We start from the raw sequence: 225,501 nt of genomic DNA on the forward strand, positions 1-225,501 counted from the left end.
CGAGCGTCTGGTGCCGCGGCACGGCCGTGCGCCGCCCCCGCCATTGCAACGAAAAGCGGCTGTCGAGCAGGGAGGCCGTGCCGGCGATGCCGTATGCATTGACACGGCCCGCCGCGAGCTCGATCGCCAGCGCAATGCCGTCGAGGCGCCGGCAGATGCTCGCGACCAGCGGCGCTTCTTCAGCGCTGAGCTGGAACGGACCCGAGCTCTGCGCGATGCGCTCGACGAACAGCTGAGCTGCGGGGTAGGCGAGGACCTCGGCGACATCGAGGCCCTCGCGCTCCGGCGGACAATCCAGCGGAAACAGCCGAAAGATCCGCTCGCCCTCGCTGCGGAACGACTCGCGGCTGGTCGCGAGAACGCGAAGCTGCGGCGCTTCGCGAACGATGCGCTCGACGAGCGGAGCCAGCGCGTCCAGCACATGCTCGCAGCTGTCGAAGATCAGCAGGGCCGGTCCGCTCCTCAGAAATGTCAGAATGGCCGGCGTCGGATCCTCCGCGCTGACGGTCAGTCCGAGGACCGAGGCGATGGTGGTCGTGACGTGACCGGCATCCCGCAGCGGACCGAAGTCGACGAAGAAGACGCGCCCGCCGAAATCCGCGGAGCGGCGATGCCCGACCGTGACGGCGACGGCCGTTTTGCCGATGCCGCCCGGGCCGACCACCGTCATGAAGCGATGCAGCGTCAATCCGGTCGAAATCTTCTCGATGACCTCCTCTCGTCCGATCATCTTTGCGAGCTGAGCAGGCAGGGAGCGAGGCGTGACGATTTCGACTGAGGTTGAGGGGACCGGCGGAGCCGCTTGAGCGAACGGCGCGACAAAGCAATAGCCGCGGCCGGGCACATTGAGGACATAACGAGCCGATTTGCCGGTATCGCCGAGCGCCTTGCGCAGCGCTGCGACGTGGAAGCGTAGACTGCCCTCGTCGACATTCACGTCGGCCCAGATACGCTTGACCAGCTCCCTCTTGTCGATGACCTCACCGGGGCGCTCGGCAAGCAAGATAAGAATATCGAGCGCGCGGCCGCCGATATGAAGCGGCGCCCCCTCCTTCTCCAGGAGCCGGGACTTTGGAAACAGCCGAAATGGCCCGAATGAAATCTGCGAGTCGTGATTACTTTGAGCTGGCACGTGCCATTGCCCCCTCGACGGGAGTCAAAAGATATGTCGTTGTGGTCTAGCAGAACGACGCGTCCAGTAAACTGGCCGAAAGCCGCATGGCAGACAGACCGGCGCAGATGGATTGGGCTTGCTTCGGCCTGCCAAAATAGTGCCTGTGAAAGAAGGGTTTGGGTCGGCATGCCAGGACGGTGGCCTCCACTCGCGCGCCCGCATGGGACCATTGCGGCTCCTCGCCCTTCCGTCCGTAAATTCGCCGCAAGGCTGCTCACGCATCGACGTGCGATATCTGGCGCTGCTTCGCCGTGACGATCCACGCCGACAGTGTGACGAGACCCATCAATGCGGCCAGCAGCCAAAACGCCATCGGCAATCCGCCAAGATGTGCGACGAAGCCTACGCCGGCAGGGCCGATCAGGACCCCTGCGTAGCCCGCGGTCGTGATCGCCGCGACCGCAAGCCCGGTGGGCATCACCGTTTGCCGTGCCGCCCGCCGAAACAGCACCGGCACGAGATTTGACGCGCCGAGCCCGATCAGCAGGAATCCGCCGATGGCGATCGCTGCAATGGGCGCTGTGAGCAGGACTACGAAACCCGCGATCGCTATCAGGCTGCCCCAGAGCAATGTCGCGCGATCCCCGATACGCGCAACGATCGCGTCGCCGCCGAGCCGGCCTATCGTCATCGCGATCGAGAATACGATGTAGCCGGCTCCGCCTTGCGCCTCGGTGACGAGACCGGCGCCGATCACGAGCAGCGCGCCCCAATCGAGCATTGCGCCTTCGACCAGGAAGGTGATGGCGCCGAGCAGTGCAAGCAGCAGCACCGATCCGTGCGGTAGCACGAACAGTGGACCCTCCTGCACCTGCACCGAGCGAAGCAGGCGCGGCCAGGTCACGAGCATCGCGATCAGCATCAGCATGGAGCAAATCAGCGTGCAGGCGAGGGCACCGAGCTGCAACGAGAGCAGCGCCGTCATCAGCGCGGATCCGGCGAAGCCGCCGATGCTGAACAGGGCGTGGAAGCCGGACATCAGCGGGCGTGCCGCGGCGCGCTCCACTTCCACGGCGTGAATGTTCATGGCGACGTCGATCGAGCCGAGCGCGGCGCCGAACGCAAGGAGCGCCAGCGCCAGCGATAGGGGCGAGCTTGCGATCGCGAGCAGCGGCAGGACCAGCGTGAGACCGAGCCCGCCTGCGATGATGATCGGCCTGCTGCCATAGCGCGCGCTGAGAACGCCGGTCAGCAGCATCGCGACGACCGAGCCGATCCCGAGGCTGAGCAGGAGCAGCCCGAGGACTCCGTCGTCGACGGCGAGCCGCGCTTTCGCGAACGGCACCAGCGGCGCCCAGCACGCGATGCCGAAGCCCGCAACGAGGAAGGCAAGCCGGGTCGCAAGGCGGGTCGCAGGCCGGTCGGCAGAAGACATGAGTACTCCGGGGAAGCAGGGGAGGGGCGGGTGCGGCCGATGAACCCTCGGATTGCCGCGACTTTATGTCGGCAGCGCGCTCATATTGTCGCAGATCGCCTCAGGCGCGGGCAGCTCGTCGCGATTGCAGCAAGCTCCCGTAGCGCGGGTGAGCGTAGCGAGACCCGGGACGGCACCAGCAAAGATCCCGGATGTTGCTTCCGCCTCTCGCTCTTCGAGCTACGGCGGTCAAGTCGCTGACCCGCGCTACGGGACCGGGGTGTGTCGCCCGGCTGTCAACCCACCGGCGCGAAAATAATTCCACATTACCGAAATTCGGATTTGTCGTATGTATCGCGCATCCCGGCTCATTCTCGAGGGGCGATCATGAGGTCGTCATTGTCGCGAGCCGGGCTTGCGGTGGACGCAGCAGCGTCGGGCGCGAACAGCCAGGGGCAGGGCGGATTGCTCTCCGTGAGCCCTAAGGCATCGTGCGGGCGAACGGCGCTGTCAGGTTCGTCTCGTCATTTCGATGGCAACGTGCACAACGCCATCGGACCCTGTGGCGAACAAGCGAACCGCGCGTACAGCAAAACCGTGTGGTCCTGGCCGTCGTTGCTACGATCAAGCCGGGGCCCATATCGTCGCGCCGTGCCGCCCTGGGTCCCGGCTCTGCGCCGCAACACTTCGCGCGTTGCAGCCTGTCCGGGACACGGATGCGCTTGTGCCGCGTGCGATCGACCGCCACGGGTCGGCAGCCGCATCCAGCGCTAACCTCCGAGGATGCGGAGGCAAGCGTCGACGAACACCTCTGCGCCGGTGACGATATCGGCATCCGCCGTGTTCTCGGTCCAGTGATGGCTGATGCCGCCGATCGAGGGCACGAACAGCATGCCTGCGGGCATGACGGTCGCCAGCATCTGCGCATCGTGCCCGGCGCCGCTGGGCATGCGGATCGAGCGGCCGCCGGCGAAGGCTTTGCTCGCGGCTTCGATCGCATCCTGAAAGCCCGCGCTCATCCTCGCGGGTGCGCCGGTGCGCAGCTTCGTGACGGTGACGGTGCAGGGGCCTTTGGCGCTGACCTCCTCCGCCATGGCCCGCAACAATTGCTCCAGCCGCGCGATCACGGCCGGATCGTCGTCGCGGATCTGGAACAGCATCTCTGCGCCACCGGGGATGATGCTCGGCGCGCCCGGATCGAGTGTGATGCGCCCGGTGGTCCAGACCGTGCGCGGGCCGCAGGCAACCGGAAAGCGCTCGTCGATGGCGACGCAGAACTTCGCCAGCGCAAGGCCGGCATCCTTCCGTACCGCCATGCGCGTGGTGCCGGCGTGGTTCTGCTCGCCGGTAAAATTGATCTGGTACTGCCAGATGCCGACGATGGAGGTCACGACGCCGATCGCGAGGCGGCTGCTTTCGAGCGTGTCGCCCTGCTCGATATGCGCTTCCAGATATCCGACGTGGCGCCCCGGCTCGGCGGTGAGGCGCGGGCGCCCGGCGAGGCCCATTTCGGCGAGTGCATCGCGCATGGTGCGGCCGCTGGTGCGGTCGCGTGCGGCATCGATGTCGGCCTCGGTCACCTGCCCGACATAGGAGCGCGAGCCAAGGAAATGACCGAAATGTCCCTCCTCGTCGCACCAGGCCGCGACTTCGAGCGCGCCTTTCACGGAAGGATCGGCATTGAGAACCCGCGCGGCTTCGAGCGCGTAGACGACGCCGAGCGGGCCATCGAGCCAGCCAGCGTAGTTCTGGCTTTCCAGATGCGATCCCGCCAGCAGCTTCGGCCCGGGCTTCGCGCTGGTGCCGAACACGTTGCCGATGCCATCGATTGTGGCGGAGAGACCCGCCTCGGGCAGCTTGCGCATCAGCCAGTCGAGCGACTGTTTGTGCGGCTCGGAGAAGGTCGGCTTGTGCACGCCGGTCTTATGGGCGCCGATGGCGCGCAGCGCATTGAGATCGGCAAGGACGCGATTGCCGTCGGCGCGGAGCTGAGTGTCAGGCATGTTCGGCAACCTTCAGCGCCTCGGTGCGGATCTCCTCGACCAGCCGTTCCTTCAGCTGGACGAATTCCGGCGTGGTCTTGATCTTGTAGGAGCGCGGATGCGGCAGGTCCACATTGATTTCGGCCTTGATGCGGCCAGGGCGTGCGCTCATGACGATGACGCGGCTGCCGAGGAAGATGGCTTCCTCGATATCGTGGGTCACGAACAGCACGGTCTTCTGGTCGCGCTCCCAAATGCCGAGCAGCATTTCCTGCATCAAGGCGCGGGTCTGGTTGTCGAGCGCGCCGAACGGCTCGTCCAGCAGCAGGATCTTCGGATCATTGGCGAGCGCACGCGCAATCGCCGTGCGCTGCTGCATGCCGCCGGAGAGCTGCTTCGGCCAGTGGTTCTCGAAGCCCGACAATCCGACCTGGCGGATGAAGGCATCGGCGATCTTGTTTCGCGCCGCCTCGGCCACGCCGCGCTCGCGCAGGCCAAAGGCGATGTTCTCGCGCACCGTCAACCAGGGGAACAGCGTGTAGGATTGGAACACCATGCCGCGATCGGCGCCGGGCCCGGTCACCTCGCGCCCGTCGAGCGTGACGCGGCCGCTGGTCGGGCGATCGAGGCCCGCAACGATGCGCAGCAGCGTGGACTTGCCGCAGCCGGAGGGACCGAGGATGGTGACGAAGTCGTTGTTGCCGATGGTGAGGTCGGTCGGCTCCAGCGCCCTGGTCGGCGCGTTGCCGTGGCGCGCGGGGAATGTGCGCGAAACCTGTTCGATCCTGAGCGTCGTCATGCGAGCTTCCACGGAAACAGCCAGGCGTTGAACGCCTTGAACAGGAAATCCGAGATCAGTCCGATCAATCCGATCACGATGATGCCGAAGATGATCTGGCCGGTGTTGAGCAACGCCTGGCTGTCGGTGATCATATGACCGATGCCCGAGGACGAGCCGATCAGTTCGGCGACGATGACGTAGGTCCAGGCCCAGCCCAGCACCAGCCGCAGGATCTCTGCGATCTCCGGCGCCGAGGAGGGCAGCAGCACGCGGCGGATGATGCCGCGGTCGCTGGCGCCCAGCGTGTAGGCGGCCTCGACCAGATCGCGTCGTGTGGCACCAACGGTCACCGCGACCATCAGGATGACCTGGAATACCGAGCCGATGAAGATGACGAGCAGCTTTTGCAACTCCCCGATGCCGGCCCACAGGATCAGGAGCGGAATGAAGGCGGACGCGGGCAAATAGCGCGCAAAAGAGACGAATGGCTCGAGGAATGCTTCCACCGGCTTGTAGGCGCCCATCAGCACGCCGAGTGGCACCGCGATGATCGCCGCGAGCACAAAGCCGCCGACGACGCGCCAGATCGTCATGCCGATATCGAGCACGAAGCCCTGCTTCGTCAGCAGCTCAAAACCTTCCTGCACCATGGTCAGCGGGTTGGCGAGAAAGGTCTTCGACACATGGCCGCCGAACGTCGCCCAGGACCAGAGGGCAACGAACAGCACGAAGAACGCAAGGCCATAGGCCGCGCGCTGCCTCGATGTCACGGGATCCAGAGGACGCATCAAACCGTATCCGAATGGTGTGCCGGCTCCGCCTCTCGGCGGAACCGGCAGTTTGCGGAAATCTTACTTGATGAAGCTGGCGTCGTAGAGGTCTTCGACCTTCGGCGCGGACTTGATGATGCCGATCTCGAGCAGGAGCTCGGCGGCCTCCTTGTTGAAGGTCAGGAAGTCGCCGGCGAAGAATTTCTGGTTGGCGGCCTTATCCTGCCAGCGCAGGTACTTTGCCGAGTTGCCGAACTGCTCCCCGGTCTGCTTCACGTCGGCGCCCATGATCTCGTAAGCCTTGGCCTGGTCCTTGCCGATCATGTCGAGCGCCTCGAAATAGCTGTCGGCGAGGGCCTTGGCGGCCTTGGGATTTTCCGTCAGGAATTTCGGCGTGCAGCCGAACGTGTCCATCACGATCGGGTAGTCCAGGGTGGTCGCGATGATCTTGCCCTTATCCGGTGCGGCGCGCACGGTCGACAGATACGGCTCATAGGTCATGGCGGCATCGTTCTGGCCGGAGACGAAGGCCTGCGCGGCCGCAGCCGGCTCGAGGTTCACCACGGTCACGTCCTTCGTGGTGAGACCGTTCTTCTTCAGCATCCAGGCCAGCGCGAAATAGGGAGAGGTGCCGGGCGCGGAGGCGGCGACCGTCTTGCCCTTCAGGTCCTTGATCGCGGCGACGTCGTTGCGCACGGCCATGCCGTCGGCGCCATAGCTCTTGTCGAGCTGGAAGATCTGCTTGGTGGCAACGCCATTGGCGTTCCAGGAAATCCAGGTCTCGACCGTGGTCGCCGCGCACTGGATGTCGCCGGAAGCAATCGCGAGGTGGCGGTCCTTCTGCGGAATCTTCTTGATTGTGACGTCGAGACCGTTCTTCTTGAAGATGCCCGCCTCCTTCGCCAGCGTCAGCGGCGCGAAGCCGGTCCATCCGGAGATGCCGACGCCGACCTTGACGTCGTCGGCGGGCGCCGGAGTGGCGGCCGCAAGAGCAATGATTGTCGCAAATATTGTCGAACTACGCATGATTGTCGTCCTCTTGCCGATCGATGGATTTACGTCCTGATGATCATTGTGGTCCCGCATGGACCGTTGCCCGAAGCGTTGCACGATTTGTGCCGACATATCCTCTCAGCCTCCTTTGAATCGCGCGACAAGGCGGTGAGAGTCACCGGGATAAAGCAGGCGCACGGCGGTGATGGTCCTTGCGCTGCGCCAGGTGTAGCGGTCGATCACGAGGCAGGGCGCGCCGACGGCGATGTCGAGCGTCTTCGCTGTGCGCTCGTCCGCAACGATGGCGCTGATCGTGTGCTCGGCCTCTGTCCATGGGACATGGTGAAGCAGCCACGAGCCGGGCGGCTCGCGCGAGAAATCCGCCGTGGCGGCATTCGGCACGGACGACAGGTCGATCAGCCTGTCCTCCACGGCGAACGGTACGTTGTCGGCGCTGTGCCGGCAGGTGATGGCAACCACCTTGCCGGCTTTCTTGACGCCGAGACGGTCACGGTCGGCGGTGGTCGCAGTGCGCAGCTTGCGATGGATCAGCTCATAGCCGTAAGTGCGGCCGAGCGCGGTGATCTCGGCGCGGATGTCGGCGATCTTGAGCACCGCCGACTGATGTTGCGGCCGGCGCACGAACGAGCCGGCGCGCCGCCGCCGTTCGATCAGGTCGGCCTGCGCGAGCTCCGACAGCGCCTTGTTCACGGTCATGCGCGAGCAGCCGTAGCGCGCGACCAGTTCGTGCTCGAACGGAATGCGATGCCCGGGCGGCCACTCGCCGGTCAGGATGCGCTTCTCGATGTCGGCGCGGATGCGTTTGTAGAGCGTCGGCTGGTCCGCAGCATCGGTGGCGAGGCTCATGCGACGAGCCTCCGTACCACCGTGTTGAAGCGCTCGCGGGCAACCCGGCGCAGCTTATGACCACCACCTTCGACCACCTTATGGCCGCCGGCCCAGACGCAATCGATTGCGCCGTTGTCTGCGGCAAAGATCCAGCCGTCGATAGCGGCGTCGCCGCTGCGTCCGGCCAGCGACGGATGGGCGCTGTCCAGCGTGACGATGTCGGCACGCGCGCCGGGCGCGAGGCCGACTATCGGCTGTGCAAGCGCTCGTGCGCCACCCGCGAGCGCGTTGTCGAACAGCGTGCGTCCCGTCGAGCGGCCTGCGCCGCCGGAGAGGACATTGCGTTGGCGATGCTTCAGGCGCTGGCCGTATTCGAGCTGTCGCAGTTCATCCGCGATTCCGACGAGCACGTTGGAATCGGTGCCTACGCCGAATGTGCCGCCGGCATCGAGGAATTCACGCGCTGGAAAGATACCATCCCCGAGGCTCGCCTCGGTGATGGGGCAGAGACCCGCGACAGCGCCGGTCCCTGCGAATGCAGCGATCTCCGCGTCTGTCATGTGCGTCGCGTGAATGAGGCACCAGCGCCGATCGACGGGCGCGTGCTCCAGCAGCCATTGCACCGGGCGTCTTCCCGACCAGGCCAGGCAGTCCTCGACTTCCTTCACCTGCTCGGCGGCGTGAATGTGCACCGGCCCGCCGTCAGCAAGCGGCATGATCGCGCGAAGTTCGTCCGGCGTCACTGCGCGCAAACTGTGCGGGGCGATGCCGATGTTGGCGTCCGGCAGATTTGCTATGGTCTTGCGCGAGGCCGTCATCAATTCAGCGAACTGATCGACCGAGCAGATGAAGCGGCGCTGCCCGGCATGCGGCGCCGCGCCCCCAAAAGAGCTATGCGCATAGAAACTCGGCAGCAGCGTGAGCGCAATGCCGGAGGCCTCGGCAGCTTGCGCGATCCGCGCGGCCATCTCGGCGAGATCAGTATAGGGCGAGCCATCCGGGTCGTGGTGCAGATAATGGAATTCGCCGACGCGGGTAAAACCTTGCTCGAGCATCTCCACATAGAGCAGCGTCGCGACCGCCGCGACGTCGTCGGGGGTCATTGCCAGCGCAAAGCGATACATCGTCTCGCGCCAGGTCCAGAACGTGTCGGTGGAATCGCCGCGCAATTCGGCAAGCCCCGCCATGCCGCGCTGGAACGCGTGGCTGTGCAGGCTCGCCAGTCCAGGAAGCGCGATCGCGTGGCGCTCGTCGCCGGCGGCCGGCGCCACGCCCGGCGTCACCGCCGCGATCGCCCCGGCGGCGACGACCACCTGCACGTCATTGGCCCAGCCCGAAGGCAGGAGCGCGGAAGCGAAATGCAGTCGGGTCATGATTACACGCCGGCTGGACAGAACCGGCTTACGATTATATGTCTAGACATATAAGTCAAGCATCCGACGGCGAATGGATATCCTCATGGCAGAGCGCTTCGACCGGATCTGGCACAATGCCCGCCTCGCGACGATGCGGGCCGACCGTCCCGATCTCGGGGAGATCGAGCATGGTGTGATCGCCGCGCGCGGCGGCCGTATCGTCTACGCGGGTGCTCAGGCGGATTTTCCTGTTGATGCGGATGCGATCGAGCGGATCGATTGCGAAGGGCGCTGGATCACGCCCGGGCTCGTCGACTGCCACACCCATCTGGTCTACGGCGGCAACCGTGCGCATGAATTCGAGCTGCGTCTGAAGGGCGCAAGCTACGAAGAGATCGCGCGCGCCGGCGGCGGCATCGTCTCGACGGTGGCGGCGACGCGCAAGGCGAGCGAAGCCGGGCTCGTCGCAAGTGCGCTGCCGCGGCTCGATGCGCTGATCGGCGAGGGCGCGACCACCGTCGAGATCAAGTCCGGCTATGGCCTCAATGTTGAAACCGAGATGCGGCAACTCTCCGCCGCGCGAATTCTCGGTCGCCAGCGGCCCGTTGCGATCCGAACATCCTTTCTCGGCGCGCATGCGCTGCCGGTGGAGGCCGATGGCGACAAGGATCGCTACATCGATCTCGTCTGCAAGGAGATGCTGCCCGCGGTCGCCAAGGCCGGCCTTGCCGATGCCGTCGATGCCTTCATGGAAGGGATCGCGTTCTCGGCCGAGCAGACCGCACTTGTGTTCGAGTCCGCGAGAGGGCTTGGGCTGCCCGTGAAGCTGCATGCCGACCAGCTGTCGAACCTCGGCGGCGCCGCGCTTGCCGCAAAATACGCCGCACTGTCGGCCGATCATTTGGAGCACACCGACGAAGCCGGCGCTGCCGCAATGGCGAAGTCCGGCACGGTGGCGGTGCTGCTGCCCGGTGCGTTCTACTTCATCCGCGAGACGCAGAAGCCGCCGGTCGAGGCGTTCCGCAAGTATGGTGTTCCCATGGCGCTGGCGACCGACTGCAATCCCGGCAGCTCGCCGCTGACCTCGCTGCTGCTCGCCATGAACATGGGCGCGACACTGTTCCGGATGAATGTGGCCGAGTGCCTCGCCGGCGTCACCCGCGAAGGTGCGCGGGCGCTCGGTGTGCTCGACGAGGCCGGCACGTTAGAGGCCGGCAAGTGGTGCGACCTTGCGATCTGGGACATCGAGCGCCCGGCCGAGCTGGTCTACCGCATCGGCTTCAATCCGCTGCACCGCCGGGTTTGGAGGGGGCAATGATGGAGCAGGACACCTCGATCGTCGTCAAGCCGGGGGCGGTGAGTCTCGATGATCTCGCGCGCGTGCTCGACGGTGCGCCCGTCGTGCTCGATCCCTCATTCTGGCCGCGCATCGAAGCAGCGGCGGAGATCGTCGCAAGAGCGGCGCGCGCGGATGTCCCCGTCTACGGCATCAACACCGGCTTCGGGAAGCTCGCATCGAAGCGCATCCCGCCGGACCAGACCGTGCTGCTCCAGCGCAATCTCATCGTCTCGCATTGCTGCGGCGTCGGCCCGGCGACGCCCGAGCCGATCATCCGCTTGATGATGGCGCTGAAGATCATCTCGCTCGGGCGTGGCGCCTCCGGCGTGCGCCGCGAGGTGATCGAGCAGCTGCAGGACATGCTGGCGCGGAATGTCTATCCGCTGGTGCCACAGCAGGGCTCTGTAGGCGCCTCCGGCGACCTTGCTCCGCTTGCACATATGACGGCCGTGATGATCGGGGAAGGACAGGCGATCGTTGACGGAAAAACGGTGTCGGGCGCCGAGGCCCTCAAGGCCGCCGGTCTCGCGCCGCTGACCCTCGGGCCCAAGGAAGGTCTTGCTCTGATCAACGGCACGCAATTCTCGACCGCCTATGCCATATCAGGCGTGCTGCGTGCATTTCGCCTCGCCCGTGCCGCGCTCGTGACCGGCGCATTGTCGGTGGATGCGGCGATGGCCTCGACGGCGCCGTTCCGTCCCGAAATCCAGGCGCTGCGTGGCCATGCCGGGCAGATCGCGGCGGCTGAAACACTCATGGCCTTGCTCGACGGCAGCGACATCCGCCTCTCTCACCTCGAAGGCGACGAGCGCGTGCAGGATCCTTATTGCCTGCGCTGCCAGCCACAGGTCGCGGGCGCAGCGCTCGACCTGATCACGCAGGCCGCGCATACGTTGATCGTCGAGGCCAATGCCGTCACGGACAATCCGCTGGTGCTGGCCGAGACCGGCGAGATCGTCTCCGGTGGCAATTTCCATGCTGAGCCGGTCGCCTTCGCCGCCGACACCATCGCGTTGGCGCTGTCGGAGATCGGCGCGATCAGCGAGAGACGCATCGCGACGCTGGTGGATCCCGCGCTGAATTTCGGCCTGCCGCCGTTCCTCACCCCCGATCCCGGCATCAACTCCGGCTTCATGATCGCCGAGGTGACGGCGGCCGCGCTCTATGCCGAGAACAAGCAGCGCGCGCTCGCCTGCTCGATCGATTCGACGCCGACCAGTGCCAACCAGGAGGATCATGTGTCGATGGCCGCACATGCGGCGCGGCGCCTGTCCGATATGGCCGACAATCTCGCCGCAATTCTCGGCATCGAGCTTCTGGTCGCCGCGCAAGGCATCACGCTGCGCGCGCCGCATGCGACCAGCGCGCCGCTGGCCGCCGTCATTTCCGAGCTGCGCGAGCAGGTGCCCGCGCTTGGCGCCGACCGCTACATGGCGGGCGATCTCGCCAAGGCCGCCGCGCTGATCGAAGCCGATGCGCTGCCGACCATCGCGCTCACGGCGCTTCCAACCGATCCGTTTCCAAGACTTGATGAAACGAGACTTGACTGAAGAGGTCTTCCGCATGAACCGCCGACTGGACAACGACCGCACCATCCGCGCGCCCCGCGGCAGCGACATCAGCGCCAAGAGCTGGTTGACGGAAGCGCCGCTGCGCATGCTCATGAACAACCTCGACCCTGAAGTGGCCGAGCGCCCGAGCGAGCTCGTCGTCTACGGCGGCATCGGCCGCGCCGCGCGTGACTGGGAGAGCTTTGACCGGATCGTTGCGGCCTTGCGCAAGCTCGAAGGCGACCAGACGCTGCTGGTGCAGTCCGGTAAGCCGGTCGGCGTCTTCCGCACCCATGCCGATGCTCCGCGCGTCCTGATCGCAAACTCGAACATCGTGCCGCACTGGGCGACGCTCGATCATTTCAACGAGCTCGATCGTCAGGGCCTGATGATGTACGGCCAGATGACGGCGGGCTCCTGGATCTATATCGGCAGCCAGGGCATCGTGCAGGGCACGTATGAAACCTTCGTCGAGGTCGGCCGTCGCCACTACGGCGGCAGCCTTGCCGGAAAATGGATTCTCACCGCTGGCCTCGGCGGCATGGGCGGGGCGCAGCCGCTGGCGGCGACCATGGCCGGTGCGTCGATGCTCGCGGTCGAATGCCAGCCGAGCCGCATCGAGATGCGCCTGCGTACCGGCTATCTCGATCGCCAAGCTGCAACGCTCGACGAAGCGCTCGCGGTCATGACGGAGGCCGCGAAGACGAAGAAGGCGGTCTCGGTAGGCCTGCTCGGCAATGCCGCAGAGATTTTCCCGGAGCTGGTGCGTCGCGGCGTCAAGCCCGACATCGTCACCGACCAGACCAGCGCGCATGATCCGATCAACGGCTACTTGCCGAAGGGCTGGACGCTCGCGGAATGGGGGGCCAGGCGCGCCGCGGATCCGAAGGCGGTCGAGCGCGCCTCGAAGACGTCGATGGTCGAGCACGTCCAGGCCATGCTGGATTTCCATGCACAGGGCATTCCGACCCTCGACTACGGCAACAACATTCGCCAGATGGCGCAGGATATGGGCCTGAAGAACGCGTTCGATTTCCCCGGCTTCGTTCCCGCTTATATTCGTCCCTTGTTCTGCCGGGGCATCGGGCCGTTCCGCTGGGCCGCGCTGTCGGGCGATCCCGAGGACATTTTCAAGACTGACGCCAAGGTGAAAGAGCTGATGCCTGATGACGAGCATCTGCACAATTGGCTCGACATGGCGAAGGCGCGCATCAAATTCCAGGGCCTGCCGGCGCGGATCTGCTGGGTTGGCCTTGGCGATCGTCATCGCCTCGGCCTTGCTTTCAACGAGATGGTGGCGCGTGGTGAATTGAAGGCGCCGATCGTGATCGGCCGCGATCATCTCGACAGCGGCTCGGTGGCGAGCCCCAACCGCGAGACCGAGGCGATGAAGGATGGATCGGATGCGGTGTCCGATTGGCCGCTGCTCAATGCGCTGCTCAATTGCGCCAGCGGCGCGACGTGGGTGTCTCTGCATCATGGCGGTGGCGTCGGCATCGGCTATTCGCAGCACGCCGGCATGGTCATCGTCGCCGACGGCACGCCGGAGGCGGCGAAGCGCATCGAGCGCGTGCTGTGGAACGATCCTGCGAGCGGCGTCATGCGCCACGCCGATGCTGGCTATGCGATCGCGATCGACTGCGCCCGCGACAAGGGGCTGGATCTGCCGAGCCTGTCGAAGTAGCGCCGTCAGTCGCTTTGCAGCAGCCTTGGCATCGTCGTCTTGGCACCGTCCATGAAAGTCTGGACGGCGTCGCGGACGATGGCGCCGAGATCGGGCGGAATCGGCGTCGCGTAGATGAACTTGCGGATCTGCCGGCTTCTTGCGCTATGAAGGCTGTGAGCTACTGCGCGGTCTGACTTTACGCAATGACCTTGGCCTTAGTGCCTTCGAGGCGCAGCTGTTCCTTCACCAGATAGTCTCCAATCGCATCGCCCGGCATGGGCTTGGCGAAATAGTAACCCTGGATGAAGTCGCATCCCAGGCCGGCGCAGGCTGTCGAGCTGGGCGCGGGTCTCGACGCCCTCGACGACACAGGCGATCTCATGTCGTCGCAGAGGCCCGTGAGCGATTTGATGATCTTGTGGCTGACGGGATTCTCGTTGATGTCGGAAACGAAGCTGCGGTCGATCTTGATCTTGTCCAGCGGCAGGCGGTGGACGTGGCTCAGCGACGAATAGCCGGTGCCGAAATCGTCCAGCGAAATGCCGCAACCCATCGCCTTCAGCGTCGCGATCGACTGCTGCGCGCGCACGAAGTCGAAGGTGACGGCGGTCTCGGTAATCTCGAAGTCGATCCGGTGTGGCGCTAGCCCACTCTTCTCGATGATGGAGATCAGCGGCAAAATACCCTCCGCCGCGCAAACGTCGTGCGCAGAAAGGTTGAACGAGAGGCGGATGTGATCGGGCCATGTCTTGGCGATGGCGAGTGCGCGCACCAGCAGCGCCCGGGTCAGCGGCCGGATCAGCCCGATGCGTTCGGCGGCCGGAATGAAATCGGCCGGCGAAACCAGGCCAAGGCGGGCGCTGCGCCAGCGCGCCAGGACCTCGAAGCCGGCGGTGTGCTCGCTCATGGCGTCGACGATCGGCTGGAAGACCAGGTCCATCTCGGTGCTGAAATCGGCGGTGCGCAGCAAGTTCTCGATGACCCCGCGACTGCGGATCTCGGCCTCGAGCTCGCTCGAGAAGATCACGGTGCGGCCGCGCAGATGGCGCTTGGCATGATAGAGCGAGTAGTCGGCGCACTCGTAGAGCGCTTCTGGCGTCGTCGCGGAGTCCGGAAACGATGCGAATCCGATCGAGCACGACGGCCCGGTATGGCCGGTGTCGAGCTGGTAGGGAAGCTTGACCTGGTCGCCAATGCGCTGGCCGAGCCGGAGCAGATCCGCATCGTCGGGGTCGCCGCACACCACGAGGCCGAACTCGTCGCCGCCGAGGCGGGCGAATTCGACCCGCTGCGGGCCGAAGCCTTCGCAGACCTCGCGGATACGCCGGCCCGCCTCGATCAGGACGCGATCGCCGACCGAGTGGCCGTAATTGTCGTTGATCGGCTTGAAGCCGTCGAGATCGATGATGCCGACCGCGACGCGAACGTTTCTGCGCTCGGCATCGTTGAAGGCGCTCGAGAGCTCGGCGAAGAAGCGGCGGCGGTTCGGCAGTTCAGTGAGGGAATCCAGATTGGCGAGGCGGAAGTTCTCGTCCGAGAGCGCCTGCGTCGCCCCCTGTTGCGCGAGCAGCGACTTGCGGCTGGCGACGAGATCGGCGAAATCGCGATAGTAGATGAACAGCACCGTCACCATCGCGCCGGAAACCAGGAGATTGTTGACCGCGATCGCCTTCAGCGTCGGCTCGCCTGTGGCGAAGAAGAACAGCACATAGGGCACGTCGACGATCAGCGTCACGATCAACGCGGCCGAGCGCAAATGCATCAACGAGAAGCTGCAGCCGATCACGGTGACCGCCATGTAGAAGGCGACTTGGCTCTTGGCAAAGGGATCGCCGTAGGCATAGAGCGCGAAGGACCAGGCGGTGAAGCCAGCGCCGATCGGCAGGGTCAGCCAGTTGGTGGCGCGCAGATTGCGCAGGATGTCGGCATCGCTGCGCACGAGGTGACGCTGGCGTAGCCACCAGAAGGTCCGCAAGCCTGCGAGCACTGTCAGCACGCTCGGCACGATCATCGTCAACCAGTCCGGCGCCACGTTCAGATAGGTGTAGGCGACTGCGATCGTGTTGCTGATGAGGATGAAATAGAGCAGCGGGATCAGCTTGGAGAACGCGTCGAACTGCGCGCGTGCCAGATCCGGATTGTCGGCGGGAACGCGAAACAACCGCATCGCGGCGGCAAGGTGAGACTTCAAATCGGCAATAGGCATTGAAATACGAACCCCGGAGTCCCTGAAAACGCGGGCGATCTTGCACGGTCCGGGTAAAGGGCGCGTTAGACCGGGGCGTGCGCGGAAGGCCAGCACCGGTTGCACGCTACCTCAGGAGGTTCCGGTCGCGTGCATTGGTGAGGTCTCGTTAAGGATGTCCGGCCGGCAAGGGGCCTGTGTCTCAGACACAAGTAGTCGCCCGTTTTCACCGCAGCTACGGCCTGCCAACCATCGTGGCAGCCGGTGGGCTCGGTCCCCCTCACCGTCGGCGAGAGGTGAGGAGCACCATCGATGCGGAGGCCAGATGAGGGCTATTTCGCAGGCTGGAGCGCTGCGGTCTGCTTGGCGAGCTGCTTGTCGAAGTCTTCCGACAGGCCGGTGACGTAGGTTGCAAGCTCTCCCGGTCTGACGAACGGGTTCGGCGCGCCCTCCTTCATCTGCGCGCGCTTGGCCTGCATGCCATAGACCTCCGGATGCGGCCCGAGCAGCACGTCGATCTTCATCGCCTTGGCCTTGGCGAAGCTCGCGCGGTAATCGTCGACGATGCCGGGATAGGTCGGCCGGCCGACCAGCCGGTTCAGCGCAACCGTGCCGCTGCAGAAGAACAGCACCTCGCGGTCTTCCTTGCCGTCCTTGGCGGTCATCTGCCAGCTCGTGCAACCCGGCGAGTGGCCGGGCGTCGCATGCGCCGTCAGCGTGGTGTCGCCGAGCGTGATCTTGTCGCCTTCCTTCACGACACGATCGACCTTCACCGGCGGGAAGGCGAGAGCCTCGTTCTTCTCGTCGCCGGGATAGTAGCCGCCTTCGAGCAGCGGCTTGTCGCGCTCGCCGGCCACGAGCTGCGCGCCGGTCTCCTTCTTGATCTCGGCGAAGCCACCGGTGTGGTCGAGATGCGCATGCGTGTTGAGGATTACCTTGATGTCGGCGACCTTGAAGCCGAGCTTTGCGATATTGTCCTTGATCATGCCGGTCGACTGCGGCATCGCCGTGTCCATCAGGATCAAGCCCTGCGATGTCCTGATGACGTAGACGGCAATGCCTTCGGTCCCGACATAGTAGATGTTGCCGATGAGCTGGAACGGCTCGAACGGCGCGGTCCATTTCTGCATCACCGCTCCGAGGAAATCCTTGATGGTCTGCGCTTGCGCGCCCGTTGCGAACAGAGCCAGTGCGCAAAGCGCGGCCGCGAGTCTTCTCATGATTTGCCTCCCACAGTTTTTTGATCGGGCGGTTGCCGGGGCTCGACCGGCGCCGAGGTTACGTTGCGGCCGGCTTCCGGGGCAACTGTTTCATGTCGGAGACTCCGGGTCGGAATGGCGGCATTTCGGCCGAAAGGCGTGCACAACGCCTAGCGTCCGATCGTCACCCCGGCGGTCGAGCGCATCGCGCCTCTCAGGCTCGTCGCGTTCATGTCGTCGAGGACCTGTCGCGTCAGCACGGTGGTCTGGCCGGGCGTGTTCAGGATCGTCTCTCCGCGTGAGGAAGAGAGTCGATCGGCCTTGTAGGGCGCCGCCGGATCGGTGGCGGGAGCAGCCGTGGCTGCAGGACGTGGCCGTTTGCCCGCGGCGAGTGCCGGCTGTGAGATCGCAAAGGCGATCACGACTAGAAGCAACGGCCTTGCGCGCATATGCGACCTCCCATATCGGGACATCAGCCTAGCACATCGTGAATGTGGTCGCAGAAGAAAGGATCAGGCGGGAACGGCCCGGCGCTCCCGCGCCGGTTCGCGGATCCGCTCGACGGTCCGCGGCTCGGCGAGCCGCGTGAAACTGCGATGGCTCGCCTGTGCGGGCGCCTCGACGATGACGCCCTCACAGACGATCTGTCCGCCGAGCATCTTGAATTCCAGCTTGTCGTAGCGCGGCATTGTCTCGCCGGGCGCCGGCGGCAGCAGCCCGACGCTCCCCTGGATGTTCAGCGCGGCCTCGCCGGTGCCGTGAAGCCGCGGATTCCACATCCTGATTCCGCTCTCCGCCCAGCGCTGCCGGATCAACGCGGTGCGATCGGCGGGCTCCGCGGCTCTCGCGCGAACTTTCGGTGCGCTGCGGATCTCTGGAGAAGGACACGCGAGAGCCGGAGTCGGTTCGATGTCGGTGACGTCGCTGGATGGTTCGTCCGCTGCCGTCGCAATGGCTGTGGCGAGCGGAAGATCGTTTCCGGGGGCCGGCGCGATCTCGACGGGGGGCGCTGGGCCGCCGCTGTCGGCAGGGGTTTCAGAGACATTAGCCGGAACGCTATCGGCCTCGCCGAGGAGGACCGGGATTGCTTCGACGGCGACCATTTCGATCCCGGCGGAAACCTCGGGCGAGGGAGCAGCCTCGACGATGGCATCCGAAGCATCAGTCAAAGCGGTCGCGACGTCTGATGATGAAACCACAACCTCTTCTGCGACGACGGAATCGACTTCAGCGGGCGATGCTTCGCCAATGCTGGCGAGGTCAGAACCCGCAACTGGCTCGTTCTCCGCATCGGCCGATGAAACCAACACCGCCTCGGCGACGGGTGCCGTCGCGGGTGCCTCGATTTCCGTTACGCTTTCCGGCGATGAGTCCTCGCTGATGCAGATATCGTCGGACGGATTCTCCGCGATGCCAGACACAGCCGCGTTGTTCTCCGCGACCGGAGCCTGGGTGGCGAGGTCAGCGTCGCCATGTACCAGGTCGGTGCCGATCTCGGCGATTGCCGCTTGAGCAGTGGCCGCGACGTCTTCGACGACGGCGGGCGAAGCATCTGTGGCGATCGGCGTGGCCTCAATGTTGCCGCTGTGCGGCGAGGGCCGAAGTCGGGTAAACGCCCAGTTCACCGCAGGGATGCGGCGCAGCAACGATATCAGTCTCGAAAGCACTGGGAGTTGTCCAAGAGGTACTCGGCGTGAGGCTATCGCTGATTCGCGAGCAATGTGAAAACCTGCCCCGGCCGTCACATCCGTGTCAATGTAGGGAGGACCAATTGCAGAACATCCACGCGTCCACTGTGCGTGGCGAATTTCATCCCGCTTAGCGAATTGGAGTTCGCGCTTCCTCCACATGCGCGCGCATCAATTGTCGTTGCGACCTAAGGTGGGCTTCCCGCCGTCATCGCCAGCGGCTATTCAGGACCGTCATTGTCGGGTCAAGGACGGCGCATGAGGAAGCTTGTCACGATCGGAGCGGTTCTGCTCTGGTCCACCATCGCATTCGCACAGGACCGCACCATCACCGTGGCCTCGACCACCTCGACGGAACAGTCTGGGCTGTTTGGCCATTTGCTGCCGCTGTTTGCGAAGGCTGAGGGCATCAGCGTGAAGGTCGTCGCCGTGGGCACCGGTCAGGCACTGGACATCGGGCGGCGCGGGGACGCAGACGTCGTTTTCGTCCACGACCGGGCGGCCGAAGACAAATTCATGTCCGAAGGGCAGGGCGTGAAGCGCTTCGACGTGATGTACAACGACTTCGTCATCGTCGGCCCGAAGAGCGACCCCGCGAAGATCGCCGGCAGCAAGGACGTCACGGATGCGCTGCGCAAGATCGCCGCGGCCAAGGCGCCGTTCATCTCGCGCGGCGACAAGTCCGGCACGCACGCGGCCGAGCTGCGATTATGGAAAGAGGCGGGTGTCGACCTCAGTACCGGCAAAGACAATTGGTACCGGGAGATTGGTCAGGGCATGGGCCCGGCGCTGAACATGGCCTCATCGTCGAACGCCTATCTCCTGTCGGACCGCGGCACCTGGCTGTCGTTCAAGAACCGTGGCGAACTCGCCATCCTGACCGAGGGTGACAAGCGGCTCTTCAACCAGTACGGCGTCATGCTGGTGAATCCTGAAAAGCATCCGAACGTGAAGGCGAAGGACGGGCAGGCCTTCATCGATTGGCTGATCTCGTCGAAGGGGCAGGAAGCGATAGCCGGGTACAAGGTCGGCGGCGAGCAGCTATTTTTCCCCAACGCGTCCCACTAACACGAAGGCGACGGTCGACACCGCGACGCTCAGGGCGAGCAGGATCAGTCCGAGCCCGAGCGCCAGCGGCAGATCGCCTTTGCTGGTTTCCAGCGCGATCGCTGTCGTCATCGTGCGGGTGAAGCCGCGGATGTTGCCTCCGACGATGATGATGGCACCGACTTCCGCAATGGCGCGCCCGAACGCCGCGAGAAAGGCCGTCAGCAACGAGGTCCGGCCGAGCGCGAACAGGAGGGCCATGCTGCGCAGCGCTGACAGCCCGTCGATCCGCGCCAGGTCGCCGTATTCCGCCCACAGCAGGCTTGCCGGCCGGTGCACCAGCGCCACCACGATCGGCGTGGCCAGCAGCGTCTGCGCAATCACCATGGCGGCCGGCGTGAACAACAAGCCCGCAGCTCCGAGCAGGCCGGACCGCGACAGCAGCAGATAGAGAGCAAGCCCGACCACGACGGGCGGAAGGCCGAGCAGCGCATTGGTCAGAATGACGATGACCTGACGCCCCCGGAAACGAGTGATCGCAAGCAGGGCCCCGAACGGCGCGCCGATCAGGAGCGCGATGATGCTGGCGCTCAGGCTGACCCGTACGGACAATGCGACGATGCCCAGCAGCTCGGCGTCGGCTTCGCCGATTAGCGTGAAGGCGGCCCCGACGGATCGCGCGAAATCGTTCATTCGGCCTGACGCTGTTGCGCCGGCTCGATGCCGGTGACCACGTCTGTCGCGCACTCCTTCATCCTTGGCAGCCCCCCTGACAGCTTCGGCCGGCGTCGATGGCGAGCCGGGTCCCCCCATGCACATCCTCGGATGGCAACTGCACCGGTTCTGGCCGCTGCGGCCGCCACAATCAAGGGGTCACAATTTGGGGTGCTCAGGTGAGCTTTGGTCCATATGGATCGGGCGCCCGACGCCGGGCCTTCATCCAGCTGTGCAGGGGCCGCAGGGCACAAGATCCGGCCATTTTGGGCAGGGAGGAGCCCAAATCCTGGCGCGGTGCGGCCGTGGACCGCTTTATTCCGCCCGTGGATGCACTTAGGAAGGGACAGGATCAGGTCGCACCCGCCCGGTGACGGTGCTAGACCCTGATGCAGGAACAATGGGGCCGGCTGCTACTGGCTCGCCCGCAAAGATGAAGGATGTGACGCAATGATCCAAACCGTTGGCATCATCGGGGCAGGGACCATGGGAAACGGCATCGCGCAGGTTTGCGCCGCGGCCGGGCTCTCAGTCGTGATGGTCGACATTTCCGATGCGGCCGTGAACCGTGGGCTTTCGACCGTCGGCGGCAGCCTCGACCGCCTGGTCAAGAAAGAGAAGATGTCGGCGGCCGATCGCGAGGCGACGCTGAAGCGCATCACGGGCACGACCGATCGGGCGAAGCTGTCGGATTGTGACCTCGTCATCGAGGCTGCCACCGAGAACGAGGAGCTCAAGGTCAAGATCCTGAAGGATCTCTGTGCCACGCTGTCGCCGCGTACGCTGATCGCGACCAACACCTCGTCGATTTCGATCACCAAGCTTGCAGCGGCAACCGATCGTCCCGACCGCTTCATCGGCATGCACTTCTTCAACCCGGTGCCGGTGATGGCGTTGCTGGAACTGATCCGCGGCTTGCAGACCTCCGACGACACCCACGCCCAGGCGCTGGATTTCGCCAAGCGCGTCGGCAAGGTGGCGATCACGGCGAAGAACAGCCCGGGCTTTGCCGTCAACCGCATCCTCTGCCCGATGATCAACGAAGCGATCTTCGCGCTCCAGGAGGGGATCGCGACGGCGGAAGAGATCGATGCCGGCATGAAGCTCGGCTGCAACCATCCGATCGGGCCGCTGGCGCTTGCCGATCTCGTCGGGCTCGACACCATGCTCTCGGTGATGGAGGTCTTTTACAAGGGCTTCAACGATCCTAAATATCGGCCAGCGCCGCTGCTGAAAGAGATGGTCGATGCCGGCCATCTCGGCCGCAAGACCGGGCAGGGCTTCTACATCTATAGCGCCTGATGAAGGCATTGGCGGCGGGCACTCTGCGTCCGCCGCCACATCCCGCAATTTGCGCTGCGACAAAGACGCCGCGTGCAATCGGCCCGACAACGAATGGACGGCTCGCGGGAACAACAGACGGACAAGAGAGGACATGTCGGATCGATTGAAGGCCGAACGCGAGGCGGCGGCTGCGCGGCGGAACCTGCTGACTCAGGACGCGATCGAGCGCACCGGGATCACCGAGGAGATGATCGGGGAACTGGTCACGCGCTTCTACGGGCGCGTGCGCGAGGACGCGCTGCTTGGTCCGGTTTTTGCGATCGTCCAGAACTGGGACGAGCATCTCGCCAAGCTCCGGGATTTCTGGTCGTCGGTCGTGCTGATGAGCGGTCGCTATCACGGCTCGCCGATGCGGACGCACCTGCCGCTGAGCCTGGCTGGCGGCCATTTCGACCGCTGGCTCGACCTGTTCGAACAGACCGCGCGCGAAGTCTGTCCGCCGGCGGCGGCTGCGCTGTTCATCGACAAGGCGCGTCGTATCGCCGACAGTTTTGAAATGGCATCGGCAACTGTTGCGGGCCGCATCGCTTCGCCGCGTCACGTGCTCAGGTCGTGACAGAATGCCTGCTGAAAAACGCGCGGCTCGCGTCGCCGGTGATTGGCGCGTTGCACCAATTCCTACATCGTCGGGCTGATCTGCAAAATCATCATGCCGTTCGCGCATTCCGATATGGAATTCGCGAAAACGCGCTCGCTTTGCGGTCGTTCTCGTTCAATCCACGCGAGCAAAGCCACATTGATGCATTGCGGCGCCAATTCTTCGCCTTCTTTTCGGCAGAGTTCCAGCGCCTGCTAGCGCGTATGGTTTGTGCATCGTTCGATCCCAATTCCTCGTTCTCCGAGGGTCCTGCGGAACCCGACGTTGACGCAGGCACGAGGCAGACGCGACGAATCCTGCTGCTGGGTGCGCTTGCGACCACCGCATGTCTCGGCTGTTCCGCCCACGCGCGTGCAGATGATCCGCCCGGCTCCGACGAGCGGCCGCAGAAAGGCGATCTGCTCGTCTTTTCCGAAGGCGACAAGGAAGGGAAACTCATCACTGCGGCCGATCTGACGGCGGGCGGACCGCCGGTTCATGCCTGGCCGAAGGATCCCAACACAGCGGTGGTGCGCAGTGCCTCACGGCTCAACGAGATCCTGATCATCAAACTCGATCCCGCCGAGCTCGACGAGAAGACCCGCGCGCGGGCCGTCGACGGCATCATCGCCTATTCCGCGATCTGCTCGCATGCGGGCTGCCCGGTCACCGCTTGGGTGAAGAGCGATGTCGGTGACAAGGAGGTGCTCAAGTGCATGTGCCACAACTCCGAATACGATCCCCGCGCGGGCGCGCAGGTCGTGTTCGGGCCGGCGCCGCGACGGCTTGCAGCGCTGCCGTTGGCGCTCGCTGACGGTTCGCTGAGCGTCGCCGGCAACTTCATCGGAAAGGTAGGTGCCGCGCAGCCAGGATGATGGATGGTACGGGCCATTGCCCGCGTCACGAGAGGCCGCCTCCGCCGATGGGCGGACGACGGGACGAACGACAAGAATTCACAAGAATTCAAACGGATGAAAAAGGGGAACGTCCATGACCAGGAAGCAATGGTACCTGTCCGGCTTCGTCGCCTTCACCTGCCTCGCCTCGACGGCCGCCGTGTCGGGTCCGATCGAGAATTATTCTCCGGTCACCGCGCAGCGGCTGGAAAATCCGGAGCCAAGCAATTGGATGCTCTACCGGCGCACCTATGACGGGCACGGCTATAGCCCGCTCGACCAGATCAACACCTCCAACGTGAAAAACCTCACACCGGTCTGGACCTTTGCCACAGGCGTCATCGAAGGCCACGAGGCGCCGCCGATCGTCAACAACGGCGTGATGTTCGTGGCGACCCCGATGGGGCAGGTGATCGCGTTGAACGCCAAGACCGGCGACGAATATTGGCGCTACAAGCGGCAGCTCCCCGATGATCTGTTCCAGCTGCATCCGACCAGCCGCGGCGTCGGCCTCTGGGAGGACAAGCTCTACCTTGCCACGACGGATGATCACGTCGTCGCACTGGATGCCAAGACCGGCAAGGTGGTGTGGGACACCAAGGTGCAGGACTACAAGAAGGGCCAGTACATGACCCTGATGCCGCTCATCGTCGACGGCAAGGTCATCGTCGGCGGCTCCGGCGGCGAGTTCGGCGTGCGCGGCTATGTCGCCGCCTACGATGCCAAGGATGGCAAGGAGCTGTGGCGCACCTTCACCATTCCGGGCGAAGGCGAGCCCGGCCATGACACCTGGCAGGGCGACGACTGGAAGAACGGCGGCGGCTCGGCCTGGATGACCGGCAATTACGACAAGGAGACCAAGACGATCTATTGGGGCGTCGGCAACGCCGCGCCCTGGCCCGGCGACTCGCATCCCGGCGACAATCTCTACACATCATCGGTGCTCGCGCTCGATCCCAACACCGGCAAGATCAAGACCCATCACCAGTATCACCAGAACGATTCCTGGGACTGGGACGAGGTCGAAGCGCCAATGCTGATCGACCTGCAGCGCGATGGCCGCAACATCAAGAGTCTGGTCCATCCGGGACGCGACGCGATTTTCTGGGTGCTCGAGCGGACACCGACCAAGATCAACTACGTCGCCGGCTGGCCGTTCGTCTCCACCGACGTCTGGAAGGGCATCGAACCCGAGACGGGCAAGCCGATCGTCGATCCCGCGCACAAGCCGGTCCTCGGTAAACGCGTGGAGTTCTGCCCCTCGCTTTGGGGCGGCAAGGATTGGCCGTCAGCGGCTTACAGCCAGAAAACCGGTCTCGTCTACGTACCCGCCAACGAGAATTTCTGCGGCGGCTTCACCGGTGAGAAGGTCGCGCTGAAGCCTGGCGAGCTCTGGCTCGGCACCAAGCCGGAGGACATCGGCCTCAAGGCGAAGCCTGGCGCGGATCATTTCGGTGAGCTTCAGGCCTGGGATCCCGCCACCGGCAAGAAGGTGTGGCAGCACAACTTCCCGAAATCGCAGCTGTTTGGCTCGGTAACGGCGACTGCGGGCGATCTCGTCTTCGCCGGCGGAACCAACGACCGCAACTTCCGCGCCTTCAACGCCAAGACCGGCGAGCTGCTGTGGGAGCAGAAGACGAACTCCGGCATCATGGGCATGCCGGTGTCCTACGAGATCGATGGCACGCAGTACATCGCGATCCAGTCGGGATGGGGTGTGGATGCACAGCGCATCCAGGATGCGCTCGTGACCAACAATATCGGCATCGAAGCCAATGTGCCGCAGGGCGGCGTCATCTGGGTCTTCGCACTGAAGAAATAGCTCCGCAGAAATAGCTCCGCGGGCGGATCGAAAGAAGCGGAGCAGCCGGGGGGTGGCGAATGCGGCGGACGGCAACGTCCGCCGCATTTTTGCTGTGGCGCGCTGTCTTCCTTCTCCCCTCATGTCCGCCGAAGCCCTGGCGAAGGCGGATGTGGGAGAAGGTGGCGCGAAGCGCCGGATGAGGGGTTTTCTCCGCGAGTAACGAGTGCGACCCGTTGTTGCGGAGGCAAACCCCTCACCCAAGCGAGATCGTGGCACCCAGCCTCGCGGCCCTCTCCCACAGGGAGGCCCACAGGGGGAGAGGGTACATCAATTGGCACCGGCGAGGATGTGGACCGTGGCCATAACGGCGCTGAAGGGCGCTGCCTGCAAAGCCTACTTCCCCTCGCGCTCCACCTTGCCCTTCTCTTTCTGGTTCATTTCGCGAACCTTCGGGTCCGGATTGTGCTGCCCCGTGGTCTGGGTGGTCGAAGCGGGCGGGGCATTGGCGTTGGGAAGCGAGTTCTGATCGGGCGCTGTCGGCCGCGTGGCGGTCGTCGGCGGCGTCGTGTTGGTCTGGGCAAACGCACCAGTGGTGGTCAAAAGAAAGGCGCTCGACAGCGAGACTGCGAGCGCCTTGGAGATGTTGGTCATCGATCTGCTCCTGTCAGATCGATGCAAACGGCGCGAGGCCGCTTGTGTTCCGAAGCGCGATAGACATCTATCGCGCTCCCTTGGTTGGGCATGATCTATCCGGAAAACCGGTGTCCACTTTTCCGGATCATGCCCTATGCCTCCAATTGCTTGCCGATCGGAAGCGACCGGATGCGTTTTCCCGTCGCGGCGAAGATCGCATTGATCAGGGCCGGTGCGAACGGGGGAACACCGGGCTCGCCGACGCCGCTCGGCGGCGTGTCGGGTCCGGGCGGCACGATGTAGACGTTGGTCACCAGTGGGGACTCGTCCATTCGGATGACCTGGAAGTCGTCAAAATTCTTCTGCTGTACCTTGCCGTCCTTGAACGTGATCTCGCCGTACTTAGCGAGACTGAGCCCCATGATCGCCGCGCCCTCGATCTGCGAGGCGATGCGCTCGGGGTTGACATAGGTGCCGCAGTCGATCGCGGTGTCGACCCGAGGCACCGTCAGCTTGCCCTTGTCGTCGACGGCAACCTCGATGATGGTTGCGATGTAGCTGACGAAGCTGCGGTGCACGGCGATGCCGAGGCCGTGGCCCTTCGGCACCTGACGGCCCCATTCGCCCTTTTCGGCGACCAGTTCGACCACCTTGCGCAGGCGCGCGGTGTCGATCGGGTAGCTGTCCTGGGGTTCGCCGTAGTTCCACAGGTCCTTCACGTTGGGCTTGACGATGCGCGGCGAGCCGATCAGCTCGAGCAGCATGTCCTTCTGGTCGCGGCCGGTGGCTTGCGCGATCTCGGCGACCATCGACTGCACGGCGAAGGCACGCGGGATGTTCGAGACCGAGCGGAACCAGCCGATGCGGGTATGTGCGGCTGCTTCCGGATTCTCGCAGGAGATGTTGGCGATCTCGAAGGGCATATCGACGAGACCCATGCCGATCTCGAACGGTGCCTGATGCACCGTGCCGGCGGCAAAGGTCGAGGCGATGCTGGGAGCCACGCTGCGGTGGCGCCAGGCGATCACCTTGCCGTTCTTGTCGAGACCGGCTTCGATCCGCTCGACCGAGACGGTGTGCAGGAAGCCGTTGTGGATGTCGTCCTCCCGCGTCCACTGCACCTTCACCGGTGCACCGAGCTCCTTCGACAAGAGCGCGGCTTCGAGCGCAAAGTCGCATTTGGACTTGCGGCCGAACCCACCGCCGAGCAGCGTCACATTGACGGTGACGTTGTCCTCGGGAATGCCGAGCGTCTTGGCGACGTCCTCGCGCGTGCCGCCCGGGCTCTGCACCGGCGCCCAGATCTCCGCCTTGTCGCCCTTGACGTCGGCAACCGCCACCGGCGGCTCCATGGCGACATGGGCGAGATGCGGGATGTAGTACTCGCCGACGATCACTTTGTCGGCGCTCTTGAGGGCAGCCTCCGCATCGCCCTCCTGGCGCAGCACGAGGCCGGGCTTGCGCGAGGCCTCTTCGAGCTCCTTGCGGTAGGCGACCGAGTCGTATTTGCCGTTCGGACCGTCGTCCCAGACCAGCTTCAGCGCGTCGCGTCCCTTGATCGCCGCGCCGGTGTTGCGCGCGATCACGGCAACGCCGCCGAGCGGCTGGAACTTCGACGGCCATGGCCAGCCGCGCACCTGCATCACCTTCTCGACGCCGGGGACTTTCAGCGCCGCGTCCGGATCGAACGAGACCAGCTTGCCGCCCGTCACCGGCGGGCGCGCGATCACGGCATACTTCATGCCAGGCAAGCGAACGTCCGCGCCATAACGCGCCTTGCCGGTGGTGATGTCGTGAAGATCGACGATGCCGACCTGTCCCTTGCCGAGATAACGGAAGTCCTTGGGATCCTTCAGCTTGAGGCTTTCAATGCTCGGCACCGATTCCTTGGCGGCATCGGCGGCGAGCTCGCCGAAGCCGAGCTTGCGTCCGCTGGCGCTGTGAACGACCTCGTGATTGACGGCTTTGACCTCGGTCGCCGGCACGCCCCAGCGCTTTGCAGCGGCCTGCTCCAGCATGGTGCGGGCGGAGGCGCCGATCTGGCGCATCGGGATCAAATAGTGCCGCGTGCTGCGTGAGCCATCGGTGTCCTGGTTGCCGAACCTGACCTCGTCGCCATGGGCCTGCTGCACCTTGACCCTGGACCAGTCGGCTTCCATCTCCTCGGCGACGATCAGCGGCAGGCTGGTGCGCACGCCGGTGCCCATTTCCGAACGGTGCGCGATGATGGTGACGATGCCGTCCTGGCCGACCGAAACGAACACGCGCGGATCGACCACGACGCCGTGAGGCATCTTGCCGGCACCGGTTTCATAGGCGAGCGCTTGGCGCGACATCACGGGGGCGGCGAGCACGAAGCCGCCGGTGACGCCGAGCCCCTTCAGGATGCTGCGGCGCGAGACCTTCTGGATCCCGATATTCTTTTCGAAGCCGCGAAGCTTGCGGGGATTGTCGATGAAATTCATGTCACACTCCCGTCGATGCGAGATGGACGGCGTTCTCGATGCGCTGGTAGCAGCCGCAGCGGCAGATGTTGCCGGACATCGCCTCGCGGATCTGGTCATGCGAGGGTTTTGGGTTGTCCATCAAGAGGGCTGCGGCCTGCATGATCTGGCCGGTCTGGCAGAAGCCGCATTGGGGCACGTTGACCTGGCGCCAAGCCTTCTGCACCGGATGATCGCCGTTGGGGTGCAATCCCTCGATCGTGGTGACCTCGCGTCCGGCAACGTCGTTGACCGACGTGACGCAGGCGCGAACCGCTTCCTTGTCGACGATGACGGTGCAGGCACCGCACAGGGCCTGGCCGCAGCCGTATTTGGTGCCGGTCAGCCCGGCCTCGTCACGCAGGAACCAGAGTAGCGGGAGATCCGGGTCGCCGTCCCAGCTCTGTTCCTGGCCGTTGATCTTTACCTTGATCATGATCGTCCCTCGCTCTTCATAAGCATGCTAAATTCAAAGTCCTCGTCGCCGGTCGGCGACGGTTCTTGCATCGTCTCGCCACATCCTGCCGTGATCCCGCGCGGGCAAATCCCGAAACGTGGCAGGAACACCAATGGCGATGTCTGGATATGCTCGATACCTCCCGTTTTGTTCTTAATTGATTGTAGTTCGCGCGGCATCGTGACGGCGCGATCGTAGCAGAGACCGCTCCGGCCCGGCGTTCACAGCCGAGTGTTCTCACCGGGAAAAGATTGCATCGATGGTTTGTCAAAAGCTGGGCGCGGCTTCATGCCGCGTGCTTACGAAACCGGCGCGAAAAAGGCTTCGTCCGCCAGGAAGACTGCGGACGAAGCAGGATGCCTCAGTCGAGGGAGGGAGAACGCAAGCACCGCGAACTTCAAGCCGGAAGCAGACGGCCCTGCGCAGTCATTCAGAGACCAGGACTGAGGAGCTGATGGCCCTCACATATGCGTGGTGCAGAAACGGCGGCATCGCCGCGGTGGTCCCGGACCGGGGACCCGTGCGGCTCGCGGGTGGCAATAGGCGCCAGCGAGCCGCAAAAGGTCTGGCCAAGGGCTCGGCGGCCCAGCCAGCTCAGGCAGGCTGCCTAGGCGGCTTTGGCTTTCGCGACATGCGTCGCGATCGCGTCCATCAGCGCCGGCGACAGGCAGTCATAAGGCTCGAGGCCGATCTCCTTGAGCCGCGAGCGGATGCCGGCCATCTGCTCGGGCTTCACGCCCGATTCGATCACCGAGGAGACGAAGGCGGCGAATTGCGGCGCCTGCGAGCCCTGCTCCTGGAACAATTCGGGATGGATGAAATCGAGGCCATAGAACGGATGGTTCTTGTTCTCGATCCGGCCGTACATGTGCGTGCCGCAGGCGTTGCAGGCGTAGCGCTGGATCACCGCGGAGGGATCGACGATCTGGAGCTTATCGCCGTTCTCGAGCACGGTGACGTTCTGGCGCGGGACCACGGCGACGACGGAGAAGATCGCGCCCTGCGGTTTCCAGCATTTGGTGCAGCCACAGGCGTGATTGTGCGCGACGTCGCCTTTGATGCCGACCTTGACCGGATGGTCGTTGCATTTGCAGACCAGCGTGCCGCCGGCAAAGCTGCCGGTGCCTTGTTTGATGCCGTTGTCAATCGAGGGATGGAGTGCAACAGTCATGGGTCGATCCTCCTTGGTGTGATGGCTTTCGAGCTAGTACACGACGACTGAACGAATGGATTTGCCCTCATGCATGAGGTCAAAACCCTTGTTGATCTCTTCGAGCTTGAGCACGTGGGTGATCATCGGATCGATCTGGATCTTTCCGTTCATGTACCAGTCGACGATCTTCGGCACGTCGGTGCGCCCGCGCGCGCCGCCGAAGGCCGTGCCGCGCCAGTTGCGCCCGGTGACGAGCTGGAACGGGCGGGTGGCGATCTCCTTGCCGGCTTCGGCGACGCCGATGATGATCGAAGTGCCCCAGCCGCGATGGCAGGCTTCCAGCGCCTGGCGCATCACGGTGGTGTTGCCGGTGCAGTCGAAGGTGTAGTCGGCACCGCCATCGGTTAGGCCGACGAGGTGCTGAACGATGTCGCCGGTGATCTTCTTCGGGTTGACGAAGTCGGTCATGCCGAACCTGCGGCCCCATTCCTCCTTGGAGTCGTTGATGTCGACACCGATGATCTTGTCGGCGCCGGCCATCTTCGCGCCCTGGATGACGTTAAGGCCGATGCCACCGAGGCCGAACACGACCACGTTGGAGCCCGGCGTGACCTTGGCAGTGTTGACCACGGCACCGACCCCGGTGGTGACACCACAGCCGATGTAGCAGCTCTTGTCGAACGGTGCGTCCTCGCGGATCTTGGCAACCGCGATCTCGGGCAGCACGGTGAAGTTCGAGAAGGTCGAGCAGCCCATGTAGTGGTAGATCGGCTTGCCCTTGTAGGAGAAGCGGCTGGTGCCGTCAGGCATCACGCCCTTGCCCTGCGTCGCGCGGATCGCGGTGCAGAGATTGGTCTTCTGGCTGAGGCAGCTTTTGCACTGCCGGCATTCGGGCGTGTAAAGCGGGATGACGTGATCGCCCGGCTTAACCGAGGTCACGCCCGGGCCGATCTCGCGGATGATGCCCGCTCCCTCATGTCCCAGGATCGACGGAAAGATTCCCTCGCTGTCGAAGCCGTCGAGCGTGTAGGCGTCGGTATGGCAGATGCCCGTCGCCTTGATCTCGACCAGGACTTCGCCGGCCTTCGGGCCTTCCAGATCGACCTCGACGATCTCGAGCGGCTTCTTGGCTTCGAAAGCAACGGCGGCACGTGTCTTCATCTTAGAACTCCTCAGATTCTCGCAGGGCGCCAAGAGGTAGTCTCGGCAGTCCTCGTAGCGTTCATTTCTTGCCCATGCAGGCGTCTTCCGCCTTGGTGTAGGCCTCCGTTTTCTCCTCCTTCTTGGAGGGACGCTGCCGGCCCCATGCTTCGGTGGAGCGGGCGCGCAGATAGACGTAGAGATCGTCCATGTAGCATGCGACGTTCGGATTATCGCCGAAGGCCGGCATCACGTTCTCGGAGGCCGTCGAGATGTTCTTGCGGCCGGAGGCGACGACGCCGAGGAAGTCGCCATAGCTCATCGTCTTCAGCGAATCCTTCAGCGCCGGGGCATAGGTCGAGCCCATGCCGTCGGGGCCATGACAAACATGGCAGTCCGAGTGATAGCGGCGGTATCCGGAATAGGTGAACCAGTCCACGGTGCCGTCGGCCGAAATCTTGTAGGTGGGATTTCCCTCCTTATCGAGCCACTTCCCGTCATCTTCCTTCTTCACCGCGGTCGGGTCGCCCGGACCCTCCGCGACCGCTACGCCTCCGGACGCAACGAAGATCATCATCACAGCAACGACAGAGCAGATTTTACGCAAGAGAGTTTTCCTCGAAGGCGTTCGGTGGAGACGGCCCGGCGCGTGGAGGTGATTCCACGCGCCGGAGCGATGCTGAGCGAGGCCTAGTTCGGCAACGAGAACACGGTCAGCGTGCCGCCGAGCGCCGTGTAGTTGCTGAGGGCCGCGTAGCCGCCGACGGCGCCGAGACCTGCGGTCGGATCGGTCAGACCTGCCGCCAGACCGATGCCGGCCCAGCCGCCCACGCCGGAGAGCACGGCAACGTACTGCTTGCCATTGTTCTCATAGGTGGTGACGTTGCCGATGATGCCGGAGGGAGTCTTGAACTTGTAGAGCTCCTTGCCGGACTTGGCATCGACCGCCTTCAGGTAGCCTTCGAGCGTGCCGTAGAACACCACGCCGCCGGCCGTTGCGAGCGCACCCGACCAGACCGAGAACTGCTCCTTGTTCGACCAGACGATCTTGCCGGTCTTGCCGTCCCAGGCGATGAAGTTGCCCATGTGGCTTTCACCCTGCGGCGGATACATCGAGAGCGTCGCGCCCACATAGGGTTGGCCCGCGGTGTAGCTCACCTTGAACGGTTCGTAGTCCATGCAGACGTGGTTGGTCGGAACGTAGAACAGCTGCGTATCCGGCGAGTAGGCTGCCGGCTGCTCGTCCTTGGTGCCGAGCGCGGCCGGGCAGATGCCCTTCACGTTGACGTCCTCGCCCGCCTTGTCCGTCGAAGCTGCGTCGAGCACCTTCGGGCGGCCATAGGTCGGAGAGCTCTTGTTCATGTCGACGCCGGAGGTCCAATTCACCTTCGGATCGTATTTCTCGGCGACCAGCAGTTCACCGTTCTCGCGGTCCATGGTGTAGGCGAGGCCGTTGCGGTCGAAATGAGTCAGCAGCTTGCGCGGCTGGCCGTTGATCTGCTGATCCGTGAGGATCATCTCGTTGACACCGTCATAGTCCCACTCGTCGTGCGGCGTCATCTGGTAGACCCACTTGGCCGTGCCGGTGTCCGCGTCGCGCGCGAAGATGGTCATCGACCATTTGTTGTCACCTGGACGCTGCTTCGGATTCCAGGTCGAGGGGTTGCCCGATCCGTAGTACACCGTGTTCAGAGCGGGATCGAAGGACATCCAGCCCCAGGTGCAGCCGCCGCCGATCTTCCACTGATCGCCCTGCCAGGTCTTCAAGCTGGAGTCGGCTCCGACCGGCTTGCCGAGCGACATCGTCTTGGCCGGATCGAACTTGATCTGGTCATCCGGACCTTCGGAATAGGCGCGCCAGACCTGCTTGCCGCTCTTGAGGTCGTATGCGGTGACGTGGCACTGCACGCCGAACTCACCGCCGGAGATGCCGACCAGGACCTTGTCCTTCACGACCAGCGGAGCCGATGTGCCGGTCTCGCCCTTCGCCGGATTGCCGTTGGTCACCGACCAGGCCACCTGGCCGGTCTTGGCGTCGAGCGCGACGAGGTTGGTGTCGGCCTGATGCAGGATGATCTTGCCGTCGCCGTAGGAGAGGCCGCGGTTGACCGTGTCGCAGCACATGACCGGAATGACGTTCGGATCCTGCTTCGGTTCGTACTTCCAGATGATCTTGTTCTCGTTGGAAAGGTCAATAGCGTAGACCTTGTTCGGGAACGGCGTGTGGACGTACATGACGTTGCCGATGATCAGCGGGCCGCCTTCATGGCCGCGCAGCACGCCCGTCGAGAACGTCCACGCGACCTGGAGCTTGCCGACGTTCTGAGCGTTGATCTGGTTCAGCTTGGAATAGCGGGTGTTGGCATAGTCACCTGCCGGCATCACCCAGTCCTTCGGGTTCTGCGACATCTTTATCAGCTCGTCATTGGCTGAAGCGCTGCCGACGGCGAGAGCCGCCGCAGAGCCGAGATAGGTCGCCAGTAGCACCTTGCGCATAGTTATTCCTCCGTTGGTCTCGTTTATTGTTTCCGAAGCATTGCTGAATCGCCGGGCTTCTCGTCCGGCGTCTGCTCGTGCAGGGCGGTCACGATTGGGACCAGAAACGATGCTGTGCTGTTTCCTCCTCCTGATGAGAGCCACGGGTCCACGTGCGGGAGCGGCCCGTTCTTGTTGTTCCTGCCGCAATCACTAACGACTTCGTCATAGGGAAACTTGCCCAAGAGGGAAGCCGTTTTGCTCGACAGCGCACGGAGGCGAAGATTTTGATTTTGCAGTAGCGAATTCAGCGGCTTCGGTGCGCCCTTGAGACCCCGTCTGCGCGCAGGTTCCCCTTGACGGCGCTGCAACTAAGGCGGAGGATTAAGTTTCAGGAGTGGCAGTGGAACGATGATGCTCGTTGCAAGAGACCGCTCAAATTCGAGGTAAACGTCACGCAATCATGGCTGAGGGCTCCGGCAGCGCTGGTTGCGATTCGCGCCGAATCTCCGGATCAAATCAGTGGCTGGATTAATGTCCGACACCATTCACACGCTCTCGACGATGGGAATGACGCCGAAGCGGCAGATCCAGAGCTGGATCGACGGGCTGACGAGCCTGTGCGGTTATTTCGACGTCGATCCACTGGAGGCGTCCTCGCTCGAAGGTCGCATCGATTACACCACGGTCTCGCGTCTGAAGCTCTGCCAGATCGAGGTCAGCCAGCATCGCATCGCGCACACGCTTGCGCGCGCCAAGGGCAACGAGCACCCGTACATAAAAATCCACTTCCAGACCTACGGCGTGTCCTATTTCGAGCAGGAAGGCCGCCACATCGAAATCAATCCCGGCGACATCATCGCCTACGACGTCTCCTGCCCACATTCGATCATCAGCCCCGCCTTTACCCGTCACGACGTGGTGATCGTGCCGAAAGCGCTGCTGCGCGACCGCGGATTCCCGTCGCAGCGGATGCCTGCCTATAAGCTGACGGCGAAGACGGGCACCGGACGGATCGCCCACGATTTCGTCCATGCCACCTTTGACGAGGCCGCGAAGCTCTCGGCGAACAGCGCTGTCGGCGTCGCCGATTCGCTGATCGATCTGTTGCTGCTGCCGCTGCGCGAAGCCGACACGATGTTCGATCGTGTCGGACCCGAAGCGACGTATGTGCGCGCGCAGTTCTTCATCCGCGAGCACTTGCGCGATCCTGACCTGTGCATCGACCAGATCTCGGCCGAGCTCGGCTGCTCCAAGCGCTATCTGCACATGCTGTTCTCGGAGCGCGGCACCACGGTGAGCGACTACATCTGGCAGGCGCGGTTGCAGAACTGCCGCCAGGAGCTCGAGGCCCATGCCGGCAAGACCATCACCGACGTTGCCTTCTCCTGGGGCTTCTCCAGCTCATCGCATTTCAGCCGGGTGTTCCGAAAATATTTCGGCGTGGTGCCGTCCTCGATCCACAAGGCGCAGCAGGGCGCGGCCAGCTCGGGCGAGCATTAGGCGCACGCCTGAGAATTCCCGGCGCGCTTACGTCGTCGCAACATAGGGAATGCCGGCCAGGAGAGCGACGAGCAGCATCGCGTTCACCAGCATTCCGCTCCAATGCAGCCGGCGCAACCGACGTGGGGCGTCGGCATCGCCGGCCTCCGTCGCACTGAGCTGGTCATCGACCCTTTGCATGAACCAGCGACGTCCCCAGATCGCCAGGGCTGCGATAGTCCCGACGCCGAGCCCGGCAAGCAGGCGACCGTTGAGGAGGAGAGCCATCGTTCCGATGGCAGCGGCGACGCGCATCACCAGGAAATGAGCGTTGAACATTCCGCGCAGCAGCTGGGCAACGGGCTGGATGTCGAGCCTCACCAGCAGGAAGGCGGGCGATGCCAGCGTGAAATAGCCCATCGGAAAAAGCAGGATGATCAGAACGGCGACGGCGACTGCATCCGGTGTCATGCGATCGGCCCTTCTTGTCCGCAGAGGCGCGCAATCATAGGGGAAAATCCGCGACCGACGCTAGGCTTTGGTTGGACTGCAGGCCGGTGCGCGTCATTGGCTACATGCGCTGCGGCGAATGATTTCCGGGGTCGCCCTGCGGGCGCCCCGGAATGACAGGCAATCACCGCTGAATGATCCTGGTCCACACATCGCCGAGGATCGCGGGCTCGCGCGGTGGCAGATAGGTGAGGCCGGCCTGCTTGCCGAATTCGGCGATCTTGCCCTCGGCTGCAAGCTCCGTCAGCGCCTTGTTGACGGCCTCGATCAGTGCGCCTTCGCTGGCGAGCCCGACATAGCCGCGATTGGCTCCGATCGGGTAGTAGTACCCGGACGCCGTGACCGCCGTGTCGGGGTGCGCGGCGCGATGGGCATCGAAGCGGGCAAGATCGATCAGCGTCGCATCATGGTCGCCGCGCTGGAGCGCGCCGAGGAGATCGTCGCGACCGGGGACGAGATGGGTGATGTTGTCGATCAGGCGTCCCTTGTCGAAGGTCATCAGGATGGCGTCGCCAAGCGATCCGCTTTCGATGACGAGACGAAGGCCGGCGAGATCGCCGATGTCGCCGATCTTGCGGCCGCGGGCCTTCGGTCCGAGCACCACCGTCATCGGCGAATAGATGTAAGGCTGGCTCGGCGCGAGCACGCCCAGCGGGACGCGGCGCCGCCGATCGTCGCCTGTGGCGCCGGCGAAATCCGGCAAGCGCGCTGTCTTCATCCCGGGCACGACGAGCGAATCCTGCGTCAGCGCGTAGCCGCCGACGAGCGAGCAGCGCCCATCCGAGAGCAGCGCGTTGGCTTCGAGCTGCGGGCTCGAATCCTCGTCCAGTTTGCTCTCGAACCACTGGATCGCCAGCGGTCGTCCGAGCCGTTCCGCAACCGCCTTGCCCAGCAGCAGGTCGAAGCCGGCATCCGGCTTGCCGCGGTGATGCACCGAGAGCGGCGGCCGGTCCTCGTCGAGACAGATCTTCAGAGCATCGTCGGCCGCAGGAGCGACCGACGCCATCATGGAAAGAACGGCCGCAACGCTCCAGGCAAGGCGCCTGCCCCTCATGGCTTTCTCCGGCTGGAGATGAAGGCCCAGAGATCCCCGATCTGGTCGTCGCTGAGGATGTCGCCCCAGGGCGGCATCTTGTTGTTCTTGCCGTTCTTGACCGTGGTGACGAAGCGCGTCTTGTCGTCCGGGAAGACGCGCAGGTCCGGCGTGATGGTGCCGGAGTTCATCAGGTTGGGACCGTGGCAGTGTGAGCATTTCTCGGCATAGGTCGACTTGCCGTGGTCGATCTGCGCCTGCAGTGGATTGCCGGTTGAGTCATCCGCGGCGCGAACGGTCGCCGCAAGCGCGACCGTCAGCATCGCGGCGGTGGCGAGGCTCGCCACCGTCCTGTGTGATACTTCCCTCAGCATCGTGCCGTGGCTACTGCTTGACCGCAAAGACCCACAGCGAGCCGCCGGGCGGCACTTTGGCAAGCCGCTCGTCGCCGGAGAACAACGAGTAGACGCCGCCATAGCCGCTCGTCACCGCAACATATTGCACGCCGTCCTGCTGCCAGGTCACCGGCTGTCCCTCGATGCCGGACCCGGTCTGGAACTGCCAGAGCTTCTTGCCGGTGTCGGCATCGAAGGCCTCGAACTCGCCGGTCAGCTGACCTGAGAACACCACGCCTCCGGCCGTCGACAGCACGCCCGAGAAGCGCGGAATATCGCTCGGCGCTTCCCACTTCGACTTGCCGGTCAGGGGGTCGATGGCCTTGAGGTGACCGCGCGGTCCGTCTCCGAACTCCCAGGGATCGGTCAGATCCATGCCGAGATACCATTCACCCTGCTTGAAGGTGACGGGCTCCGCCTTGTATTTGCCGCCGAAGTTGAGCGTGTTGGCATAGGCGAGGCCGGTCTGCGGGTTGAACGACATCGGCTCCCAGTTCTTGCCCCCGAGGATGGACGGATAGACCGTGACCTTCTTGCCCTCGCGCGCGTCCTTGGAAACGTCGGTCTCGATCGGACGTCCGGTCTTCATGTCGATCCCGGTCGCCCAATTGACCTTCACGTAAGGATTGGCCGCGAGCAGCTTGCCGTTGGTGCGATCGAGCACGTAGAAGAAGCCGTTGCGGTTGGCGTCCATCAGCACCTTGGTCGGCTTGCCCTCGACGTTCATGTCGGCGAGCACCATCTCGGCCACCGAGTCATAGTCGAACGGATTGTTCGGCGAGAACTGATAGTGCCACTTGATCTTGCCGGTCTTGGGATCCATCGCCAGCACGGAGCAGGTGTAGAGATTGTCACCGGGGCGCACCGACGAATTGAACGGGCCGGGATTGCCGATGCCCCAATACACCGTGTTCAGCTCCGGGTCATAAGAACCCGTGATCCAGGTCGAGCCGCCGCCGAGCTTCCAGGTATCGCCCTTCCAGGTGTCGCCGCCGGGTTCGTCCGGCGAGGGGATCGAGTAGGTGCGCCAGAGGTGCTTGCCCGTCGCCGGATCCCAGCCGTCGATGAAGCCTCTTGTGCCGAATTCGGCGCCGGAGATTCCGGTGATGACGACGCCGTCGGCAACCAGCGGGGCGACCGTCATCGAATAGCCTTCCTTGATGTCGGCCGCCTTCTGCCGCCACAGCTCCTTGCCATTCTTGGCGTCGAGCGCGATCACGTGGGCGTCGAGCGTGGTGCGGAACACCTTGCCGTCGTAGAGCGCCGCGCCGCGATTGATGATGCCGCAGCAGACGATGCGCGGGGTCTCGGCGGGATACTCGACCTTGGTCTTCCAGATCTGCTTGCCGGTTTTGGCGTCGACCGCCATGGTCGCGTTGTGCGAGGTCACGTAGATCACGCCCTGGTACACCAGCGGCTGCGATTCCTCGCTGCGATCGTCGTTAAAGGAGTAGTTCCAGACCGGGACGAGGTTCTTGACGGTGTCCTTGTTGATCTGGTTCAGCGTCGAGAAGCGCTGGAGATTGTAGCCCATTCCGTAATTGAGAACGTTCGACGTGTCGGTCGCCCCCTTGACCAGCTGCTCGCTGGTTTGTGCATTTGCACAGGTTGACGCAAGCATGACGAGGCCTGCGGCCATCGCAAAGCGTTTCATCCGTTCCTCCCAATTTGCGCGCCTTTTGACGCTGCGGCAGCAACACTCCGTCGGAAAGCAAAACGCGTCAATACGAAAGTCGCAAGTGTCGTGCCGATATCGCTGGAGGCTGGTCCGGTCACCTCAGGGAAACCTTACGCGAGCAACTCCCACTTGTGCGGAAACGCTGAGATAATTCCGCGGTACGAAGCAGTCTCGGGTGCCCGATCGCCGGACGCTCGGCCGGGCTCCCGGGCGGTGACGCGCGCAAGTTGGCGTTTCGGGACTTGAACCGGGGTCCGCTTGTGGATTTATGTCGCTTCTGTCCCCATCGATCCGGGACTCTTCGTCAGGGAGGTTTTGATGATTTCGCGTCGTTCAATTGCCCTTGCGCTTACGATTGCATTGTCAGCCGGTCCGGCGTGGTCGGCCTCGGGCAATGCGGTCAAGTTGCTCGACACCGACAATGACGGCACGCTCGATCTTGCCGAGGTGAAGAAGGCGGCCGCCGCATTGTTCGCAAAGCTCGATCGCGATCATGACGGCACGCTCGATGCGCGCGAATTGCGTGGACGGTTGACGGCGAAAGAACTCGCTGCCGCCGATCCCGACCGCGACGGGACCCTTACGCTCGACGAATATCTTTCCGTGGTCGAGCAGCGCTTCAACGCAGCGAATCCCGACAAGGACGGAACGCTGGATGCGAAGGAGCTGAACTCGCGCGCCGGCCGCGCGCTGTTGCGATTGCTGCGGTGAGCGCTGCAATCGGAACGGACATGACGAGCGCAACATTCGCGATCGTTCCGGTCTGACGCTCGGGAACATCGGGCTTCTCTGTACCACCGGCAGCGCCAGCACCGACAAGGATGCTGGTTCTGGTCCGGTCACCGTGGGCTCCGCGCAGTCGCACTCGCCCAGTTCAGCGACTGATACCAATCAGCACCCGCCGACCAGCACGATGAATCGTGCAAGCGGTGAAACGGCGACTTCGTCCGAGGATGCGCAGCGGCAAATGCAGAGTGAGCCGACGGCGGCTCAGCGTGCCGAAGGCGCCAAGCCGAACGCGGAAATGGCCGACAAGGGCTGCTGACCGCGCCATTGTCGATTCGGCGTGCGGTGCGTTGCACAAGGTGATGTCTCGCGGGTCGCTTTTGACCAAGAGGGAACTGGCTTTGTCCGAGAGAGAAATGCAGCCACGAAGAATCGACACAGACGCGCTCGACAGTCGAATCGAGGCTTGAACTGCACCTGACGCAGCCCTAGGTTTTGCGCCGCGCGATGTCGCGCTCAATACCTCGGGAGACCCGAATGGCTTGGAAAGCTCCGAAGATCGTGGAAGTGCCGGTCGGCATGGAAATCAACATGTACGCCTGCGCTTCGCGCAAATAAGACCGACGATCTGCCGCGGCTTCGATGGCGAACGCCGTCGCAGCCGTGGCAGTGTCTTGGCGTCAAAGCAGTTCATCTGGCTTCGTAACGTCGTGCCGCGATGGCGGTCGATGAGCGCGCTCGAAAGCCTCAACCGCCAGTGCGGCATCCTGCCCAGCGTTGCTGCCGCTTTCCTGACGATGTGGTCGAGACCGTAACTCGGATCGGCGTTCATCCAGCACGAACCTTGAAACGTGCGTAGCGAAGCGCAAGGGTAGGCAGGACCAGCAGACTAAGTGCCATCGAGGTCATGAGGCCGCCAAGGATGACGATCGCCATCGGGCCTTCGATTTCACGACCTGGTTCCCCTGCGCCTATGGCGAGCGGCAGCAATCCCAAGCCGGTGACGAGAGACGTCATCAGGATCGGGACAAGACGATCCGCCGCCCCCTCGATCGCGGTTTCAGGTCCCCATACACGACCATCGATCAGGACGAGATGTTCGTAGTGGGAAATCATGAGGATCGAGTTCCGCAAGGTGATTCCGAACAGCGTGACGAAGCCGACCATCGACCCGAGCGAAAGCAGGCCGCCCGTCAACGCGAGCGCGAGCACGCCACCGACCAATGCAAACGGTAGATTGATCATCACCAGCAACAGATTTCGCCAATGGCCGGTGACCATCGAGAGCAGAACGACGATGCCCGTCCCTGCCAGTAAAGAATTGACGATGAGATCGCGCCGCGACCGGGCTTGAGCCTCGGCCGCTCCGGCAAATTCAATGCGGGCGCCGGGCGGGAGTTTGACTTCGCGGGCAAGCTTGCGTTTGGCGGCGGCCACGAAGGATTCGAGATCGCGTCCACTGACGTTCGCCGTTACTGTCTGTACGCGCTGCGCATTCTGGTGCTGGATCTGATAGCGGCCCGACGTTTCATAGACGTCGGCGATCTGCTTGAGCAGAATGTAGGCGCCGCTCGGTGTGCGCACCGGCAGGTCGCCGATCTGGGTGAGCCGCGCGCGGGCGGGTGCATCGAGGATGACGATGATATTGAAGACGGCATTGCCTTCATATCCCTGGCCGACGATGTCGCCCTGATAGGCGGTACGCACCAGCTCGAGCACTTCGACCGCATCGAGTCCCCAGCGTTGCAGATCGGTCGGCCGAAGCGTCACATTGACCTGCGGCATGCCCGGAGGCGTGCGTCGCTGCACGTCGGCGGCACCCCCGACTTCGTCGAGCTCTCGTGCGACGTCGCGTGCAGCGCGATCAAGTGAGTCGAGATCAGGCCCGTAGATGTTGATGACCACCGCTGCGGAGAATCCGGAGACGGTTTCCTCCACGCGCTCGGTCAGGTAGGTCTTGCTCGAGAAGGAAACCCCGGGAAAGTCGGCGAAGGCCGCCCTGATGCGCGCTTCTGCTTCGGATTGTGCCTGACCGGAGAGCCCGGGCTCCAGATCGACCTCGAACTCGCTGGAATGCGGACCAACCGTGTCGATGCCGGCCTCGGCCCGGCCAACGTGCTGCGCCACCGTGCGAATGCCCTGGATGTGCCGGAGCGTATCGGTCATCAATTTGCCGATGCGAAGAGATTCGTCGAGCGAGGTGCCTGGGATCGCGGAGACGTGCAGGATCAGATGACCTTCCCGCAGATCCGGCAGGAAGGTTCCGCCGAAGAAGGGCAGCATCGCCGCTCCCGCGATCGTGACGGCCGCGGTTGCCGTCATCACCAGCTTCGGGAAGCGGCCGATACGGCGCAGCAAGGCCTGGTAATAGCGGCGGGACCAGCGCACTGCCGGGGGTTCATGCAGGCGCCGTTCGCCGCTTCTCCCGACGAGGAGCAGCATGGAGAGCGCCGGTGTCACCGTCAGAGCGACCGCGAGCGATGCGATCACCGCGAAGACGTAGGCGATGCCGAGGGGGCCGAACAGACGGCCGGCAATGCCGGAAAGCGCCAGGATCGGAAAGAACACCAGCAGGACCGCAAACGTCGCATAGGCAACTGCGGTGCGCACCTCGAGGAAAGCGTCCAGCACCACGCGGGCTTCGGCTTTCGGCGCCGTCGTTCGGCGATTTTCGCGTAACCGGCGTACGACGTTCTCGACCCCGATCACGGCGTCATCGACGACTTCGCCGATCGCGATTGCGAGGCCGCCCAGCGTCATCGTGTTGAGAGTTTCGCCCATCCATTGCAGTGCGAGCACTGCTGCTATCAACGACAGGGGGATTGCCGTGCAACTGATGATCGAGGTGCGCCAGTCGAACAGAAATAGAAAGAGAACGACGACCACGAGTGCTCCGCCGATCAACAGCGCGTTGAGGACGCTCTCGGTCGCCGCATCGATGAAATCGGCCGGACGAAATATGTCCGCATGGAGCCTGACGCCGTCGGCTTCGAGGCCAGGCCGCAGCTCCTGCAGTGCAGCTTCCGCGCGTGCGGTGACCTCCCGTGTATTCGCGCCATATTGCTGGCTGACCATGAGCATGATGCCAGGCACGCCGTCGATGAGAGCGGCGCCGATCGGCGGCTCGGGAGCGGTCACGACGGTGGCGACGTCGCCGAGAACCACGCTGGCGCCGCCTTCGTGCAGAAGCACGGTGCGGGCCAGCTGGTCGGGCGTCAACGACTGTCCCTGGGTTTGCAGCGTGATGCGCTGATTGGCGGTATCGATGAAGCCGGCGCCGCGAACGCCGGTGGCCTTGCGCGCGGCAGCCAGCACGTCATTCAGACCGACCCGGAAGCGGATCAGATCGTCCGGGCGGACCTGCACTTGGAGAGACCTGACGTCTTTGCCGTAAGTCGAGACTTGGGCCACGCCTTGCACCGCCAGAAGCCGTCTTGCCACGGTCCAGTCGGCAATGGTGCGCAAATCCATCAGCGAACGCTGGTCGGACGTGAGGCCAATCACCAGCACGGTGCCGGCCAGCGGGGTCAATGGTGTCATCGACGGCGGCTGAACGCCCTGCGGCAGCCGCGCGGCCGCGACGGTTAGACGTTCGGTCACCAATTGGCGCGCCCGATAGATATCGCTGCGCGGCTGGAAGACGACGGTCACGACCGAGAGGCCCTGGATCGATGACGAGCGCAGGCTCTCGACGCCGGCCAGGCCGTTGATCGACGTTTCGATCGGTTGCGTGACCAGGATCTCGACATGCTCCGGGCTGAGGCCGGGGGCTTCGGTCTGGATCGTCACCTGCGGCGGTGCGAATTCAGGGAAGACGCCGTATTTGGCTTCACCAAGGGCGAACAGGCCATAGCCCAGGAGGGCAAACGAAAGCGCGAGCACGATGCCGCGGAAGCGGATGGCGAATGCGACGACGGCGGCTTGCGGCCCTGACCTGCCGGAGCCGGTGTCATCAGTCGTCATCGCCACCCCGAAGCTCGCTCTTGGCCTCCTCGGACAACAGGACCTGCGCGCCCCGCATGACGATTTCGGACCCGGATGGGATGTCCCGGACGACGTAGTCGTCATCGGAGACCGGCTGATCCATGCTGATCGGATGCCGTCGGAAGCTGTCGGGACCTACACGCAGGTAGACCCATGATCGACCCTGCCACCGCACGATCGCGGTGTCCTCGATGAACACGCCCTCGTAGGTGTTGCCCGAAGGCACATAGACCGTGGTGTTCATGCCGGGCAGCAAGCCGCTATCGCCCGGCACGGAGAAGAAGAAGCTCAATCCCTGAATACGCGGGTCGGTGCGCGTTGCCGGAGAGATGTAGTGGAGATCGATATTTGCATTACGCGTCGGCGCCTGCGCCAGTGCCGTGGCTGGAGTGCCGTCGACGGTCACGCCGGGCGGCAGCGTCACCTGAACCAGAAACTGGTCGCGTTCGATCAGCCTGACAACGGCAGGCGAGCGCTCGACGATTCCGCGGCCGATGACCGGGCCCCATTCCTGCCGGGCCGTTGCGACGAGAGTCCTGAGCTGCGATTCCGCCGCGGTCAGCGCCGCCTTGTCGATCCGCAACGTTCCCTCTGCGGTCTCGGCTTCCTTCTTCGGGAGGGCGGCGGAGTCGACGAGATTCTTGATCCGGTCGTATGCGCTCTTGGCGACTTCGAGCTTCGCCTGCGCCGTCTGGAGTTGGGCTTGCGCATTGGCGTAGCTGTTTGTGAGCTCCGTGATGCGGGAGATATCGAGCACGGCGCCATAGGCGCGGAATTTCTCGGGATGTGGAGCTGCCTCCAGCGCCGCGGTTTCGAGCCCGACCTGTGCCTGCTGGCTCGGCGTCAGCTTGACCACCGGCTGGTCGCTTTCTGCGGTGCGGGAAGGCTCAGTGCGGCCCGAATTCGATTTGTCCGGCTGCATCTCCGCCGCCGCAGCTCGCCGGGCGTAACCCGTGACAGCCCAGGTGCTGGCGATGAGCATCAGCACGCAGACTGCGGGCGCGACGCCGCGCCGGGAGGTTTCCGTAAGAGCCATCAGCCTGTTAGCAGTTTCAGGAACGAGCTTATTGACGAAATTGGCGGGCGGCAAGGCGCCGGTTGCACGTCCGTCACTTCGGTGACGGTCGAAGCGTGTGGGCGCGAGTGACCATTCCCGCATGGCTCACGCCCGTTTGAAACTTCCGGCTGCCTCAGCCGTAGGTTCTATGGTAATTTCTTCATGATCCCTGAGGATCCCGGCATGAACCCGATTGACCTGGTGGTGACTGTGTGTGCGGTGCTCTCGCCTGCGACTTGCGAGGAGCAGCATCTGGTGTTCAACTATTTCGGGTCGCCCCGCCAATGCGTGATGGCCGCGCCGCCTTATATCGCGCAATGGGTCGGCGAGCATCCGAAATGGCAGGCGGTGCGGTGGCGCTGCGAATATCCGCACACGCATGACAAGGCATGAGCGGCGGCGCTACTTGGTGCAATCCTTCAGATCCTTATCGGCGATTGAGAACACCGCGTCGGCCCTGATCTCGATGCCGCGGACGATGCACTGCCGGCCGTTCGGATAGCTTACTTTGGCATCGTAATGGCCCGGCTCGACGCCGATGATGCGCAGCCGCTCGTCGTGGTCGACCTCCTTGTCCTTGTCGTTCAAGCATTGGTTCGGACCCCAATCGGTCCTGCCGGCGGGAGCGAGTTGGAAGCCGGAGATCGTCTCAGTCGTCAGATTCCAGAGCCGGATTCCTTTGCCCTTGGCCTGCGCGGCGGCTTCGCCGGCAAGCGTCAACAACGCGATCAAAGCCAGAATCCAACGCATCAGCCAGTCCTCCCAATGGCGGGCCGTCATTCCCTGATCAGGCGCTCGCGGTTCCTTGCCTTGTCGAAATTCTTGGCGCGGTCAAGGCCGTTCGGAGCGATCAGCTTCGCCGAGACGAGATCGGCGCCGTCGAAATCGGCATCGATGACGATAGCGCCGGTCAGATCGGCGCCGCCGAGTTCGGCGTTTTTCAGTGATGCCCCGCTCAGGTCGGCACCCCTGAGGGTCGCGAATTCGAGGTCGACGCGCGACAAGTCGGCGTTGCGCGCGTTCAGCCGTTCCAGATTGGCGGATCTCAGCACCGCGCGCATCAGCCCCATCGACTGGTTGCGCATATCGGCGCCAAGCTTCGCGTCCGCGATCGAGGCGCCAATCATGCTTGCGCCGGTGAGATCGGCAGCGATGCGCGCTCCCGACAGGTTCGCCCCGTCGAGACGTGCGCGGGCCATTTGCGACGCGAACAGATGGGCGGACTTCAGGCTTGCGCCGGTAAGATCTGCATCCAGCAGCCACGCCTGATCGAGGATTGCACCGTCAAGCTTGGCGTCCCGGAGTATCGTCCTGTTGAGCCGCGCGGCGCGGAGAACCGCGTTGGACAGGTCCAGGCCCGAGAGATCGAGGCCCGACAGGCGTTTGCCGGTGAAATCGGCAGGCCGCGCAGCGCTGGCTTCGGCCAGCACGGCCTCGACCTCGGGCCTCGTCATTTCGGCCGAGACCATCGCGGGCGAGGTGAGGTCGACGCCACGCATCATGTCCTGCGCGCTCGCGGTCATCGCCACGAGTGCAAGACCAAGCGCGAAGGCGACCGTCCGCGCCGCCGCCAGCCCAGTCTAGCACGTTCGCCAGGCGACCGGCTACGAGACATCTCGCTCAGTGCGGTCGCCTTGAATTCGTTGGGCGAGGCTGGTCTTGATCGCCGCAATCTCGGCCTCGCCGCGTGTGTCGCGCGGGATACCGATAGGCACCTCGGCCACGATTCGCGCTGGCCGGGGCGACAGGAAGAACAGCCGATCGCCCAGCCGCACCGCATCGGCCAGGCTGTGTGTCACCAAAAGCGTCATCACCGGACGGCTCGCGACGAGCGTTGCAATCTCATCGCGCAGGCGTCCGGCGAGAGCGTCATCGAGCGACGCCAGCGGTTCGTCGAGCACCAGGATATCCGGCTCGACGGCAAAGGCGCGGGCGAGCGCCACGCGTCGGGCCAAACCCAGCGAGAGCTCACCGGGATAGTGGTCGCGGTGCGCTTCCAGCTCGAGGATTTTGAACAGCTCGGCGAGCCTGGCATCAGCGATGTCGGGGGCAGCCAGCCGCACATTCTGCTCGACCGAGCGCCACGGCAGCAGTCGCGGCTCCTGGAACACCATGCCGATCCGCGCCTCCGGCGGCCGCGCGATGCGGCCTGCAAAGTCGTGGTCCAATCCCAGGATGATGCGCAGCATGGTGCTCTTGCCGCAGCCGGACGGGCCGATCAGCACGCCGACCTCGCCGGACCGAAGCGCGAACTTGACCGGCGCCAGCACCTCGTGCGTTCCGCCCGCGGCACTCCTGAAGGTCTTGCCTGATATCTCGACCTCAAGCCGCACGGGGCCGCCACCTGTTTGCGCGGGCTTCGAACGGCTGCACCAGCAAGGTTTCGATGACGAGCACGACGGCGGCGAAGGTCAGGGAATAGGCCAGCAGCCGCGGCGTGTCGAACAGCTGGAAGGCGACGCCGATCTCGAAGCCGACACCGTTCGGCCGTCCGAGCAACTCGGCGACCAGCACGATCTTCCACACCAGCGACAGCCCGGAGCGCGCGGAGGCTGCGATATAGGGCGCGAGCTGCGGCAGCACGACGTGGCGGAAGGCGCGCCAGCGCGGCATCGCGAACACGCTCGCCATCTCGTCGAGCGAGCGGTCGAGCGCGCGGGTGCCCTCGCGCAAGGTGACGATGGCGGTCGGCAGCTTGTTGATGGCGATCGCTGCGATTGCGGCAGCCTCGGAGAGGCCCGCCCAGATATAGGCCAGCACGATCACGACCAATGCAGGCAGATTGAGCAGCAGGATCAGCCAGGGATCGCCGAGCCGATCGGCGAGCTTGACCCGGCCCATCAGGTAGCCCATCGCGCTGCCGAGCGACATCGCCAGCACGAAGGCGAGCGCGACGCGTGCCAGCGTGGCGCCGAGATGCAGGAACAGCGCGCCGGATGAGGCCTCCGCGATCATGACCTGGAGCACGGCCGGCGGGGAGGGCAGCTTTGCGCCCCCGACGAACAACGCGGCGATCCACCAGATTGCGAGGAAAAGGGCGAACGAGAGAAGACGCAGCACCTCAATCTCCGGGGCCTGCGTGATAGAAGGTGCCGGGGTCGAGCTCGGCTGCGGGGCCGACGAGGTCGCGGCCGCCGATCTCGGCCAGCACGCGGTAGAGCACGCGTGCATCGTTCTCCTCGTCGTCGATGCTCCGGCGCGGAATACCGTCGCGATAGCGATCGCGGTAGGTCTTGAGCACGGCCGGGTCGGTAGCGCCGGTGAGCGGCCCGACATTGTCCCAGGCTGCATCCGAAGTCGCCAGCAGCTCCTTGGCCTTGCGGGCCATCGCGATGAAGCGCGCCACGGCGTCGCGATGGCTCGCGGCCCAGTTCTCGTCGAAGACATAGCCGACCGCGGCGACGGTGCCCTTGGCGCCCAGCGTCGGCAAAATGTCCTCGATCCCGGTGAGGCGTCTAAAACCCTTGGCTTCGAGCTGGGCGCAGAAATTCCAGAAGTTGAGGCTCGCATCCATCTCGCCATCGAGCGCCTTGGCAGCGATCAGGGGCGGCGCGCCGTAGACAATGGTTGCTTCCGATTTCAGGTCGATGCCGTCCTGCTTCATCCGCGCCTGGAGCAGCAGCCAGCTCTTGTCGATCGCCCCGCCGGCGACCGCGAGCTTGCGGCCCTTCAGATCCGCGAGCGTCTTGATCGGCGAAGAAGCCGGCACCATAACCGCGCCGAGCGCGCTGGAATAGGGATAGAAGGTGAGCTTGGCTCCGAGCGCACGCTCGCGCGACACCCACAGCCAGTCGGACAGGATGATGTCGGCGCTGCCGGCGCGCATCGCGATCTTGCCGGCCTCGGTGCTCGCGAGCTCGGTGACCTGCAGCGACAGGCCGGCCTCCTTGTCGAGGCCGGCGCTGCGGATCGCGGCCAGCTCCCAGGAGAATGTTCCGGTCTTCTGCACCGCCAAGCGGATGGTATCCGCAGCGCGGACCGGCACGGCTAGCGTCAGCGCCAGCGGCACCGCGAACGCCAATATTCGTCCCCAAACTCTCATCACCTTGTGAGCCGCTTCCTCTGACCGAGTGCTTTTCAGGACAATAGGCATAGCATAGCTTTGGTCGCAACCAGCGGGAGGACGCGCATGAAACTGGCCGGGCAGCTAGGACGGATTGTCGCCGCATTGGCGGTACTGGCCGCTTCCGTATGCGTGGCGCGGGCCGAGGAGGCCAATGACTATCCGACCGCGGCGCGCGCGGAATATGTCTATGGCTGCATGAAAGCCAATGGCGAGAGCCGACAGTCCATCGAGCAATGTTCCTGCTCGATCGACGTGGTTGCCTCGATCGTGCCCTACGAGCGCTATGTTACCGCAGAGACCGCGCTCAGCATGTCGCAAGTACGCGGCAATCTCGGCGTCCAGTTCCGCACCTCGGAGCAGGCGAACGCGGCGGTGAATGATTTGCGCCGCGCGCAGGCGGAAGCCGAGGTGAGATGCTTTTGATTATCGCGCGTAGGCGGTGCCATCCCTTCTCCCTTGCGGCCCCTTGCGGGAGAAGGTGGCGCGAAGCGCCGGATGAGGGGGTCTCACCGTGCGCTCAGCTGTGGAGACATACCCCTCACCCGTCTCGCCGCTAAAGCATGATCCGGAAAAGTGCGACGCGGTTTTCCGGAAAGATCATGCGTAATCAACAAGCTAAAGCGCGATGACGATTCATTCAAATCTCATTGCGCTTTAGCGCGAGGGGAGAGGGAAGGGCAGCGCAAGCCGCGCGCTAAGTCCCGGGCTTCTCCACGTCCCATTCATTCCGAAACACGTGCCCATCGGTGTCCTTTGCCTCGGCGCGGAAATGCTTGGCGCCGTTGGAGACATAGGTGAAGCGCAGGTTGGGATCTTCCGAGATCGAGATGCCGCCTTCCATCGACAGCACCGGGCTGTCGTCCTGCGTCAGCTTGATCTGGTTGATGAAGAAGGCCGGGATATAGAGCTGCGTGACCTGGTCCATCTGCAGCCCGGAATTGTTGGGATGGCCGATCATGATCTGCGCCTCGCGCACGCGGCTCGCCGGCGCCTCCTCGCGTGCGAACTGCCGGTAGCGCATCTGGCCGAGCCGATTCCTGGCTTCCTCGACATTCTTTGCCGCTGGCGCCGAGCAGCCGCCGGAGGCTTTCACATAGACTTTCGAGACATAGAGCTGGCCGTCGCTGAGCTCGGCCACCGCATGCACGTCGGTGTAATTGTTGACGCGCACGCGTGTCGAGATCTCCATGACATTGGCGTCCGGACCGAGCTCGAACTTCGCCGCCATAGGCGCGGGATTGCGATCGATCACCAGTGTGATCGAACGGATACGCCTGTTGTCGCCAGGCGACAGCTTGCTGCGCAAGGTGACCGGCACGATCGCGGCATCCTCGGCGCGATAGGGCATCTCGATGCCGATGACGCCGCTGCCGTCGTTCATCGGACGGTTGCTGAAGATGTCCTGCACCAGGCCCGGCCAGGGATCGTAGGCCTCTTCGGCCTGCGCGGGCGTCGCGAAAGCGAGGCCGAGCAGGAGACCGGTGAGCGTCAGGCGGCGTGTGCATCCCGTCATGGTCATGGTCCTGCGGACGATACATCGTTCGCTGCAGCCTAGCGCGCCAGCTACTCCCATTCAATTTCCGAGAATGCTGCAGTTGCGTTGCGGGCGTTGTAGTCGTCGAACAGCTGCCAATGCGGCCGTTCCGACGCGGCCGCCTTGTCCGCGGCGGCGCGGATCGGCTCGCCGTTCTTGTTCAGCGTGCGGACGTCGGACAGCAGCGTTGACAGGTAACGCCGCTCATCGGTCAGTGCGGCAGGCCAGCCGCTCACCGGGCCATGACCGGGAACGACCCGCAGCGCCGGGATCGCCTCGAGCCGCTTCAATGTGTCGAGCCAGCCGCGGATGCTCCCGTCCATGACCGGAATGTGGCGGAGAAAGACCAGGTCGCCCGCAAACAGGGTCTTGGTCGTCTCGTCGTACACGGTCAGGTCGGTGTCGCTGTGTCCGGCCGGCCAGGCGCGCAACGTCAGGCGCCGCGCTCCCAAATCCAGGATCGTCGTGTCCGAAACCAGCAGGCTCGGGGCGATGATCTTGACGGCATCGATCAGCTCGCTGCCCATGATGCGGCGGAAATTATTGAGATAGAACGGCCCGCGCGTCGCCAGTGCCTGCGGCAGCCTGCTGTGGCCGACGAAGCTGGTTCCGTCCGCAACAAAGGCGGCATTGCCGAAGACATGGTCGGGATGACCGTGAGTGTTGATGACATAGCGGATCGGCTTGGATGTATGGGCCCGCACGGCGGCCAGCAGCGTCTCGCCTTCGCGACGGCTGCCGCCGGTGTCGATCACGGCTACGGCCTCATCGCCCACGATGAAGCCGACATTGGCAATGTCGCCCTCGTTCTCGCGGTTCATCAGGGCGATGGTCCCGGAGTGTACGAAGATTCCAGGCGCGACTTCGCTCACAGGCAATTCGGCCGCCCCGGCGCGTGCTAGCGTCGAGAGTCCCAGGGACAAGGCTGCGATCACGAGAGCGATGCGAGACACTTTTCCGCCTCAGTTCAAAGGGTTTGTCTCATTGCGCTGCAACAAAGCGAGGCCGGCACAAACATGGCACACATGGCGCGTCATGCGTTGCATGGATAACATTCAACCAAAACGAGGAGGAAGCGCGATGACGCAGGCCGGACGACATCGTCGCTGGATGTTTTCACTGTGGGTCCTGGTTGCATCCTGTGCGTTCGGCGGTGTCGCCAGCGCGCAGACCAACGAAACCGGCGACCTCTCGTTCGAGCTGGTCGATCCCAAGGTGCTGCGCGTCTGCGCCGATCCGCGCAACCTGCCGTTCTCCAACGAGAAGGGCGAGGGGTTCGAGAACAAGCTCGCCGAATTCCTGGCGGACAAGCTGCAGAAGAAGCTCGACTACGTCTTCTTTCCGCAGGCCACCGGTTTCGTGCGGATGACGCTGGGCGCCCATCGCTGCGACGTCATCATGGGCTTCCCGCAAGGTGACGATCTCGTGCAGGGCACCAATCCCTATTACCGCACGACCTATGCGCTGGTCGCGAAGGTCGGCAGCGGGCTCGAGGACGTCGACACGCTGGAGGACGCGCGCCTGAAGGGCAGGCACATCGGCATCGTCGCCGGCACGCCGCCGGCGACCAACATGGCATTGGCCGGCCTGATGGGCGACGCCAAGCCCTATCCGTTGATGATCGACACGCGCTTCGACAATTCGGCGCAGGCGATGATCGATGACCTCGTCGCCGGAAAGATCGATGCCGGCGTATTGTGGGGACCGATGGCCGGCTACTATGCGAAGAAGGCCGGTTCTTCGCTTCACGTCACGCCGCTGGTGAAAGAAACCACCGGCCCGAAGCTGGTCTATCGCATCGGCATGGGCGTGCGCCCTGCCGACCAGAACTGGAAGCGGCAATTGAACAAGCTGATCCAGGAGAACCAGGGCGAGATCAACAAGATCCTGCTCGATTTCGGCGTGCCGCTGCTGGATGAGAGTGATCGGCCGCTCGGCGCGGAGACGGCCAAGAAGACGCCGTGAGATGGCCTGTTGCCGCTGCGCTGGCTGCCGCCATCCTGGCGGCGCCGGCAATTGGGCAGCAGCAGGAGCCGTTCGAGCCCGAGGGCTATCGCACCGACAATTATCGCGCGCCGGTGCCGGCGACGCTCGCTGGCGCGCGCGTGCTCACGACGGAGGAGGCGGAGACGATCTGGCGCGCGAACAGCGGCGCCTTCGTCGACGTGATGCCGCGCCCGCCGAAACCGAAGAATCTTCCTGCCGGCACGGTGTGGCGCGACGCGCCGCGCAGGAACATTCCGGGCAGCATCTGGCTGCCCGACACAGGCTACGGCACGCTGCCATCCGCCATGGACGACTATCTCCAGCGTGGCCTCGCGCGCGCCTCCCGCGGCGACAAGGCCGCGCTGCTCGTAATCTATTGTCTGGCCGACTGCTGGATGTCCTGGAACGCCGCCAAGCGTGCATTGGCGTCCGGCTATTCCAATGTCGCCTGGTATCCTGATGGCACCGACGGCTGGGAGCGGGCAAAACTTCCGACCGAGGAAGCGCACCCGGAGTCCCGCCCGGACCAGTAACGATTGGGCGTAGGTGCTCTGCCTGTCCCTGCAAGCGGGAGAGGCAGAGACAGTGCTACGGCTTCTGCTTCTGCAGCTTGGTCAGCGTGCCTGTGCCGTTGGTCTCGGTCGCCGAATACGTCACGCTGTCGCCGGCATGGACGGCGTCCAGCATCGCGGCATCCTTCGCTTTGTACTCCTGGAGCGCGCCGGCGCTGCCTGCGCTGGCGCCGACCGTGCCTTTCTGTGTCTGCTGGATCGAGATCGTGCCGTTGAGCCGATCGATCCGCGTGATCATCCCGGTCATATCGTCAGCAAGGGCGCTGGTTGCGAGCATGCTGAGGGCTGCAGCGCCCGCGAAGACGAATATTTTTGTTCCCATCGAGACCTCCCGACGTCTGGAGTTCATTTCGACAAGCTATCCTGGATCGATTTGGTTCCGGCAGATAGCGCCGCAAAAGAGCTAACGATCCCGTGGCGATCGCGGGAACCCGCCGCGGGCCATCGGCGCGACCGACGCTATTCCATTTCCTGCTGGATCACGCGTCCGAGCGCGAACAGCCGCTGGTCGATCGCGGTTGGAACTTCGCAGACGAAGCGCACCACTTTGTGGCGGTCCTCGAAAATTCGGGTCTTCCAGATCAGCTCGTTGCTGAGCGCCTCGACCTTGGCGTCGTCGCGTGGCGTGGCGCCCTGGAGCGCTTGGAGCTCGAGCGTCTCCTCGCGGATCTTGTCGGCGGCATCGCGTTGCTTGCGGCTGACGCGTTCGAGCCCGCTCATGACCTGCGAGCGCTGGGCGTTGAGCGTGTCGAACAGGCCGGCGAACAGGAGCTTTGCGTTCATCGCCTTGTCGCTGCCGGAAGCCGCCAGAAATTCCTTCACCGATTTCTCGGCTGCCTCCAGCGGCGTCTTGCGTGCCGACAGTTTTGCCACCAGCGAGCTGATCTTGGCGTCGTCTTTCCACTTGGTCTCGGCGTCGCCGAGCGGCGGTCCGGCCCAGACCGCCGCGAGCGAGATCTCCGGCACTTTTGCCTGTGTGCACGGCCAGTCGGGGTAGCGCGGGTCGGCCGCGCGCGCCGCCGCGCTCGCAACAGCGAACGCCAGAACAGCCGCCGCCAGAACCCGAACCTTCATCCTTCGCCTCCCGCAGGCCCGCGTCGCGCCAGCCCGCGCGAGGGATCATAGGCCAAAATCGCGCCGATCATGAAGACGATTGTGCAGATTGCGACTACCGCCAGCGAGATCCAGTTGATCTGGCCATAAAGTGCGAAGCGGATCAGCTCGACCGCATGGGTGAACGGATTGGCCTCGCAGACATAGTAGAGATAGGGGCTGCCCTCCTGCACCCGCCAGAGCGGGTAGAGCGCGGAGGAAGCGAAGAACATCGGGAAGATCACGAAGTTCATCACGCCGGCGAAGTTTTCCAGCTGCTTGATGCCGGAGGAGATCAGCATGCCGAGCGAGCCCAGCATCAACCCCGACAGGATCAGCGCCGGCAGCACGGTGAGATAGCCCGATGGCGGCGGGGTGATGTCCCAGAACCAGGCGATGAAGAGGAACGCGTAGACCTGGAGCAGCGACACGGCGGTCCCCGCAAGCAGCTTGCAGAACAACAGGAACCCGCGCGGCAGCGGGCTCACCAGCAGCGTGCGCATATTGCCCATCTCGCGGTCATAGACCATCGACAGCGAGGACTGCATGCCGTTGAAGAGCTGGATCATCGCCATCAGCCCGGGCGCGATGTAGACCTCGTAGAGGATGTAGCTCTCGTAGGGCGGGATGATGGAGATGCCTAGCACCTGGCGGAAGCCGGCGGCGAAGATGAACAGCCACACCAGTGGTCGCACCAGCGCCGAGACGAAGCGCTCGCGCTGATGCAGGAAGCGCAATCCCTCGCGCCAGACGATGCCGATGAGGCAGGTCAGGTACTCGGCGCCAGAGAAGCCGCGCGGCGTCTCGCGCGTGGTGATGCTGCTCATGCGCCACCTCCCGGCATCGTTTGCGTGCCGGTCAGACGCATGAAGGCGGTGTTGACGTCCTGAGCGCCGGCCTCTGCGATGACGCGGCTCATCGGCCCCTGTGCCAGCACCTTGCCCTGGTGCAGCACCACGAGATCGTCACCGGGCAGGATCTCGTCGAACAGATGCGTGGCCCAGAGCACGCCGATGCCTTGCTCGGTCACGAGCTGGCGGACATGGCTGATGATGTCGGCGCGCGCCTTGACGTCGAGGCCGACGGTCGGCTCGTCGAGCAACAGCAGCCGCGGCCGGTGCAATAGCGCGCGGGCGATCTCCAGCCGCCGCATCTGCCCGCCCGAGAGGTCGCGCACCTTGCTGCCTGCGCGCTCGGAAAGGCCGATGCGGCCAAGCAGCTCGGCACTGCGCGCGGCGGCCTCGCGGCGGCTGATGCCGTGCAGCGCGGCGTGATAGAGCAGGTTCTGCGTCAGCGACAGATCGAGATCGAGCGTGCGCGGCTGGAACACGACCCCGAGCAGCCGCAGCGCCTCGCCGGGGCTCTTGCTGATGTCATGGCCGAAGATGGAAACACGGCCGGACTGGATGCCGAACAGGCGCGTGATCAGCGAGAACAGCGTGCTCTTGCCGGCACCGTTGAGCCCGAGCAGCGCGGTGAAGCTTGCGGGCTGCACATTGAAAGACACCTCCATCAACGCGCGCCGCGGGCCGTAAGAATGGCTGATGCCGTCGATCGACAGTGCAGGCACGGTGGCCGGATGCGATCCTGGCGCCTCGCGTGGCTCAGTGATGGGGACAGGGCTGGTCATGGCGCGATCGTGATCCCCCAGGGCAGTTCGCCCACCTGAATGGTCTTGATCACCTTTTGCGCGGCGACGTCGATCACGGACACGTCGTTCGATACGCCGTTGGTGGTGAGCAGATATTTCTCATCGGGCGTGAACGCCATGTGCCAGACCCGCTGCCCGACCAGGAGATATTTCGTCACCTTGCGCGTCGCGACGTCGACCACGGCGATGCGGTTGGCAGGGCCGAGCGCGATGAAAGCGGTCTTGTCGTCCTTGGTCATGCCGATGCCGACCGGCTGGATCGCTTCTTTCCGCAGGCCCGGAATCTCGAACGTGACCTTGCCGATCACCTCGTGCTTCCTGGGGTCGATGATAGAGACGGTGCCGCCGATCTCCGAGGACACCCAGAGCTCCGAGCTGTCGTGCTTGAACTCAGCAAAGCGCGGCCGCGCATCGACCAGCACGTTGGCGACGATCTGGCGCGAGCTGGTATCGATGAAATGCGCCATGTTGGTGGTTTCGGACGTGTTGATCAGCGTCTTGCCGTCCGGGCTGATGGTCATGCCCTCGGGTTCGACGCCGACCTGGATGTCGCCGAGGCGCGCGCGCTTCTCGAGGTCGATCACGGTGACCGTGTTGTCGTTCTCGTTGGCGACATAGAGGATCTTGCCGGCGGCATCTTGCGCGAACAATTCGGGGTCGGGCCCGGAGGGCAGACTGTCGACCACGCTTTGCGTCTTGGCGTCGATCAGCTGGATGGTGTCGTCGTCGCCGACCGCCACCATCACGAACTTGCCGTCACGCGTGAACTCGATGCCGCGCGGACGCTGGCCGACCTTGATGGTCTTGGTCACGGTCCAGCTGTCGGTATCGATCACCGACACTGTGTTGCTCTTCTCGTTCGACACATAGGCGATGAACGCATGTGCAGGTGCCACGGCCAGTGCCAGTGCAGCGAACAGTGATAGGCGCAATATCTGCGTATGCAAGGGACCGTGCTCTTCGATTCGTTGAAACTGCTCGCGGGCTTGTTTCACCGCAGGCGGGGGAGGGGGCGCAGCGTCGTCGCGGTGCCAGCTCGAACTCATCTCAAATCGCTCACTTCAACTTGCATTTGCTCTCCGGACGATCGTAGCCGAGCGTGTCGAGCTCGGAGACCTGATGCAAGAATCCTTCCTGCGGCGACACCGACACGACCATGCGGCCGTCCACCAGCAGGATGGGCTGGCGCAGCTGCAGATTCCAGTCGCGCAGCGTCAGCCGCGTGCCCTTGAAGGCCGCGACGGAGAAATCCGGGCCCTTGATGAAGTCGGCCACCTTCTTCACGTCGCCGGAATTGGTGCGCGAGGTGGCTTCGCCGATCATGCGCACCGCGGTCCAGGCCTGCATGTCGAGCGCGGTCATGCGCCGCGAGTTCAGCTTGATGAAGCGGTTCTGCATCTGGATCGCGCCCCACTGGTCCTGAGATGCGTCCCAGCTGCGCGGCACCAGGCCGGCCGAGCCCGCGACCGGGCGCGGATCCCAGGTGCGATAGGGCAGGTACGCACCGAATACCTCGCTCTCGTCGGCGACGACCAGCACGTCATAGGCCGGCGCCTGCTGCGTGAACACCGGCATCTGGCGCTGGATCAGCGTGACGCCCGAGTCGGTGCGGCGAGCGCCGCCCTTATCTTCGAACGTGCGCTCCTGCACGATCTTGGCGCCGAACCGCGTCGCGGTGCGCCTCAGCGCATCGGCGAATAGCTTGTCCTCGTCATGGGAGCCGACCACCAGCAGCCAGCGCGACCACTTCTTCCACACCAGGTATTGGCCGAGCGCATCCGCCAGCATTGCGCGGGTCGGGGCGGTATGGATGACGTTGGCGCGGCAATCGGTCTCGCGCAGCCGTTCGTCGATCGCGCCGACGTTGAACAGCAGCGTGCCGCGCTCGCGCAGGGCATCCGAGACCTTCAGCAGCGCATCGGCCGGCAGGTCGGCGATGATGAAGCCGTTTTTCTCGGCAAGCGCGGTCGCTGCCTGTACCGCGTCCTCACCTTCCTTGATGCGGCGTTCCTCCAGCGTAAACCGCTGGTCTGTGAATTTTCCGGTGGTGTTGTTGTCCTCGATGGCGAGGCGCGCGCCGGCGACGCCGTCATTCTCCGCGGGCTGCTCGACCAGCGACAGCGTCGATCGGGCAGCGGCGACCCCGAGATAGCCGACGCCGATCGTGACGGGCTCGGCCGCGAGCGCGCTCGTCGCGGCAAGACCAAAGCCGATCAGGCCGGCCAACCATCGGATCATGTTTCCTCCAGACGATCTCCCCGGCTTGACCGCCGGTGAAGAATTGTCTCTGCTTCAAGCATGACCAATTTGTCAGGGCATGCAACCCCGCATTTCGTCTCCGCGCGCGCGAGGCCGGGAATCAAGATCATGCGAGCATTGATATGTCTCGCCGCTCTGTTGTGGATGGGCTCGGCCGCGCTCGCCGATCCGCCGAAACTCGCGGTGTTCGATTTCGAGCTGATCGACACCAGCCTGCCCGGCGAGTTCTACGGCTCCAAGCCCGAGCAGGGGCGGCTCGAGCGCATCAGCGAGCAGCTGCGCAAGGAATTGGCAGATTCGGGCCGGTTCCAGGTACTCGACATCGCCCCGGTACGGGATGCCGCCCGTCACGCGAACTTGCAGGCCTGCGGCGGCTGCGACCTCAAGCTCGCCGGGCAGCTCGGCGCCGATTTGGAAATCACCGGCCTCGTGCAAAAAGTCTCGAACCTGATCATCAATCTCAACGTCTATTTGCGCGACGTGAAGACCGGCAACATGATCACGGCCGCCAGCGCCGACATGCGCGGCAACACCGATGAATCCTGGTCACGCACGATGAGCTATCTCATCCGCAACCGCTTGCTGGCGCCGAACTACGGCAAGCCGTGAGGTCTTCGCCTCTCCCCGCAAGCGGGGCGAGGAAGAAGAGAATCACGCCGTCAATCTTGCCGCGTGCCAGTGCAGGTGATCGCTCATGAAGGTCGAGATGAAATAATAGCTGTGGTCGTAGCCGGCCTGCCGCCGCAGCGTCAGCGGGATGCCCGCCTTTGCGCAGGCGGCTTCGAGCAGCTCCGGCTTGAGCTGTTCCTTCAGGAAATTGTCGGCCTCGCCGACGTCGACCAGGAAGCCGGAGAATTTCGCGCCGTCCTCGACCAGCGCCACGGTGTCGTGATTGCGCCAGGCGTCCTTGTTCGGCCCGAGATAGCCGGTCAGCGCCTTGATGCCCCACGGCACGAGCGAGGGCGCCACGATCGGCGCGAACGCGCTGGCCGCGCGGTAGCGATGCGGGTTGCGCAGTGCCACGGTCAGCGCGCCGTGGCCGCCCATCGAGTGCCCCATCACCGATTGCCGCTTGGCATCGACCGGAAAATTCTCCGCCACCAGCTTGGGCAATTCGTCCGTCACGTAGCTCCACATGCGATAGTTACGCGCGAAAGGCTCCTGGGTGGCGTCGACATAGAAGCCGGCGCCGAGACCAAAATCATAGGCGTTGTTGGCATCGCCCGGCACGTCGGGCCCGCGCGGTGAGGTGTCGGGCGCGACGAAGATCAGGCCGAGCTCGGCGCAGGCTTTGCGGAATTCGCCCTTCTCGGTGACGTTGGCATGCGTGCAGGTGAGCCCGGAGAGGTACCAGACCACGGGCAACTTGGCGCCATCGGCATGCGGCGGGACATAGACCGAGAACACCATGTCGGTTCCGGTCGCCTGGCTCGCATGGCGATACACGCCCTGTACGCCGCCATAGGATTTATTGGTCGAGACAGTCTGGATCGTCATGCCTGAAAACTCCGTGGCATCTCACCACATCAAGATTGCAACTCTTGTGTGACCGAATTCGTGGCGGCTCGTGTCGTCAGGCGACGCCGCTGTCGATCGCCAGCCGCACCAGCTCGACCGAAGTCTTCACCCCGAGCTTCTGGCGCATGATGGACGAGGTATTGGCCACCGTCTTGTAGGACGACTGCACCAGCCAGGCGATCTCCGACAGGCTCTTTCCGGCACTCAGCAACCGCAAGATTTCCATCTCGCGCGCGTTCAGCTTCGACAGCGGGCTTTGCGCCAGCGCGGGTCCGGCAAAGGCGATGCTGCGCGCGATCGCGGTCGGAAGGTAAGTCCCGCCGCCCCCGACGGCGCGGATCGCCTCGACGAGATCGTCGGGATCGCCGGTCTTGGAGACATACCCCTTTGCGCCGCACTCGATCGCGCGCGCGGCGAAGGCGGGGTCGTCGTTCATGCTGAACATGATGATGCGGGCCTCAGGCGCGCGCTCGAGGATGCGGCGCGCGAGCTCGAAGCCGGAGACGGTCGGCAGGTTGATGTCGATGATGCAGAGGTCGGGGCGTTCGACGATGAAGACGCTCTCGCCGTCTTCGGCGTCGGCCGCCTCCAAGATCTCGATCTCGCCTTCGTCGGCCAACACGGCACGGCAGCCGGAGGCGACGATGGGATGATCGTCGACGATCAGAATGCGCATAGGGCGTTCCTCGCGACAGCCCGTTCCCCTGATAGGATGGCCTGTTCTGCGCCGCATGAGATTACCAGGTGAGACGCGCGTGTCTCATGTGGCCTCATGCAACCAGGCCGGGATTGCTGTACGCTTCCGATTAGATATCGGGCGCTTCGTCTCTGTCAACGTCATCGGACAGGCGCGGGCATTCTTCGCGAGGCACAGGCGATACCAATGTGGCAAAATCTATCCTTGCGCGGACGCATCAACCTCTTGCTGGCGCTGCTGCTGGCGCTGGGGCTCGCCGTCAATATCGGCCGCCAGGTCGCGGAAGCAGGTCCCCGCGTGCAGGCCGAGGACCAGAGCGTGATCCGCCTTGCGCGCGAGTTCATCGAGATGATCGTGGCGGACCTGAACGAGGCGCCCGACCCCGATGCGAAGCTGAACCAGATCGCGCGCGATCTCAGCCGCCTGCGCCATGTCAGCATCGCGCTTCACGATTCCGGCGGGAACCCGCTGACTCCGCCGCGGCCCGATGCCGACACGCGCGGTCCGCCGGCCTGGTTCGTCAGCCTGGTTCATCCCGAGCAGGCCGCGGTCAGCGTGCCCGTCTCGATCCATGGCAAGCCCGGCTCGCTCGTGATCACCGCGCATCCCGATGACGAGATCGCGGAGATCTGGGACGGCATCGTGACCCAGCTCGAGGTTGGCTCGGTGATCGCGCTCGCGCTGTTTTTCCTGATGATGACAGTGGTCGGCCGGGCGCTGGCACCGCTGCAGTCGCTGGCGGAGGCAATGGGGAAGCTCGAAGGCGGACATTACGAGGCCCGTGTCGCGCCGGGCGGCGCGCCGGAACTCGGCGCGATCTGCACCAAGCTCAACCACCTTGCCGCGACGCTTCATGAGGCGGTCGAGGACAAGCGGCGCCTTGCCGAGCGTGCGGTGTCGCTTCAGGACATCGAGCGCAAGGAGATCGCACGCGAGCTCCATGACGAGTTCGGGCCTTACTTGTTCTCGCTGCGCGCACATGCGAGCGCGCTGGCGAAGCAGGCGGACGGACGCGCGCCGAGTGCGGATGCCGTGCGAAAACATGGCAGCGCCATGCTGGAGCAGATCAATGCACTCCAGCAGTTCAATCGCCGCGTGCTGGAGCGCCTTCGGCCCGTGGGCCTTGCCGAGCTCGGCCTGCGCCAGGCGCTGGAATCGCTGTCGCGGCTGTGGCGGGAGTCGCACCCCGACGTCGCGATCGAGACCGTGATCTCGCCGGCGCTGGGCGCAACCGGTGAGACCGCCGATCTCACCATCTATCGCATCGTGCAGGAGGCGCTCACCAATGTATTCCGCCACGCCGGCGCGACCTCGGTCAATGTCGTCATCGAGCCGGTGGCACAGGCATCGGACGATGGCCGCGGCTGCGCCCGGGTGCGGGTCAGCGACAATGGCCGCGGCATGGAGCCGGGCCAGAAGCTCGGCTTCGGCCTCGTCGGGATGCGCGAGCGGATCCTGGCGCTAGGCGGCACGCTCAACGTCGTCTCCGGTGACGGGGGCCTGACCGTCGAGGCGCTGATTCCGACGGCATCCCCCTGACCGCGCCCGAAGCGATCGGGAAAAATTCCCGATTTGGTCGGGAAAACGGGTGCGGATATTGCCCGACCTTTTATGGCTGGCGCGCGAACGGCCCCCGATTACACTCCTCTCGACCAAACGGGGAAAATCAAATCGGCCGATGGTGACGGGTTGGGAAGGCAGGATGGGCGAGCGTCTTCGGTTCAAGCGTCGTTTGTTGGTCGCTTCGGTTTCGGCCGGGCTGGTTCTCGCCGGTCCCGCCGAGGCCGCGCAGGATGAAGAGACCAATGTCCAGAACCTGCCGCCGGTCGAGGTCACTGCGCCGCCTCCTTCGCCAGCGAGGCGTACCGCGGCGCCGCGACCGGTCGCGCGCGTCGGGGCGCCGTCGTCCGCCAGCCCGAGGACACGTATCTACGTCTATCCGACCTCGCCGGGTACGGGCAGGGGTCTCGATGTCGACAAGGTCGCATCGGCGATCAACGCGGTCGATGCCAATCAGATCAAGCGTACCGGTTCGCTGAACGTCACAGATGCCCTGCGCGACAACATCGCCGGCGTCAACATCAGCGAAGTTACTGGCAATCCGTTCCAGCCGAATGTCGAATTCCGCGGTTTCGTCGCATCGCCCGTGACGGGCACGCCGCAGGGCCTTGCCGTGTACCAGAACGGCGTCCGCATCAACGAAGCCTTCTCGGACGCCGTCAATTGGGACCTGATCCCCACCGCCGCGATCAGGTCGGTGACGCTGGTGACCAACAACCCGGCCTTCGGCCTCAACGCGCTCGGCGGCGCCCTCAACCTGCAAATGAAGGACGGCTTCACCTATCAGGGCGCGGAGCTCGACGTGATGGGCGGCTCGTTCGGCCGCATCCAGGGCTCGGCGCAATGGGGCAAGCAGGTCGACAAGAACTACGGCGTCTATGCCGCGCTCGAAGGACTGCGCGACGACGGCTTCCGCAATTTTTCCCAATCGACGGTGCGGCGCTTCTACGGCGATGTCGCCTACAAGGCCGGCGACAGCGAATTCCACGCCAATATGGGCGTGGCCAAGAACGATTTCGGTGCCAGCGCTACCGTACCGGCCGAGCTTCTCGACAAATATTGGGGCGCGACCTACACGACGCCGCAGACCACGAGCAACCGCGTCGGTTATTTCAATTTCACCGGAAAGGTCGATGCGACGCCGACCTGGACGCTGGAAGGCACTGCGCATCTGCGCAGATACGAGCAGAAGCTGGTCGACGGCAATCCGACCGACGTGCAGGAATGCGGTGCGGATCCAACGCTGCTCTGCTTCGGCAATGATACCACGCCCGCGAACGGCACGAACGGCGTGCAGCTCGCCAATCCCTTTGCGCCGGGAACGATCCTCGGCGAGATCGACCGCAGCTCGATACGGTCGACCAGCTTCGGCGTGTCGGGGCAGGCCACCAACACCGATCAACTGTTGGGGCACGACAACCGCTTCGTGATGGGCGCGAGCTATGATGCCAGCGTCACGCGCTACGACGCGACCGCCGAAATCGGCTCGATCGGAGAAAATTACGTCGTCAGCGGCAGCGGCGTGTTCCTAGGAGCGACCGGCACGCCAGAGGTTGCCGGCCCTGTCTCGCTGCGGACCATCAACCAGTATAACGGCCTCTATGCGATGGATACGTTCAACGTCACGGATGCTTTCGCCATCACCGGCGGCGGCCGCTTCAACGTAGCGCGCATCACGCTCGAGGATCAGCTCGGCACCGATCTCAACGGTGATCACACCTTCACCCGCTTCAATCCGGTCATCGGCGGCACCTACAAGATCACGCCGGAGCTGACGGCCTATGCCGGCTATTCCGAGGCCAATCGCGTGCCGACGCCGCTGGAACTCGGGTGCTCCGATCCGGTCCGTCCTTGCCTCATCGCAGCGTTTCTCGTCTCCGATCCACCACTGAAACAGGTCGTATCCAAGACCGTGGAGGCGGGCCTGCGCGGCACCAAGGAGCTGAACATCGGCACCCTCGGCTGGAAGGTCGGCGGCTTCCGCGCCACCAATTACGACGACATCGCTGCCGTTCCTGTTCCGGACCGGACTGGATTTGGCTTTTTCGCCAATGTGGGCCGGACGCGGCGGCAGGGGCTCGAAGCCGAGGTCAGCATCAAGTCGCCGACGCTCCAGTTCCAGGCGAGCTACGCCTTCCTCGACGCACGTTTTCTCGACGCGCTGACCATCGGCTCCAACAGCCCGTTTGCTGACGCCAACGGTCACATCCACGTCTCGCCCGGCAATCAGCTCCCGGCCATCCCCCGCCACCGCGTCAAGATCGGCATCGACTACGCCGTGACCGACGTCTGGAAGGTCGGCGGCAACGCGCTGTTCGTCTCCAGCCAATATCTCGTCGGCGACGAGTCCAACCAGTTCGCGAAGCTGCCGTCCTATACGGTGTTCAATCTCCACACCTCCTATCAGGTGACGAAGAACATCCAGCTCTACGGCCGCGTCGACAACGTCTTCGACAAGCGCTACGCGACCTACGGACGGTTCTTCGATCGCGAGGCCTTGCCCAACTTCACCAACGGCGGCAATGACTTCGCCGATCCGCGCTCGCTGAGCCCGGCAAGGCCGCGCGCGTTCTATGCGGGGATGCGGCTGACGTTCTAGACCGGCTCGAAAGCGTCAACACTTCGCACGGAAGCTGAGCATGAGATCATGCTCAAACAGCGAGTTGAAGCGGACGATGAATCATCTGGATCTCGTCGCGCTCTAGATCAGTCCGAGGCCGCCATCCACTGCGAGAACCTGTCCCATTACCCATCGAGAGGCGGGGCTCGCGAAGTGCACGATCCAATCCGCGATCTCGTCGGGATCGCCGCGTCGGGCGAGCGGGATTTTTCCGCGCTCCTCCTGCTTGACGGCTTCAGCCTGCTCGGTGGACAGCCCCATCATCCCGGTCAACGAGGGATGATGAGCCATCGTCCCGGCCCCGCGAGCGAAGCGCGCGCGGCCCTCTTAACCCATCAGAAACCATAGCAAATGATCTGAAAAGTTTAACGAAACTGCTCGGTCCTCTCCGCGTCGATGTGTCGGAGGGCCGTCTGATGACAGAACGCCAGTTGAGAGAGCAGGAATTCCTGATCGCGCGTTACCGGCATTTGGAACGCGAAGTGACCGACCCGCTTGCCGCGCATCTGCTTCACAGCATCATCGAGGAGCTCGAGGCCGAGCTGCGCAAGGAAAGAGCGGATTGGCACGGGGCGGGTCATTAACCGTTTCTTGGCGCTAAGATGCCAATTATCGGCGTCGCAATACCAGGGGAGACTGCTCCCATGCTGAAGGACGGCACCTACGCGGCGTGGTACAAGACGCCGCTCGACCAGGGTACCGGGATCGTCCATGTCGCAGACGGCCAGATTTGGGGCCGCGACAGCCTGATGACCTATCACGGCGTCTGCAAGGTCGATGGCGACCGCTTCACGGCGACCGTATCGACGAAGCGTCATACCGATGGGCGGGCAACGGTCTTCGGCGTTGAAGATGAGCTCACGCTCGACATCGAAGGGTACTGCCCCGGCAAGATCGCGAGCTACACCGCGACGGCACAACAGGTGCCGGGAATGATCCTCCATGGCACGCTCATTCTGACGGAACAGCAGCCGCCGGCACGTGAGCGAACCGAGCCGGTGCCAGCGTTCAATCCCCGCAAGCTGCCGAAATTGCCGAAGCGCTCGCGCTGAGCGCGAGGCCGGTACTCCCCTGGGGGCCGCTCGCATATGTCGCGCCCTCGGGTCCCGCAATTCTGCATGCGGCATCCCCAAAGGCCGCTTCTCAAATGGTCCGCGACCCGCCATTGTGCCGCCGCAACGATCGTTTCGGAGGCAGCATCAATGTCGGACAAGGTCTCGCGTCGCCAGCTTGCGAAAATCGCGGGGTTGTCCGCAGCTGCGATGGCTGGTGCGCTCGAGGCTGCCGAAGCCAAGCCGGCAGCCCCGCCGCGCAATGGAGGCGGCTTTCCGGCGGGCTTTGTCTGGGGCACCGCGACCTCGTCCTATCAGGTGGAGGGCGCGGTCAACGAGGACGGGCGAGGGGCGTCGATCTGGGACAAGTTCGTGCGCATTCCCGGCAAGATCGAGGACGGCACCACCGGCGACCGCGCCAATGAGCACTATCACCGCTACAAGGAGGACATCGCGCTCGTCAAGGAACTCGGCTGCAGGGCCTATCGCTTCTCGGTGGCCTGGCCGCGGGTGTTTCCGGACGGCGACGGCAAGCCCAACCCGAAGGGGCTCGACTTCTACAATCGTCTCGTCGACGAACTCCTGAAGAACGGCATCGAGCCGTGGCTGACGCTCTATCATTGGGACCTGCCGCAATCGCTTGAGGATCGCTTCGGCGGTTGGCGTTCGACGGAGACCTGCAAGATCTTCGGTGACTATGCGGCCTATGTCGCCGAGCATCTGACCGACCGCGTCAAAAACGTGTTCACGTTGAACGAGAGCGGCCGCTTCGTCTATTTCGGCTACGGCATCGGCATCGACGCGCCGGGCCTGACGCTGCCGCAGGCCGAGGTCAACCAGATCAGGCACAACAGCGCGCTGGCGCATGGGCTCGCGGTGCAGGCGGTGCGCGCCCATGGCGGCCGCGGCACCAGGGTGGGGCCGGCCGAGAACATCGACGCCTGCGCGCCCGCGATCGACACCCCGGAAAACGTTCGCGCCGCGGAGATCGCGCTGCGCGAGATGAATGCCGGCTATCTCAACGTCATCATGACCGGCGGCTATACCGACGCCTTCCTGAAATATGCCGGGCCCAACGCGCCGAAATTCACCGATGCGGAGCTCAAGATCATTTCCTCGCCGATCGATTTCCTCGGCCTCAACATCTACGCGCCGCAGAACTATGTGGTGGCCTCCGACCAGGGCGCGGGCTTCATGCCGCTGCCGATCCCGAAATCGTTCCCGCACATGAATTCGGACTGGCTGCGTGTCGGGCCCGAGACGATCTACTGGGTGCCGAAGCTGGCGGCAAAGATCTGGAAGACGGATGCGATCTATATCAGCGAGAACGGAGCATCCGGCGACGACATGGTGAGACCCGACGGCAGGATCTACGACACCGACCGCATCATGTATTTGCGCAACTATCTCGCCCAGCTCCAGCGTGCCACAAGTGAGGGCGTGCCGGTGCGCGGCTATTTTCTCTGGAGCCTGATGGACAATTTCGAGTGGGTGTATGGCCTCAACAAGCGTTTTGGGCTGTACCACGTCAATTTCGACACCCAGGTCCGCACGCCAAAGCTCAGCGCCAGCTTCTACCGCAACGTGATCGCGAACAACGCGGCGGGGGTATGATTGCCGTCGCCCCTCCCGCTTGCGGGGAGAGGCGAAGGAGGCGCTGCGCATTGACTCGCCTGTCCCCCTGATTCAAAACCGCCCGCAACGCTCATAACAAGAGGAGGACGCCCATGCCTGACGCACTGATCATCGATGCCTGCCGGACCCCGCGGGGCATCGGCAAGGCCGGCAAGGGAGCCCTCTCGGGCATTCATCCGCAGCAGCTCGGGGCAACCGTGCTGCGCGCGCTCGCCGATCGCACCGGCATCGACACCGCCGATGTCGACGACATCGTCTGGGGCTGCAGCGCGCAGGTCGCAACGCAAAGCGGCGATCTCGGCCGCATGTCGGCGCTCGATGCCGGCCACGACGTGCGCGCCAGCGCGGTGACGCTCGACCGCTTCTGCGGCAGCGGCATCACCAGCGTCAACATGGCCGCAAGCTCGATCATGGCGGGCGCCGAAGACCTCGTCATCGCCGGCGGTTGCGAGATGATGTCGATGGAGGGACGCCGCGGCGGCGGTCCGATGATGATGGACGGCGGCAATCTGCGCCTGCGGGCCAAGCATCCGCAGTCGCATCAGGGCGTCTGCGCCGACGCGATCGCGACGCTGGAAGGCATCACCCGGCAGGACGTCGACGCGCTCGGGCTGGAGAGCCAGAAGCGCGCGGCGCATGCGATCGCGAACGGCCACTTCAAGAAGAGCCTCGTGCCGGTCCACCGCGAGGACGGCAGCCTCGCGCTCGATCACGAGGAGTATCCGCGGCCGCAAACCACGATGGAAGGCCTCAGCAGCCTGAAGCCGGCGTTTCCGGCCATCGCCGACTACGCGCTCGACGACAAGGGCACGACTTATCGCGGCCTGATCCTGCAGAAATACCCCGACCTGAAGATCGACTTCGTGCATCACGCCGGCAACTCGTCCGGCGTCGTCGACGGCGCCGCCGCGATCCTGCTGGCCTCGCCCGCTTACGCCAGGGCGCATGGCCTGAAGCCGCGCGCTCGCGTGGTCGCGATGGCCAACATGGGGGATTCGCCGACCTTGATGCTGAACGCGCCGGTCCCGGCGACGCGCAAGGTGCTGGCGAAGGCGGGTCTCACCATCGATGACATCGACCTGTTCGAGATCAACGAGGCCTTTGCGGTGGTGGCGGAAAAATATATCCGAGATCTCAAGCTCGACCGCGCCAAGGTCAACGTCAATGGCGGCTCGATCGCGCTTGGCCATCCCATCGGCGCCACCGGCTCGATCCTGATCGGCACCGTGCTCGACGAGCTCGAACGGCGCGACCTGAAGCGTGGTCTCGTCACCATGTGCGCCGCCGGCGGCATGGCGCCGGCCATCATCATCGAGCGCGTCTAGCTCGTCCTCACCTCTTCCCGCTTGCGGGGAGAGGTTGCAGCTGCGGTGCGATCCAACCCTTGTTTTCCAGGGTGAAACGGCCCCCTCCCTGTCCAAAGGAGCCGGTCGTCGCTTGTCGAAAGCAGCGAATCAGCTTTAGCAAGATGGCGTGCGGGCCTTTGAAACAAGGCAAAAACCGCTGCCCGAGGCTTCTTTCGCTCCGAAAGTCGCTAAAAAGCAGGGTTTTTTGCCACAGGGGGCCAGAAAAGCCCGTAAAATCGCGACAAAACTGTGCAGAAGGCTATAGGCCTTCAACGGTTGGTCTAATATGCAACCGGCAACGAATCAGAGGAGACACGATGCCAACCCAAATGTCCAAATCGCAGTTGATCGAGAAGATTGCGACCGCCACCGAGCTTTCCAAGCGTGACGTCAAGAACGTCATGGAGACGCTGACCGACGTCGGCCACAAGGAGCTCAAGAAGAACGGCCTGTTCCTGGTGCCGGGCTTCGCCAAGTTCGTGGTCATCAAGAAGCCCGCGACCAAGGCGCGCAAGGGCACCAACCCGTTCACGGGTGAAGAGATGATGTTCAAGGCCAAGCCGGCCCGGAAGATCGTCCGCGCCCGCCCGGTCAAGGCCGCCAAGGACGCCGTGTCCTGACAACGCAAAGGCTCCCTCGAAGGAGGGAGCCTTTTGTTTGGGGCAGCCGCGAGGGCCTGAGACGGAGGGCTCAACCCTTGCGGCGCTTCACGCGGACCGGGACCGGCTGAAGCCGCGGCTCAGGCGCCGCGAGCGTGTCGCGAACCCGGTCGATCGCGCGATCGAGCAACTGGCGCAGCCGCTGCGTCCTCCGCGATCTCTTCGCTTTCTCCAGCAGTTTCTTCATCGCCTTCACTCCGCCGCTTCGATCTTGGCTTCAGCCGGCTCGAGCGCCGAGGCGATCGCCTCGTCGACGCGCTCCAGCCAGATGAATTCGAGCTCGTCCCGCGCGCTCTTCGGGATGTCGTCATAGTCCCGCTTGTTGCGCGCCGGCAGCATCACCCGCTTCAAGCCGGCAGCCGCCGCAGCCACCACCTTCTCCTTGATGCCGCCGACGGGCAGCACCAGGCCGCGCAGCGAGATCTCGCCGGTCATGGCGGTGTCGCTGCGCACCGTGCGATTGGTGAGCAGGGAGGTCAGCGCCGTGAACATCGCGACGCCCGCGCTCGGCCCGTCCTTCGGGGTCGCGCCCGCGGGGACGTGAACGTGGATGTCGCTCTTCTCGAACGCTTGCGGATCGATGCCGAGCTGCGTGGCTTTGCTCTTCACCAGCGTCATCGCAGCCTGCACGCTCTCGCGCATGACGTCGCCGAGCTGACCGGTCAGGATCAGACCGCCCTTGCCGGGCACGCGCGTTGCCTCGATGAACAGGATGTCGCCGCCGACCGGCGTCCAGGCAAGGCCGGTGGCGACCCCGGGAACGCTGGTGCGCAGTGCGATCTCGCCTTCGAAGCGCGGCTGCCCGAGGACGGTGGCGATGTCCTTCGGCGTCACCACGACCTTCGTGGCAGTGCCTTCGGCGACCTGCACCGCGGCATGGCGGAACACCTTGCCGATCTCGCGCTCGAGGTTACGCACGCCGGCCTCGCGGGTGTAGCCCTTGACGATCAGCTTCAGCGCCTCCGGCTCGATCTCGGCCTGCTCGGCGGTCAGGCCATTGGCCTCGAGCTGCCGCCGCACCAGATAGCGCCGCGCGATCTCCAGCTTCTCGTCCTCGGTGTAGCCGGCGAGGCTGATCAGCTCCATGCGGTCCAAGAGCGGACCCGGGATCTGGTCCAGCATGTTCGCGGTCGCGATGAACACCACGCGCGACAGGTCGAAGGGCACGCCGAGGTAATTGTCCCGGAACGTCCCGTTCTGCTCGGGGTCGAGCACCTCCAGCATGGCGGCAGAGGGATCGCCCTGCACGCCACGGCCCATCTTGTCGATCTCGTCCAGCATCATGACGCAGTTCCGGGCACCCGCCTTCTTGATGCCCTGGATGATGTTGCCGGGCAGCGCGCCGATATAGGTGCGCCGATGGCCGCGGATCTCGGCCTCATCATGCACGCCGCCGAGGCTGACGCGCACGAACGGGCGCCCCATCGCGCGCGCGATGGACTGGCCGAGCGAGGTCTTGCCGACGCCGGGCGGGCCGACGAAGCACAGGATCGGGGCCTTGCCCTGCGGGGCGAGCTTGCGCACCGCCAGATATTCGATGATCCGGCTCTTGATCTTCTCCAGGCCAAAATGGTCGGCATCCAGGATGGCGCGCGCCTCCTTGATGTCGATCGGCTTCTCCTCGGGCAGCGCCCAGGGCAATTCGATCAGCCAGTCCAGATAGGTGCGGACCATGCCGGCTTCGCCGGCGGCTTCCGGCATGCGCTCGTAGCGGCGCAGCTCCTTCTTGGCATGCGCCTCCGCCTCCGGCGGCATCTTGGCCTTGGCGATCGCAGCCGTCAGCTCGGTGACCTCCGCCGCCTTGCCGTCGCCTTCGCCGAGCTGGCGCTGGATGGTCGCCATCTGCTCGCGCAGGATCGCCTCGCGCTGCCGCTCGTCGAAGCTGGCGCGGGTCTGCTGGCCGATCTCCTTGCTGATGCGCAGCACTTCCAGCCGCTCGGCCAGGTGCTTCGAGACCTTCTCGACGCGCAGAGCGAGGTCGATGGTCTCCAGCACCTCCTGCTTGTCCTGCGGCTTGATGTCCATGAACGAGGTTGCGAGATCCGCCAGCGCGCCGGGCGCGCTGGTGCCTTGGAACATCGCCGCCAGCTCGGGCGGCGCCTGCGGCAACAGCTCGATCGCCTCGATGGCCTGGCGCTGCAGGTTCAGCGCGCGCGCCTCGATCTCGGGCGAGGTCGTGGTCGGCTCGGGGATCTGCTGGAAACGCGCGGCCGGGAACGGCGTCCCCGGCAGGAAGTCGAGGATGCGCGCGCGCTGCACGCCCTGGCAGACGATGTGGTGGGTACCGTCGGGCGCGGTGATGTACCGCACGATGTTGGCGATGGTCGCGACCCGATAGAGGTCGTCCGCCCCGGGGTCATTGGTCTCGGGGCTGCGTTGCAGGACAATGCCGATCGGCCGCTGTTCGCGCAGCGCCTGCTGCGCGGCGGCGATGGACTTCGCCCGGCCGATCGTGATCGGCGCGATGGCGCCGGGGAACAGCACCATCTCGCGCACGGGGACGATGATCAGCGCGTCGTCGGGGATCTTCACGTCGTTATTGGTCTGTTCGTTGTTCATCTGTTCGGTGGCCATGATCGACCTCAGGATTTGGCGAGGCGCAGTGCGACGCAGCCGTCCATCACGAAGCGGCTGATGGCGTAGCGGCCAAGGGGCAGCGCGATGCGCCGCTCGAAGCGGCCCTGCGGCAGCTCGAGCCGGTGGATGCGGGCGTTGCGAAGCTCCGGCGGGAGGGTGCGCTGACCGGAGATGATGAGAACGCCGTCATGGATGACGGTCTCGACATTGTCCGGATTGACGCCGGGAAGCGCGACCAGGATCAGGAGCTCACGCTCGGTCTCGAGCACGTCGATCGGCGGCTCCCAGCAGGCTTCCTGGCGGCCGAACTGCTGACGCAGCCGATCGGCGCGGGTCAGCGAGTCCAGGGCTTCGGAGAGCATCCAGTCGAGAGGATTTTTGGGTTGCATGATGCGGGCTCGGGGTGGGAAAGCCTGCATATGGGGCTGGTTCCCGGGAAATCCAGTGCGGTGGCGCCGGTGTGCCATGCGCCGCCGTGCGATCAAAACAAGCGAACGCCGCGGCATGGGCCGCGACGTTCCGTCATTGCCAGGGGCGCGGGTCAGGCCGCAGCGCGGTACTCTTCTTCCGCTTCAAGATTGATCACGGAGGTGGCGAGCTCCGTCAGGGTGCGATCGGTCGCCTCTTCCTCGTCCAGCGTCTCCTGGAGCAGCCTTGCTGCCTCCTGCATGCCGAGCTCCTCGGCCCAGGTGCGCAGCGTGCCGTAGCGGGAGATCTCGTAATGCTCGACCGCCTGGGCGGCCGCGAGCAGTCCCGCATCGAGCGCCGGCGCTCCCTTGAACTCCTTCATGATCTCGGCGCCCTCGTCGGCAATGCCGTTGATGGCCTCGCAGGGCTTGCCGCGTGCAGGCTTGTCCAGCATCTTGAAGATCTGATCCAGCCGCTTGACCTGCCCCTGGGTCTCGCGCAGATGCTTGTCGAAGGCGGCCACCAGCTCTTTCGACTGCGCTGCCTTCGCCATTTTGGGCAAGGTCTTGATGATCTTGTTCTCGGCGAAATAGATGTCCTTCAGCGTCGCCAGAAACAGATCGCTGAGCATCTTCGGCGGCCGGCGCGGCCGGCGCGCCGCGGTCTTCTTGCTTGTGCGTTTCTTCGCTCGTTTAGCCATACGTCCTCCTCGTGAGGCGATGCGGGAAGGCCTCGCCTTCCTCAATCCTCGGGCGATAAAACCCGTTGGAGAACGAAAGTTCCAAACTGCAACCGGCGATCGCGGCTCGCTCAGGTCGGGCGCTTGTAGGGGTCTTCCTGGCGCTGACGCTCGTCCGTCGCGCGGTCGAGGCGCGCCCGCTCGCTGCGGCGCAGGTGGCCGGCCTTCATCACCCCGTAAACGAGAACCCCGCCGAGCACGAACGCGCCGATGAACCAGAGCCAGAGCAGGTTGGCCGAGAGGTGGCCGAGGAGCATTCCGATTCCACTGTCGCTCATTGTCGCCTCCAGTGATTTCCAAAGCGGCTTTGCTGGGCTAAGTCTGCCCGGCAGCCATCGTTCCAGCTCCCGGGGGGCCTCGCCGACGCATGCTCGACTTCGCCCTGTCAGCCTTCGTGACGCTGCTCCTGGTGGTCGATCCGGTCGGTCTTGCACCGGCCTTCCTCGCCGCGACCGGGAGCATGCCCGACCCGGTCAAGCGAACGATCGCGCTGCGCGCGCCGCTGATCGCCACCTCGATCCTGGTGGTGATCGCGCTGGTCGGCAACTGGCTGCTGCGCCAGCTCGGGATCGGCATTCCAGCTTTCCAGATCGCCGGCGGGCTGCTGCTGTTCGGCGTCTCCTATCAGATGATCTTCGGCGATCGTCCGCATCGCGAGGCCCGCGAAGCCGACAAGGCGACCGCGGAGCATGCCTCGGACGTCGCGGTATTTCCCTTGGCCATTCCGATGATGGCCGGCCCCGGCGCGATCGCGACCACGCTGCTGCTGTCGGGCGATGCCGGCTACGGGGCGAAGCTCGCGATCATCATCGCGGTGGTGCTCGCGGTTTGCCTGCTTTGCATGCTGTGCTTCGTCTCTGCGGGCCTGATCGCGCGCACGCTCGGGCGCACTGGAAATGCCGTGCTCTCGCGCGTGCTCGGCATGCTGCTCGCCGCCTATTCGGTGCAGTTCGTCATCAACGGGATCGCGGCGGTCCGGGCAAGCCTGTCGTAAGGCTGCGGCAATCTGCTAATCTGTTGATTTTGCGGTCTGTTTCGGGAAGCGGGGAATCCGTCGACGAGGCGGGGCGCGATCCGGTCGCTTTCGCTTGCACTGCCGCACGGCTTTGACGTACTTCCATCTAACGTCCATCGCCAAGAAACCGAGAAGAAACCGAGATGTCGATGACTGCGGACGAACTCGACAAGAGGCAAGCCATCATCGACGCCTGCCGCCGCATGAATGCGCTCGGCATCAACCAGGGCACGTCAGGGAATATCAGCGTCCGGCATGTGGATGGACTCCTGGTCACGCCCACCAGCGTGCCCTACGAGACCATGACCCCGGACCAGATCGTCTTCATGGCGATGGACGGCGCACACGCGCCCGATCAGAAGCCGTCGAGCGAATGGCGCTTCCATCGCGACATCCTGAAGTCGCGGCCTGACGTCAATGCCGTCGTGCACGCCCATCCGACCTATTGCACTATCCTGGCGATCATGGGCATGGAGATTCCGCCGGTGCACTACATGATCGCGGCTGCCGGCGGCGACAGCATCCGCTGCGCGCCCTATGCGACGTTCGGAACGGTCGAGCTGTCCGATCATGCGGTGCGGGCGCTGGAGGGCCGGCTTGCCTGCCTGCTCGACCATCACGGCATGATCGCGATCGGCAAGACGCTGGACAAGGCGATGTGGCTCGCCGTCGAGGTCGAGACGCTGGCACGGCAGTATCACGGCTGCCTTCAGATCGGACAACCGCCGCTGCTTCCGAGCGACGAGATCGAACGGGTCCGCCAGCGCATGGCCGGTTACGGCCTGTCGGAAGGGTAGGGCGGGCAGAAGGTGTTCGTGCGGATCAGACATCTCGTCGATCGCAAGGGGACGAACCGCACCATGGTTCGGATACGCGCCCTGTTGCGCAGCAACGAGTTCTACCTGATCCCGTTCGCGCTGGTGATCGGCACGCTCGCGGGCGCCATCGTGACGCTGATGGCCGAAATCGCCCAGATCGCGCACGTCGTGATCTACGGCATTCCCATCGACGTCCGCCTGTCCTCGAACGCGTATGTCAGTCCTTGGGCAGCGCTGATCGCGCCCGCGCTCGGAGGCCTGGCGCTCGGCATCATGGAATGGTCGCGGCGGCGCATGAAGATCTCGAACGCGGTCGACCCGATCGAGGCCAACGCGCTGCGCGGCGGCAATCTCTCGATGCGGGACAGCGTGGTGGTGTCGAGCCAGACCCTGATCTCCAACGGCTGCGGCGCCTCGGTTGGCCTGGAGGCCGGCTATACCCAGATCGGCTCGGGTATCGCCTCGCTGCTCGGCAAGTTCTTCAACCTGCGCCGCAACGATCTGCGCCTGATGGTCGGTTGCGGCGCCGCTGCGGCGATCGCGGCGGCGTTCGGTGCGCCGATCACGGGCGCCTTCTACGCCTGCGAGCTCATCGTCGGCGTCTATTCGGTCGGCAGCGCCGCGCCGATCCTGGCGGCCTCGCTCGCGGGTGCCCTGACCGCGCAATGGCTAGGCGGCGCGCCTTACTCGCTGGAGATACCCAAGGTCAGCGCCGTCGGCGTCGAGCAGTACCTGGCTCTGATCGGGCTTGCCCTCGTCACCAGCGGCGTCGGTATCGCCGTGATGCGCTCCTCGCCGACGTTCGAGCGCCTGTTCGCCTGGATGCCAGTATGGCTGCGTCCGGTGATCGGCGGCCTCATCGTCGGCGGCTTTGGGATCGTCACGCCGCAGGTGCTGGCAGCCGGCCACGGCGCCATGGTGCTCGATCTGTTTCACGACATGGCGATCGGTCTGATCGCGCTGATCATCGGCTTGAAGGTGACGGCTTGCCTGATCTCGCTCGCCTCGGGCTTCCGCGGCGGCCTGTTCTTCGCCTCGCTGTTCGTCGGCAGCCTGATCGGAAAGTTCTTTGCCGCGGTGCTGCTGCTCATCAGCCCGAACTTCGCGATCGATCCGCTCGTCGCGATGCTGACGGGCATGGCGACGCTCGGGGTCGCCATCGTCGGCGGCCCGCTTACGATGTCGTTCCTCGTGCTCGAGATGACCCGAAATGTCGACGTCACCGCCGTGGTGCTGGCCGGCTGCATCGTCACCTCCATCTGCGTGCGCTTCATGTTCGGCCATTCGTTCTCGACCTGGCGCCTGCATCTGCGCGGCGAGACCATCCGCAGCGCCAACGACGTCGGCTGGCTGCGCAATCTCACGGTCGAGCGCTTGATGCGCTCCGATGTCGGCAAGGTGCCGTCGACCACGACGATCGCAGCGACGCGAGCCGAATTCGCGCTGGGCTCGCGGCCCGGGATCGTCATCGTCAACAATGCTGACGAATATGTCGGCCTCGTCATGCTGCCCGACCTGTTCTCCAGCGATCTCGACGCCATCGCCGACGATATCCAGGTGATCGAGCTCGCCCGCCTGGTCGACATCGTGCTGATCCCGGAAATGAACGTGAAGTCGGCGATGGCCGTGTTCGACGAGGCCGAGGCCGAGATGCTGGCGGTGGTCGATTCCACCGACAGCCGCAAGGTGGTCGGCTTCCTCACCGAGACCTTCGCCCGCCGCCGCTATGTCGAGGAGATCGACAAGGCGACGAGGGGCGTGCTCGGGGCGCTGTCGTAAGCGCTCCCCCTATCGGCCGGGTGGGGCTGCAACGAGCCAGGCCACGATCCGGCGGACCAGTGGCAGGACCAATAGCAGCGTCGGAAAGGCGACCAGCCATGACAGCGCCCAGGCGCCCGGCCAGGCCGCGAGGAACGCCGGCGTTGCGCCGAGGCTTCGCAGCGTCGAGATGATCGACACCACCGCCGTCATGAGGATGGATAGCACGAATGGCATTACGATCGGCGCATAGCGCGCCGGCAGTTTGCGAACCGCAATCATCTGGTCTCTCTTGGAAAAGGACGCGTCAGTCACGTTGAACCCTGCAAATGGCATCGATCCCGACGGCGTCGGTTGATGCGTTGGTTCACGTGAAACGCTTACGGCAGCCGAAAACGGCGCGGCTGTTCATTATCCGCTCAGGTTGGATGGTGCAAGCTGGATCTGATCATTCGGTTTACAATGGTTCAAGGCGTGGCAGATCGCCGCGTTCATGAAACCATTTCAGTGATCTGCGCGTTGCGGACTGTTTGCTTACGGATGTGTTTGGGCGAAAGCAGAGGAAGATCGAGATGAGTGATGCACCGATGATTTCCGCGGCGCGCCGCAGCACGGTCCTGGCCGCGTTCGCGAGTCTGGCGCTGCTCGCCGCTTCGGTGGCGCCTTCAGCAGCAGCATCCCCAGATGCGGCCCCGGCCGTGTCCGCCAAGGCTGCTGCGGCAGGTCAGGCCTCCGCCGGCGCCACCGATTTCAGCGCCCGACGTCGCCACTATTATCGACGCGGACCGAGTGCGGCAGGCCTTGCCTTCATGGGCGCCGCCGCGGGTATCATCGGCGGAGTGATCGCTGAGCAGCGGCGCCGCGACTACTACGAGAACCGCTATTATTATGGTTATGGTCCGCGTCCCTACTACGGTAGTCCCTACTACGATCCCGGCTACCATTACGGGCCATATTGAACGGTCGTTTTCAATGCTGGCCAGCTTGGATCGCGCGAAAAGGGCGGTGCCTTGTGCCGCCCTTTTTTGATGCGCGGGCCTGTTTCGCTTCTCTGTCAACCCACGGGCGCGAAAATATTCCACTTTACCGAAATTCGGATTTGTCGTATGTGTCGCGCATCCCGGCTCATTCTCGAGGGGCGATCATGAGGTCGTCATTGTCGCGAGCCGGGCTTGCGGTGGACGCAGCAGCGTCGGGCGCGAACAGCCAGGGGCAGGGCGGATTGCTCTCCGTGAGCCCCAAGGCATCGTGCGGACGAACGGCGCTGTCAGGTTGGTCTCGCCTGTAAGTTTCGCAGCTCCGTCGACAGGGCTGGGGAAAACTGCGGCGAAATGGCAAGCCGTGCGTACGGCAAAACCGTGTGGTCCTGGCCGTCGTTGCTACGGTCAAGCGCTTGCGAATGCGGCAGTCGCGTCAACCGGCGCGGCTGCCGGTGAATTCCGCGAGCGCGAGGGAGGCCAGAAGGAATTCGGCTCCCAGGAGAGCGCGGCATAAGCCGTCCGACCATCGCGCAGGGAAGGCCGAGTGATTGGCACCACCTGTATGCTGCTGTGCGGTCTCCTTTGCGCGATCCTTTCGCGCAGCAGACCGCGGGTGCGAGGTCAGCACCCGGTCTTCCCCATAGGCGTTAAGGTAGCGCGAGCATCGATTGATACGGACGTATTCGAGGAGGCTCGCGCAGGTGCCGCCCAAGCGCTCGCTTTCTGCGGCGAAAGCAACGGATGGTTGGTTGTGGAATGATCGCTTGTAGCAAGGATGCAACGAGTTGTTGCAAAACACGCCAAGCGCCAGGTGCCGTCAGGCGGCCTGCGTTCAGCGGGGAGAGTCCTCGAAGTCGCGGGCAAGCGGCTCGAGCAGCAGGATGATCAAGAGGTGTGCCAGCAAGTAGGGCTTGGCGGAGCGCGGATCGGTTCCAGGTGGCGTCTTGAGACCAATCAGACTCTTCAGTCGCTTGAAGCCAAGTTCGATGCGCCATCGCAGTCGATAGAGCGCGAGTACATCCTTGGTGGAGAACTCGTCCCGCGCGAGCGACGTGACCAGAATGACCCAATCCGCGGCTTCCAGAGTTTCTTTGGAGATGACGCGGTTTTCGTCTTGTGCGTCGCGCCGGGCTTTACGGCGCGAAGCCGCGACTGCACCGGCGGGCTTCTTGACTGCGACCAGACGCATAGCCAGAGGCGCACCGTCCTTGCGTTTGATCCAAATCCTCCGATCGATCAGTCCGTGCGCCTTCGCCGCACGCAATTGGGCCATCAGATCGAACGGAAGGCCTTTGGCATCAAGCCAACGTGCGTTCTTCCAGCCCGCTCGGATCAAAACGTCTGCCCCGGCGTCGCGCACAGCGGCGATGCGGTCAGGTTGTAGATAAGCGCGGTCAGCAATGCGGATCTCGTTCTTGACCACCGGTATCCGGTCAAACGTTTCGCCTTCTTGCTGATCTGTCAGCTCGAAGTGACCAAAGCGCTCATATGGCAGATCGAATGCACTATGAACGCGCCAAAGCTCACTGTTCCTGCGCGCAGCCGGTCCTGCCTGAGGCACTGTCGTCGCATCGATAATGCGGATCAGGCGGCCTCGGCTCGCTTTCGGGGCTGCCGCAGCGAGCAAGCCCTCCACCAGCACTGCAAACCAATCGCCACATTGACGCAGGCGATAGAACAACGCCACGCTGCTGAGTTCGGCAAGGCCAACAGAAGCGGCCCACGCGGCTGTCGATCTCAACCCTCTTTCACCCAGACAATAGGCCAGCATCAGCCGAAGTAACGACACCGCATCTGGAATTTGGCGCCGCCGCACGAAAGCCTTCGTCTGGCGCGCACTTATTTCAAGCTGCGCAGCCCCGCCGAGCTGCGTAACCACTCTCGTCCAGTCCTCGTTCAGAAGCGATTCGTCTGCCATCCCGCCTTGGAATCACGTGTGATTCCAACACTCAAGAACAAACTTAACGCCTATGCGGTCTTCCCTGCGCCCTTGTGTCCCCGAAATCTGCCAGAATGTGGCAACGGGCGGTTGGATCAGAACCGCCCGTTGCCGGAACTGAGCCCGTTGCGCCCAAAGGCGACAGAGCCTGCTAAAGAGCAAGGGACAGCTCCGGTGTCTTCCTGAACCCGAACAGTTGCAAGGGCTGCGAGCCCGTACCAGGCAAGGAAGGGAGTGGATGATGACACAAGACGATCTGGTTGTCGTCGGCATCGATGTCGCTAAAGACAAGATTGATGCGTGCATTCGGACTGTAACGGAGCGGAAGACTTGCCCAACAACAACCGCGGCGGGGCGACGGAGCTTGATTGCATGGCTTCGCAAGCATCAGGTCGGCAAGGCAGTGATGGAGGCAAGCGGCGGCTACGAGCGGGTATGGGCCAAGGCGTTGCGCCAAGCAGGGCTGGAAGTACGGATCGTCGATCCCAAACGGGTTCGCCACTTTGCGGAATCGGCGGGACGCCTTGCGAAAAATGACAAGATCGACGCGGAGATGATCTCCTGGTTCGCCGAGACATTCGGCGAGGCTCCCAGCCAAGTCGACAATCCCGCTCACGAGGAGATGAAGGCACTGGTGAAGGGACGCCAAGGCCTGCTTGACGTCAGGGCTCGCCTGGAAATGCAGAAGGAGCATGAGGCGCCGGCCCTTGTTCAGAAGGCTCGCGCGCGTCTTCTTAAGAAGCTGGCTGACGAAATCGCCGCGCTCGAGACCGCGATCGCGGCGACGATCAAGACAACGCCGGACTTTGCCAAACGCGCCGAGATCATCCAGAGCGTACCAGGCTTTGCTGAGGGGACCGCAATGGCGCTGCTTGGAGGACTACCGGAGCTGGGGCAGGTGAGCGACGAAGTTGCCGCCGCGTTGATGGGCGTTGCTCCTTATGACGATGATAGCGGCAAACGTCGAGGTGAACGCTGCATCAAGGGTGGCCGCCGCTGGGTGCGAAATGCCCTCTACATGCCCTGTGTCGGTGCCGCAACGCTGAACAATCCGGTGTTCAAGGCCTTCTACGAACGGCTGATTGCCAAGGGCAAGCCGCCAAAGGTCGCGATCGTCGCCTGCATGCGCAAGCTGATCATCATCCTCAACACCATGATCGCGCGCGGCGAGACGTGGGATCCGAAGAAATACAGGGTGGCCTGACGAGCGCGCCTATCTCGCGCTCGGACCTCGGCCGAGCGCATGCAAAGCCAACAGACCGGTGAGCGGACGGGGTCAAGGCCGTCAGCCGCCGCAGGCGGGGGCGCGCCAGCGCCAGCCTTGAGGCCGGCCGATCGCCGGGCTACTTCGCCACAGTTGCTCTTGGCTTTCAGAGGGTGAAGCGACGAAGCAAAGCTCGGGCGAGTTGCGCCGCGAGGACGCGAAGGCATGTCTGCAGCCACGCACACGCTGTCACCTCACACTCCGTCATTGCGAGCGCAGCGAAGATTCCATGGGGAGTGGATAGCGACCAGGTCTGAGGCCAGACTGAGGGTTGCTGAATCCATTCAACCTGGAGACGACGATGTTGCTCGATCATCCTTCCGACGGACTGGCCGCTATCCGCACGCAGTTTGGCGCAATTTTTGTGTCATTGGAACTGAGCCGTTCGACATGGCTGGTCACTTCGCTGTCGCCCTGCAAGGGCGAGAAGATGTCCAAACGCAGCATGAAGGCCGGCGAGCTTTCGGAACTGTTGAAGCTGTTTGCGGAGCTGAAGCGCAAGGCGCAGGCGCGAACGGGTGAGAGCTATCCGCTCATCACGATCCAGGAGGCGGGGCTGGACGGGTTCTGGCTTCACCGCGCCCTGCAGCAGGAAGGCATCGAGAGCCACGTAGTCGATCCGGCCTCGATTGCGACGCCGCGCCGGCGCCGGCGGGCCAAGACGGACCGGCTGGATGGCGAGACGCTGTTGCGGACGCTGCTGGCCTACAAGCGCGGCGAGGTACGGGTCTGCGCCATGGTCGTTGCGCCCTCTCCGGCAGAGGAGGACCGCCGTAGGCTGTGCCGCGAGCGAGAGACCTTGATCGCGGAGCGGATCGAGCATGTGAACCGGATCAAGGGTCTTCTGTTCGCGCAAGGGATCTTCGACTACGCGCCGCTGCGGCGAGACCGGCGGAAGCGGCTGGAGGCCTTGCGGACGGGCGACGGGCGCGCCTTGCTGGCGCATCTGAAGGCGCAGATCAGCCGCGAACTCGACCGGCTCGAACTGCTGCTCGACCAGATCACGGCGGTGGAGCGCGAGCAGGATGCGTTGCTGGCCGCGAGCAAGGCGGCGGGGGAGAAGACCGTATCGAACCCGGTGGCAATGCTGCTCGAACTGAAGAGCCTGGGCCCGAACTTCACGGCCGTTCTCTGGTCGGAGGCCTTTTACCGGCAGTTCGCCAACCGCCGCCAGATTGCATCCTATGCCGGCCTTGCAGCCACGCCATGGCGCAGTGGCGGCATCGAGCGCGAGCAAGGCGTGTCGAAGGCTGGCAATCCGCGCCTGAGAACCACGATGATCCAGCTCGCCTGGCTCTGGGTACGCCACCAGCCTCAATCGGCTTTGACCCAGTGGTTCAAGGTGCACAGCCAACGCGGCCGCAAGCGCGCGATCGTGGCGCTCGCGCGCAAGCTGCTCGTGGCCCTCTGGAAGTACGTGACCGCGGGCGTGGTGATCGAGGGAGCCGAGATAAAGGCCGCCGCCTGACACCACGCTCCTCAGCCTCAAAGCCAATCCGCCGAGATTGATCAGCCTCGGCCGATCCGGGTGGACGAACCGATGGATTGCATGGCTTCAAACGCCGTAACGAAGAATGGTCTCGTCCTCTCGAGCCTGCCCGCCGCAAGCGGAATGTTGGTGCAGCCGCCGCCGCGCGGCGACCGAATGTGAGTTTGATCTGGCAAGCAAACCAGATTGCAAAAACCGGCTCGACCCTTGGATCGCCTGACGAAAAGGAGTTATCCGCCCGCTGCCCCGACTGCCAAAGCCTGATGGCGTGCTCGCTCGAGTCAAGGCCAAGTCGCTTCGCGACGGCCCTACGGGCCGACCTTGACTCGATCTGCGCGCGCCATCCTACGTGCTCCACGGTCGGGACGAAGAGCTGGCCTGCAATCGAACAAAGAGCTGAACAAACCGCCTTGACACACCAAATCCCCATGTGAGCAATCCAGAATCTTTCCGCGGCGCGATTCAGGATTGCTTCGTCGCAAGGGCTCCTCGCAATGACGAGGAGGAGAGAGCGTGTACCACACGCCTCTCGCGTGCCCCGGACGCAGCGCAGCGCTCCTTCAGCGGTGCGCTGCAGAGCCGGGGCCCATGTCGCCGCGCCCGTGCCGTGTTGCCCTCGGTCCCGGCTCTGCGCCGCAACGCTTCACGGGTTGCGGCTGGTCCGGGACACACGAGCAAAAGCCGACATGCAACGCATCGGCAAATCACCGTCCCGCCGGCGCCGACATCGCGCCGTTGGCATAGCGCGACCAATCGGGCGCCGTTGGCTGCGACGGCCAGAGCGCGGCATTGGAGTCGCGGACCGACTGCGTGATGGGAGCGCGTTGCGCCTTGCGGGCGTGGTGGCGGTCGCTTGCGGCGGCGGTCTGGATGGTGGCGGCGGCAATCAGCATGGCGCCGAGAAAGGTGAAAGTCTTTTGCATCGTTGTCTCTCCCGTGACGACGCTCCGGCTGTGAGAGATGTCGTCGTCGTCCAGGCTGACATGGCGATGGGCCTTCTCGATATCAGCGGCGGCGCCATCACGATGGAGCGAGCAAAATTTTTGGTCCCGGCTAAATATTCGGCAGCCTGCCCTTGGCCCCCGATGGACTTGCCCGCCGCAATCCGGTTCAATGGGGCAACTGAGTTCCCAGGCGACAACGATGTCGAGATATCTGCTGGTCCTGCTGCTGATCGCTTCGCCCGCAGCCGCGCAAGTCAAGATGACACCGAAGACCGCTGCGGCGCATCCCGATCCCTGCGCGCCGATCGGGCGGACCGCGGACGGCAAGCTGGTCTATTCCATGAAATGCGAGAACCTGCCGGCGCCGCCCGCACCCCCGCCGCAGGCGGAACTGAAGGAGGCGCCGCCTGCGGCAGCCGCCGAGCCGGAGCCGGAGGTGCGGCGTAGCGGCATTTTCGGCTGGTCCTACGATCGCAGGTGATTGCGACTCCGCCCCTTGCGCGAAGCCCGATGGAGTGCTTTTTGCTGAAGGTTCCCCGCGGGGCCTCTAGCCCCCGATCCAGAGAGATGAGATGAGCAAACTCGTTATCCGCGCCGGCGATTTCACCTTCGATGCCCGTTTCGAGGAGCAGCTGGCACCCAAGACAGTGGCCGCCTTCCGCAAGGCGCTGCCGTTCGAAAGCCACATCATCCATGTGCGCTGGAGCGGCGAGGGCGTGTGGATGCCGCTCGGCGACCTCGATTTCGGCGTCGGCTACGAGAACCACACCAGCTATCCCGCGCCAGGCCAGATCATCCTCTATCCGGGCGGCATCAGCGAGACCGAGATCCTGCTGGCCTATGGCGGCGTGCATTTCGCGAGCAAGATGGGCCAGCTCGCCGGCAACCATTTCATCACGCTGACCTCGGGCCTGGAGAATCTGGCGACACTCGGCAAGAGCGTGCTGTGGAAAGGCGCGCTGCCGATCCGCTTCGAGGAAGTCTGAGTGAGTGAGCCTCGCTACCCGCGCGATCTCCGCGGCTACGGCCGCAATCCGCCGCACCCGCAATGGCCAGGTGAGGCGCGGATCGCGGTGCAGTTCGTCGTCAATTTCGAGGAGGGCGGCGAGAACAACATCCTGCACGGCGACCGCGCCTCGGAAGCGTTCCTGTCCGACGTGCTCGGTGCGCAGCCCTGGCCGGGTCAGCGCCATGCCAATATCGAATCCATGTTCGAGTATGGCTCGCGCGCCGGCTTCTGGCGGTTGTGGCGGATGTTCAACGAGCGGAAGTGGCCGACCACGGTGTTCGGCGTCGCCACTGCGCTCAAGCGCAATCCCGAGATCGTCGCGGCGATGAAGGAGTCGGGCTGGGACATCGCGAGCCACAGCCGGAAATGGATCGAGCACAAGGACATGACCGAGGCGCAGGAGCGCGCCGAGATCGCGGAGTCCATTCGCGTCCACACCGAGGTGACAGGATCGCGGCCGCTCGGTTGGTACACCGGGCGCTCCTCGATCAACACCAACCGCCTGCTGATGGAGGAAGGCGGCTTCCTCTATCTGTGCGACTCCTATGCCGACGATCTGCCCTATTGGGTCAGGGGCGCGAACGGCAAGCAGCTCATGATTCCCTATACGTTGGATGCCAACGACATGCGCTTCATCAATCCGCAAGGGTTTGCCGAAGGCGAGCAGTTCTTCACCTATCTGAAGGACGCCTTCGACGTGCTCTACGCGGAAGGGCAGACCGCGCCGAAGATGATGTCGGTCGGCCTGCACTGCCGCCTCGCCGGCCGGCCCGGCCGCGCGGCCGGGCTGATGCGCTTCCTCGATCATATCGGCAAGCACGAGCGCGTCTGGGTGCCGACGCGGTTGCAGATCGCGCAGCACTGGCACGACAAGCACGCCCATCTTGCCGCCGACGCATTCGAGATCGGGTGAGAGGATGATGTCGCAGATCCCGCTCGCCGATCTCAACGCTGCAAGCCGGGCCGAATTCGTCGCGGCGCTCGCCAATGTCGTCGAATATTCGCCATGGATCGCCGAGCAGCTTGCGGCAAAGCGGCCGTTCGCCGGAATCAACCAGTTGCACGCCGCGCTGATTGCGGCGATCCAGGGTGCAGAGCCTGACGTTCAGCTGGCGCTGATCCGGGCGCATCCCGATCTCGCCAACAAGACCCAGCGCGCCGCCGGCCTCACGGCGGAATCGACCGACGAGCAGAACAGCGCCGGACTCGACCGGCTGTCGGAAGCCGAATACGCCGCGTTCGAACGTGCCAACAACGCCTATCGCGAAAAATTCGGCATCCCCTATATCGTCTGCGTGCGCCGTCACACCAAGGATTCCGTGCTGCGCGACTTCGAGACGCGGCAGCCCAACATCATCAAGACCGAGATAAGGCGTGCGATCGAGGAGATCGGCCGCATCTCGGCGCTGCGGCTGGATCAGCTCGTCATTGCCGACGATCGGCTGAAGGTGCACGGCCGGCTCTCGACTCATGTGCTGGACAATCACATTGGCAAGCCCGCGCCGGGAATCCCGGTTGAGCTCGTGGAGCTCGCGAGCCTCGGCGAGAGCCGCATCATCGCGCGGACCGTCACGAACGCGGACGGCCGCACCGACCAGCCACTGATCGGCGGTCGTCCGCTGCCGATTGGCCGCTACGAGCTCAGATTCCGCGTCGCCAGTTATTACGCCGAGCGCAGCGTGCCGCTGTCGGACCCGCCGTTCCTCGACGAGATCCCGCTGCGCTTTGCGATCAGCGAGCCGGAAAGCCATTACCACGTGCCGCTGCTGGTCACGCCCTGGAGTTATTCGACCTATCGCGGCAGTTAGCCACCAAACTTGTCGAGCAGCGCCGGAAACAGCCGATCCGGCTTGAAGGGCGGCGCGGTGAAGCGGATGCCGGTGGCATCGGCAATGGCGTTGCCGAGCGCAGCGGCAACCGGATTGTACGGACTCTCGCTCATCGACTTTGCGCCCAGCGGTCCGATCGTGTCGGACGTTTCGGCGAAGAACACCTCCGTGCGCGGAACGTCGGCGAAGGAGGGCAGGTGATAATCTCGGAATTTCGGGTTGATGACGCGCCCCGTGGCGTCGATCACCATCTCCTCGTAGAGCGCAGCGCCGAGCGCCTGCGCCACGCCGCCTTCGATCTGGCCGCGGCACTGCATGGGATTGGCGACGACGCCCGCGTCCGCGGCGTGCACGCTCCTGAGAATCCTGAGCTCACCGGTGCCCTTGTTCACCGCGACGCGAAAGCCCTGCACGTTGAAACCGACCGAACGCGGCGTGCCGTTCGAGCTGCCGGTGCCTGCGAAGGGTTGGCCGCATTCGCGGGCGAGCTTGGCCAGTTCCGTAAAGGACATGCGGCGTACGCCGCTGACGACGGCATCGGCATCGAGCACGCAGGTGTCCACGTCGCACAGCCACGCGCCGGCGGCGGCCGCCCTCAGCTCGGTCGCAAGCTGCGCGGCTGCGGCATGCGTCGCCTTGCCCGCGACGAAGGTGCCGGCGCTGCCATAGGCGCCAGTGTCGTGGCCGCCGTGCGCCGTGTCGGACTGGCGCAGGCGAATGCGGTCGACAGTGGTCGCAAGCGTCGTCGCCGCGATCTGCCGATGCACGGTGCTGGTGCCGCTGCCGAACTCGGCGGTGCCGACGGTGAGATCGAAGCCGCCGTCATCGCGCAGCGCGATCGTCGCATCGGCGAAATGGCCGGCCGGTGGCACCGTATCGATCATGGTCAGCGCAATGCCGTCACCAACCAGCCATTCCGGCGACAGCTCCGGCTGCGGGCCACTGGCCTGCATCGCGCGCTCGACGAGGTCGAGGCACTGGTCGAGTCCATAGGAGCCATAGAGCACGTCGTGATATTCGGACGGCGGCGGCGACAGCATGGGATCGCCGGGCTTGATGATATTGCGCCGGCGCATCTCGTAGGGGCTGATGCCGAGCTGCTTCGCCAGCTCGTCGATCGCGGCCTCGACCGCGATGAGGGCCTGCGGCAGGCCATAGCCGCGAAACGCACCCGCCGGCACCGTGTTGGTGTAGACGGCATAGCCGTCGACCCGCTTGTTCGGGCAATTGTAAACGGCGATGGACTCGGACAGCGCGTGGAACATCACGGGGCCGGCATGATTGCCGTAGGCGCCGGTGTTGGAGAGCACGTCGAGCTGGAGCGCGGTGAGCTTGCCGCCGGCATCGGCGCCGGCCTTGATGTGGATCCGCATCGGATGCCGCGTCGAGGTCGCGATGAACTGCTCCTCGCGGGTGAGTTCCAGCTTCACAGGAAGACCTGTCTTGAGCGCAGCAAGCGCCAGGATGTCCTCGACGAACATCTCCTGCTTGCCGCCGAAGCCGCCGCCGACGCGTTCGCAGAACACGCGGACCTTGTCCCTGGGAAGCTGGAAGATGTCCGACAGCGCGCGCCGGGTCAGGAACGGCACCTGCGTCGAGGTGCGGACATTGAGCACGCCCGCATCGTCGAGCCAAGCGAGCCCGCCGTGAGTCTCCAGTGCGGCGTGCTGCACGCGGTGACTGTGGAAGGTCGCCTCATAGGTGACGGCGGAAGTGGCGAGTGCTGCGGCTACATCGCCGAACTCGCCATGCGTCTCCGCCGCGAGGTTACGCTGGGGATCGGCGATCCGGTTCGCGGTGGTGCGGTCAGGATGAAGAACTGGCGCATCCGGTTTCATCGCCTGCTCGGGATCGATCAGCGCGGGCAGGATCTCGTACTCCACCTTGATCCGCCGGCACGCCTCCTCGGCGGCGGCTTCGGTCTCGGCGACGACGGCGGCGAGCTTCTGGCCGATGAAGCGGACGACGTCATCGAGAACGCGGGTGTCCTCGGGATCCATCCAGTCCCTCTCGTGCCGCGCAGTCGAGATCAGGACAGGCGGTGCATCCTCATGCGTCAGCACGGCGTGCACGCCGGGAACGCGAAGCGCGTCCGATTTGTCGATCGCGGCGATCCTGGCGTGAGCATGAGGCGAGCGCAGCAGCTTGATGTGCAACAGGCCTTCGATTGCGGTATCGAAGGTGTAGCGTGCCTTGCCGCGCACGATATCGGGACCCGCGGGCGCCGGCAGGCTGCGGCCGAAGGCGGCGCCGGTCTCGACGATAGCCTCGACATTGGTGTTGCCGAGGATCGCGTCCTCGATCGAACGATAACCGGTGCAGCGGCAGATATTGCCCTTCAACGCGCTGCCGAGATCGGTGCGCTGCGCCTGGTTCAGCGAGGCGCAGGTCAGGATCATGCCGGCGGTGCAGAAGCCGCATTGAAAACCCTGCGCGTCGAGGAAGGCTTGCTGCATCGGATGGTCGCCGCCGAGCCCCTCGACCGTGGTTACGGTGCGTCCCTCGGCGCGGAACGCCGGGATCAGGCAGCTGTGTACCGGCTCGCCGTCGAGCAGCACGGTGCAGGCGCCGCAATCACCGGCATCGCAGCCCTTCTTCACGCCGAAATGGCCGAGCTCGCGCAGGAACGTGCGCAGGCATTGCCCGGCGCGTGGCTCCTGAGAGAACGCCTTGCCGTTGACCTCGAAGCTCATGGCCGCGTCGCTCCCAGGAGTTCGCTGCGAATTTCCTCGGCTAACCGCAGCGTCATATGCTTGCGCCAGAGCGGCTTGCCATGGATGTCCGTATGGTACAGGTCATCCGTGATCTGCTGCATGAGCGCGGTGCGAAGTGCGCTCGCATCCGGGGCTTTGCGAAAGAGAAGCTGGATCGGCCGCACCGTCGACGCGGTGACTGTGAGCGTCAGCGTGTCATCGGCTTCGAGACTTCCGATCAGCAGTGCTGCCGAACGGCCGACGGGCGCCAGCGAAATTTGGCGAAAGGCGGTGCGGCGCTTCAGTGCGACAATCGGGACATCGATCTGCCGGAGCAGGTCGCCCGGCGTGAGACGGTTGCGCTGGTTGCCTGTGACGAAATCGACCACGGAAAGCCTCTGCTCTCCGCCGCTGGCCTTCCAGATGGTGCAGACTCCGTCGAGCGCTGATGTGAGCGAGATCATCGGTCCGGCCGGCAGCGACATGCAAAGATTGCCGCCGACCGTTGCCGTCTTCCAAATCTTGAACGAAGCAAGAAACGCCCGACAGCACTGGTTGATCAGCGGTGCCGCGAGCCAATCGGACGGGCAGGCGAGTCCATCGAGCTCCGCGACGGTGCAAGTGGCGGCGATGCTGAGGTGGCTCTCGGTGAGTGTCAGCGCCGGCCATTTCAGATCGGTGAGATCGATCAGTCGTGTCAAATGCGTTTGCGGCTCCGAGAAGAGCCAAGTGCCGCCTGCGAGCCAAGCATCACCTGCCGTCCAAACGGGCAGCTGCGAGCGCGTTTGCGGATGGGCGACCGCTGTGATGGTATTCAAGTCCATGGCTGCGCCAACCCTCCCGCCGGGTGAATGGTCAAGAGAAAGTGTTGCAAGACGGGAGCCAAGTGGCAACAACAAGTGGCAACAACAAGTCGGAGCAGGGACGCGGTCGTCCTCCGCCTTGCAGGCCTGCCGTCAGCGGGTGTGAGGAGAAGCAGGATCATGAGTGACACAAGGCCGACATGGATCAGGGATCCCCTGGCCATCCTCGCCGACCGTGCCGAGCGCGGCATCGTGGTGAAGGACGGCCGGATCGTCGAGCTGGTGCCGGCCGGCGGTGTGCCCGCAACCGCTGACGTCGCGGTGTTCGACGCGGGCGAACACGTGGTGCTGCCGGGCCTGATCAACACCCATCATCATTTCTATCAGACGCTGACGCGGGCGCTGCCGGCCGCGATGGGCCGCGAGCTGTTCCCCTGGCTCCAGGCGCTCTATCCGGTGTGGGCGAGGCTGACGCCGGAAGCGCTCGAGCTCGGCGTCACCGTGGCGATGTCCGAGCTGCTGCTCTCCGGCTGCACCACCACGACCGATCACCACTATGTATTCCCGGCCGGACTCGAAGACGTCGTCGATATCGAGGTGGCGGTGGCGAAGCGCCTCGGGTTAAGGGTGTTGCTCACGCGCGGCTCGATGAACCTGTCGCAGCGCGATGGCGGCCTCCCGCCCGACAGCGTCGTGCAGGACGAGGAAACCATCCTTGCCGACAGTGCCCGCGTGGTCGCCAAGCACCACCAGCGCGGCGCGGACGCGATGGTGCAGATCGCGCTCGCGCCGTGCTCACCTTTCTCGGTGACGACGTCGCTGATGCGCGCCACCGCCGATCTCGCCGACAAGCTCGACGTGCGCCTGCATACCCATCTCGCCGAAACCGAGGACGAGAACAGGTTCTGCGAGCAGATGTATGGCTGCCGCCCGCTCGACTATCTCGAGCAATGCGGCTGGCTCAACGCGCGCACCTGGCTCGCCCACGGAATCTTCTTCAATCCGGACGAGATGAGACGGCTCGGCAAGGCCGGCACGACCGTCAGCCATTGCGCGTGCAGCAACCAGCTGCTGGCGTCCGGTTGTTGCCCGGTATGCGATATGGAAGAGGCCGGCGTTGGGATCGGCATTGGTGTCGACGGCTCGGCCTCCAACGACGGTTCCAACCTGATGCAGGAGGTGCGGGCCGCGTTCCTGCTGCAACGGGCGCGCTATGGCGTGACGAGGGTCAGCCACAGCGATGCGCTGCGCTGGGCGACCAAGGGCTCGGCAGCCTGCGTCGGCCGTCCGGAGCTCGGCGAGATCGCGATCGGCAAGGCGGCGGACCTCGCGCTGTTCAAGCTCGATGAACTGCGCTTCTCCGGCCACGGCGATCCCCTGGCCGCCCTGGTGCTGTGCGGGGCGCATCGCTCCGATCGGGTGATGGTGGCTGGAAAATGGGCGGTGATCGATGGCGCGATCCCGGGTCTCGATTTCGCAGACCTCATCCGCCGCCATAGTTCCGCGGCGCGGGCCATGCAGGGGGGATAATCGGGGGCCAGATAGAAAGAGGGGGCAGCCACAAGTGCCGGGTGCTTCTGGCCACCCCCTCCGAACCTCCTCCGGGAGGAGCAGGTGATTTAGGCGATGCAAGAAGCGTGCTACTTGCCCGGCAGCTTGTCGTCGATCCCTTTCACGTAGAAGTTCATGCCGAGGATCTGGCCGTCATCGAGGTGATCGCCGCCCTTGCACTCGACCGGCTTGCCGTCCTGCCCAACGATCGGGCATTTGAACGGATGCAGCTTGCCCGCGGTGATCGCGGCCTGGGCATCCTCGGCCATCTTTTTCACATCGTCAGGCATGTTGGTATAAGGCGCCATCGCGAACATGTGGCTGTCGAGGCCGCCCCAGGTGTCCTCGGACTTCCAGGTGCCGGCGAGCTCGGCCTTGACGCGCTCGATGTAGTAGGGGGCCCAGGTATCGAGGACCGAGGTGAGCTGGGTCTTGGGCCCGAACTTGATCATCTCGGAGTCCTGGCCGAAGGCGAGTTTGCCGCGTTCGCTCGCGATCTGCATCGCCGCTGGCGAGTCCGTGTGCTGCATGATGACGTCGGCGCCCTGGTCGATCAGCGCCTTGGCGGCGTCGGCCTCCTTGCCCGGGTCGAACCAGGTATTGGCCCAGATGATCTTGACCTTGATGTTCGGGTTGATGGTCTGCGCCGCAAGCATCGTGGCGTTGATGCCGGAGACGACCTCGGGAATCGGGAACGAGCCGATATAGCCGAGCACGCCCGATTTCGACATCTTGGCCGCGATCAGGCCCTGGATGTAGCGGCCCTGATACCATTTGGCCGAATAGGTCGACATGTTCGGATTGCGCTTGTAGCCGGTGGCGTGCTCGAAATGCACGTTCGGATATTTCTTGGCGACCTTCAGCGTCGGATCCATGTAGCCGAACGACGTGGTGAAGATCAGCTTGTTGCCGGCGCGGACGAGCTGTTCGATCGAGCGCTCGGCGTCGGGACCTTCGGGCACGTTCTCGAGGTAAGTGGTCTCGATCTTGTCGCCCAATTCCTTCACCAGCGCCTGACGCGCGAGGTCGTGCTGATAAGTCCAGCCGAGATCTCCGATCGGGCCCAAATAGATGAAACCGACCTTCAGCTTGTCGGCGGCGGAGGCTGCACCGACACTGCCGGTAAGCAAGAGCCCGATAGCCAATGCAAGAAGTGATTTCCTCATCATCAATCTCCAACATCAGGGGAAAGCCACGATCCGCAACGCGCGCGCCCCATCGCGCACGCCGCGGAAACGAAATTCAGCGATCGGGAACGAACACCGTGCCGAGCGCGGCCGGCGCGGTCGAGCCGCCGGTGCGCGCACGGGAGAGCAAGACCAGGACGATGACGGTCGCGAGGTAAGGCAGCGCCGACATGAATTGCGAGGGAATGCCGACGCCCCAGCCCTGCGCATGCAATTGCAGGATCGTCACAGCACCGAAGAGATAGGCGCCGACCACGAGCCGGCCCGGCCGCCAGGACGAGAACACGACAAGCGCCAGCGCGATCCAGCCGCGGCCCGCGGTCATGCCGGGGATAAAGAACGGCGTATAGGCGAGCGGCAGATAGGCCCCGGCAAGACCCGCGCAGGCGCCGCCGAACATCACCGCGAAGGTACGGATGCGCAGCACGGGATAGCCGAGTGCATGCGCGGAGACGTGATTGTCCCCGCAGGCGCGTAGGATCAATCCCGCCCGCGTGCGGTACAGGAACCACCAGACGCCGACGATCAGTGCGACCGAGAAATAGACGAAGCCGTCCTCGCCGAACAGCACACGGCCGATCAGCGGAATGTCGGTCAGGCCGGGAATATGGAGGTGCACGGCCGGCGTGATGCGCTCGCCGACGAAGCCGGCGCCGATCAGGCCTGAGAGGCCGATGCCGAGGATGGTCAGTGCGAGACCGGTCGCGACCTGGTTGACGGCGAGCCCGAGCGCCATCAGCGCGAAGACGAGCGACATCAGCGTGCCCGCAACGATGCCGAGTAGCGCGCCGACGAGAATCGATCCGGTGAGCCACGCGCCGGCAAAGCCGCAGGCGGCGCCGACGATCATCATGCCCTCGACGCCGAGATTGAGCACGCCGGAACGCTCGGTCACGAGCTCGCCGGTCGCCGCAATCAGCAGCGGCGTCGACGCGGCGAGCACCGCGAGGATGATGGCCTCAACCAGCTCCACGGGTCACCTGTCGGCTTGGGAAGACCAGCTTGAAGCGGTACAGGATCAGAGAGTCGCAGGCGAGCACGTAGAACAGCAGAATGCCCTGAAAGACCTTGGTGACGTCCAACGGAATCTTCATCGCGATCTGAGCCTGCTCGCCGCCGATAAAGGTCAATGCGAGGAAAAGGCCTGCAATTAATATTCCAAGCGGGTTCAGCCGGCCGAGGAAGGCGACGATGATCGCGGTAAAGCCGTAGCCCGGCGAAATGCCGGGCTGGAGGTGCCCGACCGGGCCTGCGACCTCGATGATTCCGGCGAGGCCCGCCAGCGCGCCGGAGACCGCGAAGGTCAGGATGATCAGCTGGTTGGCATTGAAGCCGCCGAACCGTGCGGCACGCGGCGCGGCGCCGACCACGCGGATCTCAAAGCCCTTGATGGTGCGCCCGAGCAGGATCGCCGCTGCGGCGACGACGAGCAGGGCGATGATCGAGCCGAGATGGAGCCGCCCGCCCTCGATCAGCAGCGGCACTGTCGCCACTGGATCGAACTCGGCCGTGGTCGGGAAGTTGAAGCCGTGCGGATCGCGCCAGGGACCGCGCACGAGATAGTCGAGGAAGAGGTCGGCGACATAGACCAGCATCAGGCTGGTCAGGATTTCGCTGGCGCCGAACTTGACCTTGCAGATCGCCGGGATCAGCGCATAGAGCGCGCCCGCTGCAGCCGCGAGCACGAGCATCGCCGGCAACACCCAAGCGCCGGCGTCGGTGCCTTGCGTCTTCACCGCGATCCAGCTTCCGGCCACTGCACCGATCAGGAATTGCCCTTCGGCGCCGATGTTCCAGGCATTGGCGAGATAGCAGAGCGACAGCCCGATCGCGATCATCACCAGCGGCGTTGCCTTCACCGCGATCTCCTGGAGCGAATAGCCGTCGGTCAGGGGCGCGATGAAGTAGGCGTGGAGCGCAAGCAGCGGATTCTTGCCGAGGATCGCGAACAGGATGGTCATGGTGACGATCGTCAGGCCGATCGCAATCAGGGGCGAGACCAGCGCGATCGTGTTCGACCGCTCGGCGCGCTTCTCAAGCACCAATTGCATGCGCGGCCTCCTTCGGTTCCAGGCTGCTGCCACCCATGAGCAGACCGAGCTTTTCGCGGGTCGCTTCGCTTGTCGCGAGCGGGGCCGAGAGCCGGCCATGGAACATCACGGCGATGCTGTCGGCGATCGCGGCAAGCTCGTCGAGATCCTGACTGGTCACCAGCACGGCGGCGCCGGCGCTTGCGAGATCGAGCAGCGCCTGGCGGATCACCGCGGCAGCGCCGGCGTCGACGCCCCAGGTCGGCTGGCTCACAACCAGCACCGCCGGATTGCGCAGGATCTCGCGCCCCACGATGAACTTCTGCAGGTTGCCGCCGGAGAGGCTTGCCGCTTCCGGATCGCGCTTGGCTTTGCGGACGTCGAAGGTTTCCGTCGCGCGGTCAACTGTCTTCAGCGTGGCCGCGGTGTCGATGAACCCGTGGTGGACCATGCCGCTGGCAGCGTGTCCGGTCAGCAACGCGTTCTCCGACAGTCTCATCCGCGGTGCGGTGCCGTGCCCGAGCCGCTCCTCGGGAACGAAAGCCGCGCCCAGCTTGCGCCGCTGGGTGATCGAGAGATGACCGGCGGCAATGCCTTCGATCACCACCGTTCCGGGATCCTTCGCGAGGCGCTCGCCGGAGAGCGCGGCGAACAATTCCTCCTGGCCGTTGCCTGCGACGCCCGCGATGCCGAGGATCTCGCCGCCCTTGAGCTCGAACGAAATATGCTCGAGCCGCACGCCATGCGCTTCGCTGGGGGCAAGCGAGAGGTCGTTGACGACGAGCCGCGGCACAGTGGTCTTGCGGCCGGATACGGCCTTCACTTCCTTGATCTCCCCGCCGACCATCATCCGCGCGAGCGAGGCAGCGGTCTCGAGTCTGGGATTGCAGGTCTCGACTTTCCTGCCGCCGCGCAAGATCGTCGCGGTGTCGCAGAGCCGCTTGACCTCCTCGAGTTTGTGGCTGATGTAGAGGATAGCGCGGCCTTCGGCCTTGAGCCGCTCCAGCACGATGAAAAGCTGGTCGGCCTCCTGCGGGGTCAGCACCGCGGTGGGCTCGTCCAGGATCAGGAATTTGGGATCCTGCATCAAAGCGCGGACGATCTCGATGCGCTGGCGCTCACCGACTGAGAGTTGCCAGACCTCTCGTTTGGGATCGAGCGGTAGACCGTAAGTCTTCGATACCTGCTCCAGCCGGGCCGACATGTCCTTGAAGGATTCCTTGCCGTCGAGGCCGAGCGCGACGTTCTCGGCGACCGTGAGATTGTCGAACAGCGAGAAATGCTGGAACACCATGCCGATGCCGCGGCTGCGTGCTTCGGACGGACCGGACAACACGATCCGGTGGCCCTGCCAGCGAATCTCGCCGGCGCTGGGCTGGATCAGCCCGTAGATCGACTTGACCAGCGTCGACTTGCCGGCGCCGTTCTCGCCGAGCAGGGCGTGGATTTCCCTCGGCCAGATGTCGATGTCGATGGAATCGTTGGCGAGGAAATCACCATAACGCTTGGTGAGTCCGATCGTCCTCAGGGGCGGGGAATCGCCGGAATGCTGGCCGTTGGGCGTCGAATCTAACATTCGCTGATGCGCTTGCATGGGTGAAGTGCCTCGATAGTGGGCCAGTTTGAACCGCGACGTAAGATGTGAAAAAGCATCATCCCTTGCTCAACGCTTCGGCAGGCGATCGGCCCAGCGGTCGTCTTCGATTCTGGGCGACCAGCAAACGGTACTTGGACTCCGGGAGCGACAGCGCCTGCGAGCGGCGCCTGTTGCAAATTTGTGACGGTCCAAGCCAAATCGGAACCCGCTGTGCAGACCTGACGCCATGTTGAGCAATGACGCGTCGGTCCGTTCACCGCTCGAAGCGCAGCGGTTGCGACGGCTGCTCGGACCTGGCATCGCATTGGGCGCGATCCAGAAAATCCGAATAAAAACAATCAGGGAATGTTCGGCAACAGTGGTCCTTCTCCGCTGCTCCCTGCGTGCGTGGCCACTGCAATCTCGACCATGGTTCGTCGCGTCCTGCCGAAACAAGCGGCACGCCATGTGAAAAGTTGAGGCTTCTCACCCTGGGAGATCGGCGCAAGTGTCGCACCCACAGGGGGCGTGCATTTTTGCCTGTCAAACGAGGGGGTATTCAGGATGTCGTTTCGTTACACGGCAGTGGCAGCAGCGGCGCTGTCGCTCGCTACGCTGGCCACCGGCGGCCTAGCTCAGGGGGCGGATCTGCCGGTCAAGGCGGCCAAGAAGGCTTCGGACCTTCCGTTCTTCCTGGTGATCGATAATCGCGTCACATTCTCATACATCTTCAATGCGTCGCAGCCCGGCGCGTGGTCATTCCGGCCAGACGGGTCGATCGACAGCAAGACCACCAAGCAGGTCTATTCCTTCACTCACTTCGACCTCTGGGCCTACGGCACGAACTTCTTCACCATCTCCATGTTCAAGTCGGATCACAATGATCCGGCCGGGCCATGCACCAACGCCGGCACGATCTTCGGTGCGCCGGCGTCCTGCGCCGGTGCGACCGAAATCTATGGCCTGTTCCGCTCGACCTTCGGCTGGAACGAGCTCTTCGACACCAAAGCCTTCACCGCGGGGCCGCTGCACAACATCTCCTTCGAGGTCGGCATGGATGCCAATACCGAGAACCGGTATTTCGGCGCTGCCAAGCGCGACGTCGTCGGCGGTCTGCAGTTTGCATTCGATCTGCCTTACAAGGGCTACATCAACGTCGCGCCGCTGGTCTATTGGGAGTTCGCCAACCACAATTCCTTCAGCCAGTGTGGCCTGTTCGGTCCAGGCGTTCCCGGCGTCACGTGTCTTGCCGACGGCAACACGTCGTTCAAGCCAACCTGGGCTGTCGAGGTCAACTACTACATGGACCTCGGCTTCCTGCCGCCGAACATGCAGTATTTCTCGATCAGTGGCCGCGCCGGCTGGTACGGCAAGAAGGGCACCGACACCCAGCCGCTTCCCTACAGCCCGGCGAATGGCGTCTACAACACGGCGGTTGAGTTGAACTCCGAGCCCATCCGTCTGACCTTCGATGCTTCGAAGGCGGCTTGGGGTGACAAGTACTCCCATTTCGTGGACGTCTGGGTGGCCTACCGCTACTGGCAGAACAAGTTCGGTCTCGATCACAACCTCGCGGTCGGCTGTACCACGGCCGTTGGTGGTCGGACGGTGAGCACGGGCTCCTGCACCGAGTCCTCGCTCTACTCGGGTATCACCGTGAAGTTCTGACCGCCTGACGCTCTGCAGGTGAAAGACGATGGCGCCGCGCCAAACCTCCGCGGCGTCACCTCCTTTTGAATGAGCTGCTACTTCGTCCAAACGCCGTCGTGCAGCGCTTCGGCCTCCTTTTCGAGCAGCGGGCCGACGACCTCCGTCGGCCGCTGCCCGCTGGCAAAGACCTCGCGACACGGCAGGTCGAGGGTCGGGTTCTCCGGATGGTTGCCGGTGATGCCGCGCAGGCGATCCTCGCTGAGGCCATAAACGACGCGGCCGATGCCGGCCCAGTAGATCGCGCCCGCACACATCGCGCAGGGTTCGGCTGACGAATAAAGCGTGGCTTTCGCCAGCACCTCGCGACTGAGGGTACGACAGGCCTGGGTGGCCGCGAGCCGTTCGGCATGCGCGGTGCCGTCATGATCCGGCATGTAGCCGTTCTCGCTCTCGATGAGCACCTTGCCCTCGGCCGCGACGACGATGCAGCCGAAGGGATGGTTGCCATGGGTGAGCGAGCGGCGGGCGACCGCGAAGGACAGGCGTAGGAAGTGTTCGTCACGTTCGGACATGCCGTCCATCGCTGCTCCACGATCAGTACCGGCCGCGCGCCGGCCGACCAGGATGAAGGTCGGCTTCGCTGATCCGTGCTTCATACATAATTTGCCGTGGAACATCACCAGCAGCCGGTCGGACGGTTGTTGGCGAGCGCAGTTTCCGGATAACCGCTTGAAAAATATTGATTATGCGGGCCATCAAGATCCTGATATGGAAAAGTGCCGGATACCGATACAGGCGCTGGCCCGCCCTCGTGCACGACCGGGACGAGGCAGTCTGGCGCATACTCGCATTCATGCTAATCACGCGCGTGTTGAGGCCGGCGCGGGTGCGTGATTTGGCCGGCACCGAACTCGTACCGTTTGGCGCCGAGACAGCAACTCCCGCGGCCCAGAGAAGAGGAAATTTGTCGAGATGGGGGCCGTTAACGCCGTTCAAGATGCATCGCTCGGCGAAACCATCGTGCGCCGAATCAACGATCTGGCGGCGATCTCGGAAACAGGTGACAATCTCACCCGCATCTATCTCACCAAAGAGCTGCGCGAGGCGGCGGACCTCATCCTTGGCTGGATGCGCGAAGCCGGCATGAGCGCCCGTCTCGACGCCATCGGCAATGTCTGTGGCCGCTACGAAGGCGACCGGCCGGGCGCGCCGTGCCTGATGCTCGGCTCGCATTACGACACCGTGCGAGATGCCGGCAAATGGGATGGACCGCTGGGTGTGATCACCGCGATCTCCTGCGTCGCCGATCTCAACCGTCGCGGCAAGCGCCTGCCGTTTGCGATCGAGGTGATCGGCTTTGCCGACGAGGAGGGGGTGCGGTTCGCGTCGACCTTGCTCGGCAGCCGTGCGGTGGCCGGCACTTTTGACGAGAGCGTCCTGAATACGCGCGACAGCGACGGCGTGTCGATGCGCGACGCGCTCGTGCAGTTCGGCCTCGATCCCGACCATATCGGCGCGGCCGCGCGGGCGCGCCGCGAACTGCTTGCCTATCTCGAATTGCACATCGAGCAGGGGCCGGTGCTGGAAGCGCAGAACCTGCCCGTGGGCGTCGTCACCGCGATTGCCGGTGCCACGCGCCTTGCCGCCCGGCTGACCGGGATGGCCGGTCATGCCGGCACCGTGCCGATGGGGCTGCGCCGTGATGCGCTCGCCGGCGCGGCCGAATGCATCGGTGCGATCGAGCAGTTTTGCCGAACCGACGAGGGCGGCCTGGTCGGCACCGTCGGTTACGTCCAGGCGAGGCCCGGTGCGACCAACGTCATTCCGGGCGAAGTATCCTTTACCATCGATATGCGCGCGCCGACCGACATGCACCGCAAGCGCGCGGTGGCCGACGTCGTCCGCCAGATCGAGGCGATCGCCAAGCGCCGGCAGCTGGCCCTTCAGCTGGACGTCACCCATGAGAACCGCACCGCGCCTTGCGCGCCGTGGCTCAAGGAGCAGATCGCGCAGGCGATCGAAGCCGAAGGCTTTTCCGTATTCGAGCTGCCGAGCGGGGCTGGGCACGACGGCATGGCGATGATCGAAATTGCCGATGTCGGCATGATCTTCGTCCGCTGCCGCGGCGGCATCAGCCATCACCCGGACGAGCATGTCGAACTCGCCGATGCCGACGCCGGCGCCCGGGTGTTGCTCAGAGTGATTGAGAATTTTCAGACGCGGGACAGCCGCGCCGGAGCGAGCTGAACAGCCGGACCGCCGTTCGTCATCGGGGCGAGACACGAATCGATCATGCTTGGCATGGTGACCGGCCATCGCCGGCATCGCGAGACACCAAGTGCACATGAACAGCGACATTCCTCCGCCGTCACACCGCGCAAACCGGTTTTACCAGGGCATGGCTGCGACTTTTGTCGCCAACGCGCTTCAGGCAGTCAATTTCCTCGGTGATCGGTTCCTGAGAAAGTCGCATCATTCATCGTCGGCCATCGAGGACCTCTATCGGTATTCGATGGACAGCGCGTTCTCGGTGAGCGAGGCCTTCCTCGTCACGGGCGCGCCGCACGCCTCCGCCTATTATCCCCGCGACTTCGCCTGGTTCTATCCTGACGTGCTCGATCCCAACACGATCATGTCCTCGCAGGACGCGGTGCGGCGGGTACGTCTGCTCGAGAAGAGCGTGCGCCTGCTGCTGGAGGCGGTTCGCGCCAACGTCGTCACCACGACCCTCGTGCCGGCGGGCCGCGGCCGGTATCTCGGCGTGAACTATTTCTCGCGGCCCTCGGATACGCTGCTCGGCATTCTCGCCGGCCTCCAGCAGATGATCTCTGCCGAGGAGAGGACGTCGTCCTATCTGGCGATGTCGCAATGCGCACATGCAGGCCGCCTGTTGCTGGCCGAATATGGCGATGACCTGAAGCGGGCGATCCTCGAGCTCGCAGGCGAGCTCGAACCGTTCAATGATGACGGCACCGGATATTTGCTTTGCGATGTCCACGCACCTCGCTCCGCTGCAACAGACACCCGCGCCGAACGCAGGCGCTTCGTGACCAATGCTTCGGTCTACACGACCTTCGTGTGGGGCGTGCAGCTCGGGATCGTCAACGAGAACGAGCTGAAGCGGCTGCTCGGGCGCGACCTCGCGCAGTACAAGAACGACCTGCTCCGCCTATTCGGCAAGGATGGCCATATCAGGCATTCCCTGGATGGTCCCGCGAGCTCACCGGTATCGTCGGTTGCGCTGGATTTCGTCAGCGTGCATCGCGGCTTCTGGGATATGAACGATGCCACCGAGCGCGCGCTGTTCGCGGCGACGGCGGATCTCATCATCGCCGAACCGCGCTTTCGCATCCCCAGCACGTTCCACTTCCTGGTGTCGGCGGATAATCCGCGCAACAAGATCATCCACAAGATCGCGGCACCGGCCTATCAGGGGCGTTCGTCCTGGCCTACGTTCAATGTCGAGTTTGCAGATCGTATGCTGGACTTCGATGAGGCCTCGGGGGGCGATACCTACCGGGCCTGCGCGCAAGGTATATTGAAGGACATTCGCACCGCCACCGAAGTCCACGGCGGCTATCAGGAGCTGATCTCGGAACACGGTCTGAAGTATCGAACCTGGGCCTACAAGGGCGCGGTGGCCCACTCCTGGTTTCCGCGCTTTCTGTCTGTCTGGAGGAGGGCGTATGGAACGCCGCTCCTCCAGTGGAATGACTGATCGATCTTACCCCGCCGTGACGTCCACAAGCTCGCCGCCTTCGAGCACCTTGGCCGCCTTGGCGCGGTCGAGGTCGCCTTCCCAGGCCGCGACCACGACCGTGGCCACGCAATTGCCGACGAGATTGCCGAGCGCACGGGCCATGCCGATGAACCAGTCGACCGACAGCACCAGCACAAGGCCGATCGCGGGGATGCTCGGCACCGCGTTCAATGTGGCGGCCAGGATCACGATGGCCGAGCCCGGCACGCCATGCGCACCCTTCGAGGTGATGAGCGAAACGCCGAGCACCAGCAGGAGATCACCGAAGGACAACGGCGTGTTGGTGGCCTGCGCGATGAAGACGACCGCAAGTGTGAGATAGATCGAGAAGGCGTCGAGGTTGAAGGAATAGCCGGTCGGAATGACCAGACCGACGACGGAGTCCTTCACGCCCATGCGCTCCAGCTTCTTCATGATCTGGGGCAGCACCGCATCCGACGATGCGGTGGCGAGCACGATGGTCAGCTCCTCGCGCAGGTAAGCGAGGAATTTGAGGATGTTGATGCCTGCGAGCGCCATCACCCCACCCAGCACGCCGAGCACGAAGATGCCGACCGAGACATAGAACAGCAGTACCAGAGACACGAGCTGCTTCAGCGAGCCGACGCCGTATTTGCCGACGGTGTAGGCGACCGCGCCGAGCACGCCGAGCGGGGCGACGCGCACGATCAGACCCATGACGCGGAACAGCACGGTGGAGGCCGCGTCGATGACGGAGGTGATGAGCGCGCCCTTCTCGCCGCCGACCAGCGCTAGGCCGACGCCGAACAGCACCGCGAAGAACAGCACCTGGAGCACGTCGTTACGCGAAAGTGCATCGAAGGAGGTGGTCGGGATCACGTTCATCAGGAAGGCGCCGATGCCGCCGCCGGACAGCTTGTGGGCATTGTCGGCATAGGTGTTGAGCGCCTTGGCATCGAGGGTCGAGGGATCGATGTTCATGCCGTGGCCGGGGCCGAAGATGTAGGCGAGCAGCAGGCCGACGACGAGTGCCACCGTCGTCATGACCTCGAAATAGACCAGCGCCTTGACGCCGACCCGACCGACCTTCTTGAGATCACCCGCGCCGGCAATGCCGTGCACGACGACGCAGAACACGATCGGCGCCACGATCATCGAGATCAGCTTCAGGAAGGCGTCGCTGAGGATCTTGAGCCCGACGGCGAAGTCCGGAACCGCCATCCCCAGGATCACGCCAAGCGCCAGAGCGGCGAGGACCTGGACGAAGAGCGAGGTATAGAGCGGCTTCGGCTCGGCGGCGGGTGCCGCAGTGATGGTCGACATGGTGGACTACCCCGGTCTGACGCGTCTTGAGCGTCAAAGAAGGAGCAACAACCGTGCCAGATTGTCGCGAAGATCCCGGAAGTATCGCAGGCGTGATATCGGGGACGCCGCGCGGCACCTCTTCACCGGTGCACCGCGGGGCGGGGACTCATCGTGTGGCCGCCGAGGAGCCGCAGGGCCCGCGGTCAGTCGTCGTGCGCCCGTGTCATGCCACGAGATCCAGCAGCCGGCATGATCCGCGCACGAGCACCCTGCGTCCCGCGGGGGTCATCGCCGGCACGCCGTCATCGATGACGACGAGGCCGAGCTTGATGAGACTTTCGATCATGTAAGCCTTCGAGAGGCGACCGCTCGACGTCGAATTGCGAAGTGTGCGCAGAGCTTCCCATTGGTCCGGCGAAAGATCGAAGTCAACGTCGTTGCTCATTTTGCCTCAAGCGATAGTCCAGTCGCGCGCCCCTGTTAGCGGCACCGTATGAAAACCATGCGACGACAATGAGTCGAGAATTCGGTGCGTCGTTTAGAATGTCTCTTCACAAATTGCCGCACTTCGTTGCGCCACAAGCGTTAAGATCGTTGGCGCACGAACATCGTTCCGATTCTCGATCACTAATTGATGATCTGTATTTGATGTTGCGGTGCGAACTATCGCAGTGCACAGGAAGGGTCGGTGTCCCATTCCGCGTCGCAATATGCACAGAAATGATGGTTCTGGCTCGCACGGGCTCAGGAGTGGGAGCAGCGCGCACTCGACGAAATCGCCCGTCACTTTCGGGAGTGCAATCTCGCGCAGGCCGAGCCGAACGCCGCCTGACGCTGGCGGCCATTGTTGCTCACTGATAAGTCGCCACGATATCGGACACGGCGCGCTCAAGCTGTTGCGCCGTGGCGCATTGGCGCACGACGCTGCAGAAGGTCGCGTAGCGCGGCATCTCGGAATCGCCCAAGCCCCAGGCGAGCCGACCCTCGGGATTGAGCCAGACCAGTCGCTTCGAGCGGTCGGCGATCCGGCGCAAAATGTCGGCGCGCGGGTCGAGATTGTTGCTGCGGGCATCGCCGAGCACGATCACCGTGGTCTGCGGCGTCAGCGAACTCATGAACCCCTTCTCGAAATCGACCAGCGAAGAGCCATAGTCCGACGAGCCGAAACCGACCCTGGACATGATCTCGGACATCGCCTCCTCCGGCGACTTCGATTCCAGGATCTCGCTGACCTCGATCAGGTGCGAGGAGAAGGCGAAGGAGCGGACATCGTCGACCACCTCGTGCAGAGAGTGGATCAGCAGCAGAAAGAAATCGGATACTTGCGCAACGGAGCCCGAGACGTCGCACAGGGCTACGATCTTCGGCCGGTCGCGATGCTTACGCTTCCATGCCGTGAGGAACGGCACGCCGCCCCAGGCCGCGTTGCGGCGGAGCGTGCGCCGAACGTCGAGATGGCCGCGGCGCTGGCGCTTGCGCGGCTTGGAATAGCGCTCGCGCAGCCGGCGCGCGATCTGGCGGATGAGAGCGCGCATCTCGGCGACTTGGCGCCGCTCGATACGGGCAAGCGGAGCATTGCGCAGGATCTCGTTGCGGAGGTTTTCGGCCTCCTCGCGGGCATAGAGTGCAAGCCCCTGAGAGACCGTATCGCGCACGGCTTCGCGTAAGGCGTCGAGCGCGGCGCGTAGACGTTCGGCCTGTGCCGGGTTGGTTGCGGTCAGCTCCTCCAGATCGTCGCGCAGGCGCTGGAGGCCCATGGCGTCGAGGATGCGGCTGGAAAAGATGCCGCGCTGGGTGGAGTAGCGGATGTCGGAAAGGGAGGCCGCCCCGGAGGCGCTGGCGATGGCGGCCGCGATCGTATCGCGGTCCTGCGATAGCAGCATCTGCGCGAGCGGGCCCAAACCTTCGGGAGCGCCGGAGGAAGGCGTCCGATCCGCGTCCTGCGGAGTGTCGTTATTGTCGGCTTCGGGCTGGTCTTGCCGCGGCTCCGGCTGACTGAAGAAGAGATCAAAGCAGTCGCCGAGCGCGAGCTTCTCGTCCCGCGACTTGGCAAGTGTCAGGAGCAGCGCGTCGCGCAGGACGGCGCGGTCGGAGATGCCGACCTGCGCGACAGCGCGCATCGCATCGATGCTTTCGGCAGGCGAGACGTGAACGCCGACGCCGCGCGCCGCCCGAAAGAAACGATGGAGATTCTCGCGCATCGGCGTCAACCGAAGACGTTGGACCGCGCCGCCTTGGCAATGAAGGTCGTCACCTGCGGCGCTGCGGCCTCGATGTCGGCTTCGTATTTCAGAAGCACGTTGAGCGTGTCCTTGACGATCTCGGTGTCGAGCTCGGCGGCCTGGAGCAACACAAGTACGCGCGCCCAGTCGATGGTCTCGCTGACCGAGGGCAGCTTCTTCAGATCGAGCGAGCGGATCTCGTGGATGAAGCCGACCATCTGCCGGCGCAGCGTCTGCGAAATGCCGGGCACGCGGCTTTCGACGATGCGCTCCTCCAGCCGCTGCTCGGGGAAGCCGATATGCAGATGCAGGCAGCGCCGCTTCAGGGCGTCGCCGAGGTCGCGCTCGCTATTGGAGGTGAGGATCACGGTCGGCGGCGTGATGGCCGAGACGGTTCCGAGTTCGGGGATCGTGACTTGGAAGTCGGACAAGATCTCCAGCAGCAGCGATTCGAATTCCGCATCCGACTTGTCGATCTCGTCAATCAAGAGCACGCAGCCACCCGGCTGCTCCAGCGCCTGGAGCAGGGGGCGGGGCTCGACGAACTCCTTGGAGAAGAACACGTCGCCGAAATCATGGAGCTGGTCGAGCGCGGCGTGCAGCGTCTGCGCGCCGCCGAGCACTTCGCCGAGCTTGTCCTTGAGGATCTGCGTGTAGAGAAGCTGCTTGGCGTATTTCCACTCATAGAGCGCCTTGGCCTCGTCGAGGCCCTCGTAGCATTGCAGGCGGATCATCTTCATGCCGCGCCAGGCGGCGATGGCCTTGGCAAGCTCGGTCTTGCCGACGCCCGCGGGGCCCTCGACCAGGATCGGCTTCTCGATTTGCTGCGACAAATAGACGGCGGTCGCGATTTGCCGGCTCGCGATATAACCTTGCGCGGCGAGGCCGCTCTCCACTGCCTCGATCGAGGTCGAGGCCTTCTGATCTGCCACGAATGGGCGCTCCCAAAGGTCTTGGTTGAGGCTTGTTCTGCCTGCGTTCCCGGCAAAGAACAAGCCTCGTTTGGGAGACCTCAGACCCGCGCGAAAGGCGCTTTTTCCGCTTCGCGCAAATAGTCGAGCGGGGCGCCGGTCGCGATCAGTGCCGCAGCGGCTCCGGCTTGCGGATCGTCTGTCTAAGCTCGGCTCCGCAATCGGCGCATTCATAGACGAAGTCGATCTTGGCAAGACTCCAATGCGGCTCGACCTCGCGCACATACATCGGCAGGAACCCCATGCAGGTGGGGCAAATCACAGGCGCGATCTCGATATCCAGATGATGCTGAACATAAGCTGGCATCTCGGCTCTCCCTCGCAGGCGACCATCAACCCCGCGCAAAAAATACTTCCGGTTGCTCTGGAGCCCTCATCAACTCTTTCGAACAGAGACGGAACGACGACCATTTGTCGTTCGCTGTGACATTCTTGTTACGGCTCTGTACTGTAACGGGCGGACCAAATGCCTATTTGACAGGCCGATCCGGTGTTCGGACTTTCACCTCAACGATAAGGGAGCACGCCCATGACGCATGCCATTCGCTTTCACAAAACCGGCGGTCCGGAAGTCCTGGTCTGGGAGGAGGTCAGCGTCGGCAAGCCTGGACCCGGCGAAGCGCGCATCCGCCACACCGCTGTCGGCCTCAATTTCGTCGACATCTATAACCGTTCCGGCCTTTATCCGGCGCAACTGCCGAGCGGGCTCGGCAGCGAGGCGGCCGGCGTCGTCGAGGAGGTCGGGCCCGGCGTCACTGATCTGAAGCCGGGCGATCGCGTCGCTTATGGCGCCTCGCCGCTCGGGGCCTATTCGGAGGCCCGGCTGATTCCCGCCGATCGTCTGCTGAAGCTGCCCGACGGCGTCGATGACAAGACCGCGGCGGCGATGATGCTCAAGGGGCTCACCACGCAATATCTGATCCGACAGACTTATCGGGTGAAGGCGGGCGATACCATCCTGCTTCATGCCGCGGCTGGCGGTGTAGGCCTGATCTTGAGCCAGTGGGCCAAGCATCTCGGCGCGACCGTGATCGGCACGGTCAGCAACGACGAGAAGGCGAAGCTCGCCAAGGCGCATGGCTGCGACCATGTGATCATCTATACCCGGGAAGATTTCGTGAAGCGGGTCGACGAGATCACCGGTGGCAAGAAAGTGCCGGTGGTTTACGACTCCGTCGGTAAGGACACGTTCCTGAAGTCGCTGGACTGCCTCGCGCCGCTCGGTGTCGCCGCACTGTTCGGCCAGTCCTCCGGCGCGGTGGAGCCGCTCAATCTCGGCCTGCTCGCCCAGAAGGGCTCGCTCTATGTTACGCGTCCGACGTTGTTCACCTACGCCGCCAAGCGCGAAAATCTGGTTGCGATGGCGAACGAACTGTTCGACGTCGTCAAGTCCGGCGCGGTCAAGATCGAGGTGCACCAGACCTATCCGCTGAAGGAGGCCGCCAAGGCCCATGCCGATCTTGCGGCGCGCAAGACCACGGGATCGACCGTTCTCCTGGTCTGATGCTCGGTCGGGCCGTGACGCGAGCTGCCCAGCTTGCGTCACGTCCGATCGTGCTTGTGCAGATCGCGGGTGTGATCAAGGCGGATTGCCTGGAGGTCGACATCTTCGGGCGGGATTTGGGGCAAGGCAGCCTCACTCAGGATGGCCTCGGTCACATCCTCGACCGCATTCTCGACGATTTCGTGGATGAACGAGATGTTCTGGTATTCGCCCGAGGCGATCCGGGAGACGACCTCGCGCCTTGTGATTTCGGGATCGACCACCGCCTCGCGGCCCCGCTGCCCATAATCGATCATCACGACGAAATATTGCATGAAAACGATCCTGCCGCGCCCCGTGGTCGGGAACGCGGCATAGTTTATTTCTGAAAATCGGAACGTTGTCAATCGCGATTTCGGTATTCAAGAAATCGCAGGCCGTGCGCTCCCTTACTTGCCCTTCTTGCGGGGGCGCGCCGATTTCGCGCGCAGCCGCTCAAGCTGCCCCTTGGGCATGGACAGGCAGATCTCCCCGACCCAGTCGAGCTTGACGCCGACGATCGGCTTGGCGTTGAAGCTCGTGAGATTGACGACAGAGGGTGATTTTCCCCGCTCGATGGTCTTCAGATAGCGCTCGCCGGTCTTGAGCCGGACCACCGCCTCTTCGCCGTAGAAGCTCGACAGCGGATGGCGCTGGTCCTTGTAGACCACGATCACGTCGCCGCTTTCGTACTTGGGCAGCATCGAATCGCCCACGATCTCGAATGCGATCGTCTCTTCCATGATGGGGAAGGGCAGCGTGACGTCGCCGAGACCTTCCGGCGGAACCTGTTCATAGTCCGGCTCGATCACCGCGCCGGCTCCGACGCGGCCCATGATCGGCGCGAGATTGAGCTCGAGATATTCCATGATCGGAATGATCTCCGAGGCCTTCACCAGGCGCTCGCCGCCGAGGATCTCCGACACCGCGCCGGGGCGCACGCCCATAGCCGCCGCGAGGCCGCCCTTGCTCTTGCCCGTCTTCTCCAGGCCCCGCTCGATCATTGCTACGTCCAACATGGTGATTCCCTCGATTGCGCACCGTCTCGCCTCTTATAATCCGAAATTCGGAATTGATGCAATTATGAAAATCAGAATTATTGCTTGACACCCTATTCGGAATAACGGAATGTGTGCTTCGCCTCCCGGTCGTTCGTTGTGGGAGGCGCATCACAGGACAGCAGCATGGAACCGGGCCATTGGCCGTCGGAGCATTCCGACGCGCTTCGCGACTATTTTCTCAAAGGCATGTCTTATGCAGAGATCGGAAGACAGATTAACGCAAGGTTTGGAACGGCTTACACGCGCAGCGCGGTGGTCGGCCGCGCCAAGCGGCTCGGGCTCGTCGTGCCGCAATGGATGACGAGCCCGTCGATCGTGCCGGATGAACCCAGCTTGCTTTCGCCGCGCCGGGCGGCGTTGCCGAACCTGAATCTGCCGCCGAAGTCGGCGATGAAGCCTGCGGCGCGGGTCAAGTTGCGTTGCGTCGGCGTCCAGCCGCGCCTGATCCAACTGGTCGAGCTCGAGCCGACCGACTGCCGCTATCCCTATGGCGGCGACAAGGACGGAGAGGAAATCACCTTCTGCGGCCACCCCCGCCAGCCGAGCTCCAGCTATTGCACACCGCATGCCCGCCTGACCCGCCGTTCCGAGGCTGGGTCTGCCCGTGTCGCAGGCCCCGTCGTGCTGAAGTTGGTTTCGGCCGCCTGAAGGTGCAGCCGTCCGTTCAATCGTCAGACTTGCAAGGAGAATCCGAGTGGCTCGTGCCCGACGCAACAAATCTTACAAACTGGCGCAGATCTACGACCGGCGGTCCCGGGAGGTGCCGTTCAACGCCGAGGTGGCGGAGGTCGAGGTGGACAATCCGCTCGCGCTCGATTCAGGTGAGAAGATCCTGGCCATCCGCTCGATCCGTAGCGATCCGCTCGGCCGGCTGCACGCGCACCACCAGATCGACGAGGCGCAATACCGCGGCGGCCGCGCCTTCCAGAACGATTGGGAGCGGGCGGAGCGCGGCCCCCAAGCGGTGGATACGACGCGCGAATATGTCGATGGTGCCGGCACGCGCGAGCCGGTCACCGAGAGCCAGCGACAGGCGGTGCTGCGGCTGAACCGGGCCGAGCGCGAGCTCGGCACCGATGGCGCCGCGCTGGTGCACGACGTGCTGGTGCTTGGTCTGACCATGGATCAGATCGGGCAACGTCGCGCCGTCCGCACGCAGCGCTGGAACGATTATTTTGCGCGGCGTTTTCGCGAATGCCTGGATCGGCTGGCGTTGGTCTACGGCTTCGCGACGGAGACGGGAACGCCGCGAGCGGACCGGCGTAGATGATTGCGCGACGCCGGCGGCCTTGGCCGCCGGCGTCGCAGCCCGTTGCTTAGGGATGAGGGACAATCTGGTAGGGTGTGGTGTAAGGCTCGACGCGGAGCGAGGCGTTGGCCAGAAGCCCGATCTTTGCAGTCGGCGCTTGCTGTAATTCGCCGTTCGGCCCACGATGCACGTTGTATTGCCAGACGGTGAGATCGCCCTTCTGTGCCAGCGCGTGTGCAACGGCGCTCGCATCATTGCCGCCGAGCGCCTGAAGCTCCTCCGCTGACAATCCGACGACGATTTCGTCCTTGATGGTGACGATCTTGAACAGGTTCATCTTGGTCTCCTGGGCCCATGCGCCTTGTATCGAAAGGGTGAGAAGCGCGACCGCGGCGCCCTTGATGAGATCGCAGCGAGAAAGCATGCCGTCGTCCTCTTGGTGCTGACGCGCGCCCAAATCAAAGAGTCTACAGCCATGGCGCCCGTATCTGCGTGGCCGTGCCGCAACGGCTTGGTCGCTCGCTCGCGGACAACGGTTCACGGCGGAATCCAGACGGATGGATCCTGCCGCGAGCAGCAGCGTCAGGACCGAGACCGGAGACCGGCTGCAAAATCGACTTTCATGCTGGCGATGCAACCGCGGCGATTGGACTCAACGATAACGGGTACGCGCCGGATTGCCCGCGATCAGGGGTTGTGTGCGTGATTGTTGCCGCTTCTTGACGCAGGTGGGTGACGGCGGTCGGTATTCCTGATATCCGGAATCACCGTGGCGTGATGCAGACGAAGCATCGCAATACCCACGATTGAGCTTGCCGGATAGGTTGTTGCTTGGCATAGTTACAACCAGATGGTTGGGCCGCCGTTTAGATGTCGTTCAGCGTGCCAATCCGGCGGGCGCCCCGGCCTAGAGTTCGTCGGGATAGGTTCTGTTGCGGCGTTCGGTTCTCGAGTGGATCACGAAGGCCGATGCTTGTCATAGGTGCGAGATGAAAAACCTCGATTTCGCGGCTGAGCTGCATCTCAAGCTCGGTGTGCCTACAAGCAGCACTGTCGAAAGTCTGCGTCTGCTCCGCGCATTCCTGAAGCTCGCGCCTCGGCAGCGTTTCGAAGTGATCAAGCTGGTCGAAGATCTCGCCACCGAAGAAGCTCTTCCCGAGCACCCCTTGTGCTGAATCCGGCCGCGTGCCGGGTCCATTCGTCTCCCCTCTTTTCTTGCCAGAACCTGGCTCGCCGGCGTCGTTCCCCCGAGGCTGGCCGCTGGAAGGCGGTCCGGCAAGTGTGGTATTCAGTTGGGAAAAGGGAGGAGTGCGACCATGATTGAACCAAAGCTCGAGGTTCCGGCCGAACTGCGCGATTTGGCCGAAAAGACGATCGACCAGGCGGAAAAGGCATTCGGCATGTTTTTTGAAGCCGCCACCAAATCGATGTCGACCGTTCCCGGCGCGGGGACTGAGGTGTCGAAGCAGGCGCTGGCTTTCACAGAGCAGAACATGAAGTCGGCCTTCGAGCATGCCCGCAAGCTGGTGCATGCCACCGATCTCCAGGAAGCGATGCAAATCCAGTCCGATTTCCTGCGCAGTCAGTTCACCAGCGCCGGAGATCACATGCGCCAGATGACCGGCAGTCTCATGCAATCAGGCAAGGGCAAGTCGTCCTGATTCTCGGCGTGTGTACAACGTGCCCGCAAATTGATCTTGTGTGGCATGGAGATCCGCGCTTCGATACTTGCGCAGGTCCATGACGGGCCACCGGATGATTTCATTCGCCGTCCGTCATCCTTTCTGCTGATCCCTGCCGGTCCTCCGGCAGGGATTTGCATTTGTGGCAGGTCGTGATCGTTCGGGATGAATCGTCAGGGTATTGTTTGAGCATGATTTTTCGCAAAACCGCTGCACCCGCGGGCCGGCCGAGACATTTCGTATCAAGGCTTTTCGCATCGAGACTTTCGGTTTAGTGCGACACGTGTCTCTCCGACGCGGCACCGCACTTCTAGCTTGCCGGCTCGCTAGCCGCCTTGATCTGCCGCAAAGCGCTCCCGGCTAATAGTCGCCCGGATTCATGATCATCGGGCTTCCCGTATCGGCGGGGGCCAGCGCGCTGCTGGCACTGTCGCGCAGGAAATGGTCGAGCGTCGCCTGAATCTTCTCCTTGACCGCATCAGGACCGCGGTCGCTCATCTCGGTATGTTGTGCGCCGGTGTGGACGATGTCGATGCCGCGCGCCTTGGCCTGTTCCGGCGTCGGCAGGACGCCGGGGTCGGTCAAGAAATGAGGATCCTTCGAGCGGAACGAGAGAATCTTCAGATGATCGCTGAGCACGAAAGGCACCCGCAGATTGTCGAGCGTGATCACCTTCGACACCAACTCGGGGTGCTGATGGGCGACATACATGGAGACATCGCCGCCATTGGAATGGCCGACCAGCGTGATGTGCTCGTATTCGACGTTCTCCTGCCGTCTCTTCAGTTCGCCCAGCACGAAGAGGATGTTTGCTTCGCAACGGATGTAGACTTCGCGCCGGCCGACATAGGGCTGACCGACATGGGTCATCAATGGCGGATCGCTCGGCAAGTCCTGCTGGATGCTGGCAACCAGATAGCCTCGCGCGGCGAGCACGTTGGCAAGGAAGGAATATTCGGTAGCCTTGACAGTGTTCCCGTTGCTGATGATGGCGAGCGGAAGCTTCCAGAGGCCCAGATTGGCCTTGGTCTCGTAGTCGCGCCGCACGGCGATCTCGACCGCGATCGGACGCTGGCGCGAGGCGTCGAACAGGGTCAAGGTCTCATGGCGGATCGCGAACCGGCTCACGACAAGATATTCCCCGACGCCGAGGACGCAGAGAAACGCCAGGATTGCAAACACCCTCTTCATCGCTTCGTTCTCAATCAATTTTGACTGAACGTGGTCATTGGGAACTCCCGGATCGAGCGATCGTGAGCGGGTTACGGGATTAAATTTAGGCAAGTCTGTGAGCGGCGCCCCGAAAGCGCCGCCCGGGTGCCATCGCACCAGACAAGGGTTAAAGGCAGCCGGCCTTGCTGCGATCGGGGCAGAGCCGGAACGCGCTCGAGAGCGTGAAAAGGAAGCGCGGGCTACGGCGCTCGTTGTCCGGCGCCCGGTAGCTCAAGGGGACCGCCACGCCGAGATCGGCCTGGAGATCGTATGGCAGGAAGAACCGCACGCCGGCCCCGGCCGATGTCAGCGACACCCCATCGCTCAGGCGATAACCGTCATTCCAGACTGCGCCTGCGTCGCCGAAGACGTAGAGCTGATAGCCCGCCCAATAGCGGAAATTGAGCTTCTGATCGAAGCGCAGTTCGGCCGAGCCGGCAAGGCCGTTGTCACCGCTGATCTCGGCTGCGCCATAGCCTCGGCCGAAGGCCGCGCCGCCAAGATAAAATTGCTGCGAGGTGAATAATGGCCGTGATGCCGTCTGGCTCGCAGCCGAGAGCTTGAGCGACCAGGCGTCGTTGAGCGTCTGGTAGCGCGTGAACCAGAAGTTCAGCACCGAGAAGTTCGACGAGGCGCCGTCGCGCGATAACAGATCATCGTCGAAATGCGATGCGCCAAAGATGTCGAGGCCCTGGCGGTAGGTCAGCGTCGCGAGATTGGTGCCGCCGAAGCGATCCTGGAGCCGGTAGTCGGCGGTCAGGCTGACGGTCCTGATGTGGTCGTTGTACCAGGGGCCGTAGATGTCATGCTCGGACACGTTGCTGAAGGTCCCGGCGACGGTAAGCGTCAGCCCGGAGGATTGCGACATGAAGGGCACGGCGCTTGCTCGCACCTCGAAAGCTTCGGTGGTGGTGATGTCGCTGTCGAGGCGGCGTGCGTCACCCGGCCGGACCGCGCTGTACAGGACGGAAGCACCGAGGCGGACACCGTCGACGCCGACGGGCGCGTCATAGGACAGGCGTACGAAGCCGAGCTCGCGGGGATCGTTGGCAATGGTCGACAGGTTGACCGTCAGCGCGTCGCCGGGCGCGAGATAGGAGTTGAACGCGCCGGTGGCGTAGGTTTGCCAGGGACCGACCGACGACGATCCGAGATTGTCCAGGCCGAATGAGGAGAAGACGTGCCAGGTCTTCAGATAGATGGTCAGGCGGAAGCGGCCGGTCGTACCACCGATCTCTTCCAGCGCGGTGTCGGTGATCCGGACGCCCGGCTTGCCGCTGATCAGGAAGAGCTGGCGTTCGAGTGTTGCCAGCCGCGACGGTTGTTCGGCCAGAACCGGGCCGAGCATCGGCCTTACGCCGAACTGCTCGGCGCCGTCGCCTTTCAGCTCGGCCTGCACGATTGCGCCTTCGATGACCTGGATGCGGACGTGGCCGTCGGCAATGTCCTGCGGCGGCACGATGGCCCGGCTCAAGTGGAATCCGGCTTCGCGGTAGAGGTCGCTGATCGTGCCGGCGATCGCGGCGAGGTCCGCCTGCGAAACCTTCTTGGCGAGATAAGGCTGATAGACCGCTGCGATGCGATCGGGGGAGATACGGAGCGATCCTGCGCGATATTTCGGTCCGCAAACGTGAAGTTGAGCGTATTCGATACTTGGCCGAACACGACGCGCTGACCGGGCTTGCCAACCGGAGCATGCTGCAAGCTGGCCTCACCGATCTGATCCGTGCGGCAGAGCGGCGGTCTTCCGGCATCGCCCTGCTCGTGCTCGGGCTCGACGGCTTCCAAGAGATCAACAACATGCTCGGACACTCGGCCGGCGACCTCGTGCTGCGCGCGGTTGCCGAGCGTCTCCAGAGCGAAGTCGATGGTAAGGCGATCGTGGCCCGGCTCGGCGGGGACGAATTTGCCATAGCGATCGATTGCGCGAAAGTCGGCGAGCCGATCGCAGCGTTTGCCGAGCGGATCGCGCACGCGTTTGAAGCGCCACTCGCAACGGGCGCGCGACAGCACCGCGTCAGGATCAGCGTTGGCGTTGCCGTCTATCCGGAAGGTGGGCAAAAGGCCGATGATCTCCTGAGCAATGGCCATCTGGCGCTGAGCCGCGCGAAGAGGACCCGGCGCGGCAGCCATGTGATCTTCGAAAGCGTGATCAGGCAGGAGCTCGAAAACCGGCTGACGCTGGAACGGGAGCTGGCACTTGCCGCCGACCGCGGCGAGTTCGAACTATTCTACCAGCCGCAGGTTCGTCTGATCGACGGCAGTCTGGTCGGAGCCGAAGCGCTCATTCGCTGGCGACATCCGGTGCGCGGCTACGTCTCGCCCGGAGAGTTCATGCCGGTGGTCAACACGTCGGCCCTGTCGGAGCGGATCGCGAACTGGGTGATGGAAACCGCCTGCCGCCAGGCGCGAGCCTGGGAATTGTCCGGCAACAACGTGCGCGTCGCGCTCAACCTCGCGCCCTCGCAGCTTCAATCCGGCGATCTCGCGCATTCGGTCGCGGCCCTGCTCGACGCGACGGGGCTGACGCCATCGCTTCTCGAAATCGAAGTCACCGAAAACATCCTGCTCCATGACGAACGCCGTGTGCTCGCCATGTTCAAGCGGATTCAGGAGCTCGGCGTCCGAATCCTGTTCGATGATTTCGGTACCGGTTATGCGAGCCTGAGTTATCTCAAGAAGTTTCCGCTCGACGGGCTCAAGATCGACCGATCGTTCGTATTTGGGCTTCTCGCGAATTCCGACGATGCTGCCATCGTCAGCTCGACGATCGGCCTCAGCAAGCAGCTCGGTCTGACGGTCGTGGCCGAAGGCATCGAGAACAAAGCAACTGCCGACCTCCTGGTCAGCATGGGATGCGGGGAAGGGCAGGGATATTTCTTTGGCCGTCCGATGCCTGCCGCGGCATTCGAAAAGCAGTTCCTAGCCGCGGAGCTCGAGGCTGTCAGCGCGGCCTGAGCAGGGTGGTTTGCTGCTACCGCCGGCGCGCTATTGCGACGCCAAAGAGGAATGCGACGAACAGGCTGGTCAGCGGTGCTTCGCGCGTGATCGCCGCGACTGTCGCGAGAGTTCCGCCAGGCTTTCGCGCTTCCTCTATCGTAGAGGTCAGGCGGTCGACAGCTGCGCGCAGGCCTCCCGCGACCTCGCCGATCGTGCGGGAGACGTCCGTCGCTGCATCGATGGCACGCTCGGCCACACCGGGTTGGGAAGTGGGTTGCGGTATCTCCGTGCTCACGGGCGCGACCTCCAGGCCTGACATGCGGGCCGACACCTTTGGCTATCCGCGCGAGCGCTCGTTTTGAACAGCGGGTCTGATGACCTTTGGCTATCCGCGACAGGCGCCGTGATTGACGGCGGGTGCCGGCCTTGGATGGGCAATTCAGCGCGCGGGATTTTGTTCCGGATGATTTGTTCGGGCGGACCTTCCCCGGGAAACGACGGGTGCGAATCTCTGTTAGGCTAGGTCAACCTTGCTGATGTCAGGAGACAGCCGTGACCGATCGAACCATGGCGGATCGAGCCCGGCGCATCGCCTTGCTCGGCGCTCCCATCGACATGGGGGCCTCGCAGCGCGGCACCTTGATGGGTCCTGCCGCACTGCGCACCGCCGGCCTTGCGACACTGCTCGAAAGCCTGGATTTCGAGGTCCGCGATCATGGTGATCTTTCCGTCGCCGGAGTCCCGGACCTCACCGACAGCCCGCCCGAAAAAGCCAATCACTACCGCGAGATCCAGCGCTGGACGCGCGTGCTGAGCCGCAAAGGTTATGAGATCGCGACAACCGGCGCGCTGCCGATCTTCCTCGGCGGCGATCACACGCTGTCGATGGGATCGGTCAATGCGATGGCGCGTCATTGGCAGGAACGTGGACGCGAGCTCTTCGTGCTCTGGCTCGATGCCCACGCCGATTACAACACGCCGGAGACGACGATCACGGCAAACATGCACGGCATGTCAGCCGCGTTCTTGTGTGGCGAGCCCGGCCTCGACGGCCTGCTGGGTGACGATCCGCGCGCTTCGATCAATCCGGACAAGCTGGACCTGTTCGGCGCCCGTTCGATCGACAAGCTCGAGAAGGAGTTGATGCGCTTGCGCCGGATCAGGATCGTCGACATGCGCCAGATCGACGAATTCGGCGTCGCCGTCCTGATCCGCCGCGTCATCGAGCGGGTCAAGGCGGGCAATGGCGTGCTGCATGTCAGCTTCGACGTTGATTTCCTCGACCCTTGCGTGGCGCCGGGCGTCGGCACCACAGTGCCGGGTGGGGCCACCTATCGCGAGGCGCACCTGATCATGGAGCTGTTGCACGATTCCGGCGTCGTAGGATCGGTCGACATCGTCGAGCTAAATCCCTTCCTGGACGAACGTGGTCGGACCGCGCGTACTGCAGTTGAGCTGATCGGCAGCCTATTCGGTCAGCAGATCACCGACCGGCCGACGCCCAGCAACGCAATCGCGCCGGGCGAGTAAAGCGGCGGACGGCGTGTGTGCTGAAAGCGCAGCAGTCGGAAACGTGTTCACGGCGCGGAATTTGGTTTCGGCAAATCAACAGGAAAGGCGCTGTTGGCTCGGAACTTGCTTGATGGAAACGGGAACCTGATGGGGCGCCATCGCATTGACCTGCGATAGGGAAGATAGCGGATCCTTCGATGACAATTGGCCGTTTCGCAAGCTCCATCTCCGCCGCTCTCCGCCATCCCGGCGTGATCGCGCTGATCGTCGCGGGTGTGACGATTGCTGCAATGCTGATCGTCGACCACGGACCCTGGAGCCGCGCCAAGACGCAGCCGGCCCATGTTGCAATGTATGCGACCACGGGAGACGCGGCACGGGCCGCTGGCGCCACGGTGCTACCGACCAAACCGAAGTCGCCGATCGAGCCAGTGCGGCCGGGACCCAAGACGTCCCCCACCGTCAATCCCGTGACGCCGTAGCGCTCTCGGCTGCTGCGACCGCTCGTCTTCGGCGAATGCGCGCGGCAATCGTGCGCAGTCGCGTCATCCAGTCAACGATGAACCCAGCAAAGCGAGGACGGCCAGCGCCATCAGCGCGGTGGCGAGCCAGCCCAGCGCGATCAGCCATGAGCGGGCCCTGAAGCGGCCCATGATCGCGCGGCTGGAGACGATCAGCATCATCATCGCCATGATGGGGACGGCGACAATGCCGTTGAGCACCGCGCTCCACACCAGCATATGGATCGAGTCGATTCCGGTGAAGCCGAGGCCGAAGCCGATGAGGGTTGCCGCGGCGATGATGGTGTAGAAGCCGGCCGCTTCGTCCGGCTTCGCCTCCAGCGTGGCACGCCAGCCGAAGATCTCTGCGACTCCGTAAGCGGCCGAGCCCGCCAGGACGGGGATGGCGAGCAAGCCGGTGCCGATGATGCCGGTCGCAAACAGGGCAAAGGTGAAATCCCCGGCGAGCGGCCGCAACGCTTCAGCCGCTTCCGTGGCCGAACTGATGTTGGTGACGCCGTTGGCGTGCAGGACCGACGCCGTGGTGAGAATGATGAAGAACGCGATGCTGTTGGAGAGCAGCATGCCGGAGATGGTGTCGGCCCTGATGCGCGCGAGCTCCGGGCGGCCGCCGTGCTTGAGTTGGCGAAGCGGCTTGTCACGCCTGCCCTGGTTCATCTCCTCGACCTCCTGCGAGGCCTGCCAGAAAAACAGATAGGGGCTGATGGTGGTGCCGAGCACGGCGACCACCATCAGAAAATAATCGCCGCTGACATTGGCCTTCGGCCACACCGCGGCGAGCAGCGCCGTGCTCCAGGGAATCCTGACGGTGAAGGCGGTCGCGACATAGGCGAACAGCGCCAAGGTGAGGAATTTCAATACGGGCGAATAGCGTCGGTACGGCAGGAACACCTGGAGCAGGGTCGAGCCGGCCGCGAAGATCAACGCGTGCTCGTGGTTCAGGCCGCCGATGACGAGTGAGAGGGCCTCGGCCATCGCGGCGATGTCGGCGGCGATGTTGAACGTGTTCGCGGCAACGAGCATGGCGACCAGCGCCAGAACCGCCCAGCGCGGCGCGACCTTCACGACGTTGGCGGCCAGCCCCTTGCCGGTGACGCGTCCGATCTGCGCGCTGACGAGCTGGATCGCGATCATGAATGGCGTGGTCAGAAATACGGTCCACAGCAGACCGTAGCCGAATTGCGCGCCGGCCTGCGAATAGGTGGCGATGCCCGACGGATCGTCGTCGGCAGCTCCGGTGACGAGGCCGGGCCCCAATCGTTGCAGCAGCGTCGGCGCGGATTTTGTGGGGGCCGCGTCGCTGTCGCTCATGGAAGGGGGCCTCAGTCAGGGTTGTATCTTCATAGCAAATGCCGACGAGGGAATGAAAGTTCCCGGCCACGCGAGCCGCGCATTTCTGATAATGCTAAGTCTGCTTGCTCCGTCGGGCAAAACAGGGGTAGATTGCCATCATCGAGCAATTCAGGACGTCACGCCCGTTCGCCAGGCTTCGCGCCCGGTGGCGGTGGCGGATGCCGCATGGAAGTGGTGCTGCGCCCAGCGTCCTACTTGACGCTGACGAGCATGCCCCAGGCGGCGGCCAGCGCCGCGCCGGTGAAAAGGACCACCGGATTGTCGCAGAAGGTGCCGCCATAACTGCACGCGTCTGCTCCGAATTGGCCGAGCTCATGATGGCTCGCGGAATAGAATAGTCCCGACAGCACCAGCAATGCAGCAGCGACGTAGTACATTGAAGATCTCTCCGGCTTGCCGCCGTTCCAGACGACATGTCCCAGCATGACGCGGAGAGATTTCGTTTTGCCGAATCCGCTTTGCTGCATTTGAGATAAAGTTTGCCCCGACCGGACAAAACACTGGCAAAATGAGACCATAGGCGAGCGCCGGCGTCGCGACGATGGCTGGCGCTCGGGATGAAAGGCCCCGCATCGCGGGGCTTTTGTCGTGTGGCTTTGTGGGGCCTGTCGCCGCAGATCGCCCCGACGAAACACGCCTGAAACATTGCTGAAACCGGATCGTCCTGAACTCCACCGGGCCAAGCCCCGACCAACGGAGCGAACAGGAGAGACAATCATGATCCAGATCGGTTCGAAGGAAGAAGTCGCGCTGTTGCTGGCGCTGTTCGGTATCCATACCCAGCCGGTCAAGCGGCCGAAGCCGAGATCGCAGCAAAGGTGAGAGAGGCCATGCCCGGTTTGGCCGAATGTCAGAGCCTGTTGCGGCTCCTGATCGCCAGGGGCGATCCCAAGGCCATCCCGCTCCGCCAAGGGCGTCATCGAACCAGTTTTTGAACACGGCGCCGGCCAGCGCCCGTGGGCACGGCCTGCGCGTGCTCCAGCGCGACGCACTCGACCAGCACGATGTCGCAGTCGGCGTGCAGCGCTCGTTCGCCGAGATCGAGCGCAAGCTTGCGGAGGAGTGAGGGGGTGTTGCGATCGCACGCACGCGATCATTGACGCGTCAGTGTCGGGCGGGTTGGCTCGAGTAGCCGAGACTGCTCGGACTCCAGCACGGCGATCTTCCGGCCGAGTTGCCAGACCTCGACCTTGCCCAGCCGCGTGAACTGCTTCGCAAAGGCCAAGGCAGAGGAATCGGACGAGGCTTCAAAGGCTTCGGCGGAGCGGAAGACGCCGTTCTCGCCGACGAGATAAGCGCGATATTGCTGCGTCATGTCGGCGCCCTCAGGCCGGGCGAGCGGAGCCAGGCCTCGATCTGCATGGCCGTCTCGTCCTGCCGCGCCTGACGCAGCAGCATCTCACGGCGGCGGCCCGGTGCCAGTGTGCGCGCTTCCGCGCGGCAGCGAGCGGCCTCGTCCGCGAGTCTTTCGTTCAGTGTCGTGGTCTGTTTGAAACGACGCCGCTTCAGCATGGCGCGGCTCCTCGTTGGAGTAGGGCGGGAGCGCAACTGGCGTTCTCATCGCCGATCGATGCCTCAAGCCTTGATGGCTTAACCTTATGCTCCTGGCAAAGCGGAGTCACATCATTTGATATGTTGCGCGTATTAAATTTTCAGGTGCAAGTTCAGTCGTTTGCGCCACTTACTCATCTTGCGCGCGTGACACCAAAGTTCATTTTTGAACCGAAGCGACTCCAGCTAGTTTGTAGGACATCACCGGCCAAGGCTTTCGTCCGTGGGCGTCGGTGGCTGAGAGACCGAGCGCGCTCCCGCCTGCAAAAGCGAAGGGAGCACCAGATGCGGGTCTATCGGCCATTGCCTGTCGAACATGAGCAGGCCGAATACATGCGGCAGATCGTGCGCGAATGCCGCGAGTTGTTGAAGCAACCGCCACCCGATACGTTTCTTGGACGCAAGACGCAGGACGCGCCTTCGAAGCAAGAAGCGGACGACGACTTCGCGTGACAGGATGCGGTGCAGATTTCTTGCATTGGGGCGGATTGAAGCACAACGTCCAGCAAACTGTTTGAAGGCGCTCGGCCCATCGGCGAACGCCTCGCTATTGCTGAAGCCGCGCTCGCGATACGGCGACAGTGCCGGCTCGATCGCCGGGGCGCCTCCGGTGGCGAGGCTCAGCCCGCGCGTCTTCGCCTCGACAGCTGCATTGGCATGAGTCCAGAGCCATCTTGCGCCCGCTCGACGAGAGGGGAACGTTTGTTGACAATGTTCCTACTCAACACCTCATTTCAACCTTTAGGCGAAGAGCCGAAGTATCGGCTCGTTCTCGAATTCTTGCGGGATAGTCGATGAGTAGCTCGCTTCTGGCTTTGGTCCTATTGAACAAGCCGGTGACGCCGGACATGTCAGCAGTCGCCAAGGCCCTTCGCGCCCGACATCCGGAATTGGCAACGGAGACGGCGGACAATGAAGAGGCGCAACCGGTTCAAGCGAATTCGCCGCTCATTCGGTGCGGCGACCAGCTTGTTGCGGTCATGTCGATGCCGGCACCCATTCCGCAGGATCGGGGCTGTGGGAACGCGCTGCGCGAACCTGGCCGGAAGGAAAGGCTGTGGCGACGAGGCATCGAGGTCACATGATCGTCTCGCTGCTCGGAAAAAGTGAGCGGCCGTTGATCGCCGCCCGCCTGACGACGGCGCGTTGATTGCGGCGGTGCCGGAATCTTGTGGCGTGGTGTGGGCGGGCCGGGTGGCACGGCCAGCCGATGTATGGCTCGAGGAGTCTCGCTGGTCGTTCGCACCGTATCCAGACTACCCCTTCAGACTATGGGTCGACATTCTTCCGTTCCGGTCAGGTGCGAAGATCGGAGCGATCACGATGGGATTGTCCGCCTTTGTCGGCCGTGAGATCGAATTTGTGACCGGCAAGCTCGCTCTTCCGGCGTTGTTCGACAAGGTGGCGGGACTTTCCGTGTATCTGATCGAACATGGAAACGTGGTGAAGGACGGCGATACGATCGGAGCGAGTGCGAGTGAGCGGATTGCGGTTCGGTACAAGAGCTCTGATGTTTTTGGAGGGCTGCCGGTGTTTTGTTGTGCTGATGAATTCAAACACTGATGTCGACGAGTGACTTTCCGGCCGATACGTGCCGACAGGTTCCTTGCTCGAGATCGATCGTTTGACCCGGCGGGCAAAACACTGGCAGAATAGCATTATCGAAAAGAGTCCGAACAAGGCTCGCGGGGACGCCGCGGGCTTTATTGTTGGGTGGTTCATCGTGGTCTTTGCGGTGTGTCGCTGCAGGCACGATACTCAACGAAGCTCAATCATGAGTGACGAGAAAGCAATTTCTGTTGCGAAGCGACCCGGAGCACGAAAGCGCCGCTTCTACAGAATAGGTCCCGATTTTAGTAGAGGCAGGCCGGGCTTTTGGCTTGAGGACGAGAGCATCCTCCTCCTTACCGAGTACATCGTCTGCCCGCTTCTATACCGCATGCGCCTTATGTGTTTGACAAAAAGGTCGGCAGTCTGCCGTACGACCTCGAGCTCTGTTATCACTGGTGGCTCATTTCGGACCGGACCAAGGCAGTGTTCGAGGGGCTTGATTCCGAGGCCTTTGTATTTGTGCCGTGCAGTGTGCGAATGCCGCACGGTATCTATGATGAACCCAAATATTGGCTCTGCGATGTTGTCCGCGTTCTAGACGCGCTGGACGAATCGCAATCGCGCTTGCGCATCGGAATCCGAAACGATGTGCGCTATATCGACCACGGCCAGAAATATTACGATCTCTCCGTCGGTGACAAACTGGTCTTCAGAGAGGAGGCTATCGGCAACGCTCATATTTTCCGCATGGCATACCACGATGCGGGTATCATATGCGATCAAGACCTCAAGGACGCCTGCAAGTCCGCGGGTCTCAAGAGAATCAATTTTCGAGATGTCCTAAAACTCTGAGCCTTTGTCGACCCCTTCGCGAGAATGAGAGGGCGCGCGCACACGGCTCTGCATCCCAAGCGCCGCCTGTCACGGCCTCTTCGCTTCAGCAATAATAAGTTGTGGCGGAGGAATTTCTGTTCACCATCACTGGCGGGAACGCAGGCAGAGTGGACGGCCCTCGGCAATTCGCACAATGACGGTGAGGAGTGGTTCTCTCGCTGGATACGGCCTCGGCTGGAATGAAATTATGTGGCGGAGCGAGAACAGGCATTTGACACGTCGGGGCAAAACACTTGCAGAATGGCATCATCGAAAGAGTTCGGAACAAGCCCGCGGGTATGCCGCGGGCTTGTTTGTTTGACGCCGCATGAGGCGTTCGTACTTTACGCGCCACCCGGTCCGAACCATTTCGTCAGCGCCTCCGCGAGCCCGCGGCGGCTCTGGTCTCCGACCCAGGCCACGTGCCCGTCGGGCCGGACCAGCACGGCCTTGGGCGCGACGACCTGTCCGATGGCCGGAAGCTGCCACGCGCCGTAGTAATCGGCATCGACCATCTCTATGCGATCCGCCCAGGGCGTGACGTCGATGCCGCCCTGCTTGCCAAAATCGAGCAGCACGCCGCGCGCGCTGTGCAGAAGCGTGAACAGCCTCAGCTTCTGTCCATCGAGCATCAAATCGAGATCGGGCATGCGCCGTCCGAGCAGCGCGTGGCCTTCGCCGAGATCGTAGCGGATATCGAGCCCACTCATCATCGCGCCAAAACGCTTGCGCGGCTCGTCCATGACGAGCAGCTCGGAGACGATTTCGCGCGCGGCGATGAGGCCGTCGTCGGCACGGCGGAGCAGGGCGATCTGCGCCCTGGTGTTGCGCAGCACGCGCGCGGCGACGGCATGGCGTTCGGAATGGTAGGTGTCGAGCAGGCTGTCGGGCGAGATGCCCTTGACCACCTGCGCCAGCTTCCAGCCGAGATTGACTGCGTCCTGCAGGCCGGTATTGAGACCTTGTCCGCCCACGGAGTGATGGATGTGTGCGGCATCGCCGGCGAGCAGCACGCGCCCTTTGCGATAGGATGCGGCCTGTCGCGCCGCATCGGTGAAGCGGGAGATCCAGGCGGGACTGTGCACCCCGAAATCGGTGCCGTACACGGCGGCGAGAGCTTCGCTAAGATCGCGCAGGGTAGGCTCGCCGCTGCGCTCGAGCATCGCTTCCGTCACGACGACCAGCACGCGCCCGCTCTCGGTCTTGCTGAGCCCATGGAAGCCGAGCGCATCGTGACGCAGGCCGAATTCCGGTTCCTCGCGCATCTCGACTTCGGCCATGAGGTTGCTCAGCGTCGGATCGGAGCCGGCGAAGTCGATGCCGGCCGTCTTGCGCACCACGCTGCGGCCGCCGTCGCAGCCGACCAGATAATTTGCGCGCAACGTGTCGCCGCCGGCTAGCGTGACGTCGACGCCGGTCTCGTCATGCGCGAAGCCCGTCACTGCACAGCTGCGATAGATCGGGACCGCGAGCTCCGCGACCCACTCGGCCATAAGACGCTCGATCTGGCTCTGTCGCAGCGCGAGCCCGTAACCATGGCGTGTCGGGAGATCGCTGATGTCGAGCCTGGTCCAGGCGAAGCCGGCGAGCTGGGCGATCCGTCCTTCGCGCAGGAAGCAATCCGCAACGCCGCGCTGATCGAGGATCTCGATGCTGCGCGCGTGCAGTCCGCCGGCGCGCGTGCCTGACAGCTCCTGGTTCGCACGCCGCTCGACGATTGCGACGTCGATATGTGCCAGCGCGAGCTCCGCGGCCAGCATCAGTCCGGTCGGGCCGCCGCCCGCGATGACGACCGCATGGCCGCTGGCTGACGCGCGGCTTGCGCTCGTCCGTGAACGGGATGTCCGAAGCAGTACCGGCAATGTCGTTGACCCTCGACTCGTGGTTGGGTCGAGGCTTCTACGCGATCATCGGGGGCTTGAAGCAAGTCCCTTGCGCACCACATATCGAGCTGGGAGGAGGCGCTTGCTTTTTGGCGCGTCGATTGACACGTCGGGCAAAACACCGGCAGAATGGCATCATCGAGATGCGCGCTGCTTTCTAAGCGGCCTAATCGTCCTTCGACAAATCGCCGGATTCTGTGGGCAGATCGATGCTGCCGCCGTCGCCATGCACGAGATCGCGATTCTTGTCTTCCGTCTCCTCGGTATGTTCGATGCTCTCATCCTGCGCGGCACGTTCCTTGTTGATGCGCGGCGCTGGTCCCGGAAGATTTCGTGACGTCCTAGATGGGGTCCTCTGAGGTGTCATGGCCGCCCTCCTGATCGCCTAACGCGGCTTACGCGAAATCGTTCGTTTGACACGTCGGGCAAAACACTGGCAGAATGGCATCATCGAAACGTCTTTGGTTCGCAATCTGCGGCGGGCTTTTTTTATGTCCTCTTCGTGTGATGACAATCGCGCTCAACACAGAGTTTGACACGTCGGGCAAAACACCGACATACTGACATCATCGAGACGAGTTTGGTTCAACCCGCGCGGAGACATCCGCCGCGGGTTTTTTTCGTCTCGATTCCGAGATCGGACGGCGGCGGCGCATTGCGGCCACGCACTCACTTGATACGCGTTCATGGAGCGCCGATCGGCGCGCCGCCGTCCGAACCATTTGCTGGCCGAGCACGCGCGAACGTGCCGGCCCGCGGCGCTGGGCGCGGTCCGCCCGCGCCGCTGCAGTCTCCGGGAGCCGAAATCGGGCACTGGTACGAGCCGGACAAGCTGATGGGATATTGCGTGACGCTGTATTTCGCAAAGCTGCTGGTCTGGGACAAGGTCCTTGGTTTGGGCACGACGGACGCCCTCGCCGGATTTGCGGCGATCACGGCCAATCTCGTGGTCTCCTTTTACTTTGCCAAACGCGGCTTCGAGAACGTTGCAAGGATCATCAAGCGGTGAAGATCGTGGATGACGAGATCAAGGCCATCATTGCCGAGACGCTGGCGGAGCAGCACAGAATCCAGCAGGAGAGCATTGATGCGATCGTCGCGAAAGTGGTGGCGTCGGTGCTGACGTCTCTTGGAATCGAAGATGACGATCGAAAGGAGCTGAGAGCTGACTTTCAGCATCTGCGGCGCTGGCGGAGAAGCGTGGAACAGGCGCAGAGTTATACGTTCAAGGCCGTGATCGCCGTGGTCGCCACCGGATTGATGGGGGCCATTTGGCTAGGCGTCAAGGTCGCGCTGGGCAAGTGAGACTTTTTCGGCGGCGAACGCCACCGCACGATGGAACGAGTTGTCCGTCGCCAATGGGTATGCCATGTACAGAATTCGTATCGTCGATGCGTCTGATGAAGACGTCGCCGACACCTTGGCCGATCTGCATCAGCTGACATTCTTCGATGCTGCGGCAATGCCCCAGTTCGACCTTGGAGCGTGGTGGCTGGAATATCACGGTGATAATGCGGTCGCCTTTGCTGGTGTTGTGCCGTCGACGCATGTACGAAATAGCGGCTACTTCTCCAGGGTCGGAGTCTTGCGCCGGCATTGGGGGCACGGGTTGCAAATCAGGCTGATGCGGGCGATCGAGGCAAGGGGCGCCGCGTTGGATGGGACAGTGTCGTTTCGGATACGACAGACAATCCCGTGTCTGCCAATAACTTCATCCAGTCAGGTTATCGGCTCTATGAGCCCGAGGTACCTTGGGCCTGGTCGCATACACTTTACTGGAGAAAGTGGCTACGGTGAGCGCTGGGGAGCGTTTCCCGCGACGCGGAACGCGTGTGTAATGGTTCATCAGAGGTGTGGCGTAGCCTGTATGCGCAGGATGGCGAAAAGCCCGGCAGCCGGACGGCTGCCGGGCTTCTTTTGCGTTTATAGGCAATGCGGGTGAAACACTTGCGAAGTTGGCAGCGTCAGGCTTTAAGTTTGCTCTTGCAGGAAATTCGGCGGCCATAAGCCGATGCAAGGGAGAGCGCTGTCGATGCCCACCAAGCCTCATCTGCCGGTACGTTCGTCGCGAGGGACGGGAGGGCCGAGTGCGCTCGATGGTCTGCTGGTCGTCGATTTCACGCGCGTGGTCGCCGGGCCGGCCTGCACCCAGACGCTCGCCGATTATGGCGCGCACGTTATAAAGATCGAGAATCCCGACGGCGGCGACGACACGCGTGCTTATGAGCACGCCGAGATTGGCGGCGAAAGCGCCGCCTATCTCAGCCTGAACCGCAACAAGCGCGGCATTGCGCTCGACCTTGCCGTGCCGGAGGCTCGAGAGATCGCGCTGCATCTCATCCGCAAAGCAGATGTGGTGGTGGAGAATTTTTCGAGTGGGGTCATGAAGAAGTTCGGGCTCGACTATGAGTCGGTCGCGCCACTCAATCCTCGGCTGGTCTATTGCTCGATCTCCGCCTACGGACGTACCGGACCGTTTGCCTCGCGTCCGGGCTTCGATCCCATCACGCAGGCGGAAAGCGGCTTCATGTCGCTCAACGGATTTGCCGACGGCCCAGCGGTTCGTACCGGTCCGCCCATCGTGGACATGGCGACAGGCATGTCTGCCTGCAATGCAATCCTGTTGGCGTTGCTGGCGCGCGACCGGCTCGGCCGCGGCCAACATGTCGAAGTCGCCCTGTTCGATATCGCGATGGCGATGACCGGCTTCTATGGCATGGCCTATCTCATCAACGGCGAAAATCCCGGCCGGTTCGGCAATTCGCCGAGCGGCTCTCCCACCGTCGGCGTCTACGAGGCCTCTGACGGGCCGCTCTACATGGCATGCGCCAACGACCGGCTCTACCGCCGGCTCGTGGTCGAGGTCCTGAATCGGCCCGATCTCATCTCCGATCCGCGGTTTGCCACGCGCAAAGCTCGTTCGGAGAACAAGGAGCTCTTGCGGGCAGCCATTGCAGAGGTCTTTGCCAGCGATACTCTGGAGAACTGGATGGCGAAGATGAAGCTGGCGAATATCCCGGTCGGCTATCTCCGGACGGTCGAGGAGGGTTTCAATGCGCCCGAGGCTCGCGAGCGCCATCGCCTGAACCGGATTCCGCACCCTACAGCGGAATGGGTGCCCAACATCGAGCCGCCCATTACCATGAGCCTAACCGCCGCGATCGATCCCGTTGCGGCGCCCCTGTTGGGCGAGCATACCGAGGACGTCTTGCGCAACATCCTCGGTTACGACGAACGTCGGATCACGGAGTTTACCCAGAAAGGTGTGTTTGGTTCCGGCAGGCCCTCGACGCCGACGTGAGCCCAAGGACGGTCCCATGGCACCAGGCACGTGCAGCGCGCGGATCGATGCTTTGCAATGCCGGCTGCATTGGCTTGATTTGGCGAAGGGGCGGCCGCATAAATACGTGAAATTGAGGGACACGAATGGCGCCGGATCGAAAGCCGAGCATGGGACGGTCCGCCGCGCCGCAAGCCGGCGAAGGCGCCTATGCGGCAATGATCGCGAAGGCCCGCGGCCTCGTGCCGCGATTACGCGAGCGGGCGGCGCGGACGGAGGAGCTGCGGCAGCTCCCCTCGGAAACCGAGATCGATCTTCATGACGCTGGCCTGTTCCGAATGCTCCAACCGGCCCGGATTGGCGGGGCCGAGCTCGACTATGTCGCTCTCGTCGATTGCGCCGAGCTGCTCGGGCAGGCGGATGCGTCGGTAGCCTGGAATCTCGCCAATCTGGCGAGCCATCACTGGATGCTCGGCATGTTCGAGCAGAAGGCGCAGGATCTGGTCTGGGGCCGCGATCCGGACGCTCTGATCGCATCCTCATTCATTTTTCCCGCCGGACGCGCCACGCGGGTCGAGGGCGGATACCGGCTGCACGGTAGCTGGCCATTCTCCTCGGGCGTTGCCTCCTGCGAATGGAATATGCTTGCAAGCGTGGTCTACTCCGACGACGAGGCGGACGGCATCGAGTATCGAATTTTTCTGCTGCCGAAAGGCGATTACAAGGTGCTGGACACTTGGAACGTGGCCGGACTGCGCGGGACGGGATCTTGCGACGTGGAGGTCAGGGACGCCTTCGTGGCTGACCATATGTCGGTCGCCGTGGGGGACCTTGCCGGAGGCCCGACACCCGGAAGCAAGGTCAACCCGAATCCGCTGTATGCGCTCCCCGTGTTCTCGCTATTTCCTTACGTCCTCTCCGGCGTTGCGCTAGGCAATGCGCAGGCGTGTCTCGACGATTACACGGAGGTCGCACGCCATCGCATTTCGACCTACAACCGGGCCAAGCTGAGCGATTTTCAGAGCACCCAGATCAAGATCGCGGAAGCCTCGGCCAAGATCGATGCCGCACGCCTGATCATGCGGTCGGCGTGTCTCCAGGCCATGGAGGACGCACGGTGCGGCCATATCCCTGACATGGCGACCAAGACCAGATATCGGCGCGACGGATCTTTTTCAGTGAACTTGTGCACGGACGCGGTCTCGATGCTGTTTGCCGCGAGCGGCGCGCGGGGTCTGTTCACGACCGGCGTGTTGCAGCGGCAGTTCCGTGATGCGCACGCGATCAACTCGCATCTCGCGTTCAATTTCGATGCGGCGGGGACCAATTATGGACGGGTGGCGCTGGGCCTGCCGTCCGAGAATCTCACGCTGTGAGGTCGGCCGATGAATGATCTGCCGAAGCAGCCCCGTGCTCCCGATCCCGCTAACGAGTTCGCTAGCGACAGCTCCCAGATCGATCCTCGCGACTTTCGCAACGCGCTCGGAACCTACGCAACGGGCGTGACCATCATCACGGCGGCAGCGCCCGACGGCAAGCCCTACGGACTGACGTGCAATTCGTTCGCCTCGGTCTCGCTGAATCCTCCGCTCGTTCTGTGGAGCCTCGTCGTCTATTCCTCGAGCCTGATCATCTTCCAGAACGCCAGCCATTTCAGCGTCAACGTTCTTGGCGCTTCGCAACAAGAACTTGCGAACAAATTCGCTAAATCGTCGGATGACAAGTTCACCGGCGTCGGCTGGACACCTGGCCTCGGCAACGCGCCGGTGCTCGCCGAGAGCGTCGCCAACTTTCAATGCCGCTCCGTGAATCGCTACTATGGCGGCGACCACGTGATCTTTCTCGGCGCGGTCGAGGCCTATACCTACAATGCGACGGAGCCGCTGCTCTTCGCGAGAGGGGCGTTCGGTCGCTTCATGGCCGACGATGAGCGCAAGAAGGCGCCTTAACGCTCTTCAGGTCGCCCTAGACAGCGTGGCGCTCTGTCGCTGAAAGCTTGTAGATCTCCAACGCGTCCGCGTCCGCACCTCGCGCGGCCTTCGCTAGCCTGAAGAGCTGTCCGGCAAGCGAAGCCATCGGCACCGGCGTCGACGTCGCCTGTGCGACATCGGCAACCGTATCGAGGTCTTTGAGCATCGTGGCGATGTGGCCGAGCGGCGGGGTGTGAATGCCCTGCACCATCCGTGGCACGAACAGCTGGAGCGGGATTGAATCTGCAAAGCCGCCGGCGAGCGCTTCGGGCAATCGATTGGCATCGATTCCGGCGTTCGCGGCCAGGCGCGTTGCTTCCGCGAGCACGGCCATCGCGCATCCGACGATCACCTGGTTGCAAAGCTTTGTGGTCTGGCCGGCGCCGACCGGCCCCATGTGAGTGAACCTGCGTGCCATGGCCAGAACATAGGGCCGCACCCTCTCGATGTCGTCAGCTTCTCCGCCCGCCATGATGGCGAGCGTGCCTTCGTCGGCGCCCTTCGTGCCCCCGGATACCGGCGCGTCGATCCAGCCCGCACCGTTGGCGTCTTTTAGTCGCGTTGCAAGATCGCGCGCCGCGTCTGGATGAATCGACGAGAAGTCGACGACAAGCTTGCCCGAACCAGGCGCCGATGCCAGACCTTCGGGCCCGAAGATCACCTCTTCGACCGCGGCCGCATCCGTCACGCACATGAAGACGATATCCGAGTTCACCAAGAGATGACGAGGCGTGACCGCGCGCTGGGCACCGGCCTTGGCGAGCGGCGCCACCTTGCCCTCCGAGCGGTTCCAGACAGCGACTTGATAGCCGGCCTCGAGCAGGCGTCGGGCCATCGGCGTTCCCATGAGTCCAAGGCCGAGATAGCCGAGCTTCTCGGTGCCTTGCGCGTTTGCCTTGTTCTCATCAGCCATAGGTTGCCTCCTTCTGTCGCATCGCGACGCCGCTTTACCATACATTGCACATCGAACGGCAAAACCGCTTGCTCGCATGGCTTGCCTCATTGTTTGAACCATGAAACATTTGAGGCGGTCGGGTTGGCGGGCGCCGGACGGCGCCAGAGTAGCGGAGTGGCACGATGCGAACCGTTTCGAGGTGGATCCTGGCTTTGGGGGCGGCAGCGGCCGCGAGCGCGGGGGCAAGCCCGTCATGGGCGCAGCAGACGATCCGCGTCGGCTGGACGATTCCGGCCGAGGAATCCAAATATTGGATGATGCGCAGGCCGGCCGAATTTCCCAGCATCGGTAAGACCTACAATATCGAATGGACCCAATTCCAGGGCACCGCGCCGATGACGCAGGCATTGGCGGCCGGTGCGTTGGACTGTGCGACCCAGGCGCCGCTGTCGCTCGCCAACGGCGTGGTCGGCGGCAATCTCAAGGCCTATATCGTGGCGCAGCACGTTTTCGAGAAGCCCGGCGGTTTCTCGGTCTACTGGGCCGTCAAGGATGACTCGCCCATCACGACAATCGCGGATCTCAAGGGCAAGACGGTGGGCATTTCCGTGATCGGTGGCGGCACGCAAGGGCCGTTCAATCTGCTCTTGAAACAGAATGGCGTCGATCCGGCCAAGGACATCAAGCTGGTCGAGGTCGGCTTTGCCGTCTCCGAGGACGCGCTGCGTCAAGGCCGCGTAGATGCGGTCAACATGAACCAGCCGTTTGCCGCGCGCGCGGAGGCGAAGGGCGGCACCAGGAAGCTGTTTTCGTTGTCCCAGGCCATGCCAAACATCGTACACATCCTGGAAGCCTGCCGTGCTGACTTCGTCGACAAGAATCCGGAGCTGGTCAAAGCCTATGTCCGTGACATCACGTCAGGCATGAAGAAGGCGCTGGCCAACCGCGAGGAAACCTTGAAGGTGGTGTCCGAAGTGCTCAAGGCGCCCGTTCCGGTGCTCGAGACCTATCTGCTCAAGGACAACGATTTCGGTCGCGATCCGGGCGCAGCACCAAACTTCCCCGCGATCCAGAAGATGCTGGATATCTATGCAGAGACAGGAATGCTGCCGAAGCTAGATGTCGCACAGTTCAAGCATCAGACGATCGTCGCTCCGCTGCAATAGAGGCGGGCGAATTATCGCGCGTAAGATCGTGGCGTGCCGGATCATCCGGGACGCTGCATGAAGAAGATGCAAATATGAAGAAGTTGCGATCACGGGTTACAACAGACGGGCTCGACCGAGCCCCGCATCGTGCATTCATGCGCGCCATGGGGCTCGACGACGCCGCGATTGCCAAGCCGATGGTGGGCATTGTCAGCATGAAGGGCGAGCAGACGCCCTGCAACATGACCCACGACTTCCAGGTGGCTGCGGCCAAAACTGGAATCGAGGAAGCCGGCGGCACGCCGCGCGAGTTCTCGACCGTCTCGGTTTCCGACGGCATCAGCATGAACCACGAGGGAATGAAGTTCTCCCTGTTCTCTCGGGAGCTGATCGCCGATTCGATCGAAGCCGTCGTCCAGGGGCTGGCCTACGATGCGCTGATCGGATACGGCGGATGCGACAAGACCCTTCCCGGCTTGATGATGGGCATGGTTCGCTGCAACGTGCCGTCTATCTTCATCTATGGCGGCAGCTCGCTGCCGGGCCGCGTGGATGGGCGTACGCTGACGGTGCTCGACTCCTATGAGGCTGTCGGCAGCTTCATGACTGGCGACATCGACGGCGCCACGCTTGAGCGGATCGAGCGTGCTTGCTTGCCGACCATCGGCGCGTGCGCCGGCCAATTCACCGCGAACACCATGGGCATGGTCTCCGAGGCGATGGGGTTGACTATTCCCAACGTCTCCATGGTGCCTGGTGTCTATGCGGAGCGTGCGCAGATCTCGCAGCACGCCGGGCGGCTGATCATGGAGATGCTCGCGCGTGGCGGACCGTTGCCGCGCGATATCGTGACGCGGAAATCCCTGGAAAACGGAGCGGCGATCGTTGCCGCGACGGGCGGCTCGACCAACGCCGCGCTGCACCTTCCGGCGATTGCGAACGAGGCGGGCATCGCATTCACAATCGATGACATGGGTGAAGTCTTTGCCAGGACGCCGCTAATCGGGAATCTGCGCCCCGGGGGCAAGTACACGGCAAAGGATGTCTATGACATCGGTGGCGCGGCGGTTGTGATCCGCGAGCTGATCCAGAGCGGCCATATCGATGGCAGCTGCCTGTCCGTTACCGGCCGCACGCTTGCCGAAGAATATGGCGCGGCTAACGCACCGGACGGAGAGGTTGTCCAGTCTGTTCGTGCGCCGATTATGCCTGACGGCGGTGTGGTGGTGCTGAAGGGAAATCTCTGCCCCGATGGCGCGGTGATCAAGGTCGCGGGCCTGAAGAGCCAGTTCTTCGAAGGGGTGGCGCATGTTTTCGAGGATGAAGAAGCTTGTGTCGTAGCGGTGCGTGAGCGCAGCTACAAGGCGGGCGAGGTCCTCGTGATCCGCAACGAAGGCCCGGTCGGCGGACCCGGCATGCGCGAAATGCTCGGCGTCACCGCACTGATCTACGGGCAGGGTATGGGCGAAAAAGTGGCGCTGATCACCGATGGCCGGTTCTCCGGCGCGACCCGCGGCATGTGCATCGGCTACGTGGCCCCCGAGGCATTTGTTGGCGGTCCGCTGGCGCTTGTTCGCGACGGTGACAGGATCCGGATTGATGCCGCAAACCGGCGGATGGATCTCCTGCTCGATGAGCAGGAACTCACCGCGCGGCGCCGCGATTGGAAGCCGCGTCCGCCGCGTCACCGTGCGGGTGCGCTTGCAAAGTATGCGCGACTGGTTGGGCAGGCGCCGGGCGGAGCCGTGACGCATGAAGGCCCGGCAGAATGGCCGTGGTTCGAATGACGCACTGAACGGGTGCGAAAACGACCACCCGTCTGGCAGGCTTCTTGCTAAGGTCGTGCCGCTGAATGTTCGTGCGCGTGAGGCGAAAGACAGGATGACGGTAGTGCCTGCAAGATCGAGCAAATGGATGAGACCGGTGAACTCACAAGAGCCGGCTTCTGCAATCATCGAGATCGATCGTGTCTCCCAGGTCTTTCAAACCTCGGCGCGCAAGGATCATTTGGCGCTATCGGACATCTCGCTGACGATCGAAGAGGGAGCCTTCGTCTCTATCCTAGGTCCGTCCGGCTGCGGCAAGTCGACACTGCTCTATATCGTCGGCGGTTTTGTCCGCCCGACCAGCGGCATGGCGAAAATCAGGGGACACACGATCACCGGGCCGGGTCCGGATCGCGGACCGGTGTTCCAGGAGTTTGCCCTGTTTCCCTGGAAAACCGTGCTGGGCAATGTGATGTATGGCCCGCGTCAGCAAGGTCTGCGCACCGCCGAGGCCGAGGCGCAGAGCCGGGCCTTGATCGAGATGGTCGGCCTCAAGGGCTTCGAGAATTTCTATCCCAAGGAATTGTCGGGTGGCATGAAGCAACGCGTGGCACTGGCGCGCACACTCGCCTACCACCCCGAAGTGCTGCTGATGGACGAGCCGTTCGGTGCGCTCGACGCGCACACACGGACGCGCCTGCAGAACGATCTTCTGAACATCTGGGAGCGCGACCGCAAGACGGTGCTGTTCGTCACGCATTCGGTCGACGAGGCCGTCTTCCTCTCGGACAAGGTCGTCATGATGTCGAAATCGCCCGGCCGAATCCGACAAGTCATCGATATCGATCTGCCGCGACCGCGCCGCCGCAACGAGCTGCTGCTGGATCCGCGCTACCAGAAGTACGTCGTCGATATCGAGCGCATGTTCGATGAGAGCGACGAAGCCGGGCCTTTCTCATGATATCGTCGGCTGTCTTGACCAGGCGGGCTGCTCCGGTGCTGGCCTGCATCGGATTGCTGGCAGTGTGGCAGGTCGCCTCGCTTGCGCTGAAGAACGACAGCTTCCCCACGGCGATCGAGGCGATCCGGGCAATTCCCGACATTCTCGGCGACAGGGAATCCTTGACCAACATCCTGGCTTCGCTTCGCCGCATGGCGATGGGTTTCGGTGTGGCGGTGCTGGTTTCGATTCCGCTGGGTCTGTTGATGGGACGCAGCCGAGGCATCGCGGCCTTCTTCAATCCGCTCCTGATGGTGATTTATCCGGTGCCGAAGGCCGCCTTGATGCCGATTATCATGCTCTGGCTGGGCGTTGGCGACGCCACGAAGACACTGGTGATCTTTCTGGGCGTCAGCCTTCCCGTGATCTATCACAGTTTCGAGGGTGCCAAGGCGGTCGAGGAGAAGATGCTGTGGTCGGGTGCCGCGATGGGGCTTTCGTCTGCGAAACGCCTGGTGCGGATCGTGCTGCCCGCGGCGCTGCCGGAAATCCTGACCGGATGCCGCACGGGATTGGTGCTGGCGCTGATCACGATGATCACCAGCGAGATGATCGCCCGTCAGTCGGGCGCCGGCAACATCCTGTTCAATGCGCTCGACATGGGCCAATACGACACCGTCTTTGCGATGATCATCATCGTGGGGACAATGGGAATTTGCCTCGACGCGATTTTCGAAAGTGTTCGTGCCAGACTCGTGCGTTGGTCCGAGCCGCAGTTCGACATGCCGCTGAGCTTCTCATGATGTCGCGCCTTCTCTCCCCAAACGTCCTTCTCGGCGTTGCGCCGATCGCGCTGATCCTCGCCCTGTGGCAGGGCCTGGTGTCATTCGGCCTTGCGCCCGCGGTCTTGCTGCCGCCGCCGGGCTTCGTCTTCAGCCGGCTGCTTCAGCAGCTCGTGACGTTGACGTTCCAGCAGGAAATCGCAGCAACGCTGATTCGCCTGTTTGCCGGGTTTGCGATTGCGGTCGTGCTCGGGGTCAGTATCGGCATCGCCGCCGCCGCCAATCCGGCGATCAACGCCGTGGTTCGTCCGATCGTCCGCGTCTTGGCGCCGTTGCCCAAGGTCGCGCTCTATCCGGCGCTCCTGCTTTTGCTCGGGTTCGGTCACGGATCGAAGGTCACATTGGTGGCCGCAGACGCGCTCTTTCCCATTCTGCTGTCGACCTATTATGGTGCATCGACCGTCGAGCAGAAGCTGATCTGGTCGGCTATGGCGGCGGGAACACCACGCTATGAAATCCTCTTCAAGGTGGTGCTGCCTGCGGCGATGCCATCGATCCTGACTGGGTGCCGGATCGGCCTTGTCATTTCCTGTATCGTGGTGTTTCTGGCCGAGATGATCACATCGACGGATGGACTAGGCCACGCGCTCGTGACGGCGGCCCGCACCTTCCAGGCAGTGGACATGTTCGTCCCGCTTATCACGATATCGCTGCTAGGCTTGATCCTGAATGGCCTGCTGGGCGCCGTGCGATCGTACCTGCTTCGGGGGTTTCCCGAAGCGTAACGAACAAATAGAAGACCGGGAGAGAACCATGCTGGCTGATCGCATCGAAGCAAAATGGATTGACGCATTCTGCGAGATCTTTGAGCGATGCGCCGTCAAGGCCGGCGATACCGCGGCGATCCTCTCGGAAACCCAGTCGCGTGCGTTGAACGTGCATCTTGCGGAGCTGGCCCTGCTGCGCATGGGCGCGCGGCCGTTTCACTTGGTGATGCCGACACCGCGTAACCGTCATGTCGTTCCGGTGCGCTCCACCGGCGCGAGCGAGGCAATGCAAAAGCTCCGGCCAGTCATCACGGCGCTTCAGCAGGCCGGGTTTGTGGTGGATTGCACCATCGAAGGCCTGATGCATGCGGTGGAAACGCCCGAGATCCTCAAGGCCGGCGCGCGGATCCTGGTGATCTCCAACGAGCATCCCGAAGCGCTGGAGCGCATGGTGCCGGATTCCGCGCTTGAGAAGCGCGTTCGCGCGGCGGCGAAGATGCTGCGGGGGACCAAGCGGATGCGGGTGACCTCGAAGGCCGGCACGGCGCTCGATGTCGACATGGTCGGCGCTTCGACGGTTGGTGTGTGGGGCTGGACCGACAAGCCCGGCACGCTGGCACATTGGCCCGGCGGTATCGTCGTCAGCTTCCCCAAGAGCGGGACCATCAACGGCACTCTGGTGATGGCGCCTGGTGACATCAATCTCACCTTCAAGCGCTACCTGACATCGCCCGTGAAGATGACATTGAAGGACGATTATGTCGTCGAGCTGGAAGGCGAGGGCACGGATGCCGCGATGATGCGCGCCTATCTCGCTGCCTGGGGAGATCGCGAAGCCTATGCGGTCTCGCATGTCGGCTTCGGCATGAACTCCGGCGCGCGCTACGAGGCGCTGTCGATGTATGATCAGCGCGACACCAACGGCACCGAGATTCGGGCCGTCTCCGGCAATTTCCTGTTCTCAACCGGCGCCAATGAATTCGCCGGCCGTTACACGGCGGGGCATTTCGATCTGCCGATAATGGGCACGACGATCGAGCTCGATGGCGTTACGGTGGTCCGGGAGGGCGTGCTCCAGGACGTCTTTGGCTAGTTGCGGTCGAGCACCGGGGGGCGCGCTAGTCCGAAGTGTCGGAGCAGATCGACCATGGCCTGGAGCCGCTTCGCGCGATAGACGTCGACGTCGAGCCCGGAATAATCGAGAAAGCCTGCACCGGTGCGCAGGCCGATCCGGCCTTCATGCATGTTGCGTGAAATGACATCCGGTGCCCGATAACGCTCGCTGCCGAGCGCGCCTTCCAGATATCTGCTTGCGTAGTATAGGATGTCGCCGCCGCCCCAATCGATGAATTCGAGCAGGCCGAGCACGGCGTAGCGGAAGCCGAAACCGTAACGGATCGCCTTGTCGATCTCCTCGGCGCTGGCGACCCCTTCCTCGACCATGCGAGCGGCCTCGTTCATCGCCAGCGCCTGGATCCGTGGAACGATGAAGCCCGGCGTCGCTGCACAGACCACCGGGACCTTGCCGATGCCTTCGAGCAGCGCCTTGACCTCGTCGACGACGATGGGATCAGTGGCTCTGCCGGGCGAGATCTCGACCAGCGGGATCAGATAGGCCGGGTTAAGCCAGTGCACGTTCAGGAAGCGGCGAGGGTTAACGATCGCGCCGGATAGATCATCGACGAGGATGGTCGAGGTTGTCGACGCGATGACTGTATCCGGACCGACCTGCTTTGAAGCCGCCCCGAGCACCTCGCGCTTGAGCTCGACGACCTCAGGAACGCCCTCGAAGACCATCCCGGCGTCGGATAGTGCTTCCTCGCTTTGGCCGGCCGCGATCACTGAGACTCGTGCGACAAGGGGATCTACATCTGCCTCGGTCAAGAGCCCCAGCTTCGCCAGGCTGGCAAAGGTCGTCCTGACCTCGCCAAGCGCATCCGCTTCCAGCTTGGCGAACTCCGCCGCGGAGCGCGCCTTGACGTCGACCATCGTGACCGCATGTCCCGCATAGGCGAACGCGACGGCGATGCCGCGTCCCATGCGGCCGGCGCCGAGACAGGCGATATTGACGCGATTGCTCATCGATCAGAATCCGTTGCGAAGCAGCGTCTGCAGTTCGGCCTTGCTGAGATCGCCAAGACCCAGTGTTTCGAGCGTCCGGCCACTTCGCGCAAAATCTTCGCCACAGACAGCGCCGCCAATCGACAGAAATGCCTTGGCCAACGGCGTGGCTACGCCAGAAAGGCCAGCGACGGAGACCAGCAGCGACAGCCCGAGCCGCAGATCCTCGCGCATGTAGCGGTGTTCGGTCAGCACTATCCGCTCTCGCCAGTCGCCGGAATCGGTCAGACGATCATGCGAACCGCGGCCATACATCCAGATCTCGCCTTCCTTCGCGTAGTGATGGGCGAGCGGGAAATGCGGCGCGCCGTAGCCGAGCGCCTCGCGCACCGCGATGCGTTCGGCGTCGAGCGCGTCGGTGACCCGGCGAATCGCGGCTTGTGTGCCTTCCTTGTGAATGTCCCAGCGTTCGAAATGCTCGATCGGGCCTGCGTTCATCACGATCAACGGCGGATGAATGATCGGGCCTGCGTTCATCAGCGCGCCGGATAGCGCATCTCCGCACGGTTCGATCACGCCCGGGAAAGCGCGTCCGATGATTTCGAGTGCATGCGGCGCCTGATCAAGCGGGAACACACCGACGGGCAGGCGCTTGGCGCGGATGGTGATCGCGACCTCGAACGTTCCGTGCTTGCGGGTCAGCCAGGGCAGCGTGCCGGTTTCGGCAAAGCTCACCCTGGCGTGGTTGCCGACATCCCGTGCCGCTTGGGCGAAGATCATCGAGCCGAACGTCGCCGGCGGCAGAAATACGACCTGACCGTCCCGCAGATGCGGGGCAAGCAGACGGGCAATATCCGGCTGCGCGAAGGCCGGGGCAGGGCACAGGATCAACTCCGTTCCGTCGACGGCTTCGGCGATCTCGGTCGTGACCAGCGCGAGCTTCAGGTCGTGACGGCCGTTATGATCCTTGACCAGGATGCGCGAGCCGGCGGCGCGGTGTGCTGCGACTTGACCGGCATCGCGGCGCCAAAGCCGCACCTCATGCCCCGACAGAGCAAAATCGCCCGCGGCCGCGAAAGAGCCGTTTCCCCCACCTAGAACTGCGATCTTCAAGATGCTTCTCCTTGCGCGCGGGACTGCGCATCAAGCTGCTTCAGTACGAAATGCTGGACCTTGCCCAGTGCCGTCCGCGGCAGATCGGTGACGAAGACGATCTCGCGCGGCACCTTGTAGCGCGCGAGTTGTGCCTGAAGATGCGCCCTCAATTCGTCCGCTTCGAGCCGGCAGCCGGATCTCGCAATGACATAGGCGATCGGCACCTCGTCCCAGCGCGGGTCGGGCCGGCCGATCACGGCGCATTCGCTGACATCAGGATGTTCGAGCAAAACGCGCTCGACCTCGGCCGGGTAGACGTTTTCCCCGCCTGATATGATCATGTTCTTCTTGCGGTCACGGACCCAGAAATAGCCGTCGGCATCGCACAGGCCGATATCACCGGTGCGGTACCAGCCGTCGTGCAACGCGTCGCGCGTTGCGGCCTCGTTGCCCCAATATTCAAAGAACACGTTGGGCCCGCGCACCGTGATCTCGCCTGGCGTGCCCGCGGGCAGTTCGTTGCCGGCCTGATCGATCACCTTGGCTTCGCAGCACAAGCCGGCAAGGCCGGTCGATCCCGCGCGCGAAAGGTCGCCGCCAAGCCGCGTGTAGACGGCGATCGGGCAGGTTTCCGTCGAGCCATAGACCTGAAGTACCGGGACATCGCGCGCGACGAAACGCTCGATCAGGTGAGGAGGCACGATGGTCGAGCCGGTGGCGATGGCCTTGAGTGACGAAAGATCAGTGGTCGGCCAGGCAGGATGCTCGCTCACCGCCTGCAGGATCGCAGGCACCATCACCGTGAGTGTCGGCCGTTCCTGTTGGATGGCCGCAAGCGCGGCATCCGGCGCGAAGCGCGCATGGACCGTGACCGTCGCGCCCAGCTGCAGCGCCGGCGTGGTCTGGATGTTGAGGCCGCCGACGTGGAAGAACGGCAGCACAGTCAGCACGTGGTCGTCGGATGTCATGTTGTGCATGTGCTGGCTCATGACGCCGTTCCAGAACAGCGCCTCCTGGCGCAGCACTGCGCCTTTCGGCCGCCCCGTCGTTCCTGAGGTGTAGACGATGAGGAGCGGGCAGGAGAGGTCGGTGTGAGGGGTGCGGCCGCTGCCCTGGCTGCGAGCCAGCAGAGCTTCAAATGTCACACCGCGAGGTGGCGGGAAGTCGAGACCGACCACGGATGTCTCCGGCGCAGTCTGCCCAAGCTCGGCAAGCACTCCGGAAAATGCCTGCTCGAGCACCAGGACCTTGGCGCCGGCATCGCCGAGAATGAATAGCTGCTCGGCGACGGCCAGCCGCCAGTTTAGCGGCACCAGGATCGCGCCGAGCCGCGCGCACGCGTAGAGCAGGACCAGATAATCCGGCCGGTTCAGGCTCAAAATCGCGACCCGGTCGCCGCGGCCGACGCCGAGCTGTTGCTTCAACGCCGTCGCGGTCCGTTCGATGCGCGAGGCGAATGCCGCGTAGCTCAGCTGCTCGCCTTCGAAGGCAATGGCTGTCTTGTCTGGCGCGAACGCCGCATTGCGGTCGATCAGGCTACAGAGGTCCACCGTCAGTCGTCCGTTTCGCCGGCCTCGTACAGCGCTTCGCGCCCGATTCGGTCGAGGCAGAGCTCGGCGGTCCAGGGCAGCATCAGCGAGCCGCAGCGGCTGTCGCGATAGATCCGCTCCAGCGGCAGCGAGCGAAGCATGGCCTGACCGCCGCAGGTGCGGATCGCGAGCGCGGCGAGCTCATTGGCGCCCTCCATCACCGAATATTGCGCGGCATAGGCGCGCAGAACCTGCTCCTTGGTCGGATTGGCGCGTGCTTCGGTCACTGCCTGAAACCAGATTGTCTTGATCTGCTCCAGCTTGATCTGCATCTGCGCGACCGCGATCTGCTTGGTCGGGTACATCCGCCGTTTGACCGGCGGCATGCCCGGAACCTCGCCGCGCAAGTAACGTACGGTGAAGTCATAGGCGGCTTGTGCGAGACCCATATAGGTCGGCGACAGCGTCAGGAACATGTGCGGCCAGCGCATCGCGGCCTGGAAATAGACGCCACGGGGCATCAGCGCGGAATCATCCGGCACGAACACGTCCTTGAACAGAAGCGTCCGTGAGACCGTGCCGCGCATGCCTAGCGGATCCCAATCGCCGACGACGGAAACACCTTCCGACTTGGCGGGAATCGCAAGGTAAAGCGTGTTGCGGCGCGAAGCCTTCTCGCCTTCCTCAATCTCGGTGCAGAGCACGCCGTAATAATCGGCATGACCGGAGAGCGACGCAAAGATCTTCTTGCCGTTGATGATCCAGCCGCCTTCGACCGGCCTTGCTTCCGTGCCGAATGCGACCCCACCGGCAGCCGCCGCGCCTCCTTCGGAGAAGGGCTGCGAATAGATTGCGCCATCCTCGACGATGCGCTTGTAGTGGACTGCGCGCCGCCGTTCGTGCTCGGCGCGCGTCTCTTTGTCCATGTCGAGATCGTCGGCAAGGGGACCCGACCATAGCGTCGAACAGACGTGCATGTTCCATGTCAGCGCGGTCGCACCGCAATAGCGGCCGATCTCGGCGGCCGCCAAGGCATAGGTCTGATAGTTCGCGCCGAGGCCGCCGTGCTTCTTGGGGACGGCAATGCCGAGCAGGCCGACGCGATGCAGGTCGCGATAATTCTCAGTCGGGAAGATCGCCTCGCGATCGTAGGCCGCCGCGCGCGTAGCGAACACGCTCTGGCCGATCTCGCGGGCGCGCGTGACGATGCCGGCCTGCTCGTCGCTCAAGCGGAACGCGACAGGATCGAAGATCGGCGCATCCAGCGCAACCTTGTTGGTCGTGCCGATCGTCTTGCTGACTTGCATGGTCATCGCGCAGTTACCTTAGGCTTTGGTCGCGAGAGAGTTCAGAAACCGGGCGAGAGCGCCGTCAAAGGCACCGGGGCGTTCGAGATTGGCGAGATGGCCCACGCCGGCGAGCTCGACATATTCAGCTCCCGGAATAAAGGTCGCCGTCTTTGCCATCATCGGCGCAGGCGCGTTGTTGTCCTTTGAGCCGGACAGCAGCAGGGTGGGAACGGAGATATTCCCAAGCGTGCTGCGCTGATCGAAGCCGATGAGAGCCAGCATCATGGCGCGATAGCTGGCCTCAGGCACGCTCCCCATGCATTCGCGGGCAAGCTCCATCCCGTTCGGATCCGGATCGTCGCCGACGAGTTCCTTCACCAGCGACGGGGCCAGCGACTTCATCGTCTCCCCGCGCTCGAGCGGCCCGAGCCGCGCCGCGACGAATGATTTCTGCCAGTCGCCGTCGGCCTTGCCGAAGGCCGGGCTGGTCTGCGCCAGCACGACCGCGCGTGCCAGTTTGGGAAACTGCACCAGCCACCTTTGGACGATCATGCCGCCGATGGAATGGCCGATCAGAACAGGCCCGCTGACGCCGAGTTGCTCGATGAACTGCTGGAGTGCTTCCGCCAGGGCAGCGATGCTGACGCTGGCGAGCGGCGCCGATCCGCCATAACCCGGCATATCCCATGCGATCGCGCGGAAGCGGTCGCCGAAGTTGGCAAGCTGCCGCCGCCAGGCCCGCGCCGCGCCGCCGATGCCATGCAGGAAGATCAGAGGTATCGCGCCCGGATCGCCCGCGGCCTCATAGGCGAAGCGTCCGTCCTTTGTTATCATTGGCACAGGCTGCGACACGCGACATCCTTTTTGCTGGGCCCTTCGATGCTAACAGGCTTGCCGGCGATGGGAAGCGATAATTTTACACTTAAAGCAATTTTCGGGCCGGGCGCCATGCGGGCGTTCGCGATGTCGATCGGCGCTTTCGTTGCAAAAACTTGAAGGTTAAAATATATCGGGGAACGATCAGCAGCCCAGGGAGCCAGCGCATGTCCGGATTGCCGCATTCGCCGCATGCGCTGGTGACCGGAGGCGGTCGCGGCATCGGCCGTGCGATAGCTGCTTCTCTGGTCGGCGCTGGCGCGACCGTGACCGTGCTTGGCCGAAATGCGGCGGTTCTCGAAGAGGCGGTCAATGCAGGTGCCGCGCACTTTGCGGCTGTCGCTGATGTCTCGAACGAAACGTCACTGAAAGGCGCCATTGCCGCGGCAAGTGCGCGCAAGCCGATCGACATTCTCATTGCCAATGCGGGCAGCGCTGAATCGGCGCCGTTTGCGAAATCGGATACCGCCCTTTTTGCGCGCATGATGGATGTCAATTTCATGGGCGTGGTCCACGCCGTCCAGGCTGTGCTGCCGGGCATGAAAGATCGTCCCTATGGCCGCATTGTCGCGGTTGCGTCCACGGCCGGGCTCAAAGGCTACGCCTATGTCAGCGCATACGCTGCCGCTAAGCACGCCGTGGTCGGGTTCGTGCGGTCCCTTGCCCTCGAGATGGCTGGAAGCAACGTCACCGTGAATGCGGTATGTCCCGGCTTCACCGACACCGATCTCGTTGCCGGCAGCATCGAGAATATCATGAAGAAGACGGGGCGTAGCCGCGAGCAGGCCGTCGCAGAGCTTGCGAAACACAATCCGCAAGGGCGCCTGATCACGCCTCAGGAGGTCGCTGACGCGGTTCTCTGGCTGTGCGGCGAGGGCGCCGGCGCGATCACCGGACAGGCGATCGCGGTTGCCGGTGGTGAAATCTAAGCTGCGCAAGGCCCGAACCAAGGAAGCCAAGGAGATCGCATGAGCAGACACGCCAATCCCGTCACCGTGCCGCTTGCAGACTATTCGCCGCAGCACTTCCTGCTGGCCGTGGTCGACGGCGTTGCCACGGTCACGCTCAACCGCCCCGAACGAAAGAATCCCCTGACGTTCGAAAGCTACCGGGAATTGACCGATTTCTTCCGTGCCTGCGCTTTCGACGACGCGGTCAAATCCATCGTCGTCACCGGTGCCGGCGGCAATTTCTCGTCCGGCGGCGACGTGTTCGAGATCATTGGTCCGCTCGTGAAGATGGACACCAAGGGGCTGACCGCCTTCACGCGGATGACCGGCGACCTCGTCAAGGCGATGCGGGCCTGCCCGCAGCCGATCGTGGCCGCGGTCGAGGGCATCTGCGCCGGGGCCGGGGCGATCATCGCCATGGCATCGGACATGCGCCTTGCGGCAAGCGGGGCGAAGGTGGCGTTCCTGTTCAACAAGGTGGGGCTGGCCGGCTGCGACATGGGTGCTTGTGCGATCCTGCCGCGCATCATCGGGCAGTCCCGCGCCTCCGAACTGCTCTACACCGGCCGGTTCATGACTGCGGAAGAGGGCGAGCGCTGGGGCTTCTTCAGCCGCATCGTCACGCCGGAGCAGGTGCTGCCCCAGGCGCAAATTCTGGCGAAACAGATCGCCGAAGGGCCGACCTTTGCCAACACCATGACCAAGCGGATGCTCGCCATGGAATGGGCGATGTCGGTCGAGGAGGCGATCGAAGCGGAGGCCGTTGCCCAGGCGCTGTGCATGACTACGGCGGATTTCGAGCGTGCTTTCGAGGCGTTCGCCAACAAGGTCAGGCCGGTCTTCAGGGGCGACTGAGCCGGCCGCTATTATCCTGAGCCAAGCCAGGAATGGGGCTTGCACGAAATTATTTTAGGCTTAAAATAGTTTTCATGGCCGGTCGAATTGGCGAGGCTCCCATGAAAGTCGCGATCATCGGTGGCGGACCTGCGGGTCTTTACGCGGCAATCCTGCTGAAGAAGCAGCGGCCAAGCGCCGACGTCGCCGTGTATGAGCGCAACCGCGCCGACGACACCTTCGGCTTCGGCGTGGTGTTCTCGGATGCGACGCTCGATAATTTCGAGAAGCACGATCTTCCGAGCTACCGCCGCATCACCCAGGAATTCGCCTATTGGGACGACATCGCCGTGCATTTCCGCGGCACGGTGCACCGGGTCGGCGGCAACGGCTTTTGCGGCTGCTCGCGACGCAAGCTGCTTTTGATCCTTCAGGAGCGTGCGCGAGAGCTTGGCGTCGCGCTGCAGTTCGAGGTGGACATCGGCGATGAATCCCGCTTCGCCGATGCCGATCTCATCCTCATCGCCGACGGCATCAACAGCCGTTTCCGCGAGAAATACGTCGATCATTTCCAGCCGGAGGTCGACGTCCGCTCCAACAAGTTCGCCTGGATGGGATCGACCAGGCCGCTCGATGCCTTCACCTTCATCTTCCAGGAAACCGAGTGGGGCCCGTTCATTGCCCATGCCTATCAGTATGAGGCTGGGCATTCGACCTGGATCTTCGAGACCGATCCTGAAACGTTCGAGCGGGCGGGGCTGACAGGGCTGGACGAGGCTCAGTCCGCCGCGCGGATGGCAGACATCTTCGGCTGGTTCCTCAATGGGCACAAGCTGCTGACGAACCGCTCGATGTGGCGCAACTTCCCCATGATCCGCAGCAAGCGCTGGGTCAAGGACAACATGGTCCTGCTCGGCGACGCCAAGGCCAGCGCGCATTTCTCGATCGGCTCGGGCACGAAGCTTGCGATGGAGGATGCGATTGCGCTGGCCGAAGCCATGGAGAGGGCGCCCAGCATCGAGGCGGCGCTGCAGATCTACGAGAACGGCCGCCGCGAGGAGGTCGAGAAGACGCAGCATGCCGCCGACGTCTCGCTGGTCTGGTTCGAGCACGTCGACCGCTTCTGGAATTTCGACCCGGTGCAGTTCGCCTTCGGCGTCATGACGCGCTCGAAGGCGATCACATATGACAATCTGAAGCTCCGCGCGCCGGATTTCGTGGCGGAGGTCGACAAGTCGTTTGCCAGGCAGGTACGCAGCAGCGGCTTCGATGTCGACACCGATCGGCCGATGGTGCCGCTGTTCCAGCCGTTCCGCTTGCGGGAGATGAAGCTCGCCAATCGCGCGGTGATGTCGCCGATGTGCATGTATTCGGCGCGGGAGGGTGTGCCGACCGACTTCCACCTCGTGCATTACGGCTCGCGCGCGATCGGCGGTGCCGGGCTGATCTTCACCGAGATGACCTGTGTCAGCCGCGACGCCAGGATCACCCCCGGCTGCGCCGGCCTGTGGAACGACGAGCAGGAGGCCGCGTGGCGGCGCATCGTGGATTTCGTCCACGCCAATTCGGCCGCGAAAATCTGCCTGCAACTGGGCCACGCCGGCCGCAAGGGCGCAACCAGGTTGATGTGGGACGGCATGGACCGTCCCTTGGAGCAGGGCGGCTGGGAAGTTTTCTCGGCCTCACCGCTACCTTATTTTCCCGACAGCCAGGTGCCGCGTGAGCTCGATCGCGCCGGCATGAAAGCGGTGAGAGACGCTTTCGTCGCGGCGGCCGAGCGCGGCGAGCGCTGCGGCTTCGATATGCTCGAATTGCACTGCGCCCACGGCTATCTGCTCGCGAGCTTCATCTCCCCTCTCACGAACACCCGTACGGACGAGTATGGCGGCGCGCTCGAAAATCGGCTGCGCTTCCCGCTCGAGGTCTTCGAGGCGCTGCGCGCGGTGTGGCCCTTGCACAAACCGATGTCGGTGCGCATCTCCGCAACCGACTGGGCGGACGGTGGCATCACCGGCGACGACGCCGTCGCCGTAGCGCGCGCTTTCGCCGAGGCGGGTGTCGATCTCGTCGACGTCTCGACCGGTCAGACCGTGCGTGATGCGCAGCCCGTCTACGGGCGCATGTTCCAGACGCCCTTTTCGGACCAGGTCCGCAACGAGGCGCGCGTGGCCACCATGTGCGTCGGTAACATCACCACGGCTGACCAAGCCAACACGATCTTGGCCGCCGGCCGGGCGGATCTCGTCGCACTCGGCCGTCCGCACCTGGTCGACCCCTTCTTCACCATGAAGGCGGCGGCCTGGTATGGGGCAAACGACGCTTTCTGCCCCCCGCAATATCTGCCCGGCAAAGATCAGATCTTCCGCAACAGCGTGCGCGACCGGCAGGACCTCGAGGAGCTGAGAATTAAGGCTAAGCCCAAGACCCGGGCCGAGCTCAAGGCGGAGGCGACAAAGCCGCTTGCGGCGGAGTGACCGCCCGTGCGACGTTAACCCATTGCCTGTGTTTCGAGTGGAGTTAGGGCGATGAAGGCGATTATCGTCGGCGGCGGTATCGGTGGCCTCACCACGGCATTGATGTTGCGCTCGCGCGGCCTGGATTGCGAGATCTACGAGCAGGCCGACACCATTCGCGAACTCGGCGTCGGCATCAACACGCTGCCGCATGCCATGCGGGAACTGGCCGGGCTCGGACTGTTGCAGAAGCTCGACGACGTCGCGATCCGCACCGATCAGCTCTATTATCTCAACCGCCATGGCCAGGAGGTCTGGCGCGAAGCCCGCGGCATCGACGCCGGTCACGACGTGCCGCAATTCTCGATCCACCGCGGCCGGCTTCAGGGCGTCATCCATCGCGCGGTCGAGGAGCGGCTCGGCGCGAACGCAATTCACACCGGCTGCCGGCTTGGTGCTTTCACGCAGGACGAGGGCGGCGTCACGGCCTACTTCTTCGATCGCGCCGGCGCGCACGTCCACACCGCGCGTGGCGATATCCTGATAGGCGCCGACGGCATCCATTCGCGCGTCCGCGAGACGCTGTTCCCCAATGAGGGCCCGCCGTGCTGGAATGGGCTGATGCTGTGGCGCGGCGCCCGCGACTGGCCGCTGTTCCTCACCGGCAAGTCGATGATCGTGGCCGGGGGGCTCAATGCCAAGGTGGTGATCTACCCGATCGCGGAAGGATCGAGCCCGGCAAGCCGGCTGACCAATTGGGCGGTGCTGGTGAAGATCGGCGAGGGTAATGCCCCGCCACCGCGCAAGGAGGACTGGTCGCGCCCGGGCCGCCGCGAGGAGCTGATGCCGCATGTCGCGCGCTTCTCGGTTCCCTACATTGACGTGAAGAGCCTGATCTCGGCAACGCCCGAATTCTACGAGTATCCAACCTGCGACCGCGATCCCTTGCCCTATTGGTCGTCGGGCAGAGTCACGCTGCTCGGCGATGCCGCGCATCCGATGTATCCGGTCGGATCAAACGGCGCCTCGCAGGCGATCCTTGACGCGCGCTGCCTTGCGGATGCGCTGGTACGCGCCGAACACCCGCGCCAGGCGCTGCTGGAGTACGAGAAGAAGCGCCTGCCGATGACGGCCGAGATCGTCCGCTCCAATCGGCGCGGCGGCCCCGAGGGCGTCATCGACGCCGTCGAGCAGCTCGCGCCCGACGGCTTCGACAATGTCGACAATGTGCTGAGCTATTCCCAGCGCGAGGCGATCGTGCGGGGCTATGCCACGAAGGCCGGTTTCGCCGCGGTGCCGGGACTTGCGGCCGTGCGCGCTTAAGACAGGCTGCTAGCCGCCGGGCGGCGGCGGTAGGAAGTGGATGTTGAACTCGGCGGCCATCGCCACCACGTCCTCGGGCTTTTGCTCCTTCATGTTGTGAAGGCCCCAGAACAGGTCGAACAGCTTGCGGCTCGGGGAGACCCAGAACAGCACCTTTGCGGTCTGCTCCGACTTGTTGAAGATGCCGTGCGGCACGCCCATGCCGAGGCGGATCAGGTCGCCTGCCGTTGCCTGCGCTTCCGAATTGCCGAGCACGAAATCGAGCTTGCCCTCCAGCATGTAGAGATATTCATCCTGGTCGGGGTGAATGTGCGGCGGCACGAAGGTGCCCGGCGGCAGCGTCGCATGCCAGGAGAAACTGTTCTCGGCGTAGCTCTTCGGCACGTAGGTCTGGCCGAGGATGTTCCAGGAAATGCCCTGGATGCCCTCATTGGCGCGGGTGATGCCGGTGATTTCACTCTTCATTGCAGTCCTCCCGTAACACGCTTCGGCTCAGTTCGCCGCCTTGCAATCCTTGGCATAGCGATCGCCGTAATTCTCAAAGACCTTCTGCACGATCTCGGTCTGGAACTTGCCATCCGGACGCTTGGCCACCTTGGTCAGGTAGAAATCCTGGATCGGATAACCGTTGGTGTTGAACTTGAAGGCACCGCGCAGCGAGGTAAAGTCGGCCTTCTTCAAAGCGGCGGCGACCGCGTCCTTGTTGGAGAGGTTGCCCTTCACGGCCCTGACGGCGCTGTCGATCAGCATCGCGGCATCGTAAGCCTGGAAGGCGTAGGTGCCGGGAACGCTGTTGTAGGCGGCCTCGTAGGCGGCAACGAACTTCTTGTTCTGGGGATTGTCGAGATTGGGCGCCCAGTTCGCGCCGCCGAACATGCCGACGGCCGCGTCCTGCTGCGCCGGCAGGGTCGATTCATCCACCGTGAACGCCGAGAGCACCGGAATGGTATCGGCGAGCCCGGCCTGCCGGTATTGCTTGACGAGATTGACGCCGAGGCCGCCGGGCATGAACGTGAAGAGAGCATCAGGCTTCTGCGACGAGATCTTGGACAGCTCCGGCTGGAAATCCAGCGTATTCAGCGGCATGTAGGATTCCTCGACGATCTCGCCCTTATAGTCGAGCTTGAACCCCGCGACCGAGTCCTTGCCGGCCTGATAGTTCGGGACCATCAGGTACATGCGCTTATAGCCGCGATCCTGCGCGACCTTGCCGAGGATCTCGTGCACCTGATCGTTCTGATACGACGTCACATAGAAGAACGGGTTGCAGTCCTTGCCGGCGAAGGTCGACGGCCCGGCATTGGGACTGATCAGGAAGGTTTTCGATTCTGTGATGGGCCGGTGGATCGCCTGAAGGATGTTGGAGAAGATCGGGCCGACCACGAAGTCGACCTTCTCGCGCTCGAGAAGGCCCTTGACCTTCGTCACCGCTGCATCCGGCTTCAGCTCATCGTCGACGACGACGACCTCGACGTCGCGGCCGCCCATCTTGCTGCCGAGATCCTTCACTGCGAGCGTGAAGCCGTCGCGAACCTGTTGGCCCAGCGCGGCGGCAGGTCCCGACAGGGTCACGATCACACCCAGCTTGATTTTTTCCTGGGCGAGGGCAGGGGTCACCACGGTGCCGAGCAGCATTGCGGCTGCGGCCAAGGTCATTTGCGTCTTCATCATCTTCCCTCGCGTCGATTGGCTTGCGCTGCAAGCCACGTACTTCGATCCAAGCTTATGCCGATGACGGCCGCCGCGGCAAGCCGAGCTCGAGGCGGCTATCCCGCGGGCAGCTGCGCATGCAAGCGGCGCGCCAATTATTTGAAGCCTAAAGAAATTGACGTGCGGTCGATTATTGCAGCTTTGGACTTGCAGCCGGCGCCGATTTATTTGAAGCTCAAAACGTTGGGGAATCCGTGCCGGCGCCAAATGCCGGCCGTGAGTGATTGCAGCAACATGCTCGATTCCGAGACCAAGGCCGTCGAAACACCGGAGGACCACGCCGAAGAGCTTCGGCTGTGGCTGCGGCTCTTGACCTGCACGACGCTGATCGAGGGCGAGGTGCGCGGCCGGCTGCGGCAGCGGTTCGACGTCACGCTGCCGCGTTTCGACCTGATGGCACAGCTCGACAAGGCGCCTGACGGCATGACGCTGTCCGACGTCTCCAAGCGCATGATGGTCTCCAACGGGAACGTCACCGGTCTCGTCGAGCGTCTGGTGGAATCAGGCCATCTCGACCGGCGCACCTCGGAGACGGACCGCCGCGTCCAGGTGATCCGTCTCACAAAGCTCGGGCGTGCCGAGTTTCGCAGGATGGCTGCGGAACACGAGACCTGGATCGCCGATCTCTTCGCTGACCTCTCCCCGAAGGATGTGCGCGAATTGATGCGCCTCTTGGCCAAGACCAAGGCTTCGGCGCAGAAATCCGCCGCCCGGCGCCGGCCATAAACCGGCCGGCCGAGCAGACCGCCGATCCCCTTTGCCGCAGGAAAAAGCACGGCATGCCCAAAATCCGCTATTGCGCCAAATTGTTTTAAGCCTAAAATGTTTTCCCGATCGTGCTGCCGGGTGCAATCCATGCTGAAAGGAGCGTGCGATGGCCAACGCCGCCAAGATTCAAGTGTCGGGTCCGTGTGACGGCAATGCCGCGACGGCCCATGTCGATACGTTCGCGCAGCAGCATCTGCCGCCGCGCGAGCTCTGGCCCGAATTCATTTTCTCGCGGCCGGAGCTGCGCTATCCCCCGCGACTGAACTGCGTCAGCTATTTCCTCGATCGCTGGGTCGAGCAGGGCCAGGGCGATGCACCTTGCGTCATCAGCCCCGGCGTCAGCTACACCTATCGCGAGCTGCAGGCGCTGGTGAACCGCATCGCGAACGTGCTGGTCGGCAAGCTTGGTCTCGTCCCCGGCGGCCGTGTGCTGTTGCGCTCTGCCAATAACCCCATGATGGTCGCGACCTATCTCGCGGTGATCAAGGCCGGCGGCATCGTCGTAGCGACGATGCCGCTGCTCCGCGCCAAGGAGCTGTCCTATCCGATCCAGAAAGCGGCGATCACGCTGGCGCTGTGCGACGGAAAACTCTCCGAGGAGATGGAGAAGGCGAAGGCCGCAGCGCCCGGTCTCGAGCGCGTCGTCTATTGGGGCAATGACGCCTCCGATTCGCTCGAAGCGCTGATTGCGGATGCGAGCCCCGAGTTCAGGGCTCTCGATACCGCAGCCGATGACATCTGCCTGATCGCCTTCACCTCGGGCACCACAGGCGATCCCAAGGGCACCATGCATTTCCACCGCGACATGCTCGCGGTCTGCGATGGCTATGCGCGCAACATCTTGCGGGCCGAGCAGAAGGATCGCTTCATCGGCTCGGCGCCGCTCGCGTTCACCTTCGGTTTCGGCGGCGTGCTGTTCCCGATGCATATCGGCGCCTCCTTCGTGGTGCTGGAGAAGACCACGCCGGACGACATTCTGAATGCGATCGAGCAGTACAAGACCACGGTCTGCTTCACGGCGCCGACCGCATACCGGGCCATGCTCGGCAAGCTCGCAGGCCGCGACATCTCCTCGCTTCGCAAATGCGTCTCTGCCGGCGAAACGCTGCCCAAGCCGACATTCGAAGCGTGGCTGAAGGCCACCGGCATCAAGCTGATGGACGGCATCGGTTCGACCGAACTGCTGCACATCTTCATCAGTGCGACTGAGGACGAGATCCGCCCCGGCGCCACCGGAAAGCCCGTGCCGGGCTATGAGGCCAAGATCGTCGATGACGAGGGCCGCGACGTGCCGCCCGGGACGATGGGCCGCCTCGCCGTGCGCGGGCCGACCGGCTGCCGGTATCTCGCCGACGAGCGGCAGCGGAAATACGTCCAGAACGGTTGGAACATCACCGGCGACACCTATCTGATGGATGGCGATGGTTATTTCTGGTACCAGTCGCGCTCCGACGACATGATCGTGTCGGCCGGCTACAACATCGCAGGGACCGATGTCGAAGCGGCGCTGCTCACGCATCCGGCGGTCGCCGAGTGCGGTGTGATCGGCGCCCCCGACGAGGCGCGCGGCATGATCGTGAAGGCCTATGTCGTTGCCGCACCGGGCGTGACGCCTGACGCTCAGCTCGTGGCCGAGTTGCAGGAGCATGTCAAACGCGAGATCGCGCCGTATAAATATCCGCGCGCCATCGAATTTGTGACGCAATTGCCGAAGACCGAGACCGGAAAGTTGAAACGCTTTGCGCTGCGGCAGCTGGCGCAGGCCGCAGTGACGTCCTCAGGCGTCGCTGCGGAATGAGAGAAGGATAGAGAATTGTCTGTGACGACACCGAAGGGCTCGCAACTCGCGGTGCTGCCGACAGCAGCCGAGGACGGGACGCGCATCAAGGCGCAGATCCTCCAGCCATCAGGCTGGCCGGTGCCGAAGGGGTATGCCAACGGCATGGCTGCCGAGGGGCGCATCGTCGTGACCGGCGGGGTGATCGGCTGGGACGCCGAAGAGCGTCTCGCCGACGGCTTCGTCGCGCAGGTGCGTCAGACCCTCGGCAACATCGCCGCGATCCTGGCCGAGGCCGGTGCCCGCCCCGAGCACCTCGTGCGTTTGACCTGGTACGTCGTCGACATGGACGAGTACCTGGCCAATCTGAAGGAGCTGGGCAGGGTCTACCGCGACGTCTTCGGAGCGCACTATCCTGCGATGGCGCTGGTTCAGGTCGTTCGCCTCGTGGAGAAGGCGGCGCGCGTCGAGATCGAAGCCACCGCCGTCATTCCGCGCTGAGCTTGGCCGCGATCGGCTCGCCTTGGTTAAGCCGCGATGAAATGAGGTATGATTGCGCAACGACGGAGGTGCGATCCCTCCAGCTTGCGGGAGAGGATTGGGGAGAGGGCGCTTCCGCAATGGGACAATCCTTAAGAGGAGAAAGCCCTCACCCGGTGCTTCGCCATAGCCGAGGCTTTGCCTCGGCGTGTTTGAGATGACGGCCGCCAGAGGCGGCCTACGCCTCTCCCGCAAGCGGGAGAGGTGAACGAGCCGCCACAATCGATTCATCCTAAGGCCATTTCGCATTAGCTCGCCTTGGCGAGCTCGTCGTCCTCGGGCGAGTTCAGATAGACGCCCGACATGGTGTCGATCCAACACAGATGGTCGTGCACCTTCGTGACGCCCTCGACGTTCTCCGCTGCGACGATCGCGGCCTGCCGTGCGCGCTCCGCGGTGATGACGCCGCTGGGATGAACGATACCGTCGCGTATGATGACGTTCAGCCCGAATGGACACCAGTCGTTCCTCTCCATGGTGTCGATGATGCGGCTGCGAATGTCATCGTCGTCCCGTTGTTTCGCTCCATGAGATCGACGATCTCCGCGAGCGCCGTATCTTCCGTGATGGTCGGAGGCTGGGCGTCATGGCCGCGCTCGACATGATCGGCCTGATCATGCCGGGTCGGAAGACCATTATCTGAAAAGTGTGAGGCGGTTTTCCGAGAAGATCATGCTCAAACAGTAAGCTGGACGATGATGATCATCCCAATCTCATCGCGCCTTAGACCTCCGGCTCGGAGCTCGTCGCGAGGTCCGAGGAGCGGAAGCGCTTGGCCTTGTCCAGTTTCCGGTAGGCCACTGACGCCGTTCGCAACAGCTTCTTTTCCCGCTTGCGATTGAGGAAGCGATGGCCGGCATCAAGGACGGCGCCGTTCAACGATGACGCGAGCGCCTGTCCCCGTACATCGTCGTTCAGCTGTCCGAGCGACCGTTGCGCCTTGCGCAATTGCTTGAGCATGGACTTCTGCTTCGCCGCCGCCGCTCCATCGGCGAACAGATCCGCAAGCGACTCGACCGAATAGGTCAGCCGCTTGTTGAGGAGCCGCAACTGGTGACGTCTCGCGACATCGAGCCTTTTCAGTTTCCGGGCCTTCTTGAGCAGCGTCGTCTCCCACTCCGTCAGCCGTTCACTCGTGTGGTCGGCGAGCGTGCGGCGGCGCAATCGAATGGCTTCCTTGCTGCGCCGGGTCGACCAGGGGCCGCTATCGATCCACATCGAGGTCTGCTCGACCAGGCGGCGGTAACGCGCGGATTGCAGCGCGCGCGCCAGCAGCCGGTGGCTCTCGGCCCGTTTCTCGTCCCAGTGCTGAAGCTCGGCGATCACGGCAAGCTCGTCACCGCTCTCGGCGACGACCCGCTCGATGGCCACGTCGAGATCCCGCACCATGCCGAGCTGGCCGTTCAGCCATTTCAGTTCGGCCCAGACATTCGGCCGCCGGGCATCGTCGACCATCGGCGAGAAGAAGCGGATGGCAGTTCGCAGATGCGTCAGTGCGATGCGGATCTGGTGCAGCGCGTCGGGATCGCCGCGGCAAGTGCCGTCGTGCTGAGCGAGCACGGCGTCGAGGTGACGGCGGGCGATGATCCGGAACGCCGTATCGCAGGCCATGCCGGGGCTGAGGCGGGCGGGCAGGGCGTTGCGCCGCGCCGCCGGCTTGGCATGCGCGGTTGCCGTCGAGCTTGTGATGGATCGCGACATCCTTGCCCGCATCAATCCGATTGCCCTATTTGCCCCGCAGCGATCGCGTCGCGGCAGTTCTGGAGCGTCTGCTCTCGTGTCCCGGATGCATTGATGGTCGCCCAGTCGACATGGCCGATATTATAGTGCTCTTGCAGCGCGGCAACCTCTTGCGTGGCATCCGATGCGTCTCCCCGGCGGCTTCCGATCCGCGCTTGCCGGGTCGCGAGGTCTGCGACCAGGAACAGACCGTGCAGCGACACGTTGCGCTCGCGCGCGAGCGTGGTGACCGCATCGCGTTCGTCCTCGCGTGCGAATACGCCGTCGATGATCGCCGAATGGCCCTGCGCCAGCACCCGCCGGGCGTGCTGAGCCAGTGTGTCGTAGACGCGGGCCGTAACCTCCGGCGAATAGGCGGATGGCGGCAGGCGGTGCGTATCCGCGACCCCGAACATTTGCTTGCGGACGAGATCGCTGCGCAGCACGACGGCTCCCGGCTGCGGCGCGACGACCGGCGCGAGCGCGTGCGCCAGGACCGTCTTTCCGGTGCCGGACAGCCCGCCGACCGCAATCAGACGCGGAGCAGGAGGATGGATCAGCATCTGGGCGAGTTCAAAATAGCGCCGTGCCTGGTCAACAATAGCGGGGGCATCGGAATGCGGTCGCTTTTGCCGTGCCAGGGCAACCTGGGCGCGGATCGCCGCCCGGATCGACATGAACAGCGGCAGGGCCGAGAGCGCGTCGAGATTGTCGGCCGGCGTGATGGCGAGATAGCGGTTCAGGATCATGTTCGCCGCGCTTGGCTGACGGTGCTGCAACAGGTCCATCAGCGTGAATGCGATATCGTAGAGCACATCGACCGTTGCCATCTGCGCATCGAACTCGATCGCATCGAACAGCACGGGCCGATCATCGATCAGGACGATGTTTGCGAGATGCAGATCGCCATGACAGCGGCGCACGAAGCCCCGGCGGCCGCGCTCTGCGAGCAGGGGACGAATGCGTAGAAATGCCGCGTGCGAGGCTTTTCCGAGCTTTTCGATGTCTTCCGCGCTGAAATGTCCTCCGGCCCGCAAACCGTTGCTGTTGCCGTCGATCAGGGCAGGGATGGAGAAGACCCATGCATTTCCATTGGCGCGCGTCGCCGCCGCGTGTGACGCGGCGATTGCGTCGGCAGCCGCAGAGGCGAGCTTTGTGTCCAGCGGGCCGGCCTTGGCCAGATGATCGAGCGTCCTGCCTTCGTCAAAGCGCGACATGTCGACCGCATATTCGATCGGCCGGCCAGCGCCGTCGACCTTCACCGTTCCATCCGGCTCTTCTGTGATTGCCACGACGCGGTGGTAAATCTGCGGCGCCAGCGGCCGGTTGATCCTGATCTCCTCCTCGCAGGCCGCCTTGCGCTTCTCGAGTGTCGAATAGTCGAGGAACGGAAACCGGACGGCGCGCTTGATCTTCAGCGCGCGCTTTGCGTCCAGGAACACCGAGGCTGCATGGGTGTCGATCCGCGTCACGCCAGGATGTTCGGTCAGCATCTGGAAGACGCGCTCCTGGGCCGTCATTTCATCTTTCAGCGAAGCGGACATCCGAAGCACCATCAGGGCGTCAGCACGGCCGCGCCGAGGATCTGGCCGTTCCGCAGCATGCTCAAAACCTCGTTGGCCTGATCGAGCGGAAACGCCGTCGTCTCGGTGCGCACGCCGGCTTGCGGAGCGATCTTTAGAAAATCGAGGCCATCCCGCCGGGTCAGATTGGCGACCGAGACCAACTGCCGTTCCTGCCAGAGCAGGTCATACGGAAAACTTGGAATGTCGGTCATGTGGATGCCGGCACATACGACGCGACCGCCTTTGCGGACGGCGCGCAACGCTGCCGGGACAAGCTCGCCGGCCGGTGCGTAAATGATCGCGGCATCGAGCGGCTCGTCCGGCATTTGGTCGGATGACCCGGCCCAGACCGCGCCGAGACGGCGCGCAAGGTCTTGCGCAGCCGCGTCGCCGCGTCGCGTGAATGCATGGACGGATCGTCCCTGCCAAACCGCGACTTGCGCGATGATGTGGCCGGCCGCCCCAAAACCGTAGAGGCCGAGCCTGTCGGCGGGGCCGGCGAGGACCAGCGAGCGCCAGCCGATCAGGCCTGCGCACAGCAGAGGCGCAATCTCCACGTCGCTCCCGGTCTCACCGAGCGGAAAAGCGTAGCGTGCGTCGGCGATGGTGTGGGTTGCGTAACCGCCGTCGCGCGTGTAGCCGGTGAACAGCGGGGCGTCGCAGAGGTTTTCCATACCTTCCCGGCAGAAGCGACACTTTCCGCAGGTGAAGCCGAGCCAGGGAATGCCGACCCGGTCGCCAGGCGCATGTGTTGTCACATTTAGGCCTACGAGATCGACCCGGCCGACGATCTCGTGGCCAGGCACGATCGGATAACGAATATCGGGCAACTCGGCATCGACGAGATGAAGATCGGTCCGGCATACGCCGCAGGCGCTGATCTTCACCCGGATCTGACCCTTGCCCGGCATCGGGTCAGGCCGCTCCTCCATCTGGAGCCGTGCTCGTGGGGTCGACAACACCATCGCACGCATGAGTCTCTCCGGGGCGAACCGCTCCGATTGAAGTATTCATAGAATGACCCAGCGGCCAGTCCTTGACGTCGGTCAACGCCTGTTCCCGGGCGACCGGACGGAGTTTCCCCTACCTTGACGAGGATCAAGCGTCTCGACGTCAGCCGGCCTATTGTGGTGGCTGAGGTGCCCATCAAGGACGTCTTGCTGTCCCTTGTCGGCCAGCCGCGCGGGCCAGCCCTGGTTGCGATCGAGAAATGCGTGGCTGTCGCAGCGGATCTCGGCGCCAGGATCACCGCGCTCGTGCTCGAGGAAGAAGATGTTTTCGAGCGGCCGAAGGTGATGCTGCCTTACGATCGCGATTTCGTGCAGGCCAGTCCTGGGGCCGGCGACATGCAACAGCTCCTGAACGCCTTCAGCAACGCAGCTTCTCGGGCCAACATGCGCGCCCAAAGCCGATCGGGTAAGGTGCCTGCGGATCAGATCGGGGCGATCCTGGCCGAGCATGCCCGCTTCAGCGACCTCACGCTGGTTCCGGTAAAACCGCACGACAGCCGAACGGAGGCATGGTCGAGGCCTCCTTGTTCGAATCGGGTCGACCTCTTCTGCTCTGTCCCGAACATCTCGCGGACGAACTTCGGCCCGAATTCGAAAACGTCATGATTGCCTGGGATCACTCCGCGCGTGCAGTCGGCGACGCGTTGCCCGTCGTTCGGGCTGCCGCCTCGGTTCGCGTGCTGACTGTGGCGGAGGACAAGACTGACGCGATCATGCAACCCGGAGCGGCTCTCGTCGGTCATTTGAGGGAACACGGTGTCCGGCAAGGTGTTGGCAAGCTGGGCGAATTCCCATGGTATCGATGCGATCGTGATGGGCGCCTATCATCATTCGCGCCTGAATGAGATCGTATGGGGTGGTGTGACAAAGACCGTCATTGGCCAGCCACCGTGCTGGGCTATGATTTCACACCAGGCGCCTGCTTCCGGCCTGATCGTCAACCATCGGAACCGCCGGTGACCGGCGTATTTGCTTCCATGTCAATTTATCGTCTGAACAACCTGCTGTCGCCGCGCTCGGTTGCGCTGGTCGGGGCGAGCGCCCGTCCGGCGTCGGTGGGACGTGCCGTCCTGGAGAACATTCGCAAGGCCGAATTCAAGGGGCAGTTTGGCCTCGTCAATCTGCGCCATGCCGAGATCGCCGGCGTCGCGGCGGTGAAGAGCCTGGACAGGTTGAACTTCGTGCCCGAACTCGTGGTCATCACCGCGCCCGCGAGCGAGATTCCAGACATTATCGACCAAGCCGGGCGTCGCGGGTCTGCGGGTGCGCTGATCGTCTCGGCCGGGCTCGGCCAGGGGCCGGGATCGCTGCACGAGGCTACAAGCACTGCTGCCCGCAAGCACGGCATGCGGCTGATCGGGCCGAACTGCCTCGGCATCATGATGCCCGGCGTCAGCCTGAACGCCAGTTTCGCCGCGCACATGCCGGGAACGGGCAACCTCGCGCTGATTTCGCAATCGGGCGCGATTGCCGCCGGCATGGTGGATTGGGCCGCGCAGCGCGGCGTCGGCTTCTCCGGTATCGTCTCGATCGGCGATCAGATCGACGTCGACATTGCCGATCTGCTCGACCATTTCGCGATGGATCACAAGACCCGCGCGATCCTGCTCTACATCGAGGCCATCAAGGACGCGCGCAAGTTCATGTCGGCTGCGCGCGCCGCCGCGCGCGTGAAGCCTGTCGTCGTGGTGAAGTCTGGCCGCATGGCGCAGGGTGCGAAGGCCGCTGCCACGCATACCGGCGCGCTTGCCGGTGCCGACGCCGTCTACGACGCGGCGTTCCGCCGCGCGGGCGTGCTGCGGGTGTCTGATCTGCGTGAGCTGTTCGATTGTGCCGAGACACTGGGCCGTGTCGAATCCCCGACGGGCAAGCGTCTCGCCATCCTGACCAACGGTGGCGGCATCGGCATCCTCGCCGTCGATCGATTGGTCGAGCTCGGCGGAGTTCCGGCAACCATCTCGGCCGACGCGCGCAAGAAGCTCGATGCGGCGCTGCCGCCGACCTGGTCCGGTGCAAATCCCGTCGACATCGTGGGCGACGCCGATGCCTCGCGCTACGCGGCGGCGCTGGAGGAACTGCTGGCCGATCGCGACAATGACGCAGTCCTCGTCCTCAACGTGCAAACCGCGATCGCCTCGGCCGCCGAGATCGCGACGACCGTGACTGAGCTCGTCGGCAAGTATCGCGAGCAGCACCGCCGGTGGGCGAAGCCCGTATTGGCGGCCTGGGTTGGGGCCGATCAGCACATCATTCAGGCACTCTCCGGCGCCGGTGTGCCGAACTATCCCACCGAGGACGATGCCGTGCGCGGGTTCATGCATCTGGTCCGGCACCGCGAAGTGGTGGAGGAGCTGAGCCAGGTGCCTCCCGCGATGCCCGATACGTTCGTTCCGAACACCCAGGGGGCGAGAGAGATCGTCGCCGCCGCGATCGCGGACGGTCGTGAATGGCTCGAGCCTGTCGAGATCAAGCACCTGCTCGAAGCTTACGACATCGCGATGGTGCCGACCTATGCGGCAACGGATGTCGAGCAGGCGGTGGCCTATGCGAAGCATATCTTCGCACAGGGCGGCACCGTCGTGCTGAAGATCATGTCGCGCGACATCATCCACAAATCCGATGTCGGCGGCGTCGTGCTCAATCTGACCACTCCCGAAGCCGTGCGAGGCGCTGCCACCGGCATTCTCGCGCGGGCGAAGAAGCTGCGTCCGGAAGCCCGCCTCGGCGGCGTCATCGTCCAGGCGATGGTCGTCAAGGCAAAGGCCCGCGAGCTGATCCTGGGTCTCGCCGACGATCCGACCTTCGGTACGGTGGTCGTCTTCGGCCGCGGCGGGACGGCGGTGGAGATCATCAACGACAAGGCGCTTGCGCTGCCGCCGCTCGATCTGCAACTGGCTCGCGATTTGATCGACCGCACGCGGGTGTCGCGGTTGCTGAAGGCCTACCGCGATGTGCCGGCGGTCAAGCAGGATGGCGTGGCCATGGTGCTGGTCAAGCTGGCGCAGATGGCCGCCGACATTCCCGAGATCCGCGAATTCGACATCAATCCGCTGCTGGCGGACGAAACCGGCGTGACCGCGGTGGATGCCCGCGTCGCGGTCGGGCCGCCGCAGCGGAAGTTCGCCGGCTCCGGCCCGGCCAATTTCGCCGTTCGCGCCTATCCGTCGCAATGGGAGCGGCGCCTCAAGCTCAAGGACGACTGGCGCATCTTCGTGCGGCCGATGCGCCCTGAGGACGAGCCGACCATCCACGAATTCCTGCGTCACGTCACGCCGCACGACCTTCGCCTGCGCTTCTTCGCACCGATGAAGGAGTTCACCCACGAGTTCATCGCGCGCCTGACCCAGCTCGACTATGCACGTGCGATGGCCTTCATCGCATTCGACGACGCCACCGGCGAAATGGTCGGCGTCGTCCGGCTCCATTCGGACTCGATCTACGAGAGCGGCGAATACGCGATTCTGCTGCGGTCCGATCTCAAAGGCAGGGGGCTCGGCTGGACCCTCATGCAGCTGATCATCGACTACGCGCGGGCGGAAGGGTTGAAGTTCATATCGGGCGACGTGCTCCAGGAGAACACCGTGATGCTCGACATGTGCCGGCAGCTCGGCTTCGAGGTCAAGCCGGATCCGGCCGAGCCTGATATTTGCGACGTCAGGCTAAAGCTCTGAACTCGCATCGGCGCACGTCTTGGCCGTCGTCCGCAAATTCTTGAGCATGAGCGCGATCAGCGGCACCAGCGCCGGCACGATCGTGCTGAGCGGATGATGCACTGCGCCGGACACCCGGGCCTGCAGCGCACGGGCCTCGAGCTGGAGGGCTTCGACGGAGGCGCCGTGAATTTCGTTGGCGAGCTCGATATCCGCCCTGACGGTGCGCGGCCGGGGTCCTGCTCGGCCGAGGCGCGGCCGACGAGAAGGTTGCGACCTTTCTACTCGGCTGGCGTGAGCGGCAGGTCGCGCTCAAGGTCAGGCCGCGGCCATGGCCTCGACGCGAGCCGAATCCGGGAGGAGCATGATGCCCGCTGATGCGTTGCTGGTGACCATTGTCGTCGTCGCGATCTTCGCATTTGCCGCAGTTCTGGCTTGGGCAGACCGGCAAACCAGCACCGGCCGGCTCATCCCGGGTCCAAGCGCGGAAGCTCATCGTCCGCGTCCGGCGCGCCGACGACCGATGCGCAAGCGGGCGCGGGCGTTCGGCAGCGCCTCAACGCAATATCGGCTTGCGCTGCTTGCAACTCTGCATCGACGGTGATGTATCGACACATCCTTCGGATGCATCCTTGCGACTTTACCACGGCCATTTCGTGGCATTTGCCTCAAATCGCGCGCGTGCTTTCCGGTTGAAAAGCCTGATAACGTTGACTACGCAGGAACCCAGTGCCTCGTAGTCTTAGGAGCAACGCGGCGTGCCTCAGGACAAGACCGGCGACCCGCGACAGTCGGCGGGCAACAAACTATCGGTCCTGCGCAAGCACCCGATCTTCGCGGATCTGGAGCCGGACGCGCTCGATCAGCTCTGCCGCTACGCCAAGCACACCACGGTCAAGCGCGGCGCAACGATCGCCGCCAAGGGCGATCCCGGCAACAGTCTGTTCGCGGTGATCGCCGGCACAGTCAAGATTTCCTCTTCGTCGCCCGATGGACGGAACGCTATCCTCAATCTGATCGGCCCGGGCGAAATTTTTGGCGAGATCGCAGTGCTCGACGGCGCTCCCAGGTCGGCGGACGCGACCGCCAACACCAATTGCGAGCTCTACGTCATCGATCGTCGGGACTTCCTGCCTTTCGTGAAGAGCCAGCCGGCGCTGGCGATGAAATTCATCGAGCTGCTGTGTGCGCGTCTGCGCTGGACCAGTCAGCAGGTCGAGCAGGTGATCCTCCAAAATCTGCCGGGCCGGCTCGCGAGTGCGTTGCTGGGCCTCACCGAAGAGCGCAAGCTCGATTCCGGCAGCGGCACGCTCGCCATCACGCAGCAGGAGATCAGCGAGATGGTCGGGATGACGCGCGAGAGCATCAACAAGCAATTGCGCGCCTGGGCCGGCCGTCACTGGGTCCGCCTCGAGCACGGCGCCATCGTCGTGTTGGATACCGACGCACTGCGCGAGCTCGCCGAGAGCGGCCTCGACGGCGAGTGACGCTTCTGGCCTAGTTGTCGATGATGGCGACCGCGCGGGTCCAGCCTGCGGAGGCGCGCTCGATCTTCACCGGGAAGCACGAGATCGTGAATCCGGTCGAAGGCAGCAGGTCGAGATTGTGCAGCTTCTCGAGATGGCAATAGCCGATATGCCGTCCCGCCTTATGGCCCTCCCAGATCAGGCCGGCATCTTTTGTTTCGGCATACTTCTTGGCGGTGTAGACGAACGGCGCATCCCAGCTCCAGCCGTCGGTGCCGGTCAGCCGCACGCCGCGTTCGAGCAGGTACATGGTGGCTTCATAGCCCATGCCGCAGCCGGAATTGACGTAGTCGGCCTTGCCGAATTTTGCGCCGGCGCTGGTGTTGACGACGACGATCTCAAGCGGCGACAGCCGGTGTCCGATGCGCTTCAGCTCCTTCTCGACATCCTCGGCACTCGCCACGTAGCCGTCGGGCAGATGCCGAAAGTCGAGCTTCACGCCGGGCTGAAAGCACCATTCCAGCGGCACCTCGTCGATGGTCCACGACCGCTCGCCGCGGTTCATGGTCGGATGGAAGTGCCAGGGCGCATCGAGATGAGTGCCGTTGTGGGTGGAGAGCGAGACCTGCTCGACCGCCCAGCCCTGGCCGTCCGGGAGGTCTTCCGCCTTGAGGCCGTCGAAGAACTGCAGCATGCGCGGCAGGCCCTGCTGGTGATCGATATACTGGATCGTCGGGTGATTGCCGGGCGGATCGGCGGTCACGTCGTTTGTGAGCGGCACCGAGATATCGATCAGCTTCCGCGGCATGGGCATTCCCTCAAGTAGATCCGGAAGTTTCGGACATCTTGAGGGGCCATCTTGGTAGCGTCAATTCACGTGCGGGCGACGCCAACCAGGCCCGTGCTCTCCATGACTTGCCCCAGATCGATCGATGCAACTCTTGCATTGATCGATGCCGGATTTGGCTTGGACAGAGAATGCCGGCCGCCCTAGGGACGACTTGGTGCTTGACTTCACACCTGAAGTGGAGCGACCCAAGGCGGCCAGCAGCCGCCCCGACAACGATATAATCAATCCAATCAACCAGGAGGAAAGCCCAGATGAAGACGCTAACCGGTATCATCACAGCCGTTGCACTGGCGGTTTCAGCGTCCCTGGCGACCGCACGCGATTTCCGCTCCGCCGACGTGCACCCTGCCGACTATCCGACCGTCGAGGCCGTCAAGTTCATGGGCAAGCAGCTCGCAGCCGCGAGCGGCGGCAAGCTCGGCGTGAAGGTGTTTCCCAATGGGGCCCTGGGCTCAGAGAAGGACACGATCGAGCAGCTCAAGATCGGCGCGCTCGACATGATGCGCATCAACTCATCGCCGCTCAACAACTTCGTGCCCGAAACCATCGCCCTCTGCCTGCCTTTCGTCTTCCGGGATACGCAGCACATGCGCACCGTCCTCGACGGGCCGATCGGCGATGAGATCCTGGCCGCGATGGAGCCTGCGGGCCTGGTCGGCCTTGCCTATTACGACAGCGGCGCGCGCTCGGTCTACACCGTCAAGGCACCGGTCAAGTCGCTCGCCGACCTCAAAGGCCTGAAGATCCGCGTGCAGCAGTCCGACCTGTGGGTCGGCATGATCCAGAGCCTCGGGGCCAATCCGACTCCGATGCCGTATGGCGAGGTCTATACCGCGCTCAAGACCGGCCTCGTGGACGCTGCCGAGAACAACTGGCCGTCCTACGAATCCTCGCGTCACTTCGAGGCCGCTAAGTTCTACAACGTCACCGAGCACTCGCTCGCGCCCGAAGTCCTGGTCATGTCGAAGAAGGTCTGGGACACACTGAGCAAGGACGATCAGGCCATGATCCGCAAGGCAGCCAAGGAATCGGTCCCCGTCATGCGCAAGCTCTGGGACGAGCGTGAGCAGGCCTCGCGCAAGACCGTCGAGGCAGCCGGCGTTCAGGTCGTCACCATCGCCAACAAGCAGGAGTTCGTCGATGCGATGAAGCCTGTGTACCAGAAGTTCGCCGGCGACGAGAAGCTGCAGAGCCTCGTCAAGCGCATCCAGGACACGAAGTAGAAGCACGGCGGATCGGGTCCGGCGTCGCTGCAAGGTGACACCGGACCCTCGCGAGAGAGGCGCGGGATGACAGACCCACACGTCGCAGATCACGAGCAGGAGGCGGTCACGGGACGGCCGTCCACCGGCCTGCTCTCGCGGATCAATGCACCCATCGCGCGCGTCGGCATGTATCTGTCGGTGGCCGGACTGGTCGTCATCGTCACCATCGTGTTCTACCAGGTGTTCGGACGCTACGTGCTCAATTCCAGCCCGACCTGGACCGAGAATCTTGCCCTGGTCCTCATTCTGTATGTCACGCTGATCGGCGCCGCCGTCGGCGTGCGCGATGCCGGACACATCGGCATGGACAGTCTACTGGTCATGCTTCCGCATCATGTGCGCGAGAAGATCGAGATCGTGATCCACGTCCTGGTGGCCGTGTTCGGGATTGCGATGGCCTATAACGGCTGGATCCTCGGGGCATCGGTCGGCACCGTGAAGATCCCCAATCTCGGCCTGCCCGAGGTGATCCGCTACGTGCCGCTGATCGCCTCCGGCATCCTGATCGTTTCGTTTTCAATTGAGCACATCATTGCGCTCCTGCGCGGCGAAGAGGTCGTCCCCTCATGGAACTGATCATCCTCGGCGCCACCTTCTTCGGCTTTCTCGTCCTCGGCGTACCCGTCGCCTTCGCGATCGGCCTGTCGGCGATCTGCACCATCCTCTACGAAGGCCTGCCGGTCGCCGTCATCTTCCAGCAGATGATGTCGGGGATGAACATCTTCTCGTTCCTCGCCATTCCGTTCTTCGTCTTCAGCGGCGAGCTGATGCTGCATGGCGGCGTCGCCGACAAGATCGTGAAGCTCGCCAAGAACCTCGTCGGGCACATCCGCGGTGGCCTCGGCATGTCGAACGTGGTTGCCTGCACGCTGTTCGGCGGGGTCTCGGGCTCGCCCGTAGCCGACGTGTCGGCGATGGGCGCGGTGATGATCCCGATGATGAAGAAGGAAGGGTTCGACACCGACTACGCCGTCAACGTCACCACCCACGCCTCGCTGGTCGGAGCCTTGATGCCGACCAGCCACAACATGATCATCTATGCGCTGGCCGCCGGCGGCAAGGTCTCGATCGGCGCGCTGATCGCCGCGGGCCTTTTGCCGGCGCTGGTGCTGATGGTGTGCATGCTGGTCGCCGCCTATGCGGTCGCGGTGAAGCGCGGCTATCCCGCCGGCAAGTTCCCGGGCTGGGCCGAGGTTTTCCGTTCGTTCGCGGCCGCGCTGCCGGGCCTGCTGATCGTCGTCATCATCCTCGCCGGCATCCTGTCCGGCGTCTTCACGGCCACCGAATCCGCCGCCGTTGCGGTCACCTACACGATCCTGCTGACCTTCTTGATCTACCGCACCATGACTTTGCAGAACTTCCTGCGGGCCGCGGCCAAGGCGGTGAAGACGACGGGTGTGGTGCTGCTCCTGATCGGCGTCTCCACCATGTTCCAGTACCTGATGGGGCTCTACGAGGTGGCCGACTTCGCCGGCGATTTGATGAGCAAGGTGTCGACGCAACCCTGGATGATCTTCCTGCTCATCAACATCATCCTGTTCGTGCTCGGCACGTTCATGGACATGGCGGCGACCATCCTGATCTGCACCCCGATCTTCCTGCCGATCGCGATGAAGGCGGGCATGGATCCGGTGCAGTTCGGCATGCTGATGCTGATCAACTGCGCCCTCGGGCTCAACACTCCGCCGGTCGGAACGACGCAATTCGTGGGCTGCGCCATTGGCGGCATCTCGGTGGGGGCGGTGATGCGGACCATCCTGCCGTTCTATGCAGCGCTGATCGCAGCGCTGATGTTCGTGACCTACGTTCCTGCATTCTCGCTGTGGCTGCCGCGTCTTTTGATGGGCTACAAGGGTTAGCAGCACCAGGGAGAAGCTATCAGTGACGGACTATCGCAAGCTCTTCGATCTCACCGGGAAGACCGCGGTCGTGCTTGGCGCCGCTTCCGGCATCGGCAAGTCATCGGCCGAGGCGCTTGCGGATCTCGGCGCCCGCGTCGTCTGCGCCGATCGCGCGTTTGATGCGGCGGAGGCAACTGCCGCCGGCATTCGCGACAAGGGCGGCTGGGCGGAGGCAGCTAGTTGCGACGCCGCAAGCGCTGCTGATGTCAATGCGCTAGCCAAAACCGTCATGCAGAAGTTTCCGCGGCTCGACATTGCCGTGAAGACGCCGGGGCTCAACATCCGCAAGACCATCCTCGACTACACCGAGGAGGATCTCGATCGCGTCCTCAATCTCAACGTCAAGGGCACGGTGTGGTTCTTCCAGGCTTTCGGCCGCATCGATGGTGGAGCAGAACGGCGGTAGCATCATCGCCTGCTCCTCGGTGCGCGCGGTCACCATCGAGCCCGGCCTCGGCGTCTACGGCTCGACCAAGGCAGCGATAGGCCTCTTGGTGAAGGGCTTTGCCTCCGAGGTCGGCCATGCCGGCGTGCGCGTCAACGCGATCGCGCCCAGCATCGCAGAGACCGCGCTGACCGGCCCATTCAAGCAGCGGCCCGACATTTACAATCTCTACGCCGGCCACACCGTGTTCAATCGCTGGAGCAGCGCCGACGAAGTCGCGACTGCCGTGGCCTATCTGGCCTCGGACGCCGCGAGCTATGTCAGCGGCAGCACGCTGTTCGTTGACGGCGGCTGGACTGCGGTCGACGGTCCGCCGACCGGGCTCACCCAGCTGCACAAATAGGCCGGCCGTTTAGTCGGCAAAGCCCACGCGCCGGCGCAGTTCCCTCCGGTCTGCGCCGGTCAATAATGCCACCAGCGCAGCGGCCTCCTTTGGATGTGCGGCCCGCGCGGTGACGCCGGCCGTGTACATCGTCACGAGTTCGCAGCCCGGCGGCAGTGATCCCGACAATGCGATGCCGTCGGTGGCAATAATCTCGGTGGCCTGAGTACAGCCGATCGGCCTTCGCGCAGTGGAGGCCGCAAGCTCGCGCATCGCCGTCGCGCCGTTCGGAAATATCTTCAGGCGCGAAGCAACCTCATAGGCGATGCCGAGCTGATCCAGCAGCTTTGCGATGTGCTGTCCCGCCGTGGACGCCTTCGTGTCCGGGACGTAGATGGCGTCGGCGGAACGCAGCATCTCGCGCAAATCGGCTTCGGTCTTCACCTCCACCCGGGGATCGCGGCTGCGGACCGCGAGTGCGGTCTCGACCCGGCCGACATTCGCGATCGAGGAGGGAATGACGAGCTTCTCCTCGGCCAGTTTTGCGAGGAGCGCCTGCGTCAGGATCACGAGATCGGCCGCCGTACCGGCGCGCAGCTTGTCGGCCATGATGCCGACTGCGCCGAACTCGCCGTCGATACTGAGGCCGGTCTTCGCCTTGAAGGTCTCAGTGAGGCCGCGCACCAGGCCTTGCGCGGCACCCCCGCTCAAAATGTTCACTGTGGTCACGATGCAAGCTCCGCAGCTGCAATGATCCGGTCGCGCGTAATCGGCAGGTCGCGCACGCGTATGCCGAGGCAATCGTAGACCGCATTGGCGATCGCTGCCGTCACCGGGCCGTGCGCGGCTTCACCGGCGCCGACCGGCTCGATCTCGGGCCGTTGGATGATCTCGACATCCACCGCCGGCACCTCGCTGAACCTCAGGATCGGATAATCGGTCCAGGAGACCGAGGTGATGCGCGTCCGGTCGAAGCGGACGCGCTCCTTCAGCACCCAGCTCGTGGCCTGGATGGCGCCGCCCTCGATCTGATTGACGACGCCATCGGGATTGATGGCCTCGCCGACATCGACCGCAAGCGTCAGCCGCTTCACGCGGATGTCCTCCGCGCCTTCAATCTCCGCAATCGCGGCGCAATAGGCCCCCGTGTTCTTGTAGCGGGCAAAGCCGACGCCGTAGCCGATGCCGGATCGCTTCTGCGGCTTCCACTGCGCGCGTCGCGCTGCGACGCGGATCACATCCTTCGCCCGTTCGTCGCGCAGGTGGCGCAAGCGGAATGCGATCGGGTCCTCGCCCCGCAGGGCCGCGATCTCGTCGATCAGGGACTCGATGGCGAACACGTTGCCTTGCGCGCCGAGGGTCCGCAGCGCGGAGGTGCGCACGGGCATCGTCAGCAGCCGGTGGCTCGTGATCGTCCAGGCTGGAAAATCATCATAGAGAGGTACGGAGTTGCGATCACCGCCGCCGCCATTCGCAGCCGGTGGATTGGAAGAGATCATGCGCGGATAAGGGTTCTCGATCTCGCTAGCCGCGAGCAACGCCGGTTGCGCCGCGCGTCCGGGCCGCGCCGCATGGCCGTTGCTCCAGATCGCATGGCGCCAGCCGACGATCTCATTGTCCGCATCGAGGTCAGCCTCGATCTCGATGGCCATCGCCGCACCAAACGGCGCATGGCTCATCTCGTCATGGCGCGACCACTGTACCCGCACCGGACGGCCGCTGGCCGCTTTCGCCAGCAGCACGGCATCGAGCGCGACGTCGTCGGCCGCGTTGTGACCGTAGCAGCCGGCGCCCTCCATATGCTCGACGATGATGCTTTCTGCGGGCAGCTTGAGCACGATCGCGAGATCAGCGCGCAGCAGATAGATGCCCTGGCTGTGCGTCCAGACGTGGACCCGATCACCCTGCCATCGCGCCATGGCGCAGGAGGGCGCGGTCGAGGCATGCGCGATGTAGGGGCGGGTGTATTGCCGGCGCAAGGTCCGCATGGCTTGCTTCGGAGAGGTCGCCGTCCTGGCGTCGATGACGGTGGTCTGGACCGGCTGGCTTTTAAGGAAGCCCGCGAGATCGTCTTCATCGGGCAGCGGTTCGCCGGTCGACCATGTCGCGCCCTTGCGCAAGATCTTCAGAGCGGCTTCCGCCGCGGCCTCGCTGTCGGCAACCACGCCTGCAAAGCTGCCGTCGCGGACGACCGCGACGAGGCCGGGGACCGCACCCGTCGCGACTTCGTCGAGAGCAATCAATTTGGCGCGCGAGACATCCGGCCGCAGCACGCGCCCGTGGAGCAGGCCAGGCAGCGGGCAATCGTGGATGAATCGTGGTCGTGCGAACACCTTGTCGGGAATGTCGACCCGCGGGACCGAATGTCCGGCGAGGGCGCGCCCCGCAGCGCTCTTCGCTGGCGCGCCCGCGTTGGCGTCGCGGTCGAGCGAGACCTCGCCAGCGAGCTCCCAGTAGCTGGTCCTGACATTGCCGGGACCCGAGATCGTGCCGTCATCGATATCGAGCAACGCTGCATCGACACCGAGACGTTCCGATGCGGCCGCGAGGAAACGTTGCCGCACCTCGGCGCAGGCATGGCGCAGCGCACGGCCGGATTGCTGGATTGACAGGCTGCCCGAGGTGACACCTTCGTTCGGGCTCATCGCCGTCGAGGCGCGGATCATGTCAATGCGGCCGAGATCGACGTCGAGCTCGTCCGCCGCGATCTGGGCCAGCGCCGTGACAATGCCCTGGCCGATCTCGACCTTGCCGGGCGAGATCGCCACGCGGCCACCATCGGTGAACTGCACCCAAGATGACAGCCTGGGATTGGCCACGAGACTGACCGGCAGTTTCGGGGCAGGGGAGGTCATGGCTCGGCCATCTCAGAGGCTGCGCGCAGCACGGCACGGACCATGCGATTATGCGATCCGCAGCGGCACAGATTGCGGTCGAGCGCCTCTCTCACCTCGGCCTCCGTCGGCGACGGATTCCGTTTCAGCAGCGCGGCTGCGCTGATCAGGATTCCCGAGACGCAATAGCCGCATTGCATCGCCTGCTCGGCGATGAAGGCGCGTTGCAGCGGATGCGGCTGCTGCATTGTGCCGAGGCCTTCCACCGTGACGACGTCCTTGTTCTCGACCGACCACATCGGCATGTCGCAGGAGGTCATCGCGCGGTCGTCGACCATAACATGACAAGCGCCGCACTCACCGGCTCCGCAGCCGAAATGCGGACCGGTGACGCCGAGCCGGCTGCGCAGCACGTCGAGCAGCGTCTGGTCCGGATCGACGTCCACGGCGATCGCTGCGCCATTGAGGCGGAATTGAAGAGAGGGCATGAGCAGTGCGGCCTCAGGACCTGTCGAACTTCTTGACGACATCGGCCCATTTTTCAATGTCGCCGCGCAGGAATTTGTCGAATTCCTGCGGCGTCATCGACATGGGCATGGCGCCCTGTTCGGTCCAGAGCTTGACGATGTCGGGCCGCTTCACCATTGCGTTCACCGCCGCATTGAGCTTGTCGATGACGGCCTTGGGTGTGCCCGCGGGCGCCATCAGGCCGAGCCAGATCGTGGCCTCGTAACCAGGCACCCCGGCTTCGATCGCGGTCGGCACGTTCGGAAGCACCGCGGAACGCTGCTTGCCCGTGGTGGCGAGCGCGCGGACCTGGTTTTCGGCGACATTCGAGGCCATTGCCGGCACCGCGTCGATCATCATCTGCACCTGTCCGCCGATCACGCCGCTGCGCGCCTCGCCGCTGTTGCGATAGGGCACGTGGACGATATGGATGCCCGCCATCGCTTTGAACAGCTCGCCGGCCATGTGATAGGGCGTGCCCTGGCCGGAAGAGGCGTAGTTCAGCTTGCCCGGCTGCGCCTTGGCCAGCGCGATGAACTCTGGCAACGTCTTCGCCGGGACCTGCGGGTTCACTACGATGACGAGATCGGAATAGTTCACCGGCGCGATCGGCGCGAGGTCGCGCATCAGCTCGTATTTGCGCTTGTCCGGCGTCAGCAGCGATTCATTCGCGGTCTGCGTGTTGGACATCATCAGCAACGTGTAGCCGTCGGCCGGCGATTTCGCAGCTTCCACCGTGCCGATGACGCCACCTGCCCCGGTGCGGTTCTCGATCACGAAGGGCTGGCCAAAGCTCTCCTGGAGCACGTTGCCGATCAGCCGGGCCGCGACGTCCGCCGGCCCGCCGGCGCCAAAGGGCACCACGATCCGGACTGCGCGGTTGGGATAATCCTGCCCGGAGGAGGGGGATGCGGAGAATGCTGCGAGCAGGCCGGCGGCCAGCACCAGCATGAAGCTTCGGGCTGTCATGCCCACCTCCCTGATATCGTTCTTGTTGGCCGGTACTGTAGCGGCAGGGAATGCGGACTGTCGACGCCTCACGGCAGTGATTGGGCCAGGAATACCGGGCGGATGTCGGTGTGGCGGTCCGCATTTCGCGGCCGCAGCAGGAACCTGCAGCATGCGCGGTTTGAGCAAATCGCATGGGCCTTGCCGGATAAATGCGCTCGGCCGGCTGGTAATTTGGTGTTACGAACTGGACATGAACCAGCACGCCAAGATCGAGATCCGCCATTCGACCTGTCCGCACGACTGCCCCTCGGCCTGTGCCCTCGATGTCGAGGTGGTCGAGGGCCGCAGCATCGGCCGCGTCCGAGGTTCGAAAAAACAGACCTATACGGCCGGCGTCGTCTGCGCCAAGGTCGCCCGCTATGCCGAGCGCATCCATCACCCCGAGCGGCTGACATTCCCGATGCGCCGCATTGGGCCGAAAGGCTCCGGTCAGTTCGCGCGCATCTCGTGGGACGAGGCGCTCGACGAGATCGCGCAGCGCTTCAATCAGGCCGAGCGCGAGTTCGGGGCGGAATCGGTCTGGCCCTACTACTACGCCGGCACGATGGGCCTCGTGATGCGCGACGGGCTCAACCGTCTGACGCACGTCAAGAAGTATTCGCGCTTCTATCAGACGATCTGCTCCAACGTCGCGCGCATCGGCTTTGCGATCGGCACCGGCAAGATCGCCGGCGTCGACCCCCGCGAGATGGCGCTGTCCGACCTCGTCGTGATCTGGGGCACCAACCCCGTCAACACCCAGGTCAACGTGATGACGCACGCCTCCCGTGCCCGCAAGGAGCGCGGCGCCAAGATCGCGGCGGTCGACATCTACGACAACGAGACCATGAAGCAGGCCGACATCAAGATCATCCTGCGCCCTGGCACCGACGGCGCCTTCGCCTGCGGCGTGATGCATGTCCTGTTCCGCGAGGGCTATGCCGACCGCGCCTACATGGATAAATACACGGACTGCCCTGCCGAGCTCGAGGCGCATCTGAAGACGCGCACGCCGGAATGGGCGTCCGCCATCTGCGGCGTGCCCGTCGCGGAGATCGAGGCCTTTGCCAAGGCGGTCGGCGAGACCAAGCGGACCTTCCTCCGCCTCGGCTACGGCTTCACCCGCTCGCGCAACGGCGCGACGCAGATGCATGCGGCGCTCTGCATTCCCGCGGTGACGGGCGCCTGGCAATATGAAGGCGGCGGCGCCTTCTTCAACAATTACGCGCTGTGGCATTTCAACGAATCCATCATCGAAGGCCACGACGCCATCGACAAGTCGACGCGCGCGCTCGACCAGTCGCAGATCGGCCGCATCCTTACCGGCGATGCCGAAGCTCTGCAGGGCAAGGGCCCGGTCAAGGCGCTGCTGATCCAGAACACCAACCCGATGACGGTGGCGCCGGAGCAGTCGCTGGTGCGGCAGGGCTTTGCGCGCGAGGATCTGTTCGTCGCGGTGCACGAGCAGTTCATGACCGAGACCGCCGAGATGGCCGACATCGTACTGCCGGCGACCATGTTCATGGAGCATGACGATCTCTATTACGGCGGCGGTCACCAGCACATCTCGGTCGGGCCGAAGCTGATCGATCCGCCCGGCGAATGCCGCTCCAACCACGAGCTGCTGCAGGCGCTGGCGCCGCGGCTCGGCGCCAAGCATCCGGGCTTCGAGATGACGCCGCGTGAACTGATCGACGCGACGCTGAAGCTGAGCAATCACGGCGACATCGCCGGCCTCGAAGCCGACATCTGGCGCGACCTGCAGCCGGACTTCCGCACCTCGCATTATCTCGACGGCTTCGCCCACGCCGACGGGAAATTCCACTTCAGGGCGGATTGGGCGCACCCGCCGTTCGGCCGGACGATGGGCGATTTCGACAAGATGCCCTCGCTGCCGGACCATTGGGCCGTGATCGAGCATACCGACCAGGACCACCCGTTCCGCCTCGCGACCAGCCCCTCGCGCAGCTTCCTCAACACGACTTTCAACGAGACGCCGTCGTCGCAGGCGCGCGAGGGCAGGGCCAGCGTGATGATCCATCCCCTGGATGCAGCCACGCTCGGCATCGCCGATGGCGATGCGGTGACGCTCGGCAACAGCCGCGGCGAGACCACACTGGTCGCAACCGTGTTCGAGGGCGTGCGGCGCGGCGTGCTGATTGCCGAATCCGTTCACCCGAACAAGGGCCATATCGGCGGCCGCGGCATCAACATGCTGACGGGCGCGGACACGATCGCTCCGATCGGCGGGGCCGCGTTCCACGACAACAAGGTCTGGATCAGGAAAGCGGTCGCCTGAGTGCGCATGGGGATCGCCGCGCAATTTGTGTCGAGGCGCTAAAGCGGCGCGGCCCCGCAGTTTGCGCTTGCACCTCTCGCCCGAGCTGCCGCAAATGGCGGTAAAACGGAGCCAATGAAGCGAGCGTGCCATGACCGACACCACTGCCGTCATCATCGAAAAGCGCGGGCAGGCGCTCTGGATCACCATCAACCGGCCGGAGAAACGCAACGCGCTGAACGGCGATGTCATCGCCGGCATCACACGCGGCTATCGCGACGCGCATGAGGACAAGGACGTCCGCGTCATTGTGCTGACGGGCGCGGGAGACAAGGCGTTCTGCGCGGGCGCGGATCTGCAGAACTCCGGCGCGGCGTTCGCGATGGATCATTCCAAGCCGAATGTCGACTATGCCGACCTGCTGCGCCTGTCCCAGAACGCGACCAAGCCGGCGATCGCGCGCCTCAGTGGCGTCTGCATGGCCGGCGGCATGGGCCTGCTCTGCATGACCGACATGGCGGTTGCCGCCGATCACGTCATCTTCGGTCTGCCCGAGGTGAAGGTCGGCGTGTTTCCGATGCAGGTGCTGAGCCTGTTGCAGAGGAGCGCGCCGCCTCGTCTCGTCAACGAATGGGCGCTGACCGGCGAGCCGTTCGATGCGAAGGCCGCGCAAGCTGCGGGCCTGCTCAACTACGTCGTGCCCGCCGCCGAGCTCGACGCCAAGGTCGACTGGCTGATCAGCCGCATCGTCGACAAATCCCCGACCGCGATCCGCCGCGGCAAATACGCCATGCGCGCCATCGCCGCGATGTCGTTCGATGAGAGCATCGCCTACACCGAAAGCCAGATCGCGCTGCTGGCAATGACCGAGGATGCGAAGGAGGGGCTGAAGGCGTTCAGCGAGAAGCGCAAGCCGGTCTGGACGGGGAGGTGAGGATGGGGCGCGAAGGAACGACGCACGCACGTACACCGTGACTGTCATGCCCGCGACCCGGCTGCGCCAAGGCTTCGCCGGGGTGAAGGTCCAGGGGCGCCGAAGCTTTAGCGAAGGCGGCAGACGGTGATCCGCTTGCCATCGTGCAAGCCATTTGTAGCCCGTGTCGGGATGGATATTGAACCGCCGGCAGAGCTCCCGCCGGTTCGCTCCCTCCTGCATCGCAAGCCGCACGAACTCCCGCCGCTGAACCATCACCGACACCTCTCGCCAGGGCATGGACTTGGCCTCCCTTTACTGCCAAATCCCTGCACTATGATGTGTCGGCTATGTCCCCGAACACCCGTCGGTCATGTCCCCGGGCTGAACATCAGACCGGGCGATGACAACGAAAGTGTAGTGAGAGCGTGCCACCAGCTCGTCATGGCGAGCGGAGCGAAGCAAATCCAGAGACCTTTCCGCTGCGGGCAGCGAACGACCTTGTAGCCTGGATGCAGACCGCTACCCCGCGTTCGCCTTCAACCCCGCCGCCTGGATGCCCGCCACCGCGCAGGCCTCGTCATTGTCGGAGGTGTCGCCGGAGACGCCGACCGCGCCAATCAGCGTCGTGCCGTCCATGATGAGCACGCCGCCGGGAACAGGCACCAGTGCGCCCTTCGCAATCGTGTTCACGGCGTCGATGAAATAGGCCTGCTCCTGCGCGCGCTGGAATAGCGCCCGCGAGCCCATGCCCATGGCGAGCGCGCCATAGGCCTTGCCGTGGGCGATCTCGGCGCGCATCAGGCTGGTGCCGTCCTGCGCGGCGGCGAGCTTGAGCACGCCGCGCGCGTCGAGAATGGTGACGACCAGCGGCTTGAGCTTCAGCTCGGCGGATTTTGCGAAAGCGGCGTCGAGGATCTTGCGGGCGGTGTCGAGCGTGAGGTCAGCCATGGCTGGTTTCCTTTGCAGCTGGAGAAGTGGAATCGGTTTCGGCGCGATCGAGGCTCATCGCCAGCACGCGCGCGACGTGAAGGGCCTCGCGCTGCGTGCCGTCGCGGATCTGATGGCGGCAGGAGGTGCCGTCGGCGACGACCAGCGTATTCTGATCCGCACGTCGGACGGCCGGCAGCAGCGACAGCTCGGCCATCTCGATCGAGGCATCGTAGGTGTCTGCGCCGTAGCCGAAGGCGCCGGCCATGCCGCAACAGCTCGATTCGATGGTCTCGACCTCAAGGCCGGGGACGAGCCGCAGCACCTGCTCGACCGGCTTGAACGCGCCGAAGGATTTCTGGTGGCAATGGCCGTGCACCACGGCCTTGTCCGCGACGGTCCCGAGCGGCAATTGCAGCCGTCCGGCCTCGGCCTCGCGCACCAGGAACTCCTCGAAGGTCAGCGCGTGGGCGCCGACGGCCTTGGCGTCGTTGTCCTTGCGCAGCGATGCGAGCTCGTCGCGCAGCGTCAGGAGGCAGCTCGGCTCCAGGCCCACGATCGGCACGCCGCGCGCGGCGAAGGGCGCGAAGACCGACACCAGCCGGTCGAGCTCGGCTTTGGCTTCGTCGACGAGACCTGCCGAGAGGAACGTGCGACCGCAGCACAAAGGGCGGTTGCCGTTTGCAGGCTTCGGCATGTGAATGCGATAGCCGCCAGCCGTGAGCACGCGCACCGCGGCGTCCAGGTTCTCGCGCTCATAGATGCGATTAAAGGTGTCGGCGAACAGCACGACCTCGCGGCCGCTTTCCGGCCCGACGCTTTCGGCCGGCGGCACGAACACGTCGCTACGGAACGCGGGTAGCGCCCGGCGCGCGCTGATGTCGGCAAAGCGCTCAAACAGCTTTCGCAGCAGCGGGCTGCGGTTGCGCAAATTCGCCAGCGGCGCGAAGCGCGAAGCAAGGCTGGCATAGCGCGGGAGGTAGCCGACCAGGCGGTCGCGCAGCGTCAGGCCGTGGCTGGCGGCCCGCGCCGCGAGCACCTCGATCTTCATCTTGGCGATGTCGACGCCGGTGGGGCATTCGTGGCGACAGGCCTTGCAGGAGACGCACAGTTTTAAAGTCTCCATCATCTCGTCGGACGCGAGCGCATCGGGGCCAAGCTGGCCGGAGATCGCGAGACGCAGCGTGTTTGCACGTCCTCGCGTGACGTCCTTTTCGTTGCGCGTCGCGCGGTAGGAGGGACACATCACGCCGCCCTCCAGCTTGCGGCAGGCGCCGTTGTTGTTGCACATCTCGACCGCGCCCTGGAAGCCGCCGCCGGCGCCGGGATAGGCCGACCAGTCGAGCTTCGTCTTCAGCTCGCCGACGCGATAGTCGGGCTTGAAGCGGAACAGGGAGCGGTCGTCCATCTTGGGCGCATCGACGATCTTGCCGGGGTTGAGGACGCCCTTGGGATCGAAGCGCCGCTTCACCTCCCTGAAGTCGGCAACGAGACGCTCGCCGAACATGGTCTCGTGGAATTCGGAGCGCACCAAGCCGTCGCCATGCTCGCCCGAATGCGAGCCTTTGTACTCGCGCACCAGCGCGAAGGCCTCTTCGGCGATGGCCCGCATCGCCTTGACGTCCTTCTCCAGCTTCAAATTCAGCACCGGACGCACATGCAGGCAGCCCTCGGAGGCGTGTGCATACATCGTGCCGCTGGTGCCGTGCCTGGCAAACACTTCGTTCAGCCGTGCGGTATAATCGGCGAGATGCGGCAGCGGCACGGCGCAGTCCTCGACGAAGGAGACCGGCTTGCCCTCCTGCTTCATCGACATCATGACGTTGAGGCCGGCGGCGCGGAAATCGGCAATGCCGCTCTGCAGCGCCGGCTCGGTGATCTCGACCACGCCGCCCCATTTGCGCGTGTCCTTGTTCCAGCCGAAGCCGAGATCGCCCATCATTTCGGTGAGCTGCTTGAGGCGCAAGAGATTGTCCGCCTGGTCCTCTTCCGCGAACTCGACCACCAATACCGCGTCCGGATCGCCCTTGATCGCCGCGGAGATGATCGGACGAAACATCGCGATGTCGCGGCCGAGTGCGATCATGGTGCGGTCGACCAGCTCGACCGCGATCGGCTTGAGCTTGACGAGGTGCTGGGCCGCATCCATCGCCTCGTAAAAACTGCCGAAGTGACAGACGCCGAGCGCCTTGTTGCGGATCACGGGCCACAGCTTCAGCTCGACCTTGGTGGTGAAGGCGAGGGTACCTTCCGAGCCGACCAAGAGATGCGCCATGTTGTTCGGCGCATTGCGGGGCACCAGCGCATCGAGATTGTACCCGCCGACCCGGCGCTGCACTTTCGGGAAGCGCGCCGCGATCTCTTCGGCCTCGCGTGTGCCGAGATCGAGCATGTCGCGGAATAGGGCGCGGGTGCTGTCGGGCGCATCAACGTCGGAGAGATCGCGCGACACCTCGCCGAAGCGGCTCAGCGTGCCATCAGCGAGCGATGCCTCCATCGAGAGGGTGTTGTCGCGCATGGTGCCGTAGCGCAAGCTGCGGCCGCCGCAGGAATTGTTGCCGGCCATGCCGCCGATGGTGGCGCGCGAGGCCGTGGAAACGTCCACGGGAAACCACAGGCCGTGCGTTTTGAGCTGACGGTTGAGGTCGTCGAGCACGATGCCGGGCTCGACGACGCAGGTTCGGCCCTCGACATCGAGCGACAGGATCCGGTTCAGGTGCTTGGAGAGATCGACGACCAAACCGTCATTGACCGTCTGGCCGCATTGCGAGGTGCCGCCGCCGCGCGGGGTCACCTTCACCCCCTCGTCGCGGGCAATCGCCAGCGACAGCAAGGCCTCGTCCATGGTCCGGGGCACCACCACGCCGGCCGGCATGATCTGGTAGAACGAGGCGTCGGTGGCGTAGCGGCCGCGGCTGAAGCGGTCGAACAGGACGTCGCCGGTCATTTCCGCGCGCAGGCGTCGTTCGAGCGAGGAGGCGTTGGTCATCCCTGATCCCGAGGTGATCCACAGGGGCGTTCCGCCCAGCGGATTATTCACTCTTGCGTTTGCCGGTTACATTATGAATTCAAAATGAGCAAGCTGATCGGGTCTTAGGGCGATGCCTGTGCGCCCTCTTGGGGCTCGGTCAGGTGCTCGATCGCCGCCATCCGCTTGTTGCGCAGGTGCTGGAACAAGATGTCGCTGAGCTCGCTGCCGGCGCGGCGGCGCAGTGCATCGAGGATGGCCTCGTGCTCGCGCATCGCCTCCGCCCAACGCTGCCGCTTCCGGGCGAAATTGGCGGAGTAGCGGACGCGGCGAATGCGGCCGGCAAAATTGGCGTAGGCGGTCTTCAGCGTCTCGTTACGGGCGGCCGCGACGATGCTTTCGTGAATGCGCTGGTTGGCCTGGAAATAGCCGTGCATGTCGCGGTGCAGGTAGTGGCCGTACATTTCGTAATGCAGCTGCTCGATCGCGGTGATCTCGGCATCGGTGATGGTCTCGCAGGCGAGGCGCCCGGCCAGGCTTTCCAGTCCCGCCATGACATCGAACAGCTCCTCCAGGTCGCGCCGGCTGAGTTGGCGCACCCGCGCGCCGCGGTTGGGTAGCAGCTCGATCAGCCCCTCGGCGGCGAGTACCTTCAAGGCCTCGCGCAAGGGCGTGCGGGAGATGCCGAGCATCTCGCAGAGCTGCCGCTCGGGAACGCGCCCGCCCGCGGGGATGTTGCCCTCGACCACATAGTCGCGCAGCCGCAGCAGGATCTCGCCGTGAAGCGACGCCTCCTGGCGGTCGCGGCCATTCGCGTCGGGCGGGGTGATCGGAACTCCGGTGTCGGGAATCGTGGATTTCATTTGCAGCACAGTAGTTTGCCCGTTTGGTCGCGTCGACGTCCACAATCGAATACCAAATTTCGATTGAAGAGACAAAAAATGAATGCAAAATGATGGAAGAAGCCGGTCCATTACCGCCGACGAGGAGGTCTTCATGCATCAGGGACGCCATTTCCTGCAGATTCCCGGCCCGAGCCCGGTCCCCGAGCGCATCCTGCGCGCCATGGACATGCCTGTCATTGATCACCGCAGCGCGGAGTTCGGCGAGCTTGGCCGCACCGTGCTCGAAGGCAGCCAGAAGATCTTCCAGACCAAGGGACCCGTGGTGATCTTCCCCTCGTCGGGGACCGGCGCCTGGGAGGCCGCCATCGTCAACACCCTGTCGCCGGGCGACAAAGTGCTGATGGTCGAGACCGGCCATTTCGCCACGATGTGGCGGCAGATGGCCGGCCGTTTCGGCATCGAGGTCGATTTCATCCCGGGCGACTGGCGCCGCGGCGCCGATCCGGCGGTGATCGAGGCGAAGCTCGCTGGGGATACCGCGCACGCGATCAAGGCCGTCATGGTCGTGCACAACGAAACCTCGACCGGCGCGACCAGCCGCATCGCCGAGATCCGCGCCGCAATCGACCGCACGGGCCATCCCGCACTGCTGATGGTCGACACCATCTCCTCGCTCGGCTCGGTCGACTATCGCCACGACGAGTGGAAGGTCGACGTCAGCGTCAGCTGCTCGCAGAAGGGTTTTATGCTGCCGCCCGGCCTCGGCTTCAACGCGATCTCGGAGAAGGCGCTGGCCGCGTCCAAGACCAACAGGATGCCGCGCTCCTATTTCGACTGGGAGGAGATGCTCAAGCCGAACGCAAAAGGCTTCTTCCCCTATACGCCGGCGACCAATCTGCTCTACGGCCTGCGCGAGGCGATCGCGATGCTGCTCGAGGAGGGGCTCGACAACGTATTCGCCAGGCATCAGCGGCTTGCCGCCGCGACGCGCGCCGCCGTCCATCATTGGGGGCTCGAAGTGCTCTGCCAGGAGCCCTCGGAATTCTCGCCGGTGCTGACCGCGGTGCTGATGCCGCCCGGCCATGATGCCGACCAGTTCCGGAAAGTGGTGCTCGACAATTACAACATGTCGCTCGGCTCTGGGCTTTCGAAGGTCGCCGGAAAAGTCTTCCGCATCGGGCATCTCGGCGAATGCAACGCGCTGACGTTGCTCGGCGCGCTCACCGGCGTCGAGATGGGTCTGTCGGTCGCCGGCGTGCCACATCGCTCCGGCGGTGTCGATGCCGCGATGAAGCTCTTGGAGCAGCGTCCCCAAGGCAACGCCTCGCCGCATCTGAAGATCGCCGGCACGTAAGGGTGGTCGCGGTGGGAGCGGATGGCAGACGGGCCCGCCCACGATCCACGGACGTCCTCTTTTGGAGGAGGGGACAAGCCGGTCAAATGGTGCTATTCGGCGCCCACCAAACCAAGGCTAGACCGGGAAGGACGCCGATGACCGTGCATACTGGAAGGCATTTCTTACAGATTCCAGGACCGACCAACGTGCCCGATCGGGTGCTGCGGGCGATGGACATGCCGACGCTGGACCATCGCGGTCCGGAGTTCGCCGAGCTCGGTTTTGCCGTCCTCGCTGCGATGCAGCGGGTGTTCCGCACCAAGCAGCCCGTGATCATCTTCCCCTCGTCCGGCACCGGTGCGTGGGAAGCGGCGATGGTCAATGTGTTCGCGCCCGGCGACAAGGTCTTGATGTGCGAGACCGGCCAGTTCGCCGTGCTCTGGCGCGGCATCGCCGACAAGTTCAAGCTCGACGTCGACTTCATCCCGAGCGACTGGCGCCATGGCGCCGACCTCGCCGAGATCGAGAAGCGCCTTGCCGCGGACAAGCAGCACGCCATCAAGGCGGTCTGCGTCGTCCACAACGAGACCTCGACCGGCTGCGTGACGCCGCCGCTGGAGGTGCGCAAGATACTCGACCGCACAAAACATCCGGCGCTGCTGATGGTCGACACCATCTCCGGCCTCGGCTCGATGGAATATGAGCACGATGCCTGGGGCATCGACGTCTCGGTCGCGGGCTCCCAGAAGGGCCTGATGCTGCCGCCGGGGCTTGGCTTCAACGCCATCTCGGAAAAGGCGCTCGCCGTTGCCAAGGCCAATCCGGGCATGCGCTCCTATTGGGACTGGCAGGAGGTCATCAGCTTCAACAAGCTCGGCACCTTCCCCTACACGCCCGCGACCAATCTGCTCTACGGCCTGCGCGAAGCCGTGAAGATGCTCGAGGAGGAGGGGCTGGAGAATGTCTGGGCCCGACACAAGCGCCACAGTGCAGCGACTCGCGCCGCCGTCAAGGTCTGGGGCCTGGAGACGCAATGCGCCGATCCGGCCGCGCATTCGCCGGCGCTGACCGGCGTGCGCGTGCCCGAGGGTCACGACGCCGACGCCTTCCGCAAGGTGGTGCTGGAAAACTTCGACATGTCGCTCGGCACCGGCCTGAACAAGGTCAAGGGCAAGGTGTTCCGCATCGGCCATATCGGCCATTTCAACGATCTGATGCTGATGGGCACCCTCGCTGGTGTCGAGATGGGTCTCGATCTTGCAAAGATCCCGCATCGGAGCGGCGGCGTGCTGGCGGCCATGGACGTCCTGAAGGGACGCGACGTGGTGCCGATCACCAAGGCCCAAGTCGCTTAGGGATCCGGGCGCTTAAGGGCGAACGAACTGAAGTAACGAAAGTGAGCGCGCGATGAACGCACCGACTGCCAACGAAGACCTGCTCTACTCCGTCCAGGACGGCATCGCGCGGATCACCTTCAACCGCCCGCAAGCGCGCAACGCCATGACCTTCGCCATGTATGACCGCATGGCGGAGATCTGCCAGGAGATCAACGCCGACCGTTCGATCAAGGCACTGATCCTGACCGGCGCCGGCGACAAGGCGTTCGCCTCCGGCACCGACATCTCGCAATTTCGCGCCTTCAAGACCGCGCAGGACGCGCTCGACTACGAGGCCCGCATCGACCGCGTGCTCGGCACGCTGGAGCAGTGCCGCGTGCCGGTGATCGCGGCCATCGCCGGGGCCTGCACCGGCGGCGGTGCCGGCATCGCGGCCTGCTGCGATCTCCGCATCGGCACCGAGACGACGCGGATGGGCTTTCCGATCGCGCGCACGCTCGGCAACTGCCTGTCGATGTCCAACATCAGCCGCGTCGTCGCGCTGGTCGGGCCTGCCCGCACCAAGGATCTGATCTTCAAGGCGCGCCTCGTCGAGGCGCAGGAGGCGCTGGCCCTCGGCCTGCTCAACGAGGTCGTGCCCGACGTCGAGACGCTGCAGCGCCGTGCCGACGAGACCGCAAAGCTCGTCGCCAGCCATGCGCCGCTGACGCTGGAGGCGACCAAGGAGGCGGTGCGTCGCATCCGCCGCACGCTGTCGCGCGAAGAGGGCGAGGACCTGATCCTGAAAGCCTATATGAGCGAGGATTTCCGCGAGGGCATGGACGCTTTCCTCAACAAGCGCGCCCCGAACTGGAAGGGCAGGTAGCGAACTCCCGCTCAAAAGCATCCCGATCGAGAAAACGAAACAGTTTCGTTTTTTGCCCCGGCATCCAATTCGCGCGACGAGAGCGAAATTTTCGATGCGTCGGTATTTTCGGGCACGGCAGGCAGCCTGTGCTCTATGGAGCCACGCGAAGCACGTGTATGCACTCGGTCCTCGTGCCAAACAAGTTGCCATTGGTCTGTTGGGCGCACGACACATCTCTAATCCTGATAGAGGCATCAGTGGATAGAGATTAACGGACCAATCTCGTTAAAAGCTCTCGTCATGATGATTGGCTTGGTGCCGACGAGTAGCTGATAGCAAAGCACTAAAGTAGTGCTTTTGGTCTTTATATGTTTCCGAAAGCGAAACAATTTCGCTTTTTAAGATTTTTTATTTGAGTTGATCAAATTGCCTTGACGGAATTCCGAAGGGATCTAATCTACTCGCGGGGTAGGGCGGCAGTCCTACGGGGGGTCCACTGGGTTTCAGCCTGAGAGGACCGCATGAGGGACGTCGATACTTACGACTACACGAAGATCCCGGCCGAGCATCGCGAGGAAGTTCGGCGTCTGACGATGCAAATTCGAGCGTCTATCCGATCCTCGATCGACTGTGGCATCGATGCCGGCAAAGCACTCATCGAGGTGAAATCCAAGCTGCAGAAGGGTGAGTTTCTCACCTACTGCAAAGAAGCTTACACCGAAAGCCTTCGCACGCTGCAGAACTACATGAAGGTGGCGAGGCTGTCTGACTGCTACGGGCCCGAGGCCGTTTCGAAAGTACCCTCCAGTATTGCTTATAAGCTCGGCGCCAAGGGCGTTGCCCCCGAGTTGGTCGAGGCTATCTTGGCAGAGATCGCCGCGGGAGATATCCCGACCTTCGCAATCGTCGTGGAGCGCATCAACGAGACGAAGGGTAGCTCTAGCCGTAGCCGCCGCGCCGGCGTTTCTCCGGAAGAGCTGGATCGGCTCGCGGTCATGCTGGTCACCGCTCTGTCTTCCGCTCAGCTCGCGTCGTTCGTCGGTTTTCTGGCGGGGGCCAACTCTTCGGCGATCGGCGAACTCGGAAAGAAATGTGGATTGCTCGGCGGCGCGACCGAGGCGCCGATCGTTCCGCGCCAGGTTTCCGGGACTATTTTCGGATAGCCCTGCTCCCGCGCGAGCCTCGGACCCGCATACGCGAGACCCGACCTCCATGTAGTCGGACGCGATCTGTCGCCAACGGCTCGAACTGCATCACGACCATCCTACACCAAGCACTTTTCTGGACGCTCGGCGTCCGACAATAAGGAGGCTAGTCCAGCAATGAACGTAAACGTCCGGAAACTGTTGGAGCGTACGCGGGCATGTTGCGACCGCATTCCCAAGCGCGAAGTCAGCCCGAATACGCTCGATGCCTATCTCGGGGAGTTCGAGCGCATGCTGGCAACGGGCAATCTCGATCCGTTGAGGCCGCGCAGTAGCCGCCACACCTATTATTTTTCCCGTGCTGCATTTCATACTGCGGCAAGGATTACTTTAATCAACCTCTTCTGGGGCTGCTACGACGCCGCGGAGCGGGGCGATGCAGATCTCGCTCTGGAATATGCGCGTCGGCTTCATCGGGTGTTGATCCCGGTGGAGAAATCGTTGGCGCTCGACCCCCCTTGCGAGCCCGGCGTTCTGCCCTTCGAGAACGGGCCTTCCCGCTGGAAGCCGATTGAGGCTGAACAGACGGAAGAATGCGAAGAATCTGAGGGTGACCAGGGCGGAAAGAAGGAAGAATCTGAGGGTGCCCAGGGCGGAAAGAAGAACGTCTTGGCAGTCCTGCACAAGAGAGGGGGCGACTGGACGAGAGAGCTGTGGGATGGCGTTTCCAAGGGCTGGCCATATCAAGCGGCGCTTGCGGTTTGCCTGATCGCTGCGATCAGACCCGAAGAATTGACTGAAGGGCTGCGCAACGACGTGCATCGGCTGGGCGTTCGCCTTTCCATGAAAGAAAATGAGCTCTCGATCGAATATACACCGGCCAAGAGCCACCGTGGCCGATATGGCACCGGCCGCACCACCATCACCGTGGACTGGACCATTATCGGAGGGCCAGCGCAGTGCCTTGCCGATTTGTGCGCAGGCGGGTGCCAGGTCGTGACGATCGCCTCAACCGACGCCTTCCGCAAAGCGCTTGTCAGGCTTGGCGAGCGTGTTTTTCGCGATGTCGCGGTGTCCATCACGCCCTACGTCGTAAGGAACCAAGTTGTCGCCGACCTGAAGGCAACTTACGGGGCGGGCAGGGAGGTCGCTATTGCCGCGGGGCACGGTACCGACAAGACCCAGTCTCACTACGGCCACCAGCAGCATGGCCGGAAACTGGTCGGCTACGTGAGGATCGAAGCCGCCCGAGAGCCCCGCACCGGCAGCATCGACCGCGCGAGGCAGCTCCCCCATCGTCGCCGCCCGAAACCCAAGCCGGATCGCTGACGGTCTTAAGCTCCCGATCTTTGGACGAGACCAACCCGGTGATGCGCAGTTTCCGGGCAGTCAGGGCTGGGCTGGCGAGAACACTCGTGTCCAGTGCGGGAGCCAAGATCGCTCGGGCGCTACCGATGCTGGGCCGCTGTCGGCGCGAGACGCACGCGAGCGCAACCTGCGCCACAAATAATGTGCATCGGCAGGACCGTCTCGCGATCGAACAACATCGCTCAGTTGCGGGCGGCCCAAGCGTCATGCTCGCGCATCACGACCTCCACGACCCGGCGCAAGCGGCGGACCGAGCCGCCATGCCAGTGGCGGGCAATAGCCTGCTTCTCCGCCGTCGTGAACGGAATCATCCAGCGACGGTCGAGACCACGATCACGCAAGATGTCGGCGATCACGGCAGGCAGCAAGGCCTCGAGGTCCTCTGCGGCGGGCTTCGGAAATTCGATCTGCCGAAATCGGTCGCGCAACGGGGACGGCAGCGTGTGGGTGTGATTGGCGGTGGCGACGTAAGAAACATGGCGTAGGTCCAGCGTGGTCTGCAATGCGGGATCAGGGTATTGACGCGCGGTCTCCGACTCCAGGAACGCCAGCAGGCGATCGAACAGCCGGCCATAGTCGCGGCCAATCGCGGCCTTGTCGATTTCGTCGATGAGAATTCCGGGGTTGCCGTGGCCTGCACGCGCGATCGCCAACATGGGATGGCAGACCTGGGCGGTCGACCAGCGTCGGTCGGTGCCACCGAAGGCCGAGCCGTCGGCTGCCGTTGCGTCGGTGCGCCAACAGGATACGCCGAGATGATGAAACATGCGCTCCGCAAACCGCGTCTTCCCGGACCCCGGTTCGCCGCTCAACAGCAATGGATTTAGTCTCACCGTTGGCCGACCGACGAGATCGGCAAGGACAAAGTCGACGACGAGGGCCGCATACGGAAACTCGGCCAGCAGTGCGCGTCGTCGACGAGGGGCAAGGCGATATTGATGACCTTACTCAGCGGCGCCATGATGTCCTTCAGCTTATGGCGCGAGACCTCTGCCGAATCTATTTGGGCGACCACAACCTGGCCGTTCGGCGCCGGCGCGTCGTCGGCTCGCGCGTCCTTCTCGGGAGCCACGGCGCGATCGGACTTGGTTCGTTCCACTCGTTCCCTGGCGGCTTGTGCCATGAGTTTCGCCGTGACGTCCTCAATCCGATACTTTGCCATCTGCGCGCCCAGAGCCGCCGCGGCGGTCGCGGCCGGAGTCTGGAAGGTTCTGGTGACGTCGTTCGCACAGACCGGCAAGGCTGCCCAGCCATAGGTCACCGCCTCTGCTTCGGCGGCGAGACGAAGAGGGCTGTCGTGGTCGAGCTTGCGCAGCGCGGCGAGCAAGGCTCTTGCAACACGTCGATGGTCCTCGATGAGAGCCTTGTCGCGGGGCAGCATCAGCGAGGTCAGCCGGATGCAATCGGCAAGACCCCGCAGCTCACTCTTGTCCTCGACGACGGAGCGGTGGTCGAGCTCCGCGGCGAGCCTGCTACCGGTGTCGGCATTGGGCATGTCCAGCCATGCGGCGGCCAACGGCAAGCCGGGACAGCTTTCCTCGATGTCGGCTGCAAGTCGCTGATAGACCGAATTGACGCCACGCGAGGCGAGCAGCCCATATCGCAGAATCCGCGGCAGCTTGGCGAGTTCGTCGTCGCTCGAGGCTGAATCCTCCGCCGCCCCTTCGATGAGATCCAGATCGAAATCGGTGAACGTTATCTCGTCCGTATCGTCGGTCATCATCTTGTCCATGAATGCATCGCTGCAACCGGCCGGCGATCGGCCGCGCGATGTTTGTTGTGAAGGCCTCGCCAGGGGCGGAAGGCAACGCCCGGCGCCTCGGGCTCGATCGGCGGTGCGGTGCCGCCAGAAGCGCTGAGGCCCACGCCGCACGCTCTCGGGAGCGTGCGACGTCGACCTTCGTACTAGAGATGCATCAAGGGGCGCTGATTGGGGTCGATCGCCCGCCACTTCGAAGAATCGACGTGGGCACCGCACGCCACGGCGGCGGCGATCGCCATCGAGGGGAGGGCGACGTCGACGGTCAGGCGCATGCGATCGGAGGCTCCGGGGATCGGGCTCAAGACGCCGGCGTCGAACAATGCCGCGCGGCGGGCGCGGTTGACCGCGCTCGCGCTCGGATTCGTGGTGATGCGAATGTCCGAACCGGCCGCCACCACGAAGCGGTCGCCGGCGGGATAGCCGTGCGCCCACAGCGTGTCGTCGTAGCGAAGCTCGAACTCGCTGCCGCCGCGCGGCAGGTCGACACCGATTTCCATCGGGCCGGTCTCGTCCGCCTCGACGGTTTCGGATGCGGGAATCTCGGCGATCTGCTCGTGCGCGCCACTGAACGGTGAGGGTTCGAAAGCGGCGAGGCCGGCATCGAACAGAAGGCGCTTGCTATCCTCCAGGATGCGCTCGAGAAGCGGAACGTCGAGCGGGTCGAGTTCGGGCAAGCGGGGCGGGCAACCCGCCATCACCTGCAATGCCCTGCCCGCCTTGGCGGCCTGCGTCAGCGTGTACTGCAGATAGACGGCCGTGTCCTTGGTGAAGCGGAACCCTTCGGCGCCCCGGACAACGAAGACCCGCTGCACGAACGCCTTCTGAGGATCGGCGGCATGTTCTCCCAATCGGCGGCCGAGATTGTTGGTCTCCCCGAGATAGATGCGCCCCGAGCCGACCATGGCGTAGAAGGCGGGGCAGGCAAGCTCGCTTGCGATGATGTCCGAAATCAGTGTCGACGGAAAATCGAGAACCCGGACATGGGCGGCGCGGTCGGTGACCTCGCGCACGTCGGCAATGCCGCCATAGGGCCGGTAGATGTGAGTGGTGCTGCGGGCCAGCACGGCCTTGCTCTTGAACAACGACATTGAAGAACTCCTGGGGCTTATGAAGATCCTGTCAGAACGGGGCAGCACGGCACTGGGCTCGGCTCGAACGAGCAGCGCCGTGCGGCCATGCCGCGACGGGGCGTCGCCGGCGTGCGGATCGCGGGTCTGGGGTGAGTAGGGCGGGTGCTAGTTCAGGGGCGAAGCCAAGAGCATTGCGTCGCCGACTTGCAGCGCGCGAGCGCCGCGACAACCTGCTCCTCGGGGCCGCGCTGGCGCCCCTTGCGGCCGGGAACAGCAAGCTTGAAAGCGAAAATGATCGCCGAATCGGCGGTATAATGGCCATCAGCCATGATGGACTCCATCGAAGTCTGTTGTGGTCAGGCCGTCGTCCGGTGCTGCAACATCGGCGGCGGCCGCCTTCGCGTTTATTGCGGCGGCAGGACAAATGTAGAACGCGGATCTGAGAAAAGCCAGCTGCAATGGCATAAATTTTTAGCGGGATGGTTAACAGCGCTGGTTCGCTTGAACGCGGTTCTCCGTTATCGAGAGTCTAGGTGAGGGAAAGGAGCTATGGTTGAAGATCGTTTGTCTCGAGCCATCGTTTCGTTCTGGCGAGAGAACTTTGTCCATGGACCCACTCTGGGCGCGTGGTCGCATCTGCGGGTGAACCGCGACTCCTGGCCTCAGCAGCAGGTTCCGCCCAAAGTCACATTGCGCAACTGCCTGAACATGCCATTACTTGTCGAGGCAGAGACATGATGATCTTGTCGGCGATAGAACCACAGGGAAGAGACGCGTGCGAAAACTGATGATGGTCGCTTGCAGCGCAGGAGCGCTGTTGGCAGCTGCTCCCGCCTTCGCTGGCTGGGAGCCGACGAAGCCGGTCGAGATCGTGGTCGCCGCGGGCGCCGGTGGCGCCTCCGATCAGATGGCGCGGATGATGCAGGCCGCGATCCAGAAGAACAATCTGATGAAGCAGCCGATGGTCGTCTCGCTCAAGGGCGGCGCCTCGGGCGCGGAAGCGCTGATGTACATGAAATCCAGCGAGGGCGATCCGAACAAGGTGCTGATCGCCTATTCGCTGATCTACATGCTGCCGCTGTCGGCGAAGATTCCGTTCAACTGGCGTGAACTGACGCCGGTCTCCGTGGTCGCGCTCGACCAATTCGTGCTCTGGGACAACAGCGCAGGCCCCAAGACGGTGAAGGAATTCGTCGCGGCCGCGAAGGCGGCGAGTTCGCCATTCAAGATGGGCGGCACCGGCTCCAAGCGCGAGGATCACGTGCTCACCGTATTCCTGGAGCAGAAGACCGGCGCGAAATTCTCCTATTTGCCATACAAGTCGGGTGGCGAAGCCGCGACCCAGCTGGTCGGCAACCACACCGAAGCCAACGTCAACAATCCGTCCGAAAATCTCGAAGTCTGGCGCGCTGGCCAGGTGCGTCCGCTCTGCGTGTTCGACAAGGAGCGCATCTCCTACACGACGAAGGTGACGGACACCCAGTCCTGGGCCGACATCCCGACCTGCAAGGAGGAGGGCGTCGACGTGCAGTATCTGATGCTGCGCGCGATGTTCCTGCCCGGCAGGGTCACGGCCGAGCAGCAGGCGTTCTATGTCGATCTGTTCCACAAGGTGACGCAGACCGCCGAATACAAGGATTACATGGAGAAGCAGGCGCTGAAGCCGATCTTCCTCACCGGCAAGGATATGGTGCAGTTCCTCGAGGAGGACGATGCGCTGAACAAGTCGCTGATGACGGAAGCCGGTTTCGTCGCGAAGTAGTTGTCTTCTTCACCTCTCCCCGCTTGCGGGGAGCATAGGGCGCCTAGGCGGCCATTCTCAAGGGGACGCCGAAGCGGAGCTTCGGCTATGTTGCATCGAAGATGCAATCCGGGTGAGGGGGACTCTCCGCGAGTCCAGCTTTCACCGTCCTCGTGGAGACTCCCCCTCACTCTAACCTCTCCCTTGCAAGCGGGAGAGGGATCAGCCGCAGCGTTTGTTGTTCGCCCATGTCCCAAACCGATATCGAAATCGTCGTCGACGATCCAACCGCGCCCGAAGACGACTCGCCCTCCATCGTCGCCTCCGGCACGATCGAGATCGTCGTCTGTCTCCTGCTGCTCGCGCTCGCCATCACGCTCGGCTACGACAATTGGCGCACCGGCGCGTCCTGGGATGCGACCGGGCCCGAGCCCGGCTATTTCCCGTTCTATCTCTCGGTCATCCTCGGCGCCGGCAGCCTCTACGGCCTGATCTCGGCGTTCCTCGCCCGGCGCTCCTCGCGCGAGACCTTCGTCACGCACGCGCAGGCCCGCCGCGTCATGGCGGTGTTCGTGCCGACGCTGCTGTTCTGCGTGGTGACGCAGTTCCTCGGCCTCTATGTCGCGAGCTTCCTCCTGATCGCGGGCTTCATGCGGCTCGTCGGAAAGATCGCGCTGTGGAAGTCGCTGCTCACAGCTTTCGTGTTCACGGCGATCATGTTCGTCACCTTCGATATCGCCTTCGACGTCATCATGCCGAAGGGACCGCTCGAAGCGGCCCTCGGCCGCTAGGCGGGCCCACGCGATGGAAGCTCTCGGTCTCCTGCTTCACGGCTTCGCCGTCCTGCTCACCTGGAAGACGCTCGTCCTGATGATGGTCGGGCTCGTGCTCGGCATCTTCGTCGGCGTGCTGCCGGGGCTCGGCGGTCCCAATGGCGTCGCGATCCTGTTGCCGCTCACCTTCACGATGGATCCGACCTCGGCGATCGTGATGCTGTCTTGCATCTATTGGGGCGCGCTGTTCGGCGGCGCCATCACCTCGATCCTGTTCAACATCCCCGGCGAAGCCTGGTCGGTCGCAACCACCTTCGACGGCTATCCGATGGCCCAGCAAGGCAGGGCGGCGGAGGCGCTGACGGCTGCGTTCACGTCCTCCTTCATCGGCTCGCTGGTCGCGGTGCTCCTGATCACCTTTCTCGCACCGATGATCTCGTCCTTCGCGCTGAAGTTCGGCCCGCCCGAGTTCTTCGCCGTGTATCTCTTGACCTTCTGCTCCTTCGTTGGTCTCGGGCGCGAGGCCAAGCACAAGACCGTCATCTCGATGTCGCTGGGCCTGCTGCTCGCCGGCATCGGCATGGATACGGTGTCCGGTAATCTGCGCATGACCTTCGGCTCGCCGGAGCTGCTCCGCGGCATCAACTTCCTGGTCGCCGTCATCGGCCTGTTCGGCATCAGCGAGATCCTGCTGACGATGGAGGAGCGGCTGGCGCTGCGGGGACATGCGGCGGGCATCTCGCTCCGCGTCGTGCTCGGCGTCTGGAAGGACCTGCCGAAATACTGGGTGACGCTGCTGCGCTCCTCCTTCATCGGCTGCTGGCTCGGCATCACCCCCGGAGGCGCGATCGCGGCGTCCTTCATGGGCTACAATCTGGCAAAACGCTTCGCAAAGGAGCCCGATAGCTTCGGCAAGGGCCGCATCGAGGGCGTGTTCGCGCCGGAGACCGCGGCGCATGCCTCCGGCACCTCGGCGCTGCTGCCGATGCTGGCGCTCGGCATTCCCGGCTCGGGCACTGCCGCGATCCTGCTCGGCGGCCTGATGGTGTGGGGGCTCAATCCGGGTCCGCTGCTGTTCGTCGAGCACAAGGACTTCGTCTGGGGCCTGATCGCCTCGATGTATCTCGGCAACGTCCTCGGCCTCGTGCTGGTGCTGACGACGGTGCCGATCTTCGCCTCGATCCTGCGCGTGCCGTTCGCCGCGGTGGCGCCGATGATCGTGGTGTCCTGCGCGATCGGCGCCTATGCGATCCAGAACGCGATGTTCGACATCTGGCTGATGCTGGGCTTCGGCGTCGTCGGCTACGTCTTCAAGAAGATCGGCATTCCGCTGGCGCCGTTCACGCTGGCGCTGGTGCTCGGCAACCGTGCCGAGGATGCGTTTCGCCTGTCGATGATCGGTTCGGGCGGGACTTTGAAGGTGTTCTGGTCGAATGGCCTGGTCGGCTCGATCACGACGCTGGCGATTCTGCTGCTGTTCTGGCCGGCGATCGACCGTTTGCTGGGACGCATCGGGTTCACACATGGGACCAGGCGTAGGATTTCGGAGTAATCCATCCTGATATCAATAGCTTAGCTGTGTGGTGGCGTTTCGGTCGGCACACTACCTCGGCTTGGAAGCAAAGCCCGGCTCGCGCCGAGCTTTGTCGTTGCAGACGGTGCGTGTGAGGTTCACAGCACCTTGGCGTCGCGGAGCCTTGCGATCTCGTCCGCACTGAAGCCGAACTCCTTCAGCACCTCCTCGGTCTGCTCGCCGAATTCCGGCGGCCGCGCCACCATCCTGCTCGGCGTGCGCGACAGCGTCACGGGCTGCCCGACCAGGCGGATGTGCCGGCCTTCTTCGTTGGGCACGTCCTGCGCGATGCCGAGATGTTTGACCTGGGCGTCCTCAAACATCTGGTCGATGGCGTAGATCGGCCCGCAGGGCACGCCGGCCTCGTTGAGTTCGCGGACCCAGCTCTCGGTCGACTTCGTCACGGTGTGCCGCTCGATCTCGGCGTTGAGCGCGTCGCGGTTCTTCGAGCGTGCCGGCGCGGTCGCGTAGTCGGGATTGTTGACGAGCTCCGGCGCGCCGATCGCCTGCGCACAGCGCTCCCAGATCCGCCCGCCGGTGGTGGCGATGTTGATGTACCCGTCGGAGGTCTTGAACACGCCCGTCGGAATGCTGGTCGGATGGTTGTTGCCGGCCTGTTTGGCCACCTCCTTCTCCATCAGCCAGCGCGCGGCCTGGAAGTCGAGCATGAATATTTGCGCCTGCAGCAGCGAGGTCTGCACCCACTGGCCTTTGCCCGAGACCTCGCGTTCGAGCAGCGCGGTGAGGATGCCCATGGCGCAGAACAGGCCGGCGCTGAGGTCGGCGACGGGAATGCCGACCCGCATCGGGCCGTCGCCCGGCGCGCCGGTGATCGACATCAGCCCGCCCATGCCTTGCGCGATCTGATCGAAGCCCGGGCGCTTGTGGTACGGACCGTCCTGGCCGAAGCCCGAGATGCTGCCATAGACGATGCGCGGGTTGATCGCGGCGAGGCTGTCATAATCGATGCCGAGCTTCTTCTTCACGTCGGGACGGAAATTCTCGACCACAACGTCGGCCTTGGCGACGAGGCGCTTGAACACGGCGAGCCCGCGCTCGTCCTTCAGGTTCAGCGTCATGGCCCGCTTGTTGCGGTGCAAATTCTGGAAGTCGGAACCGCGGCGCGGTCCACCCGGCTGCTCGCCCCCGGCATCCTCGGTCAGCGCGTCGATCTTGACGACGTTGGCGCCCCAATCGGCGAGCTGCCGCACGCACGTCGGCCCGGAGCGGACACGGGTCAGATCGAGCACGGTGAAGCGCGACAGGGCTTCCGAGGCATGCGGAGAAGGCATCTTGATTGCTCCAGATGATGGATTCCTAGCTTAGTAGTCAAATGCACAGCTGGGAAGCTTGTGCAGGGACGTGACCGCGGCGAGTGACGGCGCAATCGCGGCGATGCGGTATTTCGCCTTGGCAAAGCTTGTGTGTCGCAGGGAGCACCACCAGCTCTGACAGAAGGACGTCACTGCAATCTTGCTTGGTCGGGTCACGTTCCTGAGCTTCGAATCTGACTTCCTCGTTGCCTGGCAATCCGACGCACAGTTGACTTGCTGCCAAGTTGATGAATGGATACGAGGTTTGCCACTCTTCTTGAAGGTAGAGTAACGATCCTCAAGATGAGCTATGTTGCCTTCTATCGTTGCTTGCGGTCTTCCTCTTGATCGGCAGCATCCAATCATGATGTTGGCGGCGTGGACTGTCGCCGGCCGATTGTGTACCCAGCAGCATCAAGTTGTCGACGCAAGTAAAGTGGGCAATCGGTCGCTGATTTTGAGTGTGCTGACGTTTGCTGCAAACCCTGCGAATTCGTCTGTTGCAATTGCATTATTGTCGCTGTGGCTGCACGTTTAGGCATGCTATCCGTCGACGCTGGCGTTCCTTTTGCGGACCTTGGGCAGCAGATGCCTGCGGGGACGTTTAGGAGTATTTCTATTCTGGATACAGAGGTACTGGGGAATATTGGATTGGAGAACCTTGTCGAATGACGCCTCTGTCGAGTCTCACTCGTCGTAATCTTCTCATTGCGGTGCACGACGCACTTGCGACAACGGCGGCAGTGCTCGCCAGCTTTTATCTTCGCTTCGAAAGCGACGCGCTCCTCGAGCGTCTACCTGTGCTGGTTCGAATTCTGCCATTCTTTGTCGCCCTAAGCGTAGTTGTCTGTTACTTGTTCAATCTGACGACAACTAAGTGGCGCTTCTTTTCTCTGCCGGATGCATTTAACGTTCTTCGTGCGGCTACGGTTCTCACCGTTGCCCTTGTCGCGCTGGACTACATCTTCTTAGCGCCCAACATCTATGGGGCGTTCTTCTTAGGTAAAGTGACGATCATACTGTATTGGTTTTTCCAGGTGTTCTTGCTGAGTGCATCGCGGTTCGCCTACCGCTATTTCCGGTACACTCGTACGTTGCATCATGCACGCGAAAGAAACGCGGCGCCAGCTTTGATGGTCGGTCGCGCAGCGGACCTGGAAGTTCTTCTCCGCGCGATCGAAAATGGTTCAGTGAGGGCCATTTGGCCGGTTGGACTATTGTCTCCATCGCGTGCCGATCGGGGACAACTTGTTCGCAATATCCCGGTGCTAGGTGGGTTAGAAGATCTGCAGGACGTGGTTCGAGATTTTGCAGATCGCCATTGGCCGATTGCACGGCTCGTAATGGGGGCTTCTGCATTTGAGGCCGATGCACATCCAGAGAGAGTTTTAGTTCAAGCGCGGAAACTCGGGCTGGTCGTAAGCCGTCTGCCATCTTTAGATGGCGAGGAGACGCCTCAGTTAAGGCCCATCGCAATTGAGGATTTATTACTTCGCGCGACGCAGGCAATTGACCGCAGCCGTATCGAGCAGCTGGTCAAGGGAAGAGCAATCCTCGTTACTGGCGGAGCTGGATCAATTGGGTCTGAGATATGCGAACGTGTCATTCTGCATGGAGCAGATCGTGTTCTAGTGATCGATAATTCTGAGCCTGCACTACATAGCATAATCGAGGCGCTATCTACGCGGTTTCCTCAAGCGAATGTAGAGGGGAGAATAGCAGACGTACGCGATCGGAGTCGTATATTCCAGCTCTTGCAAGAATTTAAGCCTGACATTGTTTTCCACGCTGCCGCCTTGAAGCACGTCCCACTTCTCGAACGCGATTGGAGCGAAGGCGTAAAGACAAACGTGCTTGGGTCGATCAATGTTGCGGATGCATCTGTGGCGTCGAGCGCTCAAGCAATGGTGTTGATCTCCACAGACAAGGCGATTGAGCCGGTTTCGATGCTGGGTCTCACAAAGCGATTTGCTGAGATGTACTGTCAGGCGCTCGATCACGACATCCGGTGTTCCGGGTCTGATACCCCACGGCTCATCTCCGTGCGCTTCGGAAACGTGTTAGCCTCGAATGGATCGGTCGTTCCGAAGTTTAAAGCTCAGATCGACGCTGGGGGCCCGGTGACAGTTACGCATCCCGATATGCTTCGCTATTTTATGACCATTCGCGAAGCGTGTGACTTAGTCATCACCGCTGCGTCTCACGCCGTCGCGTCCGGCAACCGTGAGGCCTCGGTCTACGTGTTAAATATGGGACAGCCGGTCAGGATAGTCGATTTGGCTGAGCGCATGATAAGGCTGTCAGGCCTCGAGCCCGGTAGAGATATTGAGATCGCGTTTACTGGAATGAGACCAGGGGAAAGACTGAATGAAAAGCTGTTTGCGCACGAAGAGCCACCCGTCGACATCGGAATCGACGGCATTATGGCAGCTAAACCTAATCAGCCTTCCACTTTGCAGGTGAAACGGTGGTTGGAAGCACTTGACCGTGCAGCGGCCAGAGTTGATAGGAATGCCATCTTGGCAGTGTTGCATGAAGCTATTCCCGAGTTTGGATCTGACGCAGCGTAATGATACTCTCGTGTGGGTAGGCGCTGGAACCCTTGAGCCGGGCCACTTTGTGTAGCGGCATAGCTGCTATCTGGAGCTAATATAGACCGACCGCCGCGTTGCGCCTCTAAGCTGGCAAAGTCGCAACTTAGGAGGCCACGTGAGGCTTCCGTCATAGGTTGCGGTTGCTCAATGTTAGTCTCCGGACCGCCAGCTTCGGCGAGCGTTTGGAAATCTGATTGGGACTAGCAAGCTAGCGTGAGAATCGTCTCAGCTGGGAGCGCGCCTCTTCGGCCAGAGGATGGTCGCCGTGACGCGCTATGAAGAGTTCAAAGGCCTCCCGCGTTCCCTTCTGGCGGGCGGCTGCGTATTCCTCGGCCACCGCGACGGCAGGATCGCGGGCCATTGGCATGGAGGGGGCGCGACCCACCTTGCTGTTTCCCTTGCCGCTTTCGTCCGCATTGGCTTTCGAGGCCATGACAGGCTGTTCTCCGATGGGCAGACGGTCCGGCCCGGCGAGCATCGCCAAGGCTCCGATCAGACCGGCCGAAAGTGGACCCAGTTTCATGGTTTCCTTTATGGAACAGACCAGCCGCCGAACCGAATGCCGCCGCTGATCCGTATCACTACGGATTGTTGGCTAACAGGGCGTTACGGTCCGGCTGACAGCCCGGCGCCCAATTTAAACCAAACATAACTCTCTTGCTAAAATGATACACCTGCACGGCGAATCGCGCGCGATGCATTGCTCCGGAGAGTTCATTGGCCACCGCCGTTAATGTCAGTGCCACCAACAATGCTGAGATCGACGGCCTGCTGTCGGGCTCCAAGTGGACCGGCACGATCAGTTACAGCTTTCCCGATTCGCCCAGCGACTACTCCAATCCATACTACGGCGGCAGCAGCGAACCGACCTCGACGGGTTTCACCTCGGCTCCCAGCCAGATGCAGGCGGCGATCAACTACGCGATCGGGCTGATCAACAGCTACACCAACGCCAAAATCCAGTACGCGGGCACAAACGGCGCCGACATCATGATCGCGCAGTCGCCGGCGGCTAATCCGACCTCATACGCCTATTATCCCGGCAACTATGCGGCTGGTGGCGACGTCTGGTTTGGGACCCAATACGATTACACGCAGGCGAAGCTCGGCAATTACTATTTCACGACCGCGCTGCACGAGCTCGGCCACTCGCTCGGCCTCAAGCACAGCCAGGAGACCGGCGGCCCCGCCAACGTCGCGGTGCCGAGCGCGCATGATGACAGCGAATACACCGTCATGAGCTATCGCAGCTATGTCGGTGCGTCGACCACGAGCGGCTACACCAATGAATCGTACGGATATCCGCAGACCTACATGGCCAACGATATCCTAGCGCTGCAGACGATGTACGGCGCGAACTTCAACACCCAGAGCGGCAACACGGTCTACACCTGGAGCCCGACCACGGGGCAGGAGTTCATCAACGGCGTCGGCCAGCTCGCGCCGGGCGGCGGCGCCGGCGGCTCGGCCAATCGAATCTACGAGACGATCTGGGACGGCGGCGGCATCGATACCTACGATCTGTCGAACTACACAACGAACCTAAGTATCAATCTCAACCCCGGTGCGTCGTCGGTATTCTCCTCCGTTCAACTGGCCTATCTCGGCGACGGCCATTACGCATCGGGCAACGTCTACAACGCCTATCTCTATAATGGCGACGCCCGCTCCTACATCGACAACGCCACCGGCGGGTCCGGCAACGACACGATCATCGGCAACGCCATCGCCAACGTGCTGAACGGCGGCGCAGGCAATGATACGATCACCGGCGGTGGCGGCAACGACACCATCATCGGCGGCCCGGGTACGGATACCGCAGTGTATTCGGGCAGCCGGGCGAGCTACGCGATCTCGTCCAACGCGACGACACAGACGTTCACGCTGACCGATCTGCGCAACGGCTCGCCAGACGGCACTGATACCGTCACCGGCGTCGAGTATTTCCAGTTTGGAGATGGCACGGTCGCCAGCTCCATGTTCGTGTCGCCAATAGTGATCGAGGCGCTTGGAACGACGAGTTTGGTGCAGGTCGGGACCAGTTACTCATTGAACCCTGTTGCCGGCGGAACAGGACCGCAGCTGAAATATAGCGGCGCGCCCGTCGCGGTCGACATGTGGGCGGGCTGGGCCCCGATCGGGGCGGAGCAAACGGGTAGTGGGTACGATGTGGCCTGGAAGAATGCGAGCACGGGCCAGTACAACATCTGGAGCACCGACTCGAATGGCAACTACGTTACGAATCTATTGAGTTTTTCCTCGGGTGCCAGCCCCGCGCTGGAATCGTATGAACTACTCTTCCACCAGGACCTGAATGGCGACGGCGCACTTGGTGTGCCGACGATAGCGATCGAGTCAGCCGGCTCAACGACCTTGGTCGAAGTCGGGAATAACTATTTCCTCAATCCCGTGGCAGGCGGAACCGGGCCCGAGCTCACGTTTTCGGGGGCGCCGGTCACGGTCGACATGTGGACTGATTGGGCCCCGATCGGGGCGGAGCAAACGGGTAGTGGGTACGATGTGGCCTGGAAGAATTCGAGCACGGGCCAGTACAACATTTGGAGCACCGACTCGAATGGCAATTACGCAACGAACCTCCTTAGTTTTGTGTCTGGGACGAACACGGCATTGGAATCCTATGAGACCACATTCCACCAGGATCTCAATGGCGACGGTATGATTGGTGTACCCGCGATTACGATCGAAGCAGCGGGCTCGACGACCCTTGTCCAAGTTGGGAATGAATACTTCCTCAATCCTGTGGCAGGCGGAGTAGGGTCCAAGCTCATGTTTTCGGGCGCGCCGGTGACGGTCGGCATGTGGGCGGGATGGGCGCCGATCGGGGCAGAGCAGACCAGTGGTGGTTATGACGTGGCCTGGAAGAATGTGAGCACGGGCCAATACAACATCTGGAGCACCGACTCCAATGTCAATTACGCAGCGAACCTCCTTAGTTTTGTGTCTGGGACGAACACGGCGCTGAAATCCTATGAGACTACGTTCCATCAGGATCTCAATGGCGACGGTTTGATTGGTGTACCCGCGATTACGATCGAGGCAGCGGGCTCGACGAGCCTTGTTCAAGTTGGAAACGAGTACTTCCTCAATCCTGTGGCAGGCGGAGTAGGGCCCAAGCTCATGTTCTCGAGCGCGCCTGTCACGATTGACATGTGGGCGGGATGGGCGCCGATCGCGGCGGAGCAGGCTGGTGGTGGTTATGATGTGGCCTGGAAGAATGCGAGCACGGGCCAATACAACATTTGGAGCACCGACTCGAACGGCAACTACATCGCGAATCTCCTCAGTTTCGTTTCCGGCGGGAGCACGGCGCTGCAATCGTACGAAACTACATTCCATCAGGATTTGAACAGCGATGGTGTTGTTGGGATGTCAGCAACAAGCTCTCCTGTTGCCAATTCAACCATTGCAATGGCGGCAAACGACTCTTTTGTGTTCGGTCCTACGGTCGCCGAATTCAACAGCTTTGAGCACGTTCCTGTCGTACTTTTAGGTGAGCAGCTTAATTCAGACAGTGCTGGCGCAAAGGTGTCTTCGTTCGGCCCATTCAATCCTGTGCTAGAAGCCGTGACGCAGATCGACACGAAAATCGCTGATATGCTTCCAGGCCATTTTAATCATCTGATAAGTTTCGGTGCTCACGACTTGCTCGCGTGAAGTGTAGCGAGCCAGCCCTGTGGACAGTGCCAGAAGTAGCCCGTCGACTCGGACGGTCGCGATTTGAAGCTCTGAGACGACACAATCGGACGCTCCGACATAGCTTAGCTTGCGTTTTTGTGTGTGATGAATATCGATGTTTCTACTGCCTGCCGGTAGCGACTCGCGTCGTCGTGGCTCGCCGCAATGCAAGAGGCTAGGGGCGGCTGACGCGTGCCGGCGCTAGCCTATTATAAAGATCAATGATCGCCGCTCCGACGATTTTAGCCGAAAGCCTTCGCACGACCAGGTCGCGGGCTGCCCGACCGTACCGATCGCGGAGCTCTGAGGAAACTGCTAGGCTCAGAAGAGCATTCGCTAGCTCTTTGACGTTTTCGACAGGGACCAGAAGACCTGTCTCGTCTTGAATGACGATCTCTCGGCATCCAGGAGCATCTGTGGCTACCATTGCTCGACCGCACGCGGCTGCCTCCAGTAAGCTGACCGGGAGGCCCTCGCGGTGCGACGGTAGCACTGCGAAATGACAACGCGTCCAGAGCAAGACGATATCGCTGAGATGTCCAAGCCAGGTAATTCCTGGACGTTGGGCCCAGTCTTCAACTTCCTCGAGAGGGATCGACGCGGGATTAGCGGGATCAGGCTTTCCGGCAATTAACAGTCGAAAGTCGTGACCTTGTTCTCTCAGAATGCCGTGTGCACAAACCAAGGCGCGAATTCCTTTGTCTGCTAACAAGCGCCCAGCAAACCCAAAAGTGATAGGTCCTTTAGGTTCAGGCAAAGGTTGAAAACGATCCGTGTCAACTCCGGATCCGGGAATGTGGACGATCCGCTCTTGGTCCACTCCTAGGGCTACGAGATCTCTCTGATCATCGAGATTCTCAACAAGCACGACGCTGGCGTTGCGATTGAGTAGCCGAGGCAAAATTCGGCGGATAATTGTCCTTAATATTCGACTCTTCCATGTACTCGACGTGAAGACATATCCTAAGCCCGTGATCGCGTTTATTTGCGATACCCTGCGAGTGCCCATGGTGAGCGACTCGTAAACGCAAGATTGCATGCCAGCGCAATGAATGATGTCCGGCCCTACCACGCGTTCAAGGTGTCGGAGAGCCAAAATTGTACGTATTCCCGAGATCGGAGATAATCCACGACGGAATGGAATCTCGTGGACGATAAAGTCCTCAGCTTCGATCGCTTGTTTGAGCCCCTCGGTCCGTGTTGCGACGTGAACTTCGAACCCTGCTCTCTTCGCCGCCCGAGCCATCGGTAATCGATGGAGAAAGGCAAAATCTACATTCGCGACGTACAGTATCCGTCGCTTCCCCATACTGACAGAACTCATGTGAACTACGGCAGATGCTGGCAGAGCGTTATGGAAGTGCCTCGCGGAAGGAGCATGGTGATGCTTTAGCCCGTCGCATGGCGTCGTAAGGGACGGTATTTTCATTTCCGCGATTAGGGTTGCAACGCAACTAATCTCAATCCTGTCGTTCTATCCAGATTAATCTGAGTGCCGAAGGCGTCGTACTTTCGAAGAAAGGCTTATTAGATTAATTCTAAGCAGTTTCACCCAACGGAAACCTGTTCCCTATGTGCCAATCTTTGATGTCGACGGCACCAATCTAGCGCGACTTAGGCCAGGTCCGATAGGCTGAACTTGTAGGTCTCGGACGCCGCCGCTAGTAGCGTCAACTCTTCCTCCACTCCAAGTCTGAAAACTGTATGTCTCAGATTACTAAGCCAAGCCCTTTCAATGACTTATCGCGTTCATCGTGTGAACAAAACTCTTGACGTTCATTGCGTGAACGCTGTAAGTCTACTAGAGACTGGCGAACGCGGGTTGGGTCATTTGCTGAACACGGAGCATGAGAGCGAACGGATTGTTCTTGGTGTGCTGAGCTCTGTTGAGAGTGATGGAGCGCGATCGCAGCGCCGCATGGCCGCGGAGCTCGGCATCGCGCTGGGTCTTGTGAACGCTTACCTTAGGCGTTGCATCAAGAAGGGGTTGGTCAAAGTCCATGACGCACCAGCGCGCCGCTATGCTTATTACCTGACGCCGCAGGGTTTTGCCGAGAAGTCGCGTCTGACTGTTCAATACTTATCCCATTCATTTTCATTCTTTCGGCTTGCCAAGAGCGATTGCGCGCGCGTACTCGATCAGGCCAAAAGAAGAGGCTTTTCGCGCGTAGCCCTCGCGGGTCAATCGGACTTGGCCGAAATTGCGATCCTCTGCGCGGTCGAGGCGGGCGTGGCTGTCGTTGCGGTCGTCGATCCTGCAAGTGAGATTGCGCGCTTTGTCGGTGTCAATGTCTATAGGTCTTTCGAAGAGGTGAAGGACGCGTTCGACGCCGTCATCGTTACCGACGTCGCGAACGCCAGCTCATCCTACAACGCGGCGGCAGCAGTGCGCGGAGCGGAGCGCGTGCTCGCTCCGGGGCTGTTGGGCTTGCGCGAGAGAGGCGAATTTGCGGAGGGCGCGCAGTGAGCAAGGCCGTGCGGTGGTATGTGGTGCAGACCCAGGTGAACAGCGAGTCGAGGGCCGCGCATAGCCTGCTGCGCCAGGGCTATGAGATCTATCTGCCGCGCTATCTGAAGCGCCGGCGCCATGCGCGCAAGGTCGACGTCGTCGCAAAGCCCTTGTTTCCCCGGTACATGTTCGTGGCCATCGATACGGCGACGCAGCGCTGGCGGGCGATCCAGTCGACGCAAGGTGTGTCGCATCTGGTCTGCAACGGCGAAGAGCCGGCTGCGGTGCCGAGCGGCGTACTGGACGCGCTGAGGGCGCGCGAGGACGAGCACGGCTTCGTCAGGATGGACGCCAAGCCGGCGTTCGCGCCGGGCGACAAGGTGCGGGTGCTTGCAGGCGCCTTCACAGACAACGGCGGGCTGTTCGTTGGAATGAGTGACCACGATAGGGTTGCCATCCTGCTCGACATGCTCGGTCGCAAGGTCCGCGTTCATCTCGACGTGGATCTGGTTACTGCCGCCTGAAGGCGGCCTTTCGCGCGGCTCACCTTGAGATCGCCGCGCTTCGTCTCTGCTTCCTTCGGGGGGCCTCCGGGTAGAGAGCGTTTCACCCGGAGTGCGGTAGCATGGAATTTTGCGAATGGCAGTTTTGGTCACAGGCGGCGCGGGTTATATCGGCAGTCATGTCGTGTACGGGCTTCTTGAGCAGAACCACCGCGTGATCGTGTTGGACAATCTGTCATCGGGTTTCCGCGAGGCTGTGGCGAAGCAGGCGACACTTGTTGTCGGCGATGTCGGAGATGCAGAACTAGTGTCGCAGCTGATTGCCAAACATAGCATCAGCGCAATCATGCATTTTGCTGCGTCGACCGTGGTCCCTGAGTCTGTCGCAAAGCCGATAGCCTACTACACTAACAACACCGTCAAATCGCTGGCGCTGATCAAAGCCGGCATCAGCAGTGGGGTCAGGCACCTCGTATTCTCATCCACCGCTGCAGTTTATGGCAATCCAGCCACTCAACTGGTCTCAGAGGAGGCGCCGCCTCAGCCGATGTCGCCCTATGGCGCGTCGAAGCTCATGACGGAGATGATGCTGCACGATGCTGCAGCGGCGAGCGGCCTGAGCTACGTGGTGTTGCGCTATTTCAACGTCGCCGGAGCTGACCCTCTGATGCGGACAGGACAGTCGACGCGGGCTGCAACGCATCTAATCAAGATCGCTGTCCAGACCGCATTGGGTATCCGCAAAAGTATGGATATATTCGGCGCCGATTACCCAACGCCGGACGGAACCTGCATCCGCGACTACATCCATGTCTGCGACCTCGTGAGCGCTCACATCAAGGCGCTCGAATATCTGCGCGGCGGCGGGGCGAGCGTCACCCTGAATTGCGGTTATGGGCACGGCTCTTCAGTGCGCGAAATCATCGCGGCGGTCAGGCGCGTCTCGGGCAGCAACTTCGCGGCGATCCAGTGCGAGAGGCGTGCCGGTGATCCGGCTGCCATCGTCGCTGACAGCGGGCGGCTGCGGCAAGTGTTGTCGTGGACGCCGGCTTACGACGATCTCGATACCGTGGTCGCGCATGCGCTCGCATGGGAACGGAAGTTAAACCTCCAATGACATCTGTGACAGTGAAGATAATCGCGCCGCACGGTCGCGCGATCCACATTAACCCCGACATTTTGCATTGTCGTGAAATGGAGTGGATTTGGCTGGCGATAGAGAACCAGCATGCGACAATCGCGACCTAACTGGCACGACGGCGGAGCCGAATATGACAATCGTTTTGACGCATATTGAAAACGTGATCGGGGGCATCAAGGATTCCGACGTAGGCCTGCGCTCGCTGGATACCACGGCAGCCGAAGATTTGTTGCGCGGACTCGCCAAACGAGAACTGTGGGGCCGGCTTGGCTGGCTTGATGTGAAAAGGCGTTATCGACGAACTACGATTGGGCCGTTTTGGACATCTATTACACTTGCGATCTATACGTTGAGTGTCGGATCCGTCGGCGCGGCTCTGTGGCACCAGGACATCTATGAATACTTGCCGTTTCTGGTCAGCGGCATGGTTGTTTGGATGCTGGTCTCTTCGATCGCGATGGAATCATGCAATATGTTCATCGCGGGGCAGGTATTGTTCCGCAACATTAGGTTCGATTACTCGATCCTCGCTTATGCGCTGGTCTGGCGAAATTTCCTCGTGCTCCTGCACAACTTCGCCGTCTATTTCGTGATCGTCCTGGCGCTCAAACCGTCGCTTTTCAGTTTCACGCTTCTGCTGGTTTTTCCAGGACTTGCGCTCGTGATCTTGAACGGGGTTTGGATTTCCCTGTTTCTTGGGCTGGTTTGCCTGCGATTTCGTGACGTGCCGCAATTGGTCTCCAGCGCCATACAGATTTCGATGTTGATCACTCCGTTGTTCTGGCCTGCCGACACGCTGACTGGGGGAAGGCGCATTGTCTTCGTAGACTTGAACCCCCTCTATCATGTCCTCGACGTCGTTCGGGCCCCGCTGGTCGGAAGGGTGCCTGAAGCCATTAGCTACGGAGTGATGATCGCGATGGCGATCGGGGGATGGTGGTTGACCTATTTGATGTTCAGGCGCTTCCGCAAGCGCATCGCTTATTGGAGTTGAGCGAAGTGGCGGCCGTTATTCTTGAAAATGTGAATGCCCATTTTCCCATTTATGGTGCGCAGCAGCGGAGTCTTCGCAAGGCGATTTTCGGACGCGCGACGGGCGGTTCGATCGAGCACGAGGACAATGACCGGATAACCGTGAAGGCCCTCAGTGACATTTCACTGACGCTGCGCGACGGCGATCGTGTGGGCTTAGTCGGTCACAACGGAGCCGGCAAATCGACTCTGTTGAAGCTGATGGCTGGTATCTACCAGCCGGTATCGGGGACTGTCAGGGTCGAGGGCCGCGTGACGCCGCTGTTCGATGCTATGCCTGGGCTCGATGGTGAAGATACCGGTTATGAGAACATCATCACGTCGGGAATGCTGATCGGGATGACGAGGCGCGAGATCGAAGCAAAAATTCCGGAGATCGAGGAGTTCTGCGAGCTCGGCGAATATCTTTCGCTGCCGGTTCGCACCTACTCCAGCGGAATGCAAATGCGCCTGGGCTTCGCGCTGGTGACCTCGCTCGATCCTGGCGTGATCTTGATGGACGAGGGCTTTGGCACTGGGGACCTTCGCTTCGCAGAGCGCGCGGAAGCGCGCATGAAGGACTTCATCGGACGAAGCCCTATCATGGTTCTGGCGAGCCACTCAGACAGGATCATCAAAGCGATGTGCAACAAAGCCGTCCTGATGGAGGCGGGCCGAATCGTTGCGTTTGGTCCGGCGGACGAGATATGCGACCAATATTATGAAAGCGTCCACGCGGCCGCGATGACTGAGCGGGCGAAACGGCTGGCGCGAGCCGAATCTTCAGATGGTACGGATCTCGGCTCGAAGGGCGAGATTGGTCCCAGCTCTTCGGTGAGCTTTCCCGAGGACATGACGAGGCCCGGCGACGATGTTGCAAGACTCTGCAGTGCACGATTACTGGTCGATGGCATTGGTGACCCCAAGATCATCGATAGGAATTCACTGATTACCGTCGAAATGACATTCGAGGTGCTGAAGCCGGGCTATGTTCTGATGCCGAATTTTCACGTGTTTCTGCAGGATCAGTACGTATTTGTAAGCTCTCCCCCCCAAAATTCGGAACTGGCGCCCGGTGTGTACAACTCCACGATGTCAATTCCGCGAGGATTGCTCAATATTGGATTCTTCCTCATCGGGGTTGCGTTGACGTCGGTCAATCCCCTGAATATCCATTTTTATGTTCAACATGCTTTGGGCTTTCGCGTTACGGAAAGCAAGGCCTCCGGCATATTCAAAGAAATTCCGGGCCCGGTTCGCCCCGCAATGGAATGGAACGTAACCCGTGCGTAATCCACTGTACGGGTGTATCCCGTGATATTCCACGAGCTCCCGCTTGCCGGAGCCTACCGCATTGAGCCGCAGTTAATCGTTGATCACCGTGGCGGGTTCGCACGGAGGTTCTGCGCGGAAACCTTCCGTGCTCACGGGCTCGAATCGGACTTCGTCCAGAGATCAATCTCCTACAACAGGCGGGCAGGAACATTGCGTGGTATGCATTTCCAGGCTGCCCCGCACCTTGAGGCTAAGCTTGTGCGATGCACGCGCGGCGCGATATTCGACGTCATAGTCGATCTGCGTCGGAGTTCGACAACATTCGGTCGATGGTATGCCGAAACCCTGACTGCCGATAGCCGCGTCATCCTTTATGTTCCAAAGGGCTTTGCGCACGGCTTTCAGACGTTGGTGGACAACACAGACGTCGACTACGAGATTTCGCCAGCGTACGTGCCGGGCGCGGAGAGAGGCTTCCGGTTCGATGATCCTGGGCTGGCCATCAACTGGCCCGTGGCGGATGCTGTCATCTCGGAGCGCGACGAAGCGTTGCCGCCGTCGTTTCTTGAAACTCTACCCGGGTGATTTGCATGCCTGATCGAAGTCGCGCGGCTGTCGAAAACCGGCCCCGTGTTCTCTACACGAAGCCGTCGATTACCGAACTCGAGGCGCGTTACGCAGCAGATGCTGCGTCGAACGGTTGGGGTGAGCGGTGCTATGACTACATCAATCGGTTCGAGGCTGCATTCAAGGAGCATCTGGGAGTCTCGTTTGCGATCGCGACGTCAAGCTGTACGGGGGCGTTGCACATGGGAATGGCCGCGTTGGGTATCGGCCCCGGCGATGAGGTGGTCATGGCCGATACGAACTGGATAGCGTCGGCGGCGCCGATTGTTCATCTCGGGGCCAAGCCGGTCTTTGTGGATATTCGTCCGGACAGTTGGTGCATCGATCCGGATCTGGCTGAGGCCGCGATTACGCCGCGGACAAAAGCCATCCTTGCGGTTCACCTTTATGGCAATCTGTGCGACATGGGACGTCTATTGATGATCGGAGAGCGTCACGGCATTCCGGTGATCGAGGACGCCGCGGAGGCCATCGGTTCCGAATACTTTGGCAGGCGCGCAGGAAGTATGGGGCGCTTCGGGGCGTTCTCCTTTCATGGGACCAAGACCGTGACGACCGGTGAGGGCGGGATATTCGTCACAAACGATCTCTCCCTTTATGAACAGGTGCTGACGTTATCGAACCACGGCCGGTCGCGGAGCCAGCGCAGGCAATTTTGGCCCGACGTCGTTGGCTTCAAATACAAGATGTCCAATATTCAGGCAGCCCTCGGCTGCGCGCAAATGGAACGGATCGACGAATTGATCACACGCAAGCGGCAAATCTTTCATTATTACCGCGACCGCTTGCGGGATTTGCCGGGCGTGGGGATGAATCCGGAGCCGAGCAACATCGTCAACGGGGCCTGGATGCCGACCGTCGTGTTCCACGAGACGACCCGAGTGTCGCGCGAGCAGCTCGTTGCCGCTTTTGCGCAGGACAATATCGACGCCCGCGTATTTTTTTATCCACTATCGGGATTGTCGATGTTCGATGCGGTGCCGGGAAATCGTCATGCGCAGGAAATCCCAGAACGGGCGATCAATCTGCCAAGCTATCACGACATGACGACGTCGGATCAGGACCGAGTGATCGCGGTGCTGCGGCGCGTGCTGCAGGAGGCGTGATGCCAGCATGAGGCTTCTCCTGCTTGCAGATGCTCACGTCGGTTGCGACATCGTTCGGTGGCTTATTGCCAACCACCGAAAAGATATTGCGTTGATCGTAACGATGTCCGATAACGAAATTGCGGCGATGGCGCGCGATGCTGATGTCCGGTCGTTGATATTTCAGTCCTCTGCCCAGGTGGCGGATTTCGCCACAAGCGAAGGACTGGCTTTCGATCTAGGCCTGATGGCGTGGTGGCCAAAAATCATTCGCCCGCCATTGCTGTCGCTTCCGCGTCGCGGCTTCATCAATACGCATCCGAGCCTTCTGCCCTACGGCAGAGGCAAACACTATAATTTCTGGTCGATTGTCGATCGCGTGCCCTTCGGCGTGAGCCTGCACATGGTCGATCAAGGCGTCGACAGTGGCGATATCGTCGCGCAGGTCGAACTTCCCAGCGACTGGGAAGACACAGGTGGATCGCTCTATCGAAAGGCAACGGAAGCGATGCTGGAGCTAGTCCAGAAAACATATCCCAGGCTCGTTGGCCTCGATTTCGAAACGCGGCCACAGAATCTCGAAGCCGGCACCTTTCACCGTGCGTCCGAGCTGGAGCCTGCGAGCGTCATTGATCTCGACAAGGCATATGCGGCGCGCGATCTGCTTAACATGCTGCGCGCGCGCACCTTTCCAGCCCATCCGGCTTGTATCTTTTCGGATGGAGATGACGTGTACGAAGTTCGTGTCGAGATCAAGAGGAAAATGCGATGAGCGAGTATCAAAGGTTCAAGCGCGAATGCGCTGCGGAAATCGCGGGCATGGGCAATGATCGTGAACTCGGCGTCGCCACGCGCGCATGGATGGACCGCGCCAACCACGCCAAGTATTCCTACCATTTCGAGTGGATGGGCCGTCCGATCATTCAATACCCTCAAGACGTCCTCGCGGTTCAAGAAATCATCTGGTCGATCAAGCCCGAGCTCATCATCGAGACTGGCATCGCGCACGGAGGTTCCTTGATCTTCTCAGCTTCGATGCTGGAATTGAACGCGATCGCGGATGGCCCACGGGACGCCGAAGTGCTGGGGATCGATATCGATATTCGCGCCCACAACCGTGCCGCGATTGAGGCTCATCCGATGGCGCGGCGCATCACCATGATCGAGGGTTCGAGTATCGCGCCGGACGTAATTTCCGCAGTCAAGGCCAGGGCCGCCGGCAAGCGCAGCGTGCTCGTCATGCTGGACAGCAATCACACCCATGATCACGTTCTCGCCGAGCTTGAAGCCTACGCAGGCCTCGCCACGGTCGGAAGCTACTGTGTTGTGTTCGATACGGTGATCGAGGATATGCCCGATGACGCTTTTTCCGATCGCCCTTGGCGCAGAGGAAACAATGCGAAGACGGCGGCGTGGGACTTCCTCAAGCGCCATCCGGAATTCGAAGTGGATAAGAGCATACAACACAAGCTGCTCATCACGGTGGCACCCGATGGTTATCTTAAGCGCGTGTACTAGTGGCTTGGATGCCTGAAGCCATGGCCAACTCTCTCGTCACGGTCGGAATTCCAACCTACAACCGACCAGAGCCGCTGACCCGTGCGCTGGATTTGATTTGCGGTCAATCGTACAAGAACCTGCAGATTATTGTATCCGATAACGCGTCCGAAGACCCTAGAGTGGCGGAAGTGGTTCGGCAGCGAATGCGGAGCGATCCTCGAGTAAGCTATCATCGTCATTCGAAAAACTTAGGTTCAATTGCCAATTTCAACTCTCTCATCGACAAGGCGGTCGGCGATTTTTTTCTGTGGGCGGCCGACGATGATCGATGGGAGCCCTTCTTTGTTGCGAGTTGCGTCGAGGAGCTAGAGCGCGATCCTTCAGTGGCATTGTGCCAAATGGAAGCTCGGTACGAGATCGCGGCAGAAGGCCTGTTCGAGTTCTTTGCGGAAGGCGCTCCGTTTTACAGCTTTTCATCATCATCGGCGTACAAACGTATCGAGCACCTCATTCGAAATAACTTCGATAAGCTGATCTACGGCGTCTACCGGACGGAGTTTCTGAAGTACAAGGGACGGCCCGTTCTGGAGTGGGTCGGGCCCACCATGAACGAGATTCCGCTTTTCATTCTGCTGGCTGCACAGGGTAACATTCGCGTCTTGCCCAACGTCGGCATGTACAAAGTTGCGGCCAAATCGGTCTGCGAGCAGGCCAGATGGGAACAAGTTGGCGGCAGGTATCCGCTTTCATCTGAGTGGCATACGCATCTTCGCTCGTTGCGACCGTTGCATGCATATCACTCCGGGGTCATTCGTGACATGTGCGCGGCGATTGACGATGCGGTTCCGGACCGCAAGCAGGCGAGGGCATTGCAACGTCTCGCGGCCTATCTCATTAGACGGCACGAGTTATATTTCGTGCTTCGGTGGAAACCGCGGCGAAAGCGAGACGCATGAAAGCGCTCGAACCGCGGGTCTCAATCGGTCTTCCGACCTACAATCGTCCCGATCTACTCTCGCTTGTGCTTGAAGCATTCCGGCAGCAGACGTTTAGCCAATTCGAGCTCATCATTTCTGACAACGCCTCGCCCAATCCCGAGGTGAGGAAGTTATGCGAGCACTATGCGAATATTGACGCTCGTTTCCGCTACGTGCGACAGCCCGTCAATCAGGGTGCGGAGAAGAATTTCTGGTTCGTTTACGATCAGGCGCGCGCCCCACTATTCTTGTGGGCATCCGATGACGATTTGTGGCCCGCCGACTTCCTTGAGAGAGGTGTTCGCGCCCTCGAGGGCAAGCCAAATGCGTCGGCCTGGTTCTGTCAGGTCGTTAACATCAACATGCGCGGCGAGGTCGTGCGCGAATATCCGAGCTTCAAGCGTTTCCAATCTACCATACTGAAACCGCTTGATCTGATACGCTTCCTCTGGGAGCCGGAAATCATGGGTAAGGCGAATCTGATCTATTCCATTTTTCGCAGGCAAGCGCTCGCAAGGATAGTCGACATATTTCGCGAGCGTCCACCGACTTGGGGCAATGACATGAATCTCGTCTACGGTTACCTGTGTCGGTACAATCTTATCGTGGACGATCAACTGACGCTGCAAAAGCGTGTCCCAATCGAAGTAGTTGATTCGGTGCCCATTCCGCGTTCTCAGATCTATCCGCGAGAAGAGCGCGAGGTCTATTTCGAAAGCTATCGCTGCGCTGCGGCAGGAAGCGGATATCGGCTATTTACTGCAGCTGTGCTGGCGGCACGGTCTGCATACGACTATGCGGCATCGGGCAGAGCCGCAACGGACTATGAGAATTCGGATTTCGAGGATTGGAGGTTGCGGACATTGCGAGACTTCGAGAATTGGAAGGCGCACGTGTCTGGGTTTGCTATGCGAAATCTCGCACGAATAAGAGCTCGTCTCCCCGGATCATGGGGCGGCAAGTAAGGAGTCAAAATGAAAGCAGTTATTCTTGCAGGTGGCATGGGGACGCGGATCTCGGAGGAGTCCTTAGTGCGGCCGAAACCCATGATCGAGATCGGCGGCCGGCCGATCCTGTGGCACATCATGAAGCTCTATGCGCATCATGGGATCACGGATTTTGTGATCTGCCTCGGCTACAAGGGGTACATGATCAAGGAATACTTCATGAACTTCGTGCTGCATCATTCCGATGTCACGATTGATGCCACGAGAAATAGCGTCACCTACCACCAGAGCAGCGTTGAACCTTGGCGGATCACGCTTGTCGATACCGGCGAGACGACGCTCACGGGCGGCCGGCTCAAGCGGGTGCGGAATTATCTCGATCCGCAGGAGCCGTTCTGCTTCACCTATGGAGATGGACTTTCCGATCTCGATATCGCCGCCACAATCGAGTTTCACCGTAGCCATGGAAAGCAGGCGACCGTGACGGCGGTGCGCCCGCCAGGCCGTTATGGCGCCCTGGAAATCGATGGGGCGACCGTGAAATCCTTCGTCGAGAAGCCGCCTGGCGACAATGCCTACATCAATGGCGGCTTCTTCGTGCTCAATCCCGCGGTGATCGAACATATCGAGGGCGACAAGACTTCGTGGGAGTCGGCACCACTCGAAGCCCTGGCTCGGGATGCGCAGCTCTCTGCCTACCGGCATTACGGGTTCTGGCAACCGATGGATACGCTGCGCGACAAGATGATGCTTGAAGAGCTCTGGCAATCCGGTCACGCGCCCTGGCGGCAGTGGGGCTAGGCGCGATGCCCGCTGGTTTTCCGTCGTGTCGGTCTTGCGGTGCACCGCTGACAGCCGTGCTGGTGGATCTCGGCATGACGCCGATTTCGAATGCGTTCGTTCGTGCCGAACATGCCTCCCTCAGCGAGCGATTCTATCCGCTCAAGAGCTTTGTCTGCGACCACTGCTGGCTGGTGCAGCTCGAGGATTTCGAGACACCGGAGACGCATTTCCACGCGGAATATGTCTATTTCTCGTCCTTCTCGGACAGCTGGCTTGCCCATGCTAGAAGCTTTGCGGAAAAAGTCGCGGCTCGCCTTGTCCTCGGCGTCAACTCGCGGGTGGTGGAAGTCGGCAGCAACGATGGATATCTGCTGCAGTATTTCGTTCAGCGCGGCATCCCCTGTCTCGGGGTCGACCCGGCCGCCAATTGTGCCAAGGCAGCCTGGGAGCTGCGGCGCGTACCGACTGAAGTCGCATTCTTCGGATCAAAGGCCGCGACGCGGCTGCGCGAGCAGGGTGGCACTGCTGATTTGGTCATAGCCAACAATGTGCTTGCGCATGTGCCCGATATCAACGATTTCGTTGCGGGCTTTAAGCTTCTGCTCGGCGAGCAAGGTGTTGCGACCTTCGAATTTCCGCATGTGCTGGAAATGATCCAAAATGTCGAGTTTGATACTATTTATCACGAGCATTACTCCTATTTGTCGCTGTTGGCGCTAGAGCCGCTGTTTGCGCGCCACGGGTTGCGGGTAATCGACGTCGAACGCCTGTCCACCCATGGAGGCTCGCTCCGGCTCTACGTTGGGCATGCAGACCGCAAGACGGTGGCCGAGGCGGTCAATCGGCTCAGACGGGAGGAGGTCTCGGCCGGGCTCGACCGCCTTGCGACGTACGAAGCTTTTGGACAGCGCGTTCGCCAGCTAAAGCGGTCGTTGCTGCGGCTTCTCATTGAGCTGATCGAGGATGGTAAATCGGTCGCCGCCTATGGAGCGCCGGCGAAAGGCAACACTCTGCTCAACTATTGCGGAATTGGCCGCGACTTCATCGCTTTCACCGCCGATCGCAATGTGCACAAGCAGGGTCTGTTGCTGCCGGGCACGAGGATCCCAGTCCTTCCCCCGGACGAAATCGAGAAGCGGCGGCCCGATTATGTGCTTATCCTACCCTGGAATCTGCGGGAAGAGATCGTCACGCAGCTCAACCAAATTCCTAACTGGACAGGGCATTTCATTATTCCCGTGCCCGAGCCCGTGATTCTCGACAGCAGTGGCAATGCACATGAATAAACGGGTCAGTGCGCCGACGGTCAGTGTCGTTTTGTCCGTGAAGAACGGCGGCCGCGATCTGTCAGCGGCGGTCGACACGATTTTGAACCAATCATTCACAGATTTTGAGCTCATCGCGATCAACAACGGCTCGACGGACGAGACCGGTCCTTATCTCGACCGCATCGCTGATCCGCGCGTGCGTGTCTACCATCAAAAGGACAAGGGGCTTGCGGCCGCGCTTAATCACGGCATATCGGTCGCGCGCGGCCGCTATATCGCCCGGCAGGACCATGACGATTGGGCGTTGCCGACTCGCATGGAAAAGCAGGTCGCATTTCTGGATGCGCATCCGGACTATGCCCTGGTCGGCACACGCGCCGAGATCTGGACCGGAGAGAGTCCGACTGGTCGGTTCCACGATCATGCGATCGAGGACGAAGAACTGCGCTTCGGGCTTCTATTCAACAACCCATTCGTGCATTCATCGGTCATGATACGCAAAGCCGCGCTCGATGAGGTCGGGCTCTACACCACGGACCGCGCGCGTCAGCCGCCGGAAGATTACGAGCTGTGGTCGCGAATCGCGCGGCGCTTCCGCGTCAGCAACTTGGCGGAGCGTCTCACCATCTATCGTGAGGTGCCGACCAGCATGTCGCGCGACGGCAAGGATCCGTTCAAGGACAAGTTAATCCTGATCTCGGCAGAGAACCTGGCGGCGGCGACGGTTGGGGAGCCGAATCCGCTGCCTATTCACCTAGACATCGCGAGCCTACTGCACGGCGCTCCGCAAAGAATGTCGCAAGGCGCTGATATTGATGCAATGTGCGCTGTCGTAACTCAGGCAGGGAAAACGATCTTCGGCAATCGAAGCTTTGGCGCTGAAGACAATCCCGTGGCGGTCTGGACGAGAAATTTGCAGCATCACTTCAGTGTATACAAGTATGGCTTGGGTCACGCGCGAAGGGCTGCAGGTCGCGTAAGAGGGGCATTGCGCCGTTTAGGTTTTTCGATCTAAAGTTGTCCAATGAAACTACTTCTTTGTTGCGAAAGCTATTATCCTGCGCGCGGAGGCGTACAGGAGGTGATGCGGCAAATCGCTGAACAGATGGTGGCGGCTGGTCACGACGTCTCAGTTGCGGCTCGCAAGCAAGCCGATCGCAGCTCGACCATCCATAATGGTGTGAGGATCCATGAGTTCGATGTGACCGGCAATCTGGTCAACGGACTTCGAGGAGAAGTAGAACGCTACCAGAAGTTCATCACTAGCTTCGACGGCGATGCGATTCTGATCAAGGCCGCGCAGCAATGGAGTTTTGACGCGCTGTGGCCTGTGCTGGACCACGTGAAGGCCCGTAAGGTTTTCGTCCCGTGCGGCTTCTCTTGCTACTACGAACCCGATTATGCCGATTACTTCGCGCAATTGCCCGCTGTTTTGCGCAAATTTGACCACCTGATTTTCTACGCAGAGAGATACCGCGACATCGACTTCGCCAAAACGCATGGCATTTCCAAATTCTCGATCGTTCCGAATGGCGCGAGCGAAATCGATTTCGCGCGTGCTCCCGACGGCAGGCTGCGAGCCAAGCTCGGGATACCTCCCGATGAGTTGTTATTCTTGACGGTCGGCACGCCAGTCAATGCCAAGGGACACAAGGAGGTCGGCGAGGCATTCGCTGAGATGGATTTGCGCGGCCGCAACGCCACATTGATCCTGAACGGTGCCTGGCCCAAGCCACATCTCGGTCCGGCGGTTGGCGCGTGGCTGCTCTTCTTGCCGACTTGGCTACAGAATCTTGTGCACAAGGCGCGTGTGATCGCGCGCCTTTTGCTGCGTCCCAATACTGTCAAGAAGGGGTTCGTCTACTTCTATCGCGAAGGCTGGAGCGGTGTCTGGAATCGACTGTTTCCGAAAACGCCGACTTTATCTACGCCGGCAACAGTGGCCGGAGTGCCGCGGCCACGTCTCAAGATACCTGATACCGCCGACGCCGACACGGTCATCCAGGAGAACTGCGGCAGGAAGCGGATCCTGTGCGTGGACATGCCGCGGGAGGATGTGATCAGCGCGTTTCTTGAGGCTGATCTGTTCGTTTTCGCTTCTAGAGTGGAATATTCGCCCCTCGTTCTGTTCGAAGCCGCCGCGGCCGGAACACCGTTTCTCACTGTCCCAGTGGGCAATTCCAAGGAAATCGTGCGCTGGACGGGCGGCGGCTGGATATGTCCCGCAGACGTCGACGAGCGCGGATATACCAAGGTCTCGCCTTCGCTGCTCGCACGGGAGATGGAGAAAGCGGTCCGCTCGCCCGAGTATCTGCGGCAACTCGGGGAGGCCGGCCGCCGGGCGTGGCTCGACAGGTTCAATTGGGGCAAGATCGCCCAGTCCTATGAACGTATTCTGCGCGGAGAGACGGTCCTGTCGTCAATGCAGCACGTCCCTGAGGAGGAAGCGACTAGCAGGTGATACTGGACGTTCGATCCGCCTGTCGCTCGACTCCTTGCCTCTGATCTGACCAAATGAGCCCCATGACCGTTGATCGTTCCTTGCTTCATTTCGAACTGGCTTTGCGGCGCGAGCGCATCTTCGTGACCGGACACACCGGCTTCACCGGCGGCTGGCTAGTCAGCTGGCTCAAGCGCATCGGCGCTGATGTCGCCGGCTTTGCGCTTGCGCCTGCAACCGAGCCAAGCCTGTTCGTCGCGGCCAATGTCGCAGACGGCATCGCCTCCACTATCGGGGATATCCGCGATTTCGCGGCCCTCCGCGACGCGATCGCCCGCCATCAGCCCTCGGTGATTATTCACCTCGCCGCGCAGCCACTGGTGTCGAAATCCTTTGCCGATCCGATCGAAACCTTTGCCACCAATGCGCTCGGCACCGCGCATGTGCTGGAGGCGGCACGGCTCACGCCTCATGTCAAAGCCGTCGTCTGTATCACCACTGATAAGGTCTATCGCGACCAGGATTGGGTCTGGGGCTATCGCGAGCAGGATCCACTTGGAGGCAAGGATCCATACAGTGCCTCTAAGGCCTGCGCGGAACTGGTCGCAGCCTCCTATCGCGCGACATTGGCCGAGCGCGGCAACGGCGTGCTGATCGCAAATGCCCGCGGCGGCAACATCATCGGCGGCGGCGATTGGTCGGCCGACCGGATCGTTCCGGACTTCGTCCGTGCCGTGATGACGCGCAATCCAATCTCGCTGCGCAATCCGTGCGCGGTACGTCCGTGGCAGCATGTGATGGCGCTGGTTCATGGATATCTGGTGTTAGCTGTCCGTCTGTTGAGTGGCGACAGCTCGGCCGCGGACAATTGGAATTTCGGCCCCAGCGACGAGGCCGCTCGGACTGTCGGGGATCTGGTCGAACAGCTCAGCACTGTTTGGACAAAGCCGGAGATCACTTACGCACCCGGTAGTTTCCCGGAGACGCGCTTCCTCCATCTCGACAGCACGAAGGCCCGAAGCCATTTGGGTTGGGCGCCTCCTCTATCTTTCGAGGATACCATCGATCTGACTGCGAGTTGGTATCGCGATTTCGCGGCTAGTCCCTCGGAAGGTGCGCCAATCACAGTTCGTCAGATCGAGTATTATTGCAACGCGTTGAGGAGCCATGCCGGCCGCTAATGTTCTCGTCACTGGAGCCTCGGGCTTCATTGGCGTTCATCTCGTCGCGCGCTTATTGTCGGAACGCCGCCGCGTCACGGTTCTGGCACGGTCGTCGAGCTTACTTCCGCCCGAGTGGCGAGATCGGCTGAATATCGTTGCATGCGACGATTTCAGCGAGAGTGGTTTGCGGCGGCTGCTGCACGGGCCCATCGATACGGTCTTCCATTTGGCGGCTTATGGCGTCCGGCCGAACGACCGCAACATCGAGGAGATGATTGCCATAAATGTAGGGTTCCCGGCCGCTCTGGTGCGGCTCAGCGCCGAATGGGGCGCGAGGATGATCATGGCTGGGACTTTTTCGGAATATCGGAGCCCCTCCAGCCGGGACTTACTTACCGAAGCGTCGCCCCTCGAGCAGGGCAAGCTCTACGGCTCCTCAAAAGCTGCCGGAGGTCTGATAGCGAGCGCGATCGCCAATAGCATCGACATTCGCTTTCGTCTGTTGCGTCTTTTCAAAGTCTATGGTGCTGGCGAGGCGTCCCATCGACTTCTGCCAGCACTCGTCAACGGCTTAGCCAAACGTCAACGCGTGGCCATCTCGGCCGGGACGCAGGTCCTCGATTTCGTCTACATTGAGGACGTCATCGAGGCGATGTTGCGTGCCGACGCGCATTGTGGCGAGAAGGCCGGTGTCGCAACTTGGAACGTGGCTACCGGGTACGGCCATTCGGTGCGGGAGTTCGCCGAACGCGTCGCAACTGCGATGCACGCTGATCCATCGCTGCTCGGCTTTGGAGCAATTGACATGCGTAAGGACGACGAGCCTTGGTTAGTCGGCTCGCCCAGCTTGCTCCGCTCAGAGCTCGGCTGGCAACCTTCCATAGGTCTCGATAAAGGTGTCGATGCTGCTGTCGCCGCACTTTGTCGCTCAAGGGATTGAACGATACGTGATCACGGTGTCTCTGATCGGTGGGCTTGGCAATCAGATGTTTCAATACGCAGCCGGCAAGGCGCTCGCGGAACGTCACGGTGTGGATCTTGTGCTGGATCTAAGTGGATTCAAGAACGACAAGCTGCGTTCTTTCCTACTGGATCGCATGTGTGTGCCGGAGGCAGGTCAGCGAGATAGCTTGAACGGAAGCGCTGAGAAGCCGCCCAATCATTTCGCACGCTCGTTGTGGGGGCAGCGGATCGATCGTGTCCTCAAGCTGGCCGGGTTGCCGAAACTGGCGGCTCCCGCCGATAGCTATCGCGAGCCGCATTTCCACTTTGACACCGCGTTCGATTCGCTTGGGCCGCACACTTCACTGTTCGGCTATTTTCAGAGCGAGCGTTACTTCAGTTCGATCTCCGAAAGTTTACGGGAATGGTTTTCGCCGAGGGAGCCGTTCGGCGAGTCGGCGGCCGGCATGCTCACCCTCATTGAGGGTAGTCCGATGCCTGTCTCTGTTCACGTCCGCCGCGGCGACTACGTCAACCCCGGCACGGCCGAATTCCATGGCATTCTCGGAGAGCCCTATTACCGCGAAGCACTTGACCGCCTAGAGCGCACAATCGCTCGGAAGGCGGAATTGTTCATCTTCTCCGATGATCCGGTGGCGGCAGAGCGAGTGCTGGCTTTTGTTCCGCGATCCCGGCTCGTTCATGTTTGTGGCGATCCCGACCGTCCCTGGGAAGATATGGCATTGATGGCTCGATGCCGGCACCACGTGATTGCTAACAGCTCGTTCAGCTGGTGGGGAGCTTGGCTTAACCGATCGCCCGACAAGGTGGTGCTTGCACCTCGGGCATGGTTTGCACCGAATGAACTGAAGAAGCGGGATACAAGCGATCTTTACCCGGCAGGCTGGCGATTGGTCTGAGAGGATGGTGGTTGGTCTTGCGATCTAATCGGCAAAGGAGGAATGTTGAACGCCGCTGCCAGCAGTTAGCGAGATCTTGGGCAGGTTCCGTCGTCAGGCGGAAGTCGAGCGCTCATGGCCCGATCCCGCCCGCAACCCGACTGCTAGCGAATTCGAAGTCGATCTCTGGACGCTGTCGAGCTTCTTGTTGGAAAAGCTCGTGCCCGTGGTCGGCACACATCCCTATCCATTAAATGAGCTCCTGCTCATGAGTGCAGGTTCATCTACATCGCGGCAATATAGTGTGAAAGTGGCGCTCGATAGGTGGCGGGAGCTCGGCGAGCCCAAGCGGCCGCTGTTTTTTGTCGACTGCGATCATGCCTACGAATCCGTTGCGTGACGAGCTGGATGAGATATTTTCCACTGTGCCGGACGCCAGCGCGATCGTTCATGATACCTTCTTCCAATCGGCTGAATAGAACTACAATGTGGGGCCAGCGCGCGCGATCCAAGAGGTGGCGGAGAAATTTCCTACGCGCTTCCGCATGATAGAATCTGGGCTCGGCCTTCCTGGGATGACGCTGTTGCTCTCCTACTGATCCGCAGTCTATCGATAGTAAAACGAGCGCGCTACCGCACCTATTCACGCGTGGCGGTGTCGCATCCTTTGAAATGGCTCGTCGCATCGCGATGGAACTAATCCCCAAACAACTAGGACTCGGCATCTCGATCGCTGGTTTTGCGAGCGAGCTGTGCATGCAGACTTCGGTCCCGCGCGGTACTAAGCATTGTGGTGAGCTGCGCTCGAGTTTTTGGTCAGTTAAGACACTTCCCAGTTCTTGTCCGCCATGCTTACCCGTATAGATCATGTGAATCGATATTCTCGCCGAGCACTGGCATCTTATACGAGTGAACCGTGACTATGCTCCCGCTCGTCTCGATCGTCATGTCGATGCGCAATAGCGCATTGACGGTGGCGGAGGCCGTACAGTCAATTCAACTACAGGTGCTTCAGGACTGGGAGTTGATCCTCATTGATGACGGCTCAACGGACGGGAGTAGCGCGATTGTCGAACAGTTCAATGATAAGCGAATTCGGCTTATTCGGGAGCCATCTTCTGCGGGATTGGCGACGCGTCTCAACCAGGCGATCAGCTTCGGCAAAGGCGAATTCATTGCCCGCATGGATGCAGACGATGTTTGCTTCCCAGAACGGCTAGCGCGGCAAGTTGAGCGACTGCAGCTCGATCCAAGTCTTGACCTTGTAGGTTGCGGGGCGGTTGTGTTCTCGAGCGATGGTGAGCTTATTGGAGAGATGCCGATTGGATTGACGCATCAGGATATCGTTGCGCGACGATTTTCCGGATTTCCTCTCCCTCATCCCACGTGGTGCGGGCGAGCGTCATGGTTTCGTCGAAATCCGTACGATCCAAGACCTACGTATGCCGAGGATCACGAGCTACTGCTGCGAACGTTGCATACTAGCAAGTTCGCCGGATTAGATAGAGTACTTTTGGGGTACCGCCAGGATAGACTACAATTGCGTAAAATCTTGCCTGGTCGGGCTGCTCTCGCTAGGAGCTTCTGGCGCTACGGACTTGAAGGTGGAGAAATTTGGCCTGCACTAGGGGGAGTGGCCGGGCAATGCGCTAAAGGAGTGATCGATATCGCTACTGTCGGAGTCGGGATTAATGTGCCGATGCAGAAGAAGCGATTAAAGCCTGTTTGTGATTCGACCTCGGTGCGGTGGAGGAGCCTACAGGAGAAGCTGCGTCAGGCGCGAGTTCCGCAGCGCTCGGAATGAGTAGAGTAAGAAATTTGCGGATAGCCAAGCCGAGGCGGACGCTGGTCAGTCATTTAGAGATCGGGCGAGCGATCTTATAGACGCGGACCTAGACTCGCTGAAACGTTAGCTTTGGTCTGCGCTCTTCGCTACCTGGCTGAAGATACGAATAACGGGAAACGATCTTGAACAGCGGTTTTTAGGAATTGAAGGCGCGAAATTATCCCATTCAGCTCAGAGAGGCGCCGCTCGCCATTCGATATCTGGGACGAAAAAAGACTTTGATGACGGTCATCGAGAGGCTCGCGTTCCAGGTACTCGTCGCTACAGTTTCCCAAAGTGACAGCTGCACGTGCTAACGCATCATCGACGCGGTGCTTGAGGCCCGACCGCTCATCCTCTGCTTCTCTAATCGCAGCTTCTAGTGCTGCCATCACCGATGCAACTCGTCGGTGGTCTGTTTCGGCATCTCGATCAATCGAGCGGGCCCTAAAACTATAATTGTTCGCTGGCACCTGGTGAGCCAGGCTCCGAAAAAACACTCGGAACATATCGTATGTCCTCGTCAAGTCCGACGTTTTGCCGGTTGTATTATCGGCGGAGCCTTCCAATAAAGCCAGCTAGAATTCGCTGAAAATACGCTGCTCGTCGGTATAACTGCCTTGAATTAGAGAAAGCAAAAGTCGAACACTTGCAAAGTTAACGTGTTTAGGTTTGGCTCGGAATAGACGCTAGGCCCGGTCTGAGCGAAAAAGCCGGAATTGGTTGACAAGCCTTTCCGGCTATGGGTTTTGGTAAATTGGCTGACCAAACCCGATTTGCTGCTCCGAAGTGGGGCGCGCCGAAGCGGTCAAAGCTCTGGTGTTGGTCGACCAGAACAGCCTCATTTCCCGGTGCACCGTGGAACGTCAGGGTTAACGGTGGCATAGTTTCCTTCCAAATTTCATTTTTTGTTTTGCGGTTGGAATTGACCTGCCCCTGCGTATTTCCTCCAGATGGAGTTAGAGTCCGGCCCGAAGAAGGACGGACAGATGAAGCGAGCAAGGTTCACGGAAGAGCAGATTATCGCGGTATTGAAGGAGCATGAGGCTGGAGCAAAGACGGCCGACCGGGCTCGCAAGCACGGGGTCTCGGAAGCAACGATCTACAATTGGAAGGCCAAATTCGGCGGCATGGACGTTTCAGAGGCGAAGCGGCTGAGGGCGCTGGAGGACGAGAACGCGAAGCTGAAGAAGCTTCTAGCCGAGCAGATGCTCGACGCCGCCGCCCTTCGCGAGCTGCTTTCAAAAAAATGGTAGGGCCCGCCGCCAAGCGCGCTGCGGTCGCGCATCTGCAGGCCGTCATGAGCCTGTCGGAGGGGCGGGCCTGTTCGATTGTCGGAGCGGATCGGAAGATGATCCGCTATCGCTCCAGCCGTTCTCCGGACGCGACTCTCCGTGGCCGGCTGCGTGACCTTGCCAACGAGCGGCGGCGGTTCGGCTACCGCCGGCTGTTCGTGCTGCTGCGGCGGGAGGGGGAGCCATCGGGGATCAACCGGATCTACCGGCTTTATCGCGAAGAAGGGCTCACCGTCCGCAAGCGGCGGGCTCGCCGCAAGGCCGTGGGGACCCGTGCCCCAATCCTAGTCGAGGCGATGCCCAACGCGCGCTGGTCGCTGGATTTCGTCCACGACCAATTCGCCAACGGTCGGCGCTTCCGCATCCTCAACATCGTCGACGACGTCACCAAGGAATGTCTGGGCGCCATTCCGGATACGTCGATCTCAGGACGACGCGTCGCCCGCGAACTGACGGCCGTCGTCGAACGACGCGGCAAGCCAGGAATGATCGTGTCCGACCACGGCACCGAGTTCACCTGCAATGCCATGCTCGCCTGGTGCAGGGACGCAGCCATCGACTGGCACTTCATTGCACCGGGAAAGCCGATGCAGAACGGCTTCGTCGAGAGTTTCAACGGCCGGATGCGCGACGAGCTGCTCAACGAGACTCTGTTCTTCGATCTCGACGACGCCCGCGCCAAGATCGCCAATTGGGTTGCCGACTACAATCTTCAGCGGCCTCACTCGTCGCTGAAATACATGACCCCCGCGGCTTATGCCGCCCACCTCACCGCAACGGACGATCGGCTACGCAACCCCGACCAGCTCCGCCGATCGTCCGTTGCTACAACCGCGCCACTTGGCGTACAAAACCCCGAGGCTCTAACCGCGGCCGGATGAAAGTTCGGTGGCAGGTCAGAATCGTCACTGTCCTGCTGGTGTTGGTACATCTTATTATAGCGGGCAATTACGGGCGGGCTCGTAGGTAGTGGGTAGTGGCGGTGCGGTTCTCGAACGACTGAGCCTATGGGCCGATCTCGGGAGTGCGAGAGGTGTTTCGGTGTTTCCAGCTAAAGGCGATTTGTTGGTCGCACATTTTATCGCTTCTCAAGTCGATACGATCATCCTGTCAGGCAGCGATCCGCTACCCCAAAAGGGCCAATTAGAATCGGCGTGTTTCCGCATATCATGCAGAACCGACTCCTCATTGCGCTTCTGTCGATTGAGACTGCTTGGCTTCCCGCAGGAGAAAATCGCTATCGCGTCCTTGCGACAGTAGGCTTTGGCGTTGACCAAAAAAAATCAAAGCCGTCCATGAATTGAGTCTCAGTGCTGTGGACACCGCCAGACTGTACAGTATGGGCGCTATGATCGGAGGCCACGTTCCAAGAACGTGGAAGTGGATTGCATAAATATCCAAGGATCGTTGGCCAAGAAACGGAAGCGGCCGCTCCAAGAAAACAGGTAGGCGACGATAGATGCTCCCCGCAAGGTCGACGAACGCCAACGTGCCGGCTGCGGCGACAATCATAACGTAGATGGAATTGATCGAACGGGGCGAGGCCCAGGAGACGGGAAAATAAGCGATAACCGACGATACGTTCGTCCGATGCCAGAAAGGGACGAGGGCCAAGAAGACTAGATAGGGAAGCGGGCGAAGGATTGCTGGTAAGCCGCGGGAGAGGGCGATCTGGTAGACTAGGCCTGCGACAAAGTAGGGAAAGTGCACTCGCGCGAGATAGAGACCGAACCCGTTGGGAATGCAACGACTGACCAAGTTCACCAAAAAGGTTGCAACAATCAAGGCACCAGCCTGCGTCCAGGGGTTGCCCCAGGAAAGTGCTTGGTCCTGCGGAGCACATCTACGGAAAACGATTATGAGCCAGGTGGCCACGGTCAGCGCGACACTGCATTGAAAAAGCGCCAGCAGGAACCAAAGTCCTTTATCCGGGAACGCAATGACCTTAGCCATATGGGCAACAAAGTCGCCCAGCGGGTGTAAGAAATAACTGACAATCGCCCATGCCAAAAATGGAACCAGGAGTCGTTGCGCTTTTTTCCAAAGGTCGTCTCGCAAAACCGAGACGTTGGACCCAGCGGCGATTTGTCGTTGGTAAACGAATGATGCAGTCATGCCCGAGACAAACATGAACATGGGCATGTGGAACGCGTAGATCACCCGAAAGGGCCAGTATTCGTCAAAATCCGGTGTTGCCCCCTGGAACGTGTGACCAGCTACCACTGTCATGATTGCGAGCCCCTTCAGGCAATCTAAAAACCCGTCGCGGTCTGCAGCCTGGGACAATCTATCTTCGGGCATGATGCCTCTTATGGAGGTGATGCAAAACAGTATAGCACAGCCGAGAACCGGTAGAGCTTTTCCAAGAGCGTTCTTCCAAGAGCATCAAGTCAATCCTTGCGGGCCGGCACACTGGCATCGCTCCGCTCTCCACGACAAGACCCAAGATGCGCGAGCATTGGTTCTGGCCTCCCCCGCCATAGTATGCCCATCCAATCTCGAGTTTCCTCTGACCGGGCTTGACCTGTCCTCGAGTCTGTGTCCAAGAAGGATGGTGAGAACAGGCTTCATTTTCGTCCCGTATCGGCATTGCGCCTGCGCCGCGGGTTCTAGAGACGCTAAGCGATGACCAAGCAGATTGCTCTAATTACCGGCGTGACTGGCCAGGACGGTGCCTACCTCGCCGAACATCTGCTGTCGCTCGGATACATCGTGCACGGCATCAAGCGACGCTCGTCCTCATTCAACACCGGGCGCGTAGATCACCTTTATCAGGACCCACATGTCGGCAACGTGCCCTTCCTGATGCACTACGGCGACATGACCGATTCATCCAATCTGATCCGCCTGGTGCAGCAGATCCGGCCGACCGAGATCTACAATCTCGCCGCGCAAAGCCACGTTGCCGTCAGCTTCGAGAGCCCTGAATATACCGCTAATGCGGATGCGATTGGCGTGCTGCGGCTTCTGGAGGCGATCCGCATTCTCGGTATGGAGAAGGAGACGCGGTTCTATCAAGCCTCAACTTCCGAGCTCTATGGCCTGGTGCAGGAAATCCCACAGAAGGAGACCACGCCATTCTATCCGCGCTCGCCTTACGGCGTGGCCAAGCTCTACGGCTACTGGATCACGGTAAACTACCGCGAAGCATATGGCATGTTTGCATCCAATGGCATCCTGTTCAATCATGAGAGTCCAATCCGCGGGGAGACCTTTGTAACCCGCAAGATCACCCGCGGCGTCGCCCGCATAGAGGTCGGGCTGGAGGATACACTCTATCTTGGGAACCTGGAGGCCAAGCGCGACTGGGGGCATGCGCGCGACTATGTGGAGGGCATGCACATGATCCTCCAAGCCGACAAGCCGGACGATTTTGTGCTCGCCACCGGGGAGATGCGTTCCGTGCGGGAGATGGTCGAGCTCGCCTTCGGGCAGGTCGGAAGACGCATCGAATGGCGCGGGCAGGGCGTGGAAGAAACCGGCGTTGATCTCACGAG

Annotated in this window: 207 protein-coding genes and 10 pseudogenes (2 of these 217 only partly in view); 113 read left to right on the forward strand and 104 right to left on the reverse strand. The window is 63.0% G+C overall.

Annotation, left to right across the window (positions count from 1 at the left end; all coding sequences use genetic code 11):
- From P6U27_RS10740 to P6U27_RS10775, 8 genes are all read right to left on the reverse strand, one after another.
- Positions 1–1,132, reverse strand: partial view of an ATP-binding protein gene (locus P6U27_RS10740; protein ID WP_407194016.1) — the start only. Its footprint begins 1,712 nt before the window's first position; only the first 1,132 of its 2,844 coding nucleotides appear in the window; the start codon lies at positions 1,130–1,132; the stop codon falls past the left edge of the window.
- A 256-nt stretch (positions 1,133–1,388) separates the two neighbouring features.
- Positions 1,389–2,549 (reverse strand): MFS transporter, encoded by a 1,161-nt coding sequence (locus P6U27_RS10745; protein ID WP_209296122.1) that lies wholly within the window; start codon positions 2,547–2,549, stop codon positions 1,389–1,391.
- 749 nt (positions 2,550–3,298) lie between these two features.
- Positions 3,299–4,531 carry a Zn-dependent hydrolase gene (locus P6U27_RS10750; protein ID WP_407194017.1) on the reverse strand — a complete coding sequence of 411 codons (1,233 nt, stop codon included), beginning with the start codon at positions 4,529–4,531 and terminating at the stop codon, positions 3,299–3,301.
- A complete protein-coding gene (locus P6U27_RS10755; RefSeq protein WP_162500180.1) occupies positions 4,524–5,309 on the reverse strand; it encodes an ABC transporter ATP-binding protein in 786 nt (261 codons plus the stop codon). The genes P6U27_RS10750 and P6U27_RS10755 overlap by 8 nt, the downstream gene beginning before the upstream one ends.
- Positions 5,306–6,079 (reverse strand): ABC transporter permease, encoded by a 774-nt coding sequence (locus P6U27_RS10760; RefSeq protein WP_122402158.1) that lies wholly within the window; start codon positions 6,077–6,079, stop codon positions 5,306–5,308. Before P6U27_RS10760 ends, P6U27_RS10755 begins: the two co-directional genes overlap by 4 nt.
- Before the next feature lie 63 nt (positions 6,080–6,142).
- A complete protein-coding gene (locus P6U27_RS10765) occupies positions 6,143–7,087 on the reverse strand; it encodes an ABC transporter substrate-binding protein (RefSeq protein ID WP_407194018.1) in 945 nt (314 codons plus the stop codon).
- A 105-nt stretch (positions 7,088–7,192) separates the two neighbouring features.
- Positions 7,193–7,921 (reverse strand): histidine utilization repressor, encoded by a 729-nt coding sequence (gene hutC / locus P6U27_RS10770; protein ID WP_122402159.1) that lies wholly within the window; start codon positions 7,919–7,921, stop codon positions 7,193–7,195.
- Entirely contained in the window at positions 7,918–9,276 is a 1,359-nt protein-coding gene (locus tag P6U27_RS10775; protein ID WP_407194019.1) for a formimidoylglutamate deiminase, read from the reverse strand. The genes hutC and P6U27_RS10775 overlap by 4 nt, the downstream gene beginning before the upstream one ends.
- Before the next feature lie 85 nt (positions 9,277–9,361).
- On the opposite strand from P6U27_RS10775, the gene hutI reads away from it, so the two are divergent.
- From hutI to hutU, 3 genes are read left to right on the forward strand one after another with little or no spacing between them, the layout of a single operon-like run.
- A complete protein-coding gene (gene hutI, locus P6U27_RS10780) occupies positions 9,362–10,576 on the forward strand; it encodes an imidazolonepropionase (protein ID WP_407194020.1) in 1,215 nt (404 codons plus the stop codon).
- Positions 10,573–12,147 (forward strand): histidine ammonia-lyase, encoded by a 1,575-nt coding sequence (gene hutH, locus P6U27_RS10785; RefSeq protein WP_122402161.1) that lies wholly within the window; start codon positions 10,573–10,575, stop codon positions 12,145–12,147. The genes hutI and hutH overlap by 4 nt, the downstream gene beginning before the upstream one ends.
- Positions 12,148–12,160: 13 nt before the next feature.
- Complete coding sequence (hutU, locus tag P6U27_RS10790) at positions 12,161–13,831, forward strand: urocanate hydratase (protein ID WP_407194021.1); 1,671 nt, start codon at positions 12,161–12,163, stop codon at positions 13,829–13,831.
- A gap of 5 nt (positions 13,832–13,836) precedes the next feature.
- Here the strand turns inward: hutU and P6U27_RS10795 are convergent.
- The 5 genes and pseudogenes from P6U27_RS10795 to P6U27_RS10815 all read right to left on the reverse strand — a co-directional run.
- A pseudogene (locus P6U27_RS10795) lies at positions 13,837–13,959 on the reverse strand (TetR/AcrR family transcriptional regulator); the annotation flags it as partial.
- 50 nt (positions 13,960–14,009) lie between these two features.
- Positions 14,010–16,019, reverse strand: a complete 2,010-nt coding sequence (locus P6U27_RS10800) for a putative bifunctional diguanylate cyclase/phosphodiesterase (protein ID WP_407194022.1) — start codon at positions 16,017–16,019, stop codon at positions 14,010–14,012.
- Positions 16,020–16,330: 311 nt separating this feature from the next.
- Complete coding sequence (gene blaBJP / locus P6U27_RS10805; protein ID WP_122402163.1) at positions 16,331–17,218, reverse strand: BJP family subclass B3 metallo-beta-lactamase; 888 nt, start codon at positions 17,216–17,218, stop codon at positions 16,331–16,333.
- A 149-nt stretch (positions 17,219–17,367) separates the two neighbouring features.
- A complete protein-coding gene (locus P6U27_RS10810; RefSeq protein ID WP_129144519.1) occupies positions 17,368–17,646 on the reverse strand; it encodes a Plug domain-containing protein in 279 nt (92 codons plus the stop codon).
- A gap of 63 nt (positions 17,647–17,709) precedes the next feature.
- Positions 17,710–18,843, reverse strand: a complete 1,134-nt coding sequence (locus P6U27_RS10815) for a hypothetical protein (RefSeq protein ID WP_407194023.1) — start codon at positions 18,841–18,843, stop codon at positions 17,710–17,712.
- A gap of 300 nt (positions 18,844–19,143) precedes the next feature.
- On the opposite strand from P6U27_RS10815, the gene P6U27_RS10820 reads away from it, so the two are divergent.
- Positions 19,144–19,953, forward strand: coding sequence for a substrate-binding domain-containing protein (locus P6U27_RS10820; RefSeq protein ID WP_209296131.1), 810 nt, complete (start codon positions 19,144–19,146; stop codon positions 19,951–19,953).
- On the opposite strand, the gene P6U27_RS10825 is transcribed toward P6U27_RS10820, so the two are convergent.
- Positions 19,927–20,625: an ABC transporter permease gene (locus tag P6U27_RS10825; RefSeq protein ID WP_122402167.1), complete on the reverse strand. Its 699-nt coding sequence runs from the start codon at positions 20,623–20,625 to the stop codon at positions 19,927–19,929. The genes P6U27_RS10820 and P6U27_RS10825 overlap by 27 nt on opposite strands.
- Positions 20,626–21,096: 471 nt before the next feature.
- Here P6U27_RS10825 and P6U27_RS10830 point away from each other — a divergent pair, with 471 nt between their 5' ends.
- The 4 genes from P6U27_RS10830 to P6U27_RS10845 all read left to right on the forward strand — a co-directional run bounded on the left by P6U27_RS10830 (position 21,097) and on the right by P6U27_RS10845 (position 25,285).
- Complete coding sequence (locus P6U27_RS10830; RefSeq protein ID WP_122402168.1) at positions 21,097–21,948, forward strand: 3-hydroxybutyryl-CoA dehydrogenase; 852 nt, start codon at positions 21,097–21,099, stop codon at positions 21,946–21,948.
- Between the two features lie 133 nt (positions 21,949–22,081).
- Positions 22,082–22,546 carry a group III truncated hemoglobin gene (locus tag P6U27_RS10835; RefSeq protein ID WP_129144516.1) on the forward strand — a complete coding sequence of 155 codons (465 nt, stop codon included), beginning with the start codon at positions 22,082–22,084 and terminating at the stop codon, positions 22,544–22,546.
- A gap of 245 nt (positions 22,547–22,791) precedes the next feature.
- Complete coding sequence (locus P6U27_RS10840; protein WP_407194024.1) at positions 22,792–23,442, forward strand: ubiquinol-cytochrome c reductase iron-sulfur subunit; 651 nt, start codon at positions 22,792–22,794, stop codon at positions 23,440–23,442.
- A 115-nt stretch (positions 23,443–23,557) separates the two neighbouring features.
- Complete coding sequence (locus P6U27_RS10845; protein WP_122402170.1) at positions 23,558–25,285, forward strand: methanol/ethanol family PQQ-dependent dehydrogenase; 1,728 nt, start codon at positions 23,558–23,560, stop codon at positions 25,283–25,285.
- 375 nt (positions 25,286–25,660) lie between these two features.
- Here P6U27_RS10845 and P6U27_RS10850 read toward each other — a convergent pair whose 3' ends face one another.
- The 7 genes from P6U27_RS10850 to xoxF5 all read right to left on the reverse strand — a co-directional run bounded on the left by P6U27_RS10850 (position 25,661) and on the right by xoxF5 (position 33,629).
- Positions 25,661–25,918 (reverse strand): hypothetical protein, encoded by a 258-nt coding sequence (locus P6U27_RS10850; protein WP_129144514.1) that lies wholly within the window; start codon positions 25,916–25,918, stop codon positions 25,661–25,663.
- Positions 25,919–26,052: 134 nt separating this feature from the next.
- A complete protein-coding gene (locus P6U27_RS10855) occupies positions 26,053–28,365 on the reverse strand; it encodes a molybdopterin cofactor-binding domain-containing protein (protein ID WP_407194025.1) in 2,313 nt (770 codons plus the stop codon).
- A 1-nt stretch (position 28,366) separates the two neighbouring features.
- Entirely contained in the window at positions 28,367–28,819 is a 453-nt protein-coding gene (locus P6U27_RS10860) for a (2Fe-2S)-binding protein (protein ID WP_129144513.1), read from the reverse strand.
- 628 nt (positions 28,820–29,447) lie between these two features.
- The gene (gene gfa / locus P6U27_RS10865; RefSeq protein ID WP_407194026.1) at positions 29,448–30,011 is read right to left on the reverse strand and encodes an S-(hydroxymethyl)glutathione synthase; all 564 of its coding nucleotides are present in this window, start codon (positions 30,009–30,011) and stop codon (positions 29,448–29,450) included.
- A 33-nt stretch (positions 30,012–30,044) separates the two neighbouring features.
- Positions 30,045–31,154, reverse strand: a complete 1,110-nt coding sequence (locus P6U27_RS10870) for an S-(hydroxymethyl)glutathione dehydrogenase/class III alcohol dehydrogenase (RefSeq protein ID WP_209296135.1) — start codon at positions 31,152–31,154, stop codon at positions 30,045–30,047.
- 61 nt (positions 31,155–31,215) lie between these two features.
- Complete coding sequence (locus tag P6U27_RS10875; RefSeq protein ID WP_122406534.1) at positions 31,216–31,707, reverse strand: c-type cytochrome, methanol metabolism-related; 492 nt, start codon at positions 31,705–31,707, stop codon at positions 31,216–31,218.
- A gap of 116 nt (positions 31,708–31,823) precedes the next feature.
- Positions 31,824–33,629: a lanthanide-dependent methanol dehydrogenase XoxF5 gene (xoxF5, locus tag P6U27_RS10880; protein ID WP_122402176.1), complete on the reverse strand. Its 1,806-nt coding sequence runs from the start codon at positions 33,627–33,629 to the stop codon at positions 31,824–31,826.
- A 513-nt stretch (positions 33,630–34,142) separates the two neighbouring features.
- Here xoxF5 and P6U27_RS10885 point away from each other — a divergent pair.
- A complete protein-coding gene (locus P6U27_RS10885) occupies positions 34,143–35,111 on the forward strand; it encodes a helix-turn-helix domain-containing protein (protein WP_122402177.1) in 969 nt (322 codons plus the stop codon).
- Between the two features lie 27 nt (positions 35,112–35,138).
- Here P6U27_RS10885 and P6U27_RS10890 read toward each other — a convergent pair whose 3' ends face one another.
- The 4 genes from P6U27_RS10890 to P6U27_RS10905 form a co-directional block, all read right to left on the reverse strand.
- Positions 35,139–35,561, reverse strand: coding sequence for a hypothetical protein (locus P6U27_RS10890; protein WP_407119811.1), 423 nt, complete (start codon positions 35,559–35,561; stop codon positions 35,139–35,141).
- 163 nt (positions 35,562–35,724) lie between these two features.
- Positions 35,725–36,654 (reverse strand): ABC transporter substrate-binding protein, encoded by a 930-nt coding sequence (locus tag P6U27_RS10895; RefSeq protein WP_407194027.1) that lies wholly within the window; start codon positions 36,652–36,654, stop codon positions 35,725–35,727.
- A complete protein-coding gene (locus P6U27_RS10900) occupies positions 36,651–37,007 on the reverse strand; it encodes a cytochrome c (RefSeq protein WP_122402180.1) in 357 nt (118 codons plus the stop codon). The genes P6U27_RS10895 and P6U27_RS10900 overlap by 4 nt, the downstream gene beginning before the upstream one ends.
- A 10-nt stretch (positions 37,008–37,017) precedes the next feature.
- Positions 37,018–38,682 (reverse strand): methanol/ethanol family PQQ-dependent dehydrogenase, encoded by a 1,665-nt coding sequence (locus P6U27_RS10905; RefSeq protein ID WP_407194028.1) that lies wholly within the window; start codon positions 38,680–38,682, stop codon positions 37,018–37,020.
- A 342-nt stretch (positions 38,683–39,024) separates the two neighbouring features.
- Here P6U27_RS10905 and P6U27_RS10910 point away from each other — a divergent pair, with 342 nt between their 5' ends.
- Both P6U27_RS10910 and pqqA read left to right on the forward strand, forming a co-directional pair.
- Positions 39,025–39,417 carry an EF-hand domain-containing protein gene (locus P6U27_RS10910; protein ID WP_122402182.1) on the forward strand — a complete coding sequence of 131 codons (393 nt, stop codon included), beginning with the start codon at positions 39,025–39,027 and terminating at the stop codon, positions 39,415–39,417.
- 552 nt (positions 39,418–39,969) lie between these two features.
- On the forward strand, positions 39,970–40,050 hold the full coding sequence (pqqA, locus tag P6U27_RS10915; protein WP_008562446.1) for a pyrroloquinoline quinone precursor peptide PqqA: 81 nt from the start codon (positions 39,970–39,972) through the stop codon (positions 40,048–40,050).
- A 210-nt stretch (positions 40,051–40,260) separates the two neighbouring features.
- Here the strand turns inward: pqqA and P6U27_RS10920 are convergent, their stop codons facing one another.
- Positions 40,261–43,395, reverse strand: coding sequence for an efflux RND transporter permease subunit (locus tag P6U27_RS10920; protein ID WP_407194029.1), 3,135 nt, complete (start codon positions 43,393–43,395; stop codon positions 40,261–40,263).
- Positions 43,385–44,452 (reverse strand): efflux RND transporter periplasmic adaptor subunit, encoded by a 1,068-nt coding sequence (locus tag P6U27_RS10925; RefSeq protein WP_407194030.1) that lies wholly within the window; start codon positions 44,450–44,452, stop codon positions 43,385–43,387. Before P6U27_RS10925 ends, P6U27_RS10920 begins: the two co-directional genes overlap by 11 nt.
- A 204-nt stretch (positions 44,453–44,656) precedes the next feature.
- On the opposite strand from P6U27_RS10925, the gene P6U27_RS10930 reads away from it, so the two are divergent.
- Positions 44,657–44,866 (forward strand): hypothetical protein, encoded by a 210-nt coding sequence (locus tag P6U27_RS10930; RefSeq protein WP_122406536.1) that lies wholly within the window; start codon positions 44,657–44,659, stop codon positions 44,864–44,866.
- Between the two features lie 9 nt (positions 44,867–44,875).
- On the opposite strand, the gene P6U27_RS10935 is transcribed toward P6U27_RS10930, so the two are convergent.
- The 5 genes from P6U27_RS10935 to P6U27_RS10955 all read right to left on the reverse strand — a co-directional run bounded on the left by P6U27_RS10935 (position 44,876) and on the right by P6U27_RS10955 (position 48,515).
- Positions 44,876–45,223 (reverse strand): hypothetical protein, encoded by a 348-nt coding sequence (locus P6U27_RS10935; protein WP_122406537.1) that lies wholly within the window; start codon positions 45,221–45,223, stop codon positions 44,876–44,878.
- A gap of 26 nt (positions 45,224–45,249) precedes the next feature.
- Complete coding sequence (locus tag P6U27_RS10940; RefSeq protein WP_407194435.1) at positions 45,250–45,996, reverse strand: pentapeptide repeat-containing protein; 747 nt, start codon at positions 45,994–45,996, stop codon at positions 45,250–45,252.
- Positions 45,997–46,077: 81 nt separating this feature from the next.
- Positions 46,078–46,806 carry an ABC transporter ATP-binding protein gene (locus tag P6U27_RS10945; RefSeq protein ID WP_407194031.1) on the reverse strand — a complete coding sequence of 243 codons (729 nt, stop codon included), beginning with the start codon at positions 46,804–46,806 and terminating at the stop codon, positions 46,078–46,080.
- Entirely contained in the window at positions 46,796–47,533 is a 738-nt protein-coding gene (locus P6U27_RS10950; protein ID WP_122402185.1) for an ABC transporter permease, read from the reverse strand. Before P6U27_RS10950 ends, P6U27_RS10945 begins: the two co-directional genes overlap by 11 nt.
- A 1-nt stretch (position 47,534) precedes the next feature.
- Positions 47,535–48,515 (reverse strand): ABC transporter substrate-binding protein, encoded by a 981-nt coding sequence (locus P6U27_RS10955; RefSeq protein ID WP_407194436.1) that lies wholly within the window; start codon positions 48,513–48,515, stop codon positions 47,535–47,537.
- A gap of 87 nt (positions 48,516–48,602) precedes the next feature.
- Here P6U27_RS10955 and P6U27_RS10960 point away from each other — a divergent pair, with 87 nt between their 5' ends.
- Positions 48,603–48,962 (forward strand): hypothetical protein, encoded by a 360-nt coding sequence (locus P6U27_RS10960; protein ID WP_407194032.1) that lies wholly within the window; start codon positions 48,603–48,605, stop codon positions 48,960–48,962.
- 271 nt (positions 48,963–49,233) lie between these two features.
- Here P6U27_RS10960 and P6U27_RS10965 read toward each other — a convergent pair whose 3' ends face one another.
- The gene (locus P6U27_RS10965) at positions 49,234–50,052 is read right to left on the reverse strand and encodes a quinoprotein dehydrogenase-associated SoxYZ-like carrier (RefSeq protein WP_407194033.1); all 819 of its coding nucleotides are present in this window, start codon (positions 50,050–50,052) and stop codon (positions 49,234–49,236) included.
- Positions 50,053–50,102: 50 nt separating this feature from the next.
- Positions 50,103–51,026 carry a quinoprotein relay system zinc metallohydrolase 2 gene (locus P6U27_RS10970; protein WP_407194034.1) on the reverse strand — a complete coding sequence of 308 codons (924 nt, stop codon included), beginning with the start codon at positions 51,024–51,026 and terminating at the stop codon, positions 50,103–50,105.
- 127 nt (positions 51,027–51,153) lie between these two features.
- Between P6U27_RS10970 and P6U27_RS10975 the strand changes: the two genes are divergently transcribed.
- Positions 51,154–52,038: a substrate-binding domain-containing protein gene (locus P6U27_RS10975; RefSeq protein WP_407194035.1), complete on the forward strand. Its 885-nt coding sequence runs from the start codon at positions 51,154–51,156 to the stop codon at positions 52,036–52,038.
- Positions 52,035–52,592, forward strand: coding sequence for a PQQ-dependent catabolism-associated CXXCW motif protein (locus P6U27_RS10980; RefSeq protein ID WP_407194036.1), 558 nt, complete (start codon positions 52,035–52,037; stop codon positions 52,590–52,592). The genes P6U27_RS10975 and P6U27_RS10980 overlap by 4 nt, the downstream gene beginning before the upstream one ends.
- Before the next feature lie 55 nt (positions 52,593–52,647).
- On the opposite strand, the gene P6U27_RS10985 is transcribed toward P6U27_RS10980, so the two are convergent.
- The 6 genes from P6U27_RS10985 to P6U27_RS11010 all read right to left on the reverse strand — a co-directional run bounded on the left by P6U27_RS10985 (position 52,648) and on the right by P6U27_RS11010 (position 57,612).
- Positions 52,648–52,953: a copper-binding protein gene (locus P6U27_RS10985; RefSeq protein WP_129144501.1), complete on the reverse strand. Its 306-nt coding sequence runs from the start codon at positions 52,951–52,953 to the stop codon at positions 52,648–52,650.
- A gap of 137 nt (positions 52,954–53,090) precedes the next feature.
- Positions 53,091–53,705 carry a hypothetical protein gene (locus P6U27_RS10990; RefSeq protein ID WP_407194037.1) on the reverse strand — a complete coding sequence of 205 codons (615 nt, stop codon included), beginning with the start codon at positions 53,703–53,705 and terminating at the stop codon, positions 53,091–53,093.
- Entirely contained in the window at positions 53,702–54,550 is an 849-nt protein-coding gene (locus tag P6U27_RS10995) for an ABC transporter permease (protein ID WP_407194038.1), read from the reverse strand. Before P6U27_RS10995 ends, P6U27_RS10990 begins: the two co-directional genes overlap by 4 nt.
- Positions 54,547–55,353 (reverse strand): ABC transporter ATP-binding protein, encoded by an 807-nt coding sequence (locus P6U27_RS11000; protein WP_122402195.1) that lies wholly within the window; start codon positions 55,351–55,353, stop codon positions 54,547–54,549. The genes P6U27_RS10995 and P6U27_RS11000 overlap by 4 nt, the downstream gene beginning before the upstream one ends.
- Positions 55,350–56,294 (reverse strand): YVTN family beta-propeller repeat protein, encoded by a 945-nt coding sequence (locus tag P6U27_RS11005; RefSeq protein WP_407194437.1) that lies wholly within the window; start codon positions 56,292–56,294, stop codon positions 55,350–55,352. Before P6U27_RS11005 ends, P6U27_RS11000 begins: the two co-directional genes overlap by 4 nt.
- A gap of 136 nt (positions 56,295–56,430) precedes the next feature.
- Positions 56,431–57,612, reverse strand: coding sequence for an ABC transporter substrate-binding protein (locus P6U27_RS11010; RefSeq protein ID WP_407194039.1), 1,182 nt, complete (start codon positions 57,610–57,612; stop codon positions 56,431–56,433).
- A 60-nt stretch (positions 57,613–57,672) separates the two neighbouring features.
- Here P6U27_RS11010 and P6U27_RS11015 point away from each other — a divergent pair, with 60 nt between their 5' ends.
- Complete coding sequence (locus tag P6U27_RS11015) at positions 57,673–58,242, forward strand: DUF3280 domain-containing protein (protein WP_122402197.1); 570 nt, start codon at positions 57,673–57,675, stop codon at positions 58,240–58,242.
- Positions 58,243–58,284: 42 nt separating this feature from the next.
- Here P6U27_RS11015 and fghA read toward each other — a convergent pair whose 3' ends face one another.
- Together fghA and P6U27_RS11025 are read right to left on the reverse strand one after the other, a co-directional pair.
- Positions 58,285–59,130 carry an S-formylglutathione hydrolase gene (gene fghA / locus P6U27_RS11020; protein ID WP_129144495.1) on the reverse strand — a complete coding sequence of 282 codons (846 nt, stop codon included), beginning with the start codon at positions 59,128–59,130 and terminating at the stop codon, positions 58,285–58,287.
- Positions 59,131–59,206: 76 nt separating this feature from the next.
- Positions 59,207–59,827, reverse strand: coding sequence for a response regulator (locus P6U27_RS11025; protein WP_407119795.1), 621 nt, complete (start codon positions 59,825–59,827; stop codon positions 59,207–59,209).
- A gap of 207 nt (positions 59,828–60,034) precedes the next feature.
- Here P6U27_RS11025 and P6U27_RS11030 point away from each other — a divergent pair, with 207 nt between their 5' ends.
- Positions 60,035–61,387: a histidine kinase gene (locus tag P6U27_RS11030; RefSeq protein ID WP_122402200.1), complete on the forward strand. Its 1,353-nt coding sequence runs from the start codon at positions 60,035–60,037 to the stop codon at positions 61,385–61,387.
- Positions 61,388–61,550: 163 nt separating this feature from the next.
- Positions 61,551–64,007 carry a TonB-dependent receptor gene (locus P6U27_RS11035; protein ID WP_407194040.1) on the forward strand — a complete coding sequence of 819 codons (2,457 nt, stop codon included), beginning with the start codon at positions 61,551–61,553 and terminating at the stop codon, positions 64,005–64,007.
- Between the two features lie 102 nt (positions 64,008–64,109).
- Here the strand turns inward: P6U27_RS11035 and P6U27_RS11040 are convergent, their stop codons facing one another.
- The gene (locus tag P6U27_RS11040; RefSeq protein ID WP_407194041.1) at positions 64,110–64,319 is read right to left on the reverse strand and encodes an SDR family oxidoreductase; all 210 of its coding nucleotides are present in this window, start codon (positions 64,317–64,319) and stop codon (positions 64,110–64,112) included.
- A 125-nt stretch (positions 64,320–64,444) separates the two neighbouring features.
- Between P6U27_RS11040 and P6U27_RS11045 the strand changes: the two genes are divergently transcribed.
- From P6U27_RS11045 to P6U27_RS11065, 5 genes are all read left to right on the forward strand, one after another.
- Positions 64,445–64,612, forward strand: a complete 168-nt coding sequence (locus P6U27_RS11045; protein ID WP_164937028.1) for a hypothetical protein — start codon at positions 64,445–64,447, stop codon at positions 64,610–64,612.
- 60 nt (positions 64,613–64,672) lie between these two features.
- Entirely contained in the window at positions 64,673–65,080 is a 408-nt protein-coding gene (locus P6U27_RS11050) for a hypothetical protein (protein WP_407194042.1), read from the forward strand.
- Between the two features lie 150 nt (positions 65,081–65,230).
- Entirely contained in the window at positions 65,231–66,694 is a 1,464-nt protein-coding gene (locus tag P6U27_RS11055; protein ID WP_407194043.1) for a GH1 family beta-glucosidase, read from the forward strand.
- A 113-nt stretch (positions 66,695–66,807) separates the two neighbouring features.
- The gene (locus P6U27_RS11060) at positions 66,808–68,040 is read left to right on the forward strand and encodes an acetyl-CoA C-acetyltransferase (RefSeq protein ID WP_407194044.1); all 1,233 of its coding nucleotides are present in this window, start codon (positions 66,808–66,810) and stop codon (positions 68,038–68,040) included.
- A gap of 338 nt (positions 68,041–68,378) precedes the next feature.
- Positions 68,379–68,681 (forward strand): HU family DNA-binding protein, encoded by a 303-nt coding sequence (locus tag P6U27_RS11065; protein ID WP_027574583.1) that lies wholly within the window; start codon positions 68,379–68,381, stop codon positions 68,679–68,681.
- A gap of 70 nt (positions 68,682–68,751) precedes the next feature.
- Here P6U27_RS11065 and P6U27_RS11070 read toward each other — a convergent pair whose 3' ends face one another.
- From P6U27_RS11070 to P6U27_RS11090, 5 genes are all read right to left on the reverse strand, one after another.
- A complete protein-coding gene (locus tag P6U27_RS11070) occupies positions 68,752–68,907 on the reverse strand; it encodes a hypothetical protein (RefSeq protein WP_407194045.1) in 156 nt (51 codons plus the stop codon).
- Between the two features lie 5 nt (positions 68,908–68,912).
- Positions 68,913–71,294 carry an endopeptidase La gene (gene lon / locus P6U27_RS11075; RefSeq protein WP_407194046.1) on the reverse strand — a complete coding sequence of 794 codons (2,382 nt, stop codon included), beginning with the start codon at positions 71,292–71,294 and terminating at the stop codon, positions 68,913–68,915.
- An 8-nt stretch (positions 71,295–71,302) separates the two neighbouring features.
- Positions 71,303–71,686 carry an Hsp20/alpha crystallin family protein gene (locus P6U27_RS11080; RefSeq protein ID WP_027574581.1) on the reverse strand — a complete coding sequence of 128 codons (384 nt, stop codon included), beginning with the start codon at positions 71,684–71,686 and terminating at the stop codon, positions 71,303–71,305.
- A gap of 152 nt (positions 71,687–71,838) precedes the next feature.
- Complete coding sequence (locus P6U27_RS11085) at positions 71,839–72,405, reverse strand: ferritin-like domain-containing protein (protein WP_129144488.1); 567 nt, start codon at positions 72,403–72,405, stop codon at positions 71,839–71,841.
- A gap of 110 nt (positions 72,406–72,515) precedes the next feature.
- Complete coding sequence (locus tag P6U27_RS11090; RefSeq protein ID WP_122402209.1) at positions 72,516–72,722, reverse strand: hypothetical protein; 207 nt, start codon at positions 72,720–72,722, stop codon at positions 72,516–72,518.
- Between the two features lie 89 nt (positions 72,723–72,811).
- Between P6U27_RS11090 and P6U27_RS11095 the strand changes: the two genes are divergently transcribed.
- The 3 genes from P6U27_RS11095 (at position 72,812) to P6U27_RS11105 (ending at position 76,056) form a co-directional block, all read left to right on the forward strand.
- On the forward strand, positions 72,812–73,438 hold the full coding sequence (locus P6U27_RS11095) for a MarC family protein (protein ID WP_407119788.1): 627 nt from the start codon (positions 72,812–72,814) through the stop codon (positions 73,436–73,438).
- A 164-nt stretch (positions 73,439–73,602) separates the two neighbouring features.
- Positions 73,603–74,256, forward strand: a complete 654-nt coding sequence (locus P6U27_RS11100; RefSeq protein ID WP_174221566.1) for an L-fuculose-phosphate aldolase — start codon at positions 73,603–73,605, stop codon at positions 74,254–74,256.
- A 12-nt stretch (positions 74,257–74,268) separates the two neighbouring features.
- Positions 74,269–76,056: a chloride channel protein gene (locus P6U27_RS11105; protein WP_122402211.1), complete on the forward strand. Its 1,788-nt coding sequence runs from the start codon at positions 74,269–74,271 to the stop codon at positions 76,054–76,056.
- Between the two features lie 9 nt (positions 76,057–76,065).
- On the opposite strand, the gene P6U27_RS11110 is transcribed toward P6U27_RS11105, so the two are convergent.
- Positions 76,066–76,317: a DUF2798 domain-containing protein gene (locus tag P6U27_RS11110; RefSeq protein ID WP_122406541.1), complete on the reverse strand. Its 252-nt coding sequence runs from the start codon at positions 76,315–76,317 to the stop codon at positions 76,066–76,068.
- Between the two features lie 290 nt (positions 76,318–76,607).
- Here P6U27_RS11110 and P6U27_RS11115 point away from each other — a divergent pair, with 290 nt between their 5' ends.
- Positions 76,608–76,994 (forward strand): hypothetical protein, encoded by a 387-nt coding sequence (locus P6U27_RS11115; RefSeq protein ID WP_209296156.1) that lies wholly within the window; start codon positions 76,608–76,610, stop codon positions 76,992–76,994.
- An 853-nt stretch (positions 76,995–77,847) separates the two neighbouring features.
- Here P6U27_RS11115 and P6U27_RS11120 read toward each other — a convergent pair.
- Positions 77,848–78,933, reverse strand: a complete 1,086-nt coding sequence (locus P6U27_RS11120) for an IS4 family transposase (RefSeq protein ID WP_407194047.1) — start codon at positions 78,931–78,933, stop codon at positions 77,848–77,850.
- 262 nt (positions 78,934–79,195) lie between these two features.
- Here P6U27_RS11120 and P6U27_RS11125 point away from each other — a divergent pair, with 262 nt between their 5' ends.
- Both P6U27_RS11125 and P6U27_RS11130 read left to right on the forward strand, forming a co-directional pair.
- Entirely contained in the window at positions 79,196–80,158 is a 963-nt protein-coding gene (locus tag P6U27_RS11125; RefSeq protein ID WP_407194438.1) for an IS110 family transposase, read from the forward strand.
- 361 nt (positions 80,159–80,519) lie between these two features.
- Entirely contained in the window at positions 80,520–81,686 is a 1,167-nt protein-coding gene (locus P6U27_RS11130; RefSeq protein WP_122406387.1) for an IS110 family transposase, read from the forward strand.
- Positions 81,687–82,411: 725 nt separating this feature from the next.
- Here P6U27_RS11130 and P6U27_RS11135 read toward each other — a convergent pair.
- Positions 82,412–82,630, reverse strand: coding sequence for a hypothetical protein (locus P6U27_RS11135; RefSeq protein WP_164936992.1), 219 nt, complete (start codon positions 82,628–82,630; stop codon positions 82,412–82,414).
- Between the two features lie 220 nt (positions 82,631–82,850).
- Here P6U27_RS11135 and P6U27_RS11140 point away from each other — a divergent pair, with 220 nt between their 5' ends.
- The 4 genes from P6U27_RS11140 to uraD all read left to right on the forward strand — a co-directional run bounded on the left by P6U27_RS11140 (position 82,851) and on the right by uraD (position 85,468).
- The gene (locus tag P6U27_RS11140) at positions 82,851–83,132 is read left to right on the forward strand and encodes a hypothetical protein (protein ID WP_209295674.1); all 282 of its coding nucleotides are present in this window, start codon (positions 82,851–82,853) and stop codon (positions 83,130–83,132) included.
- A 91-nt stretch (positions 83,133–83,223) separates the two neighbouring features.
- Positions 83,224–83,637, forward strand: a complete 414-nt coding sequence (locus tag P6U27_RS11145) for a DUF3830 family protein (RefSeq protein WP_014493672.1) — start codon at positions 83,224–83,226, stop codon at positions 83,635–83,637.
- Positions 83,638–84,573: an allantoinase PuuE gene (gene puuE, locus P6U27_RS11150; RefSeq protein WP_407194048.1), complete on the forward strand. Its 936-nt coding sequence runs from the start codon at positions 83,638–83,640 to the stop codon at positions 84,571–84,573.
- A gap of 7 nt (positions 84,574–84,580) precedes the next feature.
- Entirely contained in the window at positions 84,581–85,468 is an 888-nt protein-coding gene (gene uraD, locus P6U27_RS11155) for a 2-oxo-4-hydroxy-4-carboxy-5-ureidoimidazoline decarboxylase (protein WP_164936991.1), read from the forward strand.
- On the opposite strand, the gene P6U27_RS11160 is transcribed toward uraD, so the two are convergent.
- On the reverse strand, positions 85,465–88,182 hold the full coding sequence (locus P6U27_RS11160; protein ID WP_407194049.1) for a molybdopterin-dependent oxidoreductase: 2,718 nt from the start codon (positions 88,180–88,182) through the stop codon (positions 85,465–85,467). The genes uraD and P6U27_RS11160 overlap by 4 nt on opposite strands.
- Positions 88,179–89,006, reverse strand: a complete 828-nt coding sequence (locus P6U27_RS11165; protein WP_129144211.1) for an FAD binding domain-containing protein — start codon at positions 89,004–89,006, stop codon at positions 88,179–88,181. Before P6U27_RS11165 ends, P6U27_RS11160 begins: the two co-directional genes overlap by 4 nt.
- A 159-nt stretch (positions 89,007–89,165) precedes the next feature.
- Here P6U27_RS11165 and P6U27_RS11170 point away from each other — a divergent pair, with 159 nt between their 5' ends.
- Positions 89,166–90,515, forward strand: a complete 1,350-nt coding sequence (locus tag P6U27_RS11170; protein ID WP_407194050.1) for an 8-oxoguanine deaminase — start codon at positions 89,166–89,168, stop codon at positions 90,513–90,515.
- A gap of 110 nt (positions 90,516–90,625) precedes the next feature.
- Here the strand turns inward: P6U27_RS11170 and P6U27_RS11175 are convergent, their stop codons facing one another.
- The 4 genes from P6U27_RS11175 to P6U27_RS11190 form a co-directional block, all read right to left on the reverse strand.
- Positions 90,626–91,702, reverse strand: coding sequence for a BMP family ABC transporter substrate-binding protein (locus P6U27_RS11175; RefSeq protein WP_407194439.1), 1,077 nt, complete (start codon positions 91,700–91,702; stop codon positions 90,626–90,628).
- A 76-nt stretch (positions 91,703–91,778) separates the two neighbouring features.
- Positions 91,779–92,696 carry an ABC transporter permease gene (locus P6U27_RS11180; RefSeq protein ID WP_407119781.1) on the reverse strand — a complete coding sequence of 306 codons (918 nt, stop codon included), beginning with the start codon at positions 92,694–92,696 and terminating at the stop codon, positions 91,779–91,781.
- Positions 92,683–93,774, reverse strand: coding sequence for an ABC transporter permease (locus P6U27_RS11185; protein ID WP_129144195.1), 1,092 nt, complete (start codon positions 93,772–93,774; stop codon positions 92,683–92,685). The genes P6U27_RS11180 and P6U27_RS11185 overlap by 14 nt, the downstream gene beginning before the upstream one ends.
- Positions 93,758–95,329, reverse strand: coding sequence for an ABC transporter ATP-binding protein (locus P6U27_RS11190; protein WP_407194051.1), 1,572 nt, complete (start codon positions 95,327–95,329; stop codon positions 93,758–93,760). Before P6U27_RS11190 ends, P6U27_RS11185 begins: the two co-directional genes overlap by 17 nt.
- 564 nt (positions 95,330–95,893) lie before the next feature.
- Between P6U27_RS11190 and P6U27_RS11195 the strand changes: the two genes are divergently transcribed.
- On the forward strand, positions 95,894–96,997 hold the full coding sequence (locus P6U27_RS11195; protein WP_122402224.1) for a hypothetical protein: 1,104 nt from the start codon (positions 95,894–95,896) through the stop codon (positions 96,995–96,997).
- A 77-nt stretch (positions 96,998–97,074) separates the two neighbouring features.
- Here the strand turns inward: P6U27_RS11195 and P6U27_RS11200 are convergent, their stop codons facing one another.
- Positions 97,075–97,560 (reverse strand): nucleoside deaminase, encoded by a 486-nt coding sequence (locus P6U27_RS11200; protein ID WP_209295678.1) that lies wholly within the window; start codon positions 97,558–97,560, stop codon positions 97,075–97,077.
- 391 nt (positions 97,561–97,951) lie between these two features.
- On the opposite strand from P6U27_RS11200, the gene P6U27_RS11205 reads away from it, so the two are divergent.
- Complete coding sequence (locus tag P6U27_RS11205; protein WP_129144193.1) at positions 97,952–99,226, forward strand: allantoate amidohydrolase; 1,275 nt, start codon at positions 97,952–97,954, stop codon at positions 99,224–99,226.
- A gap of 97 nt (positions 99,227–99,323) precedes the next feature.
- Entirely contained in the window at positions 99,324–100,697 is a 1,374-nt protein-coding gene (locus P6U27_RS11210) for a hypothetical protein (protein WP_407194052.1), read from the forward strand.
- Between the two features lie 6 nt (positions 100,698–100,703).
- Here P6U27_RS11210 and P6U27_RS11215 read toward each other — a convergent pair whose 3' ends face one another.
- The 5 genes from P6U27_RS11215 to P6U27_RS11235 all read right to left on the reverse strand — a co-directional run bounded on the left by P6U27_RS11215 (position 100,704) and on the right by P6U27_RS11235 (position 105,505).
- Positions 100,704–102,023: a dicarboxylate/amino acid:cation symporter gene (locus P6U27_RS11215; RefSeq protein ID WP_122402226.1), complete on the reverse strand. Its 1,320-nt coding sequence runs from the start codon at positions 102,021–102,023 to the stop codon at positions 100,704–100,706.
- A 205-nt stretch (positions 102,024–102,228) separates the two neighbouring features.
- Positions 102,229–102,450 (reverse strand): hypothetical protein, encoded by a 222-nt coding sequence (locus P6U27_RS11220; RefSeq protein WP_407194053.1) that lies wholly within the window; start codon positions 102,448–102,450, stop codon positions 102,229–102,231.
- Positions 102,451–102,856: 406 nt separating this feature from the next.
- Positions 102,857–104,206, reverse strand: coding sequence for a vWA domain-containing protein (locus P6U27_RS11225; protein WP_407194054.1), 1,350 nt, complete (start codon positions 104,204–104,206; stop codon positions 102,857–102,859).
- A gap of 5 nt (positions 104,207–104,211) precedes the next feature.
- Entirely contained in the window at positions 104,212–105,159 is a 948-nt protein-coding gene (locus P6U27_RS11230; RefSeq protein ID WP_162500191.1) for a MoxR family ATPase, read from the reverse strand.
- Positions 105,160–105,304: 145 nt separating this feature from the next.
- Positions 105,305–105,505, reverse strand: a complete 201-nt coding sequence (locus P6U27_RS11235) for a hypothetical protein (protein ID WP_122402229.1) — start codon at positions 105,503–105,505, stop codon at positions 105,305–105,307.
- Between the two features lie 222 nt (positions 105,506–105,727).
- Here P6U27_RS11235 and P6U27_RS11240 point away from each other — a divergent pair, with 222 nt between their 5' ends.
- Entirely contained in the window at positions 105,728–106,702 is a 975-nt protein-coding gene (locus tag P6U27_RS11240; protein WP_122402230.1) for a quinone oxidoreductase, read from the forward strand.
- Positions 106,703–106,740: 38 nt separating this feature from the next.
- On the opposite strand, the gene P6U27_RS11245 is transcribed toward P6U27_RS11240, so the two are convergent.
- Both P6U27_RS11245 and P6U27_RS11250 read right to left on the reverse strand, forming a co-directional pair.
- Positions 106,741–107,016, reverse strand: coding sequence for a hypothetical protein (locus tag P6U27_RS11245; protein WP_407194055.1), 276 nt, complete (start codon positions 107,014–107,016; stop codon positions 106,741–106,743).
- Positions 107,017–107,130: 114 nt separating this feature from the next.
- On the reverse strand, positions 107,131–107,739 hold the full coding sequence (locus P6U27_RS11250) for a S24 family peptidase (RefSeq protein WP_024343287.1): 609 nt from the start codon (positions 107,737–107,739) through the stop codon (positions 107,131–107,133).
- A 165-nt stretch (positions 107,740–107,904) separates the two neighbouring features.
- On the opposite strand from P6U27_RS11250, the gene P6U27_RS11255 reads away from it, so the two are divergent.
- Together P6U27_RS11255 and P6U27_RS11260 are read left to right on the forward strand one after the other, a co-directional pair.
- Positions 107,905–108,429: a GcrA family cell cycle regulator gene (locus P6U27_RS11255; protein ID WP_129144190.1), complete on the forward strand. Its 525-nt coding sequence runs from the start codon at positions 107,905–107,907 to the stop codon at positions 108,427–108,429.
- A 46-nt stretch (positions 108,430–108,475) separates the two neighbouring features.
- The gene (locus P6U27_RS11260; RefSeq protein ID WP_129144189.1) at positions 108,476–109,051 is read left to right on the forward strand and encodes a hypothetical protein; all 576 of its coding nucleotides are present in this window, start codon (positions 108,476–108,478) and stop codon (positions 109,049–109,051) included.
- A gap of 46 nt (positions 109,052–109,097) precedes the next feature.
- On the opposite strand, the gene P6U27_RS11265 is transcribed toward P6U27_RS11260, so the two are convergent.
- On the reverse strand, positions 109,098–109,454 hold the full coding sequence (locus P6U27_RS11265) for a hypothetical protein (protein ID WP_100232835.1): 357 nt from the start codon (positions 109,452–109,454) through the stop codon (positions 109,098–109,100).
- A gap of 565 nt (positions 109,455–110,019) precedes the next feature.
- On the opposite strand from P6U27_RS11265, the gene P6U27_RS11270 reads away from it, so the two are divergent.
- Together P6U27_RS11270 and P6U27_RS11275 are read left to right on the forward strand one after the other, a co-directional pair.
- Complete coding sequence (locus tag P6U27_RS11270; protein ID WP_122402234.1) at positions 110,020–110,205, forward strand: hypothetical protein; 186 nt, start codon at positions 110,020–110,022, stop codon at positions 110,203–110,205.
- A 141-nt stretch (positions 110,206–110,346) separates the two neighbouring features.
- Complete coding sequence (locus tag P6U27_RS11275) at positions 110,347–110,691, forward strand: phasin (protein WP_122402235.1); 345 nt, start codon at positions 110,347–110,349, stop codon at positions 110,689–110,691.
- A gap of 381 nt (positions 110,692–111,072) precedes the next feature.
- Here P6U27_RS11275 and P6U27_RS11280 read toward each other — a convergent pair whose 3' ends face one another.
- Both P6U27_RS11280 and P6U27_RS11285 read right to left on the reverse strand, forming a co-directional pair.
- Complete coding sequence (locus P6U27_RS11280; RefSeq protein WP_129144188.1) at positions 111,073–111,903, reverse strand: alpha/beta fold hydrolase; 831 nt, start codon at positions 111,901–111,903, stop codon at positions 111,073–111,075.
- A 148-nt stretch (positions 111,904–112,051) separates the two neighbouring features.
- Positions 112,052–113,518, reverse strand: a pseudogene (locus tag P6U27_RS11285) (ShlB/FhaC/HecB family hemolysin secretion/activation protein); the annotation flags it as partial.
- Between P6U27_RS11285 and P6U27_RS11290 the strand changes: the two are divergent.
- Positions 113,506–114,882 (forward strand): annotated as a pseudogene (locus P6U27_RS11290) (putative bifunctional diguanylate cyclase/phosphodiesterase); the annotation flags it as partial. The pseudogenes P6U27_RS11285 and P6U27_RS11290 overlap by 13 nt on opposite strands.
- A 16-nt stretch (positions 114,883–114,898) precedes the next feature.
- Here P6U27_RS11290 and P6U27_RS11295 read toward each other — a convergent pair.
- Positions 114,899–115,159 carry a hypothetical protein gene (locus P6U27_RS11295; RefSeq protein ID WP_174221567.1) on the reverse strand — a complete coding sequence of 87 codons (261 nt, stop codon included), beginning with the start codon at positions 115,157–115,159 and terminating at the stop codon, positions 114,899–114,901.
- A gap of 257 nt (positions 115,160–115,416) precedes the next feature.
- Between P6U27_RS11295 and rocF the strand changes: the two genes are divergently transcribed.
- Both rocF and P6U27_RS11305 read left to right on the forward strand, forming a co-directional pair.
- Positions 115,417–116,394 carry an arginase gene (gene rocF, locus P6U27_RS11300; protein ID WP_129144185.1) on the forward strand — a complete coding sequence of 326 codons (978 nt, stop codon included), beginning with the start codon at positions 115,417–115,419 and terminating at the stop codon, positions 116,392–116,394.
- Between the two features lie 179 nt (positions 116,395–116,573).
- Positions 116,574–116,858, forward strand: coding sequence for a hypothetical protein (locus P6U27_RS11305; RefSeq protein WP_129144184.1), 285 nt, complete (start codon positions 116,574–116,576; stop codon positions 116,856–116,858).
- Between the two features lie 63 nt (positions 116,859–116,921).
- Here the strand turns inward: P6U27_RS11305 and P6U27_RS11310 are convergent, their stop codons facing one another.
- Positions 116,922–118,208, reverse strand: coding sequence for an NRAMP family divalent metal transporter (locus tag P6U27_RS11310; protein WP_129144183.1), 1,287 nt, complete (start codon positions 118,206–118,208; stop codon positions 116,922–116,924).
- A gap of 233 nt (positions 118,209–118,441) precedes the next feature.
- A complete protein-coding gene (locus tag P6U27_RS11315; RefSeq protein WP_122406545.1) occupies positions 118,442–118,627 on the reverse strand; it encodes a hypothetical protein in 186 nt (61 codons plus the stop codon).
- 554 nt (positions 118,628–119,181) lie between these two features.
- Between P6U27_RS11315 and P6U27_RS11320 the strand changes: the two genes are divergently transcribed.
- A complete protein-coding gene (locus P6U27_RS11320; protein WP_283810490.1) occupies positions 119,182–119,316 on the forward strand; it encodes a hypothetical protein in 135 nt (44 codons plus the stop codon).
- 27 nt (positions 119,317–119,343) lie between these two features.
- Here P6U27_RS11320 and P6U27_RS11325 read toward each other — a convergent pair whose 3' ends face one another.
- Both P6U27_RS11325 and P6U27_RS11330 read right to left on the reverse strand, forming a co-directional pair.
- Positions 119,344–119,565: a hypothetical protein gene (locus tag P6U27_RS11325; protein ID WP_122402241.1), complete on the reverse strand. Its 222-nt coding sequence runs from the start codon at positions 119,563–119,565 to the stop codon at positions 119,344–119,346.
- Positions 119,562–119,762 carry a hypothetical protein gene (locus P6U27_RS11330; protein WP_129144182.1) on the reverse strand — a complete coding sequence of 67 codons (201 nt, stop codon included), beginning with the start codon at positions 119,760–119,762 and terminating at the stop codon, positions 119,562–119,564. The genes P6U27_RS11325 and P6U27_RS11330 overlap by 4 nt, the downstream gene beginning before the upstream one ends.
- Positions 119,763–120,086: 324 nt before the next feature.
- Here P6U27_RS11330 and P6U27_RS11335 point away from each other — a divergent pair, with 324 nt between their 5' ends.
- The 4 genes from P6U27_RS11335 to P6U27_RS11350 all read left to right on the forward strand — a co-directional run bounded on the left by P6U27_RS11335 (position 120,087) and on the right by P6U27_RS11350 (position 122,204).
- A complete protein-coding gene (locus P6U27_RS11335; protein ID WP_160118810.1) occupies positions 120,087–120,254 on the forward strand; it encodes a hypothetical protein in 168 nt (55 codons plus the stop codon).
- 341 nt (positions 120,255–120,595) lie between these two features.
- A complete protein-coding gene (locus P6U27_RS11340; RefSeq protein WP_245163027.1) occupies positions 120,596–120,886 on the forward strand; it encodes a hypothetical protein in 291 nt (96 codons plus the stop codon).
- Between the two features lie 61 nt (positions 120,887–120,947).
- Positions 120,948–121,364: a DUF4261 domain-containing protein gene (locus P6U27_RS11345; RefSeq protein WP_407194056.1), complete on the forward strand. Its 417-nt coding sequence runs from the start codon at positions 120,948–120,950 to the stop codon at positions 121,362–121,364.
- A gap of 387 nt (positions 121,365–121,751) precedes the next feature.
- Positions 121,752–122,204 carry an imm11 family protein gene (locus tag P6U27_RS11350; protein WP_407194057.1) on the forward strand — a complete coding sequence of 151 codons (453 nt, stop codon included), beginning with the start codon at positions 121,752–121,754 and terminating at the stop codon, positions 122,202–122,204.
- A gap of 365 nt (positions 122,205–122,569) precedes the next feature.
- Here the strand turns inward: P6U27_RS11350 and P6U27_RS11355 are convergent, their stop codons facing one another.
- Complete coding sequence (locus P6U27_RS11355) at positions 122,570–124,087, reverse strand: FAD-dependent monooxygenase (protein WP_407194058.1); 1,518 nt, start codon at positions 124,085–124,087, stop codon at positions 122,570–122,572.
- A 103-nt stretch (positions 124,088–124,190) separates the two neighbouring features.
- Here P6U27_RS11355 and P6U27_RS11360 point away from each other — a divergent pair, with 103 nt between their 5' ends.
- From P6U27_RS11360 to P6U27_RS11390, 7 genes and pseudogenes are all read left to right on the forward strand, one after another.
- Complete coding sequence (locus P6U27_RS11360) at positions 124,191–124,445, forward strand: hypothetical protein (protein ID WP_209295659.1); 255 nt, start codon at positions 124,191–124,193, stop codon at positions 124,443–124,445.
- 408 nt (positions 124,446–124,853) lie between these two features.
- Positions 124,854–125,117, forward strand: coding sequence for a hypothetical protein (locus P6U27_RS11365; RefSeq protein WP_312016194.1), 264 nt, complete (start codon positions 124,854–124,856; stop codon positions 125,115–125,117).
- Positions 125,114–125,413, forward strand: coding sequence for a hypothetical protein (locus P6U27_RS11370; protein ID WP_209295658.1), 300 nt, complete (start codon positions 125,114–125,116; stop codon positions 125,411–125,413). Before P6U27_RS11365 ends, P6U27_RS11370 begins: the two co-directional genes overlap by 4 nt.
- 64 nt (positions 125,414–125,477) lie before the next feature.
- Positions 125,478–125,905, forward strand: a pseudogene (locus P6U27_RS11375) (GNAT family N-acetyltransferase).
- 235 nt (positions 125,906–126,140) lie between these two features.
- Positions 126,141–127,409 (forward strand): CaiB/BaiF CoA-transferase family protein, encoded by a 1,269-nt coding sequence (locus P6U27_RS11380; protein WP_129144181.1) that lies wholly within the window; start codon positions 126,141–126,143, stop codon positions 127,407–127,409.
- A 125-nt stretch (positions 127,410–127,534) separates the two neighbouring features.
- Positions 127,535–128,764: an acyl-CoA dehydrogenase family protein gene (locus tag P6U27_RS11385; protein WP_209295657.1), complete on the forward strand. Its 1,230-nt coding sequence runs from the start codon at positions 127,535–127,537 to the stop codon at positions 128,762–128,764.
- Between the two features lie 9 nt (positions 128,765–128,773).
- Positions 128,774–129,337 carry a flavin reductase family protein gene (locus tag P6U27_RS11390; protein WP_122402244.1) on the forward strand — a complete coding sequence of 188 codons (564 nt, stop codon included), beginning with the start codon at positions 128,774–128,776 and terminating at the stop codon, positions 129,335–129,337.
- A 16-nt stretch (positions 129,338–129,353) separates the two neighbouring features.
- Here the strand turns inward: P6U27_RS11390 and P6U27_RS11395 are convergent, their stop codons facing one another.
- Positions 129,354–130,271, reverse strand: a complete 918-nt coding sequence (locus P6U27_RS11395) for an NAD(P)-dependent oxidoreductase (RefSeq protein WP_209295656.1) — start codon at positions 130,269–130,271, stop codon at positions 129,354–129,356.
- Between the two features lie 164 nt (positions 130,272–130,435).
- Between P6U27_RS11395 and P6U27_RS11400 the strand changes: the two genes are divergently transcribed.
- The 6 genes from P6U27_RS11400 (at position 130,436) to P6U27_RS11425 (ending at position 136,749) form a co-directional block, all read left to right on the forward strand.
- Positions 130,436–131,419 (forward strand): ABC transporter substrate-binding protein, encoded by a 984-nt coding sequence (locus P6U27_RS11400; RefSeq protein ID WP_209295655.1) that lies wholly within the window; start codon positions 130,436–130,438, stop codon positions 131,417–131,419.
- Positions 131,420–131,493: 74 nt separating this feature from the next.
- Positions 131,494–133,188 carry a dihydroxy-acid dehydratase gene (gene ilvD, locus P6U27_RS11405; RefSeq protein WP_407194059.1) on the forward strand — a complete coding sequence of 565 codons (1,695 nt, stop codon included), beginning with the start codon at positions 131,494–131,496 and terminating at the stop codon, positions 133,186–133,188.
- A gap of 94 nt (positions 133,189–133,282) precedes the next feature.
- Positions 133,283–134,128, forward strand: coding sequence for an ABC transporter ATP-binding protein (locus tag P6U27_RS11410; RefSeq protein WP_209295653.1), 846 nt, complete (start codon positions 133,283–133,285; stop codon positions 134,126–134,128).
- Entirely contained in the window at positions 134,125–134,910 is a 786-nt protein-coding gene (locus P6U27_RS11415; RefSeq protein WP_209295652.1) for an ABC transporter permease, read from the forward strand. The genes P6U27_RS11410 and P6U27_RS11415 overlap by 4 nt, the downstream gene beginning before the upstream one ends.
- Positions 134,907–135,674: an ABC transporter permease gene (locus P6U27_RS11420; RefSeq protein ID WP_122402249.1), complete on the forward strand. Its 768-nt coding sequence runs from the start codon at positions 134,907–134,909 to the stop codon at positions 135,672–135,674. Before P6U27_RS11415 ends, P6U27_RS11420 begins: the two co-directional genes overlap by 4 nt.
- 28 nt (positions 135,675–135,702) lie before the next feature.
- Positions 135,703–136,749 carry a peptidase M29 gene (locus P6U27_RS11425; protein ID WP_209295651.1) on the forward strand — a complete coding sequence of 349 codons (1,047 nt, stop codon included), beginning with the start codon at positions 135,703–135,705 and terminating at the stop codon, positions 136,747–136,749.
- Here the strand turns inward: P6U27_RS11425 and P6U27_RS11430 are convergent.
- The 5 genes from P6U27_RS11430 to P6U27_RS11450 are packed head-to-tail and all read right to left on the reverse strand — an operon-like array spanning position 136,746 to position 142,464.
- The gene (locus tag P6U27_RS11430; protein WP_209295650.1) at positions 136,746–137,738 is read right to left on the reverse strand and encodes a 3-hydroxybutyryl-CoA dehydrogenase; all 993 of its coding nucleotides are present in this window, start codon (positions 137,736–137,738) and stop codon (positions 136,746–136,748) included. The genes P6U27_RS11425 and P6U27_RS11430 overlap by 4 nt on opposite strands.
- Before the next feature lie 3 nt (positions 137,739–137,741).
- Positions 137,742–138,830: an NAD/NADP-dependent octopine/nopaline dehydrogenase family protein gene (locus tag P6U27_RS11435; protein ID WP_122402252.1), complete on the reverse strand. Its 1,089-nt coding sequence runs from the start codon at positions 138,828–138,830 to the stop codon at positions 137,742–137,744.
- Positions 138,827–140,362: a class I adenylate-forming enzyme family protein gene (locus tag P6U27_RS11440; RefSeq protein WP_407194060.1), complete on the reverse strand. Its 1,536-nt coding sequence runs from the start codon at positions 140,360–140,362 to the stop codon at positions 138,827–138,829. Before P6U27_RS11440 ends, P6U27_RS11435 begins: the two co-directional genes overlap by 4 nt.
- Positions 140,363–140,364: 2 nt before the next feature.
- Positions 140,365–141,654 carry an acyl-CoA dehydrogenase family protein gene (locus tag P6U27_RS11445; RefSeq protein ID WP_122402254.1) on the reverse strand — a complete coding sequence of 430 codons (1,290 nt, stop codon included), beginning with the start codon at positions 141,652–141,654 and terminating at the stop codon, positions 140,365–140,367.
- Between the two features lie 12 nt (positions 141,655–141,666).
- Positions 141,667–142,464 carry an alpha/beta fold hydrolase gene (locus P6U27_RS11450; RefSeq protein WP_244607945.1) on the reverse strand — a complete coding sequence of 266 codons (798 nt, stop codon included), beginning with the start codon at positions 142,462–142,464 and terminating at the stop codon, positions 141,667–141,669.
- Positions 142,465–142,673: 209 nt separating this feature from the next.
- Between P6U27_RS11450 and P6U27_RS11455 the strand changes: the two genes are divergently transcribed.
- The 4 genes from P6U27_RS11455 to P6U27_RS11470 all read left to right on the forward strand — a co-directional run bounded on the left by P6U27_RS11455 (position 142,674) and on the right by P6U27_RS11470 (position 148,066).
- Positions 142,674–143,435 carry an SDR family NAD(P)-dependent oxidoreductase gene (locus P6U27_RS11455; RefSeq protein WP_122402256.1) on the forward strand — a complete coding sequence of 254 codons (762 nt, stop codon included), beginning with the start codon at positions 142,674–142,676 and terminating at the stop codon, positions 143,433–143,435.
- A 39-nt stretch (positions 143,436–143,474) separates the two neighbouring features.
- Positions 143,475–144,311, forward strand: a complete 837-nt coding sequence (locus P6U27_RS11460; protein ID WP_407194061.1) for an enoyl-CoA hydratase family protein — start codon at positions 143,475–143,477, stop codon at positions 144,309–144,311.
- 101 nt (positions 144,312–144,412) lie between these two features.
- Entirely contained in the window at positions 144,413–146,764 is a 2,352-nt protein-coding gene (locus P6U27_RS11465) for a bifunctional salicylyl-CoA 5-hydroxylase/oxidoreductase (RefSeq protein ID WP_129144170.1), read from the forward strand.
- Between the two features lie 51 nt (positions 146,765–146,815).
- Positions 146,816–148,066 (forward strand): flavin-dependent oxidoreductase, encoded by a 1,251-nt coding sequence (locus P6U27_RS11470; RefSeq protein ID WP_122402259.1) that lies wholly within the window; start codon positions 146,816–146,818, stop codon positions 148,064–148,066.
- Positions 148,067–148,075: 9 nt separating this feature from the next.
- Here the strand turns inward: P6U27_RS11470 and P6U27_RS11475 are convergent, their stop codons facing one another.
- Together P6U27_RS11475 and P6U27_RS11480 are read right to left on the reverse strand one after the other, a co-directional pair.
- Entirely contained in the window at positions 148,076–148,531 is a 456-nt protein-coding gene (locus P6U27_RS11475) for a cupin domain-containing protein (protein ID WP_018643141.1), read from the reverse strand.
- A 27-nt stretch (positions 148,532–148,558) separates the two neighbouring features.
- Entirely contained in the window at positions 148,559–149,734 is a 1,176-nt protein-coding gene (locus tag P6U27_RS11480) for an ABC transporter substrate-binding protein (protein WP_162500569.1), read from the reverse strand.
- Positions 149,735–149,983: 249 nt separating this feature from the next.
- Here P6U27_RS11480 and P6U27_RS11485 point away from each other — a divergent pair, with 249 nt between their 5' ends.
- From P6U27_RS11485 to P6U27_RS11495, 3 genes are all read left to right on the forward strand, one after another.
- Entirely contained in the window at positions 149,984–150,502 is a 519-nt protein-coding gene (locus tag P6U27_RS11485) for a MarR family winged helix-turn-helix transcriptional regulator (protein WP_162500193.1), read from the forward strand.
- A 148-nt stretch (positions 150,503–150,650) separates the two neighbouring features.
- On the forward strand, positions 150,651–152,342 hold the full coding sequence (locus tag P6U27_RS11490) for a benzoate-CoA ligase family protein (protein WP_122402260.1): 1,692 nt from the start codon (positions 150,651–150,653) through the stop codon (positions 152,340–152,342).
- Positions 152,343–152,357: 15 nt separating this feature from the next.
- Positions 152,358–152,822 carry a RidA family protein gene (locus P6U27_RS11495; RefSeq protein WP_174221568.1) on the forward strand — a complete coding sequence of 155 codons (465 nt, stop codon included), beginning with the start codon at positions 152,358–152,360 and terminating at the stop codon, positions 152,820–152,822.
- Between the two features lie 287 nt (positions 152,823–153,109).
- Here P6U27_RS11495 and P6U27_RS11500 read toward each other — a convergent pair.
- From P6U27_RS11500 to P6U27_RS11515, 4 genes and pseudogenes are all read right to left on the reverse strand, one after another.
- Positions 153,110–153,480, reverse strand: a pseudogene (locus tag P6U27_RS11500) (BON domain-containing protein); the annotation flags it as partial.
- A gap of 104 nt (positions 153,481–153,584) precedes the next feature.
- Positions 153,585–154,562 (reverse strand): CHAD domain-containing protein, encoded by a 978-nt coding sequence (locus P6U27_RS11505; RefSeq protein ID WP_407119762.1) that lies wholly within the window; start codon positions 154,560–154,562, stop codon positions 153,585–153,587.
- 11 nt (positions 154,563–154,573) lie between these two features.
- Positions 154,574–156,100, reverse strand: coding sequence for an AAA family ATPase (locus P6U27_RS11510; protein ID WP_407194062.1), 1,527 nt, complete (start codon positions 156,098–156,100; stop codon positions 154,574–154,576).
- 35 nt (positions 156,101–156,135) lie between these two features.
- Positions 156,136–157,119, reverse strand: a complete 984-nt coding sequence (locus P6U27_RS11515; protein ID WP_129144166.1) for a zinc-dependent alcohol dehydrogenase family protein — start codon at positions 157,117–157,119, stop codon at positions 156,136–156,138.
- A 165-nt stretch (positions 157,120–157,284) separates the two neighbouring features.
- On the opposite strand from P6U27_RS11515, the pseudogene P6U27_RS11520 reads away from it, so the two are divergent.
- Positions 157,285–158,115, forward strand: a pseudogene (locus P6U27_RS11520) (universal stress protein).
- 17 nt (positions 158,116–158,132) lie between these two features.
- Positions 158,133–160,826: a GNAT family N-acetyltransferase gene (locus tag P6U27_RS11525; protein ID WP_407194063.1), complete on the forward strand. Its 2,694-nt coding sequence runs from the start codon at positions 158,133–158,135 to the stop codon at positions 160,824–160,826.
- On the opposite strand, the pseudogene P6U27_RS11530 reads toward P6U27_RS11525, so the two are convergent.
- Positions 160,815–161,038, reverse strand: a pseudogene (locus P6U27_RS11530) (phage holin family protein); the annotation flags it as partial. The gene P6U27_RS11525 and the pseudogene P6U27_RS11530 sit on opposite strands and share 12 nt — an antisense overlap.
- Before the next feature lie 134 nt (positions 161,039–161,172).
- Here P6U27_RS11530 and P6U27_RS11535 point away from each other — a divergent pair.
- Together P6U27_RS11535 and P6U27_RS11540 are read left to right on the forward strand one after the other, a co-directional pair.
- Positions 161,173–161,409 carry a hypothetical protein gene (locus tag P6U27_RS11535; protein WP_407194064.1) on the forward strand — a complete coding sequence of 79 codons (237 nt, stop codon included), beginning with the start codon at positions 161,173–161,175 and terminating at the stop codon, positions 161,407–161,409.
- A 154-nt stretch (positions 161,410–161,563) separates the two neighbouring features.
- A complete protein-coding gene (locus P6U27_RS11540; protein WP_122402267.1) occupies positions 161,564–162,292 on the forward strand; it encodes a Crp/Fnr family transcriptional regulator in 729 nt (242 codons plus the stop codon).
- Between the two features lie 10 nt (positions 162,293–162,302).
- Here the strand turns inward: P6U27_RS11540 and P6U27_RS11545 are convergent, their stop codons facing one another.
- Positions 162,303–163,079 carry a cyclase family protein gene (locus P6U27_RS11545; protein ID WP_122406551.1) on the reverse strand — a complete coding sequence of 259 codons (777 nt, stop codon included), beginning with the start codon at positions 163,077–163,079 and terminating at the stop codon, positions 162,303–162,305.
- Between the two features lie 293 nt (positions 163,080–163,372).
- Between P6U27_RS11545 and P6U27_RS11550 the strand changes: the two genes are divergently transcribed.
- From P6U27_RS11550 to P6U27_RS11565, 4 genes and pseudogenes are all read left to right on the forward strand, one after another.
- Positions 163,373–164,344, forward strand: coding sequence for a TRAP transporter substrate-binding protein (locus P6U27_RS11550; protein ID WP_129144161.1), 972 nt, complete (start codon positions 163,373–163,375; stop codon positions 164,342–164,344).
- Positions 164,345–164,410: 66 nt separating this feature from the next.
- Positions 164,411–164,962, forward strand: coding sequence for a TRAP transporter small permease (locus P6U27_RS11555; RefSeq protein ID WP_122402269.1), 552 nt, complete (start codon positions 164,411–164,413; stop codon positions 164,960–164,962).
- Positions 164,953–166,245 (forward strand): TRAP transporter large permease, encoded by a 1,293-nt coding sequence (locus P6U27_RS11560; RefSeq protein WP_407194065.1) that lies wholly within the window; start codon positions 164,953–164,955, stop codon positions 166,243–166,245. Before P6U27_RS11555 ends, P6U27_RS11560 begins: the two co-directional genes overlap by 10 nt.
- A 22-nt stretch (positions 166,246–166,267) precedes the next feature.
- Positions 166,268–167,075 (forward strand): annotated as a pseudogene (locus P6U27_RS11565) (SDR family NAD(P)-dependent oxidoreductase).
- Between the two features lie 9 nt (positions 167,076–167,084).
- On the opposite strand, the gene P6U27_RS11570 reads toward P6U27_RS11565, so the two are convergent.
- The 4 genes from P6U27_RS11570 to P6U27_RS11585 are packed head-to-tail and all read right to left on the reverse strand — an operon-like array spanning position 167,085 to position 171,364.
- A complete protein-coding gene (locus P6U27_RS11570; protein ID WP_407194066.1) occupies positions 167,085–167,783 on the reverse strand; it encodes a molybdate ABC transporter substrate-binding protein in 699 nt (232 codons plus the stop codon).
- Positions 167,780–169,909, reverse strand: a complete 2,130-nt coding sequence (locus P6U27_RS11575) for a molybdopterin cofactor-binding domain-containing protein (RefSeq protein WP_407194067.1) — start codon at positions 169,907–169,909, stop codon at positions 167,780–167,782. Before P6U27_RS11575 ends, P6U27_RS11570 begins: the two co-directional genes overlap by 4 nt.
- Positions 169,906–170,376 carry a (2Fe-2S)-binding protein gene (locus P6U27_RS11580; RefSeq protein ID WP_129144156.1) on the reverse strand — a complete coding sequence of 157 codons (471 nt, stop codon included), beginning with the start codon at positions 170,374–170,376 and terminating at the stop codon, positions 169,906–169,908. The genes P6U27_RS11575 and P6U27_RS11580 overlap by 4 nt, the downstream gene beginning before the upstream one ends.
- Positions 170,377–170,389: 13 nt before the next feature.
- Positions 170,390–171,364 (reverse strand): tripartite tricarboxylate transporter substrate binding protein, encoded by a 975-nt coding sequence (locus P6U27_RS11585; protein ID WP_407194068.1) that lies wholly within the window; start codon positions 171,362–171,364, stop codon positions 170,390–170,392.
- Between the two features lie 232 nt (positions 171,365–171,596).
- Here P6U27_RS11585 and P6U27_RS11590 point away from each other — a divergent pair, with 232 nt between their 5' ends.
- Entirely contained in the window at positions 171,597–173,684 is a 2,088-nt protein-coding gene (locus P6U27_RS11590) for a molybdopterin oxidoreductase family protein (protein ID WP_407119753.1), read from the forward strand.
- 130 nt (positions 173,685–173,814) lie between these two features.
- Positions 173,815–174,597 carry an enoyl-CoA hydratase/isomerase family protein gene (locus tag P6U27_RS11595; RefSeq protein WP_407119752.1) on the forward strand — a complete coding sequence of 261 codons (783 nt, stop codon included), beginning with the start codon at positions 173,815–173,817 and terminating at the stop codon, positions 174,595–174,597.
- 123 nt (positions 174,598–174,720) lie between these two features.
- Here P6U27_RS11595 and P6U27_RS11600 read toward each other — a convergent pair.
- From P6U27_RS11600 to P6U27_RS11615, 4 genes and pseudogenes are all read right to left on the reverse strand, one after another.
- A pseudogene (locus P6U27_RS11600) lies at positions 174,721–174,876 on the reverse strand (helix-turn-helix domain-containing protein); the annotation flags it as partial.
- A 222-nt stretch (positions 174,877–175,098) separates the two neighbouring features.
- Positions 175,099–175,527 carry a GlcG/HbpS family heme-binding protein gene (locus tag P6U27_RS11605; RefSeq protein ID WP_407119751.1) on the reverse strand — a complete coding sequence of 143 codons (429 nt, stop codon included), beginning with the start codon at positions 175,525–175,527 and terminating at the stop codon, positions 175,099–175,101.
- The gene (locus P6U27_RS11610; protein WP_407194069.1) at positions 175,520–178,495 is read right to left on the reverse strand and encodes an FAD-binding and (Fe-S)-binding domain-containing protein; all 2,976 of its coding nucleotides are present in this window, start codon (positions 178,493–178,495) and stop codon (positions 175,520–175,522) included. Before P6U27_RS11610 ends, P6U27_RS11605 begins: the two co-directional genes overlap by 8 nt.
- A 104-nt stretch (positions 178,496–178,599) precedes the next feature.
- Complete coding sequence (locus P6U27_RS11615; RefSeq protein ID WP_407123088.1) at positions 178,600–179,337, reverse strand: GntR family transcriptional regulator; 738 nt, start codon at positions 179,335–179,337, stop codon at positions 178,600–178,602.
- Positions 179,338–179,470: 133 nt separating this feature from the next.
- On the opposite strand from P6U27_RS11615, the gene P6U27_RS11620 reads away from it, so the two are divergent.
- From P6U27_RS11620 to P6U27_RS11640, 5 genes are all read left to right on the forward strand, one after another.
- Positions 179,471–180,673 carry a pyridoxal-phosphate-dependent aminotransferase family protein gene (locus P6U27_RS11620; protein WP_407119749.1) on the forward strand — a complete coding sequence of 401 codons (1,203 nt, stop codon included), beginning with the start codon at positions 179,471–179,473 and terminating at the stop codon, positions 180,671–180,673.
- Positions 180,674–180,810: 137 nt separating this feature from the next.
- Positions 180,811–182,010, forward strand: a complete 1,200-nt coding sequence (locus tag P6U27_RS11625; RefSeq protein ID WP_407119748.1) for a pyridoxal-phosphate-dependent aminotransferase family protein — start codon at positions 180,811–180,813, stop codon at positions 182,008–182,010.
- 52 nt (positions 182,011–182,062) lie between these two features.
- A complete protein-coding gene (locus P6U27_RS11630; RefSeq protein WP_122402283.1) occupies positions 182,063–182,857 on the forward strand; it encodes an enoyl-CoA hydratase/isomerase family protein in 795 nt (264 codons plus the stop codon).
- Positions 182,858–183,360: 503 nt separating this feature from the next.
- Complete coding sequence (locus P6U27_RS11635; RefSeq protein WP_407194070.1) at positions 183,361–184,002, forward strand: hypothetical protein; 642 nt, start codon at positions 183,361–183,363, stop codon at positions 184,000–184,002.
- Positions 184,003–184,161: 159 nt separating this feature from the next.
- The gene (locus P6U27_RS11640) at positions 184,162–185,313 is read left to right on the forward strand and encodes a hypothetical protein (RefSeq protein ID WP_122402285.1); all 1,152 of its coding nucleotides are present in this window, start codon (positions 184,162–184,164) and stop codon (positions 185,311–185,313) included.
- A 221-nt stretch (positions 185,314–185,534) separates the two neighbouring features.
- Here P6U27_RS11640 and P6U27_RS11645 read toward each other — a convergent pair whose 3' ends face one another.
- The 4 genes from P6U27_RS11645 to P6U27_RS11660 all read right to left on the reverse strand — a co-directional run bounded on the left by P6U27_RS11645 (position 185,535) and on the right by P6U27_RS11660 (position 188,525).
- The gene (locus tag P6U27_RS11645; RefSeq protein WP_407194071.1) at positions 185,535–186,119 is read right to left on the reverse strand and encodes an AAA family ATPase; all 585 of its coding nucleotides are present in this window, start codon (positions 186,117–186,119) and stop codon (positions 185,535–185,537) included.
- Between the two features lie 62 nt (positions 186,120–186,181).
- A complete protein-coding gene (locus P6U27_RS11650) occupies positions 186,182–187,084 on the reverse strand; it encodes a hypothetical protein (RefSeq protein ID WP_407194072.1) in 903 nt (300 codons plus the stop codon).
- 173 nt (positions 187,085–187,257) lie between these two features.
- Positions 187,258–188,202: a hypothetical protein gene (locus P6U27_RS11655; protein WP_209295635.1), complete on the reverse strand. Its 945-nt coding sequence runs from the start codon at positions 188,200–188,202 to the stop codon at positions 187,258–187,260.
- Between the two features lie 152 nt (positions 188,203–188,354).
- The gene (locus P6U27_RS11660) at positions 188,355–188,525 is read right to left on the reverse strand and encodes a hypothetical protein (RefSeq protein WP_407194073.1); all 171 of its coding nucleotides are present in this window, start codon (positions 188,523–188,525) and stop codon (positions 188,355–188,357) included.
- A gap of 446 nt (positions 188,526–188,971) precedes the next feature.
- Here P6U27_RS11660 and P6U27_RS11665 point away from each other — a divergent pair, with 446 nt between their 5' ends.
- From P6U27_RS11665 to P6U27_RS11675, 3 genes are all read left to right on the forward strand, one after another.
- Entirely contained in the window at positions 188,972–189,946 is a 975-nt protein-coding gene (locus tag P6U27_RS11665; protein ID WP_407194440.1) for a tripartite tricarboxylate transporter substrate binding protein, read from the forward strand.
- A gap of 227 nt (positions 189,947–190,173) precedes the next feature.
- Positions 190,174–190,716 (forward strand): tripartite tricarboxylate transporter TctB family protein, encoded by a 543-nt coding sequence (locus P6U27_RS11670; protein ID WP_162500196.1) that lies wholly within the window; start codon positions 190,174–190,176, stop codon positions 190,714–190,716.
- Between the two features lie 13 nt (positions 190,717–190,729).
- Positions 190,730–192,250, forward strand: a complete 1,521-nt coding sequence (locus P6U27_RS11675) for a tripartite tricarboxylate transporter permease (protein WP_407194074.1) — start codon at positions 190,730–190,732, stop codon at positions 192,248–192,250.
- A gap of 119 nt (positions 192,251–192,369) precedes the next feature.
- On the opposite strand, the gene P6U27_RS11680 is transcribed toward P6U27_RS11675, so the two are convergent.
- Entirely contained in the window at positions 192,370–193,563 is a 1,194-nt protein-coding gene (locus P6U27_RS11680) for a CaiB/BaiF CoA transferase family protein (protein ID WP_407194075.1), read from the reverse strand.
- A 689-nt stretch (positions 193,564–194,252) separates the two neighbouring features.
- Here P6U27_RS11680 and P6U27_RS11685 point away from each other — a divergent pair.
- A complete protein-coding gene (locus P6U27_RS11685) occupies positions 194,253–196,154 on the forward strand; it encodes a nucleoside-diphosphate sugar epimerase/dehydratase (protein ID WP_129144144.1) in 1,902 nt (633 codons plus the stop codon).
- Positions 196,155–196,386: 232 nt separating this feature from the next.
- On the opposite strand, the gene P6U27_RS11690 is transcribed toward P6U27_RS11685, so the two are convergent.
- Positions 196,387–196,701 (reverse strand): hypothetical protein, encoded by a 315-nt coding sequence (locus P6U27_RS11690; RefSeq protein ID WP_129144143.1) that lies wholly within the window; start codon positions 196,699–196,701, stop codon positions 196,387–196,389.
- A 194-nt stretch (positions 196,702–196,895) separates the two neighbouring features.
- Between P6U27_RS11690 and P6U27_RS11695 the strand changes: the two genes are divergently transcribed.
- Positions 196,896–199,853, forward strand: coding sequence for a M10 family metallopeptidase C-terminal domain-containing protein (locus tag P6U27_RS11695; protein WP_407194076.1), 2,958 nt, complete (start codon positions 196,896–196,898; stop codon positions 199,851–199,853).
- A gap of 196 nt (positions 199,854–200,049) precedes the next feature.
- On the opposite strand, the gene P6U27_RS11700 is transcribed toward P6U27_RS11695, so the two are convergent.
- Positions 200,050–201,303 carry a glycosyltransferase family 4 protein gene (locus tag P6U27_RS11700; RefSeq protein ID WP_407194077.1) on the reverse strand — a complete coding sequence of 418 codons (1,254 nt, stop codon included), beginning with the start codon at positions 201,301–201,303 and terminating at the stop codon, positions 200,050–200,052.
- 393 nt (positions 201,304–201,696) lie between these two features.
- Between P6U27_RS11700 and P6U27_RS11705 the strand changes: the two genes are divergently transcribed.
- From P6U27_RS11705 to P6U27_RS11810, 22 genes and pseudogenes are all read left to right on the forward strand, one after another.
- The gene (locus tag P6U27_RS11705) at positions 201,697–202,341 is read left to right on the forward strand and encodes a winged helix-turn-helix transcriptional regulator (protein WP_245509548.1); all 645 of its coding nucleotides are present in this window, start codon (positions 201,697–201,699) and stop codon (positions 202,339–202,341) included.
- Positions 202,338–202,847 (forward strand): transcription termination/antitermination protein NusG, encoded by a 510-nt coding sequence (locus P6U27_RS11710; RefSeq protein ID WP_129144140.1) that lies wholly within the window; start codon positions 202,338–202,340, stop codon positions 202,845–202,847. Before P6U27_RS11705 ends, P6U27_RS11710 begins: the two co-directional genes overlap by 4 nt.
- 115 nt (positions 202,848–202,962) lie before the next feature.
- On the forward strand, positions 202,963–203,943 hold the full coding sequence (gene galE, locus P6U27_RS11715; protein WP_129144139.1) for a UDP-glucose 4-epimerase GalE: 981 nt from the start codon (positions 202,963–202,965) through the stop codon (positions 203,941–203,943).
- A gap of 154 nt (positions 203,944–204,097) precedes the next feature.
- On the forward strand, positions 204,098–204,961 hold the full coding sequence (locus tag P6U27_RS11720) for an ABC transporter permease (RefSeq protein WP_407194078.1): 864 nt from the start codon (positions 204,098–204,100) through the stop codon (positions 204,959–204,961).
- Complete coding sequence (locus tag P6U27_RS11725; RefSeq protein ID WP_407194079.1) at positions 204,901–206,271, forward strand: ABC transporter ATP-binding protein; 1,371 nt, start codon at positions 204,901–204,903, stop codon at positions 206,269–206,271. Before P6U27_RS11720 ends, P6U27_RS11725 begins: the two co-directional genes overlap by 61 nt.
- A gap of 21 nt (positions 206,272–206,292) precedes the next feature.
- Entirely contained in the window at positions 206,293–206,838 is a 546-nt protein-coding gene (gene rfbC, locus P6U27_RS11730) for a dTDP-4-dehydrorhamnose 3,5-epimerase (protein ID WP_129144136.1), read from the forward strand.
- 5 nt (positions 206,839–206,843) lie between these two features.
- Positions 206,844–207,986, forward strand: coding sequence for a DegT/DnrJ/EryC1/StrS aminotransferase family protein (locus P6U27_RS11735; RefSeq protein WP_129144135.1), 1,143 nt, complete (start codon positions 206,844–206,846; stop codon positions 207,984–207,986).
- 7 nt (positions 207,987–207,993) lie between these two features.
- The gene (locus P6U27_RS11740; protein WP_129144134.1) at positions 207,994–208,737 is read left to right on the forward strand and encodes a formyltransferase family protein; all 744 of its coding nucleotides are present in this window, start codon (positions 207,994–207,996) and stop codon (positions 208,735–208,737) included.
- Positions 208,734–209,483 (forward strand): cephalosporin hydroxylase family protein, encoded by a 750-nt coding sequence (locus P6U27_RS11745; protein WP_129144133.1) that lies wholly within the window; start codon positions 208,734–208,736, stop codon positions 209,481–209,483. Before P6U27_RS11740 ends, P6U27_RS11745 begins: the two co-directional genes overlap by 4 nt.
- An 8-nt stretch (positions 209,484–209,491) precedes the next feature.
- Positions 209,492–210,421 carry a glycosyltransferase family A protein gene (locus P6U27_RS11750; protein ID WP_129144132.1) on the forward strand — a complete coding sequence of 310 codons (930 nt, stop codon included), beginning with the start codon at positions 209,492–209,494 and terminating at the stop codon, positions 210,419–210,421.
- The gene (locus tag P6U27_RS11755; protein ID WP_129144131.1) at positions 210,418–211,407 is read left to right on the forward strand and encodes a glycosyltransferase family A protein; all 990 of its coding nucleotides are present in this window, start codon (positions 210,418–210,420) and stop codon (positions 211,405–211,407) included. The genes P6U27_RS11750 and P6U27_RS11755 overlap by 4 nt, the downstream gene beginning before the upstream one ends.
- 9 nt (positions 211,408–211,416) lie before the next feature.
- The gene (gene rfbF / locus P6U27_RS11760; RefSeq protein WP_129144130.1) at positions 211,417–212,190 is read left to right on the forward strand and encodes a glucose-1-phosphate cytidylyltransferase; all 774 of its coding nucleotides are present in this window, start codon (positions 211,417–211,419) and stop codon (positions 212,188–212,190) included.
- A gap of 5 nt (positions 212,191–212,195) precedes the next feature.
- A complete protein-coding gene (locus P6U27_RS11765; RefSeq protein WP_407194080.1) occupies positions 212,196–213,458 on the forward strand; it encodes a class I SAM-dependent methyltransferase in 1,263 nt (420 codons plus the stop codon).
- On the forward strand, positions 213,451–214,455 hold the full coding sequence (locus P6U27_RS11770; RefSeq protein ID WP_164936983.1) for a glycosyltransferase family A protein: 1,005 nt from the start codon (positions 213,451–213,453) through the stop codon (positions 214,453–214,455). Before P6U27_RS11765 ends, P6U27_RS11770 begins: the two co-directional genes overlap by 8 nt.
- A 69-nt stretch (positions 214,456–214,524) precedes the next feature.
- On the forward strand, positions 214,525–215,901 hold the full coding sequence (locus P6U27_RS11775; RefSeq protein WP_407194081.1) for a glycosyltransferase family 4 protein: 1,377 nt from the start codon (positions 214,525–214,527) through the stop codon (positions 215,899–215,901).
- A 62-nt stretch (positions 215,902–215,963) separates the two neighbouring features.
- The gene (gene rfbG / locus P6U27_RS11780) at positions 215,964–217,061 is read left to right on the forward strand and encodes a CDP-glucose 4,6-dehydratase (RefSeq protein WP_129144126.1); all 1,098 of its coding nucleotides are present in this window, start codon (positions 215,964–215,966) and stop codon (positions 217,059–217,061) included.
- Complete coding sequence (locus tag P6U27_RS11785; RefSeq protein ID WP_129144125.1) at positions 217,048–217,983, forward strand: NAD(P)-dependent oxidoreductase; 936 nt, start codon at positions 217,048–217,050, stop codon at positions 217,981–217,983. Before rfbG ends, P6U27_RS11785 begins: the two co-directional genes overlap by 14 nt.
- Complete coding sequence (locus tag P6U27_RS11790; RefSeq protein WP_129144124.1) at positions 217,946–218,905, forward strand: alpha-1,2-fucosyltransferase; 960 nt, start codon at positions 217,946–217,948, stop codon at positions 218,903–218,905. Before P6U27_RS11785 ends, P6U27_RS11790 begins: the two co-directional genes overlap by 38 nt.
- A 76-nt stretch (positions 218,906–218,981) precedes the next feature.
- A complete protein-coding gene (locus tag P6U27_RS11795) occupies positions 218,982–219,284 on the forward strand; it encodes a hypothetical protein (protein WP_407194082.1) in 303 nt (100 codons plus the stop codon).
- Positions 219,285–219,806: 522 nt separating this feature from the next.
- Complete coding sequence (locus P6U27_RS11800) at positions 219,807–220,688, forward strand: glycosyltransferase family 2 protein (protein WP_407194441.1); 882 nt, start codon at positions 219,807–219,809, stop codon at positions 220,686–220,688.
- Positions 220,689–221,698: 1,010 nt separating this feature from the next.
- Positions 221,699–221,851: pseudogene (locus P6U27_RS11805) on the forward strand (transposase); the annotation flags it as partial.
- Positions 221,818–222,885 carry an IS3 family transposase gene (locus P6U27_RS11810; RefSeq protein WP_407194083.1) on the forward strand — a complete coding sequence of 356 codons (1,068 nt, stop codon included), beginning with the start codon at positions 221,818–221,820 and terminating at the stop codon, positions 222,883–222,885. The pseudogene P6U27_RS11805 and the gene P6U27_RS11810, both read left to right, overlap by 34 nt.
- A gap of 304 nt (positions 222,886–223,189) precedes the next feature.
- Here the strand turns inward: P6U27_RS11810 and P6U27_RS11815 are convergent, their stop codons facing one another.
- Complete coding sequence (locus tag P6U27_RS11815) at positions 223,190–224,305, reverse strand: acyltransferase family protein (RefSeq protein WP_129144119.1); 1,116 nt, start codon at positions 224,303–224,305, stop codon at positions 223,190–223,192.
- 324 nt (positions 224,306–224,629) lie between these two features.
- On the opposite strand from P6U27_RS11815, the gene gmd reads away from it, so the two are divergent.
- On the forward strand, positions 224,630–225,501 hold the 5' portion of the coding sequence (gene gmd / locus P6U27_RS11820) for a GDP-mannose 4,6-dehydratase (RefSeq protein WP_407194084.1). 199 nt of this gene lie beyond the right edge of the window; 872 of the gene's 1,071 nt are visible here — the first part of the coding sequence; the start codon lies at positions 224,630–224,632; its stop codon lies beyond the right edge, outside the window.

It is taken from the genome of Bradyrhizobium sp. STM 3566 (genome assembly GCF_045571445.1).
Taxonomy (GTDB): Bacteria; Pseudomonadota; Alphaproteobacteria; order Rhizobiales; family Xanthobacteraceae; genus Bradyrhizobium; species Bradyrhizobium vignae.

Bases quoted from the DNA above. Each gene is read 5' to 3' on its own strand.
- P6U27_RS10745 (WP_209296122.1), bottom strand. From the start codon at position 2,549: ATGTCTTCTGCCGACCGGCCTGCGACCCGCCTTGCGACCCGGCTTGCC.
- P6U27_RS10750 (WP_407194017.1), bottom strand. From the start codon at position 4,531: ATGCCTGACACTCAGCTCCGCGCCGACGGCAATCGCGTCCTTGCCGAT.
- P6U27_RS10755 (WP_162500180.1), bottom strand. From the start codon at position 5,309: ATGACGACGCTCAGGATCGAACAGGTTTCGCGCACATTCCCCGCGCGC.
- P6U27_RS10760 (WP_122402158.1), bottom strand. From the start codon at position 6,079: ATGCGTCCTCTGGATCCCGTGACATCGAGGCAGCGCGCGGCCTATGGC.
- P6U27_RS10765 (WP_407194018.1), bottom strand. From the start codon at position 7,087: ATGCGTAGTTCGACAATATTTGCGACAATCATTGCTCTTGCGGCCGCC.
- hutC (WP_122402159.1), bottom strand. From the start codon at position 7,921: ATGAGCCTCGCCACCGATGCTGCGGACCAGCCGACGCTCTACAAACGC.
- P6U27_RS10775 (WP_407194019.1), bottom strand. From the start codon at position 9,276: ATGACCCGACTGCATTTCGCTTCCGCGCTCCTGCCTTCGGGCTGGGCC.
- hutI (WP_407194020.1), top strand. From the start codon at position 9,362: ATGGCAGAGCGCTTCGACCGGATCTGGCACAATGCCCGCCTCGCGACG.
- hutH (WP_122402161.1), top strand. From the start codon at position 10,573: ATGATGGAGCAGGACACCTCGATCGTCGTCAAGCCGGGGGCGGTGAGT.
- hutU (WP_407194021.1), top strand. From the start codon at position 12,161: ATGAACCGCCGACTGGACAACGACCGCACCATCCGCGCGCCCCGCGGC.
- P6U27_RS10800 (WP_407194022.1), bottom strand. From the start codon at position 16,019: ATGCCTATTGCCGATTTGAAGTCTCACCTTGCCGCCGCGATGCGGTTG.
- blaBJP (WP_122402163.1), bottom strand. From the start codon at position 17,218: ATGAGAAGACTCGCGGCCGCGCTTTGCGCACTGGCTCTGTTCGCAACG.
- P6U27_RS10810 (WP_129144519.1), bottom strand. From the start codon at position 17,646: ATGCGCGCAAGGCCGTTGCTTCTAGTCGTGATCGCCTTTGCGATCTCA.
- P6U27_RS10820 (WP_209296131.1), top strand. From the start codon at position 19,144: ATGAGGAAGCTTGTCACGATCGGAGCGGTTCTGCTCTGGTCCACCATC.
- P6U27_RS10825 (WP_122402167.1), bottom strand. From the start codon at position 20,625: ATGAACGATTTCGCGCGATCCGTCGGGGCCGCCTTCACGCTAATCGGC.
- P6U27_RS10830 (WP_122402168.1), top strand. From the start codon at position 21,097: ATGATCCAAACCGTTGGCATCATCGGGGCAGGGACCATGGGAAACGGC.
- P6U27_RS10835 (WP_129144516.1), top strand. From the start codon at position 22,082: ATGTCGGATCGATTGAAGGCCGAACGCGAGGCGGCGGCTGCGCGGCGG.
- P6U27_RS10840 (WP_407194024.1), top strand. From the start codon at position 22,792: ATGGTTTGTGCATCGTTCGATCCCAATTCCTCGTTCTCCGAGGGTCCT.
- P6U27_RS10845 (WP_122402170.1), top strand. From the start codon at position 23,558: ATGACCAGGAAGCAATGGTACCTGTCCGGCTTCGTCGCCTTCACCTGC.
- P6U27_RS10850 (WP_129144514.1), bottom strand. From the start codon at position 25,918: ATGACCAACATCTCCAAGGCGCTCGCAGTCTCGCTGTCGAGCGCCTTT.
- P6U27_RS10855 (WP_407194025.1), bottom strand. From the start codon at position 28,365: ATGAATTTCATCGACAATCCCCGCAAGCTTCGCGGCTTCGAAAAGAAT.
- P6U27_RS10860 (WP_129144513.1), bottom strand. From the start codon at position 28,819: ATGATCAAGGTAAAGATCAACGGCCAGGAACAGAGCTGGGACGGCGAC.
- gfa (WP_407194026.1), bottom strand. From the start codon at position 30,011: ATGACTGTTGCACTCCATCCCTCGATTGACAACGGCATCAAACAAGGC.
- P6U27_RS10870 (WP_209296135.1), bottom strand. From the start codon at position 31,154: ATGAAGACACGTGCCGCCGTTGCTTTCGAAGCCAAGAAGCCGCTCGAG.
- P6U27_RS10875 (WP_122406534.1), bottom strand. From the start codon at position 31,707: ATGATCTTCGTTGCGTCCGGAGGCGTAGCGGTCGCGGAGGGTCCGGGC.
- xoxF5 (WP_122402176.1), bottom strand. From the start codon at position 33,629: ATGCGCAAGGTGCTACTGGCGACCTATCTCGGCTCTGCGGCGGCTCTC.
- P6U27_RS10885 (WP_122402177.1), top strand. From the start codon at position 34,143: ATGTCCGACACCATTCACACGCTCTCGACGATGGGAATGACGCCGAAG.
- P6U27_RS10890 (WP_407119811.1), bottom strand. From the start codon at position 35,561: ATGACACCGGATGCAGTCGCCGTCGCCGTTCTGATCATCCTGCTTTTT.
- P6U27_RS10895 (WP_407194027.1), bottom strand. From the start codon at position 36,654: ATGAGGGGCAGGCGCCTTGCCTGGAGCGTTGCGGCCGTTCTTTCCATG.
- P6U27_RS10900 (WP_122402180.1), bottom strand. From the start codon at position 37,007: ATGCTGAGGGAAGTATCACACAGGACGGTGGCGAGCCTCGCCACCGCC.
- P6U27_RS10905 (WP_407194028.1), bottom strand. From the start codon at position 38,682: ATGAAACGCTTTGCGATGGCCGCAGGCCTCGTCATGCTTGCGTCAACC.
- P6U27_RS10910 (WP_122402182.1), top strand. From the start codon at position 39,025: ATGATTTCGCGTCGTTCAATTGCCCTTGCGCTTACGATTGCATTGTCA.
- pqqA (WP_008562446.1), top strand. From the start codon at position 39,970: ATGGCTTGGAAAGCTCCGAAGATCGTGGAAGTGCCGGTCGGCATGGAA.
- P6U27_RS10920 (WP_407194029.1), bottom strand. From the start codon at position 43,395: ATGACGACTGATGACACCGGCTCCGGCAGGTCAGGGCCGCAAGCCGCC.
- P6U27_RS10925 (WP_407194030.1), bottom strand. From the start codon at position 44,452: ATGGCTCTTACGGAAACCTCCCGGCGCGGCGTCGCGCCCGCAGTCTGC.
- P6U27_RS10930 (WP_122406536.1), top strand. From the start codon at position 44,657: ATGAACCCGATTGACCTGGTGGTGACTGTGTGTGCGGTGCTCTCGCCT.
- P6U27_RS10935 (WP_122406537.1), bottom strand. From the start codon at position 45,223: ATGCGTTGGATTCTGGCTTTGATCGCGTTGTTGACGCTTGCCGGCGAA.
- P6U27_RS10940 (WP_407194435.1), bottom strand. From the start codon at position 45,996: ATGACCGCGAGCGCGCAGGACATGATGCGTGGCGTCGACCTCACCTCG.
- P6U27_RS10955 (WP_407194436.1), bottom strand. From the start codon at position 48,515: ATGAGAGTTTGGGGACGAATATTGGCGTTCGCGGTGCCGCTGGCGCTG.
- P6U27_RS10960 (WP_407194032.1), top strand. From the start codon at position 48,603: ATGAAACTGGCCGGGCAGCTAGGACGGATTGTCGCCGCATTGGCGGTA.
- P6U27_RS10965 (WP_407194033.1), bottom strand. From the start codon at position 50,052: ATGACGGGATGCACACGCCGCCTGACGCTCACCGGTCTCCTGCTCGGC.
- P6U27_RS10975 (WP_407194035.1), top strand. From the start codon at position 51,154: ATGACGCAGGCCGGACGACATCGTCGCTGGATGTTTTCACTGTGGGTC.
- P6U27_RS10985 (WP_129144501.1), bottom strand. From the start codon at position 52,953: ATGGGAACAAAAATATTCGTCTTCGCGGGCGCTGCAGCCCTCAGCATG.
- P6U27_RS10990 (WP_407194037.1), bottom strand. From the start codon at position 53,705: ATGAAGGTTCGGGTTCTGGCGGCGGCTGTTCTGGCGTTCGCTGTTGCG.
- P6U27_RS10995 (WP_407194038.1), bottom strand. From the start codon at position 54,550: ATGAGCAGCATCACCACGCGCGAGACGCCGCGCGGCTTCTCTGGCGCC.
- P6U27_RS11000 (WP_122402195.1), bottom strand. From the start codon at position 55,353: ATGACCAGCCCTGTCCCCATCACTGAGCCACGCGAGGCGCCAGGATCG.
- P6U27_RS11010 (WP_407194039.1), bottom strand. From the start codon at position 57,612: ATGATCCGATGGTTGGCCGGCCTGATCGGCTTTGGTCTTGCCGCGACG.
- P6U27_RS11015 (WP_122402197.1), top strand. From the start codon at position 57,673: ATGACCAATTTGTCAGGGCATGCAACCCCGCATTTCGTCTCCGCGCGC.
- fghA (WP_129144495.1), bottom strand. From the start codon at position 59,130: ATGACGATCCAGACTGTCTCGACCAATAAATCCTATGGCGGCGTACAG.
- P6U27_RS11025 (WP_407119795.1), bottom strand. From the start codon at position 59,827: ATGCGCATTCTGATCGTCGACGATCATCCCATCGTCGCCTCCGGCTGC.
- P6U27_RS11030 (WP_122402200.1), top strand. From the start codon at position 60,035: ATGTGGCAAAATCTATCCTTGCGCGGACGCATCAACCTCTTGCTGGCG.
- P6U27_RS11035 (WP_407194040.1), top strand. From the start codon at position 61,551: ATGGGCGAGCGTCTTCGGTTCAAGCGTCGTTTGTTGGTCGCTTCGGTT.
- P6U27_RS11040 (WP_407194041.1), bottom strand. From the start codon at position 64,319: ATGGCTCATCATCCCTCGTTGACCGGGATGATGGGGCTGTCCACCGAG.
- P6U27_RS11045 (WP_164937028.1), top strand. From the start codon at position 64,445: ATGACAGAACGCCAGTTGAGAGAGCAGGAATTCCTGATCGCGCGTTAC.
- P6U27_RS11050 (WP_407194042.1), top strand. From the start codon at position 64,673: ATGCTGAAGGACGGCACCTACGCGGCGTGGTACAAGACGCCGCTCGAC.
- P6U27_RS11055 (WP_407194043.1), top strand. From the start codon at position 65,231: ATGTCGGACAAGGTCTCGCGTCGCCAGCTTGCGAAAATCGCGGGGTTG.
- P6U27_RS11060 (WP_407194044.1), top strand. From the start codon at position 66,808: ATGCCTGACGCACTGATCATCGATGCCTGCCGGACCCCGCGGGGCATC.
- P6U27_RS11065 (WP_027574583.1), top strand. From the start codon at position 68,379: ATGCCAACCCAAATGTCCAAATCGCAGTTGATCGAGAAGATTGCGACC.
- P6U27_RS11070 (WP_407194045.1), bottom strand. From the start codon at position 68,907: ATGAAGAAACTGCTGGAGAAAGCGAAGAGATCGCGGAGGACGCAGCGG.
- lon (WP_407194046.1), bottom strand. From the start codon at position 71,294: ATGGCCACCGAACAGATGAACAACGAACAGACCAATAACGACGTGAAG.
- P6U27_RS11080 (WP_027574581.1), bottom strand. From the start codon at position 71,686: ATGCAACCCAAAAATCCTCTCGACTGGATGCTCTCCGAAGCCCTGGAC.
- P6U27_RS11085 (WP_129144488.1), bottom strand. From the start codon at position 72,405: ATGGCTAAACGAGCGAAGAAACGCACAAGCAAGAAGACCGCGGCGCGC.
- P6U27_RS11090 (WP_122402209.1), bottom strand. From the start codon at position 72,722: ATGAGCGACAGTGGAATCGGAATGCTCCTCGGCCACCTCTCGGCCAAC.
- P6U27_RS11095 (WP_407119788.1), top strand. From the start codon at position 72,812: ATGCTCGACTTCGCCCTGTCAGCCTTCGTGACGCTGCTCCTGGTGGTC.
- P6U27_RS11100 (WP_174221566.1), top strand. From the start codon at position 73,603: ATGTCGATGACTGCGGACGAACTCGACAAGAGGCAAGCCATCATCGAC.
- P6U27_RS11110 (WP_122406541.1), bottom strand. From the start codon at position 76,317: ATGATTGCGGTTCGCAAACTGCCGGCGCGCTATGCGCCGATCGTAATG.
- P6U27_RS11115 (WP_209296156.1), top strand. From the start codon at position 76,608: ATGAGTGATGCACCGATGATTTCCGCGGCGCGCCGCAGCACGGTCCTG.
- P6U27_RS11120 (WP_407194047.1), bottom strand. From the start codon at position 78,933: ATGGCAGACGAATCGCTTCTGAACGAGGACTGGACGAGAGTGGTTACG.
- P6U27_RS11125 (WP_407194438.1), top strand. From the start codon at position 79,196: ATGACACAAGACGATCTGGTTGTCGTCGGCATCGATGTCGCTAAAGAC.
- P6U27_RS11130 (WP_122406387.1), top strand. From the start codon at position 80,520: ATGTTGCTCGATCATCCTTCCGACGGACTGGCCGCTATCCGCACGCAG.
- P6U27_RS11135 (WP_164936992.1), bottom strand. From the start codon at position 82,630: ATGCAAAAGACTTTCACCTTTCTCGGCGCCATGCTGATTGCCGCCGCC.
- P6U27_RS11140 (WP_209295674.1), top strand. From the start codon at position 82,851: ATGTCGAGATATCTGCTGGTCCTGCTGCTGATCGCTTCGCCCGCAGCC.
- P6U27_RS11145 (WP_014493672.1), top strand. From the start codon at position 83,224: ATGAGCAAACTCGTTATCCGCGCCGGCGATTTCACCTTCGATGCCCGT.
- uraD (WP_164936991.1), top strand. From the start codon at position 84,581: ATGTCGCAGATCCCGCTCGCCGATCTCAACGCTGCAAGCCGGGCCGAA.
- P6U27_RS11160 (WP_407194049.1), bottom strand. From the start codon at position 88,182: ATGAGCTTCGAGGTCAACGGCAAGGCGTTCTCTCAGGAGCCACGCGCC.
- P6U27_RS11165 (WP_129144211.1), bottom strand. From the start codon at position 89,006: ATGGACTTGAATACCATCACAGCGGTCGCCCATCCGCAAACGCGCTCG.
- P6U27_RS11170 (WP_407194050.1), top strand. From the start codon at position 89,166: ATGAGTGACACAAGGCCGACATGGATCAGGGATCCCCTGGCCATCCTC.
- P6U27_RS11175 (WP_407194439.1), bottom strand. From the start codon at position 91,702: ATGAGGAAATCACTTCTTGCATTGGCTATCGGGCTCTTGCTTACCGGC.
- P6U27_RS11185 (WP_129144195.1), bottom strand. From the start codon at position 93,774: ATGCAATTGGTGCTTGAGAAGCGCGCCGAGCGGTCGAACACGATCGCG.
- P6U27_RS11190 (WP_407194051.1), bottom strand. From the start codon at position 95,329: ATGTTAGATTCGACGCCCAACGGCCAGCATTCCGGCGATTCCCCGCCC.
- P6U27_RS11195 (WP_122402224.1), top strand. From the start codon at position 95,894: ATGTCGTTTCGTTACACGGCAGTGGCAGCAGCGGCGCTGTCGCTCGCT.
- P6U27_RS11200 (WP_209295678.1), bottom strand. From the start codon at position 97,560: ATGGACGGCATGTCCGAACGTGACGAACACTTCCTACGCCTGTCCTTC.
- P6U27_RS11205 (WP_129144193.1), top strand. From the start codon at position 97,952: ATGGGGGCCGTTAACGCCGTTCAAGATGCATCGCTCGGCGAAACCATC.
- P6U27_RS11210 (WP_407194052.1), top strand. From the start codon at position 99,324: ATGAACAGCGACATTCCTCCGCCGTCACACCGCGCAAACCGGTTTTAC.
- P6U27_RS11215 (WP_122402226.1), bottom strand. From the start codon at position 102,023: ATGTCGACCATCACTGCGGCACCCGCCGCCGAGCCGAAGCCGCTCTAT.
- P6U27_RS11220 (WP_407194053.1), bottom strand. From the start codon at position 102,450: ATGAGCAACGACGTTGACTTCGATCTTTCGCCGGACCAATGGGAAGCT.
- P6U27_RS11225 (WP_407194054.1), bottom strand. From the start codon at position 104,206: ATGCGCGAGAATCTCCATCGTTTCTTTCGGGCGGCGCGCGGCGTCGGC.
- P6U27_RS11235 (WP_122402229.1), bottom strand. From the start codon at position 105,505: ATGCCAGCTTATGTTCAGCATCATCTGGATATCGAGATCGCGCCTGTG.
- P6U27_RS11240 (WP_122402230.1), top strand. From the start codon at position 105,728: ATGACGCATGCCATTCGCTTTCACAAAACCGGCGGTCCGGAAGTCCTG.
- P6U27_RS11245 (WP_407194055.1), bottom strand. From the start codon at position 107,016: ATGCAATATTTCGTCGTGATGATCGATTATGGGCAGCGGGGCCGCGAG.
- P6U27_RS11250 (WP_024343287.1), bottom strand. From the start codon at position 107,739: ATGTTGGACGTAGCAATGATCGAGCGGGGCCTGGAGAAGACGGGCAAG.
- P6U27_RS11255 (WP_129144190.1), top strand. From the start codon at position 107,905: ATGGAACCGGGCCATTGGCCGTCGGAGCATTCCGACGCGCTTCGCGAC.
- P6U27_RS11265 (WP_100232835.1), bottom strand. From the start codon at position 109,454: ATGCTTTCTCGCTGCGATCTCATCAAGGGCGCCGCGGTCGCGCTTCTC.
- P6U27_RS11270 (WP_122402234.1), top strand. From the start codon at position 110,020: ATGAAAAACCTCGATTTCGCGGCTGAGCTGCATCTCAAGCTCGGTGTG.
- P6U27_RS11275 (WP_122402235.1), top strand. From the start codon at position 110,347: ATGATTGAACCAAAGCTCGAGGTTCCGGCCGAACTGCGCGATTTGGCC.
- P6U27_RS11280 (WP_129144188.1), bottom strand. From the start codon at position 111,903: ATGAAGAGGGTGTTTGCAATCCTGGCGTTTCTCTGCGTCCTCGGCGTC.
- P6U27_RS11305 (WP_129144184.1), top strand. From the start codon at position 116,574: ATGACAATTGGCCGTTTCGCAAGCTCCATCTCCGCCGCTCTCCGCCAT.
- P6U27_RS11310 (WP_129144183.1), bottom strand. From the start codon at position 118,208: ATGAGCGACAGCGACGCGGCCCCCACAAAATCCGCGCCGACGCTGCTG.
- P6U27_RS11315 (WP_122406545.1), bottom strand. From the start codon at position 118,627: ATGTACTACGTCGCTGCTGCATTGCTGGTGCTGTCGGGACTATTCTAT.
- P6U27_RS11325 (WP_122402241.1), bottom strand. From the start codon at position 119,565: ATGACGCAGCAATATCGCGCTTATCTCGTCGGCGAGAACGGCGTCTTC.
- P6U27_RS11330 (WP_129144182.1), bottom strand. From the start codon at position 119,762: ATGCTGAAGCGGCGTCGTTTCAAACAGACCACGACACTGAACGAAAGA.
- P6U27_RS11335 (WP_160118810.1), top strand. From the start codon at position 120,087: ATGCGGGTCTATCGGCCATTGCCTGTCGAACATGAGCAGGCCGAATAC.
- P6U27_RS11340 (WP_245163027.1), top strand. From the start codon at position 120,596: ATGAGTAGCTCGCTTCTGGCTTTGGTCCTATTGAACAAGCCGGTGACG.
- P6U27_RS11380 (WP_129144181.1), top strand. From the start codon at position 126,141: ATGCCCACCAAGCCTCATCTGCCGGTACGTTCGTCGCGAGGGACGGGA.
- P6U27_RS11385 (WP_209295657.1), top strand. From the start codon at position 127,535: ATGGCGCCGGATCGAAAGCCGAGCATGGGACGGTCCGCCGCGCCGCAA.
- P6U27_RS11390 (WP_122402244.1), top strand. From the start codon at position 128,774: ATGAATGATCTGCCGAAGCAGCCCCGTGCTCCCGATCCCGCTAACGAG.
- P6U27_RS11395 (WP_209295656.1), bottom strand. From the start codon at position 130,271: ATGGCTGATGAGAACAAGGCAAACGCGCAAGGCACCGAGAAGCTCGGC.
- P6U27_RS11400 (WP_209295655.1), top strand. From the start codon at position 130,436: ATGCGAACCGTTTCGAGGTGGATCCTGGCTTTGGGGGCGGCAGCGGCC.
- ilvD (WP_407194059.1), top strand. From the start codon at position 131,494: ATGAAGAAGTTGCGATCACGGGTTACAACAGACGGGCTCGACCGAGCC.
- P6U27_RS11410 (WP_209295653.1), top strand. From the start codon at position 133,283: ATGACGGTAGTGCCTGCAAGATCGAGCAAATGGATGAGACCGGTGAAC.
- P6U27_RS11415 (WP_209295652.1), top strand. From the start codon at position 134,125: ATGATATCGTCGGCTGTCTTGACCAGGCGGGCTGCTCCGGTGCTGGCC.
- P6U27_RS11420 (WP_122402249.1), top strand. From the start codon at position 134,907: ATGATGTCGCGCCTTCTCTCCCCAAACGTCCTTCTCGGCGTTGCGCCG.
- P6U27_RS11425 (WP_209295651.1), top strand. From the start codon at position 135,703: ATGCTGGCTGATCGCATCGAAGCAAAATGGATTGACGCATTCTGCGAG.
- P6U27_RS11430 (WP_209295650.1), bottom strand. From the start codon at position 137,738: ATGAGCAATCGCGTCAATATCGCCTGTCTCGGCGCCGGCCGCATGGGA.
- P6U27_RS11445 (WP_122402254.1), bottom strand. From the start codon at position 141,654: ATGACCATGCAAGTCAGCAAGACGATCGGCACGACCAACAAGGTTGCG.
- P6U27_RS11450 (WP_244607945.1), bottom strand. From the start codon at position 142,464: ATGATAACAAAGGACGGACGCTTCGCCTATGAGGCCGCGGGCGATCCG.
- P6U27_RS11455 (WP_122402256.1), top strand. From the start codon at position 142,674: ATGTCCGGATTGCCGCATTCGCCGCATGCGCTGGTGACCGGAGGCGGT.
- P6U27_RS11460 (WP_407194061.1), top strand. From the start codon at position 143,475: ATGAGCAGACACGCCAATCCCGTCACCGTGCCGCTTGCAGACTATTCG.
- P6U27_RS11465 (WP_129144170.1), top strand. From the start codon at position 144,413: ATGAAAGTCGCGATCATCGGTGGCGGACCTGCGGGTCTTTACGCGGCA.
- P6U27_RS11470 (WP_122402259.1), top strand. From the start codon at position 146,816: ATGAAGGCGATTATCGTCGGCGGCGGTATCGGTGGCCTCACCACGGCA.
- P6U27_RS11475 (WP_018643141.1), bottom strand. From the start codon at position 148,531: ATGAAGAGTGAAATCACCGGCATCACCCGCGCCAATGAGGGCATCCAG.
- P6U27_RS11480 (WP_162500569.1), bottom strand. From the start codon at position 149,734: ATGAAGACGCAAATGACCTTGGCCGCAGCCGCAATGCTGCTCGGCACC.
- P6U27_RS11485 (WP_162500193.1), top strand. From the start codon at position 149,984: ATGCCGGCCGTGAGTGATTGCAGCAACATGCTCGATTCCGAGACCAAG.
- P6U27_RS11490 (WP_122402260.1), top strand. From the start codon at position 150,651: ATGGCCAACGCCGCCAAGATTCAAGTGTCGGGTCCGTGTGACGGCAAT.
- P6U27_RS11505 (WP_407119762.1), bottom strand. From the start codon at position 154,562: ATGTCGCGATCCATCACAAGCTCGACGGCAACCGCGCATGCCAAGCCG.
- P6U27_RS11510 (WP_407194062.1), bottom strand. From the start codon at position 156,100: ATGACGGCCCAGGAGCGCGTCTTCCAGATGCTGACCGAACATCCTGGC.
- P6U27_RS11515 (WP_129144166.1), bottom strand. From the start codon at position 157,119: ATGCGTGCGATGGTGTTGTCGACCCCACGAGCACGGCTCCAGATGGAG.
- P6U27_RS11525 (WP_407194063.1), top strand. From the start codon at position 158,133: ATGTCAATTTATCGTCTGAACAACCTGCTGTCGCCGCGCTCGGTTGCG.
- P6U27_RS11535 (WP_407194064.1), top strand. From the start codon at position 161,173: ATGCCCGCTGATGCGTTGCTGGTGACCATTGTCGTCGTCGCGATCTTC.
- P6U27_RS11545 (WP_122406551.1), bottom strand. From the start codon at position 163,079: ATGCCGCGGAAGCTGATCGATATCTCGGTGCCGCTCACAAACGACGTG.
- P6U27_RS11550 (WP_129144161.1), top strand. From the start codon at position 163,373: ATGAAGACGCTAACCGGTATCATCACAGCCGTTGCACTGGCGGTTTCA.
- P6U27_RS11555 (WP_122402269.1), top strand. From the start codon at position 164,411: ATGACAGACCCACACGTCGCAGATCACGAGCAGGAGGCGGTCACGGGA.
- P6U27_RS11560 (WP_407194065.1), top strand. From the start codon at position 164,953: ATGGAACTGATCATCCTCGGCGCCACCTTCTTCGGCTTTCTCGTCCTC.
- P6U27_RS11575 (WP_407194067.1), bottom strand. From the start codon at position 169,909: ATGACCTCCCCTGCCCCGAAACTGCCGGTCAGTCTCGTGGCCAATCCC.
- P6U27_RS11580 (WP_129144156.1), bottom strand. From the start codon at position 170,376: ATGCCCTCTCTTCAATTCCGCCTCAATGGCGCAGCGATCGCCGTGGAC.
- P6U27_RS11585 (WP_407194068.1), bottom strand. From the start codon at position 171,364: ATGACAGCCCGAAGCTTCATGCTGGTGCTGGCCGCCGGCCTGCTCGCA.
- P6U27_RS11590 (WP_407119753.1), top strand. From the start codon at position 171,597: ATGAACCAGCACGCCAAGATCGAGATCCGCCATTCGACCTGTCCGCAC.
- P6U27_RS11595 (WP_407119752.1), top strand. From the start codon at position 173,815: ATGACCGACACCACTGCCGTCATCATCGAAAAGCGCGGGCAGGCGCTC.
- P6U27_RS11605 (WP_407119751.1), bottom strand. From the start codon at position 175,527: ATGGCTGACCTCACGCTCGACACCGCCCGCAAGATCCTCGACGCCGCT.
- P6U27_RS11610 (WP_407194069.1), bottom strand. From the start codon at position 178,495: ATGACCAACGCCTCCTCGCTCGAACGACGCCTGCGCGCGGAAATGACC.
- P6U27_RS11615 (WP_407123088.1), bottom strand. From the start codon at position 179,337: ATGAAATCCACGATTCCCGACACCGGAGTTCCGATCACCCCGCCCGAC.
- P6U27_RS11620 (WP_407119749.1), top strand. From the start codon at position 179,471: ATGCATCAGGGACGCCATTTCCTGCAGATTCCCGGCCCGAGCCCGGTC.
- P6U27_RS11625 (WP_407119748.1), top strand. From the start codon at position 180,811: ATGACCGTGCATACTGGAAGGCATTTCTTACAGATTCCAGGACCGACC.
- P6U27_RS11630 (WP_122402283.1), top strand. From the start codon at position 182,063: ATGAACGCACCGACTGCCAACGAAGACCTGCTCTACTCCGTCCAGGAC.
- P6U27_RS11635 (WP_407194070.1), top strand. From the start codon at position 183,361: ATGAGGGACGTCGATACTTACGACTACACGAAGATCCCGGCCGAGCAT.
- P6U27_RS11640 (WP_122402285.1), top strand. From the start codon at position 184,162: ATGAACGTAAACGTCCGGAAACTGTTGGAGCGTACGCGGGCATGTTGC.
- P6U27_RS11645 (WP_407194071.1), bottom strand. From the start codon at position 186,119: ATGTTTCATCATCTCGGCGTATCCTGTTGGCGCACCGACGCAACGGCA.
- P6U27_RS11650 (WP_407194072.1), bottom strand. From the start codon at position 187,084: ATGGACAAGATGATGACCGACGATACGGACGAGATAACGTTCACCGAT.
- P6U27_RS11655 (WP_209295635.1), bottom strand. From the start codon at position 188,202: ATGTCGTTGTTCAAGAGCAAGGCCGTGCTGGCCCGCAGCACCACTCAC.
- P6U27_RS11660 (WP_407194073.1), bottom strand. From the start codon at position 188,525: ATGGAGTCCATCATGGCTGATGGCCATTATACCGCCGATTCGGCGATC.
- P6U27_RS11665 (WP_407194440.1), top strand. From the start codon at position 188,972: ATGATGGTCGCTTGCAGCGCAGGAGCGCTGTTGGCAGCTGCTCCCGCC.
- P6U27_RS11670 (WP_162500196.1), top strand. From the start codon at position 190,174: ATGTCCCAAACCGATATCGAAATCGTCGTCGACGATCCAACCGCGCCC.
- P6U27_RS11675 (WP_407194074.1), top strand. From the start codon at position 190,730: ATGGAAGCTCTCGGTCTCCTGCTTCACGGCTTCGCCGTCCTGCTCACC.
- P6U27_RS11680 (WP_407194075.1), bottom strand. From the start codon at position 193,563: ATGCCTTCTCCGCATGCCTCGGAAGCCCTGTCGCGCTTCACCGTGCTC.
- P6U27_RS11685 (WP_129144144.1), top strand. From the start codon at position 194,253: ATGACGCCTCTGTCGAGTCTCACTCGTCGTAATCTTCTCATTGCGGTG.
- P6U27_RS11690 (WP_129144143.1), bottom strand. From the start codon at position 196,701: ATGAAACTGGGTCCACTTTCGGCCGGTCTGATCGGAGCCTTGGCGATG.
- P6U27_RS11700 (WP_407194077.1), bottom strand. From the start codon at position 201,303: ATGAAAATACCGTCCCTTACGACGCCATGCGACGGGCTAAAGCATCAC.
- galE (WP_129144139.1), top strand. From the start codon at position 202,963: ATGGCAGTTTTGGTCACAGGCGGCGCGGGTTATATCGGCAGTCATGTC.
- P6U27_RS11720 (WP_407194078.1), top strand. From the start codon at position 204,098: ATGACAATCGTTTTGACGCATATTGAAAACGTGATCGGGGGCATCAAG.
- P6U27_RS11725 (WP_407194079.1), top strand. From the start codon at position 204,901: ATGGTGGTTGACCTATTTGATGTTCAGGCGCTTCCGCAAGCGCATCGC.
- P6U27_RS11735 (WP_129144135.1), top strand. From the start codon at position 206,844: ATGCCTGATCGAAGTCGCGCGGCTGTCGAAAACCGGCCCCGTGTTCTC.
- P6U27_RS11740 (WP_129144134.1), top strand. From the start codon at position 207,994: ATGAGGCTTCTCCTGCTTGCAGATGCTCACGTCGGTTGCGACATCGTT.
- P6U27_RS11745 (WP_129144133.1), top strand. From the start codon at position 208,734: ATGAGCGAGTATCAAAGGTTCAAGCGCGAATGCGCTGCGGAAATCGCG.
- P6U27_RS11750 (WP_129144132.1), top strand. From the start codon at position 209,492: ATGCCTGAAGCCATGGCCAACTCTCTCGTCACGGTCGGAATTCCAACC.
- P6U27_RS11755 (WP_129144131.1), top strand. From the start codon at position 210,418: ATGAAAGCGCTCGAACCGCGGGTCTCAATCGGTCTTCCGACCTACAAT.
- rfbF (WP_129144130.1), top strand. From the start codon at position 211,417: ATGAAAGCAGTTATTCTTGCAGGTGGCATGGGGACGCGGATCTCGGAG.
- P6U27_RS11765 (WP_407194080.1), top strand. From the start codon at position 212,196: ATGCCCGCTGGTTTTCCGTCGTGTCGGTCTTGCGGTGCACCGCTGACA.
- P6U27_RS11770 (WP_164936983.1), top strand. From the start codon at position 213,451: ATGAATAAACGGGTCAGTGCGCCGACGGTCAGTGTCGTTTTGTCCGTG.
- P6U27_RS11775 (WP_407194081.1), top strand. From the start codon at position 214,525: ATGCGGCAAATCGCTGAACAGATGGTGGCGGCTGGTCACGACGTCTCA.
- rfbG (WP_129144126.1), top strand. From the start codon at position 215,964: ATGACCGTTGATCGTTCCTTGCTTCATTTCGAACTGGCTTTGCGGCGC.
- P6U27_RS11785 (WP_129144125.1), top strand. From the start codon at position 217,048: ATGCCGGCCGCTAATGTTCTCGTCACTGGAGCCTCGGGCTTCATTGGC.
- P6U27_RS11790 (WP_129144124.1), top strand. From the start codon at position 217,946: ATGCTGCTGTCGCCGCACTTTGTCGCTCAAGGGATTGAACGATACGTG.
- P6U27_RS11800 (WP_407194441.1), top strand. From the start codon at position 219,807: ATGCTCCCGCTCGTCTCGATCGTCATGTCGATGCGCAATAGCGCATTG.
- P6U27_RS11815 (WP_129144119.1), bottom strand. From the start codon at position 224,305: ATGCCCGAAGATAGATTGTCCCAGGCTGCAGACCGCGACGGGTTTTTA.